Raw genomic sequence first — 227,935 nt, 5'->3', positions numbered from 1 at the left:
CACCGGCGATGGACCGTGATCTGCTCAAAACGCAGAGCGAAAGTCACCCCGGAAACCCTCAATCAAAGCGCCAAAAAACTAAAATCATCAGACAAGCGCATCAACAAACAGTTCTTCGATCCCTCCATCCGCCAGCCACTGGCTACGCTCTCTGTCTGACAACACGCCTTATGCCCTAGTTTGATGCTGAGGGTGTTTAACAGATCTTTATTGTTACTCTGTGAAACTATTGTGATTTCATGAACCATTCCGAAGCACGGTCAGAGAAACGAAATCGGGTCGATATCAACATCGATCCTGGCACTTCCCTTGGGTTTGATGTCTTTCAGCCAGTCCCGCAAAATCGGCTGAACAGCAATTCCGCGCATGGTCCGCAGCAATAATCGCCTCCGATGCCTTCCACGCAGTACAGCCAGAGGCGCAGGCGCAGGGCCCAGAACCTGAACACCCTCCCGCTCTGGTGCGGCAAACGCGATTTCCTTTGCCAGCGCATCCGCCGCATCGGCTGTCGCCGCACTGACAATCAGCGCCGCCAGACGCCCATAAGGCGGCCAGAAAGACGGACGTCTCTGCTCCGCTTCCTGCTCCATGAAGGTCTGGAAATCATTCGAGACGAGCGCCGTCATGACCGGATGCTCGCCCACATAGCTCTGAAGCAGCACACGGCCGGGACGTTCCGCACGACCCGCACGCCCCGCGACCTGATGCAGAAGCTGAACGGTGCGTTCCGCTGCTCTAAGATCACCGCCGCCCAGCCCCAGATCGGCATCCACCACACCTACGAGCGTCAGCTTGGGGAAATGCCAGCCTTTAGCGACGATCTGCGTTCCGATGATGAGATTGACCTCGCCATCCGTGATCTTCCGCACAGCCTCCGCTGTTGCGGCCGGAGACCCAAGCGTGTCTGAAGACATGACAAGAATCTTCGCCTCCGGAAAACGCAGTTTTGCTTCTTCCGTAATGCGCTCGATCCCCGGCCCGATCGGCACCAGAGAATGTTCAGCATGGCATTGCGGACAGTCTGACGGAATGCTCTCGGTATGACCGCAGTGATGGCAGGTCAGGATACCGCGCGCCCGATGTTCCACCAGCCAGGTGGAACAGTTAGGACACTGCATCCGATGCCCGCAGGCGCGACAGAGCGTCAGGGGCGCGTAGCCACGGCGATTGAGGAACAGCATCGCCTGCTCCCCATTCTTCAGCGTTTCATCAATGGCGGTGCAGAGCACCGGAGACAGAAACAATCCCCGTTCCGGCGGGTCAGACCGCATATCGACCAGAGACACGTCCGGCATTGTCGCGCCACCATGCCGGGCAGTCAGAAGCTCATGGTGATAACGACCACCTTCGACGTTCGCCAACGTCTCCAATGACGGCGTGGCAGAAACAAGAATGGCGGGAGCATTGGCGAGGCGGGCACGGACCACAGCCATGTCCCGCCCATGATACATGACGCCCTCTTCCTGCTTGAAAGCACTTTCATGCTCCTCGTCCACCACGACAAGGCCCAGATTTTCAAACGGCAGGAACAGGGCTGACCGTGCGCCAACCACAACGCGTGCCGTGCCATCAGCAACAGCACGCCATGTTTCACGCCGACGCTTGGCCCCGAGATCGGAGTGCCAGACAGCCGGTTCCGCACCAAAGCGACGGATAAACCGATCAGTCCACTGCGCTGACAGGGCGATTTCCGGCAACAGGACCAGAACCTGCTTTCCTTGAGCCAGACAGGCCGCCACAGCCTCAAAATACACTTCCGTCTTGCCAGACCCTGTCACGCCCTCAAGCAGGGTCACGTCAAAGCGCTGCTCTTCCACCGGACGGCAAAGCTGCTGTGCAACCTCTGCCTGCTCGTCAGAAAGACGCGGCGCGCCATGGCTTGGGTCAGGTGTCGCGAAAGGTGCCGCCACCGAAATCACGGCCTCCCGCAACAGACCAGCCGTCGCAAGCCCTCTGATAACGGCGGAACTGGCTCCGCTGGCCGCCGCAAGATCGGATGTCGTCATCGCCGTGCTGGATGCCACATCGAGAACAGCGCGACGTGCTGGCGTCACACGCAGACCATCTTCGGGCTGCTCAGTCCGAACCCAACCAAGAGCAGGTTTGGGTGCATCTTTCAGGTGAATCCGGGTCGCCATAGCCAGAACCTGCCCCGGCGGCGTCAGCGTATAGGCTGCCACCCAGTCGATGAACCGCCGCAGGCTGCCCGGCAAAGGACGTACATCAAGCTTTTCGACCACGGGACGCAGGCGGGACAGTGGAACTTCACGTGCCGGTGCTGTCGCGAAATCAGCCGGAACCGTGGTGGTTGTGTCCCAGACGCATCCAACAGTCTCCCGTTTTCCCAACGGAACCGTAACCAGATCACCCGGCTGAAGCGGTATGGGGGCCAGATAGTCCAGCGGCCCCGGAAAAGGCAGCGGAACGAGCACCGAAACGCGCGTTCCGGTGGGGGGTGGCTTTCGCCAGAGGTCAGGCTTGGGTAGGCTGCTGGATGCCATGCCTGTGTCTAACCTCCCTGAGCCCGAAATGCCATGATGGCCCATGACGCATTGCGCGACTGGACCGAATGGCTGACCCATGAACGGCGCTCCAGCCTGCGAACAGTCGAGGCTTACCGGCACGATATTGTTCTGGCACTGGCCTTTTTCGAGCAGCACCTTAGCGGGGACGTTGATCTGACATCCCTCGCCAAACTGTCTCTGGCCGATTTGCGCGCCTGGCTGGCCCATGAAACCGCTCGCAGCGAAAAACCTACACGCCGCGCCACGAACGCAGACTCCCGCGCCCGATCCAGAGCCCGTCGCGTATCGGCCTTGCGGTCGTTTTACCGATATCTGGCCGTCCGGTTCGATATATCAAATCCCGCTCCCGGACTTCTGGCCACACCGCGCCTGAAAAAACGTCTTCCCCGCCCCCTTGGGCAGGAACAGGCTCTCGCCGCTCCCGAAGGCATTTCCGACGACGCCTACACCAGCGCCGCTGCCCTCAGGGACAAAGCCCTTTTCACGCTGCTTTACGGCACCGGATTACGCATTGGCGAAGCCCTCGCACTGGACGTGCGGGATCTTTCAAACGCGGGCGAAAATATGCTTCGGGTTGTCGGTAAGGGTGGGAAAGAACGCCTCGTTCCTCTTCTCCCCGCCGTGCGCGAGACATTGGAGACCTGGAAAGCCGCCCATCCATCCCCCTCCCCCGATGCTCCCTTATTCTGCGGCACGCGCGGGGGGCGCCTGAACCCCGGCGTCGCCCAACGCGCCATGCGGGAATGGCGAAAAGGCGAAGGTCTGCCGGATTCCGCTACCCCCCATGCGCTGCGCCACTCCTTTGCAACCCATCTGATGGAAGGCGGCGCAGATTTGCGTGCCATTCAGGAACTCATGGGTCACGCCAGCCTTTCCACCACCCAGGCCTATACGCTGGCGGACGAAAAGCACCTGCTGGACGTCTGGCGCAAGGCACATCCACGGGCGGAGCAGAAATGAAACGACTGATCGGGAGCTTTCTGACATCCCTTCTGGCGGTAACCGGATATGCGAATGCCGGAACCTGTCGCATGACCCAGGCCACGGTCCTCCCCCTTCGTAATGATGGCGGTTATCTGAGTGTTCCTGTTCAGATCAACGGCCAGGCAGCCTCCATGATCGTGGATACAGGCTCACAGGGAAGCCTGATGACGCCTGAAGGAATCAGGACACTTCGCCTACCGCAGGACCAGAACCGCCATACCGTCATGCAGGGGCCAAATGGGGCTCCCCGACTGGTCCCGAACAGCCGCATCGCCGATCTGCGTCTTGGCAAACTCGCACTGGGAGCTGGCTCCATGCCCGTAGGGTCTCTCCCCGGCTCCCCCATGATCCGCCCACCCATTCTGGGACTTTTGGGAGCAGACGTTCTGGACGGATACGATCTGGAATTCGATGTGCCACATCAGCAGCTCATCTTCTGGAAAATCCTGCCCAGTTCCTCAGACTGCCAGCTTGCGCCATCATGGAAAGGCAAATGGAACACCGTGCCTGCCCGCGTCATGGACGGCCGCATGATGGTCACGTTCACCCTGGATGGCGCCCACGGCACCGCCCTGCTGGATAGCGGTGCACGCTCACATATTATCAGTACGGATTTCGCTTATCGGCTGGGTCTAACGGACGAACTTCTGGCTCTCGATCCCGGCGGAACGACAGCCGGAGTGGATCTACATGAACGCCGCTATCACTGGCACCGCTTCAAACGCTTTTCCATGGGAGGTACGGTCTGGGAAAACCCGGTTCTGACCGTAGCCCCCGTCCACGATCAAGCAGATATGCTTCTGGGATCAGACTGGTTCGCCAAGCATGATATCTGGCTGTCTTATTCCACGGGTCAGGTTTTCATTCGTTAGATTCTGCAAAAATTCCCTGCTTTCATCCGTTCTTTACGGGATGGTGTGAAGACCCACCAATCCAGAACTTCTCCTGTTCGAGCCTGATGGATGGTCGCGGCAAAAACGTCATATACGCAGGGATCATGCCTCTGCCCGGTGAGCGCACACAGTTTCACATAAAGATCATCTGCTTCACACGCAGCCAGTTGCGCTGTCGATGTTACTCCGAGAACAGCAAAATCAGCCAATGCTGCCTTACCGACATTCTTCAGTTTCGCAAGATCGCTCATCCTTAGGCTCCTCTTCAGGCAACCATGCTCTCACTGACACCTTAATGTCCTAGCAACAAAAGGACATCATTCATGGCACTTCACGGGTTATCACGTTTCACGGGTCGGAAAGTCCTTGTAACAGGGGCAGCATCCGGGATTGGGCACGCAACCGCTCTCCGCTTTCTGGAAGAAGGGGCACATGTTCTTCTGGTTGATCGGGACGAAGACAAACTGAATGATGTCATGACGTCTCTTGACCCGGCAAAAGCGACGGCTTCCCTAACTGATATTTCCCAACCCAAACAGGTTGAAGCACTTCTCACCTTCACACAACAAAACTTCGGAACGCTGGACGTTCTGGTGAATAATGCTGGCGTCACAACAATGGGGACTGTGCTGGATGGCGATCTGTCCGCCTGGGAGACGGTCTGCGCCACAACATTGACCGGCACCCTGAATGTCAGCCGGACCTTCCTGCCACTCCTCATCAAAAGCAAAGGCAATATCGTCAATACGGCTTCTGTTTCCGGTATGCGCGGCGACTGGAATACAGCCTATTATGACGTGGCCAAAGGCGGCGTCGTGAACCTGACCCGCGTTCTCGCCATGGATCATGGTAAAGATGGCGTCCGTATCAATGCCATTTGCCCATCCGTAACCCGGACCGCCATGACAGCAGAGGCTGTGAAAGACGCCGCTTTTGTTAAAAGTGTTGAGGACCGGATTCCTCTGCAACGTCTGGGCGAGCCGGAAGACATGGCCGCAGCCATCACCTTTCTTGCCAGCGATGATGCTGCCTACATTACGGGCCTCATCATGCCGGTTGATGGGGGCGTGACCGCATCAAACGGGCAACCTCCCTTTCCTATGAACTAACTTACTCCACGTCTCCGCGCTTGTTCTGCACGGAGACGTTGCCTGAATGCGTTGAGAAAAAATGGAGATTCCTGCCTTTGGGCAGCGGCGGCTGGTCATTTGAGAGCGTAAAATACATTCTGTTTTCACGCAGGTTCCAGAGAACAATCTTGTTCTCGAAAAACGGCAGTCCCAGGCTGCCAATCCGAACATCGTCCTGAAAAAGAACCTTCTCGTCTTCAATGGAAAGACCGCCCATTGTCATATTCCTGACCGTCGCCACCTGCCCCACACTCATGAAGCCGTCATAATGCGTGAATTTTTTCTGCTCACCCAATCCTGAGAGACTGTCTTTCAGAGAGGAAATCCAGGCGGATGGAAACGTCGTGTACGTCAGGTCAGGATTAAAGCTGACACGCCTTTTCCTACCGCCAATCCGTACATGAACTGTAAAATCATCTTCCAGATACAGAGAGCGGCTCTCTTCCCCAAGGAAAGTGTCTATTGCGCCCTTACAGGCAGCGTCGCGGCTGAACTCAAGATAAGCAAACTTCCGCTTGGGAATGTCTATCAAAACAGAAAGACGGGAAAGCGCGGCCCGCCCCAATACACCAACAATCGGCCTGCCATCCACGCTTTGTGCTGTTGGCCGCTCCAGCAAAACAGCATCCACATCTTTGAGCGCTACACCGTCCAGAACAAGCTCAGAAATTTTGGAGTGATAAGCCCGTTCCTGATAGGTCCCGTTGATAATGACCCTCGCATCTTCATCGGCCTGCGGAAACCGGACGTCCCCAGAGTTGCGAATGTAAATATAATCAAATGCGGGACTGACATACATTGCAGCCGGTTTGCCATTGATGGTCACGGGAATCAGCGGCGCATCGCCTTGCCCTCCCAGAAGAGGCAAAAGAATCGGCGCAGTCACACACTCGACAGAATTTTCAGCCTGCGCGGTTTCAATGAACAGCCCTGAGGACACAAGAAGAGCAAGAATCAGTTTCTTCATATTCTGTGGCCTTCCGGGCAACACACTCAGTATTTCCAATACGTCATCAGCTCAGGGACCATCTGTCCCCTTAGTCTTTTTTGCTGATGTCTTTCTCCGTTATAATCACCCTGCGACAGCAGACTGAATATTGAACGAAACAGAGCGACCCTCATAAAAAAAGCCTCCAATCCAGATCAGGATCGAAGGCTTTCAAACATATCAAAGCTCAGAAGACTTATTCGCCCTTGAGACGGCTATTGCACTGGGACCAGTATCCGCCGCCCTTCTGGATCCACTTAAGGTTCCCGTTCTTCCCCGTTGCCTTGTTGGCATTGTACTGCGCCACACAGGTCTTCATGCGGGCCTTGCCAGGTGTCAGGCTGGAGAACTGAGAAGATACCGCCGCTGGGAACACCACATTCCCAGACGTAACCGGCACAGTCTTGGATTCAATCGGAGCCTTGGTCCCCGCAACAGAAGAGTCAGGCGGGTTCGCCTTGCCTGTCGTAACAGGCACCGTCGTCGTGGGAGCCGTGGCCGCAGAAGCCGGAGCGGCAGCCTCAGGCGTTGCATCCGGTGTTTCCGTACCACAGCTTGCAGCCTTGAAAGCCTTGTAGCTTTGGCCATTCAGCGTACCGCCCTTCTTGGCGGCCTGGAAAGCAGCGTGACATTCCTTGGCCGTCATCGCGTGAGCAGGAACAGTAGCGAGCCCGGCCGCCAGAACGGTGGCGAGGGTTAGGCGGGACAGCAAACGGTTGGAAACCATGAAAAAACATCCTTGTCTGTCAACCGGAAGGTCGTAGCCTCCCGGCCCGGAAACGCCAGTGACTACGCTCAGTTGATACGCTCACCATGCATGGTCATGTCGAGGCCTTCAAGTTCCTCTTCTGCAGAAACGCGCAGCCCCATGACGCGATCCAGAATCTTCAGAATCACGAACGTCATGATAACACACCAGACAATCGTCACGCAGACCGCTTCGGCCTGCGCCAGAAGTTGCGACAGACCTCCAACCGTTCCCGTCGGGTTGGCATCCGTCGCAGAGAGCGGACCGTAAGCGAGCAAACCCGTCAACAAAGCACCAATAATGCCACCGGTTCCATGCACGCCAAAGGCATCAAGGCTGTCATCATAGCCCAGCGCGTGTTTGAGCCATGTCGCACTCCAGAAGCAGACCGCACCCGCGATCAGACCGATCACAACGGCACCACCCGGAAGAACGAACCCAGCAGCCGGCGTAATCGCGACCAGACCAGCCACAACACCGGAAATGATACCCAGAGCTGTTGGCTTTCCGGTACGTGCCCATTCCACGACCATCCACGCCACGCCACCTGCAGCCGCGGCAAGCTGCGTCGTCAGCATGGCCATGCCCGCACGGCCATTAGCCCCCAAAGCAGACCCGGCATTGAAGCCAAACCAGCCAACCCAAAGCAGAGAGGCACCAATAATGGCGTAGGTCAGATTGAACGGAGACATGTCATCCGTACCAACGCCACGCCGCTTGCCCAGAACATACGCACAGACTAGGCCCGCCACACCGGAGTTGATGTGAACGACTGTACCGCCAGCAAAATCCACGGCCCCCAGACCAGCAACCCAGCCGGTTGGGCTCCAGACCCAGTGAGCCACAGGGGCGTAAACCACAAGCAGCCAGAGAATGGTGAAAACACACATGGACGAGAACTTCATGCGTTCCGCGTAAGCGCCTGTAATCAGCGCTGGCGTGATGACGGCAAACGTCATCTGGAACATCATGTAGACGCTCTCAGGAATCGTCATCGGCACAGCGGCCGCAGTCCCAGCGCCCAATGTAAACGCAGAATCTACACCATTATGGAAGTTCGCAGCCACACCGTTCAGGAGGGCCCGGGACAGATCACCAATCCATGGCGTACCATTCGAGAAAGCAAGACTGTAACCCGCCACCATCCAGACGAGGCTGGCAATGCAGCAGATGGCGAAAGACTGGATCAGCGTGGCAAGAACGTTCTTCTTGCGCACCATACCGCCATAGAACAACGCCAGCCCCGGAACGGTCATCATCAGCACAAGCGCCGTACTAACCAGCATCCAGGACGTGTCACCCGTATCAATGGCAGCCGGAGCATCCGCAGCCATGGCAGAAGCAGGCAGCAGAGCCGCCGCTGCCATGAGTGAAAGACAGGAGCTCTTCATCACAGAGCGCCCTCCCCGGTCTCTCCCGTGCGGATACGGATAAGCTGATCCAGGTTGGAGACCATGATCTTGCCATCACCGATCTTCCCTGTGCGAGCAGCCGTCATGATCGCCTCAATGACGTCTTCCACGACAGAATCCGATACTGCGATTTCGATCTTGAGCTTCGGCAGGAAACTGACGTGGTATTCGGCCCCACGATAAATTTCCGTCTGACCTTTCTGACGGCCAAAGCCTTTGACTTCTGTGACGGTCAAACCTTGCACGCCCAGCGGCGTCAACGCCTCCCGGACATCGTCAAGCTTGAAGGGTTTGATAATGGCGGTGACGAGCTTCACGAACGGCATATCCTCGTTGGGTATCAGCAGACTGACGGGCAGTATGGCCCAGATTGTACCAGTTCAACAACAATATACGAAACAGCCCAGAGACACCGGGAAACCGGCACCTCCGGGCATTTCTGCTCCGTCTGGGTCTGAAGAAAAATCAGAACGTTGCGTTGATACGGCCGTAGTAATAGCCACCAGCGATGCCGATGCCGGAAGAATCCGTGTCGTAAATGTTCGCACCCAGATAGTTGAGATACTTACTCAGACGGCGAGGACGCTGGTTGAAAATATTGTTGGCACCAACCGCAAAATGCCATGTGTGATTAAGTCGGTATCCAACCTCAAGATCTGTCAGCCAGACCGGCGTATTCTTGAACTGCCCCCAGCAAACATTGGAATACTGAAGGCTCTGCCCCTTGCAGGTGAGACTTGCAGGCGTCTGATCCTGATACGTCAGCATGGAGGTCGTCTCGCCGTAACGGGTCTGGCGGACGTTCACATCCCACTGACCAATGGTCCAGTACGCGTTCAGAATGATCTTGCTACGCGGAGAGGTGGACGTCAGATACGCAACACTCTGTTCGTTCAGGTATGGATTGCCCTGTGAGTTTGTATTGATGTGGCTGACGCGTGTGCGGTTCAGGTTGAGCGCCATCGTCAGATCAAGATTTCCATACCGATGCATATGCAGCAGATAGTCGGACTGGATATCGAGACCCTGCGTTCGCGTACTGCCTACATTGGCGAAGTAGTTGGCAGACACGTCAGCGGACGTAATATCTGTTGGCAGCGTCGCACCCGTCATGGCGATCGCCGAGATCGCCGTATCACCGTAAATGGAGCCTGCACCGGAAATGCGGTCACGGATGTTGATCTGGTAGACATCCGCAGAAATATGCCAGCCATCTACCGGCTCAAGAATGATACCGCCTTCTGCACTTGTAGACCGCTCGGGCTTCAGTTTCTGTGCACCCAGTGCGCGTCCTGCCGCACCTGAAGTCGACAGAAGGCCAGAAGCACCCGTTGGAGACACATTCAAAGCACTGAAGTTTTCTTCCGGCAGGGTCGGCGCGCGGAAACCGTTGCTGATCGTAGCACGGACAGCAATACGCTTCGTGATGTCATAGCGCGTGGAAATCTTGCCGTTCTCAGTGTTGCCAACGTCGGTGTAATGCTCAAACCGGCCAGCAAAATCGAGATCCCAGTGCTTCAAAGGATGGAAATCACCATCCAGATAGGCCGCCCAGACATCACGGCTCCATTTACCTGAGTTTTCAGGCATCAGGCCCGCATATCCCTGCGTTCCGCCCTGTGTGTAAGACGCGATTTCGCCGGGCCAGATCTGATAAGTTTCAAGACGATGCTCGCCACCGAAAGCCACAGTCACAGGAACGAGGTTCGCAATCTTCAACTGACGGCGGAAATCAAGATTGTTCGTCCACTGCGACAGACGATAGGTTTCAGCACGAACCGTCGTCGGAGACGTACCCGTCTCCTTAATCAGATTCGGGTTGGCCGTATTCTTGTTCCCGATATCGTCCTCATCCGCGCCATACGTGGAGCTCAGATCCCAGGAGAACCCGAGAAAATTGTCACCCTTCAGACCCAGCGTGGCGGCGTAATCGTTCTCTTCAATGGTTTCGAGCGGCGAGAACCCATAGGGATACAGTGTCGGCGCCACAGACGGCATACGGTAGTTTTCGTAAGCTTCGGAATGACGATGGGCGTAGGTAATGAGGCCATAGCCCTTCACGCCTTCCGTCAGCGTCTTGCCGAATTCAATGCTGAGATTCTCGCGGGTTTCTTCCGGCGTGCTCAGGATCTTGTTGGAGTTATGCGGAACCGTATAGCCCTTGTATTCCGAGTTCCCAGGCACCGTCCGCACGTCTGTCGTGTTCGGAACCATATGATCGGTATGATAGACCTGCCCGCTCAGGTGAACGTAGCCGTCCCCGAGAAAACCGAAGCCGCCATCCGCGCCAAGCTGATACTGCCAGCCATCACCATTATAGGCATTCGCGCCCGTCTGAGCCGTCATGTTCAGCCCGTGCGGCGTTTTCTTAAGGATGATGTTCACAACACCCGCGATTGCGTCCGAGCCATACATGGCAGCAGCGCCATCACGCAAAATCTCGATATGATCGATTGCCGAAGCCGGGATCATGTTCAGATCAACCGGCGTTGACCCCTGCTGCGGACCTGCATCAGCATAAATATTGGCCGTCGTATGACGACGCTTGCCATCCACGAGAACCAGAACTTCATTCGGGTTCAGACCACGCATCCGGATCGAGGACGTGAGTGCGCCTGCATCACTTCCCATGGCGTTGACTGTAATGGATGGGTCGGTACGAACGATGGCGTCCGCCAGGTTCATCTGGCCGGAACGGCGCAGCGTTGCCGCTGTAAGAACACTGATCGGGCTCGTGGAATCCCGTGCCCGGCGATTAAAAGCATGCGTTCCCGTCACGATCATCTGTTCGTTGCTGTTGCTATCAACCGCATGAGAGCGACGCGGTGTTACAGCAGCCTGACGAACGGCTGTTTTCTTCCCGGTGGTTTTGACCGTTCCCTTCGCAGGCGTCGTGGCCTTGGTCGACTTGTGCACGGCAGCAGAGGCCTGGTGTACTGGATGCGAAATCGTAACGATGGTGGTAGCGAGAAGAAGTGACTTGAGGCGCATTCAGGCTGTCCTAATCAGATCCGGTGTTCAGTTCAGATTAGGAACGTTTTTAAATGTGTCTACGGTTATTTCTTTCCCGAAACTATATCACAGCGTTTCTAGTGCACAAATGTCACACCGACAGGCTTACAAACGTAATTATTAAATCCTCCTGTGTGACATTATGAAATTTTAGGGAACAACAGGCATTTTCATATCCGGGCCGCGATATTTGGTGTCACCGGGTCGATTGACTGGAGGTGCCATGAGACTTTCCGGCCACGGCATGTCAGACGGAGAGTCAGAAACGACAGCCGTACGGCCACGCGGAAGACATTCTGGCAGTTCGACCTGAATCCGCCGCAACATGCGCTCGCGGATATCGCAGGACAGATTCCACATGCGCCCAGCGTCTGCTGCCCCTGCAATCATACGAATGGAAATGACCTGCGCATTACTGTCTGCGATCTGACATGCAATGGAAGAGCGATCCTTATCCCAGTCTGGGCACTGCTCGATTTCTTCCATGAACATCTGCCGGAGCTTATCCATCGGCGTCCGATAATCCAGCCACAGAAAGATGGAGCCAATCAGAGACTGTGAACTGTGTGTCCAGTTCTGGAACGGGTTCTCCAGAAAATAGGAAATCGGCACAATGTAGCGGCGTCGATCCCATGTTCTCAGCACCACATAAGTCGCATTGATTTCCTCAACCCAGGCCCAGTCTCCATTCAGAATCAGCATATCCTCCATACGGATCGGCTGCGTCATGGCAATCTGAATGCCAGCAATCAGGTTCGACAGGGCAGGCCGCGCAGACAGACCAACGATCAGCGAGGCCGCCCCAGCAGAAGCAAAAAGCGACACCCCAAACTTCTGAACGGAATGAAACACCATCAAAGAGGTAGCGACGGTCAACACCCCAAAAGTAATTTCAATCAGACGCCGAAGAACACGGATCTGCGTCTGATGAGACCGTACCGTAATGTCATCCACATTCTCTTTTGCGCTGATACGGTTGAGATACTGATCCGTCACCAGCCTGAAAGCCCGGATAATCCCGAACCCCAGATTCATGATAAACAGGCAGGCCAACGTATGCGCCAGAAAAGTTTCTGTCTTGGGAGAAAAACCTTCCGTGGCTGGTAAAGCCGCACTCGCTGCAATGATCATCAGAAAATAACTGATATTCAGCCGCAACCTGTTGATGATGGCATGAATGAACTGGATTTTCCGCAGCCCCGGCAGTCGTGGCAATGCGCCGGTAATGAGGCGACTTAGCAGAAGCGCAATCAGTGCGGCCGCGCAGAGCAGCAGAATGGAACCAAGCGGGTCAGGCAGCCAGTCAAACTGGTGACGGAGAGTGGACATCGAATCCACGTAATTCTGTCTGAACATGATTCTCCCTAGGCAGTCATGAGCCGTTCCCCCTCAGGGCACGCAGGGACGGTATCCTGAACGAATGAAACGCTATTTCCGGGTGTTCCGCAGCAAATCCGCCGAAGAACATTCGGCTATAACCTCGTGGGCCCGGAAGCGTTCCCGAAATAGGACGCCACTCATTTTCACTATATTATTTTGTGACTATTTTCCCTTCCACGATCCTTGTTGCCAAAAAGAGACACCGTACACACCCTTTTCAAAGCGGCTTGAAATCCAAACATAAAGAAAGGCAGATTTGGCAAAAATCCTGAATTTATAAGAAGTTTTTAGTTTTATGTCGCAACAATATTTAAACACCGATCCATGTTGATGTTTTATTTTATTGACGTAAGATTTGCGTAATTTCTAAAATTTACGATCCAGAGAAGTTTTATGGCGATCAACTCTCCTGTTTTGTCCTCCGTGCTGTCATTCGCCCTTCTTATGTCCGGCACCTCCGCCACAGCGTGGGCCGCGACACAGGATGAACCCTCCAAGACGAACAACAAGTCCCTTAACACCTCCCGCCACCACACGCAGAAATCGCGCCATACATCTTCCGGATCCGTGAAAGACGGAGGGGATGAAAACCTCACGGTGCGCGGCCATACCCACACCGTGAATGGGGGTGCACTGGGGACCAAGCGCGTTCTGGATACACCGTTTTCAATCAGAACCGTTACCGCAGCAGAGCTTCAGGAACGGCAAGTCAAATCCCTCGCCCGCGTCTTTTCGCAGGACGCATCCGTCATTTCAAACGGCGACACGTATTCGTTCAATGCCTATTCCGTCACGGTCCGCGGCGTACCGCTTGACGACTATAACGGCTACAAGATCAACGGCACGCCCTTCTTCATGACGACCGTGGAGCTACCGCTTGAATCCTTCGAGGCAGTACAGCTTCTCAAGGGGGCTTCCGGTTTCATGTATGGTTTCAATGCACCAGGCGGCATCATCGACTTCCAAACCAAGAAGCCAACTGACACCCGCACGTTTTCCTTTGACGCAGGCTATAGTTCAGGCGCTGTAGGCAGCCAGCACATTGACACAGGAGGTCGCCTCTTCCGGAACGACATCGTCGGATACCGCCTCAACCTCACGCATGAAAACGGCGAAACCTACAGCGGCTCTCACGTCACCCGGTTCTCAGGATCCCTGTCCACGGATGTACGCCTGGCTCCTAACCTTCTGTGGACTGCCGATGCCATTTATCAGGACCGCCAAGTCCGAGGCGGCGTACAGGACTTCTTTATTGATGACCCGTCTGCCTATGGCAGCAACCGCCTGCCCAATGCCATCAGCGGCCACAAAAATCTGACCGCCTCTCCTGCCAGTATGTTCACATCCCACACACTGTTCGTTTCCACGGGACTACACTGGGACATCACGAAAAACTGGACCGCACGCATCGATTACAGCCACAGCATGGATTACCGCCGCTATCGCGGGGAGTGGATGTCTCTGCAAAACCAGGCCGGCGACTACAACACCTACATGAGCACCAATCCCGGAAGCTGGGCGCAGTACGATCAGGTACAGGCCATTCTGGAAGGGAAGTTTAGAACGGGCTTTATCCGACATGACTTTACCATGGGCGCCGCATGGCAGGGCTTGAGCAAATATCTGCCCTATGATTCCGACTACGTTGATATCGGAGGACAAAACCTCTACGCGCCCGTCATCAGCCGTTCCTACAGCGGAAGCTGGAACACAGCGACTTACAACAATTACCGCTCCGATCAGGTTGGTCTTTTCGGAAGCGACACTCTGACCTTTGACAAACACTGGTCGTTGCTGGCGGGCATTCGCTTCACGGATTTCCACCAACTGACCTGGAAGGCTTCAGGCGCAAAAACCGCCCTGCGCACCACCCCTCTCACCCCGACAGCCGCGCTGATGTTCCATCCGTGGAAAGACACCACCATTTACGCCAGCTACGTTCAGGCACTGGAAAACGGTGGAACCGTCGGCGATACCTATAAAAACGCACGTGAAACTCTTCCGCCAATCCGTTCAGATCAGGTGGAAGTCGGTGCAAAAGTGGCCCGTGCCACTTGGGACCTGACAGGCGCGCTCTATCGCATCACACGGGGCGCGCAATACGCAAACGCTGACAACGTATACGTCTCGAATGGTACCGTCACATATCAGGGCGCAGAACTCAGCGGCCATGTGGATCTGCCGTTTGGCATTACTCTCACGGACAGTCTTGGCGCTGAAGGCGGGAAATACAGCAAGGCGGATGCGACCATCAAAGGGAACAAGATCGAGGGCATTCCGCTGTTCCAGAACGTGTTCCAGCTGACAGACCGTATCCCCGGCGTACCGGGTCTCTCAGCCACGGCGGAAGTTCACTATACCGCCTCCATGTGGGGCGATAGCTCCAATACCTACCACGTCCCAAGCTATACTCTGCTCAACCTGCGAGCCAGCTATCGCACCAACATCGGGCGCCACAAAGTGACCCTGCGTGCTGAACTCGATAACGCCACGAACCTTCATTACTGGGGCTTTCTGGCATCCGATTACTTCTTTGTCGGCACGCCAAGAGCTGTTTTCCTGAACGCACGCTTCGATCTCTGATCTCCGCAAGCACTCCCTTCCCTCTTCCGCTCCCAACCTCACAGGAGTAGGACAGGGGGCAGGGAGATGAGCACAATGAAAAAGACACATTACGACCTGTGCATTAACGGAGCCGGACCGGTTGGAGCGACGCTCGCATGCCGTCTGGCCGCAGAGGGCGTAAGTGTTCTGCTGATTGACCGTGCCCCTCTCCCTGGCATGGAAGACCCTTCGCTGGACGGTCGCGCCTACGCCATCGCGGAAGGCTCACGTCAGATGCTTGAAGCGGCTGGCATCTGGGACAATCTGCCCGGCGTCTCCCAGCCTATCCGTGAAATCCGCGTGTCTGATGGCCGCCCTCATGAAGCCGCCTCTCCGCTCTTCCTGCATTTCGGCGTGGAAGATGCGCCAGAAGGCATGAATTTCGGCTGGATGGTCGAAGCCCGTGATCTGCGTGTCGCCATCAATCAGACGCTGGGACAGTATGAAACGCTGGATGTGCGTGCGCCCGATACCGGCACATTCACCTTCCATCCGGATCACGTCTCCATCCGTCTAGCCTCTGGCTCCACCGTTACGGCGAAACTTGCCATCGCCGCAGAAGGTCGCCGTTCACCCCTGCGCGAACAGGCCCGCATTGGCCTGACGAAAATTCCCTATCATCAGTACGGAATCGTCGCGACGATCGCGCACGAAAAGCCGCATGACGGCGTGGCTCTGGAACACTTTCTGCCAGAAGGCCCGTTCGCCCGCCTGCCCATGCCCGGCACACCGGAACACCCACACCGCTCCGCTATCGTCTGGGCAGAAGGCGAAGGCCGTGCACAGCGTTTCCATAGCCTCCCGCATGACGTCTTTGCACGGGAAATCAAGGCTCGCATGGGCGACGAGGACCTTGGCGCGATTACCCCTATCGGACGCCGCTGGATCTACCCCCTCTCCGCACAATACGCCCAGACCTATATCGCGCCGCGTCTGGCCCTCGTTGGAGATGCTGCACACGGTATTCACCCGATTGCCGGTCAGGGCCTGAACATCGGATTCCGGGACGTTATTGCCCTTGCCGATCTGTTAATCGAAGCTCACAGCCATCGTGCTGATCCGGGCAGTCACGACCTTCTGACGCGCTATCAGCGCCGGACACGCCCTGGCAATATGGCCATGCTGGCTGCGACCGACATTCTTGAGCGCCTGTTCGGAAACGACAATCCAATCCTGCGGCGCGTGCGCGATCTGGGCATTGCAGGTGTCCATCGTTTTCCTCGTCTGAGACAGGCCTTTGTCCGTCGGGCGATGGGCGTATGAGCAGCACCCTTGACCTTCTACAGCTCTGGCGCGACATGCAGTCTCAGGCTTGCAGTTGCCATGACCCGCTGATCCAGGATGTTTTTGCGACCAATATCGGGGATCATGCTGATTTCAGTTCAGCATTGGCCTCCCTTCTTGGGACAAAACTGGCAGACCGCTCAATTTCAGCCACGGCCCTCACACGCCTTGTTGCCTCCATCCTCCAGGAAGTTCCCGAAATCGCGGAAGCGGCTGCCGAAGACATTCTGGCCATCCGGGACCGGGACCCTGCCTGCCCGGACCTCGTCACACCATTCCTATTCTTCAAGGGGTGGCAGGCTCTCCAGGCTCATCGGATCGCACATTATCTCTGGCAGCAGAACCGCCGACATCTGGCCTATCATGTCCAGAGCCGAATCAATGAACTGTTCTCAATCGACATTCATCCCGCCGCTCAACTGGGGCGCCGTCTGAGCATCGATCATGGAACAGGCATTGTCATCGGTGAAACCTGCATCATCGAAGATGACGTCTCCCTGTTTCAGGGTGTCACCCTTGGCGGGACCGGAAAACTGAGTGGAAACCGGCACCCGATTGTCCGCCGAGGAGCCATGATTGGTTCGGGCGCCAAAGTTCTGGGCCGGCTCATCATTGGCGAGAACGCGCGCGTCGGAGCCGCTTCAGTGGTTCTGGAAGATATTCCCGCCAATGCCACAGCTGTCGGAAACCCCGCGCGCATTCTCGTAACACTGAAAACTGCCGTCTCCGCAAACCCTGTCCATCCAGCCTCCTGACACAGGCAGCAGGCTGGACTCCTGCCTGCACGTCGATATTGTTTCTGTATGAAACAAGATTGTTTCTATGATTAACGTTTTTAATTACCAAGAAACAGAAAGTATAGTTTTGTTTTAGTTTGATGATATTTATGCAACAGCGTGATTAAAGGGCATCTGTTCCAGATATTTCCGGATAGACAAAGTTCTGGGACAAAAACATTACTTGGGGGATCTCAGAAATATAGTCTGACTGTGAGCCCACATGATTCTTCATCGACGCAGGGAGCTGCTTCTGTGCGCTTCCGTTCTCAGCATGGGACTGGACGCGACCGCATCCGCGAACGCACAGACCGCCACGAGCACGCATCACCGTGCGTCCTCTCATCGCACATCCTCACACGCCAAAACGGCTGCTAAAACAACAGCAGCAACACAGGCTCCCGTTGGTACGACGGCATCCGTTGCTTCCACCCCCGCAACACCAACTTTGAGCGCTCAGGTTAATCGTCGTCGTGCGGTTGCTTCTATTGATGCGGGCCGCTCTGAAAGCGTCGTTGTAACAGGGTCGGCCCTGAGCACGTCCAACAACCAGAACGCTAATCCGGTCCAGATCGTTACGAGCAAGCAGATCGAACAGACAGGCGCCACGACACTTGGCGATTATCTGCAACGTCTGCCCTCCATCGGATCGTCCGGAACAACGAACAGCCAGACCAACGGAACGGGCGGCGCCTCCTGCACCGACATCCGTAACCTTGGTCAGAACCGCGTTCTGGTTCTCGTTGATGGCAAGCGCGCCGCCATCAACGGTAACAACAGCTGCTTCGACATGAACACGATCAATGTTCATCAGATCGCCAGCGTTGAAATCCTCAAGGATGGTGGCTCCGAGCTTTATGGTGCCGATGCCGTTTCGGGCGTTATCAACATCAAGCTCAAGCACAACCTGAGCGATGGCAACATCACGGTTCGTGGTGGCATCACAGATGTTGGTGACGGCCAGACAGGTATGATCTCCGGCTACAAGGGCTGGAACTTCGATCATGGCAGAGGCAACGTAACCGTTACCGGTTCGTACATGACGCAAAGCGGGATCAAGCAGAGCAGCCGCTCCTGGGCCAATCCGGTACAGGCCAATGACCCAGCCAGTGCTTCCAGCGTCACCTATGGTTCAAGCATTCCAACCGCAGGACGTTTCATCACGGATAGCGGAGATTATATCGCAACAGGAACAGGCGGCGTCCGCAACTTCACCAAATCTGATCGTTACAACTACGGCAATGACCAGAATCTGACGAACTCCCTGACAAATGCGACGCTCGGTTTCGATGCCCATTACGACATCAACGAGCATTTTACCCCTTATCTGAATTTCAATTACAGCCATCGCAACTCGTCAACAACGATGGCCCCGATGCCGGTTTCCGGCAGCATCTATCCGTCCACGCTCCCAACGACGCTTTATATCCCCGCTGATTATCCCGGAAACCCAACGGGCGAAGACGCAGTCATGTATAAGCGCATGTCTGAGTGGGGAAACCGTCGCAGCGAAACGGCATCTGATACCTATACCGGCATCGCAGGCGTCAAGGGTGCAATCACCCATGGCTGGAACTACGACCTGTCCTACACTTACGGCTGGAACCAGGTTATGTCCCAGACGTCCGGTGTTGGTAATTATGCTAAACTGCTTCAGACCTATGGTCTGGAACAGGTCGAACCCGGCAATGCGGACAGCGCACTGGTCTATAACCCGTCCGTCTGCAATGCTTCCGCAGGCTGTGTCCTTTCTAGCCCGTTCACGAAGCTCTCCTCCGCTGCGGCTGCCTATTCCAATTACACCGCACATGACCATTACTATTACCAGTTGCGTGACCTGAACCTGCGCATCAACAACAACCATGTCGCTCACATGCCGTGGAACCATGGGGGTGATCTTGGTATCGCCCTGGGTATGGAACATCGCGGTGAACAGCTTGCCTACCACCCGGATGCCCTCGTTGAATCCGGCCAGACGCTGACGAACTCCGCGTCCTACACCGGCGGCGGCTTCAACGTTACGGAAGGCTACCTCGAAGGCAAGGCAACGCTGCTGCACAATGCATTCCTCGCCAAGGATCTGACCGTTGACGCACAGGGTCGCTACTCGGCCTACAACACGTTCGGCAGCGCAAAGAACTGGAAAGTCTCCATCAACTGGGCACCGATCCAGGACATCCGCTTCCGTGCAACACTCGGAACATCTTATCGTCAGCCGAACGTTTATGAACTGTATGGCGGTCAGTCTCTCGGCTACGCATCCGCAACAGACCCCTGTGATTCCGTACAGGCAGCCTCCTATGGCGCCAAATCTGCAACGGTTGCTGCAACCTGCGCCAAGCAGGGCATCAATTCATCATCCTTCACGTCAGCCTATTCCGGCCAGACGCCGACGCTTTACGGCGGCAACTCCAAGCTGAAACCGGAAACGGGTCGCACCTACACAATCGGCACCGTCATCACGCCACGCTGGATTCCGGGCCTGTCCGCTTCCGTGGAATACTGGCACTACACGCTCAAGAACATGATCTCGTACCTGAGCAGCCAGTACATCATGGATCAGTGCTACACCGGTGCGAACACCAACTATTGCAGTGCGATCACACGCGTTGCCAGCACAGGTCAGATCAACTCCGTCACGTCGACCTATGCCAATATCGGCGGTCTGAAAACGAGCGGTATCGACTTTGATCTGGACTACCGCATCCGCGTCACAACTCGTGACGTTCTGACCCTGTCCAACAACTTCCAGCAGTTGGTCAGCTACCTGCAACAGAACGAAGTGGGTGGCCAGTGGTACAACTATGCCGGTCGGATGTTCTACCAGAGCGGCACCGGAAACCCGCGCGTACGTGATTATGCCACAATCGGCTGGCAGCACGGCCCTGTCGGTATCACCTATATGATGAACTATACCGGCGGCATGGTCTGGAACGATGGCACGACCGATCTGACACGCGCCAACGGTTACGGCCGCACGAAAACACCGGGCATTTTCTCCCATGACGTGACGGTCACGTATCGCTGGAAAACCTGGAACTTCCAGGGCGGGGTAAACAACCTCTTCGACAAGAAGCCCCCTTTTGTTGCCAGCAGCACCGACAACAGTGCAGCCGCGCTTTACGGCAGCCTCTATATGGGCCGTTACGTCTTCCTTCAGGCAGGCGTGAACTTCTGATCCTCCGGATCAACAGAAAGGGGGCGGTCCTTGCGGATCGCCCCCTTTTTTGTTCGTGTTGCCGAAAATCTTACTTGTTCGAGAACTTGAAGATCGTCGTGTAATCGAAGGTCTGGCCCGGCTTCAGCTCTGTCGTCGGGAAAGACGGATGGTTCGGGCTGTCGGGATAGTGCTCAGCCTCGAACGCAACCGCATCGGTCTGACGATAAGCCCGGCCGGAAATGCCAGCATATCCACCATCCAGCGAGTTGGACGTGTAGACCTGAAGACCTGGCTGGTTCGTCAGGATTTCCATGCTGCGGCCAGAGCGGGGATCGTAAACCTTGCCCGCAAGACGCGGAGCCTGACCGTAAGCGCCGTTAACAACCCAGTTCATGTCATAGCCGCGGGCATACATCATCTGCTGATCGTTGCTGCGCAGACGGTCCCCAATGGCGGTAGGCTTGCTGAAGTCCAGCGGTGTTCCTGCCACGGGAACGATCTGCCCGGTCGGGAGGGATGTGCTGTCCGTCGGCGTGAAGCTGTCCGCATTCAGCTGAAGAATTTCCGGCTCGATGCTGCCCGAACCTTCGCCATTCAGATTCCAGTAGCTGTGGTTCGTCAGGTTCAGAACTGTCGGCGCATCAGTTGTGGCGACATAATGCAGAGCCAGCGCATCGTCATCGCCCAGAGTGTAGGTAATGTGCGTCGTCAGAGCGCCAGGAAAGCCCTGATCGCCGTTGGGGCTGACCAGCTTGAGGGTCACATACGCGCCAGAGCCGTTGGTCCCGGTCTTTTCAAGCGTCCAGACATTCTTGTCGAAACCCTTCTTGCCACCGTGCAGGGCATTCGGGCCGGCGGTGATATCCGTATGATAGATCTTGCCCTCAACCGGGAAGCTGCCACCTGCCAGACGGTTGGCGTAACGGCCGATCATGGCCCCAAAGAACAGGCCACCCTTGGCACTATCGACCGTGTAGCCCTTCAGGTCACCAAACCCGAGAACAACATCCTGAACATGCCCGTTGCGATCCGGCGTCTCAACGGACTGGATGATGCCACCATAGGTAATGACACGAACGGTGACGTTATGATCGTTCTTCAGCGTCACAATACGAACGGCCTTGCCGTCCGCAGTTGTGCCCCAGGGCTGTGAACTGACAGCCGGGTGAGCCTGCGCCACACCGAAGGACAGTCCAACAAGAGCAGCAGTGGCGAAAAGAGGGGCTTTGAGAGAAGTGGAAATAGACACCGAAAAACTCCGTGGTGTTGAGTTGGCGCCACACTGCTCTCAAAATATTTCAATCGTCAAAGTGCCCGGAGTGTCCTTCAGACTTCTGGATCGTTAAAGGATCACGTTCGTTCCCTGTGTCATAATTTGGAGACATAGAGGGGTGCGGGCTAGCCCAGTATAGGCTATGACTACCGCCTTCCGCAGTTTTCCGCGACGGACGGCTCATGGCTCTGCTAGCGGCATGATAATTGAATGGGAACGGATTTGGAAAATTTCCGTTTTCAGATGAAGTCTTTGTGAGCACGCCCGCGGAGTGGGGTTTTTGAGGAATGGTTATGGACTCTCGGCAGGACAGAATCGGTAAGAAGGCGACGCGCTCGCGTCGTAGCAGAGCCATCGCAGGCGTGTTGGCACTGCTGACGCTGGGGGCCTGTGGCTCCCTGCGCAATCCGCCGCCGAAAGATCCGGACGACCTTGCCGACTACAAGGCTGCCAACGATCCCTACGAACCGTTGAACCGGAAGATGTATAACGTCCAGATGTGGGCCTACCACGTCGCACTGCGCCCTGTGGCCAAGGCCTGGGTCTGGGCCGTGCCGAAGCCGGTGCGTCACAGCATTTCCAATATCAATGAAACCTGGCGCGAGCCTGCCGTGTTCTTCTCCGATGTCGGGGCTGGAAAGCCACGGCGCGCAGGCGACTCGTTCATGCGCTTTACGATCAACATGAGTGCAGGTGTGGCCGGGTTCTTCGATGTTGCCAGTCTGGTGGGATACAAACAGCATGAAACGGATCCAGGCATGACCATGGGAACATGGGGCGTGCCGAGCGGGCCATATCTTTTCATTCCGTTCGTAGGCCCCAGCAACTTCCGCGATGGCGCAGGTTACGCGATCGGTCAGGCTCTAACCCCGATCAACTATGTGCCAAGAGGGTACGGGCTGCTGACATTCAACTGGGCTTATAATATTCTGGGCACGGTTGATGGCTTTGCCAACAGTGTGGATCAGATCGATCATCTGGAGCAGGACAGCCTTGATCCGTACTCTTACGTCCGCAGTGCATGGCAGCAGAACCGCCAGAGCCAGATTGACGCCATGCAGAACGATCACCGCGCCACCACCCCAGACTGGTACAACTGAGGACAAACGCATGCTTAAAGCCCTTTCGCGCCGCGCCCTGTTTGGTGCACTTGCTGCAACCCTCACGTTCGGGGCCGGTGTCGCACACGCCAACCCGGCAACAGATTTCGTGAATTCCTTCGGTGGCCAGCTGGTCAGCATCGTCAATTCCAGCAAGCCACTGGCTGAGAAAAAGCGTGAAGTTCTCCCGCTGCTTCAGTCCAACGTCGATATTCAGGGCATCGCCCGATACTGCCTCGGCCGCTACTGGCGCACGGCAACACCGGCCCAGCAGCAGAAATACCTGCAGCTCTTCGATCAGGTTCTGGTCAACACCATCACGGACCAGATCGGCAACTATCAGGGCGTCAGCTTCCGTGTGACAGGCTCCACCCCGACACCGGATGGTGAGCGCGTCAATGCTCTTATCGACCGTCCAGGCCAGCCTGAAGTCAACATGCAGCTCATCATTGGCGGAAACCCGTCAAAGGTTGTGGACATGTATGGTGAAGGCGCCAGCCTGCGCATGAACCAGCGTGGCGACTACAGCTCCTACCTTTCCCGCCATGGCGGTGATGTCGGCGCTCTGAACACCGCACTGGAGCATCAGCTCAACAATCACCACTGATGAAACCGTCTGCGGACAGGACATCACAAAAAAAGGCCTCCCGTTTCGGAGGCCTTTTTTTATGCTCGTACCCTAAATCCCAGTTAACGAACGGGACGCTTCACGACAGTCACATGAAAACGGTAAATCGTGTCTTTTCCCGTAAAAAGAACATCGGTCTGCCCTTCATGATGCGCCAGAATTTCCGCAACTTTCTGGGACACGAGATTGACGTGTAAAACATCTGGCAAACTCAGGGTCGCGGTTTGCAGATCAGGCGGGAGTGCAACAATTTCTGTCCCACCAACGGGCAGCACAAGCGTACGATCAATAATGTGCATCCCCCCAACAACGCTCTCCGCAGGCTTGACCGCACCCGCTTGAGCCATCGCTGTCCCCGCACTCGCCGCAACGGCCAACACAAACGCTATTTTCCGCATATTTTTCAAAAATTCGGCCACACTACATTCCTCAATGAATACTGTCGTATTGTTTGAGACGGTAGTGCCTGCGGAGCCGGGAAACAAATGCTGTCTCCCTGCTCCGTGTTAGCCAGACGTTATTTCGTAAAGAAACATCGTATTGCCATCGCGTTCGAACGTATCAACATGCCGCATGCCGATACTGCCAAGCACAACACGGGAGGCCAGATTGTCTTCCTTGGCCACAGCCACAATACGTGGCTCTCCTTCATCCAGAACATACCGGATTGCAGCAGCAGCAGCTTCGCGCGCAAGTCCACGTCCGGCAGCCCATGGAAAAATGGAAAATCTCAGCCCAAGGCCACGACCATCCGGGCGTTCATGAACACCCGTCATCCCAACGAAGCGCCCATTCTCACGGATGGCAAAAATACCAATACGGCGCCTGGCCCAGAACGCAACGTCCTCAGCCATTTCCTGTTCCGTATCAAAGCGGCTTCGCACGCCACCAAGCATCTGTCCGAAAGCACCGGCATCAGCCTTGAGAACAATCATATCCTCAAGATCCGGCCAGTTGACCGGAGTGAGAACCAGACGTGCAGTACGGAGTTCGCGCCCTAGCAAACGGGCCTCCTCAAACCGTCAGAAACCGGGACAGACTACCCTGCCCCGGTGACGAGCAAAAGGAACGGTCCGTCTTAGCGGGCCAGAGGGCGATACTTGATGCGGCTTGGCTCGGTCGCATCCGGTCCAAGACGGCGGCGCTTGTCTTCTTCGTAGTCCTGGAAGTTACCCTCGAACCACTCAACGTGGCTGTCACCTTCAAAGGCAAGGATATGCGTGGCCAGACGGTCAAGGAACCAGCGATCATGGGAGATGACCACGGCGCAGCCAGCGAAGTCTGCCAGAGCATCTTCGAGAGCACGCAGCGTATCAACGTCAAGATCGTTGGTCGGCTCATCGAGCAGCAGAACATTGCTGTCTTCCTTGAGCATCTTGGCAAGATGAACGCGGTTGCGCTCACCACCCGACAGGATGCCGACGCGCTTCTGCTGGTCAGACCCCTTAAAGTTGAACGCTCCCACATAGGCACGGGACGGAACCGTCCGCTTGCCAAGCTGAATAACGTCCGTACCCCCGGAAATTTCTTCCCAGACGGTCTTGTTGGCATCCAGCGTATCGCGGGACTGGTCAACATAACCAAGCTTCACGGTCTCACCGATCTTCAGTGAGCCACCATCCGGCTTGTCCTGACCCGTGATCATCTTGAACAGCGTGGACTTACCCGCACCGTTCGGACCGATCACACCCACGATGCCACCCGGCGGCAGCTTGAAGTTCAGACCATCAATCAGCAGACGATCGCCAAAGCCCTTGGAGAGGTTCTCGGCCTCGATCACCGTACCGCCAAGGCGTGGACCCGGCGTGATAACGATATCCGCTGTACCACCAACCTTTTCAGAGTTGGCAGCCAGCATCTCTTCGTACTTGGTGATACGAGCCTGGCTCTTGGCCTGACGGGCCTTCGGAGAGCTGTTGATCCACTCCTGCTCGGCAGCAAGTGCACGCTGGCGGGAGCTCTCTTCCTTCTCTTCCTGGGCCAGACGCTTGCGCTTCTGTTCCAGCCAGGACGAGTAGTTGCCTTCGAACGGATAGCCACGGCCACGCTCGAGTTCGAGAATCCAGTTCGTGACGTTATCCAGGAAGTAACGGTCATGGGTGATGACCATGACGGTGCCCTGATAATCACGCAGCGTCTTTTCGAGCCAGCTGACGCTCTCAGCATCAAGATGGTTGGTCGGCTCATCGAGCAGCAGGATGTCAGGCTTTTCCAGCAGCAGGCGGCACAGAGCCACACGGCGCTTCTCACCACCGGACAGCTTGTCAACCGGGCTGTCTGCAGGCGGGCAACGCAGCGCATCCAGAGCGATTTCCAGCTTGCGGTCCAGCTCCCAGCCGTCGCCTGCGTCGATGATTTCCTGAAGCTCGGCCTGTTCGGCCAGCAGGTTTGTCATTTCTTCGTCGGACATCGGCTCTGCGAAGAGCATCGAAATCTCGTTGAAGCGATCAATGGCATGCTTGAGCTTGCCAAAACCCAGAGCGACGTTTTCACCGACCGTCAGCTTCTCGTCGAGCTTCGGTTCCTGCTCAAGATAACCGATCTTGACGCCCTCAGCGGCCCAGGCCTCACCACCGAATTCCTTGTCGATCCCGGCCATCACCTTGAGCAGCGTGGACTTACCGGCACCGTTGACGCCGAGAACACCGATCTTCACACCCGGCAGGAAGGAGAGCGTGATGCCCTTGAAGACCTCACGTCCACCCGGATAGGCCTTTGTAAGATCCTTCATGACATAGACATACTGGTAGGCGGCCATGCGAGGTCTCCTGATCGGGGTGGAACGTGGAATGGGCGGCAACAGAGGGCACGCCAGACAGAATAAAACACCGTGCGCCCGGAGGGACTCGAACCCCCAACCAAGCCGTTATGAGCGGCCGGCTCTAACCAATTGAGCTACAGGCGCGCGGTTGCTGCACGAAATCGCTTACCTGACGCATTTTTGCAAGGCCTGACATGGTGAAATGTCTTTTTTTGCATTATGTGTCTAACGCCTTCACGTCTCCGACAGGACTTTCCAGAGCCGCTGCCGCCGTTTCGAGATGGCACCTGCCGGTCTGTATTGCTCTGGGGGAAGACATCATGGAAAACACCCGACATCCTTTTGCCCGCTGGCAAAACCGGTGATATCCGCCAGCCCGGCGCTTCTTCTGCGCAAGCTGCGCTGGCTCTACGCTCCCGATCCGGTCATGGCCGGATACGCCCTCAGAACAACCCTGACATCCCTGCTGGCACTGGGAATCGCCCTGAAGATGGAACTCGGCAGCCCCCAATGGGCCGCTCTGACCGTCTGGATGGTGGCACAAGGCACGCGCGGACGCAGTCTGGCCAAGGCAAAGTGGCATCTGTTCGGCATGGTTCTGGGCGTGATCTCGGGGGTGGCCCTCGTTGCGGCCTGCCCACAGGCGCCACTGATGTTCATTCTGCTTCTGGCAGCGGGAATCGGCCTGTTCTGCCTGATCGGGACCTTCATGCCTGGCCCCGCCTCCATGACCAATTACCGCATCCACGGCATGCGCGCGACCGGCTTCACCTACGCCATCGTTTCGCTGGATGGAATCGCCGACCCTCACCACATTTTCGAAATCGCCATGTCCCGCGCGACCTATATCGTGCTGGGCATTGTTCTTGAGGCTTCTGTCTCCGGGCTTTTCCAGCTCGGCCTGACAAAGCGGACCCGCCAGCAACTCTCCAGCACCTTCAGGGACACACTCAAACCAGCCCTGCTCACAATCGCCGATATTCTTATCGGCAAGGTGGATGCGCTGGAAACCATGCAGCCGGTCTTCACCCGTATCACAACCCTCGGAGATCAGGTCGAGTTTGCGGAAGTCGAGCTGGGCCGTCAGGATCACGCAGGCGATCACACCCGGGCTGCACTGGCGGACATTGCCGTCCTGCTGGCCAGAGCGCTCGATCTGGCCACACTCATGCGCCTGCCCCTTAGTCAGGATGATGCTTTTCTTAAACAGGCAGAGCGCATCCGGGAGATGTTTCTGACCCTTCCAGACAGGCTTGAAAGAGCCGATCCCATGGAAGCGATCCTGGATGACCTGCGAACCCTCCGCCGGGAGTGCCGCCGCCGCGTTGTCCAGTATTTTGGAACGAATCTTCCGGGAGCAGATGATCGCGCGACCATGTTACGCCACGGCATGTTGCAACAGGCCCTCGTGGAACTGATCGACGCTCTGCGTATGGCCCTTCGTCAGTTCGAAGCCAGCAGAAATCCAAAGCCGCACGATCATTTCCATGAACCCATTCGATCCTACCGGGACTGGCGACAGGCCATCGTCAACAGCCTGCGCTCCTCCGTGACGGTCTTCGGAGCCGGCGTGATCTGGATTGCGACGGCATGGCCCAGCGGCCTGACATTCATCATGTTCGTCGCAATCGCATGCAGTCTGTTTTCCACACTCGAAAGACCAGCCCTGGCCACACAGGCTTTTCTGCACGGCGCCTGCTGTGCGGTTCTTGCCGGTGGCGTTCTCGACCTGCTCCTGCTCGGCAAACCTACCACCTTTGAGATGTTAGGCATGTGGTCCGGCGTCGCCATGATGCTGGGCGGCCTTGCTTTTGCCTACCCCCCGCTGACGCTTCCGGCGGTGTCGTACAACCTGTTTCTGCCCATCATGCTTGGCCCTTCCAATCAGGGCCGAACGGACGAGATCGTCTATTTCAATACCGCCCTGCCGCTGGTTCTGGGCCTGCTCTACACAACATGGATGTATCGCGTGTTCCTGCCCTATGATCCCGCACATCAGCGCTGGACCATGCGGGAAAACATTCTGCGGGATCTACATCACATTGCGGATGGGAAAAACGACACCACACTGGATGTGATCGTCTCCCGCAACGTGGACCGTTTCGTCCGCCTCATGACCAACTCGGCAGATACCCCTTCCCCCGTCGTTCATGCCTACCTGCAAGGCATCCTGTCCGCCATGCGTGTCATGCTGAACCTGCTGCGTCTGCGGGCCATCAGTCATGACGCTGCCCTGAGTCCACGCGCCCATCAGGCTCTGGAACTCGTTCTGGCCCGCATGAGCCATTTCAGCGGCCGGTATCACGGCCATTATGGCCGAACCCTGCGTGCCACCCTGCTGGCCATCCAGCGCCTCAGAGACTGTGAAACAACCGAATCGCGTCCCAGACAGCGATTTATTCTGATCGCAGCCCTGACAGCCCTGGATGTGATTTCCACCGAGCTGACCACAAACCGTGTCTTCTTCGATGCCCGCTCTCCTTATCTTGACCCCACCTTTTGAATGCTCACGAAGAAATGTTCTGCAACGGACTTTTCTTTTCACGCAAACGGGAGAAGTGTTCCGTTTCAACCGCGGGGTGCCGCGGAAGACAGGGTCTCAGAAAGGATACCGTCCATGTTTCGTCGTATCGTGCCCGCTCTTGGCCTCGTAGTTGGCCTCGGTATGGTTTCGTCGGCCGCTCTGGCACAGGAACAGTCACCGCCGCCACCATCAGCCGTTCAGGGCACGCCAGGCAAGGATTTCACAGGCGTTTCTCCCGCTAATCTCGCAGGAATCATGAACTACTGCATCGAGCTGCAGTATCTGTCCTACGACGAAGGCAATCCGGCTCTGTATGGCCTGAGCGAGAAGTACAAGGCTACCGAACAGACGGTCGGCAATGACGACTACGCTCTTGGCACGGCTGGTTATTTCAACAGCAACGGCAAGCGCTATTATCTCGTGGCTTATACCAATGAAGATGACCGCCGCGCAGCCTGCCACAATGCGCTGAAGGCCGCCCAGCCACTTCTCTGAGCCCACTGATCTTCTGATCATTGGCTTTCCGTATGAACGCCCCGGCCTTACGCCGGGGCGTTCTGCGTTTCTGGGTGTTTTTCTTCCGCACTGGGCAGAAAGCTGAAGGACCGTTAATGTTCGCTCGTCTTAAAACCAGTTCAGGACATGAACATCATGGACGTTTCCAAGATCTCGCCCGGCAAGGACGTGCCGAACGACATTAACGTAGTTATCGAGATCCCGCAGGGGTCCCAGGTCAAGTACGAAGTGGACAAAGAAAGCGGTGCGATCTTCGTAGACCGTTTCCTGTTCACTCCTATGGCCTATCCGGCCGCCTACGGCTTTATTCCGGGCACACTCGCCGCTGACGGCGATCCTGCTGACGCCCTCGTGCTGGCTCCAGCCGCCGTTGTTCCGGGTGCCGTCATCCGTGCACGCCCGATCGGCATGCTGAAGATGGAAGATGAAAGCGGCCAGGATGAGAAAATCATCTGTGTTCCGCACGACAAAATCCACCCGCAGTTCACAGACGTGAAGTCCATCGATGATCTGCCGGAAATCACCCGCAAAGCCATCGAACACTTCTTCGAGCGTTACAAGGATCTTGAGCCGAACAAGTGGGTCAAGGTGACAGGTTGGGCCGGCAAGGAAGAAGCTGGTAAAGTGATCGAAGCAGCACTGGCCGCTGCAAAGTAATACGGATTTGTGATCCGTATTATACGGATCACAACTTCTTTCCTCTGGTACAAGCTGCATCTGTTCCTTAAAAACCACAGTTCGTATCATATGAACGTGATTTTTGAGATTTTTATCTCACAATGACTGTTCTTTATCCCCGATAAAGTGTTACGAAGATCTCGCAACCTGATACCCGAGGATAAGAGACTTGTCTCGCCTGCATCTCTATGCCGCAGCCTGTGCGGTTTCGCTTACGCCCGCCATCGCCGCTGCTGAAAGCACGGCCAAGGCTCCTCCCCCCGTAACGACCGTTGTCCAGTCAGCCCCTGGCAAGAAGGTCACGACAGTTCATGTCCTCGCGCCTATCACGGTGATGGACTGGCCTGATCAGAACTCGGAAAACCCCAGCGTCCGCGTTAATACACCACTCACCATTCTGTCCTTCGACAAGGAACAGGTTCCGCCGCTTCCAAAGCCTGAAGCACTGTTGACCAACCCTTTCGGCTGGAACAAGTGGCTGCGTGATCGTGGTATTGCGCTGATGATGGACAATACAAACGAATATACTGGCGCCATTACCAAGCCAACACCTGGCTATGGACTGCGCCAGGGCAGCAGCAATGCTGGCCAGTACAGCCTTGAAAACGACATCGACTGGGAAAAGCTCGCCGGTATCCGTGGCTTTTCAACCCATGCTGTCGTTGTCGGCCGTTACGGTATTCCGGCCAGCCGCATGTTCGGTGACAACCTCAACCCCAGTTCCGAAATCTACGGTGCTGGCGGCAACGTGGTGGTCCACCTTGTTTACGCATACGGCGAAGAAACACTCGGAAACGGCCATTTCGACGTTGCAGCAGGCCGTATTCCGTTCCTGAACGACTTCTCCGCCAACCCGCTGTACTGTAATTTCCAGAACAATGCCTTCTGCGGTAATCCCAAGGCATCGTCTGACAATACGACCCACTCATCTTACCCAGACGCCGTCTGGGCGGCGCGTATCCGTGTCCGCCCGACCAAAAGTACCTACATCCAGACGGGTGTGTATTTCGCGCAGGCCGGCATCTACAACAACGTCCAGTACCGGACAGGCTTCAAGTTCAACGGCGCCGACATCAACGGTCAGGCCGTACCAGTTGAAGCAGGCTGGGAACCACTGTTTGGCAAAGATCACCTGCCCGGCCACTACAAGGTCGGTTACGCGATCGACAACGCGCCTCACAAGGACAACTACTATGACGTCAACGGCAATCCGTTCGTCATAACAGGCCTGCCACAGAGAACGGTAAACTACTCCTGGGCTGCATGGGCACTGGTGGACCAGATGGTGCTGCGTCACCATACCCCGGGCAATCCGGATGCAGGCCTGATCGTTCTTGCCGGTTTCTATGCCAACAGCCCCCGCACGCAGACCCGTGCCCAGCAGTATGAAATCGGGTTTGTGGACAGTGGCTTCTGGAAGGCTCGTCCCCTGGACGGCATTGGCGTGAACTTTACCTATGTTCGCGTTGCTGGCAGCGTCTCAGACACGCAGCGCCTGCAACTTGCCCGCGGCATGTCTCTCATGAACGGTTCCTACGGCATCCAGAACTACGGCGAAGTGCTTGAAGCGAACTACCGTATCCATGTGATGCGCGGCGTGACGTTCGCGCCTGACTTCCAGTACTACTTCCGCCCGGGTGGCCAGGCCGCCCTGCATGACGCAGCCATGCTAGGCTTCAAGAGCCACATCCAGTTCTTCTAAGCCCAAACGCTTTCCGAAGATCAGAAACAGCGGCCAGCAGGTTTTCCTGACTGGCCGTTTTTTTTGAACCTGATTGGAATGGTTTTCAGAAAACGGAATCATAGCTGAAAACGAAAAAAGACGCCCGAAGGCGTCTTTTTCAATCTGGAGCGGGTGATGGGATTCGAACCCACGACCCCAACCTTGGCAAGGTTGTGCTCTACCCCTGAGCTACACCCGCGTTCCGTGATGCGGCTTATGACGGAAACCGGCAGAGTCTGCAAGAGGGAAGACACTCTGAAAAGCATTTTCTTGATAGGAAAAACATCCACCACTAGAAACGAAAAAAGACGCCCGAAGGCGTCTTTTTCAATACTGGAGCGGGTGATGGGATTCGAACCCACGACCCCAACCTTGGCAAGGTTGTGCTCTACCCCTGAGCTACACCCGCGTTCCGTGGGCGGTGTTATTACCGAACTTCGAAACCTGCGCAAGAGGGAAAACACATCAGGCAGACTAATTTTCCATTTCTTCCGATTCCATGGGGATCCCTCGCCTTTTCCTGAGCTATCCCAGCTTCCCTCAGCTCAAAGTCCTCTTGCACTGATCCCCATCAACCCCGATCTTTCGGAAAACCGGATTTCTCCAGCAGGATGGCCTCCTTTTCATGAGCAGCACTTTTGACGAACATCTGATCGGCCAGTCTCCATCACAGGGAGCTCCCTCCCCTATCATTGACGCTGACCAGACGACTTTCATGGCTGATGTGGTTGAAGCCAGCCAGCAAACACCCATTCTGGTGGATTTCTGGGCTCCCTGGTGTGGCCCCTGCAAGCAGCTCACCCCTGTTCTTGAAAAAGTCATCCGCGCTGCGGCAGGGCGTGTCCGCCTTGTCAAAGTAGATGTCGAGGCCAACAAATCCCTCGCAGCCCAGCTTGCCCAGATGGGCCTCCCCTTGCAGTCGATTCCCCTCGTCGTCGCATTCTGGAAAGGGCAGGTCCTCGATCTTTTCCAAGGTGTGCAGTCTGAAGGAGAGATCCGTCGTTTTGTTGAAACCCTGCTGAAGACAACGGGGGGCACAATGCCGTCCGCCGATCTTCTTGCAGAAGCCAAGAAAGCACTGACTGAAAACCTGCCAGCTGAAGCTGTGGAACTTTACGCACAGCTTCTGGACGTTGAGCCGGAAAACCCGGAAGCCTGGGGCGGTCTTCTGCGTTCGCTTCTGGCTCTGGATGAAATTGAAGGAGCGGAAGAAGCCTCCGGTCAGGTTCCGGCAAAGCTGGACGCTCACCCAGAAATCACAGGAGCCCGCGCGGCTCTGGCGCTCACGAAAGAAAGTGCCAAAGCTGCATCCGAACTGGACACGCTGCGCCAACAGGCCGAAGCTGATCCGTCAAACTTCGATATTGCTTTGAAACTGGCCGCCGCCATGAACGCTTCCGGTCAACGGGCTGAAGCCGCTGATCTTCTCCTTGAGATCATTCGCAAGGACCGCGACTGGAACGAGGGCGCCGCGAAGACCGAACTCCTGCGTTTCTTTGAAGCCTGGGGTCATACCGATCCCGTAACCCTGTCCGCACGCCGCAAACTCTCCTCCCTCCTGTTTTCGTGAGCCTATGACCCGAACGCCTGATACATTCGTAGATCTCAGCGACATTCCCCGCAGGGTTCCGGCCCTGATGGACCTGACGCTGGCCGATCTTCCTCCCCGTGTCGGGCTTTTTCCCGTATCCGGAGCCATGTTGCTCCCGGGAGGGCAACTCCCGCTGACCGTTTTTGAACCGCGCTACGTTGCCCTGCTGGAGGATGCGCTCGCCGAACGTCGGCTCATCGGAATGATCCAGCCGCAGGAAGAGGACGAGGAAGACCCTCTTCCCGTCCTGCACGATATTGGCACCCTCGGACGCATCACCAGTTTCACGGAACACCCGGACGGGACATTCTCGGTCACCCTGCTGGGCGTGACCCGTTTCCGGCTTCTGATGGAAGGTCTGACGCGCCGGGGCTGGCGCGAAGGAGCAATTGACGCCTCTCCGTTTTTCTCTGATCTGGTGGAAAGTGACCCCTCTCCCATCAATCGTTCCAGACTTCTGAGCCGACTGAAAGACTACCTGACGGCCCACGAACTCCAGACGGACTGGTCCCTGATTGACGAGATGGATGACGAGATGCTTCTTGTTGTCCTGCCCATGCTTGTCCCTTTCAGCCCCACACAGAAACAGGCGCTTCTTGAAGCAGGCACACTGGATGATCGTGCAGGGGTCTTGCTGGATCTTCTGGCAAAGGGCATGGAATAATCATGAACGCTGAACTTGACCCCCGCCTCCTGTCCCTTCTGGTCTGTCCGGTAACCAAAGGCCCCCTGACCTATGACCGGGACACACAGGAGCTTATCAGCCCCCGCGCGAAGCTGGCTTTTCCAATCCGGGATGGCATCCCCATCATGCTTCCAGAAGAAGCACGTCATCTTTCAGACTAAAACGTCAAACCGGTACGGGACTGTGACAAGGCAGATTGATCGTCACGAACCTTGAAGTTCATGACGATCTTCATCAGTTCTGCCGCGTCCCCCACCAACTCCTGACTGGAACCGCTCATTTCCTGCACGATGGCTGCATTGGTCTTCGTGACAGCTTCAAGCTGGGTTGTGCTGGCGTTGATCTCCATGATCCTTAAGGCCTGCTCCTCCGCACCAGACGCAATCTCCCCGACAGCTTCTCCCAGACGACTGACAGATGTGGTGATATTCCCGAGCGCCGCACCAGTTTCATCGACCATTTTCACACCACGTTCGACGTCTTCCATGCTGCTGCTGATGAGCTCCTTGATCTCGCGTGCAGCCGTTGTCGATCTCTGAGCCAAAGCTCGAATTTCCTGAGCCACGACGGCAAAACCACGACCAGCATCCCCCGCTCTTGCAGCTTCGACGCCAGCATTCAAAGCAAGCAGATTTGTCTGAAATGCGATTTCATCAATAACACTGATGATCTGCACAATCTGGGTCGAGGACTCGGAAATTTTCGCCATCGCTTCAACCGTGCGATTAACAATTTCCGCGCCCTGCCCGGTTTCATTGCAACAGGCCTCTACTGTTTCGTCCGCCTGTCGGGCTTCTTCAGCCACCTCCTTCACGGAGGCCGTCAATTCTGTAATGTTGCGGGAAACTGTCCCCAGGGCCTGAACCTGTTCGGCAATCCGGCAGGCAACATCTTCCGATGAACTACTCAGTGTTCTTGCACGATGTTCAACCACCCCGGATGTAGACCGCACGGCATGAACGATATGGCTCAGACCAGCACAGGCATTCTGGAACGCACCACTCATCCGGGTTGTTTCGGTTTCCAGATCCGGATCAATTTCCTGCACCAGATCCCCTTTCGCCATCCGCTCAAGCGCATCGGCGAGAGCTTCAGACAGAGCGGTCAGACTCTCAGTCCGCTCTTTCTCAGCCCTTGACCGCTCCTGATCATCCATATTCAGGGTATAGGTCTGAAGCCCCAACTCCATATCCAGCAACGCGGCTTTAATCAGCAGACCTACTCTGCGCGTAGCCTCCTCAACAGGCAGAACGGGCTTGGCCTTTCGGAAAAGACGATCGAAAAATCCCTGTGGTGGCTGCGGCCATGCTTCACGCAGGAATCCCGAGACAATCCCCTCAAGCAGCAGCCCGTAACTTCCAATATACCATTGAGGCTCAAGCCCAATCCGCGCATGAGTGTTACCGATGGCCTTCGTGCTCTGAACATAATCAGTCCCGAAATCGCCATCCAGAATACGGCTCCAGTGCTTCTCCTGCTGAGTGCGGGCCGATTTCTGGTGAAGCGGATTGGAAAAGAACCGAGACAGAGCCGGGGTCTCATCAACCCGACGATAGAACCGATCCAGTGCAGGCCCAAGCGTCTGCCTCACCTGCTGGCCAATACGGCTGATCAGGGCTTTTTCCGCGGCGCCGATACCCAGAAAAGCAAGACGTTCTCTAATATCTGTCTCGACCTGATCGGGCATATTTGATCTCCAAGGCGTCGCTCGGTCCGGGGAAAAGGACTGGCTTCGCCCTAGCACACCAAAGGTTACGCAATCATGAAGACACCCCGTCAGGTCACAGCAGAAAACTAGTTCCCACTGTTCTGCCCATAAGAGACTTCCGTGTCTGGAACCGCCGGCCGTGGCGTAATGTCCGCCGTGTTTCCTCCAGGGCCACCAGCCCCAAAGCTGACGCCTTCTGATGAGGGACTACTGGTCTCATGCGGACGGCTATCCTCACTCATGGCTCCCGGGGGCATAGGCATAACCGGCGCATCATCCGCATAAGACATACCGCTCGGATGAGGGCGGCGCCGGTGGTGATCTCCCCGATCCGGACCGGCCCCCGGTGGCGGCAACGCCGTCATGTCTGCGGCTGGACCGTCAAACATGGAACCAACACCACATCCCCCCAGTGAAAGGCAGGACAACGTCAGGGAAAGAGAAAGCCAGCGCATACCACGATGTTAGCATTTTTCCGGAGTTGACGCATCCCTGTTTGGAATGGGACACACCGCAGCCACACGCCTTTCACCCGGCACCCACAGTCAAGGAGAGATCCGCATGTTTGAAGGCCGCATTACCTCTGCCGCCGATCTGAGACGCGCCTGGTGGGACAGCCTGTTCGTAGACCACTCCATTTTCCGCCTCGGCTGGACGAACATTTCAGAGGTCATTCCAGGAAAAGTGTGGCGCTGCAATCACCCAACCCCTTCTCGCCTGCGGAGGCTGACCTATCGCCTGCACCTGAAGACGCTGGTCAATCTGCGCGGACACCGCAAATGCGGTTCTGATGCACTGTCCCGCCGGGCCAGTCAGCAGGTTGGCCTGACGCATCTGGACATGGCTTTTGAAAGCCGCGGGGCTCCACATAAGGACCGTATCCTGCGCTTTTACGACATGTATCAGACGCTTCAGTTCCCCATGCTGATGCACTGCAAGTCCGGCGCAGACCGTGCGGGACTGGCCTCAGGGCTGGTGACCATGTTTGAAGGTGGAACCGCGACAGACGCCCTGAAGCAGCTTCACTGGCGCTTTGGTCATTTCAACCGTTCCAGAACCGGTATTCTGGACGCATTCTTTCTGCGTTACAGAGCCGAAGCTGAAGGCCGCCTGCCCTTCATGGACTGGGTCCGCACAGAATATGACGAAGATCGCCTCCGCGCGGATTTCAAAGCCGGAAAGATTTCGTCTTTCCTGAACGACAGTATTCTCCGCCGGGAGTAATCCGGCGGGGGCCTTTCAGGCCGCTTTATCGTCAGGTGCGCCAAGCGTCCGGATCAGATCCAGCATCCGCTTGCGGACAGACTGATCTGGAATGCGATAGTAAGACCTTACAAGATCAACCGTCTCCCGACGGCTGAAAAGCGCGGCTTCATCAACTGGAAGATCAAAAAGGCGCGGCGGGGCGGGAGCCGCAGCCTTCGGAGGCGGACCACCAAACGTCGCCTGTGTTTCCGCAAATCCGGCCCCAAAGGCAGGAGCAGGGGAAGCCGCAGGTTTGGGGGTACCATCCTGCATATCATCAAAGAAAAAGCCGATTGGCACGTCCAGAATACGCGCCAGATCGTATAAACGGCTGGCACCAACACGGTTGGCACCACGCTCGTACTTCTGAATCTGCTGGAAGGTCAGGCCAAGCGCCTCACCAAGCTTCTCCTGCGACAGTCCAAGAAGGGTCCGCCGCAGACGGATACGGTTCCCCACATGCACATCGACTGGCCCAGCAGCGGCGGCACTTTTCGGCTCGACCTTACCGTGACCGATTGTCATGTAGTTCCCTTCCCAATCAAGAAAGAGAAGGTAAATAAAACAACCCTAGATTGTCAATATTAACCTTTTTAACGCTTTGCAACCAAGGCCCTCTCACCCCGCCGACGCGGCCAGAAAGCCAGAAGAACACAGACAATCGACAGACCGAGCGGAATGGCGCGTCCATACCGGGAAAAAAGCGTGGGTGGCAGCGGAGACGGAATATTGCTGACCAGCACATCCGTCTTTCCCCACCCCAGTCTGGCTGTCTCACGCCCGGCTGCATCGTAAACTGCGGAAATGCCGGTATTGTTCGCGAAAACAACCGGAAGCCCCTCTTCAACAGCCCGCATCCGCCCGGTCGCCAAATGCTGACGTGGACCCGCACTGTCTCCATACCAGGCATCATTGGAAATGGTGACAAGCCAGTCCGGCCGATCATGAGGCGCGACAACAGAGCCTGAAAAGATGATCTCATAGCAGACCATCGGCCCCACCTTGCCAATATCCGGCATGGTCCAGGTTTTCAGTCCCGGCCCAGGCGTCAACACACCCGGCAGGATATTAAAGGGCAAAATCCAGGGCTGATATTCGCCAAACGGCACAAGACGGCTCTTGTCATAGATCGCAGCGATTTTCCCGTCCTGATCCACAACTTCGAGACTGTTATACCAGTGACCGTTTTCTTCACGGTCAGAGCCAATCATGGCCGGAGCACCACCCGCAGCATGCGCAATGATCTGCCGGGCAAGATCATCTTCATCCAGCAGGCCCGGAAAGCCTGATTCCGGCCAGATCACAACACTCGGCCTGTCGTCTCCCATCAGTCGAGCCTGCTGAACGCCCTGCGCCGTCATCCGGACATACCGACGGAAATTCTCGACACTCTGTTTGTGGTCAATAATTTCTGCCTCGGGAACATTCCCCTGCACCAGAACAGCACGCGGATTGATGACCGGCAGCGGCTGCAAAACCGACAACCGCCAGAAACCTCCACCAACCCAGAGAACAGCACCAACCAGAACCAGCAATGCCGCTCTCCGGCCACGGAAGATCGCAAGAGAGGCCAGAACCAGCACAAGGGTCAGACCATCCACACCCAGAACCGACGCTGGCTGGATCAGCGCATCACCAAACCGCCCCGGAAGTTCCAGATCGCTTCCCAGCGGGTTCCAGGGGAAGCCGGAGAAGATCAGCACACGCCCCATATCCACAGCGGTCCAGCTCCCGCCGAACATCAGCACACGCCTCCAGCCCGCCGGAACCAGACGGCACAGAACAGCCGGAACCGCGATCAGTGGAGCAATAATCAGGGACACACCAGGGGAGGCAAACGGAACCACCCACCAGAATTCATGCACGCGTGTCAGGATCGCGTTTGTCAGCCAGTACAGACCTGCGGTGTGGAACCCCATCCCGAACAGGAAGCCAGACAAAGCCGCGCCCTTCCAGGACGCAGCATCCTCAGCGGCCCGGTATAGAACCAGAAGCCCGAGGGGCAACGTGAAAAGCGCACAGACGGGCGGCAGAGACAGGGCCGCAAACGCCCCTGCCAGCACCATCAGGCCAGCAAGCCGCCAGCCATGAACAGGGAGCGTCGAAGTCATGAAGACGACCATCCATCAAAATGAAAAAACGGCCGAGCCATGTCAGCCCGACCGTTACAGGGATGTCAGGAGTCGAGAGCGTCCCGAAGGCGACGCTCATAATGACGGTAGTATTTGTCCGCCAGAAGCTCGCTTTTTACCAGAACGGCAACATCCGTCGTGTTGAACTGCTCGTCCACCACTGCACCGTCACCCACATATCCGCCCAGACGGAGATACCCCTTGATGAGCGGCGGCAGCTTGTTCAGGCATGCGCGGTGATCAAGCGTATGGGGATCGACGCGCAGCATTTCCACATAGCGATCCGGCAAGGCGCGGATACGGAGCGCCGGCGGAGCCAGATGGTTGTGATGCATGTAGGTTAACTGATCGGCCACGGCATCCGGGTCCGTACCCGGCAGACTTCCGCAGCCAAACAGAACGTCAATACGATGCAGGAAGATATAGGAGGCAATGCCGCGCCACAGAAGCTGCATGGCCGAACGACCACGATGCTCCCGCGCGACGCAGGAGCGTCCGACTTCCAGCAAACGTCCCGGAAATTCCGTCAGGTTCGAGATGTCGTATTCGGAAGACGTGTAAAAACGACCAATCTTCTCCGCAGCATCAGAGCGGAGCAGACGATAGGTGCCCACAACCCCTTCTGCACCCGACCCGATGCTGTGATCGATGACGAGAAGATGATCCGCAACGTCGTCAAACTCGTCCACGTCGCGCTTGGTACGGAACGTGCGCTCGTCGGGATGAGCACCAAGCTCTTCAAAAAAGACCTTGTAACGGAGCGCCTGAGCCGCATCACGCTCGGCCTCGGTCTCCGCAATCCGCACCCCCAGAGACCCACCCCGAAGCTCCTGGAAGCCGCCATCGCGGTTCAGGGCCAACGTGGAGAGAGTCTCCATCTGCTTCAGCGTTTCTTCACTGCTGACGAGCGAATGGCCTGGCGCTGAGTTTTTATCCTCGGCCGAATTGGTGCTCATGTGTCGCTCTTGTTCCTGCTCTTGGGAAGCGGCCGCTTCGGGGTCTCTTTTTCGAGACGATGCCCGAACAGCTCAATACGGTGAGAAACGAGATCGAATCCAAGACGCTGTGCAATCTGCGTCAGGAGACGGACGGGCTCGTCATCTTCGAATTCGATGACCCGGCCGCTATCTACGTCAATGAGATGATAATGGTGGCCACTGTCGCTGGCTTCATAACGGGCACGCCCACCGCCGAAATCACGACGCTCAAGGATGCCCTTTTCTTCCAGCAGACGAACGGTGCGATACACCGTGGCCACGGAAATACGGCTGTCTATAGCCGATGCGCGGCGATACAGCTCTTCGACGTCCGGATGATCGTCAGCTTCAGACAACACATGGGCAATCACCCTGCGCTGTCCTGTCATTTTCAGACCATTCTCCACACAGAGGCGGGCAATGGGCGAATCATCCACAACGGCGGAACCAGCTGGCTTCCGACCTTGCGTGCGGGTGCGTCTGTCCGCGACTTTCGTATCTACGACCATAACAGCGGCCTAGCCGAAAAACGGACCATTTGTCCAATCAGAGATGCAAATAAAAATACCGGCTTCCTGCGGATGAGGGTCAGGAAGCCGGGAAACATGATCAATCGTCGTCGCGACGACGGCCGAGGCCGATCTTGCGAGCCAGGGAAGAACGGTGGCTTGCGTAGTTTGGAGCAACCATCGGATATTCCGGCGGCAGGCCCCAGCGCTCACGGTATTCCTGCGGCGTCATGTTGTAAGCTGTCTTGAGGTGGCGGCGGAGCAGCTTCAGCTTCTTACCGTCTTCAAGGCAGATGATATAGTCGGGGAATACCGACTTGCGAGGCGGCACAGCTGGAACTGGCTTCTCAGCCGGCACTTCTTCCTGCACATCAACATTCGCAAGGGAATCATGTACCGAGCGAATAAGACCCGGAAGCGCGTCAGCTCCGATATCATGGCTGGATACATAAGCGGTAACGATCTGCGCAGTCAGGTGGCGCAGATCAAGGTCTACTGTCTCTTGCGACATAATATAAAGTCCTTCATCCGGAAACGGGCAGTTCTCTATCAGTGAATTTTGACTACTATCAAGCAAAAACAAGGTGCAGACGAGAAATGACAGAATATGAAATATTTCCACTCGACATCAGAGACAAGCGTTGCCCAATGACGACTGTGTATGTCCGCACCCGTCTGGACGCCATGACTTCCGGCCAAAAACTCAAGGTTTTACTCAAAGGAGAAGAACCAAAGCGGAATGTTTCCACCGCCGTTCGAGCACTTGGATACCAGATAATAGACGAAACTCACGTTCAGGAAGATAGCGGTTTTTATTGTCTTCTGATTGTCAAATCTTAGAGGTCATGACGATGGCATCACTTCCATCCTGATAATAACCACGTCTTACGCCAGCCCGGGCGAATCCGCAGGCTTCATAAAGCCTCCTTGCCGCACTGTTACTTACGGATACTTCAAGAAATATTTGACCTTTTGGAAAGATTTTCTCGATCAACTGACGTCCCAATCCCCGCCGCTGAAAGCGGGGAGAGACAGCGAGTGTCAGGATTTCTGTTTCATCCAGAAGCGTTCTGGTCAGAATAAAGCCCGCAGGTTGCCCCTCAAGAGTCACAACCAGCGCTTCAGTTCCAGGGATGGATAGCAACGAGGCAAACGCCGCCTCATTCCAGACTTCCCCACCCTGAAAGGCTTCTTCATGCAAGGCCGCCAGCAAAGGCGCCCCCTCCACACCCAGATCCTGAAAGACCTGGTCCGGTTTTGCGGCTATCATTGGGGAAGCGGGCGCAGTCCAGCCGCAGGCGGCTTTGCTTCCGGAGGATCAACATAAAGAGGGCTGAGAGGCCCGGCAGCCTGCCCCTGCGCTGCACGGACGATTCCAAGCGCATCCGGAGCAACACAGTTAATCGTGGGACACCCCCAGGACAATCGTTCCTGAACACCGTCCCCCGCTATCGCAGAAAACACTGTCTCATCCAGATCGTCCGCAGAGATTGCGAAAACATCTCCATTCGGTGGGTCAACAAAGAACCGCCCTCGCCGCGCCAGACTGACACAGGCAACCTCCGGACGTCCAAGCGTAGCCCGGATCGCAGCCCCCAAAGTGACACCGACCGTCGGACAGTTCCATCCGGCGGCCAATCCTGCGGCCAAAGACAGAGACGCCCGCAAGCCCGTGAAAGATCCTGGCCCTATCACAGCAACGACCGCATCCGGAGCCTCTGTCCACTGTTGCTCTTCGAGCAGAGATCTCAGAGCTGGTGCAAAATGCTCGGACGCCCCTCGTCCGGTCAGAAGCTTTTCCGCAACGACACGTCCGTCTTCAACAAGAGCAATAAGATTGGTCGTTCCCGTCCCTGCACCTGCGCCGTTGAAAACCACAGTCCTCACAGGCACAGACACGCCTCGCCGAAGTCCAGACGCGGGGCACGAGGCGCGGCATGGTCCGGATGAGGCTCGTTTTCTGCCGGGTAACCAAGACCAATCAGGAAATTTGCCCGCCATCCCGAAGTGGTTAGCAGCGCATCTTCGACCATGAACGAATCAAATCCCGACATTGGCATTGCAGAGAGGCCCAGCATCCGGGCAGCCAGAATGAGGTACCCCCCCTCCAGCGTACCATTCCGGAAAGCAGTTTCTTCCGACAGGCCGACATCTGCCGCAAACCAGTCCCGCAGCCCTTCATCACACCCAAGTCGGGGAAGCGTCTCAAAGAACAGCGGATCGTGGCAGACAACAACCAGAACAGGAGCCGACATGGCCCGTTCGACGTTTCCGGGAGACAGGGCGGGCCGAAGCCGCTCCCTGGCATCCTGCGTCGTCAAGAACACAAAGCGTCCCGGCGAGCAGTTCCCGGACGTCGGACCCAGCTTCACCAGATCGTACAAATGCCGCAACACGTCTTCCCCAACAGCCCGCGGGGAAAAAGCCCGTGGTGTGCGGGCCTGTGTAAACAGAACCTCGGCGCCCGGCATAGGGCCGGAACACGGGGTCTCCGTCACGGGGAGAGACGTCTCGTCGTCCATAAATCAGTCCTCGACCTGCTCGACAGACTGCACTTCCGGCACATAATGACGGAGCATGTTCTCAACACCATGCTTCAGCGTCGCGCGGGAAGACGGACAGCCTGAACAGGCGCCCTGCATCGTCAGGTAAACAATTCCGTCCTTGTAGCCCCGGAAAGCAATGTCGCCACCATCTCCAGCCACAGCCGGACGAACACGCGTATCCAGCAGATCACGGATCCGAACCACAACGTCGGCATCTTCCGGCGCAACATCATACTTCAGGGCTTCATCACCGCCAGCGAGTACAGCTTTGCCGCTCTCAAAGAACGTCGTGAGCGTGCTAAGCACAACCGGCTTCATGTCTCCCCAACTGACGTCCGGCGCCTTGGTGATGGAAACGAAATCGCTGCCCAGAAAGACGCGCTTGACGTCCGGCAGAGCAAAAAGCGTTTCAGCCAGCTCGGAACGCCCTTCAGCAGCTGAGGCCTCTCCAAAATCAACAGTGCGCGAGTCTCCGGTTACGGGGCGTCCCGGAAGAAACTTCAGCGTCGCAGGATTCGGGGTATCTTCGGTTTCAATGAACATCGTCGTCATGTCCTCAGTGTCCAGTCCGTCCCTGACATGTGCCACTTCAGCCCTCGGCGCAAGGGTCTGGACCAATCCAGTCCCACTTCCCGGTCTTCAAACCTGCGGCCGTTCGCCAATCGTTGGCTTGCGAGCAGGCGGCAGAACAATTGTCGCACAGAGCCCGCCATACCCCTTCTCGGCATCGCCCCGGCCCAGACGCAAATAGCCCCCTTCCCGGGCAATCTCGCGGGTCACAATGGCCAGTCCCAGCCCGATCCCGCCCGTCTGACGAGAGCGGGACCCTTCCAGACGGTAGAACGGTGTCAGAACACGCTCATATTCACTTTCGGGAATACCCGGACCATTGTCCTGAATGGCAATTTCTATGGAGTCATCGTCCCGCACCGTCAGGGTGGCCAGAACATTTCCCCCGTAATTCAGGGCGTTCTCAATCAGGTTGGACAGAACACGCTTGATCGCCAGGGGGCGGACGCGGACCAGCGCCCGATCCGGGCCTTCGTAGCGGGCATCCTTGCCATGATCGGCATGGTCATCCACGAGCGTCGTCAATGTAGCGACGATATTGATGGTCTTTGGTTTTTCTGGGTCATCCGCACCCGCGAGATACGCGAGAATGCCATTCACCATCCCCTCCATCTCATCAAGATCCGACTCGATGGCAGCCTGCGCCTCACCATCGTTCAGAAAACCGCATCGAAGCCGAAGGCGTGTCAGAGGTGTTCGCAAATCGTGAGAGACGGCCGCCAAAGCCTGCGTCCGGTCATTGATGAGGCTCTGAATACGGCGCTGCATGGCGTTGATGGCGCGCGCAACGCCTCGGACTTCCCGAGGACCGCGTTCCGCAAGCGGCACCCAGGTTTCATTGGAACCAATCTTGTCCGCAACAGATGCCAGAGCCCGCAAGGGCATACTCAGGCCACGAATGAGCATGGTCGCCGCAATTGCCACGGCACAGGCTGCAATCGCGGCGGAGGCCAGACCACGTGTGAAATGATGTCGTCCCAGCAGCCCCGGAACCCGGAAATGGATGTAACTTCCATCCGGAAGACGCTCGGTTCCCAGCACGTCAGGGGATCCGCTTCCCAGCGTATAGAGATCAAGCTGGGCCTGAGCGAGGATAGGATCATCCTTGATCAGCCGCTTCGTCAGGTCCAGCAGGACCTGCGGCCGGTGTCCCGGCAACCGCGGCATGGATGTCGCGGGCTGCCAAGCAACGCTCAGTTCACTGCCCGAAAGCATAACTGCCAGAAAGGAGCGCTGCGTAACAGGTGCAGCCGCCAGCACACGCAAATTGGTGCTCAGCCCTTCTCCAAGCTGTGCAATCCGCACGTCATCAACAATGTAGGTTTCAGCCTCGCCATAAAAAACGGCATTGGCGAGGAACACCAGTGTGACCGCTACGGTCAGGACGACGCAGACACGCCCGACCAGTCCCAGCGGCCACAGCAGGATCCGATTCTGAATATTCAGACCCGTTCGACCTCAGCTACGAAGATATAGCCTAGTCCCCTTACCGTACGGATAAGCTGGTCTGCATCAGAACCCAGCTTACGGCGCAGACGGCTGACGAGAACGTCGATACTGCGATCCGAGACATCACCCAGACGGGTACGGGACAGTTCCAGCAGACGATCACGGGCAATGACGCGCTGGGGATTATCGAGGAAGCTGGTCAAAAGATCGTGTTCAGCTCCGGAGATATCGACCGTCGCACCACTTGGATCAGTCAGTTCACGGCGACGGAGATCAAGCGTCCAACCCGCAAACTGTAATTTTTCGCGCCGAACCTTCTCCGGTGCTGTCGTGCCGGGAGTGCCTCGTCGCAGGACCGCACGGACACGAGCCAGCAGTTCACGCTGGCCAAAAGGCTTGGGCACATAATCGTCTGCACCAGTCTCAAGCCCCATGACACGGTCACGCTCTTCACCACGGGCCGACACCATGATGATGGGAACCTGTGACGGCGGCGTCTCATCAGGATGACTTGCCCCTTGGCCACTGCGCAACGCACGGCACAACTCTATGCCGTTCGTACCAGGGAGCATGATGTCCAGAATAATGAGATCGACCGGAGCCACCTCAAGGGCGGCCCACATCTCATCACCACTGGCGACACCACGGGCGCGGAAGCCGCCGCCCTGCAATGCGCGCAGAATGAGGGTACGCATACCTGCATCGTCTTCAACGACGAGAATGCGAGCGGGAAGATCGGGGTCTGAAAGATTTGGCACCATACTTTTCCATAATCTCAGCGGGGCAAACACTACAAGCAACAAATCTGGGCTGGAACTGTTCCCTTATCTTGAGCGCTCATGACGGAAAGATTTTTCTGCCTTACAATACATGAAACGCAGGACCAGCCTAATCAGGGTTCCTGCCATTCGACCGGAGTCTCTCATGACAAGCGTTTCTCCCGGCGTCGTAACAGGCGCCGATTATAAAACTCTTCTTCAGGCATGCAGGGACGGCGGATATGCCCTCCCCGCCATTAACGTCGTTGGAACCAACAGCGTCAATGCCGTTCTGGAAGCCGCCGCAGCCAACAGGTCCGATGTCGTCATTCAGGTCTCGAATGGCGGGGCCCGCTTCTTCGCCGGCGAAGGCTTGCCGGATGCCCATCGCGCCCGTGTTCTTGGTGCAGCCTCAATGGCGCATCACGTTCATCTTCTGGCGAAAGAATATGGTGTCGCCGTCATTCTTCATACCGATCATGCTGATCGCAAGCTTATTCCCTGGCTTGAGGACCTGATTACCCTCAGCGAAGCCGAGTTCAAGGCTCAGGGTCGCCCACTGTTTTCATCCCATATGCTCGACCTGTCCGCCGAGACGCTTGATGACAATCTGGCTCTCTCCCAAAAACTTCTGACGCGCCTTGCACCCCTTGGCATGGGCCTGGAAATCGAACTGGGCGTCACGGGCGGCGAGGAAGATGGCGTCGGCCATGATCTGGAAGAAGGTGCGGACAATGCGCATCTCTATACCCAGCCGGAAGACGTGCTGAGAGCCTGGGAACTGCTCTCGCCTATTGGCATGGTCTCCATCGCCGCGTCTTTCGGCAACGTTCATGGCGTTTACAAGCCAGGTAACGTCAAACTCCGTCCGGAAATCCTGAAGAATTCACAGGATGCCGTGCAGAAAGCCACAGGAAGCGGGCCGAAGCCTCTGCCGCTGGTCTTCCATGGCGGCTCCGGTTCCAGTCTGGAAGAAATTCGGGATGCCGTGGCTTACGGCACCTTCAAGATGAATCTGGATACAGATATCCAGTTCGCTTTCGCTCACGGCGTCGGCTCTTATGTCAGCGCGCATCCGGTTGCCTTCCAGCACCAGATCGACCCCGCGACAGACAAGCCTATGAAGTCCCTTTACGATCCTCGCAAATGGCTCCGCGCAGGTGAAAAATCCGTTACGGAGCGTATGGGCGAGGCTTTCGAAATCCTTGGCTCAAGGGGCAAATCCATCGCCCGAAGCTGAAACAGCTCCGGGAGATAGCCCTCCAAACTCTGACGCCGGGTCTCAGGGACCCGGTGTTGCGGAAGCAAGCTTCGTTCTGGTGACATCCTGGGATGCCGGAACGACATCTTCCCAGCCGCCGCCAAGAGCGTTGTAAAGACGGGCCAGATTGGTCGCGACAGTTGCATCGCTCTCGGCAAGGCTCATCTGGGCGGACTGAAGCTGACCCTGCGCATTCAGCACATTCAGGTAATTGGTCAGGCCGCTGCGATACTGGCTCTGGGCCAACTGAAGCGCCTTGCGGTTATCATTCACCGCACGCTCCAGACCCTGATGACGAAGCTGCTCGTCCCGATAGGCAATCAGGGCATTATCAACGTCATGCCAGGCCTGAATGACCGTCTGCTGATAGGAAATCGCCGCAGCCTTCTGCGCATATTTCTTCAGTTCCAACTGGCCGCGCAGACGTCCACCCTGGAAAATCGGCAGGGAAATGGACGGCCCGACATTCCATGCCCGGGCATTCCAGAACCCAAGATCCCGGAAGGACAGGGTTTGGAAACCGAAATCCGCATTGATGGTGATTTTCGGATAGAAGTCCGCTGTCGCCTCACCCACTTCTGCTACGGACGCGCGCAGTTTGGCTTCGGCTTCCCGGATGTCGGGACGGCGATGAGCCAGTTCAGACGGAAGCCCCACAGGCACAACCGGCGGCACAACAGGAATACCGGCATTTTTCTCGAGTTCTGCATTCAGGCTACCCGGAGGCGCGCCGAGCAGGAGGGCCAGGGCATTCTCTTCCTGCGCGATACTCTGCTGAAGCTGGGCTGCCTGCGCTTCGGTATCGTGCTGACGGGCCTGCGCAGAATCCACATCCACTTCCGTCACCAGACCGCTGTGATAGCGGCTCTGGGAAATATCCACGATCTGCTTCAGCGTTGCGAGGTTATCCTGAAGCACTTGAAGGCGCTTCTGGTCTCCCCGCAGGCCCATGTAACCGCGCGCCATATCGGCCTGCTGGGCAATCAGGACTGACCGGCGTTCCTCGTCCGTTGCCTGAAGATCTGCTTTCGCAGCATCATACTGATGCGCGACACGGCCCCAGAGATCGATTTCGTAGCTGGCATCAATGGAGGTTTTCCACTGATTGAGCAGCGGAATTGTGGCGCCACTGGCTGCACCACTTAAAATGCTACTGCCCTGATCACCAAGAAGCCCATTATCGGACTTGGCAATACTGCCCCCTACCCGGCTGATGATTTCCTGCATCTGCTTTGTGCTGAACTGGCTGCGGGTATAGGAACCAGAAGCACTCAGCCCGGGAAAGCGCTCGGCACCCGCCATCAGAAGCTGTGCACGGCTCTGCGCCAGATTGGCCGTCGCAAGGCGGAAGGACAGGTTCTGCTGAACCAGACGGTCTTCCAGAGATGCCAGTTCCGGATCGTTGAAGACCGTCCACCACTTGCTGGCGGCCTTGGCTTCACTGGTCACACTCTCGGGCGCGCCAGCCGTATGATCGGCATAATGCGCGGGGGACCAGGGGTGTGGTTCATGATATTCCGGCCCAACCCGCAGGCAACCGGACAAAGCAACAAGGGCGCAGCCTGACAGCAGCGCGCGGGACAGAAAGGCTGCGCTCACAAAGAAACTCCTGATACGGAAATGATCTTGCGGTGACCGACCAGTTCGGTCAGCATAATGGAGACGGTAGAAGAACCACAAAAGGACCCTGTCCCCTCATGACCAGCACCCCTGTCCCCCGCACCCAGAACACGCCTGACGAAACCAGCGCGTCTGTGTGCCAGTTGCGCGCCAAGCGCGAGCAGATCCTGCAGGGGGCGGAAAAGGTTTTTCTGGCAAGTGGATACGAAGGCGCGTCCATGTCCCAGATTGCCAGAGAGGCTGGCGTTTCGAAAGGCACGCTTTACAATCATTTTGACGGTAAGGCGTCCCTGTTTTCTGCGTTTTTCGAAGAACGTAGCAAGACTAAACTTGCCGCCATCGAGGCCATCTCGCGTGAAGACGGGCAGGATGTTCACACTGTTCTGCGGCGTCTCACGGAAAGCGCCATCAAGATGATGCTCAATCCCACTTCCATGGACCTGTACCGCATCATTGTTGGCGAGGCAGGAAAGTTCCCCAATCTGGCCGATGCGTTCTGGCGCTATGGTTTCGGGCGCACCCTGCACAATCTGGCGGACTGGCTCCGCCGTCGCAGCGATGCGGGAGAGCTTCACATCGAAGATCCCGAATTCGCGGCCGAACAGCTCATGATCCTGTGTCAGGCCCGCATCGTGCACCGTCGTCGCCTCATGCTGCAGGTCGATGACAGCCCGGAAGCGATCAGCCTTCTGGCGAGCAGGACGGCAGATTCGTTCATGAAAATGTACGGTCCCCGTCATCAGTGACCCCCAGCCGGTTCCGTTTTCTTCGTACTGTTGGGTGACAGCAGGAAGCAAAGCGGAACCACGAACATCGCAATGATACCGATCCAGCGGAATACTTCGTTGTAAGCCAGCATCGAGATCTGCGATGTGAACTCTGCAAACAGGCGGTGAATTGCAAACGTATGCGCGGCGGCAGGTGCGAGGCCATGTGCTTCCCCCACGGCCTGCGCCTGATTGATGTAGTTCGTAAACTCCTGCCGTCCCGGCGTCATGTTGTCGGTCACATAGGTCTGGTGCCGCTGCCGGGTCTCGATAATCGCCGCCGTAGCCAGAGAAATGGCCATGGATCCCACATAGTTTCGCGCCATACTGAAGAGCGCCGATGCGTCCGAGTTCAGTTCTCGCGGCAGAGTAGAATAGGCGATCGTGGAGATCGGCACGAACAGGAACGCGAGTGAGGCCGTCTGGGTGATGCGGTAGAAGACCAGATGTCTGAAATCAATCCCGGCATACAGGTTGGCCGCCTGGAACATGGCCATGCCCATGAAGAAAAATCCAAATGCGATCAAATAACGCAACTGGATGAACTTCATCAGTCGCCCCACAAAAGGGATGAGAATGATGATAGCCACGCCGCCCGGTGCAAGCAGAAGCCCTGACGTTGTCGCCGTGTAGCCCAGAACCTGCTGCGCAAACTGCGGAACAATGATCGCAGAGGAATAAAGCGTCGCACCGACCATCGAGATCAGGAACATGCCTGTCGCGAAGTTACGATCCTTCAGAACCGTCAGCTTCACCAGCGGGTCCTTGGCATAGCACAGCCAGACAATCGCACCGAGAACGCCGATCACGCCCAGAACAGCCATGGTGATGATGAAGTTCGATCCGAACCAGTCATCATCCTCGCCACGGTCGACCATGACTTCGAGACAGCCCAGCCCCAGCGTAATGAGGCTGATACCAATCACGTCGATTTTCTCGCGCTTCTGTTTCTCCCATGGCGGATCTTCCACGAAAGCCGTAACCGCCATGACCGTCAGGATACCGAACGGAACGTTGACGAAGAAAATCCAGCGCCAGGAAAAATTGTCCGTCAGATAGCCACCCAGCATCGGACCGAGAACCGGGCCAACGATGGTTGCAATAGCCGTCATGCCAAACGCTGCGCCGCGTTTTTCAGGCGGGAAGGTATCCAGAATGATGGACTGCTGGCTCGGCTGCAGACCGCCACCAAAAAATCCCTGCATCAGTCGGAAAACGACGAGCATGGGCAGAGATGTCGCCAATCCACACAGGAAAGACGACACCGTGAACATGGTGATGCAGATGAGGAAGTATCGTTTCCGCCCGAACAGCCGCGAGAGCCAGCCGGAAATCGTCAGAACGATACCGTTTGCCACCAGATAGGACGTCAGCGCCCAAGTGGCATCGTCATAGGAACTGCCGAGCGATCCCGCGATGTGTGGCAGCGCCACGTTGACGATGGTGGTGTCCAGCACCTCCATGAAGGCCGCCAGCGTGACCGTAATGGCCACAAGCCACGGATTATGACTGGGTTTCCAGTCCTGATGCCCGGCAGTATCGCTCATTTTACGTAAACCGTGGGAACAACAGACATACCAAGAGCCAGCGGCAGATGAGGATCAAGACCACTGTCGATCAAGATTTTCACCGGAATACGCTGAACCGTCTTCACAAAGTTACCCGTCGCATTTTCCGGCGGGAACGTGCTGAAGGATTCACCCGAGCCAAGCTGAATGGAATCCACATGGCCCTGAAGCTTGAGCTGCGGATAGGCATCGACTTCGATATCCACCTTCTGGCCCGGACGCATATGCGTCAGCTGCGTTTCCTTGTAGTTGGCGACAACCCAGACTTCCGGCTCAACAATAGAGAACATCTGCTGCCCGGTCTGAACGAAGTTGCCACGCTCGACGCTACGCTGGGAGACCCAGCCATCGTTCGGCGCGCGAACCTGCGTCCATTCCATATTCAGTTCCGCCTGCTCCAGAGAGGCCTTGGCAGAATCAAGATTGGCCTGCTCCTGAGTGACACGCGCGTCAGCATTGGCAACATTCGCCTTGACCGGCTCAGCCTGCGTTAACTGGCCCTGCGCCTGAACAACACGGGCGCGGGCTTCTTCAAGCGCTGCACGAGCGTAGTCAATGTCCTGCTGCGATGTCGCGGCGCGAGCCACACTCCGCTGCCGCTTGTAGTCCGCCTCGGCCTTTGTCAACTGAGCCTGTGCTGCCGCAAGATTACCCTGCGCTGTAACGAGCTGACCCGGATAGTTCTTATGAGCGACCTCAACCATCAGCTGATAAGCCTGCATGTTGGCTTCAGCCTGGTGAATGGCCGCCTGAGCCTTATGCAGGGATGCCGCGTAGTCGCGGTCATCGATGGTCAGAAGCAGATCGCCACGATGAACATACTGGTTGTCGTTCACCAGAAGCTGGGTGACATACCCGTTCACATGCGGGGCAATGGCAACCTTGCGGCCTGCCGTATAGGCGTCGTCCGTCTCAATATTATTGCGGGTCAGGAAAAGGTAGAGACCAATTCCGACCAGAACCAGAACAACCACCAGAATCAGAATAATCCTGACAAGTGGATTGCGCTTTTTCTGCGGTTTTCCGGACGCTCCGGACTGCTGGTCGGCCTGCGCCTGGTCGCCTTGCGCCATTATCGTCTCTCTCGCTTTAACGGGTCTGTCCGAAGTGACCGGCTGGAAGAGTACCCTGTAACGGGCCCATTGACCGATCGGTTCGGTCATCCATGACATATCGTCTCTCAGCCTTCAAGCCGGAAAAAACTGATGCGTTTCCTTTCTGGAGGGAACGCTTTTTCTTTTTCGTCGCAGCCTCACAAAAAGAAATTTTTCGCTCTTCAAGAAAGGGTCAGCGCAATCCTCTGACCATGTGTCTTTTTCAGAGAACACCCTTGATCTTACTCAGCCCGGCAATCAGGGCCTGACGTTCCCGCTCCGCCTGGTCCGTCGGTCCGAGACGGAGAATCCACGAAGGGTGGGCAAGAGCGAGATGCGTCCACCCCTCGCCTGCATGCTCTCGCAGGGTGCCACGGACGTCTTTCAACCGATCTGAGGGACCACTCACCGCTCGCAGAGCCGTTGCCCCAAGTGAGACAATCAGTCTCGGCTTCACCAGGGCAATTTCCCGCTTGAGCCATGGCTGACAGGCAGAAATATGCTCGACACCCGGTGTCTGGTGGATGCGCCGTCGACTGTTGACCGTAAATCGGAAATGCTTGACGGCATTCGTCAGGTAAAGCGCCTCGCGGGCGACGCCGGCTTCTTCCAGACATCTCATCAAAAGCTGCCCGGCAGGCCCCACGAACGGACGGCCTGCCAGATCTTCCTGATCTCCAGGCTGCTCCCCTACAATCATCACCTTCGCCGTTTCCGGCCCATCTCCCACCACTGCCTGTGTAGCGTGACACTGCAAAGAACAGGCCCGGCAGCCCCGAATATCCTGTGCAAGCTCCGTCATACTCCCGGGAACATGGGCCTGAATGGTGATAGCGCTTTGTCTGGCCTGAATGGCCTGATGAAATTTTGGCGCAGGCAACGCTTCTCTCGCAGCCATTTCCGCAACACGCTTTTCAGCTTCCGCCACGAGCTGAGGAATCAGGGCGGCTTCTGGCAGATTCTTCCAGTACCGGCGTGGCATCTCATTTCGCATGGCTTTTGTGCGAACACGGGCCGGATTGAAAGTCGAGGCATAATAGGTCTGCCACAACTGTTCGACATCATCCTCAAGAGCCTGCTTTGCACACGGCGTGAACGAGCAGTTCAGCGTAGTGCCATCCCAGCTTATGGAACCTCTCGGCGTCAGGATAAGCCAATCCATGTCTGCGAAACGCTTGGCAAAAAAGGACGAGACTTTCTCCAGAACATGATGATCCGGCTCGAACCATGACAGGAATCGTCGTCGACCGTTTTCGGTTGGGTCCTGCTCCCGGAAACGGACAAATGCTGTCATTTTATGCGCGGCCCGGCGAACCTGTTGCACCATGCGCCGGGCCTGACCCACGTCCGGGTCAGTGGGAACGGACAGAAGATCCGGATCCTCCTGCAAACGCCAGAGCAAGCGATACGCCAGCGCGAACCGCTCCGGGCTGGAATGGCACAGAACATCTTTCAGAACAGGCAGATTGGAGGCTTTCAACCTGACGTCCCGCTCGATCTCCCCTGCGAAAGACGTCGTCTCCGCACAAGAGAAAAGATCTGCGTCCTTTCCCTGCAAACGCCAGACAATCTGCTCAGGAGGAACACCACGCTGGAGGGCAGCCCGCGCCGTCTGGCGCCAAGACTCGAACGCGCTGGTGTCTGCCAGAGTAACAACAACAGACATCAGAGAAGGCTCATCTGCTGCGGCGCGGGCAGGAACAGAGTTCGCAAATCCTGTCGATCTGTCAGGCGGGCCGGACTCCATCCGATTGCTTTCACAAACGGGCGCACCTTTTTAATGGACACGTTCAGGCGCCCCAGATCTTCCAGACGGATCGCCCTATGCTTCCGCGCCATCAGAAGAGCCTGAACGGTTTTCACACCCAGACCGGGCACCCGGAGCAGTATTTCCTTGGGCGCCCGGTTTAAATCCACCGGAAATTGCGCACGATTATCCAAAGCCCAGGCAAGCTTTGGGTCGATTTCCAGATCCAGCATTCCACCGGGCCGGGATGCCGTCAGTTCCCCAAACTCAAACCCATAGAACCGAAACAACCAGTCGGCCTGATAAAGCCGATGCTCCCGCTGAAGCGGAGGACTGCGAACCGGCAGAATGGCGGACGCATCCGGGATAGGACTGAATGCCGAGTAATACACCCGGCGCAATCCGTAAGACCCATAAAGTCCTGAACTGCTGGCCAACACATCCCGATCCGTCGCAGCATCGGCTCCGATAATCATCTGGGTGCTCTGACCGCCCGGTGAAAACCGTGCTGCACGGCGGCCTGTATGCGTTTTTTCCTTTGCCGCATCGATCTTGAGACGCATATCTCCCATGGCACGCCGGATGCCACCTGCGTCCTTTTCAGGCGCATAATCCTTGAGGCCCGTTTCTGTCGGCATCTCGACATTGATGGAAAGGCGATCTGCGTAAAGACCTGCTTCTTCCAAAAGCTTGGGAGACGCATCCGGAATGGTCTTGAGATGAATATATCCCCGAAATCCATGCTTCAATCGCAGATCACGCGCGACCTGAACAAGCTGTTCCATGGTGTGATCGGAGGACTGAATGATTCCCGAGGACAGGAACAGACCCTCGATACAATTGCGCCGATAGAACTCCAGCGTCAGCCAGATTACTTCGTCTGGAGTGAAGCGGGCACGTTCTACGTTTGAAGAAGACCGGTTGATGCAATAGGCGCAATCATACACGCAGAAGTTGGTCAGCAGGATTTTGAGAAGCGAAATACAGCGGCCGTCTGGCGTATAAGCATGACAGATGCCGTTACCGGTCGTGGACCCAAGACCACCCGTTTTGGCAGAGTCCCGACGCGTGGAACCACTGGATGCACAGGACGCATCATACTTCGCGGCATCGGACAGAATCGCGAGACGTTCGGACAGAGATTTCTTCATGCCATGTTCTTATTTCGTTCTTATTCATGAAATGCAAGAACTGCATGAAATTTACCGGTTGTTTGCCATTTTTCCGTCAGACCCCGTCATCGTTTTTTAACGATGCAGATTCAGGTTCCCTTAACCATTCAAAGACTATCGTGAAGAGGCAAAACTGCACCGACGGAGAATATCTCGATGTCCATGTCCATCAATACAAATACAGCCGCCATGTCGGCTCTTCAGGTCCTGAACCAGACGACGGACCAGCTGAGCAAGACGCAGAATGCTGTCTCCACAGGCAAGAGCGTCAGCTCCGCTTCTGACAGCCCGGCCATCTACGCCATTTCCCAGACAATGAACTCCCAGATTTCGGCCCTGTCCGGCGTCTCTACGGGTCTTCAGTTCGCTGGTCAGGTGCTCAGCACCGCCACGAAACAGGCATCCTCTATCTCTGACGTCCTGAGCAGCATGTCCGAAACGGTCACGAATGCTGCCAACAACGGCGAGAACCAGGACACGCTGAACTCCCAGCTCACGAGCTACCTGTCCCAGATCGACGTCGCCACGTCGAACTCCACCTTCCAGGGTGTGAATCTGCTGTCCGGTTCTACCAGCAACAGCGTCAAGTACACGCAGATTTCCGCAGCGCAGGACATCAACGGCAACCTGTTCACGCTGAACGGTGCTGACGCCACGTCGACGGGTCTAGGCCTTCAGGGCCTGAGCACGGACATGAAGGGCGTCACGATTTCCACGAGCGGCATCACGGCGCTGGCTGGCACAGGTGCGACCGCTACGACGCTGACTCTGAAGAACCAGTCTTCCGCCGACAGCGCAAATGCAACCGCTTCCAACCCTGCCATCACGACATCTTTCGTGCTTGATTCCAAGCCGGGTGATGCCACGAATGGCGCCGCAACATCCATTGGAACTGCCATCGCAGCAGGCCTCACAGATAACACGACCTCGGTAACCGTCGGCTCCAACGGAGCACTGACCATTACTGGCGCCATGTCCAAGACGGCTTCTGACGGCACGACAACTTATTCTCTGACCAATGGCGACAGCATTACAGCCAAGGCTGATGCCAGCGGCAACATGACCTACAACATCGCCAAGGTTGGTGATCTGGATGCCAACGGCAATGCCAAGACGCTGACGCAGGTTGTCGATGTTGACGTCTCCGGCGCGTCTTCCACCACCACGAAGAACGATCAGCTCTCCACGCTGGTAACAGCTCTTGGTAACGCTGGTTATGGTGCCCAGATGGCCAATGATGGCACCCTGACGATTGCTGGTGGCAACCTCGACGCAGCAGATGCAACGGCAACCACGCCGTCTGTCAGCCTGACAAACGCCACGGGAACCTCCACTGTTGCCACGACCTCCGGCACGGATGTCGTTCAGCTGGCGGTAACAGGCGCCATCAACAAGATGAGCCGTATTTCTTCCAGCATCGGTGTGGCCTCCAACACCGTTACACAGCTTCAGACGTCCAACAGCACCCTGTCCGACGCCCTGACGACCGGCGTTGGTGCTCTGACGGATGCTGATCTTGCAGCGGAAAGCGCCAAGCTGACTTCTCTGCAGACGAAGCAGCAGCTAGCCATCCAGTCCCTGTCGATTGCGAACTCGCAGTCTTCCAACATCATGTCGCTCTTCCGCGGCTGATGATGGTGGGGCATCGGTTCTTCCGATGCCCCTCTTCGGACTGCTTCAGACGTTTTCCGGATGCATTCAGTTCTCTCACCGGGAAACATCTGAAACCGTCCTTTTGAAAAGGAGCCTCTTTTCGTGACCTATGGCATGTCACAGTACCAGAACCAGTCCGGCACTTATCTGCCTCCCCGTGAAGTGGAAGCCATGGCGTTCAGACACGTCAACGATCTGCTTTCCAAAGCCAAGACTCACTCTGACCGGCAGTCTGCCCTCTCTGCAAACCTCAAGCTTTGGGGAATTCTGTTGCAAGGCGTGCAGCGCGTTGATTGCCCTCTGGACGAGATCCTGCGCAAGGACCTGACAACCGTTGGCACCTGGTCCATGCGCTACGCCAACGTAGCTCTGAATTCGGACACGTCTCTCAAGGCATTAATCGACATTAACGAGGACATGATTGAAGGTCTCTCGGCACCAACGCCAGTAGCGGCCACTCCTTACGAAGCCTCCGCCCCTACCGAAGGGCATATGGCCATTCAAATGGTTGGCTGAGCGGTCCAACTCCTTTTGTAAAGAAAACCCCCTTCGCCATTTGACGAAGGGGGTTTTCTGTATTGTGACCCTGATACGCTTTCCACATCAGCGCCTGTCAAACTTTACTTCCGGTTATCAGCCCGGTCGATGTCCGGAATAACGTGATCCGGGTCCAGTGTTACGGCCTTCACCGCACCGTGCGGTTCAAACGTCACCTTGAGATCGCTGGTCTGGCGCCATGCTTCCGTCGGGATACGACGGTCCACCACTGTACCATCCTGATATTCAACACGCAGAACAACCGGAAGAGGCAAGGTTCCGTAGTTGAAGACCTGAACGGATACAGGGTCATTTCCATGCTGTTCAACCGCCCCTACAGCATAATCTGGGGCCGCATTGGTGAAATACCATCCACGCCAGAACCAGGAGAGATCCTCGCCTGCTTCGCTGCTCATCAGGCGGAAGAAATCTGACGGTGACGGATGATGGTAAGCCCAGACAGCAATATATCGACGAAAGGCAGCATCGAAGCGCACTGGCCCCAAAATCTGCTCGCGCAGCAGTTTCAAACCATATGCGCCTTTGAAATACGTCACACTGTGGCGGTATTTCTCGGAAATTTCGTCAGCACCCGTCATCAGGTTAGGCGCAGCCGGGTCTATCAAGACAGGAACGATATCCTGTGCGGGATTGCCGGTTTTCGGTGCAAACTCGGGGTCACGTTTGGGCGCGAATTCGCCATTATGAAAATGGTCTGAGGCGTAGGCGTCAATGAAAGTATTGAAGCCCTCGTCCATGAACGGATTCCGGCGCTCGTCAGACCCAACGATCATCGGGAACCAGTCATGACCCAACTCGTGCGTCGTGATCCAGAAGAGCTGCGGGTCACGGTCGCTCATGCCATCGAACACGATGCCTGGATATTCCATACCTGCACCGTGACCACCAAGATTAATGGCGTTCGGCCAGGGATATTCATACCATTGGGACGAAAAGTACTCGATGGCGTGTTTCACATACTCCGTCGAACGATCCCAGCCATGCGGACCAATACCTTCACGCGGATAGACGGACATCGCCAGACGCGGAACCGCATGATAATTCGCCCAAGGCACAACAGACGGAAGGTTGATGCGGGCGGCATCCCACAGAAACGCGGGAGAGGCCGTGAAAGCCACATCGCGGCTGTTGCGCATGACGTAATGCCAGGTCACGTCACCAGACTGCTTCAGATGACTCTTCGGGTCCGTAACGTCATCAATCGTGCGGATCATGACGCGACTATCGCTTTGGGAAGCCTGAGCCAGACGAGAGCGTTCTGTAGCAGTCAGCGTCTGCTCAGGATTCAGCAGAGCGCCTGATCCGACCAGCGTGAAGTTCCATGGCACCGTGACCGAGTAATCGAAGTTCCCATATTCCAGATAAAACTCCTGCCCCAGATACGGCAGCGTGTTCCATCCCGCACGGTCATCATAAACGCTCAGGCGCGGATACCACTGGGCGATTTCATAGATTTCGCCTTCGCGGGACGGCGTGACAGCCGTGCGGCCACCCCATTCGCCCGGAATGGTGTAATGCCAGTCGATCTTGACGAACGCGACGCCGTGGGAGTCCAGCATCCGAGGCAGACGAAGCTGCATGCGGGTATCGGATACCAGCGGTGTCACGTCGACTTCGCGTCCACCTTGCACAATCGACACATGCTCGATTTCCATCCCGGACGAATGACCGCCAGACGGAAACTTACCCCAGAACGACGCACGAGAGTCTTGCCGGTAAATGTTCTGGTCAAGCTGAACCCACAGGACTTCCAGAGCTTCGGGACTATTGTTTGTGTAGGTGATGGTTTCTGAACCATGCAGGACATGCGCCTGCGTATCGATCCGGGAACGAATCGTATAATCCGTACGGTTCTGCCAGTATTGCGGACCCGGCAGACCGGAGCCCGACCGATAGACATTCGGAGCGTCTGGCAGGGTGAGCGGGGCAAAGACTGGAGCTGGATCAGAGAGGGTTTTAGCGGAAAGAGCGGCTGGAACCAGCACGCCTCCCAAAAGCGGCAAGAGGAAAAGGCGTGCGTGCATCCGGGCTATGATCTCCGCTCTCGTTAGTTCTTACCCCGTTATAATATCACTCAGTCCACCCAGATAGGACGCAAGATCAACTTTCAGAGGCATCAGGTAAGTATTGTCATTCTTTTCGCGCACCAGCGTCAGCATCTGGCGGGCGAGATGAATGTTGCCTTCCAGCGTGTCATCATAGTCTTTCGGGAACACGACATGGTTAACGCGTTCCCAATATCGGCGGGACCGTTCACCCAGAACGGGTGAAACTCCCCAGAACACCGTGTCATCACGCAACCAGTCCATGGACAACTGAAGCATATGCAGATCAAACAGGGGCTGCGTGAAGAACCCACAAGCCCCTGCATCTTTCTTGCGCGCAACGTCTTCCAGCTCCTGCCACGGCGCACGTCGATAAGGATCGAAAACCGCATAGACATCCAGATGCGGCGCTTCGCGGCGATACCGCTCGATAATCTGTGCAGACGTGTTCGGATAAACCACCCGATCACTGCCAGCAGGGAGCGGGTCACCCGCGACGACAAGAACAGCGTTCAGTTCCGGCCTTTCAGCACCTGGCAGGGGCGCATTTGGTGCAATGTCGATCGCGCGGATATGCGGGATGACACTCAGGCCAGACGCCCGATTGACGCGCGCGGCAGCATCATCGCTGCGCAGATCAAACCGGATGAGGTCTGGAATATTCAGCAGATCAACTGATGGTAGCACCTTGCGGACCACCGACACATCTTCAAGCAACGCCTCTTCCGAGCGTGGAACAAGTTCAACAGAAACACGCATCAGAGAAGATCGTCCTTCCCCAGCCCCTGCGTGGCGCGGGCCGCCTGAAGTGTGTTGTGGAGCAGGCAGGCAATAGTCATCGGGCCGACACCCCCGGGAACAGGCGTAATATGCCCAGCGATGGGAAGCGCTTCTTCAAACGCAACGTCTCCCACAAGGCGTGTCTTGCCTTCAGGTGTCGGAATACGCGTGATACCCACGTCGATCACGGTCGCACCCGGCTTGATCCAATCCCCACGGACAAGACCATGCTTGCCTGTCGCAACGACGAGAATGTCCGCTTCACGGGCCAGTTCGCGCGTATTACGCGTATGAATATGGGCGATCGAGACCGTGCAGTTCTCTTTCAGAAGAAGCTGCGCCATGGGCTTGCCCACCAGGCTGGACGCTCCAATGACGACTGCGTTCTTGCCCGTCATGTCCTTGTGCACAGACTGAAGCAGCATCAGGCAGCCAAGCGGTGTGCAGGGAACAATGCCCTCGATGCCCAGCGACAGACGCCCCGCATTCACTTCCCCAAGACCGTCCACATCCTTGTGCGGGGCAATGGCATTCGTCACCACGACCGGATCGATCTGCTGCGGCAATGGAAGCTGCACGAGAATGCCATGGATCTGCGGGTTGGCATTCAGTTGCGCAATTAAATCCAGCAACTCCCCCTGCGACGTGCTCTGCGGAAGCATGTGCATGAAAGACCGCATTCCGGCGCGATGCGTCTGGATAGCCTTGTTCTTCACATAGACTTCCGAAGCCGGATCGTTTCCGACCAGCACGACGGCGAGGCCCGGCAGGGTGTTGCCCTGTTCGATGAAGCTGGACACTTCACGACCAACGCGATCTGTCAGGGACCGGGCAATACCTTTGCCATCAATGAGTTTGCCGGCCAGTTCAGGGGGAAACGTGCTCATGGGCTCTCCGGATGACAACAGGCTGCGGTTTCAGTTACGCTTTACGCGAGCCCGCGTTGTGCGCAGGAAAAAGGATGGTTTCGTGTCCGAGGAAATACGCAAGAACTTCGCCAGTGACAATGTCACACCGATCTGCCCTGAAGTCATGGCCGCCCTGATCGCGGCCAATGAAGGGAGTGTCGGGTCCTATGGAGAAGACGATCTGACCCGTTCCCTGAACGAACGGTTCGAGGAAGTTTTTGAAACCGAGGTCGCTGTTTTCCCGATCGCCACGGGGACAGCTGCCAACAGTGTGGCCCTGTCAGCGCTTGTTTCGCCGTATGGCTCTGTCCTGTGCGATGAGAGCGCACATATCAATACTGATGAAGGTGGCGCGCCCGAATTCTATACACATGGGGCCAAGCTCGTCTGCATTTCCTCTGCCGAAGGACGAATGGACCCGGCGACATTAACGCCTGCCCTCAAAAGCAATGCAGAAAGCGGGATTCTCAGCCCGGTAATTCAGGCCTTGTCCCTGACGCAGGCCAATGAATGGGGTACCGTTTACAGCACGGATACTCTGGCCGAGCTGTCCCGCATCGCACATGACCATGATCTCGCCGTGCATCTGGATGGCGCCCGTCTGGGCAATGCCCTCGCCCATCTGGGCTGCACCCCGGCGGAAGGGACTTGGAAAGCGGGTGTAGACGTTCTCAGCTTCGGGGGCACAAAAGCAGGTGCCATGGCCGCCGAAGCCGTAGTGTTCTTCCTCAATGATCGTACACGACCGCTGGTGAAGAATTTCCTGAGGCGCATCAAGCGTAGCGGAAACCTGTGGTCCAAGCATCGCTTCCTGAGCGCCCAGCTTCTGGCGCTTTTGCAGAACGATGTCTGGCTGAAAAATGCCGCCCATGCCAACGCTATGGCGCAACGGCTTGTGGACGGGCTTCGCCGTCATGCCGCCGCTCAGATGCCTTATGAACGGCAGAGCAACGAAGTTTTCGTCATTCTTCCAGACCTTCTTTTGAAGGATCTGGAAGAAGCAGGATACGGTTTTTACCGCTGGCCTACGCCGGAAGGTGTTTCCGGCACGCTGATCCGTCTGGTGACGAGCTATTACACACGCCCGGAAGATGTGGACGCACTTCTGGCCGAAATCGCCGCCTGAACAAGAGGGTTGATCCGGTCAAACCCCGAATCAACCCTTTCAATCAGTTCCCAGCCTTGAGAGAGGCATCAATTTCCAGCGCCAGACGCGCCATCTTCAACGCCCCTTCCCGGCTCCCTGCCCCGCAGATGAAACGGGCGGGGTGAGCGAAAACTGCGTCAGGCACGCCGGAAATCTCGGCCAGTGCCTTCTTTTCCAGACCGCCCCAGGCTTCCGGCAGGGAAACGCGCTGACCGAAATCCCCGCGCACGGGCGGAATGGCCTTCACATTCCACTGTTCCGGACCAGCAGGTGACACGACGTACACGACCGGAAGATCACGCTCGAAAATGACCTTTTCGGTCGGCATTCCCGTTTCCATAAGCAGGATACGCTTGTCTTCCGCAGCTTCATAAGCCTGCACAACACGATTGGCAGCTTTCAGGCTGGCGCGAACGCGATCCACCATGTTGACCAGATGCGCCGCAACAGCCGTGGCCGCGTTCGCAAAGCCCAAAGATTCCTGCTTTTTGGCTTCTTCCACACCATAAAGCTCGGCCGTATCCCAGGGCGGGCTACAGGCTGACACGATATCGGCCAGAGACAGCTTGCCCATCTTGGCAACGCCATTGTCGTCCTGATCCACCGGGATGATCAGGGACTTGTCGAGAGACTGCCAGATGGCGGTCAGGGTTGCCTCATCCACCGGAGTTTTGACGATATTGCGGACAGCAGCGAGCCCGTACTCCTTCCACAGCAGACCAGCAGCGCTATACGGCGTTCCGTCTTCACGCAGCGGCTTGTCCTTCATGTGATGATCGTAGCGACCTTTGGTCGGGTCAAAAACACCGCCCACATCGAAGACGATATCCGCTTCTGCGATACGGTCTGGCGAGCGAGTCCGCACGAAGGTCAAACGGTCTGTGCCTGGCTCTCCGAGAACACGTCCACGCAGATCGCCTTCTGGTGCCAGCGCATAATGCAGGATGGCGTAGCCCAGCGTTTCATCGGCATGGAAATTGCCGGAATGGGTGAGCGCTTTGACGGCTCGGGTCTCGTTTTCGATCCCGATAGGAGTGTGTTCTGACATCTGGAAAACCTGCTGACAGCGAAGAGGAGTTTCTGAGTGTGCCCCCTCATGCCGCAGGGACTACGGCCAGACAACACGCTTCCTCAGGAAAATGCAGCCACTTTCTGTTTCTGCTGCCTCTTGATGACGCCCATAAAGCAGCTTTCGCTGCATTACGCGCAGCCCTGCAGGATTAGCGCGTAACTACCGGAATTCATGCTATGAGCTGCCGGATGGAAACCGCATCCCCTACCCCGCTCGCCGTCCTTGTCGGCATCCAGACCCCAGACGTCGATGACATTGTCCATGAGGCAAGCCTTGAGGAACTGGGGCGGCTGGTCAAAACGCTTGGCTACGAGGTTGTCGGCTCTGTCTCGCAGAAGCGAGAAGGTACAGGTGCGGCGTCCCTTCTGGGCGCTGGCAAGCTGGAAGAACTGGCGGACATCACGGGTGGTCGGGGGATCATCACACCCATCGTCAAAACACCGATGACGAAAGCGCGGAAACGGTTTGAAGGCGCGGCAAGTTCTCATGAGGACGCTGAGGAAGAGGCGGACGATCTCCGCCGTCCTGAGTTCGTCATCGTCGATCATGAGCTGACCCCCAGCCAGATCCGGAATCTGGAGCGGGCGACCGGCGCACAAGTGCTGGATCGAACGGGCGTTATCGTTGAGATTTTCCATCGTCATGCCAACACACGGGAAGCAAAGCTTCAGGTCGAAATGGCGCGCCTGCGTTATGTCGCGCCACGCCTCCGGGAGTCGTCGAATGGCGGCGGCAGGCAGCAGGGACCAGGCGCCGGTGAAAGCAACCTTTCCCTAGACCGCCGCAAGATTCGGGACCGGCTGGCCGAACTCAAAACCCAGCTTGAAGCCGTGCAACGGGACAGCGATCATCGGCGTTCTGCCAGAAAAGACCAGCTTCGCGTTGCGCTCGTCGGCTATACCAATGCAGGCAAATCTTCGCTGATGCGGGCCCTGACAGGCAGTCAGGTTCTCGTTCAGGACAAGCTGTTTGCGACCCTCGACACAACTGTCCGCACGCTCCAGCCGGAAACACGACCCCGTATTCTGATTTCAGACACGGTGGGCTTCATCAAGCAGCTTCCGCATGATCTGGTTGCATCTTTCCGCTCTACGCTGTCCGAAGCGCTGGAAGCGTCCCTGCTGCTGTTTGTCGTAGATGCGTCGGACCCGACATATGAAGCGCAGCTTGAAGTCAGCCGCAGCGTTCTGCACGAAATTGGCGCGGATGTGGTCCCCTCCCGTCTTGTTCTGAACAAAATGGATCGCGTGGATGAGGCCAGACGGGCCGAACTTCTGGAAAAACACCCAGATGCCATTCCGCTGTCCGCGCATCGCCCGGAAGATGTGAGTGCCCTGCGGGAAACGCTGATTGCGTTTTTTGAAGCCGACATGGTGGAAGACGTTCTGGTGCTGCCCTATGCAAAACAGGGCCTGATTGGCGAAATCTATGAGAGCGTCCGTGTCCTGTCAGAAGATCATGACGAGACCGGCAGGGTTCTGACGGTTCGCGGTCTTCCCGGCGCACTTGCTCGCCTAAAGCGCAGTCTGGCCAGTTAAAACGCCATAAAAAAAGCCCGTCATTCCCATTCGGTGAATGACGGGCCCGCCTGATTTTCAGCAGAAATGCTTCAGCGTTACGACGCAAAGACCTTCGAAATCGCGGCCTGCGCCTCGTCCTGAATGGCCTTCAGGTGTTCGGGGCTTTTGAAGCTCTCGGCATAGATTTTGTAAACGTCTTCCGTGCCGGACGGACGGGCCGCAAACCAGCCGTTTTTCGTCACCACCTTCAAGCCGCCAATCGCCGCGCCATTGCCCGGTGCCTTCGTCAGCTTGGCAATGATCTTGTCCCCAGCGAGCTCTTCAAGCGGGAACTGATCAGGTGCCAGCTTGCTGAGCTTGGCCTTCTGCTCCGGGTTCGCCGCCGCGTCGATACGCGCATAGTACGGCGTTCCGAGGCGGGCGATGATCTCATGGTAATGCTGACTTGGATTTTTGCCAGTCTTGGCCGTAATTTCCGCAGCAAGAAGGCCGAGAATGATCCCGTCCTTATCGGTCGTCCAGACAGAACCATCACGACGCAGGAACGTCGCACCTGCGCTTTCCTCACCACCGAAGCCCAGCGAGCCATCTATCAGACCCGGCACAAACCATTTCAGGCCAACCGGCACTTCGACCAGCTTGCGCCCCATATCCGCAACAACGCGATCAATCAGACCACTGCTCACCAGCGTCTTGCCGACACCAAGATCCGGCTTCCACTCGGGGCGGTTCTGGAACAGGTAGGAAACCGCCACCGCCAGATAATGATTCGGGTTCATGAGGCCATCCGGCATGGCAACGATGCCATGACGGTCTGCGTCCGTGTCATTGGCAAACGCGACGTCAAAGTCCTCGCCCATCTTGATGAGACGCGCCATGGCGTAGGGCGAGGAGCAGTCCATACGGATCTGTCCGTCCCAGTCTGCCGTCATGAACGCAAACTGCGGGTCTACAACGTCGCTGACGATCGTAGCGTTCAGGCCGTACTTCTCAACGATGGGCTTCCAGTAACCAACAGCAGCGCCGCCCAGCGGATCAATGCCAATCTTCACGCCCGCATCACGGATGGCCGCCATGTCGATGACGTTTTCCAGATCGGCCACATACGGCGTGACGTAATCATAACGCTTGATGGACGGTGCGTTTCTGGCTTCGTCGTAAGGCAGGCGCTTTACGTCCTTCAGGCCATCCACTAGCAGCTCATTCGCCATGTCCTGAATGGCTTTCGTCACGGCTGTATCCGCCGGACCACCATTTGTCGGATTGTACTTGAAGCCACCATCCGTCGGCGGGTTATGGGACGGCGTGACAACCACACCATCGGCCAGACCGGTCGTGCGGCCTTTGTTGTAGGTCAGAATGGCGTGGGAAATGACAGGGGTGGGCGTGTAGCCGTCGTTCTGGTCGATGCGGACGTCAAGGCCATGCGCGGCGAAGACTTCAATGGCGGAGCGCTGTGCCGGAGCGGACAGAGCGTGCGAGTCAATGCCGATGAAGAGCGGGCCATCAATGCCTTCTGCCTTGCGATAACGGCAGATGGCTTCGCAGATGGCGAGGATATGCCCTTCATTGAAGCTCGTATGGAACGAGGAGCCACGATGACCTGAAGTCCCGAACGAAACACGCTGAGTCGGGATGGAGACGTCCGGCTTGCGATCGTAATAGGCGGCTACCAGAGCCGGTATGTCCGTCAGTTGTGACTGATCGAGCGTTTTCCCGGCGAGTGGGCTGATATTGGCCATTGATCCAAAAATCCTTAGACAGATCCGCGTTTTAAGCGACCGTAACGCACGAACGCTTCAGCGGATCACAAAAACTCATCCGGACAGGACTGTCCAGTGACAGAACTCTGACTTCACTCCGCAAAACGGGCATGAAAAAGGCGGAGAGACTTTCATCTCCCCGCCTTCGCAGTTTCAGGCTGGACCAGTAACCTTACGGTGCATCATCCGAACCACTATCGTCGGAGCCGTCGGGCGAGACCGCTACGAAAAGCTGCTGACCATCACGCAGGATACGCAAGAGTGGCGGCTGCTTGCGACCCAGGGCTTCCTTCACCTGTGCGACAACAGCCTTGGGCGATGGTGTAATGTGATTACCAACGCCTACGATGATGTCACCCGGACGGATGCCAGACTGGTCTGCAGGCGAGCCCTGCACAACATCCGCAACAACCGCCCCCTGAACACTGTCATCAAGACCCAGTTCCTGACGGGCACGCGGCGTCAGGGATGCAAGAGACACACCCAGCTTGCCGGCACCGGCAGACTGGCTGCTATCCGCGCCATCGCCGCCATGATCCTGATTGGCGAGATTGCCCACCGTGAACTTCACATCCATCGGCTTGCCATCACGCAGCAGGTTCACCGTGGCATCTGTGCCCGGCGCGATCGCAACAACCTTGACCGCCAGATCATGACCGTTCTTCACCGGATGACCATTCAGCGTGAGAATGACGTCCCCGCTCTTAATGCCAGCCTTCTCGGCCGGGCTACCCTTGGACACGGACGCCACCAGCGTTCCATGCGGAGGAGCACCCGGTTCCGGAGACTTCAGATTGAGGGCCTGCGCCATCGTCGGGGAAATGTCCTGCCCTTCGATGCCGAAATAGCCACGGGTCACATGACCGGTCTTCTCAAGCTGCTCGACGACAGACTTCACGGTGTTGGACGGAATGGCGAACCCGATACCGATCGAACCGCCACCATTTGGCGAGATGATCATGGAGTTGATGCCAACAACCTTGCCATCCTGTGTGAACAGCGGACCGCCGGAGTTGCCGTGATTGATCGGTGCATCAACCTGAATGAAGTCGTTATACGCACCAGAATGCAGGTCACGTCCCAGAGCGGAAACGATACCGGCTGTGACGGTTCCGCCCAGACCATAGGGGTTACCCACTGCGATGACCCATTCACCCGGCTGAACGTCATCAGAATCGCCCAGATCAATGAACGGCAGCTTGCCGGTCGGCTTCACGCGAAGCAGTGCAACGTCCGTCTTCGGGTCACGGCCAATGATCTTGGCCTGAAGCGTTGTGCCATCGTCCAGCGTGACCGTAACCTTGGTGGCGCCATTCACAACATGGTTGTTGGTGACGACATAGCCATCAGCCGAGATGATAAAGCCGGACCCGCGAGCTTCGACCGTACGGTTCGGTTGCTGTTGCTGCGGCATCATCTGGAACGGGAAGGGGAACGGAAAGGGCGAACCCTGCATGCCGCCGCCGTCGCCGCCTGGGCCATTTTCTTCCTGCTCGGCAACGTCGGCCTTGATATGGGCCGTGATGGAAACAACGGCAGGCTTCACCTGCTTCACGAGCGTGACGAAATTCGGCAGCGCCTGAACGTTGGTCTGCGGCTTGATGGCCCCATTGTCCGCCATGGCGGCGGGAGCGGCAACCAGAAAGGTCGTCGCAGCGAGAGCAGCAAGGGAGGCGCGGAAACGTGTGGTCATGTCAGTCCCGATTGTTACAGAGGAACGGTTCGGTCGTTATACGTCAGACTATGAACTGTGTTCCCGTTCACCAAGCTGACCGGGACGTGAAACATCCGTAAGTCTTTGTTTGTCACGCTCTCCTGAGACGTCGGAAAAAAGCCCGGAGTTGCTCCGACGCCTCACGCTCCCGTACGCCACCAATGACTTCCGGCCGATGCAGACAATTCGGGCGTTCAAACAGGCGAGGGCCATGATCCACGCCACCACCTTTCGGATCGTAAGCCCCGAACACCACACGCTCACAGCGGAAATGTACGATCGCCCCCGCACACATCGGGCATGGCTCCAGTGTGACGACCAATGTGCATCCGGTCAGCCGAGGGGACCCAAGTTTCCGCGCGGCTTCCCGCATGGCCAGGAGTTCAGCATGCGCTGACCCGTCATGGAGTTCTTCCACACGATTACGGGCCACGGCGAGAATCTTTCCCTCCGCATCAAGCACGACGGCTCCCACGGGTACCTCCCCATGACGAGCAGCCTCATCCGCTGCATCAAGCGCCGTCTGCATGGCGCGGCTTGTATCGGCCTGAATCATGATGCGATGATGCGGTGCATGACCCTGTCCCGTCCATCCCGCTTTCAGAATTCTGCCCCCCTCATCGGCCTGACACTGGATCATGAGCCCGGCGGCGACGGAAAATTCTCGCGTTATCCTTTTCACGCGCTGCGGGAAAATTACCTGACGGCTCTCAGTGAGGCTGGCGGATTACCGGTCTGTCTGGGCTACACGGCTGATGCCGAAGCCATGGTGGCGCGGCTGGATGCACTGGTCATTACAGGTGGAGCTTTTGACGTCGACCCCGCGCTTTATGATGAAGATCCTCATCCCTTGACGAGCCCGCGTCCCGCACGAACCTCCGCGGAGCTGGCACTCCTGCGGGCCGCATTGAAACGGGATATTCCCATCCTCGGGATCTGCGGCGGCATGCAGCTTATGGCCGTGAACGCAGGTGGCACACTGATCCAGCATCTTCCGCCGGAACTGGAACACGAACAACCCAATCCACGACACGAACCGGGACATGCCGTGTCGATCGTGCCAGATACCCTATTGGCGGAAATTGTCGGCGCGCCCACAATGATGGTAAACTCTTCCCACCATCAGGCCGTCCATAGCACCGGTGAAGCACGGATTTCGGCTCTCGCACCGGATGGTGTGATCGAAGCGATTGAACTGGACGGCCCGAAATTCGCCATTGGTGTACAATGGCATCCCGAATTCACCCTCGACCCCGGCGACCGTCGCCTGTATGCGGCGCTGGTGGAGGCAGCAGCACGATGACCGAAGATTTTACCCCGACCCCTGAAGAAACATCCGACGCCCCAAGAGGCGAACGCATTGCCAAGTTCCTGGCCCGCGCTGGCGTAGCAAGTCGCCGGGATGTGGAACGCATGATTGAAGACAATCGCATCAAGCTTGGTGGGCAGCCCGTCACGCATCCGGCGACCTTCGTTCAGCCGGGTGACATCGTGCTGGTGGACGGCAAACCTGTGGACAACCCCGAGCGCACCCGTCTGTGGCGCTACCACAAGCCGGACGGCCTCCTGACCACGCATCGTGATCCGCAGGAACGCAAGACGGTTTTTGATTCTCTTCCCGAAGGCATGCCCCGCGTCATCAGTGTTGGCCGGCTGGATATCAACTCCGAAGGGCTTCTGCTTCTGACCAATGACGGCGAACTGGCCCGTCGTCTGGAGCTGCCAGGCAATGCCTGGGTGCGCCGTTACCGTGTCCGCGTGTTTGGCGTGGTAGATGAGAAGCGCTTGGCGTCGCTGGTAAACGGCTTTGAATATGAGGGCGTGAAATACGGCTCCATCGAAGCGGAACTGGATTCCAAAAAGGGCGATAACTCCTGGCTAACGGTCTCTCTGCGTGAAGGCAAGAACCGTGAGATCCGTCGCGTGATGCAGGGCCTGAACCTGCATGTGAGCCGTCTGATCCGTCTGTCTTACGGGCCGTTCCAGCTTGGTTCCCTGAAGGCACGTGAGCTTGAGGAAGTGAACGGTAAGACACTGCGTGAGCAGATCCCCGACCTGCCTGCCCCTACCCGTAAGCGGACCCGCTGATCCATGCGGATTGTTGGCGGAGAGAACAAAGGCCGCGCGCTTGTAGCCCCAACCGGCGAGCGTACGCGCCCGACGTCAGACCGGACGCGTCAGGCCATTTTCGACATGCTGGCCCATGCGCCCTGGTACGGTCAGGAAGAACTGGAACAGGCCATCGTGCTGGATGGATATGCCGGAACAGGCGCACTCGGCCTGGAAGCGCTGTCCCGTGGGGCACAGCGTGCGGCCTTCATCGAGCGAGACCGGAACGCATTGAATGCCCTGCGTACCAATCTGGACATCTGCCGGGCCCGTGACCGTTCACGCGTGCTGAGTTGCAGTGTCACGCATCCGCCAAAGGCCGCAGAGCCTCACACGCTGATCTTTCTTGATCCGCCTTACGGGAAAACGCTGGTCGAATCGGGTCTGCGCGCATTGGCCCGAAACGGCTGGATTGCCGAAGGAGCGCTGATCGTTGCCGAGACAGGTGCGACCGAGGATTTTGCCCCGTTTGTGCCACCTTCCGAACACTTTTCCCCCACACTTCCGGCCGAACCGCTTTCAATCCGGAAATTCGGCGCGGCGAAGGTGACGATCTGGCGACATTCCTCCACTGTTCCTTAATTTTCCTACTGTATTCAGTGGCCTGTCAGGTATAATTCAGACGTAATCTGAAAGCCGTAATTCAAAAAACCGACGGGGTGACGAGACTTGGCCGTGTTCAGCCGATCGACCAGCACAGTGCGCAACATTGTCCGTGAGGCACACGACCGTCACATGACACCCAAACTCCGGAGCGCGCTGAATGCGCGTTTGCTGGAGTTGCTGGGTCTCGGGTTCCTGATTGCAGCCGTAGCCATCGGCATCGCGCTGTGGAGCTTCAATCCGCACGATCCATCCTTCAACACCTCGACAGGCACGGAACCCACAAACCTTCTTGGCCGTACGGGCGCAACCATTTCCGATGGTCTGGTGCAGTGGCTTGGCTTGGGTAGTGGTCTGCCGATTGTTGTTCTGCTGGCCTGGGCATGGCGCATGGTTCGCCATCACGGCATGAGCGCGCCAATCCTCCGCATTGCTGCGGCTCTCCTGCTGCTTCCGGCGGGAGCGACCTTTATTGGTACGCTTCAGTTGCTCATTCCGGGACTTGAAGTTGCATGGCCGACGGCGGCGGGTCTTGGGGGCGAGATGGGCGTTTCCTTTGCTCATCGCCTTCTGGATGCAGCCCATGCCGAAGCTGGATCAGCAGGCAGCGCGCTGGCTGTATTTCTGGTTCTGCTGTTGATGGGCATTCTGATGCCGTTGGCCATGGGGCTTCAGTGGCGCGAATGGCGCGCCATGGGCCAGGGCGCAGCGCTTCTGGCCCGTCAGCCCGTGCGTCTGGCACGCCGCATGAATGGCCCGCAGACTTCTGATCGCCCGGCACCTGATCCGCGCCAGTACGAATTTCAACCCGGTAGTGCGGGAGGCGTGCCAGCTCCTGATGCAGCCCCGCTTTCCTTCCTGCGTCGAAGCTTTGGAAAGAGCGATCCGCGAACGCGCCCATCTCCGTTCGTGCCGCAAAATACGGGGTGGATGCAGCCCCCTATGGAGACGACGGAAGACCCATACGAGCACCCTACGGCACTGCGTAAGGAACCACCCGCCCCTGCTCCACAGTTGGCGGAAGAAGAAGAGGCACCGTCCAACCCCTATGCAGAACGGCTGGCGCAGATTGCACGGCAGCGAAACGTTCAGACGATCCAGCGTTCGCATGTTGAAGACGATGCGGAGGATGACGTTCCACAGAGCAGCATCGAACCCCCTGAGCCTGAACCCGAACAGCGCCGCAGTCTGTTCGGCATGCGTCGCCCTGAACGTCCGGCACAGCCCCAGCCTGTCGCTCGCCCCGCGCCTGCGCGCACGCCTGCTGCGACGGGCTGGGAACTCCCTTCCCTGTCTCTGCTGAACCCGCCACCGGCCCACGCAACGACAGGTCCTTCACAGGAAACGCTGCAATCCAATGCTCGCCTGCTGGAGAGTGTGCTGGCTGACTATGGTGTTCAGGGCACAATCGGGGACATCCATGCGGGCCCGGTTGTCACGCTTTATGAACTGGAGCCCGCTCCGGGTATTCGCTCGTCCCGTGTGATCGGTCTTGCCGATGACGTAGCACGCTCCCTGTCCGTGCTGAGCGTTCGTATTGCGACTGTGCCGGGACGGAATGTCATTGGTATCGAAGTCCCGAATGCCAAGCGCGAAACCGTTTACTTCTCCGAACTCCTGCTGACGCCGGAATGGACCAACGGAACGGGCCGCCTTCAGATTGCGCTTGGCAAGGATATTGCAGGCGTGCCGGTCTATACGGATCTGGCCAAAATGCCGCATCTTCTGGTGGCGGGTACGACGGGCTCCGGTAAGTCGGTCGGCGTGAACGCAATGATCCTGTCGCTGCTCTACCGCCTGAGCCCCGAAGAGTGCCGCCTGATCATGATTGATCCGAAGATTCTGGAACTGTCGATCTATGACGGCATTCCACATCTTCTGACCCCAGTTGTGACGGAGCCAACCAAGGCCGTCAGCGCCCTCAAATGGACAGTGCAGGAAATGGACCGCCGCTATCGTCTGATGGCGCAGCTTCAGGTCCGTAACATCAACGGCTACAATGAACGCGTCAGCCAGCTTCGCGCCTCCGGCGAGATGGTCACGCGTCGCGTTCAGACCGGCTTTGACCCTGAGACGGGCAAACCCGTCTTCGATGAACAGCAGGTCCCGCTGGAAAACCTGCCGTATATCGTCGTGGTCATCGACGAAATGGCCGACCTGATGATGGTTGCGGGCAAGGAAATCGAGACGGCCGTGCAGCGACTGGCCCAGAAAGCCCGTGCCGCTGGTATTCACGTCATCATGGCGACGCAACGCCCGTCCGTTGACGTCATCACCGGTACCATCAAGGCGAACTTCCCGACCCGTATTTCCTTCCAGGTCATCAGCAAGTTCGATAGTCGCACCATTCTTCAGGAACAGGGCGCCGAACAGCTTCTGGGCCAGGGTGACATGCTGTTCATGCAGGGTGGCGGTCGCATCACGCGTGTCCACGGCCCGTTCGTGGCGGATGAGGAAGTTGAAGAAGTCGTGGCGGATCTGCGCTCCAAGGGCGACCCGATCTACAACGACGATGTGGTGTCCGGTGAGGATGAGGAAGGCGGCTCGTCCGGCGGAAGCATGGGCGGCGGCGGAAGCAGTGGCGACGGAGAAGGCAGCCTGTTCGAACAGGCCGTGGATATCGTCATGACCGAAGGTCGCGCCTCAACCAGCTTCATCCAGCGCCATCTGTCGATTGGGTATAACCGCGCCGCGAAGCTGATCGACCAGATGGAAAAGGAAGGCATCATCGGCCCAGCCAACCATGTGGGCAAACGCGAAATTCTGGCTCGTCGCCCGGCTTCTCATGAGGAATGATCGACGGCGCCAGCGCCCTGCCAAACCGGAACAGTCCCCCTCCCCTGCCCCAAGAGGTCTGTTTTATCTGGGGCAGGATCTTCCGGTCCTACTGGAAACGCCACGCTTTCTGGTTCTGAACAAGCCCGCAGGGCTGGCGGTTCATCCCGGTCCATCGACACAGGATTCCGTTGAAACACGACTGGTCACGCATCCGCGCGGCGGTCCATGGCTGGCCCATCGACTGGATGCGGATACGTCTGGCTGCCTTCTGATCGCGCGACGCAAAACCGCGCTGCTCGAAGCACAGGCGGCCTTTCAGAACAGGCAGGTTCGAAAACTTTACTGGACTGTTGTTGAGGGCACACCAACGGACGATGAGGGCGAAATTACCGTCCCCCTTTTGCGCCAGTCCGATCCATCAGGATGGCGGATGATCGTGAGTCCGAAAGGGGATGCCGCAGTAACCCGCTGGCGCGTTCTTGGTCGCGCAGAGGGGCGGAGCTGGCTGGAACTGGAGCTTCTCACTGGCCGAACGCATCAGGCCCGAATTCATTGTGCATCTCTTGGCACATCGATCGTCGGTGATCGGATATATGGCAAAAGCGATGCAAACGGCCTGCACCTTCTTGCGCGCAGTCTGCATGTCGCTTTGCCGGAAGGTGACCTGGAAGCCGTTGCTCCACCGCCCCCGGCTATGGCGGAGGCGCTGAAACGTCTGGGGTGGCAGGATCAGTCCTGAAGAATTCGCACTTTCCCGGAAACACCGTGGATCGTGACATGATCCCGACCATTTCCGACAGTCCCGGTGGCTGTGATTGTCCTGCTTTCGCTGGACAGAAATCCTTGCTTCTCCCAAGGACCAAACTGTACCGTCAGACCGAGAGACTGCTCTAGCGGAACAGCACTTTGCTGACGGCTCTGACGAAGCGTAATATCGAATGTACCGCCAAAATCATGCGGAAGATGAAGCGTTACGTCGCCTGAGACGGTTTCAAGAATGATCTTCCGTGCGCTGCCGGTAGAAACCAGCGTGACGTCCTGATCCCCGCTGGTGCTTTTAACCGTCACATCACCTGCGGCCCCGCCCAGCTGCGTGTCACCACTGACTGTCATAAGGGCGGCTCCGCCTGCGGCATGGGCGACGGCAATGTCTCCGCTGACAGTCTTGATCTGCACAGCCCCCAGACCCTGATCAATCTGGGCATCTCCACTCACTGTTGTCAGAGAGGTTGGTCCCTCGTTTTTTGATATCTTGATGTCACCACTCACGCCGCGAACGGAGAGAGGACCATTGGAGGTCTGAATCTGCACATCACCGCTCATGCTGGAGATAACGCCCCCTTCTGGCAGCGTGGTGTAAGACAGATCATCAGACGTGACGCTCTGGTTGAGCGGCGCGGCGAACGCTCCCGAAGAAGACAGGCAGGTTGCGACCAGAAGGGCGGGAAGGATCATACGAAAAGAGGACATCGGTGGAGCTTTCTCTGGCATCAGAACGATGAGGAGGACACAACGGAACGATTCATGAGCGCGGCATGGATGCCTCGGACAATCGCCCAGGCTGTCAGGATCCCCCACGTCAGAGTCAGCCCCCAGGGAATGACCATGAAGACCAGACCCAGACCACCCGTGATCGCGCCCAACCCGGCCACCATGAGATGGATCATCCCAATCGCAGCCAGCGCCAGAAAGCCATACCAGAACAGCCTGATCTGCCAGTCCAACTGGGCCCGCTTGAGACCCGTAGCGGAACGGCGACTCATGTGAGCAAGTGTCACACCGACGAAAGCGGTAATGCCGGTGAAAAAACCGGCCAGATACAACGCATAGATCAGCAGAACGTAATCCCGTCCTGTATCCTGATAAACCCGGCCATAACCCGGCATTGCTGTAGTGTACATGACTGAACTCCTCTGGAGGAAGACCCTCGACAAAGGAGTTCATGCAGAAACCGTGCCATTTTACGTTTTCAGGACAAATCCGGAAAAACAGGATCGTCAGAAAACGATCAAATGGCGGATTTCACCAGTTTATTCGCCCAACGTACGAAAACGGTCGGGAAGTGGTCCTTTGCCCTGCGTCAGGGAGCGCACGCCGTACAGTAACGAGACGAGAAGAGCGATGTTCCAGAGCGCAAAAATGCCAATCGGAATAAGGAACAGAAGCTGCCCCGGCCCTGAACTGCCGGGGGGCTCCGTGATGAAACACGCTCCGAACAGAACCGCACACCCAATGATAAATGCGACGTCATACCAGAACAGGCGAATGAGCCAGCTCAGATGAGACCGCATAAGTCCGGCGCTCGACCCTTTAAGGATATAGGCCAAAATCACCCCGGCCAGCAGGGAAATCCCTGTGAAAAACCGCGCAATATACAGGCCGTAGACCAGAAAAACCCCGCCGCGGCTCGGACCTTCGGACGAAAGAGAAAAATTGCTCATGACAGCCTCCTTAAGCTGACCCTGTATAACAGAAACGCCCAACCCAAGGGGCTGGACGCTATGTCAGACAAAATGATTTAGGGGTTCAGCGACCGAGTTTACGTAGCTTCACGCCCTGCATCAGACGCTTTTCAATCACATGCAGAGACATGCCCTTTGTCTCGGGAACAAACAGAATGGTGAGCAGCAGAAAGAGTGCATTCAATCCCGCGAAGAGCCAGAATGTACCCCCTGTCCCGATGGTATTCATCAAAGACAGGAAGCTCACACCCACCAGAAGATTGGTTATCCAGTTGGTGAAAGTGGACATGGCAATCCCAAAATCCCGACCACCAAGAGGCTGGATTTCAGCACACAGAACCCACATGAGCGGCCCGGCGGACATCGCAAACCCTGCACAGAAGATCATGAGCAGGAAGACCGCCGCAATCTGCGAAGACTGCGTTGTCATGCCCCCCTGGAGCAGAATGGCAAGAACGCCCATTCCAAGTGCCATAACCGTAAACCCTGCGTAGAGGATGGGTTTGCGGCCCCAACGATCCACAAGCCCGACAGCCACGAATGTCGCAAGCATGTTCACGAGACCAATGATGGCCGTACACCACATCTGGGCATGGGCATCAAAATGAGCAGCGGCCAGAATGTTTGGCGCATAGTACATGACGATATTGATACCCGCGAGCTGCTGCATGGCCTGAAGCATGATGCCCAGTGCAACAGAACGGCGGAAATTGCTGTTTGTCCGGAAGAGTTTGAAGCCTTCCTGCTTGGTTTCAAGCTGCTCGCGGATCGCGCGAATTTCTTTGGCGGCTTCCAGCGGATCGTTGCGAAGATCCACAAGAATTTCACGGGCTTCCTTATGACGCCCCTGCATGATCAGCCAGCGTGGGCTGTAGGGCAGGAACAGGACGCCGATCAGGAACAGAACTGCAGGAATACCGGCGACACCAAACATCCAGCGCCAGTTTTCGCTGTAGGAAAAATAGGTGTCCGACAGGAAAGCCACGAAAATGCCGACTGTCACCATGAGCTGGTAAGTCGAAACCATCGCGCCACGAGACTCTTCGCTGGCGATTTCAGACAGATAAAGTGGCGCGGTAAATGCCGAAATACCAACCGCGATTCCCATTATGACGCGGAAAACAATGATGGATGGAATAGACCACCCCATTGCACAGCCCAACGTCCCGACAACGAAGACCGCCGCGCCAAGGATCAGAGAGCGCTTGCGCCCCAAGTGATGGGATAGCCACCCCGCGCCCAGAGCGCCAGCCGCCGCACCAGCCATCATGGAACTGACAACCCATTCAAGGGCCAGCGTGGACGCATGATACTCTTTGCCGATCAGGTCCAGCGCTCCAGCCACAACACCAATATCCAGACCGGACATCAATCCCGCGAGGGCCGCGATCACACCGATGGCAATAATCTTGAAGCGTGTTGCGTCAAAAACGGTCGTCGCACTGTCATCTGTCTGAGGGGGTTCTACGGTCCTGCCCTGATCTGTCATGCTGGTGCACACTCCTTTCCAAAAAAAATGACATCTACCTGTCTGGTGGATGTCAGAACTGTAATCTTTATAACACGATCACACTCAGATCGTGAGGGCAGCCCGGATTTCACCCACCGTCACACCCTGCCAGTTTCGCAGCGTCTGGCTCGCCGTATCCGTCAGGACAGCATGATCCTGAGGCGTCCGGCAGAGTGTCTCGCCACCAAAATGGTGAAGCAGAGCAGACATCGCGACTTCAGCGGCCCTGTTAGCGCCGTCATCCATCTTGATAGCAAAACCCAGACCCTGGTCCGGCAACGCCGCGATCATAACGCCTTCCGCACCCATTTTAATGAACGCACGAGTTTCGAAATTGTTCATGACCGCTGTGTCATATCGTCCCGTCCCCGCGATCATGAACGGATTGGCAGCTACAGCTTCACGCAAACGCTTTATAGCGCCAGCGCGGCCCGTGGAGAGGCCAACCCCACTCCCGAACCGCGCAAACCCATGCGCCAGAACCTTGAGAGAAGCCCTCCCGATCAGCAGTACCGCTTGCCACAAGTTCAATGGCCAGAAGGGACTTGCCGTAGAGCGTGGAAAAAAAGGGCGTTTCCACGTCACCACCGGGCCAGACGACGATACCATCCGCATCCACAACAACAGCACGACCCACTCGTTCAGCCGCTACGAAACAAACAACATCCCGTCTGTGATGTCATTCACTTCACTCTTTTCTGTCAGCCCGATGAAAGCTGTTTCGCGGCCAGCACATAATATGCTTTCCCGCCGTCGCGATGTATCTCCAGCCAGGCCTGGATCAACCTGCGGCGTACGCGGAGGATGCCGATTTCCTGTTCTGGTGGCAATTCCGCAAGCTCATTGACGGCGTCTTTACCTTCGAGAAAAACCAACTGATCTTCAAGAGATAAACCCTGTTCCATCAGGGTCTGCGCGTAAGAGAGGTCCAGAAGGGCATAGAGAAACGCTTCCCCCGAAGCCGGACGAAACCCTATAGCCTCCAGAATGTGAGCATCAGTTTCCTGGACAGACAGATGCGTCTGCGGGGGCTGCCAATCCAACAAATCCGGCTGAACGTTTTCAGGAGAAAGCGTACGATTTCGGCGAGAGGAAAGCGATTTGGCAGCACGCTGCTGCGGAAGGTCAGTGAACGGAAGGGCGGGCGGAGGAGAACGTCGCACGCCCATTACCGTTAGTGCCCGCCGCTAAGAGCAGCTTTCTGGCACCCGGCGCAAACACCTTCAATTTCAACCGTGGCAGCTTCAGCACGGAAGCCAACAGCTTTCGCCGCAAGCATCAAAGCAGGAACAATGCTCTCCTGCTCCAGTTCCCAGGCCCGCCCGCATGATTTGCAAATCAGGAACTGCGCGCGGTGAACACCCCATTCCCCATGATCACAGCCATGATGGCAATCTGTCGCGTGCGAACAGGCAACGAAAGCGCTCAGTCGCTCCAGACGGTGAATCAAACCCTGTTCAAGAAGAAAATCTATCGCACGATAAACCGTAGGCGGAGCAGCGTTCGGATGCGCCGGGCGCAGACGGGCCAGCAGATCGTAGGCCCCGGAAGGCTTTTCTGAAGAGAGGATCAGACCCAGAACCTGACGTCGCGTTTCCGTCAGGCGTTGCCCACGGTGGCGACACCAGTCTCCAGCCCGTTCAAGACGGGCTGTAATGGATGGGGAAAAAGACAGGCTCTCCGCGGGGGAGGTCTCATAAGGCGAATCCGGCATGATCTCTCTTATATGGCATTGAGCGGCAGTTTTTTCGAGAGAGACCGTCCAGAACGACTGGTCAGAGCGCGAAATCCCGGATCAGGGACTGAATGGTTGCAGGATCTGTTTCCACCATGATCTGTCGTCGCAAATGATCGCAGTCTTCCATCTTAAGAGTGCGGATCAGGCGTTTTACGCGCGGCAGAGACGCCGAGTTCATGGAAAAAGACCGAAGGCCAAACCCGATCAGAAGCGCAACAACTCTGGGGTCAGATGCCATTTCTCCACAGACGGAGATAGGTCGATGAGTGCGCAAAGCCGCTTCAGCCGTCGCTTCGATGAGTTGAAGAACGGCAGGGTGAAGAGGGCTGTATCGATCAGCCACCATCGAATCCGCCCGATCAACAGCCAACGTGTACATCGTCAGATCATTGGTGCCGAGCGCCATGAAATCAGCGTGTTGCGCCATTGTGCTTGCCGTCAAAGCGGCTGCCGGTGTTTCCACCATGATCCCGAGTGGGGGCAGCACATCAGGTAGCGGAACCTGTTTGCGCTTGAGGCGGCGCGCCACCTTCTCGTAAATCTCCCGCGCCTCCAGCACTTCATCCGGAGACGTGACCATCGGAAGCAGAATACGGACCGGGCCGATGGCCGTGTTGCCCTCTTCGGGCGCAGCAGCCCTTAAAATCGCAGCGAACTGGGTCTCCAGAACATCGGGAACGCGAAGGAGAAGGCGAATACCCCGTAGACCAAGGGCTGGGTTATCGCCATCCGCCACCTGTTCCGCCAGACCGAGACGGCGCATACACGCACGGCCCTTCTCGCCCCCCCAGTCCAGAACACGGATCGTGACCTGCCGCCCGTCCATGCCTTCGATAATGGAACGGTACGTGGCGGTCTGACCGTCCTCATCAGGCAGATCATCCCGTTCACCAAACAGGAACTCGCTTCGCAACAGGCCAATTCCTCTGGCACCATTACGCAGAAGCATCGGAAGTTCGGCAGGAAGTTCCAGATTGGCGAGAAGTTCGATGGGCTCGCCGCCAAGTAACTGGGCCGGCAACTTCTTCAGACGGCCAAAAGCGCGCTTTTCCTTGGCTTCCTTCTGGGCAGCTTCACGGGCCAGACGCAGTTCGGTCTCGTTCGGGGAGAGTGTAATCGTGCCAAGATGCCCGTCCACGACGAGCATATCGCCCTCATTCACCTGTGCCATCAGATTGGGCACGGCCAGAATCGCAGGAATATCAAGCGCGCGTAACAAAATAGCGGTGTGATCCGCGCCGCCACCGCCCTCGGTTACGACAGCCGCAATCCGCGCCGGATCAATCATGGCAACATCGGCAGGTCGTAACTGTTCAGCAACAAGAACCGAGCCAGGAGGCAGGCTGGAGAATGCCCTGTAAGACACGCCTGTAAGGTTACGGATCAACCGGCGACCGATTTCCTCAAACTCTCCTGCAAGCCTGAAATTGGCATCCTGTTCCTGTGCGCCATGGTCACCCGCCATGGCTTCGGCAGTCCTAAGGACCTGAAGGGCCAGCGCCTCACTGACGTCTGACACGGCCGCTTCGGCACAGAGTCCGTCTTCGTTGATCCGCGCGCGAACCTGACGCGTCAGACGAGACGGACCGAGCATGCGCTCATAAACCGTCAGAAGCGTTGCAATTTCTTCACGCCCCTCTTCCGGCAAACCAACCAGACGATCCCGCATTTTCTCGATCTGGCGAAGAGCACGGGTGATAGCGACATCCAGACGGACAAGCTCAGATTCTGGGCCGATCTTGCTATATCGCTCCGTAATGTCTGGAAGAGGCAGTTCCTCTACACGCCCAGCCGGTCCCAACCCGATAGACTGAGTGATGGCTTTACCATGCAGGGTCGTGGAACTGGGGGAAGTCTTGCGTGAACGGGACGCTCTGGGCCGACCGGGACGGACAGACTGCTCAGTCACGCTCACCAAATCCGTCCGCAATCAGAGCTTCCACAGCGTCGAGCGCCTCAGCAGCCTGTGGGCCGTGTGCATGCAGGGTCACCGTCTCCCCTTCCCCGGCACCCAGCATCATAAGCCCCATGATCGAAAGGGCAGAAACGACATTGCCCCCTCGTTCTACCGTCGTTTCTGCATCAAAGCGCTCTGCTGTCGTGACCAGTTTGGCTGCGGCACGAGCATGGAGGCCCAGCCGATTAACGATGGTCAGGGTACGGGGGGCAAGGGCTGTTTCGCTCATCAGGGGACCGGCATGACACAGGGGCGCGGCCCCCCGTGAAGACAGGGATCAGGAAGCTGGGACGCAACCGCGATATATTTGCGCCCGGCCATCGTTGCTTTTTCAATGCAGCTTTCAAGATCCAGCCCCGCGCGCGTTTTCGCGAGCTTGACCAGCATAGGTACATTCACGCCAGAAACGATTTCGACGTGTCCCGGTTTCCGAAGGGACAGCGCCAGATTGGACGGTGAACTTCCGAAAATATCCGTCAGAACAAGAACACCATCGCCCGTGTCCAGCTGATGCAACAGCCTGTCTGCTTCAGGGTGCAGAAGAGCCGGATCATCATCGTCGCCAACACCCACGATTCCAATCTGGGCTTGTGGCCCCACGACATGCACCATGGTTTCAAGCAGGACTTCGCCCAGCCTGCCATGCGTGACCAGCATCAGTCCGATCATGCAGATTTATCCTGCCCGGACAGATTATGCGGCGGAACGGCCCAACGCCATGAGGAGAGACCTTTCCGGGCCAACTCACGATGCAGCACCATCATCGGGCCAACAGGTGCCGTTTTTGGAAGCAGGCGCGCCAGTTCCTCAATGATGGTGACGGAACGATGACGCCCACCGCTGCATCCCACAGCGATGGTGGCATATTTCTTACCTTCTTCGACAAAGCGCGGAAGCACGAGATCGAGAAGACCATGCACGTGATCAAAGAAGGCCGGATAAGCCGGGTCCTGCTTGACGTGCTGCACGACAGCCTGATCAAGGCCCGTCATGGGCTGAAGGGTTGGATCGTAATGAGGATTCCGCAGGAAGCGTGCGTCAAACACCATGTCCGCTTCTCTAGGCAGGCCAGATGGATAAGCGAAAGACATCAAGGCCACCGTCAACCCATCTTCTGCGCTACTGCCAAAGCGCGTCTCAATTAGTTGCCGCAGTTCAGGCGCTGGCAGGTCAGACGTATCGATGACGAAATCCGCATGAGCCCGCAGAGGCGCCAGAAGCCGGGTTTCCTGCTCAATTCCGGGCAGAATCGTACCACTGGTCACAAGGGGATGGCGGCGGCGTGTCGCTGTAAAGCGCCGCAGAAGGATTTCCGGCTCTGCCGTGGCATAGAGAAGCTGGACCTGACTGCCAGGCAAAGCTTTCAGCCGGTCCATTTCCTCCAGCACCCGGGACGCTTCGAACCCGCGACTGCGAACATCAATTCCAATCGCAAGACGTGACCCACCCCGTGCGGCCAGAGCTTCGAGAAGATGCAAAGGCGGATTGTCCACGACTTCGTGGCCGAGATCTTCAAGCACTCGTAGAATGGATGATTTTCCGGCACCGGAAAGCCCTGTAACAATCAGGATCTGCCTGGAACCAGGACCATATCCTGCCGAAAGTTCGGACTCGGGAATATTCGCCGGTGTCATGTGCCCTACTCTAGCCCTTTTTCAGATCATAAGGAACTATTTCGCCACTTCAGAGTCCCGACATTTCCTCACCTGCTCCAACATGCCATTCATACTCACCGCAGCAGGCTTTGAAGGCGGCAATAATTCGGCAGGAATCCCCCGGAAAACTCCCATTCAGACGCAGGACAACCACACCTGTCCGGGTCTCTCGTTCCGGTACCGGCAAACGGACTCCCTCCTCCCCCAGAAAGACCTTCAGGATCACTCGCGCATTCGTGACAAAAGATGTCCTGAGAATTCCCACTCCCCGTACCTCCAACAATCCCGCCAACTGAGGCGGAGGACTGGCATAGATGCCTCTCATTATGACGCGATCATCTGCCACAAGAGAGAAACCTGCCTCAATCAACTGCAGAGCCAGAATCGATTTACCTGTCCCGGACACCCCACAAAGCAGAATGGCTTTTCCGTTTCGGGCAACACAGGACGCGTAAATATTTTCGCCATCAGGAAACCGTTGCCGAGATGACACGGATTGCGACCCTCCCAAGTCCGGTTTAGAAGACTGGGGAACGGACTGCGCTGCATCGCCGCCAGCGCCTTTGTCCGGAGAGGAATTTGGAACCTCTGACGACAGATCGGGAATACGGATCATATGGGCGAACTTTCCAGACACGAGACCGTCACTGTCTATGGTGACGAAGTGACATGCACGGATTTTAATGGCCTCGGGCCAGCAGGCGAGCGTCCTCAACGTCTTTCGGAAGAATGCCAGGCCGCGCTAGACGCTATTTCCGAAGAACTGGCCAAGCATAATCTGACACTGGATCAGACACGGCACATCGCCGCCATGCTTCGGGAAGGTGATGGTTTCAGCCAATGCCAAAGCACTCTTGGAGAAGCGCTTGCTGCAGCTCGTCCCACACTCACACTACGGATTGTGCAAGGTTTTCCAGACGCCAACCAGCGCATCGCGTTAAGCCTGATTGCCAGTCTCTCCCCATAACGATAATTTTCACCACAAACTGTTAAAATTGACCACTTTTACAGCTTTGATCTCGAATTAAGGTTTTTTGCCGGAAAAAATTTCCAGAAAACTAAGTTTGGCACGCCTTCTGCATACAGATGTGCAGGCGACATGATCGCCGCATCTTTCTGCATCGAAAGGCCTCCACCATGCTTCGCACGTCTTTTCCCGTTCGCATCCTTTTCCTGGCCGCACTCACGCTTGCACCAGTATCCCAAAGCGTTGCAGCTCCCCTGCTACTTACAGGTATTCCCCTGACCTCAAGTCAGCAGGTTGATGTGAAGAACATTGATCTGACGAATGAAGAGGACTGGAGGCAAGCGCAGAGTCGCATTGAAGATGCAGCTCAGACGGTCTGTTCCGTCACCAACCCCATGGACATGACAACGCTGGATGATATTTCGAACTGCGTTCAGTCCGCCAAAGACAACGCTCTAGCAGATCTGCGCGACATTCGGGCCAGTCAGCGTCGGGATCATCGGGTCGGTCATGTCCTGCTTGCAGCACGACCTGTTGCGTCTCCTCATGGTTAAGGATTGCCTCTCGCCCCTCTGCATTCTGACACTGGCCATACCCTTTGCCTCTACGCTTCTGTTTCAGGACGTCGGAGGCAAACAGGAAGCCAGCATAACAGTCAGTGGATTTGAAACGCGACACAGGATGCCGCAGCTTCGTTCACTGACCTCGTCAGGCTGCCCGGGGAAGCCGAACGACAAAGCAGGCGCCAGAGACTGCACCCGAAGCATCGAGAATGTTTTCAGCGAACAGACTCCCGCGCAGCGCGTGAATAATCTGACGGCTAATAGCCAGGCCCAACCCGGAATGCTGCCCGAAATGCTCAGTCTGCGGCCGCTCTGAATAGAAACGGTCGAAGATGCTTTCGAGCTTTCCGGGTGGAATTCCGGGCCCTTGGTCACTGATGGTGATTTCCACCACACTCCCTGTCCCAGGGCCATTCCCCGCAATATCCCGGGCACTGGCATGCAGGGCAATCACGCCATGTGGCGGCGAAAACGACACCGCATTCCCAATCAGATTCCGCAGAACCTGAACCAGTCGGTCTTCCACGGCAAAAGCGCGCAGCGGCGGTTCCTGATCACGCACATCCAGACGCAGGATCGGCGCATCTTCCTTGCGTGTTGTCTGATGCATTTCTGCAAGAATGGACAGAAGTGCGACCACAGAGACAGGCTCGGGCCGAACGCGCGACAATTCAGCATCAATACGACTGGCATCCGAAATATCGGTAATCAGTCGGTCAAGCCGCTTCACGTCACTGTTGATGATTCCCAGCAGCCGGTCACGTCGTTCCGGGATGGCGATTCTTGGAAGCGTTTCAATGGCAGACCGGATCGACGACAGCGGATTCTTGATCTCATGACTCACATCTGCAGCGAACCGCTCGATATCATCCATACGCGCCCAGAGCGCGAGCGCACTTCCTCGCAGGGAGCGTGCCAGAACACCAATTTCGTCCCGCCGCGCCAGAAGACGCTCTGGGACCAGATCCTTACGCCCGTCCGATTCCCGCATTTCATGCGAAGCCCGGGCAAGTGTCAGCAATGGTCGCGCGATCGTCAGGGACAGATACCAGGACAGCAGAATGGTAACGACAAGCGCAGCCAGCACCAGCGACAGAATGGAAGAGCGCACAGCAAAGAGCGAACGGTCCACTTCCGGAGCATGACGGGTAAGTTGGATTTCCCCGACCGTCAGACCTTCATGCACCACAGGCTCCACAACCGTGACCACAAGCTGATGATCTTTGGTGCGGCGGATAAAGGGCGGAAGTTCCGACTGAGCCCGCAAAGGCTGCGCATCATGTGGGCCATCGGTTGCTGAATCCGGCGTATCCAGCGTAACGATCCCCTCGCTGGACGTCAGCGGCAGCAGGGACAGGAGCCAGTCGTAAAATGTTTCCAGTGCATTGTTGCGCGGAGGTTCCCAGGGAACCCCATCCGTTGCCGCATCCGGAGCAATCGCTTTCGGCGGGTGCCGGGGCTCCGTCCTGCTATCCGCCACCAGCTTTCCATCTGGATCGAACAGCAGCGCATGGGCATTCGGACTGGGCTCGGTCAGACGCGCCAGCAACGGACGGGCCTGCGAGGGGTCCAGCACGAACTCTCCGCCCGGAGCGGGCTTTCCAGCAACTTTGGGTGCAGGAATGACGGCGGACTGTCCCACAGCGGCGGCGTAGATATGCGCCTGCTCACGCAGGGCGTTAACGTCCGTCTCCAGCAGGCTATTCTGAAACTGGTCAAGAAACAGAAGCGTCACTGCCAGAAGCGCCAGCGGCAGAATGTTCAGAAGAAGGATACGCCCCAGCAACGGAGAGGCAAGTTTCCGCCGTGGATCCGGCGGATCCTTCCGGCTGAACAATCTGCGCAGGGAGAACAGAATCCCACGCCGTGCCGCAGCGGCATGACGGCGGTCACGCCCCTGTTCAAGGCGATCCGAATCAAAATCATATTCCAGTACGGAAGACGGATCGGCCTTAGGCACGCAGCTTTTCTTTCTGGAAAAAAGTCATGCTGCGTCACTCATCCCGATAACGGTATCCGATACCATACAGCGTTTCGATCTGATTGAAGCTGTCATCGACCTGACGAAACTTCTTGCGAACACGCTTGATGTGGCTGTCGATCGTCCGGTCATCAACGTAGATGTTGTCTCCATAAGCCGCATCAATGAGTTGATCGCGGGACTTCACCATTCCGGGCCGCATGGCCAGAGCCTTGACCAGAAGAAACTCCGTGACCGTCAGGGCAATATCCTGTCCGCCCCAAAGGCACTGGTGCCGGGTTTCATCAAGTGAAAGCTGCCCCCGCACAATGGCCGACCCTGTTGCCGTCACGCCGGAAGCTTCAGCCCGGCTTGCATCCTGACGGCGCAGCAGGGCGCGAATACGCTCGATGAGCAGCCGCTGGGAGAACGGTTTGGTGATATAATCATCCGCGCCAAGGCGCAGGCCCATGAGCTGGTCCAGCTCTTCGTCTTTCGACGTCAGGAAAATGACAGGCAGGTTGGAGCGGGCACGGAGACGCTGAAGAAGCTCCATACCGTCCATACGCGGCATCTTCACATCCAGCACAGCCAGGCTGACCGGGCGACTGATAATTCCCTGAAGGGCACTTTCACCATCGGTATAGGTGTGAACAGTGAAGCCTTCGGATTCGAGGGTCATCTGAACGGAAGCAAGAATGTTCCGGTCATCATCCACCAGCGCAATAATCGGTGTCGTAGCAACGCCAGATGGCGGTTGGCTACTGGCCGGCTGGGGCGCGTAAGGCGTGTGTGGCGTCTCCATAGGGGGTCCGTCTGCTGAAATCTGATGACAGGATTATCTATAACGCATGGCGCACCATGGCAGAAAATAGGCATTTCAATGACATCGTACCACGTTGCAACCCTTGTCTTTGAGACAATCCGCGTTATCTCCTGAAAGAGAACGGGGCCAAAGGATGGCCCGTCCCACAAGATAAGGTCGTGACATGCCAGACCAGAAGACTACGCCGGAAACCGTGAACGACGCGCCTGAGCAGGGCGTCGAGACACCCGGCATGAATGAAACCGGCGGCGAAACGCTGGAAGACACCACCCCGGAAGCCCGTATCGAGGCTCTTGAAGCGGAAGTTGCGGAATACAAGGATCGCTGGGTCCGTTCCGAAGCGGAAAACCAGAATATCCGCGCCCGCGCCAAGCGGGACGTGGAAGACGCACGTCAGTACGCGATTCAGAAATTTGCGAAGGATGTGGTGGAAGCCGCTGAAAATCTTCAGCGCGGCCTCGCCTCTCTCCCTGCAAAGACCGAAGGCGAAGAGACGCTCATCACCAAACTGCGTGAAGGAATTGAAGGCACCGAGCGATCCTTCATCAACATTCTGGAACGCCACGGCATCACCTGCGAAGATCCGACAGGCAAGCCGTTCGACGCGAATCTGCATCAGGCGATGGCTGAGCAGCCGTCCGACCAGCACAGCCCGGGTCATGTCATGCAGTCCTGGACGCCGGCATGGCTTCTCAAGGGCCGCCTTCTGAAGCCGGCCATGGTCGTCGTCGCCAAGGGAACGCCGGAAGCCGATGCGGCCAAGGCCTCTCCGGGGCTCGACACCACGGCCTGATAGGCAGACCCAATCCTGATACAAACAGGATTTCTTTTGCGGAACGTCAGCTCTGGGAGTTGGCGTTCCGTCAGACCCTGCTAGAAATCAGGGTATGAGTCGTATTCTCGTCATCAAGCTCGGCGCTCTGGGCGATTTCGTTCAGGCTTTTGGAGCCTTCTCTTCCATTCGGGCTGCGTTCCCGGATGATCACATCACGTTGCTGACCACACCGCCTTTTGTGGATTTTGCCAAAGCGGCACCGTGGTTTGACGAAGTCACGACAGACCAGCGCCCTTCCCTAAAACACCCTATCGCGTTGTTCCGGCTCTCCCGGACACTGCGGGGATTTGATCGTATTTTCGATCTTCAGACATCTGGCCGCTCAAAAACCTATTTCCGGCTGGCAGGTCGCCCAAGAAACTGGTCCGGGATTTCCAGTGGCTGTTGCCACCCCCACGCCAATCCTTCCCGCAACGACATGCACACGCTCGCCCGTCTGGATGATCAGCTTCGTGCCGCTGGTGTGCCGCCACTCCCACGCATCGTCCCGGAATGGCTGCAAGGTCATGGACCGAAGATTCAAGGACGGTACGGTGTTTTGGTGCCTGGGACGGCCCCGCATCGTCCTCAGAAACGCTGGCCTGTCACACGGTTCGCCGAAGTAGCCCAAGCCCTGTTTCAGCGCGGGATCACACCCATTATTGCGGGAAGCGCGGCGGAGACACCTCTGGCCGAGCAAATCCGAACCGTTTGCCCACAGGCCATAGATCTGACGGGAAAAACCAGTCTGATCGAGTTAGCTGGCGTACTGGACCGTGCCGAACAGGTCATTGGCAACGACACCGGCCCGATGCATCTGGCCGCCGCCATGGACCGACCGGTCATCGCCCTGTTCTCGCAGGATAGCGACCCCCGTCTGACAGCTCCGCTGACCCTGACCCCAGGGCGCACAACCATTCTGGACGTTCCGGATCTGGCGTTGTTGCCCGCTTCTAGGATAGAGGCCTTCCTCCCGGCATGACCGTCATCCGTTGCATCACGATGCAGAAGAATGAGGCTACGCTTCTTGAGCCGTGGATTCTCTGGCATGGGGCCATTTTCGGCCTTTCCAATCTGACCGTGATCGACAACGGCTCGACGGACCCGCACGTCAAGGCCGTGCAGAAGCGCTACGAAGCGCAGGGCGTTCAGATTATCCGCAAGTACCGGTCTCACAGGGATTTCCTGCGGAAAGGAGATATCTTCGCGGACGTTACTCGTGGATGGGATGCAGACAATGCCTGCGATTTCGCCCTTCCTATGGATTGCGACGAGTTTCTCGCATTCTTTCTGGACCGGCTATCCGTCGATCCAGCAGAAATCAGGGCACAGTTCGAACTTCTGAAAGACGAGCAGGCCACGCTGATTACAGACCGGCTGCTCCTGAATGTGCCGGACGCACCTGGCTATTACCGCCCGCAATCCGTACCGCGCGCCCTGTTCAGAGCCCATACGATTGTCGGGCTGGACCGCGGACTTCATGCGCCGCAAACCATTTATCCTGAACGCTGCGTCCGCACGCCCTTTGTGCATATTCATCTGCACAACCGACCGGATTATGAAGAGATCCGCCGCTTCGCACGACAAAAACTCTCCCATATCGCTGGCGCCATTCCTGGCGAGAAACCAAAAGCAGGCCAGATCACGCCACAAAACCCGCAGGAAGGGTATCATCTCCGGTATTATTTTCAGGCAAGTCGGAAAGATTTTCTCCGGAGCTATCTGCACACACCCGATATCTACGCACCTGCCATCGCACAGCATTTCCGCGCTCTGGGTATAGATCCCGCTCCCCTTCTGGGCGATGCTCCGGCTCCACAGTTTCCAGTCCATATTCCACAGAATTTTTTAGCGCACCGCCGGATTGAAGATGGATCACAGCACGAATACGTTCTGTTTGATCCGCTGTTTTACGCTCATGAAAACGCGGATGTGGTGAAGGATGCGTTCTACGGCATCTGGCCCCTGATCCATTATATGGACGCTGGATGGCGCGAGGGCCGCCTTCCAAATGGGGCCGGACTGGCGCCTTTTACCCTCCAGACAGCCACAACCGACCGATAAATCCGACTTCCCACCGGTGCAGGGCTTGCAGCCCATACCGGATTGAGGCCATTTACGCGTGTCTTTTTCCCGGCAGAGGGCTGCCGGGAGCCATCGCAGAGGAGCGATCCCATGCCCGCCATCACACTCCCCGACGGAAGCGTCCGCACGTTCGACGGGACCGTGACGGGCACGACTATCGCCGCCTCCATCGGTCCGGGGCTGGCAAAAGCCGCCCTGGCCATGGAGGTGAACGGCAGGCTCGTCGATCTCGCGACCGAGATTGCGGACGATGCGGCCGTCAAGTTCGTCACCAAGAAGGACGACGCCTCCCTTGAAATGATCCGCCATGACGCGGCCCATGTTCTGGCAGAAGCCGTACAATCGCTCTGGCCGGAAACACAGGTCACGATCGGTCCGAGCATCAAGGACGGCTTCTATTACGATTTCTCTCGTGAGAAGCCGTTCACGCCGGATGACTTCGAGGCCATCGAAGCCAAGATGCGCGAGATCGTTGCTGCCAACGCACCTTTTACCCGGGAAGTCTGGGATCGTGGCGAAGCCATTCGCTTCTTCGAAGAGAAGGGTGAGGACTTCAAGGCCGAACTGATCCGCGATCTGCCGGAAGACGAGCAGATTTCGATCTACCGTCAGGGCGAATGGCTCGATCTCTGTCGCGGTCCGCATCTGCGCGGCACGGCGGACGTCGGAACAGCGTTCAAGCTCATGCGTGTGGCCGGTGCCTACTGGCGCGGTGACCATCGCAACCCCATGCTGACCCGCATTTACGGCACAGCCTGGCGCGACAAGAAGGAGCTGGAGGCTCATCTGACGCGTCTGGAAGAAGCCGAAAAGCGCGATCATCGCCGCATTGGCCGCGAGATGGACCTCTTCCACATTCAGGAAGAAGCCGTCGGGCAAATCTTCTGGCACCACAAGGGCTGGCGTCTGTACACGGTCCTTCAGGACTACATGCGCCGGGCGCAGGAGCGGAACAACTACGAAGAAGTCCGCACCCCGCAGCTCGTGGACCGCGCCCTCTGGGAAGCTTCCGGTCACTGGGACAAGTACCGCGAGAACATGTTCATCGCGCAGGTTGAGGATGAGGACAAAACCCTCGCCCTGAAGCCGATGAACTGCCCGTGCCATGTGCAGATTTTCCGTCATGGCCTGCGGTCTTACCGTGAACTGCCGCTGCGTATGGCAGAGTTCGGCGCGTGCCATCGTTATGAGCCGTCCGGCTCACTGCATGGCATCATGCGCGTTCGTGGCTTCACGCAGGATGATGCCCATATCTTCTGCACGGACGACCAGATTGCGGATGAAACCGCAAAATTCGTGAAAATGCTGGCCGAGGTTTACACCGATCTGGGCTTCGAGAGCTTCCGCGTGAAGTTCTCGGATCGCCCGGAGACGCGTGCTGGCTCCGACGAAGTCTGGGATCGCGCCGAAGGGTCGCTCAAGAAAGCCTGCGAAATCGCTGGCGTCGAATACGAGTACAACCCTGGCGAAGGCGCTTTCTACGGCCCGAAACTGGAGTTCGTCCTGACCGATGCAATCGGTCGTGACTGGCAGTGCGGTACGCTTCAGGTGGACTATGTTCTGCCGGAACGTCTGGATGCGTCCTATATTGGCGAGGACAGCCAGCGTCATCGCCCGGTCATGCTGCACCGTGCGATCCTGGGCAGCTTCGAGCGCTTCATCGGCATTCTGATTGAACAGTATGCAGGCAAGTTCCCGCTTTGGCTGGCACCGACGCAGGTTGTCGTGGCCTCCATCGTGTCCGACGCGGCGGATTATGCCACGGAAGTTGCCACGAAGCTGAAGGCCGCCGGTCTTCAGGTTGAGACTGACGTTCGCAACGACAAGATCAACGCCAAGATCCGCGAACACAGCCTTGCCCGTGTCCCGGTCATTCTGGTCGTCGGACGCCGCGAGGCGGAAGAGCGCAAGGTTGCCATGCGTCGCCTCGGCGGAGCGCAGCAGGAAATCCTTGGACTCGACGAAGCCGTCAAAGCCCTCTCAACTGAAGCAACTCCGCCGGATATTGCGCGCTTTTCTGAGGATTGTGCTTAATCCTCTTGCACCCGGAAGGGCGCGGGACTATGTGCAGAAGGAACGGGATCGGTAAAGACCGCATCCCGCCCTTTTTCGTGAAGGGCGGGGCGTAAGGTCAGTGCTGATTCTTGTATGAGAATTACGACAGGAGCTGACCATAGCTAGACCGCCGATGCAGGCCGCGCCCACACGTGAAGGACCGCGCGTCAACGAGGAAATCCGTGTTCCGCAGGTTCGTCTGATTGACGAAGAAGGCGAAATGCAGGGTGTTATGTCGACCCGCGATGCCCTGATGCGTGCTTTCTCGGTTGGCCTTGACCTGCTGGAAATCAGCCCGACGGCTGTTCCGCCTGTTGTGAAGATTCTGGACTACGGCAAGTTCAAATACGAACAGCAGAAGAAGAAGAACGAAGCTCGCAAGAAGCAGAAGGTCATTGAGATCAAGGAAGTGAAGGTTCGTCCGGGTACGGGCGAGCATGACTTCCAGACAAAACTCAAGGCCATCAATTCGTTCCTTGATGACGGCGACAAGGTGAAGGTTTCCCTGCGCTTCAAGGGTCGTGAAATGGCTCACCAGGAGCTTGGTGCCAAGATGATGGAGCGTATCCGCGCCGAAGTCGAAGAAAAGGCCAAGGTTGAGCAGATGCCACGCATGGAAAACCGCCAGATGCTGATGGTCATCGCACCGCGCTAAGGCTGTTCTCCACTTTGGATTACGGAAAAGCAGTTACCTTCGGGTGGCTGCTTTTTTTGTATCCGACCTTCAGATGATCGGCGGCTTTTCCTGACAGGAACGATAAACGCTCATCAGGCGGTCAAGAGTTCCGCGCACGTCCTCTACAACACTTTCCCAGTCGCCTGATTCGGGCTGACGGAAAATCCGCATTGTCGGATACCATCCAGTCTGGCTACCGCTGTCTCCCCATCGCCAGCACGCATCCGCACGGGAGAGCATCCACACGGGCAACCCAAGGCCGCCCGCAAGATGGGCGATGGATGTATCAACCGTAATCAACAGATCCACACCGTACAGCCGCGCTCCAGTATCCTGAAAATCCAGAATACCCTCCGTTCCCTCCACCAGAGGCAGCCCTGAAGCTTCAATCTGATGCCTTGGCAGCCCCATCTGGAAGCTGACAAAGCGTATGCCCTGAACCGAGAAAAGAGGCGCCAGATTTTCCAGCAGGATGCTTCGACGACGGTCCGTCTGTGTCGCTCGCAGATCGTGAGAACGGGGATCTCCTCCCCAGACCAGCCCGACAATGAAATCTGGCTGTTCTGGATTTCCCTGCGCCAAACTCCGCAGAAGATTTCCCTGTCGTACACTCTCGTCGGCCGGCACGGAAAGATAGGGCACCGGTCCGACACAATCAGACTCCAGCCTGAGCCGGGCCGGGAGACTCATCAGCGGGCAGTGATAGTCAAAACGCTCTTCAGGTGGGATCAAAGAAAAAACCCGGTCCACACCCTCAACGCGTTCCATGAGACGGACAAGTGGAACTGGTACCTGCATCACAACACAGGCGCCTGCGGCTGCCAGCAGGGAAACAAGACGCACAAAATGCAGAGTGTCCCCATAGCCCTGCTCATGATGCACAAGGATCGTCTTGCCCTGGAGGTCTTCCCCTTCCCAGACAGGGGCCTTGAGGTCTGCCCTCACCGTGCGGGAAGACTGCCAGCGCCATTCGTATTCCTGCCATCCTTCCCGAAAGACGCCTGCTTTCAACAGCGCTGCCGCACGTCCAAAACGGATAACAGGATGAGACGGAGCCTGCAGAAGCGCGGTATCATAAAAGACGATCGCTTCCGCAGACCGGTTGAGACATTGCAGGACATGGCCTGCATTATTAAGCGCATGGATATCGTCTGGCCGGAGGGACAAGGCCAAACGCACCAGACACAGCGCCTCCTCAAATCGTCCCATTCTGGAGAGCACCATACTCAGATCCGTAGCATAGTCAGGAACATCCGGGGCCTGAGACACCGCATGCTCCAAAGCATCCAGCGCTTCTGGCAAATCTCCTGCCTGAAGACGCACGATGCCAAGCCTATGCCATACGCGCGATGCTTCTGGTCCGGACTGAAGGGCTTTTTCGTAAAACGCTGCGGCTTTTCCCCAATACTGGAACCGCTCATACAGTCCCCCCAGAAGGAAAGCGCTTTCCGAACGATCGGGTAACAGGCTCTCAGCCTCTTGCAAGGCCTCCAGCGCATCCCCTCTGCGTCCGGCCTCATCCAGACTGACGGCAGCACGCAGAGAGGCTGTAAAATTATGAATATCAGGAGAAAACGGGTCGGGGGCAAAGAGGGTCATGCGGGCTCCTACCGCCCCATCTCTAGGTACTCTCCCTTAAAAACTTCCTAAAAAACCTCAGATTAGCCTTCTGTTATGCGCGGCCTTGTTCTGAACCATGATGAGCCAGACCGAAGCTAAATCCTCCCCCAAAGCATGGAAACATTGCCCCGGATCTGCGGCCATGGCTCCACTTCCATCAGGGATGCAAACTGGCTGTAACATCAGAGGCAATTTTCTGGGTCTCTTCCCGACCGTCTTCTGCTCGGTCATTCGTATAGAACTCGCGAACCACGGCATCATCCAGATCCGTCATGGTAAAATCGCCTGACTGTGGTTTCCTGTGCTTCACGAAGCCGCCGAGTATCGTCTCGGACGTGTCGTAATCCTTGAGCTGCGGATTGGTTAGCGCCACCATGGAGACATATTCGAACAAGGATGGCCAAGAAACACCTTCCATTTTGGAAAGGTCCACGGTGATGGCCATGTACTTGATATCTTCATGCCGGATCGCCCCAAGAAACGACGTCATCGGAATTTCGCCAATATATAGCGCCGTTGCTCTTCCTCCCCCAAAACGTGGAGGCAGGTTTCCATTCAGGAGATGCGTTCCTGTTTGTCCGTTGTATTCGATCCCCACATCAGAAAACCAGCGGACAGGATAATCCTGTCGAATAGCATGACGGACGTCTGCGGGCGGCAGACGGAAATTGTCTGCAAAAGCTGTCGAAACACGGAAATTATCTATGACGCCCGGTGCAACGTCGATCCCCTGCATCAGATAGGGATCGCGCTCCAGAATATGATCGATAAGATCATCTTCATGAACCGTGGCCAGAATGAAAAGCTGCGGGATTGGACAGTGCGCTTTGACCGGAATCCCATATCTCGCAAACCGATCTTCCAGATGGGCCTCGAACTGCTTTTCCACATCCGCAGGAAAGCCGACAAATTGCGGGCAAACCATCTGGTTCCAGCGGGCAATCTGGCGATCGGTCCTTGGTTGGACGATCTCCTCAACCGCATGACTGGTCTGGTCTGAGGAATATCCTTTAACGACCAGATGCTCCTGCGCATAAGCGCCAGAGCTTGCGAGGCATAAAAGAACGACAACAGCAGAAAGCCAGACCCGCATGACACATCCCCTCTCGGTGAATCATGTCAAAATATGTCTATAGGTTTCTACCAGCAAACCATTTCTGAGAGAAAATGGAGTTTAATGCCCGATTTTTCGCATAATCTTTTGAAGGACGGGCCGCACCCTCAGGAAATGGCCATACAGATACTCAAGTCCCCGAAGCATAAGCGGAAACCGCGCGATTTCGCCCAGTGGCCTCAGGGCGGGAATGGCACGCCACATGGCTGCGAAAGCCGCGGCACCGTCATACATCTGCTCCCCTTCTCTCGCATGGAAGCGCTCCAGAAGCTCATGTCGGCTTAAAGGACAGTCTGCTGTCTGGCTGGTCGCATCAATGAACTGGATATTTCTACGCCAATCCAGCCGACGCATCAAAGCAATTTCTTTCTGGCACAGGGGACAGTTGCCATCGTGCCAGACTGTCACCTGTGGCACGTCAGGGAGCCAGTTCAGCCTGAACACTCACGGTTACGCGCAAGGTCTGCTCCTGGGGGGTGCCCTGCGGAGGCGTAAAAGAATCCCCTGACGCACGCGCAGCCATCAGCATGACCGGACGGGGCCCAGGTTCCATGGAAGAAACGCGCACCTGCTTCAGGCGAACAACATGCAGCCCGAGCGTTCTGGCGCTCTCCTCCGCTTCCTTACGGACTTTTTGAAGGGCCTGTGTGCGGGCCTGCGCAAGGAGTGTCTCACGGGTTTCGGAATCCAGAGACCACTCCAGACCATCCATCATCAAGCCATGGCTCTGCAGCTTGCCGGACAAGTCCAGAAGCGCCACGGCTTCCTTGCCGCTCAGACTCAGATCCTGACGCGCCGTCCACCGCGTCGGACCATGCTCGGGTGTCTGGTCAGACAGGGAATAGCTGCCCGCCTGGGCCTCAATCCCCGCTTGACCGGACGCCATCTTCATCGCATCGGCCATATGCGCATTCAGGGTCTTCTGAGCTTCAATCGCAGACGTGCTGTCAGCCCGCCCGAAGAGGCGCACCGTCAGAAGCGTAGGAGCCGCATGGGCTTCTCCCGTCACCGTGAAATCAAGCTGGGTTCCGTTAGGGCTGTCCTCGGCGCGGGCCTGACAGAAGGCGGCCAGCGATAAAACGGCCAAGGGCGTGACCAGACGGAATAAGCGTTTCATGAATGCTCCTGACTATGTTCCAGCAGAACCAACGCACGACGCAGCCTTGCGATCCCAGCGCGAAGATGGCGATGCTTGCAGAGCGTATCTCCTTCCGCCCGCAGCCGCTTTGCATCATCCATGGCACCAACCGGAATCCCATGCGGCATGGCCAAGAGCTGATCCACATTCCGGGTAAGCTGCGTACAGTATTCGGCACTGTCCGATGTCACGGAAATTGCGCCATCCTCTTTCCCGACCGCAGGGCGGGAAACCAGCGACTGAGACGGCCCATGCCCGGCGGGAGCAGCCGCAAGGCTTCCCATCAGGCCAAGACCCAGAAGACAGACAGTGGTGGGGGACAGAAGGCGCATCTCGCCTTCTTTAAGCCTTTTCACCTAAGCCACGTGTGAGGGAGGAATGAAACTTCCGTCATGCTGGCAATGTACTTTTTTTCTGAGCAACAGGCAGACTCAGCATCACCCGTAACCCCGGATGGCCATTCGCCAGTTCCATAGTGCCGCCGTGCAGGTGCACAACAGCCTGAACCAAAGACAGGCCCAAGCCTGCCCCCGGTGTATTACGAGCAGCTTCAGCCCGAAAAAAGCGCTCCGAGGCCCGCATCATATCCTGCTCCCCCATTCCTGGTCCCTGATCGGCCACCGAAATCGCAACGCTGCCATTCTGCATGGCAGCGGACAGGGTGATGGTTGAGTTGGCCGGAGCAAACTTGATCGCATTATCCAGCAAGTTGGCGACCGCCTGCTGTAAAAGATGCGGATCGCCGTTTACGGGAGCAATCTGGCCCAGCTTCAGGTCCAGCGTCAGACCAGCCTCCTCCATGGAGGCCTCATAAAGCTCGGTCAGGCCTTCGAGGAGAGGGCCGATGTCCAACACCGTGAAGGCAGCGCGCCGCGCGCCCGCCTCAAGCTGGGCAATGCGGAGCAATGCCTCGAAAATGGAAGTTACGCGATCCAGATCCAGCACAGCGCGGTCAATCGCTGCACGGAGTTCGTCTTTAGACGTCGCGGTCAGGCTCGCATCTTCCAGCCGGGCACGGGCACGGGCAATGGGGGTGCGCAGATCATGCGCAATGGCATTCGACACCTGTCGCACACCGTCCATAAGACGATTGATACGCTCCAGCATGGTGTTGACCGTCTGCGCCACAAGATCGGTTTCATTCCCCGTCAAGGGAATGCGACGGCTCAGATCACCCTGCGCCACGGCGGAGGTTGTGCGGGCAATCGAATGGACCACCTGTCGGAAAATCCGACGGATGGCCAATGTTCCACCAGCCGCCAGCAGAGACACCATGACCCACGCCCAGATGAGCGTATCCGTCAGAACATGCCGGACAACCTGACGCCCCCGGACGTCCCGGCCAACAATCAGGCGGAACCCTTCTGAAAGCGGGTAAGCATGCATTTTGGCCTGTGTTCGAAATCCGTCCCGCCGGATGGAGAGTTCATAAAACTCGTCCATCTGTGTGATGACGACCGGCCATCCGGGGAGATTGCCGGCATATTTCCGGCCGTCCGGGCCGACCAGAAGATAGAGTTCGTCATCCTCGACGTTCTGATCCAGCCGGTCCTGAATGGCGAGGGCCAGAGCAGCAGGGCCACCATGAACCCAGCGCTGCGCCAGATCATGCGCGTCCACCTGAACGGCGGCTTCAACCTGACGATCAAGCTGCCCGGTCGTGTTCCACCAGATGAAGGACAGAAACACACCGGCCGAGATGATAAACACCAGCCCGTAAGCGAGCGCAAAGTTCAGACCGGCAGACCGGATCGGCCAGCGAAGACGCTTTCCCAGCCGCTTGAGCCCACGCCAGATGTTCACGGATCAGTCCGCGCGCAGGATATAGCCGGCGTTCCGGATCGTGTGGATGAGGGGTGTCGCAAACGGCTTGTCCACCTTCTGACGAAGGCGGGAGACATGCACGTCGATCACGTTGGTCTGCGGATCAAAGTGATAATCCCACACGCGCTCCAGCAGCATGGTGCGGGTCACGACCTGCCCGGCATGGCGGATCAGGAATTCCAGCAGACGAAATTCGCGAGGCTGAAGATCAATCTTTTCATTGCCACGCTTCACCGTCCGGGACAGCAGATCCATTTCCAGATCCCCGACCGTCAGACGCGTCTGGGGAGCAGATTCCGGGCGCCCACGCCGACCAAGAGCTTCCACACGGGCCAGCAGTTCGGAGAACGCAAACGGCTTCGTCATATAATCGTCGCCGCCAGCCTTCAGACCAGCAACACGTTCATCGACATCCGCGAGAGCCGAGAGAAGCAGAACAGGCGTGGCGTTCTGCTGGCCACGCAGCGTTTCCAGAATACGCAGACCGTCAATACCACCCGGCAACATACGGTCCAGGATCACGACGTCATAATTCTCACTAACCGCCAGAAACAGACCATCCTTGCCGTTATCCGCTTCATCAACGACATGCCCGGCCTCGCGCAACCCTTTGAGAACAAAGGCGCGGACTGTGGAATCGTCCTCGACAAGCAGGATACGCATGGATGTTACTCTCTTCTTTCCGGACGACTGAACGCAGCGTCAAGCCTACAGAATACCGGCTTGTTTGCGTGGGTCAAAGTGAAGCGTTGTTCAGTTATCCGCATTCTTCGGGCGCGGACCGATATGAACAGGAAGTGTCAGATCCTTATCTCCACGACGGACCCCAAAATTCAGCACCATGCCCGGCTTGGCCGCAGCAATGCTGCGCAGCAGCATTCGGGCGCTGATCACGGGCGTTCCATCCACCTGACGGACGATATCGCCACGGCGCAGGCCACTTTTCTGGGCCGGACCACCGTTATCGACACCCGCGATGCCGACATCAGTGTCACTGTCATCCAGCGTGATCCCAAGCCAGCCATGTTCGGCATGACCCGTGGCTTCGATTTCCGCAACAATGGGCGCCACGATTTCGGACGGAATGCCGAAACCAATCCCGACCGAGCCACCCGCAGGCGTCACGATCGCCGCATTCACGGCCACAACCTGTCCACGCATATTGAAAGCTGGACCACCGGAATTACCCGGATTGATCGGCGCATCGAGCTGGATGAAATCATCCAGGGAACCAATCCCGAGATCACGCCCGACGGCTGAAACGATACCCGCCGTAACGGAAGATCCGAAACCGAACGGATTACCCGCTACGAGAATCCAGTCTCCGATATCCGTCTGTCGGCTGTCACCCCACGTGACGTGCGGAAGAGGCTCAGGGCTATCGACCTTGATGACAGCAATATCCGTCAGCGGGTCAGCCCCCAGAAGCCGGGCTGGCATTTCGTGGCCATTGGAGAGGGACACGACCACCTTGTCAGCGCCGCCAACAACGTGGCGGTTCGTGACGATGATGCCTGTCGCATCCACAATAAAGCCAGAACCCGCACCAACCATCTCATCCTGCTGGCGCTTCATGCGATCATGATAACGCTTTTCCAGCGGTGTTCCCTTGATTTGCGGGGGAACGTGGTCATGGCCGTCAGGACTGTTCTGGGTAATGGCAATATTGACGACAGCCGGGATGACCTGTCGGACGAGCGGCGCAAAACTCAGGGGGCCGTATTTGACCAGAAGTGGCGGAAGAGCTGGCGCTGCTGCGGGGACCGGAGGCTGCGTCGGGATACCGTGTGCATCCGTGCTTTCACCGGCCAAAGGACTGCCAGAAACAACGGGTGGCAGCGATTTGGCCACGGGCGGCTGAACCGTTGCAGAAGAGACCTGTGGTGAGGGTGAAGAAGTCCATGAGCTGCTGTCATGCGCGCGCCATGCGAGCATGAGCCCTACTGTCACGACAGTCGCTGTCCCTGCCCCGATTACTGCGGCCTGAAGAGAGCGATTCATAGGAAACAGGTCACGAACATCGTCATATTTCAGCTGCTAACACAAAATAGCCGAAGCTCCTAAAAGAAGCGCTACACGGGCGTTTTTGAGCGTCCAGGCTTTGCGCTCATATGCTACATAATGACATTTTTGGAAATCAAACAATTCTATGATTTCTATTTTTCTACTTTTTAAACTCACCTATCTTTCAGGCAGTTCTTCTCCTCCCTGAAAGATAATCCAATGTTCGCTTCCCTTCTTCCCCGTGATGCCCTCCTCCTTGCTGGGCGCCTTTTGATGGCCATCCTGTTCCTTGTCATGGGATGGGGAAAGCTGACCGACTTTCAGGCCGCAGTAGGCTATATGGTGCAGACAGGTGCACCCGTGCCGACCCTTTCTGCCGCTCTGGCCATCATCGTTGAACTGGGTGCCGGACTGGCGTTGGTGACCGGTTTTCTGATTGAGCCCGTGGCCATCATTCTCGCCCTGTATACGATTATTACAGGGCTGATCGGCCATCATTTCTGGACCATGTCCGGAATGCTCCGCTACGACATGATGATCCATTTCTACAAGAACATCAGCATTGCCGGTGGCCTTCTGATCCTTGCCTCTGCCGGAGCTGGGCGCTTCGTCCTTCGACTGCGCTGAGCGCTTGCGGCAAACAGGTCATTCCCGGATAGTAACGGACACGCCAATCCGTAAGGATCCAATATGCAGCTGTCCCGCCGCTCTCTGCTCGCCCACTCCGCGGGATTGGCATCCCTTGCGGCCTTACCGATACAGGTTCATGCACAGGCGCCCGGCCGCAAGATCATTTTGGATACCGATCCGGGTGTCGACGATGCCGTGGCGCTTCTACTACTCCATGGCACGCCTGGTATTTCAATCGTCGGGATCACCACAGCGGCCGGCAATGGCCTGATTGAAACCACGACACGCAATGCGCTGTATCTGGCAGACAGGTTTGGCATAACCGTTCCTGTCGCAAAAGGTCAGGGAGCATCTCTGAATGGCGTAACGTCCTCACCGCCTGTCACCATTCATGGACGGAACGCGCTGGGTGACATCCCTCTTCCCGCAGTCCGGAAAAAGCTCGATTCCCGTCCCGCCCATGACCTGATTATCGACCTTGTGCGAGCCAACCCTCACGAGATCACGCTGGTTGCAACGGGACATATGACCAATCTGGCCCTCGCCTTACGAAAAGCACCGGAGATTGCCGGGCTGGTTCGGGAGGTCGTGCTGATGGGTGGAGCGTTCGGGTATCATGGAGCGCGCGGAAACGTCACACCGGCCGCGGAAGCCAATTTCCATGGTGATCCACGCGCTGCAGACGAGATCTGTGCGGCAGGTTGGCCCCTGACGATCGTGGGGCTGATGTCACGACGCAAACCATCATGACGGATGCGTATTTCGCCGATCTGCGCCAACATGGCAGCAAAGCCGGGCAGTTCCTGTGGGACATTACCCGCGTTTACATGACTTTCCATCATGGGCTCGGCCTGAACGGTATTTACGTCAATGACGCCTCCGCCGCTGCCTACGTCATCGCCCCCGAACTATTCAAAACACAGAAAGGAGCTGTCCGGGTCGCAACGGAAAGCGTCGCTTTGGGAGAATCCATTCTGAAAGCTGATGGACGCGTCTATCCGCCGGGCGACTGGGATCATCGCCCTTCTGTGCAGGTCTGTACGGACGTGAATGCGGAAGGCGTCCGGGCCCTTTTCCGCAACGCCATCCTGCGACTGGGCTAACGCTTTGGCCTGGGCTTCGGTGGCTCAGCCGTGGTCGGGTCTTCCGGCCAGTCATGCCGAGGGTAACGGCCGCGCATGTCCTTACGCATATCCAGCCAGCTTCCTTTCCAGAAGCCTGCCAGATCGGCTGTAATCGCCTGAGGACGACCAGCGGGCGACAGAAGCGCACATTGAAGCGCGACCTGACCGTCGGCCAGCACGGGCGTTGTGGCTGTTCCATAAAAGGCCTGCGCACGAGCGGAGACTGTTGGAATCGCACCCGTGTAATCAATCTCGTGCGTGCTGGCTTTCAGCGTCAAACGTGGCGGTACTTTGCGATCCAACGCCGACAGATCAGCGTAATCCAGTTGCGCCCGCAGAATGGACAGAAGATCCAGCGCCTTGACCTGCGTTAAACGGTCACACCCCGCCAGATAAGGTTCGAGCCATTCCAAGCTCTGAGCCAGAGCTTCCACGGACAGATCCGGCAGATGAGGCGCATAGGTGATCCGGGCATGAGCGACACGCGCCTGAAACTGTCGGGTCGCGTCGGACCAGTCGAGAACTCGTGGCAGATCAGACTGGATCTGCTGGAGCAGGAGCGCCTGTGCTTCCTCTGGCGTGACTTCCGTATTGCGGTCCCGCAGGATCAGCGCGCCAAGACGAAGACGGCGCCGGGCAATGATGCGTCCGGAAGCACCATCCAGACTGGTCTCCACCTGTTCGGTCGTCCGGTCCAGTAGCGTCTGGGGCAGATTTTCCGCATCCAGAGGCGCGGCCAGGGTGATTTCTGTAGACGTCCGGGTATGAAAGGCCGCGGCAGCCAGCAGCTTTTCCCGTGCCAGACCATCATTGGCCGAGACCCGCGCGCTTCCTCCGCCTGCAAGACGAAAACGTCCCAGTTCGCCAGCCGCCTGCGCCACACGGTCTGGAAAACCGGCCGCCAGAAGTGGTCCGGCATGTGAGGGCATTGGGCTGAGGGGCAAATCCTTTCCGCCCATCCGCCGCAGGAAACGCTTGGCGGACTGACGCATGTGAAACAGGCTGGCGCGATCGGCACGGGGGTCATCGCGTTCAAAAAGAGCCAGACGCGTGCGGATGTCTGCTCCAGCCGAAGCACCTGCAGGTGTGTTCGGTCTTGGACGAAGAGGATCGCGCTCTTCCAGAAGGGCCGCAAGACAAGCCGCTGTGACGCGTTCGGGAATGGTCTTCGCCGCACAGAGCATCGCGGCCAAACGCGGATGAGTTCCTAATCCCGCCATCCGTTTCCCGAGCGGTGTGATGTGCCCCGCTGCGTCGATGGCGCCAAGGTCACGGAGCAATTCGCGGCCTCCTTTCAGAACCCCGGCAGGCGGCGCATCCAGTAGAGGCAGATCATCGGGAGACGTGCCCATGACGTCCTGCCAGGCGGCAGTCACAAGAGCAAAATCCGTCAGGTCTGCGACAAGAATTTCAGGCGCATCCTGTGGACGAAGCGCACGCTGCGTGGCTTCAGACCAGAGACGAATTGCGACACCGGGAGACTGTCGCCCAGCGCGCCCGGCCCGCTGGGTTGCTGTCGCACGGGAGATCTTCAGCGTTTCCAGCCGGGACAGACCCGTATTCGGGTCCAGACGGGGCGCCCGTCGAAGGCCACCATCCACGACAATCCTGACGCCTGAAACCGTCACGGATGTTTCTGCAATGGACGTTGCCAGCACGACACGACGGACGACGGACGGTGCAATCGCGCGATCCTGATCTTCCGTTGTCTGTTCACCATGAAGCGGGAAAACAGGCACGGACTCCCCAAGCAGCGCCTGCGTGCGGCGAATTTCACCAACACCCGGCAGGAAGGCGAGAATATCGCCCTCTTCTTCTGACCAGGCCTGTCGGATGGCTCGGGCGCAGGCCTCCGGCAGATCTCGGGGATGCGAGAGGTCCCGGGTGTGTCGGACATCAATCGGGTACTGCCGCCCTTCACTCTCGATGAGAGGCGCATTCATCAGTGTTGTAAAAGCGCGACCGTCCGGCGTTGCGGACATCGCCAGAATACGCAGATCAGGCCGCAGTTCGCGTTGAAGATCCAGACAGAAAGCCAGCGCGGCATCCAGATCCAGCGACCGTTCATGAACTTCATCGAACAGGACAGCACCAACGCCATCAAGAGTCGGGTCTGCCAGAAGGCGGCGAACGAGCAGCCCTTCCGTCACGACTTCGATGCGCGTTCTGCTGGAAACGGCAGAATCCGTGCGGGTTCGGAAGCCAACACGCTCGCCGGGACGTTCGCCGAGCGTGCTGGCCATGCGAGACGCAGCACCGCGCACGGCAACACGGCGCGGTTCCACAAGTATGATTTTCTGCCCGGCAAGCCATGGCGCATAAAGCAGCGCCAATGGAGTCAAAGTCGTCTTACCGGCGCCCGGGGGAGCCACCAGAACAGCATTGGGCTGCTGTTCAAGTACACTCAGAAGCTCTGGAAGAATAGCCGTGACCGGGAGATCCGGAGAAAGAAACGCGCTCAGGACGGAACTCCCGTGAAAAACAGAGGAAAAGGCAGAAACCGGTTATTTCAACGCAAAGCCCATCCGGTTCAGAACGTCCTTCATGACGTGCCGTCCACTCAGCCCGCGATAGCTGTCCACGCGAGTTGCAACAGTCTCGGACCATGCACGGGATGGAAGACCCTGCTCCTGCTGGTAAGCGTCAGCAACGCGATCATAGGCGGCGATGCCTTCTGGTTCCTGCGTCGCATCATACCGTTCCCGATGAACGACCACATCCTGACCGAGACGGGGCTTGTATCCGTTCTGATAGGCGGGATTGGGGCGACCAACACACAGGCCGACAACCGCAACGGTTTTGGGAGGAAGGTTGAGCAGTTTGGCGACGTCTTCCGGATGATTCCGCAAACCGCCGATATAGACAGTGCCAAGGCCCATGGACTCAAAGGCCGTCACGGCATTCTGGGCAGCGATGCCGACATCCAGCGTGCTCATGAGGAAGATTTCCTCATAATCCAGCGCTTCACTGCCCTTTCCAATACGCTCTGCAATCCGTTCCAGGCGAGCCAGATCGACGATCCAGGCCAGAAACAGAGGCGCGACTTCGATGTGCTTCTGGTTGCCGCAGAGTTCGGCCAGCTTCGCGCGTGTCTCAGGGTTTTCAACCGCGACGACGGACCAGACCTGAAGGTTGCTGGAGGTAGCCGCCGAAGACGCTGCCGCGATTCCGGCTTCCAGCGTTCCGGGAGGCAGCGCATCCGGGAGATAGGCCCGAACCGAATGGTGTTTCAGAAGGGTTTCAAGAACCGGATTGTCCGGCAGGTCTTTCGGGGCGTCAGTGCGATAGCGGGTCTGCCACAGGGAAGAAATGCCGGACATGGGTGTTCCTCAGTCTTCGTAAGTGATGAGTGCGTTCAGCGGAACGTCCAGTTTGTCACGTCCCTTGAGACCTGCAAGCTCGATCAGCACGCTAGCACCAACAACTTCTGCACCGACTTTGCCCAGCAGGTCGATGGAAGCCGCCAGTGTGCCACCCGTTGCCAGAAGGTCATCGAGAACAACAACGCGCTGACCCGGCTTGATGGCGTCTGCCTGAATATGCAGTTCGTCTTCGCCGTATTCGAGGCCGTATTTCAGGGAAATCGTCTTGCCCGGCAGCTTGCCTGGCTTGCGCAGCATGGTGAAACCACAGCCAAGGCGCTGTGCCAACGGAGCCGCCGTCAGGAAGCCACGGCTTTCGATTCCAGCCAGAAGATCCGGCTGCCATGCGGAAATGATGCGGGCCAGACGGCCTGTAGCAACCTGCCAGGCTTCGGCGGAACGGATCAGCGTGGAGATGTCGTAGAACAGAATCCCCGGCTTCGGGAAATCCGGAACCTCACGGATATAGTCCTTGAGGTTGAGCGGCTGGGGTTCCTTGAACGACATGGCGGCACTGCTTTCTTCTGGGCATGACAAACAGCGCGCCATGTAGGGGACTCTTCCCCTACAACTCAAGCCCGGATTGCATTCCTGGCCTGATCGATGGCTTCCAGAAGGGCGTTTCTGCGAAACGGCTTTGGCAGAACAGCCACGCTTTCGCCCATTAACTGACCTTCCTCGAAGTCTCCCGACATGAGAACGACTGCGAGTAAGGCGTTCTGCTCCCGCAGCTTTCGGGCCAGCAATAGCCCGTTGAGAATGCCGGGCAGATTATAGTCCGTGACCAACAGATCGGCTGATCCGCCCCACGCCAAGGCAGCTTCTGCGTCCTCAACCTGATGAACGTCCCAGCCTTCACGCTGCAGAACCGTTTTCACCACCAGAGCAACGGCAACATCATCTTCAACCAGTAGGACCTGCATCGCTTTCAACTCCGCTCAAGACGCCGAAGGGGGAAGCTTTGGCCTCAGCAGGGCAAAGAACGTTGCCGCACAGAAGGCAAAGACCAGAAAGCCTGCAAACGGAACAGCCGTCCCCGCAGGCATCAGCCCAAACAGCGCACTGGCAACTGCCCCGAACAGGTACTGCATTGTTCCTGCCAGCGCAGAAGCCGAACCTGCACGTTCGGACTGTTCAGACAGAATGCCAACCATGGAATTGGGTCCAATGATGCCTGTTGGCGCCATTGTGATGATCAGGGCAATGATGAGCGGCCATAGAAAGAACGATCGAAGCTGACCACCAGATGTCAGATCCACCGCGGAAATCACGGCCAACGCCAGAAACAGGACACTTCCTGTCAAGCTGATCCCCAAGGCACTGAACAGCATGTGAGAGGTACTGACCTTCCCCACGACCAGACCGTTGATAGCAGAGGCGCCGATCATGCAGACGGCAAACAGACCGAACAGCATGCCGTAATGAAACGGTGACATACCAAAGCGCTCTTCAAATAGGGCGGGCGCCCCGGTCAGATACGTGAAGGTCACGAAACCCAGAAAGCTCCAGACAAGCCCGTTCGTAATGAAACTGCGAGTCCGCAGAATGTAGATATACCGCTCGATAATAGAGAGCGGCATCATGTCGCGCCGGTCCTGCTTGGCGAGCGTCTCCGGGAAGACGGTCAGAAGCATGACGGTACAGACGGCACCATAAAGCGCAGTCGCCCAGAAAATGGATCGCCAGTCCACGAACTTCAGCGCGAATCCCCCCAGCATCGGGGCCAGAATCGGTACAACACCCTGCACCACGATCAGGCGGGACATCAGCTTTGATGCCGTATCGCCTTCCGTCAGATCCCGAAGGCACGCATTGGGTACCACCAGCCCGGCAGACGCCATCAGCGCAGAGAAGACGCGCCAGATGCACATCACCGTCATGTTCGGAGCCAGTGCACAGCCGACCTCGCCGATCGTATATCCGATCATGCCAATCAGAAGCGGCATCCGACGACCAAAGCGGTCCGAAATCGGGCCAATACTGATCTGACCGATAGCCAGACCGATGACCCAGGCCGCCATCGTGATACTGCCCGACCCTGGAGCGGCGTGAAGCTGGCGTTCCATCTCGGGAAGGGCTGGCAGGTAAATATCCGTCGAGACCGGGCCGACCGCCGTAAAGATGCCCAGCATAAGCGGCAGCCATCCTGGGATGGTGTCTCCACGCCGGAACGCCATGCTCTGTTCTGTCATTCGTTTCTGCCTGTGAAAAAGCAATGGTCAGAAGAAAGGAGAGAGTGTCCGTTCCTCGCGAACGGAATGAACTGTTGATCGTTCAGAATTCTTTGGGTTCTGAACGTTTATTCATCTGCCTGACGCAGGAGCATGGCTCCCAGAACGCCAGAAACCACAAACAGTCCGCCCGCAAGGCCAAGCTGGACCACATGACCAATCCGGGTTCCCGCCCCGATTAGAACGAACACGAGGTTCTGGGGCAGCCCCCCGAGAAGGGTCGCAAATGCGAAGGCCGTGACTGGAAGTTCAAAAAGTCCCGCCGCCATAGACACCAGCAATGCAGAGCCAACAGGCATGAGCCGCAACGTCAGGACTGCGCGGAACGGTTTGTGATGAAGAATTCTGGCCAGCGCTGCATAATTCTTTTGCAGTCGGTCATGCAACCTCTGCCGGAATTTTATGGGAGCCAAAGCCCGCGCCCAGCCATAAGCCGCGATAGCCCCCAGCATATAGGCCAGAGAGCAAAGCCCCAGACCGCCCCAAACCCCAAACGCCAGACCTGCCGCAATGCAAAGAGCCTGCCTCGGCAGACCACAAGCGGAATAGGGTACGGCCAGCAGCAGGAACCAGAACGACGCATACGGCGTCTCGTGCCAGTGGGGCGCGCTCTCCAGCAGATGATGAATGACCGGCAGACGCTGCAACAGGGCCACGAATACCAGCATGGCTCCGATGGTCAGGGCAGCGCGCCAGGGCACAAGCTCGCGGAACGTCCGGCGCAGTTCTGGATCGGGAGGGGAAGAGATCGGGCTACCCATCTCAGCCGGATACCAGCGGAAACAGCTCACGGCTATGGCGATGCAGGAATTTGAAAACGAATCTCTTGTAGATATATCTTAAGATACTATATCGTACGACATATCGAATGAAGGAAAACAGAATGTTTACACATGATACCCATCGCGCAGAGCGCGGTTTCTCCAGGTTCTCCCGGGGTTTTGGCTTCGGTGGACACAAGCATCGCAGGGACGGAAAAGTCCGTGGCGAAACAACAGGACATGACGAAGAAAAAATGCGCGATCACCCGGAGTCCGGTGAAGAACGCTTCCGCTGGGGACACGAAGGCCGACGCTTCGGCGGCCGGGGTGGTGAAAGTCGGGGCGGACGTGGCTTTTTCGGCGGCCGCGGCCCCCGTGGCGGTGCTGGCCGTTTTGGCGGCGGCTTTGGTGACGACGCTTTTGGTCGCGGTCGCAAGCTGACAGCGGAAGAGCTTCAGATTGTCATTGAAGCCCTCCTGCACGACCAGCCTGCCCATGGTTACGAGCTGATCCGGCGCCTCGAAGAGCACTCAGGCGGCTTTTACAAGCCAAGCCCCGGCGTCATTTACCCCTCCCTCACCTATCTTGAGGAAGCTGGACTGACAGCCGTTACGCAGGAGGGCAATCGCAAGCTCTACAGTCTCACGGATGAAGGCCGCGCGCATTACGAAGCCAATCGGGAACAGGCGACTCGCATTCTCGAAATTCTGGCGCGGATCGGTGCGCGAATGTCGGAAGTGCGGGATGCATTCAGTGGTGTGAATGACCTTGATCCGAGTCTGGGTCAGGATTTCCATGAAGCGCGTCTGGCGCTGAAAATGGCTCTGAAGTCCCGCCGTGGAGCGAATGCGGACGAACTTCGTCGCATCGTAGGGGTCCTGCGTCGGGCTGCAGACGAAATCAGCGGCAAAGCCAACGAAGAAAAGCCTTCAGAAGACTGAAGCCCTTCGTCTGCCAGGCGACATGTCTTAAAGGGTTGGTCATGATTGTTCAGGACCACCCTTACTTCTGCAACATGCCGGACGACATGCAATACTACCGGCCGGATGTCTTTCCATCCGGCTTCATTGAAAAATCCATGGTGTTTGGGTTACCGGACCGGCTGAAGAAATTCCGGCGCAATCTCTGGCACGTCCGCCGCAACCCCGGCGAGGATGCGGTTTACATGCCGCTTTTCCGGGTGGACTGCATTCTCAAAACAGACCCACCGCCTTCAGGCTTGCAGGGTCCGTTGGATGTATATCCGTTCTACACACGCACCACGAAAACCCGCAGCCGTGAACTGGATTATTATGTCCTGTTCATTTTCCGCGAAAAACTCTCATTTATGCGGTGTCAGGAACTGGTCGAAAAAGGTTGAACTTTTCCGCTCTTGAAGGATGTGCACAGTCGGCTCATTGATGACGCGCGCCCACTGGCGCTTCATTCTTTTGGAAACGGATCCAGACTCATGCCCAAATCCCTGTACGCCACGATGAAAGCCCTTCCCGGCTGCCGTGAGAAAGTCCGTGACCTTCTCGTCGGTCTGGCCGCGGACGTCCGGGCAGAACCGGGATGCGAGCGATTTGTCGTTCACACACTGACAGACGATCCGGACTTCTTTCACGTCGAGGAAACCTACCGCGACGAAGACGCTTTCAAGGCCCATATGGGGACCGAGCACGGCCGCGTCTTCAATCAGGCCATCAAGACGCTGGTTGAAGGCGGCGGCTCGACGGTCGTGTTCCTTGAGACCGTGATCTGAAAGCAGTTTTCAGATCAGGCCATTCGCGCGGATCAGCGCGAAGGCCGCCAGAGACACCATGCATTTCAGTTCGCCACGGGCGATCAGGGCTTCGAACTCCGCCAGTGTCATATCCTGCGTCGTGATGTCCTGCTCGGTCTCTTCAAGCTCGGTCTCCCCACGGGTAAGATTGCGCGCCAAAAAAACGTGCCCCTTCTGGTTAGAATAGCCTGCGCCCTGATACATCGTTCCTGCGTGGATCATCTCGCCAGCGCGCAGGCCGGTTTCTTCCCGGAGTTCGCCCAGAGCCAGTTCCACGGGGTCGACGTTCTCTTTCGTCTCCCACATGCCCATCGGCAGTTCGAGCAAACGCTCCCCAACCGGATAGCGGAACTGCTGGATCAGCGTCACGCGGCCATCGGCATGCATGGGCAAAATCACGACGAACTCTCCCCGCTCAACAATGCCGTACAAGCCTTTTTTGCCGTTGGGGTGAATGATGATGTCTTCACGCACAGCCGTCCATGGATTGCTGTAGGCAAGACGGGTCGAAACGGTCTGGAATCCGGCGGCGGTACGGGCGTCTTCAATGCTCATGAGGCTGATCCGATCTTGTTTCGTTCCTGTTGATCGGCGACACTACAAGGATGGAGTCCCGCCGGATCGTGCATATCGACATGGACGCTTTTTACGCGTCTGTCGAACAGCGAGATAACCCGTCCTTACGAGGTCGCCCCCTTGCGGTCGGCCGCGGAGAGGCACGCGGTGTTGTCGCGGCTGCCAGCTACGAGGCGCGCCCTTTTGGCGTGCGCTCAGCCATGCCGTCGCTGAAAGCCAAGCGACTCTGCCCCGACCTTGTCTTCGTGCCCGGACGTTTTGATGTATACCGCGCCGTCTCCGCACAGATTCATGACATCTTCGCGCGCTATACACCCCTGATCCAGCCGCTGTCCCTGGATGAAGCCTATCTGGATTTGACAGATTATCTTGGTGCCTATGGTTCAGCGACGCTGGTGGCCGAAAGAATCCGGGCAGACATCCGCAAGGAAACCGGTCTGACGGCTTCGGCGGGCGTGTCCTATAATCGTTTTCTGGCCAAACTGGCCTCCGACTACCGAAAACCTGATGGGCTCTTTGTCATTACTCCTGGCATGGGGCCAGATTTTGTAGCGGGGCTGACGGTCGATCAATTTCATGGAATCGGGCCGGCCACAGCGCAAAAAATGCGAGCATTGGGGATTGAAACCGGCGCCGACCTTCGGAAATTAGATCTTCCGACCCTGATGCGACACTTCGGCAAATCTGCACCATTCTATCATGGTATTTCCCGGGGCATTGATGAGCGACCCGTCGTCGTAAACCGCGAGCGCAAATCGCTTGGAACAGAACAGACCTATCTGAGTGATCTGCAAAAGAAAGACGAAGCCGAGGCCGCTCTGAGTCTGATCGCTACAAAACTCTGGCTTCAGGTTCAGCGAAAACAACTCACGGGTCGGACCGTAACCCTGAAGGTCAAATACGCCAATTTTCGGCAGATTACCCGTGCACGAACCCTTCCTGCTCCCATAACGTCCGAAAGATGTCTGAGCGAAACCGGGCAATCCCTGTTCGCACCGCTTTTCCCTCTTCAAACAGGCGTCCGGCTATTGGGGCTCACTCTTTCCAGCCTTTCTGGCTCGGCGGCCACGGAGAGCACACCTGCTCCACAAATGCAGCTTCTATTTGACCATCCCTCAGAGGAACCTCCTAAAAATCCTGAGACTTTTCGCTCACTTTCCTTGTTTTGAACGTTGTTACGCCGAGGTCAGGGGCAAAATGCGCCTGCTGGCTGTTCTGACAGGAGTTGAAAATTCATGGTTCCGTTCCGTTTGCCTGCTCTCCTCTCCGCTGGCGCTCTGGCCACCGTTGCGGCTTTGTCTTTAGGGGGATGTGCCTCTGGCACTTCGGCAGCTCAAAACCCGGAAACGCAGGCCGCCGCAACTGCCGCTGCTACGGCGGCGGCCCAGACCACCGCGTCGCGACTGACAGACGGCCTCACAGGTGCGCTGGGTCTGCCTAACCTGTCTTCAACCTCGTCCAGCAATCTTGCCGGTGTTCTGAATTACTGCGTCACGAACAACCTGACATCTGGCGGTGCTGCCTCGGGCCTTTTATCCACGGTCAGCCAGCAGCCGGGCGTAACGAACAGTTCTGCCTATAGCGCAGGCCAACAGGGTATCCTTCAGGCAATCAGCAACCAGACCAATACCTCGCAGCAGTACTCTCTGTCGTCTCTTGCCGAACCCCTTCGTCAGAAAGTCTGTTCTGCGGTTTCCAGCCGTCTGCAAAGCATGCTTTAAGGCGCGCATCCTGCGGGCACAGAGGCTCGCAGGATCACATAATGTTGTTTTTTGGACCTGAGGGGTCCATTCACCGTGACGAATGGTCCAGACTGTCTTATGTCTGAAGTGAAGTAACCATTTGGTTACTTAATAGAATAGGAGATTGAAGACATGACTGCGGAAGAAACGCCGGTGAGTTCACCGACGAAGCGAGTTCTTACCGTCGTCCTCTTCAACCTTCTGGTCTACATCGTCATCGGGCTTCCCAATGCCGTTCTGACGATCTTCGTCCATCATACCCTTGGCTACAGTACAGCAATCGCGGGTATGGCGTTTTCCCTGCAATATCTGGCGACATTCGCTGCCCGACCCTCGGCCGGACGGCTGGTGGATAATATAGGCCCCAAACCGGTTGTTCTTGGCGGTCTGATCACCTGTTTCGTTTCCGGTTTGCTCATGTTTGGAGCGGGATGGGCAAGGGAGATTCCAGCCCTGTCTCTCGGTATCCTCCTTCTCAGCCGCCTGTTTCTCGGCTGGGCCGAAAGCTGGGCCGCGACTGGCGTGATTGTCTGGAATATCCGCCGGGTCGGGGCTGAAAATACAGCCATTGCCATCTCCTGGAACGGGATTTGTTCCTACGGTGGCATTGCCCTTGGCGCACCGATTGGCGCCAAGCTGTCGCTGTTACCGACCCCTTATGGCGGGATTGTCTCGGTTGGCATTTTGTCTGCCATTCTGCCGCTCATCGGTCTGGCATTGATTGGCTTTTATAAAGGCGTGAAGCCAGTTGCCACGAATGACAAGCCTCTTCCCTTCAGTCACGCACTTCGACTGGTTCTGCCACATGGTATGGCTCTCGCAGCGGGATCTATCGGATTCGGGGCCATTTCCTCCTTCCTCGCGCTTTATTATGCAGTCCTTCACTGGGAGGGGGCAGCAACGGCCCTGTCCGTCTTCGGCATCGTCTTTGTCGTCATCCGATTCTTCTTTGCCTTGCAGATTGCCCGGCGCGGTGGTGTGTTTGTCGCGATTGTCTCACTATTGATTGAGGCGGCGGGGCTGGCCTGTCTGGCCATTTTCCCGTCTCAGGGTGCCGCTCTCATCGGCGCAGCACTGACAGGTGCCGGCTTCTCGCTGCTCTTTCCGGCGCTAGGTGTTCTGGCCGTCAACAGTGCTGGGCCGCAGAATCGGGGTGCCGCTCTGGGGGCCTATTCGATCTTCATTGATCTGGCGATTGCGTGTTCAGGTCTTGTGCTCGGGCAGGTCATCGAGTTTGCTGGCTACAAGACCATGTTCGGCACGACTGCGGTGTGCTGTCTGGTCGGTGTACTTATCAGCCGTTCGCTCGGGCGGAAGCCTGCCGTCTGAGCGTTCTGCCTGCTTGTCTACAGGATCTGCCTTTCATGACCATCCGTTCCTGCGCTGTTTTCTGCGGCTCCCGCTTTGGCAACTCCCCTGTTTATGCCGAAGGTGCATCCGAACTCGGGAAAGCGTTGGCTCAGAATGGGATCAAGCTGATTTACGGCGGCGGTCATGTCGGTCTGATGGGCACGGTTGCGGATGCTGCGCTGACTGCGGGCGGCGAAGTCATCGGTGTTATTCCCGGCTTCCTGCATGACCGGGAAGTTATGCATAAGGGCGTCACAGCGCTTGAAGTGACCCCAAACATGCACAGCCGCAAAGCCCGCATGTTCGAGTTGTCTGACGCGTATGCCATCATTCCAGGCGGATTCGGCACGTTCGATGAACTGATGGAAATCCTGACCTGGAAGCAGCTCGGCCTGCATCAGGACCCGATCTACATCGTCAATATCGGTGGCTGGGCCAAGTCTCTCGTCCGCACCCTGACTGATGCTGTCGAACAGGGTTTTGCCTCCGCGAACACGCTTTCCCTTTTCACCGTTGTGGAAGACGTTTCCGAACTGATGAGCCATCTGCGCGAAAACGTCCCCGCTTGAAAGATCAGACTGTCAGCGTCTTTTCGAGGGCGCTGACAATCTTTTCCAGCAACATACGGTCTGCGTCCTGAAAGCGGTTCTTGATCGGACTATCGATATCCAGAACCCCAATAAGTGCACCATCCTTCAAAACCGGAATGACGATTTCGGACTCTGAAGCCGCATCGCAGGCGATATGGCCGGGAAACGCATGAACGTCTGGAACGACAAGCGTGGTCTTCTGTGCGGCAACCGTCCCGCAGACGCCTTTTCCCAACGGGATACGCGTGCAAGCCAGCCGTCCCTGAAAAGGACCGAGCACAAGCTGGTCTTCCTTCCACAGATAGAAGCCGGACCAGTTGATGTCCGGCAGCGCTTCGAACAACAAAGCCGCGATATTGGCCATGTTGGCAATCATGTCCGGTTCCGAAGATACGACAGATTCCACTGTTGGCAGAAGATCTTCCGTGGTCAGACGATGGATGGGCGCACTCACACTAATCTCTCCTGAAAAAGGGGATTGGACCATAGAGCCGTTGCGCTGATCAGTCATGATGGTCACACTCGGAAAAGCGCATCAGAATTCAGGAGAAGACCATGACCAGACGCCTCTATGGAATTTCGCTCTCCGGTCATGTGCATCGTGTCAGACTCTTTCTGTCGATCCTGAAACTGGACTACACGTTCGTTGAAGCCAGCATGCAGTCTCCGGAAGTTATCCGCCTCAATCCGCTTGGACAAATTCCTGTTTTTGAAGATGGAGAGATCATCCTTACGGATAGCAACGCTATTCTTGTCTATCTGGCGAAGACCTATGCGCCTGGCAGTCACTGGCTTCCGGAAGACCCGCTGGGCGCAGCTCATGTCCAGAAATGGTTCTCGATCGCCGCTGGCGAACTGCGCTACGGCCCGGCAATGGCAAGAGCAGCAACGATCTGGAAACGCCCTGAAGAGATTGGTCCGGCTCAGACCAAGGCTGAGAAGCTCCTTCCTTTCATGGAAGGAGAACTCACCAGGCATTCTTATCTGGCAGGGAATCAACCAACACTCGCCGATCTGGCCTGTTATGCTTACACGGCCCGCGCACCCGAGGGAGGGATTTCTCTCCAGCCTTATCCAAATATCCGCAAATGGCTTGACGGTGTGGAAGCGCTTCCGGGATTCGTTTCGATGCCGCATGTATCAGAGGCACCATTTGAGTAGTATTGGTTTTCAGATTGCTCTCTCGACATGGAGAGAATTATTAGAAAAAATTCATATTCAATAAAAAGAGTTTCCTCATCACTTCATCTTCTTAAAAGGGATGGGCCTTTCGTTCGGAAGAACCATCATGAAACTGACTTCGGAAACTCTGGCTCATCTTCCAGAGACCATTCTTACCTCTCCTTATGATCGCCAGAAGGTGACTGCGGGGATTGCGCACCTCAGTGTCGGTAATTTCCATCGCGCGCATCAGGCCGTCTATACAGATCGCGCATTGGCTCTTCCCGGTCAGGAAAACTGGGGCATCGTCGGCATTGGCCTGATGGATGTGCCCTCCGAGGTCCAGAAAGCCGAAGCTCTACAAGCTCAAAGCGGACTTTATACGCTCCGTGAATGTCCGGCAGGCCGACCGGATGTGGTGCGGGTCGTGAAGTCGCTTGTGGAATATATTCACGCCCCCGCAGATCGTGCCGCAGCACTGAAGCGCCTGACCGATCCCGCCATCCGCATCGTCACCATGACGATCACGGAAGGCGGTTACTACATGGATGAGGCCGGTCACTTCATGACCGATCATCCCGCCATTGCCGCTGATCTCAAGCGCGATGTGCCGGAAAGTGTCTTCGGTCTTCTGACAGAGGCTCTACGCCTCCGCCGCGAAGCGGGTGTGAATGCGTTCACGATCCTGTCCTGTGACAATGTTCCGTCCAACGGTGAAATCGCCCGCCGCGCCGTTCTGTCCTTTGCCCGGCTGAAAGACGACGAACTGGCAGACTGGATTTCCCGGAATGTCGCGTTCCCGTCCTGCATGGTGGACCGCATCACACCGGCTGTCGGCCCGGCAGACATTGAGCGCCTTAATCGGGAAAGCGGTATTGAAGACCGTGCCCCTCTCTTCTGCGAAGACTTCATCCAGTGGGTTGTGGAAGACAAGTTCCCCGAGGGCCGGCCGGCATGGGAAAATGTTGGCGTCCTTTTCACGGACAACGTCGAGCCTTACGAGCAGGTTAAGCTCCGAATGCTCAACGCCTCCCATTCCATGCTGGCCCTCCCGGCTGTGTTGATGGGGTATCGCTTCGTCAGCGAAGCCATGGAAGACGAAAATCTCTTCCGCCTGTTACAGCAGTTCCTCGGTTTTGATTCTGAACCACAACTCAACGCACCTCCGGGAATGAGCCTACCGGAATATGGCGCTCTGCTGCTCCAACGTTTCCGCAACAAGGCTGTTAGCGACCAGCTTCTGCGAATTGCCTCGGACAGCACATCAAAACTGCCGGTCTTTGTGCGCCCGACAGCAGAAACAGTTGTGCAGGACAATGGCGATATGCGCCGCATTGCCTTCCTGCTGGCCTGCTACTGCACTTACCTTGGTGGCTTTGATGACAAGGGAACAGAATTCTCGGTTACGGAGCCGCGTCTCAGCAAGGAAGACCGTGCGCTGGCGGGCTCTTCGGACCCTGCCAAGGCACTTGATATGAGCGTCTTCGCTAGCTGGGGTCTGACTGACAATCCAGAGTTCGTGCGCCTTTTTGTTGAAATGCGCATCAGCCTTCAGGATCGTCGAACCGCAGAGACGCTGGTAGACGTTATTTCTCCACGCTGAACAGACCATGACCTGCTGTCTGACCACGGGGCCGCAGGTCATGATTTTCCAAGTTATTTTCCGAGCCAGGATTGCCGCATGATTATCAAAACTGACGAAACAGTCGATCTTCAGACGCCAACTGGTTCCATGCGGGTTCATGTGTTCCGCCCCGTTCAGGACGGGCGCTTCCCGGCTGTCATCCTGTATTCGGAAATTTATCAGGTCACCGCACCCATTGAACGGCTGGGCGCAATGATAGCGGGTCAGGGCTATATCGTTGCCATTCCTGAAGTTTATCATGAGTATGAACCCGCTGGGACGGCCCTTGCCTATGACAAGGAAGGGACAGACCGAGGCAATGACCTGAAATATACCAAGCCGGTTTCTGCTTTCGATAGCGACACAGCAGCAATCATTGCATGGTTACAGAACAATCCCCTGTGCACCGGGTCCATCGGGGCTTTCGGAGTCTGTCTTGGGGGCCATCTGGCGTATCGTGCAGCGCTGCATCCTGACGTACGCGCTACGGCCTGCTTCTACGCAACAGACCTGCACTCTGCGACGCTTGGCGCCGGAAAGTCCGATGATTCTCTGGCTCGCGCCGCGGACATCAAGGGTGAACTGATGATGGTCTGGGGGCAGTCTGACCCTCATGTTCCTTATGCAGGCCGACGCATGATCCGAGACCGGCTGGAAGAGGCTGAGGCACACCTTGAATGGCATGAAGTCAACGGACAGCATGCCTTCCTGCGGGACGGCGCTCCCCGCTTTGACGCTGCCCTGTTTTTGCAGGCCATGAACTGGACAAATGCCCTGTTCCAGCGGGCTCTGACACGCGGATAAAACGGAAAAAGGGGGCGTCCACTTTCGGACGCCCCCTTTTCCTTAGAACTCTTCGTAAACTGCCGGGTCCTGATTCTTCAGACGTCCGTTCGGGCGGGCGAGTGTGGCAATCGTTGCCATATCCTCGTCCGTTAAAGTGAAGTCAAAAATCGACATGTTCTCGATCTGCCGCTCAGGCGTTGCAGATTTTGGAATCGGCACCGATCCAAGCTGGTGATGCCAGCGCAGGATGACCTGACCAACACCCTTTCCGACCCTCTTCGCAATCTTTTCCAAAAGTGGATTGGTCAGCAGATCACTGGCTCGTCCCAAAGGGCTCCAGGCCTGCGTCAGGATCCCATGATCCTGGTTCCATTTCCGCATTTCATCCTGCGGGAAATACGGATGAAGTTCGATCTGGTTGATGGAAGGCAGCACGCCCGTTTCGACTTCAAGCCGTTCCAGATGCTCTGGCAGGAAGTTGCACACGGCAATGGAGCGGATCTGACCACGCTTTCTGGCCTCAATCAGGGCTTTCCACGCTTCCACATATTTGCCCTGATTCGGGTTCGGCCAGTGAATATAATACAGGTCGTAATAGTCGAGTTGCGCGCGATACAGGGACTCTTCGATGGTCGCCAGGACCTCGTCATACGCATGGTGTCGGCCGGGTAGCTTTGAGGCGATCCGCAGATCCTTGCGATCCCGCCCACTATCCCGTGCAGCACGACCGACAGCCCCTTCGTTTTCATAGTTGAACGCACTGTCAAGCGCATCATAGCCAACGCTCAGGGCACTTTTCATCGCCTCAACACCGGCTGCACCATTCAGCTTGTATGTTCCAAACGTGATGGCCGGAAACGTCGTGCCGTCCTTCAGGGTAAGCGTCGGGATTGTCACGTTTCATTCCTTTTGAGACGCCACATTCCGAGCCGGGACACTTTCCACCAGGGGTGCCTTTACCTTTGGCCGTCGTCGAATGTGGGATGAATAACGATCTGGTTACGAGATACTACGCACGACCAGCGGAAAGCGTTTCATCATGAAAGGTGTTTGCTGCGCTACGAAACCACATCGAACACAAAAAAGGCCGCTCCCAATCAGGAACGGCCTTCTTTCAAAACCATGCAGACAAAGTGTTAGTCCGAAACACGCTCGATATCGGCGCCACAGGCAGCAAGTTTTCGATCCACACCTTCATAGCCGCGATCCAGATGATAGATACGGCTGAGTTGGGTTTCCCCTTCTGCCGCCAGACCTGCGAGGATCAGAGAGAAAGACGCCCGCAGATCGGTTGCCATGACCGGCGCACCTGACAGCTTTTCCACACCACGGATAATAGCTGAACGGCCATGCGGATTGATCCGCGCACCCATACGGTTCAGTTCAGGAACGTGCATGAAGCGGTTTTCAAAAATCGTTTCCGTAATCATGGACGCGCCTTCAGCCACAGACAGCATGGCCATGAACTGGGCCTGCATATCCGTCGGGAAGCCAGGATACGGCTCGGTCATGATATCTACGCCCTGAAGACGGCCCGTGCGACGTACCCGCAGGCCGCGCTCCTCTTCCGTCACGTCCACGCCGGTTTCTTCCAGCGTGCGGATAACAGCACCAAGATCATCGGCACGGCCACCAACGAGCAGCAGATCGCCTCCCGTGATGCCTGCCGCACAGGCATAGGTGCCGCACTCGATACGGTCTGGCATGACGGCATAGTTCGCACCGTGAAGCGCTTCAACACCTTCAATGATCAGCGTACCCGAACCGGAGCCCGTGATCTTTGCACCCATCGCGTTCAGGCAGTTCACCAGATCGGTAATTTCCGGTTCCCGCGCAGCATTCACGATCTCGGTGCGGCCCTTGGCCAGCGTGGAGGCCATGAGCAGGTTTTCTGTCGCACCCACACTGGCAAACGGCAGAACAATCCGGTCGCCTTTGAGACCGTTCGGAGCACTGGCATTGATATAGCCGTTCTCCAGACGAATCTCGGCACCCAGCGTCTCAAGCCCCTTGAGATGCATGTCCACAGGGCGCGTTCCGATGGCGCAACCGCCCGGCAGGGACACCTTGGCTTCACGCGCACGGGCCAGTAGCGGGCCAAGCACGAGAATGGAGGCCCGCATCTTGGAGACAACGTCATAAGGCGCTTCGACAGACACGATTTCGCCGCCGATGGAGAGCATACGTGGCCCAGCGTCGTCAACAGCAATACCCAAACGCGTCAGCAGGTCGCGCATCGTCTTGATGTCGGCAATCTGGGGCACGTTGGACAGCACGAGACGCTCGGCCGTCAGCAGCCCAGCAACCATGAGTTTCAGGCCGGAGTTCTTTGCACCGCCGATCTCGATTTCGCCGACAAGGCGACGACCGCCGCGAATGATGAAACGATCCATGACTATGCGCTCCTTACAGGCGAGGCGTCGTTACGCCGGACTGGCGCATGTATTTACCGGCACGATCCGCGTAGCTGACTTCACAGGGACTTGCGCCCTGGAAGAACAGAAACTGACAGATGCCTTCATTGGCGTAGATGCGGGCTGGCAGCGGCGTGGTGTTGCTGATCTCGATGGTGACCTGCCCCTCCCACTCCGGCTCCAGCGGCGTGACGTTCACGATGATGCCGCAGCGGGCATAGGTGGACTTGCCGAGGCAGACGACCAGCGTGTCCCGCGGGATACGGAAGTATTCCACCGTATGCGCCAGCGCGAAACTGTTCGGGGGAATCGTGATGTCTCCCGTCCGCGTTACGAAACTGTTCGCTGCGAAGTTTTTCGGATCCACGATGGCGCTGTCCACGTCCGTGAAGATTTTAAAGTCTTCAGCAACACGAGCATCATAGCCATAGGAAGACAGACCGTAGGAAATGACGCCTTCACGTTTCTGGTTTTCCACAAACGGTTCGATCATGCCGTGCTCTTTGGCCATCTGGCGGATCCAGGTATCGGGCATGATCGGCATGGACGCATTAACTCCTACGCGTGGGGACCGATCTGCTCTAGCGATAGCAGCCCGATCACGCAATGTGTCGGTTCAGCCATTTTCCGTGAGATGCTGTTGCTTTCTGACAAGCCAGCGCGGCCTCATTTCACTGGCGAGAACACCACACACGATAAGAGCCGCCCCCAGAAGTGTAGTACCGGGCAGATGATCCCCTGCAATCCAGCCAACAAGACCGCCCCAGACAGGCTCACCAGCATAGATGATTGCTGCTTTTGAAGCCGGAACAGATTTCTGCGCCCAGTTCATGACAAGCTGCACCAGAGCACTCAGACTCCCCAGAACTGCGGCGCACGCAACCCAGATCCACGAGAAAGCGGGAATATGCTCTCCCATGACCGGCATGAGCAGCAGAGCAAACAGCCCTCCCCCCACAAGCTGGCAAACCGTGATTCGCCGACTGTCCACGCCTTGGGCAAACAGACTGATCAGGACAATCTCCAGGGCGATGGCACAGGCAGCCAGCACGGTCAGGAGATCACCATGTGTAAAATTCAGACTCAGAGCCGTAGGGCCAGCCAAGGCGACAAGCCCTCCGAAAGCCAGAATGATGCCCAGCCAGCTCATGATGTGGGGCGGTTTACGCAGAAGCGCCCACTGAAAGAGTGGCACCAAAGGTACATACAACGCCGTAATAAAGGCTGAGCGGCTACTGCTGAGATGTTGAAGACCAGCACTTTGGAGCACATAACCGATTGAAAGTGCGATCCCGATGACAAGCCCCGAACGGACCTCCTTTCGGGTCAGGCCAGCCATCTTCCTTCCTGCCAGACACGCCACCATCGCAGCAGCCATCAGGAAGCGCACCCCCACAAAAAACAGCGGTCCGCTATGCTGCATCGCCAGATGAAGCACAAGGAACGTTCCACCCCAAAGGGCTGTGACACCCGTCAGAGCCAGTTCCTGCGGGGTTGGGGTCGGCAAACGGCGTGTCACTCTGGTTTCAGCTTTCTGAAGGCGTCGGTGGCGTTTCCGGGCGGAGACGCTGTTGCTGTTTGCGACGCAGCAGGTTGGCGCGCAGGGCTTTTGCCTCTCGTTCCGCACGGGCGTCCCGGGCGGCCTTGGCTTTGTCTGTCAGGTGAACAGGTTGTTTGTCGGTTTCAGGGCTGTCAGGTGTCATGTGTTTGTCCATCGAAAGACGCTCGAAGGTGCGTTCCAAGCAACTCGTCATATACACCGAGCGTCGCAGACTGCATCTGCTGGATCGTATAATTCTGCAAAGCATGCTGTCGGGCATTCTCTGCCAGGTAAGCCCGTGTCTCATCGCCCATCGACAACGTGGCAGCGAGTGCTTCTGCAAGAGCTTGAGGGGTGTTCGGCGGTACCACAAGACCGGTCTGACCGGGAAGAACCGTTTCCATCATAGCCCCCTGCGCCGTTCCGATCACAGGCTTTCCCATCATCTGTGCTTCGACCAAAGTGCGCCCAAAGGGTTCTGGCCGCAAGGAAGGCGCGACCACAACCGTTGCCAATGCACAGGCTGCAGGCATGTCCTGACAGGTTCCTACAAACCGGACGTGATCTTCCAGCCCCAGTGCCTTCACGCGGTCTCCAAGCGAGTGTGCAAATTTTCGATCCGTCTCCGGTCCGGCCAGAACACAGATCCAGGGTTCAGGCACCTTCTGTTTCAGAAGAGCCAGTGCCTCGACCAGAACACGCTGCCCCTTCCATGCCGTTAGACGGGCAGGCATCAGAATGACATGTGCGCCATAGGGGATGGCCCAGGCTTCAGCGAGTTTCTGAATTCGCTCCCCTGAAATGACAGCCGGATCAAAAAGAAGAGGATCAGCGCCGCGCGGAATGGTCCGAAGACGATCTGCTTCAACGCCGTACTGCCCAGACAGGCGTCCCGCAATATACTGCGAGATTGCAATCACTCTTGTGCCGCGTGCCAATACTGAATTGTAGAGTTTTTTGCCCCACCATCCAGCCTCGTGAACGCCATGCCATGTTGTCACGAAAGGGATCTTCTCCCGACGACAGGCAAGCCATGCCGACCATGCCGGAATACGGGACCGGGCATGCACCAGATCGACCTTCTGCTCCCGGATCAGTTTCTGAAGATCACGGGCTCGCCGGCGAACCGAGAATGGCGACTTCGATTTGAGATCCAGCGGTACATGCACGGCGCCCGCATGGCGAAGCTGCACAAGAAGAGGGCCTGGTTTTGAAGCAACGATGGCTTTTCCGCCTGCCTGCTTGATCGCAGCGGCAATTTCAATCGCCCCCCGTTCCAGACCACCCGTGGTGAGCGCTGGCAAAACTTGCAGAATAACGGGAGAGCGGATCGTCATGATGAGGCGGAAAACCATTCTGAACGTGAGACGCAGACAAAGCCCTCATGTCAGACCGCCACCCAGGTAAAACAGCCAGAAACGACAAAAGGAGACTTCCCTGCATGGCTAGCACGAAAGTCTCCTTCTGACGATGGAGTGTGGCGGATGTGCACAACACATCTGCCACAGGGTCATGTTACTGTTTTACGGCATCCGGCAGCGCGTAAACCACGAGCTGGTCAGAAACCGGTGTCATCATGAAGTGGTGTCCACCAGCCATGATGGCAACATACTGATGCCCGTTGGCTTCATACGTCATCGGGTTGGCCTGACCACCACCTGGCAGAACGGCACTCCACACGACCTTGCCAGTGTGTTCGTCGATCGCACGGATCTGATTATCCGTTGCCGCAGCGATGAACACCAGGCCGCCAGCCGTCACGACCGAACCACCATTGTTCGGTGTACCGATTTCCCATGGCAGACCCGTCGGCAGACCCCAAGGACCGTTAGCACGAGCCGTACCAAGCGGATGCTGCCAGAGCACCTTCTGACCGTGCTTCATGTCGATAGCTGTGATCATGCCGTAGGGCGGACGGTTGCACATCATGCCCGTATACTGATCCCAGAACGGCGTCACGACGATACCGTAAGGCGTTCCGTCCATGGCACCGTTACCTTCGGCACCGCCGCCACCCGGCTTGAAGTTGGGGTCGTCGATCGGCATCAGGCCGAGTTTGTCAGCCTTCTTGCGGTCCACGAGCTGGTCATACATCGGGGTGATGTTCCAGTTCGCGATCAGAATGCCCGACTGCGGATCATAGGACATGGAGCCCCAGTCACTGCCACCGTTATAACCCGGATATTCGATCCATGGCTTGTCGATGCTTGGCGGCGTGAACTCACCCACATAATTCGCACGACGGAACTTGATGCGGCAGTAGAGCTGGTCGATGGGGGACATACCCCACATGTCCGTCTCTTTCAGGTCCGGTACGCGAAGTGCTGGCATCCCAACGGACCAGGGCTGCGTTGGTGTGCGCGGATCACCCGGAATAACGCCGGGAGACGGAGCTGGACGTTCTTCAACGGGCAGGATCGGCTTGCCGGTCCGGCGATCAAGAACGAAGGTCTGGCCACGCTTGGTTGGCATGATGAGAGCAGGAACCTGCTGACCATCCGGGCCGGGCATATCCATCAGAGTTGCCTGAGAACCAATATCGTAGTCCCAGACGTCCTTATGGGCTGTCTGGAAGACCCACTTCTCTTCACCCGTCTTGACGTCGATCGCCACGACTGCGGAAGAAACGCGGTTCTCGTTGTCACTCCGCAGGGCGCTATAATAGTCAGCCGCAGAGTTACCCGTTGGAACGTAAACGAGACCCAAGGCATTGTCGCCTGTGAGAGCAGCCCAGGAGTTTGGCGTTCCACGGCTATAGTGGCGGTTACCAGTCGGCTGGCTATGATCGGTCGGATTATTGACGTCCCAAGCCCAGACGAATTTTCCGCTTTCAGCATCGTAACCACGGATCACGCCAGACGGCGCCCAGCGACGCTGACCATCCAGCACTTCGTGGTTCACAACAGCAACGCCGTTGATGATCGGAGGAGGAGCCGTCATGGAAACGAAACCCGGTACGGATTCGCCCAGACCCTGCATCAGGTTGACCTGACCGTTATGCCCGAAGTTGGGGCAGAAATCGCCGGTTTCCGCATCCACCGCAATCAGACGCATATCCAGCGTGCCTTCGATGAGGCGATTGTGGCAGGGCTGCCCTTCTGGCACGACGGAAGACGTAAAGTACGTCACCCCCTTACAGGCGGCCGTATAGGGAATGGAGTGGTATTTGACATCCACGTTCCGACGCCAGATCTGCTTTCCCGTGACCGGATCAAGCTTCATGATGTCATTCATGGCTGAACACATGTAAAGGCCGTCACCAACCTTGATCGGTGTGGTTTCAGCTGCCCATTTGTTCACCTGTCCAGGACGCGGATAGCTTCCGGTGTGGTAGGTGAAGGCAACCTTCAGCTTGCCTGCATTTTCAGGTGTGATTTCTGAAAGCGGGGAATAACGCGTCTGGTTATCATCACGCCCATAGGCCACCCAGTCTTCACGTGCCGGATTGGCACTTTGCTGCGGAGCCATGGCCGGAATCTGAGACGGATCAATCGACTCAATGTCCGGCAGGTTAGCGGCGTTTACGCCCGGAGCCTGCGGTGCATAGGGCGACGGCCCAGAGAAGTAGCCCTGTTCCTTGGGAGAGGCTTCAGTCGGCTCGTTTGCATTACCAGGCCCTGGAACGGACGAAGATGGCTCCCCTCCTGACCCTGCGGGAGCGAACTGAGCGTGAGCAGCGAGGGGCGAACAGGCGAGAGCGAGGCCTGCGGCTGTTGCGAGAAGGTGAGACCGGCGCATCAGACGGCTCCTCTGAGAGTACGACGGCTTTCCATGCGACGCAGGACCGGAATAGTCAGTGCGACGAGAATACCGAGGATGGTCGGGCCGAAAGCGCGGGGCAGAAGATCAACGGGGCTGAAACCGACTTCCCACAGGGACCAGACCCATGTGTAAGCCAGAGCTCCCAGATACAGGAAAGCGCCAAGCGTGCGGCCCATGAGCATGAAGACGCCGCTGGCAATCAGAATGATGCCACAGAGGGCGTAGTAGGTTGAGCCACCCAGCATCGCGAGGTCAGCGCCCGCAATGAGGAAGAACAGACCTACGAGAAGAATGACGACCCCCAGAAGCAGCGTCAGCCACTCCGCGAGAGTCCTGTTACCTTGAATATTTGGCATAACCGAATGCCTCCCAGACTGAATACTGGGGACGGTAAATCCATAATCAGTTCAGGTCCACCAAACTTCTTTTTGAATGATCCTAACAAAGCCGTGTTTTTGGTAACAAAAAAGTGTTGGAACCATTATAGAGATAGAATGACTTATACATCTATCCAGCTGGAATAGTCACTACTGCACCACCGGTATGATTTGTTGCAGCCAATGCGCTTAGAACCTGCACCATTGTAAAAGCCAGCTTGCTCTGGAAGTCCTTTTCATCAATCCAGAACCACATGTTATTATACTCAACGGCTGCATACCGCCGTTCAGGCGCTTTATGACTTGAGTGAATGACCACTTCCGGGCGATTTTCAATACCAACCTGACCAATTGTTGGTGGAGTACGACCAACCTTGATATCTTCTTCAGGAACTTCAACTTCGTAAGCCAGCTGAGTGAGCATCGCGAGCATGGAACGCGTCAGAATAGCGATCTGCCCTGGATGCTTCGGGTATGGTCCATAAACGATCTCCGCTTCCTCCGCGTGAGGATCGAGATGCAGAAGCCTTCGAACTTCAGCCTGAATAGCCAGAAGATTGCTGTCAGACGTTGAAGACAGCACCAGATAGGAGTGCTCCTGCCCATTGGGAGTGTCCGGCTTGGACCCGTTTTTCTTTGTCGAATCATCCGAGGAAGAAGGTGGTGGCGCGTCCGTCGTGATGCGGATGGTCATAGCCCCGGCAATCTGGAGCTGCCGAAGATCATGCAACAACAGATAGAAACGGACAGAGCCTCCTCCGGCTCCAATTCCGCGGACATTGGATAATCCATCAATCGACTGCGCTGTCAGCCGTAGCAACGTATCAATCGGGAGACCACCCAAACTGAGCGGCATGATTACAAGCGGCGAAATCGGACGGACAATATTTTCCGCGTATTGCTGGCCCGTCACAGGCTGATAGGTGAAAGTCGGGCTTTCGCCCGCCGTCATTGTGCCTGTGCCAAAAAGGTAATTGCCAACCGCTGTGGCAGGATAGGCGTAGAACCCACCGCTCACACTTTTAGAGACGCTGTAACCGGCAATAACCTGCGTCGTATCAAGGAATGTTGGTGGATCAGCATAGCGAAGCCGAACAATGTTCAGAAGCATCTCGTGCTTCTGTGATTCCCCGAGCGCACGCGAGTATTCAAGCTCGTCCCGCTGAAGCCGCGATGGTCCGATCGGTCCGCAGGCAGAAAGACAGGTCAGTGCGGCCAGGATCATGGCGCGAGATGTCAGATGAATGTGCATGTCTCCGAGCAAACTGAACCATTCCGGCCGCAAGCGAAAGCCACATCCGACAAGGGAAAGCGCTCAACGCATATTTTTCACAAAAGATGTTGCTCTTAAGGCCTTGAAACACTTTGCTGCCCTGCCTAGATTTGACCGTGGAAACACGGACCTGTGAGGGTTCGGATTTGACGTCACAAGGGTTCGCTCCGGTGCCTGACTAGGGCCGAGGCAAACCGCTGAAAGGACAAAAAGTACATGAGCAAAGTCATCGGTATTGACCTCGGCACGACCAACTCCTGCGTTGCAGTGCGTGAAGGCGACGAAACCCGCGTTATTGAAAACAGCGAAGGCGCACGCACGACGCCGTCCATGGTCGCCTTCACCGAAAATGGTGAGCGTCTCGTCGGACAGGCCGCGAAGCGTCAGGCTGTTACAAACCCAACCAACACCCTCTATGCCGTCAAGCGTCTGATCGGTCGCCGTTACGACGACCCAACCGTGACGAAGGACAAGGGCATGGTCCCTTATGAGATCGTCAAGGGTGACAACGGCGACGCATGGGTTCGTGCCCGCGGCGAAGATTACGCACCTTCCCAGATCGCTGCTTTCGTTCTCGGCAAGATGAAGGAAACGGCTGAGGCTTACCTTGGCGAGACCGTCACACAGGCTGTCATTACGGTTCCGGCCTACTTCAACGATGCACAGCGTCAGGCAACACGTGATGCCGGCAAGATTGCTGGCCTTGAAGTGCTCCGTATCATCAACGAGCCGACCGCTGCCGCTCTGGCCTATGGCCTTGGCAAGCGCGATTCCGGCACGGTGGCTGTGTATGACCTTGGTGGTGGTACGTTCGACGTTTCCATCCTCGAGATTTCTGACGGCGTGATTGAAGTGAAGTCCACGAACGGTGATACGTTCCTGGGCGGTGAAGACTTCGATAACCGCGTCATCGACTTCCTGGCTGATGAGTTCAAGAAGGATCAGGGCATTGACCTGCGTGGCGACAAGCTCGCCCTGCAGCGCCTGAAGGAAGCCGCTGAAAAGGCCAAGATCGAGCTTTCCTCCTCCAAGGAAACCGAAATCAACCTGCCGTTCATCACGGCTGATGCGTCCGGTCCGAAGCACCTCGTCGTCAAGCTGTCCCGCGCCAAGCTGGAAAGCCTGGTTGACGATCTGGTTCAGCGTACGCTTGGCCCGTGCCGTTCCGCCATCAAAGACGCTGGCGTCTCCACGAGCGAGATTGACGAAGTCATTCTCGTTGGCGGCATGACCCGTATGCCGAAGGTCATTGAGACGGTTAAGGAATTCTTCGGCAAGGATCCGGCTCGCAACGTCAACCCTGACGAAGTGGTCGCTATCGGTGCAGCCGTTCAGGGCGCTGTCCTGAAGGGTGACGTGAAGGACGTTCTGCTTCTCGACGTGACGCCGCTGTCGCTGGGTATCGAAACGCTGGGTGGCGTGTTCACCCGCCTGATCGACCGCAACACGACGATCCCGACCAAGAAGAGCCAGACCTTCTCCACGGCTGAAGACAACCAGAACGCCGTGACCATCAAGGTCTATCAGGGCGAGCGTGAGATGGCGGCTGATAACAAGCTGCTTGGCAACTTCGACCTGCAGGGCATTGCTCCAGCACCGCGTGGCGTTCCGCAGATTGAAGTCACGTTCGACATCGATGCCAACGGTATCGTCAACGTGTCCGCCAAGGACAAGGCGACGAACAAGGAACAGCAGATCAAGATCCAGGCTTCTGGTGGTCTGTCCGACGGTGACATTGATCGTATGGTCAAGGAAGCTGAAGCCAACGCTTCTGCCGACAAAGCCAAGCGTGAACTGGTCGAGTTGCGCAACAGCACCGAGAGCATGATCCACCAGACCGAGAAGTCCCTCACGGAAGGTGGCGACAAGGTTCCGGCGGCTGACAAGGCTGAAGCTGAAGCAGCCATCGCAGCAGCCCGTGAAGCTCTGGGTGGCGACAATGCCGAGACGCTGAAGAGCGCCAGCGAGCGTCTGACGCAGGTGGCCATGAAGGTTGGTCAGGCCATGTATCAGGCAGAGCAGGCCCAGCAGGGCGGCGAAGCCGCGGGCGCAGAAGCCAAGGACGACAATGTTGTTGACGCCGACTTCGAAGACGTCGACGACAGCAAGAAGCACTGATCGGGTGACTTCCCCAGGTGGGGCTTCCCGCCCCGCCTGACCTGTTTTCCGAAGGGCGCCCGTTCCCGCAAGGGGGTGGGCGCCATTCTTGTTTCCGGCCCTCAGACAAGGACCGATCATGGCCACGAAGATCGACTACTACGAAAGTCTTGAAGTTTCGCGCACGGCGTCTGGGGAAGAGCTGAAGAAAGCCTTCCGCAAGCAGGCCATGCGCTACCACCCGGACCGTAACCCGGGCGATGAGACCGCTGAACTGAAGTTCAAGGAAATCAACGAAGCTTACGAAGTCCTGAAGGACGATCAGAAGCGCGCAGCCTATGACCAGTACGGTCATGCCGCTTTTGATGGCGGAATGGGTGGTGGCGGTTTCGGCGGCTTTGGTGCCGGCGGCCTGGGCGACATCTTCGACCAGATGTTCGGCGACATGATGGGCGGTCGTCGTGGCGGTGGACGTCGCACAGGCGCTGACGTTCAGGTTGAAGTCGACATCACCCTGACCGAAGCCTTTTCAGGTGTAACCAAAGAGGTTGAAGTCCGCACGCGCGTCGCCTGTGAGTCCTGCCATGGGTCAGGCTCGGCAGATGCGAGCGGTGGCAGCACGACCTGCGCAACCTGTCATGGCGCAGGCAAGGTCCGGGCTCAGCAGGGCTTCTTCCTTGTGGAACGTCCCTGCCCAACCTGTAACGGCTCTGGCCGCACGGTTCGCAACCCCTGCAAGTCCTGTCAGGGTTCTGGCACACAGGCTAAGACCGAAACACTCAAGATTGAGATTCCGGCAGGTGTTGAAGACGGAACCCGCATCCGCATGGCGGGTCGCGGCGAAGCTGGCGGCGACGGCGTACAGCCGGGTGACCTGTATGTGCACGTCGCAGTTCTGTCACATGAAATCTTCCAACGCGATGGTGCCAATATCTATTGCCGCGTTCCGCTACGCATGACGCAGGCAGCACTGGGCACAGAAGTGGAAGTCCCAGTCATTGATGGCAGCCGCAGCCGTGTCCGCATTCCGGCCGGAACACAAACAGGCGAGACTTTCCGCCTTCGCGGCAAAGGCTTCTCTGTACTGCGCTCCTCAGCGCGTGGCGACATGTACATTCAGGTCTCGGTGGAAACGCCACATCACCTGACCAAGCGCCAGCGTGAACTTCTCGAAGAATTCGAGAAGGAAGCTGGTGATGACCACACCAAGGCAAGCCCTGAAAACAGCGGGTTCTTCGCCAAGGTTCGGGACTTCTTCGAAGGTCGCTGAATACGGAATACCCCTCCCGAAACGGAGGGGTTTTTTTATGGTCATTCGTGATCGTTGTCTTCCATTAAAAAACTAACGGTCACTCTGAAGAGCTGAAATAATACTGGACCAGTTTCAGACTAAACGCAGCGTCAAATTTAATCCGAAAGTGACGTCAACTGGTCCAGAATATCCTGATCACGAATACGATTATCTTTTAGAAGCATCGTGATTCTATTAAGAATTAAAGCCAAATGATTGTCATCATGCAGGGGTATATACTCAGAACTTTCATCATATGAAAATTTTCCAATATCGGACCGTAGGACAAGATGACGATTATAGGGAATAACCATTACATCACCGGTTCCGATATTAATTTTATAATTATGCCGAACACCGTTTATAAATACATAATTTCTGTCAACACTAATCGCGTCCCCAGCTTTAAACGACGGCAATAAAGAGACAATTGCCTCACGGCGACTTTGAGCGAGACCGCCGAAGTGTGACTCATTTGATATGGAGATGTTCGCCAGACCCGACTGGCGGCGCCATACCCCAAGATCCGGAATGGACGAGATCGTTTCTGGGTCAAAGGAAATATTGCTCGCAGCCGTGCTGACCATCAGATCAACATCACGCATAATCTCGGAAAACACGACTTGAGAGATATCGCCAAGACGAAGCGGCGTTTTCATCTCAGTCAGTTTACGGCCTCCGTCATAGAGCCAGTTTCCTTGATCTTTCAGGACGCAAAACCTGACCCTATCAGTGATGACGTGAGTAAAAGTCCCGGCACCATGTTCAAGATCGTTTATCCCTACACCTCCGGTTCTTATTTCAGCATAAATACCATGCGCAGGGAGCCCGAACGTCCAGGGAGCACTTTCGGACGATGGTATATGAGGAGAGAGGTTGCGGATACGCCATCCTCTTTTGCGCCCAATTTCAACCACCTGAGCCTGATTTAAAATTCGTCCAGCATAGCGATAGGATGCCGGAGAGCTTTCACGCTCTGCCTGAGTAAGTGTGTATGTTTCCCGCCAGGCTTGCCGAATTGGCTGGCTGATTTTCAATCGTTCCAGAGTTGCTCTCCAACGTGCAACAATGGATTTTCCGTCAGCATCTTTTCCTTCACTGTGAAGAGGATGCCAAAGACTCAGGAGTACTCCGGCTTTAAGGGGAAGATGCTTATTTCCGTCGGGGTCATACACTTCCCCATTTCTTCCAAACAGGCAGGTGAAAACCGTCCCATCTGGTTCAGCAACAAGCCATATCTGGCGCCGTGCAAGCCACCCGAGAACAGGATGAGAAAGCCAGCGCTCCTGAAACACGGAGTAAAGCCAGGTTTGCCCCGTCAGCCACGACCGCTCCAACCTCAGGCGATGAATGGACATATCAGCTGTCAGCATTTTTGCGTCTGCTCTTGCCGCGCGAAGAATCGCTTCAACTCCCGGAGCTTTACGCACCATAACGGGAAGCCTGCTTAAATGTTTATTCTCAGCATCTTCGTAGTGGACCATCCCTTGACCTGAACCCGTTAGGTTCAAAACCACTTTGACACCAGCAGATAACTCATCCACGCGGCTATGGGATTCATTTAACCCATATTGCAGTGCAACAAGTTCCTCTGCTTCAACTGTCGTCAATCCGGATGCCGACGCTGCATATGCAAGGGCCGCGTTCAACTGACCTAACATTGTCGAATGCCGAACTTTGGATCGAAGTCGTGCAAGTCCACGAATAGCATCAATCGTGGCAAGTTCTCCAACGGTCGCTACAAGGCGATTAAACTTCGCAACATCCTCTTTTTTCAAAGCTTGCGTACACAGAGACAATAACCATGAGACATCAGATGACTCTTTCGCTGCAGCAACCATACAAAGACAGCCAGGGAAGATGGATATTGTAATATCCGGCTTATCAGAAAAACTCCCACAGCATGACGACTTTGCCGGGAGGCGCTTTCTGGCAGGAAATTTTGTTCGCAGACGATGGAATTGTCCAAACGACATGACACCCGTATTTTCCGGATGTCCAGGACGAAAAATATAAAGATCGGGATTTTGGATGAGTACTTCAGCCGCCTTAATGACTGAACCGGTTTTCGAAAAAACCAGATTAATCAGTTGTACAAAGCGTGGGAAAATAGCGGCACGATACAGGGGCGGTACACTAAGTACATTATAATGCCTTTGATAAATTTCAGAAATCTTTCCATATTCCTGCAAAAAAAATCTTGCAAAATCGAGATCTAGATCTCCGCCTGGTTCACTTAATCGAGTAGAAAACCGTGTCAGTGTTTTCTCGGAAGGCTTTGGTGAATCGGGAACCTGAAAAAGCTCAAGCCGACTATTCATATCATTGACTGAAGAAGCCGGATCTTCTCGAATTACCCCCTCACGCGCAACCCACAGAAGATGTGGAAAGTCCCGACTCATATCTTCAATATCAAGAAGAGCCTGATCGAACCATTGTTCATTAGGAAGGCTATGCCCCGAACTCCTGAACAAACGCATATAACTGGCCATTCCACGCTTCGCCGCATGAAGCGGAGCAGTTTCCGATAATCTATACTTTGAGGGAAATAACCGTGACGTTTCTATTCCAAGCGTATGGCTGCTTTCCTGTTTCGCGTATCGCCGGAACCAGTTTGGAGGACGAGGAAGACCTCCAATTCCCAGGAGTTCTCCCGTCATACACGTTGTTAGGGGAACATGATGAATGGTTATATTATCGAGAAGTGGCTGCTTAATAATTCCGTAATACGATGCGATTTTTGATTTATGGCGTTCGACCCATGCATTATTGAGTTTCCAGAAAATTTGCCCATCAATTTTTTCCATCTCCGCCATCCAGCGGATCAATTGTTTTTCGAGAATCCCGACCTCGGTCAGAACCATCCTTGCGAGTGCAACATCTGTGTCGAGAAGGTCAGTTTGGGGCATTGTCTTTCCCGGGCATAGGTTCCAAATAGTATAAATTTTTGAAAAATAGATATCTATTTCGATCTAGCTCTTTAATTAGACAGCAATACATATTACTGCATCGTACTAAGAACGCCGCAAGTTATGCGGCGCCTACCAGAAAAAATTCAGCCAAATTCTGGAGCCAAACGCGTCAGACTTTCGGACGTCAAATCCGAAATAGTGCTCGCACCCGTAAGGGTCATGGCGACACGGAGTTCTTTCTCCATAATATCGAGCAAATTCTCCACCCCCTTCTGTCCATCGGCAGCAAGGGCATAAACAAAGGCACGGCCCAGCAGCACGGCATCTGCTCCCATTGCCACCATTCGAGCGATATCAAGGCCGGACCGGACGCCGGAATCTGCCAGAATTTTCAACTCTCCCCTGACGGCCTCTGCAATAGGCGGAAGGGCACGGGCACTAGACAGAACACCGTCAAGCTGACGGCCACCATGGTTGGAAACAACGATCCCATCAGCCCCGAACCGCACAGCATCCTTTGCATCTTCCGGGTCGAGAATCCCCTTAATGACCATAGGGCCATCCCAGTAGTCGCGGATCCATTCCAGATCTTTCCAACTGATGGACGGATCGAAATTATTGGCGAGCCAGCCAATATAATCTTCCAGCTTGGTCGGATTGCCTCGGTAGCGGGAAATATTACCCAGATCATGCGGTCTGCCTCGCAGGCCAACATCCCAAGCCCAGATTGGATGCGTCATGGCCTGCAGGTAACGCCGGATCGCGGCGTTCGGGCCGGACATTCCTGAGTGCGCGTCGCGGTAACGGGCGCCCGGCGTCGGCATATCGACCGTAAAGACCAGCGTGGTAATACCAGCGGCCTTGGCGCGTTCCAGCGCGTTCTTCATGAAGCCCCGGTCTTTCAGCACGTAGAGCTGGAACCAGATGGGAACAGGACTGCGTCCCTGTACTTCTTCAATCGGACAGACCGAGACGGTCGATAATGTAAATGGAATACCTCTTCGGGCGGCTGCGCGAGCTGCCTGAACCTCACCCCGGCGTGCATACATGCCTGTCAGACCAACGGGAGCCAGAGCCGCAGGAATATTGAGTTTGCGCCCGAACAGTTCTGTCCCTGTGTTAAGCGCAGAGACGTTTTTCAGAATGCGCTGGCGCAGGGCGATGTCAGCCAGATCAGAGACATTCCGACGCATCGTCTGTTCAGCGTAAGAACCGCCATCAATGTACTGGAACAGAAAAGGAGGCAGGCGACGGCGGGCTGCTTCTCTATAATCTGTTGCGGAAGAAATAATCATTACCGGCTCCACCATCATTGACTGCTCTTGATGACGGGGAGACTGCCAGTCTGTCCGATGCCACCCAAGAGGCGATCCTGTGTTCAGACACTAAGCCGCAAAATGCCATTCGCACAGAGGTGCCATAAAATTTCCACGGCACTTTCAGGTGTTCAGTTTGCGCAACACCCTTGCGTTACGCTGGAACCCCAGAACAGAGACAGATGCTGTATCAAGAAGAATATTCTCGCCCAAACGAACGTCATTGCTCACCCACATACTGATGAGGCTGCGCAGAATGTGACCATGCGCAAACAACGCAATCGTACCCTGCTGTGCAAGAAGGCGATCAAGCAGGCGACCAACTCGTGTTTGGACCTGTTCCGCAGTCTCTCCGTTCTGGACATCGGATGTCCATAAAGACCAGCCTGGTTCGTCCTTGAGAATGTCAGCAGAGGTTCGCCCCTCATAAACGCCGTAGTCCCATTCCATGAGGTCAGGCTCCATTTGAGCCTGCACGCCCAACCCAGCCAGTTCGCAGGTTTCGCGAGCGCGTTGAAGGGGGCTGCAAAGCACCTGATCGAATGTTTGATCTGCAAGACGTGATTTCAGGGCGCGTGCCTGTTCCCGACCATTTTCCGTAAGAGAAATATCTGTGCGGCCTGTGTGCTGGCCGCTGATGGTCCAGTCCGTTTCCCCATGCCGGATGAGCCAGAGCGTGGGCGTGTTCATATCCCTTTATCCTTCAGTCTTTTCGGAAAACGAAAAGAGGCCTGTGCTAAGACAGGCCTCCCGACTGCTTCAGGTTTTGTTGACCGAAGCATCGTAAATCCGGTCCACCACTTTGCTCAGGATCGCATTGAACTCCTGATCGGACTGGGACACGCGCAGATCATCCACGAGCGCACGGGAGAAGCTAGCGATCATGCCATGGTTTGCCTTGAGTTTTTGGCAGGCCTGATCCAGCGGATAGCCCCCTGACAGAGCGACAACACGCTGCATCCGGGGATGCTTCATAAGATCTGCATACAGATCCGGATTTTCAGGGATCGTGACCTTCAGCATGATCGGATAATCACCGGGCAGCGCGTCCAGACCAAGGGCCAGTTCCTTGGCAAGAATGGCTTCAGCGTCTGCTTTCTCGGGACTTTTGACCAGAACTTCAGGCTCCATGATGGGAACCAGCCCGTGAGAGGCAACCTGGGCCGCAATGTCGAACTGCTGCTGGACAATCGCCTTGATAGCCTCGGGGTTGGCCAATCGGATTACTGACCGCTCCTTGGTTCCGTACACGCCCAGTTTGGCAGCACGCTCCAGAAGAGCATCCAGACCGGGAATGGGCTTCATCAACTGAGCGCCATCCTTTTCTTCTTCCAGCCCTTTGTCGATCTTGAGGAACGGGACAATGCCGCAGTTTTTCCAGAGATAGGTGGGAACAGGGACGTCCCCGACCGTGCCATCCATGGTTTTCTCAAACAGGATTGCGGCCAGAACTTCATGACTCTGAAACGCAGGAGACGTGATGATCCGGACCCGCATTTCGTGCATCAGCCGGAACATGTCTGCGTCATTGGAATAGGCATCGGGTTCGATGCCATATTGGGCAAGGGCTTTGGGGGTTGATCCGCCACTTTGATCAAGGGCGGCAATAAAACCAGGCTTTTTCGAAACCTGCTCAGCCATTGTTGCATCAGGCATGAACGTCACATCCTTTTCTTCAGTCTGATGACCAGAAGTAACGGCTAACTTTCGCCCGGGATGTCGAACTCTTCCAATCACATTGCACGGATTAGGAGTACGCCATGCGCCCATTCAGATGCACGAAAAGTGAAGTCAGTCTTTTTCAGAATTACCCGACAAAGGCTGCGTCAGTTCTGGAAACAACCGCGCCAGATCAGCCGGTCGCAAGAGATCTGCGAGCGTATAACGGTCCAGAACTGCCAGGAATGCACCGAGCGCCTCACCCAGTACGCCGCGCAAATGACAAGACGGAGACAGGATGCAGGCCCGGTTTCCCGCAGCACGCCCCTCGCAATCCACCAGCATCATGTCGTCTTCCGTGAAGCGAACAACCTCTCCGATTCCGATTTCCTGCGCCGGACGCCCCAGTGTCAGACCGCCGCCTCGCCCTCTTGTTGTTGTGATGAACTGCCCCTGCCCCAGACGATGCACGACCTTCACGAGATGATTCTCTGAAATTCCGTAAGCCTCAGCAATGTCACGGATGGAGACACGCACGGAAGGTCGTCCACCCAGATAAAGCAGGGTCCGCAGAGCATAGTCAGTGTGAAGGGTGAGGCGCATACGACTCCTCTGGCAGATTGACGAGGCGAAGTCACGCGCCTAAAGATGTATTTTTTATACACCTTTAAGAAGACCTATCATGTCCTCTTCAGACCGCAGCCTTACTCCAGACGTTATCGCCGTCATCAAGGCGACCATTCCTGCGCTGGAAGCGCACGGCCTCGACATCACAACCGAGATGTATCGTCGTCTGCTGGCCGACCCTGCCATTGCTGAAATGTTTGACCCGACCCATCAGTCCAAGGGAACGCAGCCTCGCGCTCTGGCCATGGCTGTTCTGGCGTATGCGAAGAACATCGATAATCTTGGCGTTCTGGGTGGCGCGGTAGAACGCATTGCTCAGAAGCATGTCAGTCTGGAAATCCTGCCCGAACATTATCCGCATGTCGCAACGGCGCTTCTTGGAGCGATCCAGCATGTTCTGGGTGAGGCCGCGACACCAGCAATCCTGGATGCCTGGGGTCGGGCATACTGGGCTCTGGCCGATATTTTGATCGGTCGCGAACACCAGCTTTACGATACAAGCGCTCAAGCTGAAGGGGGTTGGACAGGCTGGCGTTCTTTCACGATCGCTCAGGCCCATAGGGAATGTGAGAACGTGACAACGCTCGAACTCAAGCCAGTGGATGGCAAGAGCGTCATTCAGGCTGTTCCTGGCCAGTATCTTGGCGTGGATCTGAATATTCCAAGCCATGGTCAGACACGTCGCAATTACAGCATCACGTCAAAGCCAGGTCACGATGGATACACCATCAGTGTCCGGCATGTGCCAAACGGTATCGTCTCAACATGGCTCAACAGCGCAGACAGTGTGGGGCATGAGGTTCGCCTGTCACCACCGGCGGGCGAGTTCGTTCTCCCGGAGAAGATTGAAACGCCCGTTGCATTCATCTGCGCTGGAATCGGGATCACGCCCATGATCGGCATGATCGAATCTTTGGCAGAAAAATCAGACGCCGTTCCGGTCAGCGTTATTCAGATCGCACATTCTGCGGAAGCCGCTCCTTTTTCCAGTAAACTGCGCGAGCTTGCAGACGCCTCAGGAAACATCAGCCTTTATACTCGTCTGACGTCTATAGACGGTCGGCCAGATGCGGACTGGATTGCGTCACATCTTCCAGAAAACGCAGCCTGCTACCTGTGTGGTCCAACCGGCTTCATGCGTGAGATGGTGCAGTTTCTCCCGAAAGCCGGCATTCCAGTCGAACGTCTGCGTTACGAGACGTTCGGACCGGATACCGGCGTTACGGATTAAACCTCAAAGAGCCGCGATGGCGCTCTCTGCTTCCGCAAGGATGCGAGGGCGATCGTTGCCGCCATTTACAGCCAGACCTTCGGCCTCGATGACTTTAATATCCGTAACACCAAGGAAACCAAGAACGGCCTTGATGTAAGTCACCTGATGCTCAAAAATAGCCTGTGGCGTTCCTTCCGAGTAGATGCCGCCACGGGCACCAGCGATCACGACCGTCTTGCCACCGGCAAGGCCTTCGACGCCATTTTCCCCATAGCGGAACGTCTGACCGGCGATTGCAATGCGATCGATCCAGGACTTCAGTTGGCTCGGAATCCCGAAGTTGTACATTGGTACACCAAGCACGAGAATGTCGGCTGCTTTGAAATCGGCCAGAGCCTTTGCACCCGCCACGAGCACAGGGTTGGACGCGGCATCGGCTGTCAGCTCTTTCCCCAGAAATGACAGTGATTCGCCATCCAGGTGCGGCAGCGGTTCTGCGACCAGATCAAGGGATGTGACCTCCAGATCCGGATGTTTCTGGCGATAACGCTCAACAATGGCAACGCTAAGCTGACGGGTGGCGGAAAAACCGCCGAGAATGCTGGAGTCGATGTGAAGGAGTTTCATCTTTTCTCTTCCGGTTCCTGATCGTAACCAGCACAAGATAAGAAACCTTTCTCACGCCTTCGCAAGACGGCACATTCAGGGATCATAGGCACATGGATGTTAGTACCCTTCCTCCTCCCATAACGCATGAGAGCGACACATGCGCCGTTGTCCGCGCCATTCTGGCTCGCGTTGGAGACAAGTGGAGCATCCTGATCGTTCGGATTCTGGGAGACGGCTCCATGCGTTTTAGTGAACTTCGCCGCTCCATAGAGGGAATTTCACAGCGTATGTTGACCCTGACGCTGCGAAATCTGGAACGGGACGGGCTGGTCAAACGCACAGTGACACCAACAACCCCGCCCCGCGTCGACTACGCCCTGACGGATCTGGGCCGCTCCCTCCAGAGTATTACAGAAGCCTTTGGCCGATGGGCCGTGACTCATCGGGATGAAATCGAGAATGCCCGTCAACGTTTTGACGCGCGCCAATAATCCCCTAGGTTGCAGCCAACAGTTTCTGACGGTCAGGCACGGATTATGACGATTTCTCCCCGCATCGGTATTGCTGGCATTACAGGCCGGCTAGGTTCGCTCTGTGCGGAGGAGGCCGGAACGTCACTCGCTGGAGGTTTGTCCCGACATGCCGATGCGAGCCGCAACATCACGTCTGACCCTACCGCTTTTGCGAAAAACTGTGATGTTGTGATCGATGTCAGTCATGCTTCTACCGTCCAGACTCACGCTACAGCCTTTGCAGAGGCGAAATGCCCGTGGGTTCTGGGTACGACAGGCCTTGGTGCTGATGATCAAACTGCGGTCGACAAGGCTGCAAAGCTTATTCCGGTCCTTCAGGCCGCCAATTTCTCCCCCGCACTGACCCTTTTTCTGGAGCTTGCCAAACAACTTGGCGCCGGTTTGCCGGGATACGATGCAGAAATTGTGGAAGTTCATCATCGCCAGAAGGTAGATGCTCCGTCTGGCACAGCCCTTGCGATTGGACGAGCCGTTGCGGAAGGGCGAAACGTGGCCCTTGAGGACGTCATACGTCTCGATCAGAATGGCGCCCGCCCAGACGGAGCCATCGGTTTTGCATCCCTGCGCGGGGGCCAGATCGTGGGGGAACACGACCTGATGTTCATGGCGGCAGACGAACAGATCACACTGTCTCACCGCGCCCTCGATCGCAGGGTCTTTGCCCGCGGAGCCATCATGGCAGCCCGATGGCTCGCACAGCAGCCACCGGGCCTTTACGGCATGGCGGACGTGCTTCGTCGGGCAGTTTAACCGCCCGGCGAAAAGCAGCGCTGTCAGCCTCCGGAAATTTCCAGATTCACACCCGTCATAAAACTGGAATCGTCTCCGAGAAGGAACGCGACCACGCCGGGGATTTCATTGATATCGCCATACCGACGCATCGGAACGCTCCCGATCATCTGCTTGGCGACTTCCTCGGGATTGGTTGAGAAATACTGCGTGTTGGCCTTCGCCTGCAATTCAACCTGTCGGTCCCACATAAAGCCCGGCCCCATGTATCCCGGGCTGATTGCATTCACCCGGATATTGTATGGTGCGAGGTCATAAGCAGCGGTTTCGGTCAGGGCAATAATCGCCCCCTTGGAAGCACCATAAGCTGCCATGTTCGGCGGTCCCTTGACGCCCGCCATGCTGGCCGTGTTCACAATGCGTCCGTAGCCATTCTCGATCATGTGCCGCGAGACCGCTTTCAGAACATGGAAAGCGCCCGTGACGTTGATGTTCAGAACCTTCGGAAAATCTTCAGCCGGATAGTCCTGAACCGGAGCAAAAGCCCCCTGATATCCCGCATTGTTAAACAGAAAGTCGATTTTCCCGAAATCGGAGATCACACGGCTGACCACGTCATTGACGGAAGACTCAGACGTCACGTCGCAGACATAAGACTGTACGTTCACACCCTTTTCGCGAACCGCGGCTTCCGCTTTCGCAAGAGCATCCGCATTCATGTCAAGCAGGGCAATATCCGTTCCCATCTCTGCAAGACGCAAAGCGGTTGCAAGACCGATATTACCTCCGGCTCCTGTCACCAGACATGATTTACCGCTAAAGAAACTTACAACGTATGCCATGTGTCCCTCGTTGAGATACGGCGTTTTTGACCCGGCTATACATATCTTGAGACGAAGTATTCGTCTGCCCCTGTTTCTTCACCATGCAGGATCGTAGATAACGATCTATATTCTTCCTTGTTCTACAATACCTTACACAAGACGTTGAGAGAAAATTCCCTTCACCTTCCCCAAGGCACTTGACCCCTGCGTGCAATTCCGCCAAGCCGTGCCTTCCTGAATGCTGCAGTCCGTCCGTCATGGCGTCTGCGGCCCTTTTCACCACTCATTCCCTGCGAGGTCCCTGAGTGCGCAATCACGGCGATTTCCTGTTCACCTCTGAATCCGTTTCCGAGGGCCATCCCGACAAGGTGGCAGACCGTATCTCCGACACCGTCCTGGACGCTTATCTTGAAGCCGATCCGGAAGCCCGCGTTGCCTGTGAAACGCTGGTCACGACGAACCGTGTCATCCTGGCCGGTGAAGTCCGTGGCCCGAAGGCTGTCGAAGACACGCTGATCGACCGCGCACGCGAGGCCATCAAGGACATTGGCTACGACCAGGAAGGTTTCTCCTGGAAGACGGCAGACATCACGTCCTACCTGCACGCACAGTCCGCTGACATCGCCCAGGGCGTGGACAGCGGCGCTAACAAGGACGAAGGCGCTGGCGATCAGGGCATCATGTTCGGCTTTGCCACGCGCGAAACCGAAAACCTGATGCCGGCTCCGCTGTTCTACGCCCAGACAATCCTTGAGCGTATCCGTGACTACCGCAAGAACGGTGACGCCCGCGGCGCCGGCCTTCTTCCGGACGCGAAGAGCCAGGTCACGCTGCGTTATGTCGATGGTAAGCCGGTTGGCGTGACGTCTGTAGTGATTTCCACGCAGCACGCTGAAGGCATGAGCCAGAACACGATCCGCGAAACGCTTCGCGGCGTCGTCAATGACGTTCTGCCAAATGGCTGGAGCTGCCCGGAAGACGAGTTCTATGTGAACCCGACCGGCAACTTCGTCATTGGTGGCCCGGATGGTGACGCTGGTCTGACAGGTCGCAAGATCATCGTGGACACATACGGCGGTGCAGCTCCTCATGGTGGTGGCGCATTCTCCGGCAAGGACCCCACGAAAGTTGACCGTTCGGCTGCTTATGCTGCGCGTTATCTTGCCAAGAACGTCGTTGCCGCTGGTCTCGCAGATCGCTGCACGATCCAGCTCAGCTATGCCATCGGCGTCTCCAAGCCGCTGTCAGTCTATGTTGATCTCGACGGCACGGGCAAGGACATCGACGAAGCACGCCTCGGCCTGCTCCTCAACGACGTTGTGGATCTGTCCCCGCGCGGCATCCGCAAGCATCTGCGCCTGAACCGCCCGATCTATGTTCCGACGTCCGCTTACGGTCACTTCGGTCGCGTGCCGAACGCCGCTCTGGACAACTTCACCTGGGAACAGACGGATCTTGTTGATACCCTCCGTAACGCACTGAACAGGTAAGACCCTGACACAGTCTCTCAAACCCCAGCCGGAGCGGCTTTATGGCCGCCAGCGCGGCCATCCGCTCCGGGCAAGGCAGCAGCATCTTCTTGAAAAGACACTGCCGCGCTTCACTTTTGCGTCCGCAGGAAACCCGACCGTCGGGTTTTCCTCGCCGGTCTCGCGCGTCTTTCTTGAAATCGGATTTGGCGGTGGCGAACACGCTGCTGCCCAGTCTGAAATGAACCCGGATGTCGGGTACATTGCCTCAGAGGTTTTCGAGAACGGCCTGTGCTCCCTGATGTCGCGTCTCGTGCCAGACGGTGAGGAAGATACAGCAGCACCACCCGAGCATTTCCGGATCTGGCCAGAAGACGCACGTCTTCTGCTCAAGGATATGCCTGATGGCTGCCTGGACCGCGCCTATCTGATGTTTCCGGACCCATGGCCCAAGTCACGCCATGCAAAGCGTCGCTTTGTGCATCCGGAAAACCTTCGGGAGCTTCATCGCGTTCTCAAGCCAGGTGCCATCTGGCGCGTGGCAAGCGATCACCCTGTCTATCAGGACTGGGTGATCGAAGTGATGGGCAAGCAGGATCTGTTTGATGCTCCCCCTCCGGAGACGGAACGTCCCGAAGGATGGTCCCCAACCCGATATGAGGCAAAAGCCTTCCGGGAAGGCAGACAGCCCTTCTACTGGACCTTTACCCGGCGCCCTTGAGGCGCCGTCCCTTTATCTGACTACAGTGAGTTCCTGACATCATGACCCAGATCGAACGCGAAGAAATGGAATTCGATGTCGTGGTGGTCGGTGGTGGCCCCGCCGGTCTGTCCGCGGCGATCCGCCTCCGACAGATTGCGCCGGACGCGTCGGTCTGCCTGATCGAAAAAGGGAGCGAGATCGGTGCACACATCGTCTCTGGTGCCGTTATCGAGCCGCGTTCGCTTGAGGAACTCCTGCCAGACTGGCGCTCTCTTGGAGCGCCGCTGAACACGGAAGTCACGGAAGAACGTATGCTGTTCCTGACGGAAAAGCGCGCCATTCAGATTCCGTATCTGGACCGCGTCATGCCCCATATGGCGAACCACGGCAATTATGTGGTGTCCCTCGGGGAAGTCTGTCGCTGGCTGGGTGAACAGGCCGAAGCCCTCGGTGTTGAGATCTATCCCGGCTTTGCAGGCGCTGAACTGTTCATTGAAAACAATCGTGTTGCTGGCGTCATTACGGGCGACATGGGCATCGAGCGTGACGGCACGCATGGCCCCAACTTCACACCCGGCATGATCCTCCGTGCCAAACAGACAATCCTGACCGAAGGCGCACGCGGCTCCCTGAGCGCCCACGCCATGAAGCGTTTTGGCCTACGCAAGGGTGTCGATACCCAGACTTACGGCCTTGGCATCAAGGAAGTCTGGGAGGTCCCGAAGGAAAAGCATCGCCCCGGCCTCGTCCAGCACAGCTTTGGCTGGCCGCTGGATGACCACACCTATGGTGGCGCATGGCTCTACCATTTCGGGGACAATCTGGTCAGCTATGGCTTCGTAACCGGCCTAGACTACAGCAACACCTACCTTTCGCCCTTCGAGGAAATGCAGCGCACGAAGCTGCACCCTGCTTTCCGGGAACACTTCGAGGGTGGCAAACGCCTGATCTACGGCGCCCGCGCGCTCTCTGAAGGCGGCCTTCAGTCCATTCCTCGCCTGACATTCCCCGGCGGCGTTCTGGCGGGTGACTCAGCAGGCTTCCTGAACGTTCCCAAGATCAAGGGAACACATACCGCCATGAAATCCGGCATGTTGGCCGCCGAAGCTGTGGCCGAAGCGCTCCAGACCGAACGGGCCGAAGCATCAAGCCTGACAGAACGCGTCCGCAATTCATGGCTCTGGTCCGAATTGCGTGATGTCCGCAATATCCGTCCCGCTTTCGCCAAATGGGGCATGAAGGCTGGCGCACTTTACGCTGGCATCGACAGCATGATCCTGCGTGGCCGCGCCCCTTGGACGCTCCATCACCCGCATGCCGACAATGAGACATTACGGCCAGCCGCGATGTGCGAACAGATCGGCTATCCGAAACCAGACAATGTCCTAACCTTCGATCGCGTCAGCTCGGTTTTCCTCAGCGCCACCAACCACGAAGAAAACCAGCCTGCCCATCTGAAGCTACGGAATAAGGCCATCTGGCGCACCGTCAATCATGACGTCTTTGATTCGCCGGAAAGCCGCTACTGCCCGGCAGGCGTCTACGAGCAGGAAAAAAGCGCGGAAAATGAGTGGTCTCTGCGCATCAATGCGCAGAACTGCGTCCATTGCAAAACATGCGATATTAAGGACCCGACGCAGAATATCGAATGGTGCACGCCAGAAGGCAGTGGCGGCCCGAACTACCCTGTCGGGATGTAATTCTTCCAAGCAAACAGGCGGCTTTCTGACCGGAATGTGACTTTCTGATCCATTTCCGCTACGATGTCGCCCGTTTTTCCAGCGGCGTCAGCAGCGAAAGATCACGATGAAAATTCTGGTCCCAGTCAAAAGGGTGGTCGATTACAACGTCAAGGTGCGTGTAGCGGCCGATGGTAGTGGTGTCGAAACGCAGGGCCTGAAAATGTCCCTGAATCCGTTCGATGAAATTGCGGTGGAAGAAGCCATCCGCCTGCGCGAAAAAGGCGTGGCAACTGAAGTGGTCGTCGTGACCATTGGTGTTCAGGCCGCGCAGGATATCCTGCGCACCTCGATGGCCATGGGCGCAGACCGGGCCATTCTGGTCAAAACAGACGATACGCTTGAGCCGCGCGCCGTCGCCAATGCGCTGAAAGCCATTGTGGAACGTGAGCAGCCGGGTCTTGTCTGCATGGGCAAGCAGGCCATCGATGATGACATGAACGCAACCGGCCAGATCCTAGCAGCCAAGCTTGGCTGGCCACAGGGCACGTTCGCTAGTGCTGTCACTGTCGCGGACGGTCGCATTGAAGTCTCTCGTGAAATCGACGGCGGCACGGAGGTGGTCTCCCTGGCTCTTCCAGCCGTGGTGACGGCCGATCTGCGCCTGAACGAACCGCGCTATGCGTCCCTCCCAAACATCATGAAGGCTCGTAAGAAGCCGCTTGAAACGCTTGAAGCTGCCGATCTCGGCGTTGATCTTGCCTCCCGCCTGACTGTCGTTTCTGTCGCAGAGCCGGCAGAACGCAAGGAAGGTATCAAGCTGGGCAGTGCGGCCGAACTGGTCGAAAAGCTCAAGACAGAAGCGAAGGTGATCTGATGACCGCTCTTGTTCTGCTCGAAGTCGAGAATGGTGAAGTTCGTCAGGCATCACGTTCAGCCCTGACAGCCGCCGCACGTCTTGGCGATGTAGACGCCATCGTCTTTGGTGAAGGCGCCAGCGCCGCTGCGGCCCTTCCGGGCGTCAAGCGGGTTCTGTCCGTGCCCGGTCTGGCCACGGATCTGGCCGAACCTGCCGCCGATCTACTGGCATCCATCGCAAAGGACTACAGCCACATTGTGGCCTCTGCCTCCGCTAGCGGAAAGAACATTCTGCCGCGTCTGGCAGGCCTACTTGACGTTCAACCCATCCCGGATGTGGTCGAAATCAAGGATGCCGAAACGTTTGTTCGTCCGATCTACGCAGGCAATGCACTGGCAACCGTCCGGTCTTCAGATGCCATCAAGATTCTGACGGTCCGGGGTTCCAGCTTTGATCCCGCTACGAAAGACGGCGGCTCCGCTCCGGTCGAGACACTGGACGCACCAGCCAGCGAAAAGTCCGCTTTCGTGAAGGTGGAACTTTCTGCCTCCGATCGCCCGGAACTTGAGGCAGCCCGCGTGGTCATCTCGGGCGGCAAGGGAATGAAAGACGCAGCAAACTTCAAGCTGCTCGAACCCATTGCCGATAAACTGAACGCGGCCATTGGTGCATCCCGTTCCGCTGTGGACTCCGGCTTTGCCCCGAACGAAATGCAGGTCGGCCAGACCGGCAAGATCGTGGCTCCGGAACTCTACATTGCTGTTGGCCTGTCTGGCGCAATCCAGCATCTGGCCGGCATGAAGGACAGCCGCGTCATTGTTGCCATCAACACGGACCCGGAAGCCCCCATCTTCCGTGTCGCCGATTACGGTATCGTGGGTGACCTGTTCGAGGTCCTTCCCGCACTTGAAAAGGCTCTCTGAGCATTCTCAGCAGGCGATCCATGACGGATCGCCTGCTTTTTGACTGACACAACGTGTCCAGAACTTAAGTTGCAGCTGCTCCTCCGCGTGACATCCTATTGCACGACGGAGACACCTAATGACCCTGCGACATACATTCCAAAAAATTCTTCCCGCGCTTCCACCGCTGCTCGGCGCATTTTTTATTCACAGCGCATTCGGCGCTGGTTATGTCGTGCCTTCGGCCTCAATGGAGCCAACACTCGAAATCGGAGACGAAATCGTCGCTGTCGTACCATCTTATGGATGGGGAACAGCCAATCTTCCTTTCGCAGCGCGACTTTCGGTTCTTCCGCATTTCCGTCTTTTTACCCGCTTGCCGCATCGCGGAGATGTGGTCGTTTTCCGAGCCCCTGCCAACCTGAATGAAACCTGGGTCAAACGTGTCATTGGCCTGCCGGGAGACACGATTGCCCTATCCAACGGTCATGTCGTTCTAAATGGCAAAACCCTTCCCTGGCACGACAAAGGACAAGACCAAGCAGAACTCCACCCGGGAATATCTACCCCTGCAAGACGATATGAGGAAACATTCCCCGACGGGTCTCACCACGACATTCTCAAATTAACAACCATAGGAACACTCGACACCGTTCCTATGTTTACGGTTCCAGCAGGCAAGCTCTTCGTGATGGGCGATAACCGTGATGACTCTGCAGACTCACGAGTGCTCGTCGAAGACGGCGGCGTCGGTCTTTTACCAGTCTGGAACCTTCAAGGAGAAGTAACCACGGTGCTATTTTCATGGCGACACCTCAAAAGATTGCTGCTCCCCGTCTGATTTTCAGGCGCGCCCTCTTGCGCATTCTGTAAATCCTCGTTAGGAGAAGCGCCATCGGCACGGAGTGTAGCTCAGCCTGGTAGAGCACTGTGTTCGGGACGCAGGGGCCGGAGGTTCGAATCCTCTCACTCCGACCAGCCGATTTAACGGAAATCAGAAAATCTGATGAGAGCAAAGAAAACAATGCTCTTCCGTACGCATTCCATATACAACTTTGACCTTACGCTCTCTGCTTCTCAGTGCTCATGTAGTCCTACGAATGGACGGACAGGCTGATCAGCTTTGCATAGTTTCAAAACATCCAGCTTTTGAAGCTCCAGAATATGCGCCGCCAAGGTCTGCCGAGATAGCAGAATTTTCTCCCCTTCCCTTTGACGAATAGCGTCGGACTGGCTCATCAAAGCCCCTGCATATTCAACCTCACGCTGCATTTCTGCATCCGGCAACGCAGAGAGAGGCACAAACTGCACAGGCAAACTTAATTGCTGTGTTTTTGAACGGCTGGCCTCTGCCGTAATGCCCAGAACAGGAACACTCGTCAGGGCCGAAACAGAAAAAGAACCAGACTGGGTCAGACTGCCATTCAACTGCATGGCTACAGGTCCGGAAACAAGCGCAACAACAGGGTCCACGTTTCGCTGCGCGCATTGTAATACATGAACATTGGCATCAAAACGGGCCGCCTGCTCTTCAGACCATCCCTGCACATCCGAAGCACTGACAACACCCGCTTTCGTCAGATCCTCCTGAACACCAGCCAGTACCGCACTGATTGAAGTCTGCGCACTATTGGTAAAGGAACATCCTGAGAGCAACAGCCATACAGGCAAGACATAGATCAGCCTCATGCAGCACTCATTTCCGCAACAAGAGCCTGAATATCTTCTGCTTTGGGGGAAATACCACACACTGTCAGCCAATTCTGCCGACTGACGAGCCCGTAAGCCTCATCGCAGATCCGCAGCAATGTATCCCAGGGCATAAATGTCCGATTGCCCCATGTATTGAAAAATACGCCCTGACCCGTGTAACCCGTTAGCGCAATCGCATGCCCCCCAACAAAGGCATGATCCTGAATGGCGTCCCAATCCCAGCTCGCACCCAATGGAAGATCCAGAAACCCACGAGGCACCTGCACCCCCGCCAGAACGCCCCCAAGATAAGAAATGCCCCGCTTGATCCCATTGACGGAATGGGCATCAATAACCCCGTAGGCCGTCAGATAATCCTTGGTCTGACCAGGCCGAACAAAGCCGTCTGTTTTCCAGTATCCCAACTGTTCAAGAAGAATAGTGCCATTATCGTTCTGACCGGTTACCGGATCAAATCCCGTAACTGCTCCATAATTTTGCAGGACCTGCTCACTGGACAGAAGAACCAGCCCCTGAGCCGCCTTGGTCCAGGTGGCCGTGAGAGCTGCATGCGCAGCAAACGCGCAACAACCAAACCGGTCATTGCCCCACATCTGATACGGTACCCCTTCAGACCAGTCCTGACTTTCCGGAACCTCTGGAACACGCGCCGCCAGAACAGGCGAAAACCGATAGGTCCGCGCATCATAACGGGGTGGCAGCTTTCCGAGCCTGCGTTCCATCATCAATCAACGCTCCAGAAAAATGAAAAGCCACCCCCATGCAGGGGATGGCTTTCACAATGTCTCAATCCCGATTTTCAGGCAGAACGAACCCTGCCTTTATAAAAATCAGGCGCGAACGTCATAGGCCAAAGACGCCGGCCAGGCGGCCTGCGCAAAAACCTGCGCATAATCATGAACTTCCGTCAGGAACGTCCGGTCACCATCCAGAACCAGGCGCACCGTCGGAGCAAGCGTGCCGCCAATACGATAGGTATCAGGGCTTTCAGCGTTCTGACCAGCCGCCGGAATCGTATCGATAAACGACTGAACGTAGCCCTGCGCATCCACGAAATGCGAATACGTCGAATACGGCTGCGAAGACGGGTTCCCAAGTACCAGGCCCGAGCTGTTCAGAGGCTTGTAGGGACCAAAAATCCCCTTCTCGGACACGAAACCATACACGCCATCAGGGCCCGTACTTTTGCCCGTATAGGTGGAATGATGGCTGATGGTGAACAGATAGGTCAGACCGTCCTTGAAGACGAAATGCGGACGCTCCGTCTGATCATTCACGCCCAGAGCCGTCACCAGAGCAGGCATCAGTTCCCAACGTGAATAATCGCCCTTGCGCCAGTTGGACACACACCGGGACAGACCGATTGCCGCAGCACCATACTGCGCACCCGGATCCACCGCATAACCTGGTGGAACATGGCCCATCTCGTCAGAACCGACGACAAACTGCCCCCGCATGCCAGGAACATTGCCTTCAAACAGCGTGTAAAGCTCGCCATCACCCGGATTGATGAACGGCTGCGGATCGCGGAAATCGAAATACGCATCTTCAGAAGCGTTGGCATAATGAACGCCATCAGCCTTGAACATTTCCGTGCTGGCCGAGAAGCCCTCAAACCAGACACCCTTGTCATCAGCATGAATGGTGCCGGAGCAAACAGCCGGAACAGAATTACCATCCGGCGCACCAACGGACGTGTAGAACATATCGACCTTGTTCTCAGTGCCTTCACGCATCACCAGAGAACCGGACCACTCCCAGGGACGCAGATCAGCAGACGTCTGAAAGAGGCGACCACCCCATGTCCACTCAACACCGTCGGCGCTGTACCAGTAGCCGATATAGGCGCGATCATTACGGGAGTGCCATTCATCATAAATCTTGGCATTGGTCTTGTCGATCTTGTCCACAGCCAGGGACCAGAGAACAAACCAGCCCTTATACGTCACAGTGCGCATATGCATGTCACGAAGGGCGCCACTGTCCCAGATCATCACATCGTTGGACATGACCGGGAAATTGTAGTCGATTACCGGCATTGTCGTCGTCGGATCGTCAGTACGAACCTTCAGCGCATCAGCAATCGTCCACCGGGACGAGCGATAGTTCGGAAGCACGCGACGAACAGCCGTGTGCTGATCCAGAATTCGGCTGGAAATAGCATTCATATTTTCATGATCCGTATTGAATAGTGTTTGAAAAATAACCCTGTCAGGCGCCTTGTTGCGGAGCCTTGCCAGAAGAAGGACCAGTTGCTCCCGGAGCAGCGTCTGTTTTCACGCTCTCTCCGTCTTTCGGGACAACGACCTTCTTGCTGACCTGCCGTTCCAGACGGTTGGCAGCCCAGCCAATATTCAGCCCCAGAAGGGCCACCAGACGGTAAATTCCGTTGAATCGTGATGTATTCTGTGGGGGAGGCAAAAAGACCGTAACCAGTTTGCATCCAATAATCAGTAAAGCCACCCACAGCTCATATCGAGCCGGGATGTCGGCTAGCAGACCAGAAAGGTCGAAACCGGAAATATCCACACTCTGAAATCCTGCTTGGCGCACAAAAAAGAGGCTGCATCCATCGGGATGAGCCTCTCGTAAAATCTTATTTTCAATATGAATTATCGAACCATCAGCTAAGCGACTTATGGCTCAATGCCACAGTTATATGAAAAATCCGGATGCAGTTCAAGCGTAAAATGTCAGATACGCCCAAGATGAGTTGAAACCTCTCCTGCACAACCCTAATTTCGACATTTGGAAAGTCTCTTTTTCCCAAAGAGACATCGACGAGAGACCACATCAATCATGACGATCCGTTTAACGCGATCCGCACTGGCTCTTGCAGCCCTGCTAACCGCTACTCCAGCCCTTGCCGAGCCAGGCGGCTGTATCAAATACGGCGCAGCCGGTGCTGTCGGCGGCCACCTTGCCAATCACCATGCCGTTGTCGGTGCCATGGGAGGATGTGCTGCCGGCATGTACCGCCGTCATCTGTATCGCAAGGATCTGCGCGAGAAAGCAGCTCTTTGGGACAAGGAACACCCAGCAGACCCGAATGCCAGCTGGTGGCAGCGTCATCATGATGCAGCATCCACCAAGCAGAAAGCAGAATGGTATGACGCCGAACATCCTGAACCAGGCCCCAACACACCGGCGCCTGCACCTCAGGCTCAGCCCAACCAACACTTCTGAAAACAGAAACGCCCGGCCTAAAGCCGGGCGTTTTCTTGTCCGAATGCTCTCAACACCGTCTCAGGAAAACTGAAAGCCTTTGAGAGCAGAACGAGATAGACCTTCCAGAAGGTCGATAGCTTCATCCGTATCGTTCAGACAGGGAATCATGGCGAACTCTTCACCGCCAGCATGAATGAATTCCTCACGAAGCTCATTGCCAATTTCGTCGAGTGTCTCAATACAATCCGACATAAAGCCAGGCATAATCACCGCAATCCTGGTAATACCCTGCTTAGGCAACGCAGTTACATAAGGCGCAGTATAAGGCTGAATCCACTCCAAAGGTCCAAAACGGGACTGGAATGTAAGCGGCATCTGCTCATCGCTGAATCCCAATGCTTTCCGTAGGGCCACAATCGTGCGCTGACACTCTTCCTGATAGGAATCGCCTTTCTCAACGCAGGTTTTCGGCAGTCCATGAAAGGACGCAACAATAGCCTGAGGCTTGAAAGACAAACCCTCCAACGTCTTACGAACGGACTGTTCCAACGCCCGGACAAACAACGGGTGATCCGGAAAAGATGGCATCGTCAGCACAGAAGGCTGACGGCGTAACTTCATGAGTGCTCGAAAAAGATGATCGTTCGCTGTCGCAGTCGTCGTCGCTGAATACTGCGGATAAAGCGGAATGCTAATGATCCGGTCACACCCTTGATCCATTAGGCTTTCCACACCCTGCGCAACAGACGGCTGTCCGTAACGCATTCCCCATTCAACAGGCACGCCATCACCCTTGAGACGCAAAGCCAGCTTCTCAGCCTGTCGCTGGGTATAAACTCGCAATGGCGAAGCATTCTCTTCGCGATCCCAGATGCGTGCATAATTCGCACCACTGGCGAATGGACGTTTTGTAAGGATGATGCCCTGCAAAATGGGCTGCCAGATCAACGGCGGACTTTCAATCACGCGTCGATCAGAAAGAAACTCACTCAGGTAACGACGTACAGCAAAGTAGCCAGTATCGTCAGGTGTCCCGAGATTAAGGAGAAGAACGCCAGTCCGCCCATGAGGAGGAGAAGCATTGCGTGGTTTTTTGAAAAAAAAGGCCATAGTGCCCTTCAGTGTGAAACAGGGCTAACAACGGCGAAAGAGGAAAAACGTATCAAGTGTAGGGATACGCGTCCCTTTCGGGACGCTATCGTCGGCGCTTTACACGCGCATAGGAGAAACTTGGTCGCTCAGCCCTTAGGGATGCATTGTAAACAATAACCGCCATGACGGCGCCGATTGATCCGATATACGGCATGAAAGTATTCATCAGAGCCATATTCGCCTCCTTGAACCCTCTGGGAAAGTTTTCCGTGGGCTCAATATTGAGAGTGGTCATATCGCCGCCGGGTTTCAAGAAAAAAATTCATATTCCCCGCGGAAATTTTATCTCCACACGAAATAACTTTTATTTTTCTGGATCTTAGTGCTTCGAGAATCGGTCAGAAACCCCTTGAGAAGGCAACTTCCCGAACCTCCACCCGTTAAAACAGGGACACATTTGATTGTTCGGAAGGACCACTCCAATGGCGACTCAAGATCCAGTCATCTACGTCATCGCTGACGGCGAAAAAGGTCGCTTTCTTCGTCTGGAAGGAAGCCACCTTCGCACCATAGAGAATTTTGACCTGCATAAAGGCTCCGACGCTGCCAAAGACGTAGGGTCCATCAAAGCAGCTCACACAAATCCAAAAGAGCAGCTCAAAACCCATTTCACAAAAGATCTGGCGACGCACATCAATAAAGCTGCGCAGGATTCCAATATCGAGGGCATTTTCCTCGTGGCTCCAGCGCAGGCACTGCACGATATCCGCGAGCATCTTGACAAGCCAACAACCAAAAAGCTGTTCAAGACCCTGACAAAGGATCTGACAAACACCAGCGATCATGACCTGCTCAAGCATCTTGACCGTCCAGAAACCGGCTGGCCTGAATTCGCCTCGGTCTAAGTCAAGACGCAGGCTGCGTCACACTACGGCGCGGCCTGCCACGCAGGCCTGACGTGTTCCTGTGGTCTGAGGCCATGAAGAAGGCAACTGTCGAAGATAACGAACAGCCAGAAGCGCAAAACACTGCGCCTCCAACGCATCCCCATCCCACCCCAGAACGTCAACAGACGATACATCTCCAAGACGCGAACGCAATCGGTCCATCAGCACCGGATTATGTCGTCCGCCGCCTGCAACAAACCACCTGTCCGGCGTAACATCCATCGGTGTCCGAGCAATCGCCTCCACCGTAAATGCCACTAATGTTGCAGCCCCATCTTCAGGCGAAAGCGCCTGCACAGCTTCCATAGCAGACCCATGAAAGCTCAACCGGTCCAAAGATTTCGGCATCGGACGCTTGAAATACGGGCTATCCAGCAATCGCTCCAATACCCCCCGATTCACTGTCCCCTTACGAGCCAGAGCACCATCGGTATCGCACGCCACATCCGTATGACGCTCCGCCCAATCATCCAGCAAAGCATTGCCTGGCCCCGTATCACAGGCCCAGACCTGACGGGCACCATCCTGAACCGGCCCCAGCAGCGTGACGTTCGCTACGCCCCCGATATTCAACACAGCTACAGACTTCTCTTCTCGCTCCAGAAGCGCTGCATGAAGGACAGGAACCAGCGGCGCTCCTTCGCCCCCATAATCCAGATCCTGTGCCCGAAAATCATAGATAACGGGAATGCCGCACTGCTCCTGAAGCAAAGCGCCATCACCAATCTGCCAGCTTCGCCCAATGTCCGGCTGATGCAGAATGGTTTGCCCATGAAAGCCAATGACGTCCGGTACAATCGTGGGCACCATGTTCCGAAGCGCAGTTACAGCCTCAACATGCCTGAGTGTTACCGCCCGTTCGACATCCTTCAGATCAGCCTCCCGGCCAGAAAGTTCGGCAGCATGATCCAGAAGCAATCGCAGCCGATCTCGTAACATCTGATCATACGGAAGCGTCAACGCCGGCCCATACTCTGCAATGCGTTCCCCATCAGTAAGAACAAGAGCCGCATCCACACCATCGAGCGACGTGCCACTCATCAATCCAATGGCCCAGCGCAGATCGCCCAATCCAGTTTCAGGCATTACAGAGCAGCCAAAACAGCATGCAAATCACCCTTATGCCGCTGAAGAAGGTCTTCAACCTGATCGGCCGCCACCCCATGGCGGATCAGAACAGCCCGTTTCACATTCCCACCAACCAAGGAAAGCGCTTCACGCACCTCTTCATCAGTCCCTCCGGCAAGCTCAGACACCATGCGCTCGGCACGTTTCTGAAGCTTGTCATTGCTGATCCGCATATCCACCATACGGCCGCGATAGACATGCCCAAGCCGCGTCATCAGAGCCGTAGAAAACAGGTTCAGCACTACCTTCTGCGCGGTCCCCGCCGCCATACGGGTTGATCCAGCCAGAACCTCCGCTCCAGTCGGAATAGAAATCCCAATTTCAGCGTCCCGAAGCAGACGCCCATCCGCATTCCCACTAACCCCGATCGTCAGCGCCCCTGCATCACGGCCAGCCCGTACCATCGCGCAGGTGTAGGGCGTGTTTCCGCTAGCAGCGACCCCAATCACCACATCATCCGCAGTCGCAACATGCTCGCTCAGGTCAAGACGTGCCTGATCTTCACGATCCTCCGCCCCCTCAACAGCCTGCGTCCCGGCTCCCGCTCCGCCCGCAAGCAGCAGAACCAGACGCTCCGGCGCAAGCCCGAAAGTCGGCGTCAGTTCAACTCCGTCCTGAACCCCAATTCGGCCGGATGTCCCTGCTCCCGCATAAATCAGACGACCACCCCGTTGAAGACGTGGCACAGCAGCTTCAACAGCTCGCTCAATCGAGGGAAGCGCCTCCCCAACCCGATCCAGCGCAGATTTCTGCGACTCCAACAAACGCCCCAGCAGAGCATCCAGAGGAAGAAGCTCAATGGTCTGGTTTGCTTCCAGAACGGTCTCGGTGCGTGGAACAGTCACAGCTAACCCTCTTTATCCTGACATAAAAAATGCGCCGGAAGGTCTCCCTTCAGGCGCATTCCAATCTGCAAACGATACTCAGTCCTTCGCAGGAAGCAGCGCCCCATCCTTCAGAAGATCCTGCTCAACCAGACTCTCCGCAATCTGCACTGCATTCAGGGCAGCCCCCTTGCGCAGATTGTCAGAAACACACCAGAGCGCCAGACCATTCTCCACGGTCGGATCAATCCGCAGGCGCGACACATAGGTCGCATCTTCCCCAACGCACTCAATCGGCGTCACATAGCCACCGTCCTCGCGTTCATCACGCAGGATCACCCCCGGAGCCTTACGAAGCGCTTCACGGGCCTTCTTGAGATCAATCGGCTTCTCACACTCAATGCTGATCGCCTCGGAATGCCCGATGAAGACCGGCACCCGCACGCAAGTCGCCAGAACCTGAATATCCGGATCGAGAATCTTGCGGGTCTCAACCGCCATCTTCCACTCTTCCTTGGTCGCCCCATCATCCATGAAGCGATCAATATGTGGAATGACGTTAAAGGCGATCTGCTTGGTAAACTGTGCAACCGTCGGCGGATCGTTCACGAACGTGCCCTTGGTCTGACCAAACAGCTCGTCCATGCCATCTTTCCCCGCACCAGACACCGCCTGATACGTCGAAACCACAATACGCTTGATCTTGAACAGATCATGCAGCGGCTTCAGGGCCACTACCATCTGTGCAGTGGAACAGTTCGGGTTTGCGATGATGCCACGACGCGCCTTCTTCAGCGCTTTAGCGTTCACTTCCGGCACAACCAGCGGAATACCCGGCTCCATACGGAAATGGGACGTATTATCGATCACGATACAACCCGCTGCCGCAGCCTTCGGCGCATAGACTGCCGAAATCTCACCGCCCGGCGAGAAAAGGGCAATATCCCAGCCTTTGAAGTCAAACGTCTCAAGATTCTGAACCTTGAGAACCTTCTTGTCTCCAAAGGAAATTTCTTTCCCGACCGAGCGCGGCGACGCGAGCGCCACAACCTCGTCCACAGGGAAATTCCGTTCCGCCAGAATGCGTAGCAGTTCGCGCCCCACCGCTCCCGTGGCACCCGCAACCGCAACCCGATAACCCATGATCTTTTCCGTTCCCTTTAAAATCAGCCTACAAAAGGCAGGCGCTTGACCAGCGCCGAAAAACGATGCCGTCGCAGTTCGTACCGGGCCTTCTGACCCGTCGCCATATAATTGAGCTGGATGGCATACCGCGTCCCAACAAACTGCCGATGCCCGTGCCAGGTCGTCGGACCATTCGGAAACACCAGAAGCGTCCCCTCCGCCGGTGTCACCTCAACATCGTAGTCCTCAACATCATCCGGACCATTCAGCAGACGCAGACAGCCATCCCGGGAAACCCAGTCTTCACCCCGTGGATTCAGATACAACAGGATCGTCACCAGTTTGGCGTCGGAATCCCGATGGATGCGTCCATCTTTTTCCCGTGTCCGCCCACGCACCGTCAGCATCGTCGGCGCATCCGCCAAATCCAGACCGAATTTTTCCGCAATCAGAGCCTTGAGCCGAGGCCCCTGCAATTCCTCAATCATGGCCGCCACACGCGGCGTCAGCTTTAAAGCCTCGGGCGGAAAAGACCCACCGGATTTCATTTCCGGCAAGCCCGCCACAACAGCCTTGAGATCATCATTGCTAATGAAATGCGGCACCACGACATGCGGGAAAGGCTTCTCCGCAACCGGTGTCTGCTTCAGGGCATCATAATCGAGAGAAATGTTGGACATAGCCCCTGAGGCTAGCCCCGCCCCACAAACCCGGCAAGGCCTATTCCACACATGCCAGCCTTCTCCCAGACGAAAGAAACTTACCCTCTAAGCGGCTTGTATGTCTTGGAAACCCTGCTCGTTGCCAGATACCGGACATATCCTGCCCCCAACCGGTTTGCCCCTCCCGTACAGACCTGCGGATGCGGAATATCCTTCACTTCTCCCACCCAGGCCGTATGCAACAGCTTTGGGTTAATCCGACAGACAATCAAACGCCGGTCCACCCCCGACATTCCCGCATCCTCAACAAGGTGACTCTGAACGCTCTGCGCGTCATGCGACACCGACTGCGCCTGCACACCCGACAAAGGCAACCCGAGAGCAAATCCAAGACAGAAGACAGACAGAGCACGCATGAGCAGAACTCCCCACACGCCCACGGCGATTTTTGGAAAAGGCCAGCAGGCACTGCTCCTAAGACGACTCTCGAACCAGAAAAGTTGCGGCATTTTTGTGGCAAACTTTACCTGGGCCTGAATCCTGTCTTTCAAACCCCTGTTTTCAACAGACGTTTAAGCCTGACGACGCGTCATCATGTATTCCGAGGAACGTCCATGAACACTCTCCCCCTCGTCCTTCCTGAACTCCGCCCCGCCCTCGATACTTTCCCCTCTGTCAATCTCAGCTCAGAAACCCTTCCTGCATTAAGAAGCGCACTGGAAGACAGGGCCGCACAAGCTTTCCAGACCGCCGAAGATTTTCGGGTAACGCTCGAACAACGCCACATTCCAGCAGGCGGTGATGATGAAAGAACGATCCGCCTTCTCACGATCCGCCCCACGCACACCGCCTCATCTCCACGCCCGGTTCTGCTTCATCTTCACGGTGGCGGACACTGCGCCGGCCGTCCCGAGCAGAATACTGGTGATCTCTGCCGTTTCGCACAGGAGTTAAACTGCCTAGTCATTTCCCCGGACTATCGCCTGACACCCGAAACGCCATTCCCCGGTGGCATCGAAGATGCTTACACCACCCTCTGCTGGATCCATGACAACGCCGAGACCCTCAACATTCGTCGTGACCAAATCGGCGTCACCGGCGAAAGCGCAGGCGGAAATCTTGCCGCTGCACTCTGCCTGCTTGCCAGAGACCGACACGGCCCGGCCATTCTGTTCCAGAACCTGATCTACCCCATGCTGGATGATCGTACCGTCAATGACGCTCCCAACCCCTCCCCCACCGCCGGAGAATTTGTCTGGACGCGCGCAAGCAATACCTACGCATGGGACATTCTTCTGACCCCTTCGCGTCCCGGTGATGAAAACATTTCCCCTTATGCCGCTCCAGCCCGCGCCACAGATCTATCCGGCCTGCCACCAACCATCATGACCGTCGGCGCTCTCGATCTCTTTCTCGAAGAAGACCTGCTCTATGCCCAGCGCCTCATCAGAAGCGGCGTCTCTGTAGAGCTGGATGTCGTCCCCGGCGCCTATCACGCCTTTGACGTCACCGGTGCCCCCATTGCAAAACAGACGCTTGAACGACGCATCACTTCCATGAGGCGCTTCTTCTCCCCATCTGAAGATTGACACGGAATGCTGCATCCAAATGCGTTCCCCACTTTCCCGTGATGGGCTAAAGTTCGCGCCCCCTGGGACTGGAGACCGATTTTCATGGGCGATCACCGCGACGACCGCGATGCCATCAATGGCGCCAACACCGTCTATCTGGCCGAGCTTCACGCTCGCTGGCAGAACGACCCCGCGTCTATTGATCCAGCGTTTGCCGCCCTGTTCGAAACCCTCGGCGCCGACCGCCCCCCAACAGAAACACCAAATGGCAGCGCCGAGGCTCTGAAAAACGCCTACCGTCTGCGCGGCCATTCCCTGGCAAAACTCGATCCTTTAGGACTGGCCGCTACACCAGCAATCCCGGAACTCAGTCCTCCCGATGCAGACCGGGACCTTCTAGCCCGTCTGCGTCGCGCCTACTCAGGCACCCTGACAGCAGAATTCATGCATATTCAGGACCCCACCCAGCGTCAGTGGTGGATTGATCGCCTGGAAAACGCCGCTCCCGTCGTCGCTATGGAGCCAGAACGCATCCTCCTCGCCCTGACACGGGCCGAAGGATTCGAAGGCTTTTGCCAGAAGCGCTTCATGGGTATGCGCCGCTTCGGTCTGGAGGGCGGAGAAAGCGTTATCGTCGCCCTCCGCACCTTGATCGACGCCGCCGCCCGCGATGGCGCCAAGTCCGTTTCTCTGGGCATGCCACATCGTGGCCGCCTGAACGTCATGGCCAACATCCTACGGAAACCCTTCGCGGCCATTTTCAGCGAATTTGCAGGCGCGTCTTTCAAACCTGACGACATCCAGGGCTCCGGAGACGTAAAATACCATCTCGGCACAGCCACCACGATGGAACACGCAGGCCACAAACTGCGCATCTCCCTGCTGCCCAACCCATCCCATCTGGAGGCCGTCGATCCCGTCGTCCTCGGACGCGTCCGTGCTGATCAGGACCGCGAGAAAGACAAAGACCGTGATCGCCACCTAGGCATCCTTGTTCACGGTGACGCCGCCTTCGCTGGGCAAGGCGTCGTGTACGAAACACTGGCCCTTTCCAAGCTTGAAGGCTACCGCACCGGCGGCACGGTTCACGTCATCATCAACAACCAGATCGGATTCACCACCGTCCAGTCAGATGCCCATTCCGGCATCCACAACACCGACGTCGCCAAATCCATTCAGGCTCCGATCCTGCATGTCAATGGTGATGATCCGGATGCTGTCGCCCGAGCTGCTCTTCTGGCTCATGAATGGCGGCGCGATTTCCATTCAGACGTCGTCCTCGACGTTGTCTGCTATCGCCGCCATGGACACAACGAAACGGATGAACCGGCTTTCACCCAGCCAGCGATGGTGCACGCCATCCAGTCCCGTCCAACCACCCGTCGCCTCTACGCCGAGCATCTGATCCGCCAGGGCATCCTGACGGCCGAACAGGTCGAGGATATGTGGCAACACTTCCAGCGCCGACTGGAAGAACAATACGCCGCGTCCGAGCACTACCGACCTGATTCCACAGACTGGCTGGACGGCCCTCAGGACTCCACACGCCTTCAGGACGAGCCTGAACGCATCCAGCCCATGACCGGCGTCCCACTGGAACGTCTGCGCATGGTTGGTGAAGCCATCGGCACCATCCCACCGGGACTGAACGTCCACCCACGCCTCGCCCGCCAGATCGTTGCTCGTGGCAAGGCCGTAGCCGATGGTGGACCACTCGACTGGGCGACCGCCGAAGCCCTCGCTTTTGGAACCCTGTCCATGGATGGGCATCCCGTCCGCCTGTCAGGTCAGGACAGCCGTCGCGGCACCTTCAGTCAGCGTCACGCTGTCCTGTTCGATCAGGATACCGGCCGGGAAGAAACCCTTCTGGCCCATATCGCGCCCCATCAGGCCCCTCTGCATCTTTGGAATTCGCCGCTCTCCGAGTTTGCCGTCCTCGGCTTCGAATACGGCTATTCACTCGGTGATCCGGATGCACTGGTTCTGTGGGAGGCTCAATTCGGAGACTTCGCAAATGGTGCACAGGTCATTCTCGACCAGTTCATCGCTTCCGGCGAAACAAAATGGCTTCGAACATCCGGCCTGACACTTCTGCTGCCACACGGTTACGAAGGCGGTGGGCCAGAACATTCATCAGCCAGACCAGAGCGTATTCTCCAGCTCTGCGCAGAAAACAATCTGCGCGTCTGTAACATCACCAGCCCCGCAAACTATTTCCATGCCCTGCGCCGCCAGATTGCACGGCGCTGCCGCAAGCCACTGGTCATCTTCACACCCAAGTCTCTCCTGAGACACAAGGAAGCAACCTCACCGCTCGTAGAAATGGGCCCACACACACGCTTCCAGCCCGTTCTGGCAGACCCACAGCAGATTAAAGACGCCAGAAAGATCATTCTGTGCTCAGGCAAGGTCTTTTACGATCTCACCGCCGAACGGACCCGACAAAACCGCACGGACGTCGCCATCATCCGTCTGGAACAGCTCTATCCCTTCCCGCACCACGCCCTGATCCAGCAGCTGGAATTATACCCGGACGCCGAACAGATCATCTGGTGCCAGGAAGAACCCCAGAACAACGGCGCATGGATTTTCGTAGACCGACGCATCGAACGCGCCCTGCAGGAATGCGGACACAAAGTCCAGCGTCCACAGTACGTGGGCCGCGAAAGCGCCGCGTCACCGGCTACAGGCCTGCCCGGCGCTCACGCCGCCCAGCAGGAAAAACTGGTTCAAGACGCACTGGCCTGATTACCAGCCAGTGCCGTGTCTTCAGGTTGGGCCGCCCTGATACCCGAAACTGCTGCGGCCCGATCCGGTATTTCCATACCCGTCCCCGCGGAACTGCCGTGAGCCCTGACCACCATAATCAGGGCCGCAGGCCGCAAGCGCCATAAGGGCAGCTAGTGCCAAACCTACTTTAAAACGCATCGTTTCATTCCTCTTTCCCGAATGACCATCCAGAAACGTATCTGTCTGTATGCCTTAAGACATTCCGACATTGACCAGAAAAACCATATCCGTCGCCCGTGTCAGCGCCACATAACAAAGCTGCTGTGTTTCAAGAGGATTTCCTCCTGCCCGACGTCGAATATCCCCCAGATCAACAAAGACATTCCTGAACGTGCTACCCTGAGACGTATGCACGGTCATGGCATAAATAGCCTGAAGGTTCAGCAACGCACTCTGGAAGGCAAACCGATGCTGCCACCGCTTGCGCTCCTGCCTGGCTTCCTGAACAAGCCGACGCTCTACAGCCTGAAGCTGGCGCTCATCCTGAACCAGATGAGCCGTAATTTCTTCCCCGGACATCGTCAGCACAGTCAGTTCCCAAGACGGAATATCCGTAGACCAGGCTGCTACAGACCCGCAGGCTTCAAACCGGTATGACAGGCGCGACGCGTGAATATCCATCACCAGAACTTCTTCATTTGTCGCAATCTGCTGACGATTTTTATCTTCATTCTGGCGACTGAATGGCGCTCTCGCGACCGCACGCTCCCCCGGCATGAACGGCATTTCGATCTGCTCTCCATACCGCCATTGCCGAACCATCTGATTAACCTGATGGACGCGACTATTCGTCCAGCAAAGATACCGGAAACTATCGTTATCTGCATCGAAGGCATCGGACGTAAACGCTTTGCGAACCCAGCTTTCCACATCCTTCGGGATGAACAGCCCGGATGAATCATGACGTGCGTCCCGCACCCAACTCCAGTCCACAGAGCCACCCTGGCTCTGGCGAATGACAGTCGCGGCTTCCAGAATGGGATTGCCTGCCGCCTGCCGAACAACCGTTTCAAGATGCGATCTGGATGGAACAGAAAAGGAAGGAGAGGCCTCTTCTCCAACTGGTGGAAGCTGCGCTGGATCTCCCACAAACAGCACAAAACAGAACTTCAAAAGGTCTCGGATCCAGCCCATGAGTTCCCGCGAAATCATGGAGCACTCATCAATAATAACTACACCATCCGGTATCGTCTGTGGGCGTTTCGCGCGTACCAGCGTTGTACCCCCACCCTGCAACGATGGCTGTAAACCCAGATGACTCTGGATGGTCCGACATTCAACATCCTGATGCACCTTTGAGCGCAGAACAGCCGTCGCCTTGTGCGTTGGAGCTGTAATGACCGTCACAACTTTCATTCGCAGAAAATGCTGCGCCACCTCCTGCATCAGCGTTGTTTTCCCACTCCCCGCATACCCCGTCAGCAGGTGTGTAGGACGCCCTTCGGCATGAGCCTGAATGATTTCATCAAGAGCCACTTTTTGGGAAAGAGTAAGCGTCACCATAAATCCCCCCTTCCCACACTCTTAACCGTTGCATCGCCTGAATATGACATGAAGCAACCAGAGTTCCTCCCCCTGCCCTCCATCCACATTTCCTAAAGGCGTAAAACATTCGACACGCAGACATGTCTATAACGCCCCACCAGCTAACAGTTCGCAGCCTTGAAAGCCATTGAGATATCCTTCGAAAAAGAAGATCGCATATCAAGAGCGGCTCTCATAAAACGTGCATACGCTCAGATTTTTCAGAAAACACACAGCGAATGTGCTCATAATGATGCGGAAAAAATAATACACCAATCATGCGATCTAATTTGATAAAAATGGACCGCTCAAACTGCATCAACGCTTCCAATGCATGGATTTTATTTTTTCTCGAGCGTTGATACCGAGAAATACACAGTCCATAATGTTGCCAATTTTCCTGATAATTCTACCCTCTCCCTCCAATAGGGCAGGAACATAACCTTGGTTTGGAAAAATCTGCATCCCAAGAATATTGCTCGGTTTTCAAGCGGAGCTGCATTGGCGTTGCTGATGCAAACAGGCGTTATGGTTCCTATTCAGGCACAAGCAGCTCCCTGCGACAGTCACGCAGTAACAACTTTCATCAGTTCGGTTATCGGCGGCTATCAACTCTCAGAACCAGAACGTTTTCCTCATTTACTCGAAACCGGAAATATTGGCCTCTACCAGGTTGATGGAACTACACGCACAATTTTAAATTGGCCTAATAATAATCCAGCATGGATAAAGCCTTCCGGCTATAATGGCGAAAAAGTCATGAAAGCGATGATTGCATTATGGAAAAATCGCGCGGGAGGAGGAATATTCGAAGGCGGTGCATCTCCAACTCTAACCCCCCATCTTCCAGCATCGCATTATAAAACTTTTGCCGATAGCCAGTCTGGAGCAGAATTTAATTGGTTTTCTGCGGGGTGGCACCCTCAACTGGTTATGCTTAATCTCAGCTATACTGACAAAGCATTACCCTTTCCAGGGAGCTATCATAATCCGTCATCAGAATTTACCAATCAAGATGTTCAGGATACGACCGTAGCATTAAAGGATATGTACCAGACGACAGGTGCAAAGTTAGTGCTACCCTATATCTCTAACGGATCAAGAGCGCACGTCTCAGACAGTTCAGAAACTGATCGTAATGGCAATCCAGGTCTTGGTGACCACACGCAAAGCGATTATGCGACAGATCCGTATTATGAAAATTCCCGTCATATTGCTATCGAAGCTGGAGGCTTTGGCATTGATACGCCAGCCAATATCTTTTCAACCAATGCGTATTACGGCCCACATCACAGCGAAATGTTTCGAGCTCTGATTGCCAGCGAACTTCGTTGGGCAAACAAACACCATCTTACAACCGTAGTATTCATGACAATTTTTGATACAAAAAACGGTAGACACGGCAACGGCCCAGATTTTCATTTTATGGACGGCGTGCAAACTGAGGTAAATTACCTAAAGAAAGTTCATGCTTTGCCAACTTATTGGGTTGTCGGGCAATACTCCAATGGTCCCGCAAACACCAATATGCCTCAAACAGAAACCCAGGCGGAAAGTATTACTCAAGTCGCAGCATGGGTAGCAAACCATGCGCCAAACTCTCCGCCACCACATCCCGAATTAACATGTTCGAAAAATTAATTTTTTTATATTCTACCATGCCCTGATGTCGATGATGACCTACGCCTTCCCGCAGCCTCGCTCAGGCAGGACGAAAAAAGACTTCGCAGATCACCACCTCAACCTAGCCCGCCAGCAGTGCGCCAAACCATCGTTGATGCGCATATCTCGTTCACCGCAACAACATTGTCCTCATTGCAGATGTATACTCAACAGACGTCCTAGCCCTATTCTGCCAAAATAGTGCTAAAACCTCTATATTCCACAAAGATAATCAACAATTCGAATTGAAAGCGCTAACGGGATTACCTATGATATCCTGTTTCAGATCGACAAAATATCCGCAGGGATTTTCTCTTAGAGAGCGCTCTTATTTTCAGGAACAAGAACCTGATGGTGAACCGGCTGGGACTCGAACCCAGGACCATTCGATTAAAAGTCGAATGCTCTACCAACTGAGCTACCGGTTCATCCGAGCGGATGGCTACCCTACAACCACTATAAGGTCAACCTCCAGCGAGAGGAAAAGAGCATTAACACAATTATTGGTTATGTTATAACATATAATTATCTTGTCGTTTTATCAGCCCAAAACAGCATATGCCCACAACAACTCAAACATCCGTCAACCCACAGACCTTCAATGATCGCACTCTCAGACATGAAATCTGGCAACGATTTGATGGCAACGACTGGGAGGCTTTCGATCAGCTTCCATCTTCCATTCGCAAGCGTCTGAACGAACACGTTTACGATGCATGGTCCGTCAACGCTCTGATGCTCTGGAAGCATTACAAGCGCATTTACGGTCGAACTCCGCGCGCTGAACGCGCATTGATCAAATATCTGGATTACTGCGAGCGCCTGGAACGTCAGGCTTTCTCTGAGCGCTACGCCGCTCAGTGTGGGACGCCGTATCCCCACGATGCCGCAAAAGCAACCATCCTCCGCACACCGGAAGACAGACAAAAGCCTGCCTGAGCGTCACAGTGTCGCGCAGGCAGGCCAGATAGCCTCAGGCCTCGACGTAGGCCCTAACAATGGTGTCCGGATCCTTGACTATGCCCGACGAACCAGCGCCACGCTTGATCTGATCCACGTATTCCATGCCCTCAATAACCTTGCCAGCAATCGTGTACTGACCGTTCAGGGACGGAACATCCTGGAACATGATGAAGAACTGGCTGTTTGCAGAGTGCGGCGCCATCGTGCGGGCCATCCCCAGCGTACCACGCTCAAACTTCGCCTTATCCGTGAACTCAGCCTTCAGGTCCGGATAGTTGCTGCCGCTCGTGCCTGTCCCGGTCGGATCGCCACCCTGAGCCATGAAGCCCTCGATCACACGATGGAACTTTACACCATCATAAAAACCTTCGCTTGCCAGAAGCTTCAGACGCTCTACAGCCAGCGGCGCCAGATCAGGGCGCAGCTCAATGACGACCTTGCCATTCTTGAGTTCAAAAACCAGCTTGTTACCGTCGGGTACTGCGGTCTCAGACATCTTGGAACCTTCCAGAAATCAATGAAGGTTCCTATGTCGCCCTTCGACCCAGTTTCGACAAGACGAGACTTGCAACATCTTCACTGACAAAAGACGAAATATCGCCATCAAGCCGGGCAATTTCCTTCACGATCCGGCTGGCCGTCGTGCGATGCCCCTCAGAAGACAGCAGAAAAACCGTCTCGATCTCCGGCGCAAGACGCCGCAGCGCACCAGAAAGCTGGCTCTCAAAGTCGAAATCCCCCCCTGAGCGAAGACCACGCACAACCGTGCCCGCACCAGCCTTGCGCACTGCATCGACCAGCAGGGTATCAAATCCCAGAACTTCAATCCGGCTAGCATGAGGCAGTTTGGATACCTCATGCCGCATCATCTCCAGACGCTCTTCCAACGTCAGAAGCGGATGCTTGCCCTCATTGACCGCCACACCAACCAGCAGGCGATCAAAAAGAGCAGACGCACGATCAATAATATCCAGATGACCGAACGTCACCGGATCAAACGTGCCGGGATAAAACCCGACACGTGGATCAGTCCGCCCCTCAGGCATCAGGAGTAGTGTCACCCGCTGGAGCTTCGCCATCCGTTGCAGCCCCCTCAACAGGGGCTGCACCTTCCTGCGTAGCGACGACATCCCCTTCGATCAGGTCACCCTCCTCCCCGTCATCTTCCACAACAGGGAAGACACAGATAACCGTCTCGGTGTCGTTCAGTCGGAACAACGTCACACCACTGGCCTGACGCGCCATGACACGCACCTGAGACACCGGCAGACGGATCAGACGACCCGTATCCGTCACCAGCATGACGTCCGTGCCATCCAGCGTCGGAAGGGTCCCAACCACTTCCTTGCCACGACGATTGGCCGAGAAGGTCATGTTCGTGATGCCCTGACCGCCACGGCCCGACACACGGTAATCATAGGCAGAAGAACGACGACCAAACCCGCCATCGGTTACAGTCAGAAGTATTTCTTCCTGCTGCTCCAGCTCCTCAAAGCGCTCCTGCGTCAGATCACCAGCGACCTCTACCGTTTCTTCATCACCGGACACCACATCCTCTTCGGTACCCTCAGCCAGCGCTGCATTCTCAGCACGACGTTTCGCATTGGCCATCCGCAGATACGCAGCACGCTCTTCAACGCTCGCATCCACATGGTTGAGGATACACAGCGAGATCACGGCATCCCCGTCACCCAGACGAATACCGCGCACACCCGAACTGCCACGACCGGCAAACACACGCAGCGTGTCATCCGTGATCTGGAAACGGATACAGCGGGCGTTCTTCGTCGCCAGGAACACGTCCTGACCTTCACGACACGTCGCCACACCGATAAGGGAATCACCCTCATCCAGCTTCATCGCAATCAGACCGGACGCCCGGATATTCCGGAAATCATTCAGGCGATTACGACGAACATTACCGCTGGCCGTCGCAAAGGTGAGATGCAGGTCTTCCCACAGCTCCTCATCCTGCGGCAACGGCAGCACTGCCGTAATGGCGTCCGAACCCAGTTCCGGCAGCAGATTGACCAGCGCGCGGCCCTTGGACGTCGGAGACGCTTCCGGCAGATGCCAGACCTTGGTGCGATACGCCTTACCGCCCGAGGAGAAGAACAGGACCCACTGATGAGTATGGGCATTGAAGCTGCGGATAATGACGTCATCACCACGACGGCCGGAAGCCGTCCGGCCACGTCCACCACGGTTCTGTGAGCGGAACATCTCAAGCGGCGTCCGCTTGATGAAGCCGTCACGCGTGATGGTCACAACCATCTGACCCGGCTCGATCAGGCTCTCGTCAGACTGATCGCCCAGCGCATCGGAAATTTCCGACATCCGCGGGGTCGCAATTTCTGCACGAGCTGCCAGAAGCTCATCCCGCATGACTTCCATGCGGCGGATATGGCTCCCGATGATCTCAAGCAGCTCACCAATCTTGGCAGCAACTTCGCTCAGTTCACCCTGGATCTTCTCACGTTCCAGACCGGTCAGGCGCTGCAGACGCAGTTCCAGAATACCGCGAGCCTGAGCTTCCGTAAGGCGAACCTTGCCATCAAAGATGATATTGCCTTCGTCCTGGATCAGCTCCAGCAGAGGCACAACTTCGCTGGCGTCCCACTCACGCGCCATGAGCAGTTCGCGCGCCGTTGCCGCATCCGGTGCGGAACGGATCAGAGCGATGACTTCATCAATATTGGCAACAGCCAGAACAAGACCGACCAGCAGGTGGCCACGATCACGAACCTTGTTCAGATCGAAACGGGCACGACGCAGAATGACGTCTTCACGGAAGCGGATAAACGCTTCCAGAACGTCCTTCAGACCCATCGTGCGCGGCTTGCCTTCATCCAGCGCCAGCATGTTGACGCTGAAAGACGTCTGAAGCTGCGTGAAACGATAGAGCTGGTTCAGCACGACTTCCGGTGTCGCATCGCGCTTCAGCTCAATGACAACGCGCATTCCGGAACGGTCACTCTCGTCGCGGATATCGGAAATGCCTTCGATTTCCTTGGCACGGACGAGATCGGCAATCTTCTCCTGAAGCGTTGCCTTGTTCACCTGATATGGGATTTCCGTAATGATGATCGCCTGACGATCCTTACGGATCTCCTCGATCTCAGCACGCGCACGAACCGGTACAGACCCACGCCCCGTCTCGAACGCCTTGCGAATGCCACTCCGGCCCATAATGATGCCGCCGGTCGGAAAATCCGGACCGGGGATGATCTGCATCAGCTCATCCAGTTCAATCGCCGGATTGGCAATCATCGCCAGCGTGGCATCAATGACTTCGCCAGGGTTATGCGTCGGAATGTTCGTAGCCATGCCGACCGCGATACCCGAAGCGCCATTCACCAGAAGATTCGGGAATGTCGCCGGCAGAACCTTCGGCTCGTGTTCGCTTTCGTCGTAGTTTGGCTGAAAATCAACCGTATCCCGCTCGATATCATCCAGCAGGAACGACGCAGACTTGGCCAAACGGGCTTCGGTATAACGCATGGCGGCCGGGCTATCGCCATCGACCGAACCAAAGTTACCCTGCCCATCAATCAGCTTGACGCGCATTGACCAATGCTGCGCCATACGAACCATGGCATCGTAAATCGAGCTGTCACCGTGCGGATGGTATTTACCCATCACGTCACCGACCGCACGAGCAGACTTGCGGTATGGCTTGTCAGACGTAAAGCCACTCTCGCGCATCGCATACAGGATGCGACGATGGACAGGTTTCAGGCCATCACGCACATCAGGCAGGGCGCGCGAGACGATCACCGACATCGCATAGGCCAGATAGGAAGAGCGCATCTCCTCCTCGATCGTCACCGGAAGACGATCGGAAGGTACAATATCAGTCGGCTCGTTCAGCTCGGTCAAGACAGGTCCACCACGCTAAAATACAGTCCGCACAGCATAGCCCATGCGCCGCCTACATGCCACACCTACCCCATTACGGCCTGCTTCCCGTGAAAACGGTCACGTCCAGCAGGAAACTGCCGTCTTCTTCCAGCCCCAGCCGTTCCTTAACCACGGCCGGTGCCCCACGCTGAAGCGAACGGATCCCGTCCACGCGTTCTACAGGCGTCTGCGTCCGCGCGACCCAGCTTTCAAAAGCCATCCTTAAACGACTGCGCGTCAGTCCCTTCACCAAAAAGCCGGACCGCCCCAGCGCGCTCACCCACTCCCCAATGGAGTAATCCCGCACATGCGAAATATCCCGCATGAGTTCCAATGTCTGAAGCCAGCTATCAGAAACAGCATCTTCAGGGGCTGTCACATCAACGAAAACTGCCAGACCACCGGGCTTCAGAACCCGCCGAGCCTCACGCAACCCTGCTTCAAAGCCATCCCAGTGATGAGCCGTAAAACGGCAAAGCACCGCATCAAAGGCGCAATCTTCGAACGGCAGATTTTCCGCCGAAGCCTGACGAACTTCAATATTGCTTAGCTCACGCCTGGATGCCTCATCCTGAACACCCCGCAACATACCCGGTGTAATGTCACAAGCCATAACCCGCTCGACATGAGGCGCCACAGCATAGCTTACATGACCACCCCCGCATCCGAGATCCAGAACATGCTCAAGCCTGCGTCCCTGAACGGCCTGAACAATGGCGTCCAGATCAGCGCCCTGACTGTGAACCGTACTTTCAACATAAGCCGAGGCTCTCGCCTCATAGTGTGAGGCAGCAAACTGCCCAGCCTGCTTCGTCATCGACTGTTCTCCTTCTGAAAACACCCTCCCAACATTCCAGGCGTGGTATAAGATCCTAATTTATCATGGTATAATTTGTACTATGCCAACAGATCGTCGCCAGACCCTTGGTCAGTTTCTTCGCACACAACGGGAAAAGCTCTCATCTTCGCAGGCAGGACTGCTCGTCGTTCCTCACCGCAGACGAACACCCGGGCTACGACGCGAAGAAGCCGCCCAACTCTGCGGCATCAGCACGACCTGGTACACATGGCTGGAACAGGGTCGGGATGTCACTTGCTCTCCAGCGAGCCTGTCGCGCATTGCCACGGCCCTGCAAATGTCTTCCACAGAAAGGCGTTATCTTTTCACGCTTGCTGAACTCCGCGATCCGCACCAGATCACCCCTTCAGTCGCAACGCCGAACGCATTGCTGAACCTGCCCAAACAAATCAAAAGCCCGGCATACCTGCTTGACCCGCTCTGGAATGTTCTGAGTGCCAACGATCCTGCCAAAGACCTCTTCACAGGCTGGATGGACAGCCCTGAGCCCAACCAGCTCCGATATGTTTTCCTGAACCCTGAGGCGAAAACATTCCTGACGAACTGGCCCGACCGCTCAAGACGCCTGCTCGCAGAATTCCGCGCTGACACAGCCCACCTTGCCAGAACCACGGCGTTTCAGGCCCTGACCTCTGCCCTTCAGGCTGAAAGCCAGGAGTTTCTCCATTTCTGGCAGGACCAGCGTGTTCTCCCCAGAGAAGGCGGCCAACGCAGCTTCAAGCATCCAGTCCGTGGAGTGTTGAACTACGAACAGATAACTCTCACCCCCGCAGAACACACAGGGTATAAACTTGTCATCCTGACGCCGACCTCAATTGAACAGACAAGCGCATCATGAGCCCGACATTCACCCTCCATCCCGCCGATTTTTCCAATCCGCAAACGCGTGACCTTCTGGCCCTTCACCTCGCAGGAATGCACAAAAACACCCCAGCCGGACACGTCTTCGCCCTTGACCTGTCAGGCCTCATGGTACCTGAAATCGAAGTCTGGACTGTCCATCGACAGGATCGCGTAGCCGGAATCGGTGCACTCAAGCGCCTGAACAATCAGGCCGGCGAGCTCAAATCCATGTGCACCCATCCTGACTTTCTGAGACAGGGCGTCGCCAGTACTCTGCTGGATCACCTTATCCACAGAGCGCGCTCCGGAGAGCTGAAAACACTCAGTCTTGAGACAGGACGTGGGCCGTCCTTCGACCCCGCTCTAACCCTGTATCAAACCCGAGGCTTCCAACCCGGCGAAGCTTTCGGCGACTATGAGACTTCCGAATTCAACCAGTTCTTCCATCTGGTCCTCTGAACGTAAGCACCAGATACAAAAAAACCGGACTGACATTGCCAGCCCGGTTCCAAAAAGACCCCTCAGAACGGGATTTCGTCATCAAGATCGTTATCCGGCGGCGCATCCCAGCCACCACCCCGGTTGCCACCGCCAGACGCCCCACCTGAACGACCGCCATCATTATTGCCGCCGCCGAAGCCACCGCCCCGGTTGCCGCCACCAAAGCCGCCACCGTTGCTGTTTCCACCGCCGTAAGACGAGCCGCCTCCGTCGAAGCCACCCTCGTCGCCGCCACTGCGGTTGCTATCCAGCAGCACCAGCTCGCCGCGGAAACGATCAATCGTCACTTCTGTCGTGTAACGCTCCTGGCCTGACTGATCGGTCCACTTCCGGGTCCGCAGTTCGCCTTCCAGATAGACCTTGCGGCCTTTGCGCAGAAAACGCTCCGCCACATCGCCCAGACGATCATTGAAGATCACGACACGATGCCATTCGGTGCGCTCCTTGCGCTCACCGCTCTGACGGTCGTTCCATGTTTCGGACGTCGCAATCGTCAGATTGACGATCTTCGAGCCTGACTGCGTGTTCCGGACTTCCGGGTCCTTGCCCAGATTCCCGACCAGAATCACCTTGTTGACGCTACCTGCCATTCCGTACCAACCAATTTTCTCGAATTGTTCTTTTCATATAGGGCGTGAAAACCCATCTATAAAGTGATCTAGCACCGTTCAGGCGCGTTGCGAACACAATTGCCTTTTCTGCACATCCCGGGGTCTTCGTGAGCTTTCCAGACAATCATTCGATCCGTGTCCGTGGCGCACGCGCCCACAACCTCAAGAATATCGACGTCACAATCCCTCGTGACTCGCTCACAATCATCACGGGCCTGTCCGGCTCGGGGAAATCTTCGCTCGCGTTCGATACAATCTACGCAGAAGGCCAGCGCCGCTACGTTGAAAGCCTCTCGGCCTATGCCCGCCAGTTCCTCGAACTGATGGGCAAACCAGACGTGGACTCCATCGAAGGGCTCTCTCCCGCCATCTCGATCGAGCAGAAAACCACTTCAAAAAACCCCCGCTCGACCGTCGGCACGATCACGGAGATCCACGACTATATGCGTCTGCTCTGGGCGCGCGTGGGTATTCCCTATTCTCCTGCCACTGGCCTGCCCATCGAAGCCCAGACCGTCAGCCAGATGGTGGACCGGGTCATGGCGCTCCCGGAGGGCATGCGCCTGATGCTTCTCGCCCCGGTCGTCCGTGATCGGAAAGGCGACTGCAAACGCGAACTCGCAGAGCTGTCCCGCAAGGGCTTCACCCGCGTCAAAATCGACGGTGAGCTTTACGAAATCGCCGAAGCCCCGGAACTGAACCGCAAGACCCGCCACAACGTGGAAGTGGTTGTGGACCGGATCGTCGTTAAACCCGATCTGGAATCCCGCCTGGCCGACAGCTTCGAAACTGCCCTCGAACTCTCTGATGGCCTGGCCTACGCCGAGGAAGTCAAACGCGCTGACGACAAGACCGCTCCAGCCCACATCGTTTTCTCCTCCCGCTTTGCCTGCCCGGTCTCGGGCTTCACGATTGAAGAGATCGAGCCCCGCCTGTTCTCCTTCAACGCACCAATGGGTGCATGCCCAACCTGCGATGGTATCGGAACAGAAACGCATTTTGATGCCAATCTGATCGTCCCGGATGACAGCCTGACACTTGCCGAAGGCGCCATTGCCCCATGGAAAGGCGCCAGCACCGACTGGTACGACCAGACACTTGCCGCCCTCGCCCGTCACTGCGGCGACACTATGAATACACCATGGGGCGACCTGAAAGCTGAAACACGCGACCTGATCCTCAACGGCTCCAGCGAAGCGATTGCCATTCCCTACCGCGATGGCAGCAAGGTCCACACCGTGACCAAACCTTTCGAAGGCGTGCTGAAAAACCTCCGCCGCCGCATGGCCCAGACCGACAGCATGTGGGTTCGGGAAGAACTGTCGCGCTACCAGTCCGAAAAACCCTGCCACGTCTGCCATGGCGCGCGCCTGAAACCAGAAGCACTCTGCGTGAAGGTCAATGACCTGAACATCGCCGAAGCCTCGGACATGCAGATCCGCAAGGCCCTCGACTGGTTCTCGGGCGTCGAAGCAACCCTGACACCTCAGCGGGCCGAAATCGCCCGCCGCATCCTCCGCGAAATCACGGACCGCCTGCACTTCCTCGACGATGTGGGGCTGGACTACCTCACGCTTTCCCGAGGATCGGCCACGCTGTCCGGCGGTGAAAGCCAGCGCATCCGTCTGGCTTCCCAGATCGGCTCCGGCCTGACGGGCGTCCTGTATGTGCTGGATGAACCCTCCATCGGCCTGCACCAACGCGACAACGAGCGCCTGCTCGGCACGCTGGAGCGCCTCAAACGCCTCGGGAACACCGTCATCGTCGTCGAACATGACGAAGACGCCATCAGGGCTGCCGACTATCTGATCGACATGGGGCCGGGTGCCGGCACGCGGGGCGGAAACGTCATCGCCACAGGCACCCCCAAAGAAGTGGCCAAGAACAAGGACAGCCTGACGGGCGCCTACCTGTCAGGCCGGAAATTCATCCCCGTCCCGGAAAACCGTCGCACCTCTGACAAAACGCTCACTCTCGTCGGCGCCAAGGGCAACAACCTCAAAAACCTGACCGTCGATTTCCCACTCGGCACATTCATCGCCGTAACGGGCGTATCAGGCGGCGGCAAGTCTACGCTGGTTGTTGATACGCTCTACAAGGCTCTGTCCCGACAGCTCATGAAGTCGAGCCAGTCCCCGCTGCCCTATGACCGGCTGGAAGGCGTGGACAATCTCGACAAGATCATCGAAATCGACCAGTCCCCCATCGGGCGTACACCGCGCTCCAATCCTGCCACCTATACAGACCTGTTCGCTCCCATCCGGGACTGGTTTGCCGAACTGCCGGAATCCAAAGCGCGCGGCTACAAACCCGGCCGCTTCTCCTTCAATGTGAAGGGCGGCCGTTGCGAAGCCTGTCAGGGCGATGGCGTCCTGAAAATCGAAATGCACTTCCTGCCGGACGTGTTCGTCACCTGCGACACCTGCAAGGGTGCGCGCTATAACCGTGAAACACTGGAAGTAAAGTTCCGCGGCAACTCCATCGCAGACGTGCTGGCCATGACGGTGGACGAAGCACTGCCTTTCTTTCAGGCCGTCCCGAAAATACGTGATCGTCTGGCTATTCTCCAGCAGGTCGGCCTAGGCTATGTCGCTCTCGGCCAGCAGGCAACAACGCTTTCAGGCGGTGAAGCCCAGCGCGTCAAACTCTCCAAGGAACTCGCCAAACGCGCAACCGGCCGTACGCTCTACATCCTCGATGAGCCAACGACCGGCCTGCATACGGAAGACGTTCGCAAGCTGCTTGAAGTACTTCACGCACTCGTCGATCAGGGCAACACTGTTCTGGTCATCGAACACAATCTGGAAGTCATCAAAACGGCAGACTGGCTGATCGACATCGGACCGGAAGGTGGAGACGGTGGCGGCAATATCGTTGCAGCCGGAACACCGGAAGATATCGCGGCTTGCAAAGCCAGTCACACTGGGCGCTTCCTCGCCCCCCTCCTGAACGCGCCTGACGTCCGCCAGCCACGCGTCACAACCGCAGTCATTACGGCTCAGAACATGATCGACGCTCTACCGCCCCGAAAGGCCAAAACCAAACTGACAGCAGAGAAGCCAACCCGAGGCCGACCAAAAAAGACGAAAACGCCTGCATGATGGGAATGGTCCGGCTCTCTCCCACGGGAAAGAGCCGATTACCCAACCCCGAGCACCATCAATAGCCCAGCCGCCAGAAACACAAGCCCATTGAAGAGGCCATGACAAAGGGCCGTAGTCCAGAACGGACTAACCCCTTCTGTCACCTCGGCACGCCGGTAGCAGAGATAAAGGCAAGTTCCACCAACTACGCCCGTACAAAGCGCGGTCAAAAAACTGCGATGAAAATGAGCCCCACCGTAATGGGCCCACACAAAAGGCCCCACACACGCAATCCACGCCAAACCGGGCGCAAAAGCTTTCCTACCAAACAGTCTGTCCACAATCCAAATGGGAATCCAGAAGTTCAGAAAGGTCTCGACAACAGGCGCCAGCAAAACGGCTGATAGAACCAGCGCGACTGGATTAAGATCGGTGTCAGAATGTTCAGGCTGCCACCCAGCCCAGTCTATCAAGACATGCAGCGGAACAGAGAGCAGAAGCCCGATCAAGGCATAGCGGAATGCAATCCTCCCACTGATCGGAAATGCCACATTCTGCTCCCCCTGCACGCCTGTATCCTGCATCAGGGAACATGACCCGGAACATGGTCTTCATAGACCGACCAGTGTCCCGCCAGTTCATGCACAACAACACTTCCCACACGCCATGCCGCTTCATAAGCGGGCAGACCATCGCCCGAATACTCTTCCGATACAGTCTCATACGCCTTCCGCCCCTTTGGCGGCAGCGTGTAGTTGGACGCCGTGCGGAGAACCATCAACCGCTGGAAATCTGCTTTCTTCATCCGGTCCAGACGCACCATCGCTGATGCAATCGCGGAATCCTCCATGTTACTCATGGCGAACACGCCCTGAGCGTTCGTGAACATCTTCACCCAGTCCCGCGCGTACTGGTTCAGATAATGCCCATGCCAGTAAAGATCCGACGCAAAACTGTCTCCCTGAATAACGGAAGGCGCTTTCAACGCAGCGGGATACTCGGCCCATCCCTTGGAATAAGCCCGCATTTCCGGCGTATTCATAAGCTTCACCGTCTGCGTGCGCTCCCACGCCCAGTGCGAAAGCCCAGCATTCAGTGAAAAGATAATCGGGTACCCTGCATTCGGCCCATGCTCCTGATCCGACCCCTCAAGCGTTCCAGGCCGCACCGCGCCAGCCGCATAAACGCCGTAAGGCCAGTCTTTCGGCACTTCACGCATATCAATGGACTGCGCCACATCATTCACAACATACCGCGCCCACGCTGCTGACCCAACGGACATGACCTGTGGATCAGCCCCGGCAATACCGGCCACCAGCCAGTACGCTTTCGTCAGATCAAACCGCGGGTCCATGCCCAGCGCCATAATGGATGGCCCGGCATTCACCAGCGTCATCCCCGTCACAATCGCAATTTCGGTATGTTCCGGATTGGTGAGAATATCATGTACGCCCCCCGGAAACGCCACATGTTCCGTCAAATGTTCCCGCTCGGCCCAGAGCTGAAGCTCCCCTGGCTGATCGCCGGTATCCGCACCCTTCTCGAAGGTCGTCACAACCACAACCCGGACAGGCCAGGGCTTCTGTGCAAATGCTACGGCGGGAAGCGCCATCATCCCGGCACAAACCAGTCCAGCCCAACGAAACATCTTCACCATCACACCGCCTCAGCCGTTTTCATTACGAATTCAGAAAAATCAGCAGAAGCGTGAACAGGTCAAGTCGTTCAGCCGTCGTCTTTGCAACTCTAACGGTTTGTCATCTCCGTAATGGCCTCAGGAACCCAGATGCTCCGTTCCACGCTTCCGCGCCAGCATCTCCTGACGTTCGCGCGAGGCATAGCGCTGACGCTGTTCTTCCGTACGCTCATTATGACAATGCGGACAGGACACGCCCTGTACAAACCACGGAGACGCCTTGTCCTTTTCGCTGACAGGACGACGGCAGGCATGACAGACATCGTAACTGCCAATTTCCAGACCATGTTTCACTGAAACACGCTGATCGAACACGAAGCATTCGCCTTCCCAGAGGCTTTCCTCTTCAGGAACAGTCTCCAGATATTTCAGAATCCCGCCCTTAAGATGATAAACCTCATCCAGCCCTTCGGCTTTCACAAAAGACGTGGACTTCTCGCAACGGATACCCCCAGTGCAGAACATGGCAATCTTCGGCACTTTGCCCTTTGCCTCAAGCTCTTTGCGACGGTTGCGGAACCACTCCGGAAACTCCCTGAATGACCGCGTCTTGGGATCTTCGGCTCCCTTGAACGTCCCAATCGCCACTTCGTAATCATTGCGCGTATCAATGATGATTGTCTCCGGATCGGAGATCAACGCGTTCCATTCAGCAGGATCAAGATACTGCCCAACATCCTTGCGAGGATCGATATTAGGCTGCCCCATGGTGACGATCTCTTTCTTGAGCCGTACCTTCATGCGCCGGAATGGCAGTTCGGGAGCGCGGGATTCCTTGATCTCCAATTCCTCACAACCCGGCAGAGCGCGGATATGCTCCAGCACACGCTCCATGCCCTCATCAGAACCCGCAATGGTGCCATTAATACCTTCCGGGGCCAGCAACAGAATACCCTTGATCCCCTCCTGATCGCACACCTGCTGTAAAGGCTCCCGCAAAGCGGAAACATCCTGGAACGGCGTAAAATTATAAAGCGCGACGATACGGATCGGCGGAAGGACATCAGACACGGGAGGCGACCATCCAGCTCTGCGACCGCAGGCAGACCCACGATCAGGTGACAATACGCCCCGCCAATATCAGGCTCTCGTCTCCAATTCCAGAAAACTCCTGATTGTCTCGGTCAGGCAGTCGCCTCCATCATCGGCAACGCCTTATCCTTGATCAGACGTTTGAGAGTATGGATAACCTGCGCGCCTGTGATCAGACGGGTACATTCAAACTGCCGGTCAGTTCCTTTATGCCGTGGACACCAGAAGAAATCCTGATGATCAAACTGATGCTTCGGGTCATTCCAGCAGGAATTGCAGGTGTGCCAGTTGATGATGCGGTACGGCGTGGCAAACTCGTTGTCCGGATGCGTGAAACCGGAAATCATCACAACCGGCGTCCCTGCCGCATGCGCCAGCCATGCCAGACCGCTGGAGAGGCCAATGAAGAAACTCGCATGCTTCAACCAGCGCGCCCGCTCTGCCAACGGCCGGTTCCCCGTCTCATCCTCGGCTCCATGAGGAATATGATTGTACACATACCCCGTCCCATGAAACGTCTTCTGATCAATGCAGATCACGCGATACCCTGAAGCCTTCAGAAACGCGATGACCTCCTGCCAGCCTGCCGGGTTGTTCCAGTATTTGCACTGCGTACTGGCCTGTGTGGCAATGACAACATACGGCCCCTCGATAGGAGGCGTATCGCCATCCTGAATCGTGATGGGTGGCGGACTATCATCCCAAGGATTAACCCCCAGAATATAGGCCGCCGTCCTATGCAGGCCGACATGACGGAAATCCGTCGGCTGATGCGTGAACTCGGTGTCTGTAAAGAACAGACCGATATTGTAGCTTGCGTAGAATCCCGCCGTGAAATCCTTGTTCGCCTTGGCCGCATCATGACCGACAAGCCTGATGTCCGGGTTAGCTTCCTTGACGAGCGGTAGGATCACGTCCGCAACAGAACACGTCACCTTGGCGCCACTTTCCTGCGCCAGTCGCAGAACCGCAGGCAACCAGGCAATGGTGTCGCCAAGCGTGCCAACGGGAAGCTGCACCAGCACAGGCTTCCCTTCCAGAGACAACTCGTGATGCAGCACGTCTTCGCGCACTCCATCCGGCTTTTCCAGCCAGACTTCAATCAGGAACGGGACGAAAAACTTCTTGGTCGAAGCCACCATTCCGCCCTTGAGACGGGCATCGAACAGAATATTACCCGTGGCATAATCCGAAAGCCGAACATGCCACTGACCAATCTCAGGCGCGATGTCAGGCACCATGACCCGCGCACCGTCATTGAAGTCAAAGCGCACGCCCTGACCACCTTCGACGACAGGAAAAGGAGACACTGCAAAATACGGACTTTTCTCTGCCGCTCCGCCTACAGAGAGAACGGTTACAGCTGAAGACGTAAGTGCCGACATCTCCGCAGGCACAGGAAGCACATCAGGCATCAGTCAAGGCCCCCTTAAAATGACTGAAAATTTCACAACAGAAAATTCATTTTTTGTACTGCAACGTCAAAAGAACCTGCTCTAAAAAATAAATATCCGGTACCAATTCATTTGTTTCAGAAAACCATATCCAAGGAAACTGGAATACCCCTGCACAATATCCAGGCCATCACATGAAATCACCCGACTCCCTCGCAATCGTTTCCTGATCTGAAATGCTGTGCGATAGGAGAACCATTATGACCGATCATACTGCCATCCGCGGCCCTTTCCTGACATTCCACGCAGACCCGTTCACGGTCGACCCCATGAATGCTGTTACCTATCAGTCTGACGGTCTGATCCTGTGCACCGGCGGAATCATTACTGCAGCAGGCGCCTGGAATGATCTGAAAGATCAACTTCCAGATGATGTCATGGTCGATCATTATCCAGACTGTCTGATTTCCGCCGGGATGGTGGACACTCACGTCCATTACCCGCAGCTTCCTGTCATCGCCTCCTATGGCGAGCAGCTTCTCGAATGGTTGGAAACCTACGTTTTCCCTGCCGAAGCCCGTTACGCCGACATCACCTATGCTCGTAAAGTCGCCCGAATCTTCCTGAAGGAACTCCTTCGCGTCGGCACCACGACTGCAGCTGTGTACTGCACGGTTCACCCAGAGTCCGTAGACGCCTTCTTCGAAGAATCCGAACGCCTCAACACCTGCATGATCGCAGGGAAAGTCCTGATGGACCGGAACGCTCCAGACAATCTGCGAGATACAGCCCAATCAGGCTACGACCAGTCCGCCGCCCTTATAGAACGCTGGCATGGTCGTGGACGTCAGCTCTACGCCGTAACGCCCCGTTTTGCTCCGACCAGCACGCCTGAACAACTTGAGCTGGCAGGCTCGCTTCTGGCCACACAGTCCGATCTGTTCATGCAGACCCACCTGCTGGAAAACCAGTCTGAAATCAAATGGGTTAAAGAACTGTTCCCAAACCGGACATCCTATCTGGATGTATACGATAAAGCTGGCCTGCTACGCCCACGCGCTATTCTGGCACATTGCGTACACGCTCATGAAAAGGACTTTCAGCGCTGTTATGATACAGGCTGTTCAATCGCTCATTGCCCAGGCTCGAACCAATTCCTTGGAAGTGGATCTTTTCCACTGTTCAAAGCCCTAAAACCGGAACGCCGCATCAAAATCGGGCTTGGAAGCGACGTAGGAGCGGGCCCTTCCCTGTCGCTACTTCAGGTGCTGTCAGACGGCTATAAAGTCGCGCAAGGCCTGGAAACAAAGCTGCATCCCGCACAGGGTCTCTGGCTAGCCACAGCAGGCGGTGCCCAGTCCCTTGGGTTGGACAACCAGATCGGCGCCATCAGGCCCGGCCTGCATGCTGACCTTTGCGTGTTTGACCCTACGGCCACACCTTTAGGAAAAATCCGAACCCAGACAGCCGAAAACCTGTCAGACATTCTGTTCGCCCTGACCATGCTGGGCGACGATCGAAGCGTGCAGGCGACCTATGTCGCTGGACAGAAACTCCATATCCGGAACTGATTCCCGGCCGACAATCATGCCAAGCCACCTGAGAAAGCGGAGTTCTCCCCTTTCTCAATCCTCAACAGACAATCCCATAAGAATACGCTCATCCGGCAAGTCTGCTGGAACAATCTCAGCATCCGGATCAATGGCCAATGTCCGTCGAACATTGAACAGCAGATTCAGGAAAATCGCTGACAGTGCTCCAAGCGTAATCCCGCTTCCGAACACGATCTGTGCCCAGACTGGGAACGTATCCGAAATATGGGGCTGCGCTGTCGCCAACATTCCAAGACCGATACTGGTTCCAACAATAATGACATTGCTTTGACGGTTGAAATCCACCCGCGTCAGCGTCTGCACGCCAACAACCGCCACCGTCGCAAACATCGCCAGCGCCGCGCCACCCAGCACAGGTGATGGAACAGCCGCCACAATTGCCCCGAGCTTTGGCAGGCACCCCAGCAGCATCATGATGACAGCCGCAGACGCCACAACCCAGCGACTTTTTACGCCCGTCATCCGAACCAGACCGACATTTTCCGCAAAGCAGGTATAGGGAAAAGAATTGAAGACCCCGCCTAGCAGCGTTGCAATCCCATCAGCCCGCAGCGTCCGCGCAATATCCTCGCGGGTAATGGTTTTCCCAACGATTTCACCCGTCGCATAAACATTGCCGATCGTCTCCACCATGGTGATGACCATAACGATCACCATGGAGAGGATAGGTACGATATGGAAAACCGGCGTCCCGAAAAAAAACGGCTGCGTAATGGACACGAGCGGCGCAGACGCTACACCCCCAAAATGCGCATCCCCCATCAGCCAGGCTGCCAACGTCCCTATACAAAGCCCGATCAACACGGCAATTGTTGAAATAAATCCGCGGAACACACGTTGCACGACCAGAATGCTCGCCAACGTCCCCAACCCGTAGCATAAACTCCGTAGCGGAACCCGATCCTGCACCAGACCGGGACCATGGCCGGATACGATGTCATTCGCGGCTACCGGAAGAAGCGCCAGACCAATCACGAGAATGATCGACCCCGTCACCACAGGCGGAAAAAATCGAACAAGTTTTGCAAAATGCGGCGCTAGCAGCAGCGTCACAATACCCGCAACTATGACAGCCCCATAGATCGACAGCAGCCCTGGTGTTCCACCACCAACAGCAGAGCCAATGGCGATCATCGGCCCAACCGCCGTAAACGTTACTCCCTGCAACAGAGGCAAACGAACACCCACCGGACCAAACCCGACAGACTGCAACAGAGACGCAATCCCACAGGTAAAAAGGTCCGCATCAATCAGATGAATCAGCGTTTCCTGTGGCAAATGCAAAGCCCCCGCCACAAGGATCGGCACAATCACCGCGGCTGAATAAAACGCAAGAATATGCTGGAAACCATAAGCCCCCAGACGCCAGAGCGGAAGCTTCTCATCAACCGGATGCACCGCAGAAGAATCAGAGGCCATCAGATCTCAACTTCCACGGTAGGTGGAATATCCGTATGGCGCAGCAAGCAGAGGAACATGCGCATGCACGCCCTCCCCCAGACCGAACACAATCGGGACAACATCCAGAAAAGGCGGATCAGACAGCACATGCCCCGCCGCCCGGAAATACGCACCAATCTCGAACTCCAGACGATAGGTGCCGCGCTCCAGCGGGATCTCCCGCAAAGCAGGACAGCGCCCATCGTGGTCCGTCACGCCTTCGAAAAGAACAGCGTCTTCCTGAAAAAGACGGAAAGCCACCCCAGCCGCCGGACGACCCGAAACTGTATCCAGAATATGCGTGGATAATGAGCTCATGATGTCACCAGATCTTTCAGTCTCAACCCTGCAATCGCATCAATCTGCGAGAGGGCTTCCTTCAGCTCCGCCTCGGGCGTCCCGCCCAGACGACGTTCCATTTCATCCATGATGACCGTCTTCGCCACCTGACCCGGCGCTGCAACTTTGCGCACGCAGATCACAAACGGCATGGAAAAAGCCTTCCCATAGGCCGCATTCAGCGTCTTGAAGCGCTCGTATTCCACAGGCGTCAGACGATCCAGCCCGGCAGAGGCCTGCTCGGATGCGGACTCCGCGGTCAGATCCGGGTCAATTCCCGCGCGATGCCCAAGCTCAGGATGCGCCCGAACCAGTGCCAACTGAGCCTCCTCGCCCGCATTCCGCACAACGTCAGAAAACGTCGCAAGCATGGCGTCCACATCCGCAAATGGCCGCGCTGCCAGAGCCCCTTCAGCCACCCAGGGCGAATGCTCGTAAAGTCCACCAAACGTCTGGACGAAAACATCCGGCGTCAGACCATTCACATCAGAAATCTTCATGCCGGATGCACACTCATCCAGTGCCGGGCAATATCAAGCCGGGACGCAACCCAGACATCCTCATGGGACGCCACATGTTCCAAAAAACGCTGAAGCGCCAGTGCACGCGCAGGCTTACCGGCCAGGCGGCAATGCAGCCCAATGGACATCATACGCCCCCCTTCCGCATACAGCATGTCAAACGCATCCCGCAGATACCGGAAGAACTGCTCGCCCTCGGTAAAACCATTGAGCGCCGCAAACTTCATGTCATTTGCATCAAGCGTGTAAGGCACGATCAACTGCGGCTTGCCATGGGTACGATCATAGTACGGCAGATCATCCGCATAAGAATCGGCATCGTAAACAAAGCCGCCGTCTTCCACGACTAGGCGGGCAGTGTTCGGGCTGGTACGGCCCTGATACCACCCCAACGGACGCTCCCCGACCACTTCGGTATGAAGCGCAATCGCCTCACGGATATGCTCGCGCTCCACGTCTTCCGGGAAATCCTGATAATCAATCCAGCGCAGACCGTGCGTGGCAATTTCCCAGCCGCTTTCCTTCATGGCCGCCACCGCATCCGGATTGCGCGCCAAAGCCTTGGCAACACCGAACACGGTTGTGGTCATGCCAGCCTTTTCAAACAAGCGATGCAAACGCCAGAATCCAGCGCGACTCCCGTACTCGTAAAGGCTTTCCATCTGCGCACAACGCGCGCCAACGATGGATTTCGTCCCGACCATTTCAGACAAGAAAGCCTCAGACCCTGCATCTCCATGCAGAACCGAGTTTTCAGCACCCTCTTCATAGTTGATGACGAACTGAACCGCGATCCTTGCACCATTTGGCCACTTCGGATCAGGCGGCGTTCTGCCATAACCAATCATGTCACGGGGATAGGTATTCGTGCTCATCTGTGCTGCCTCATCAAACCGTTGGCGGATCAAGGCTAATCAGTTCTTCCGTGTCATAGGACAGCAGACTCTCCAGATGCTTCTCGCCATCCTCAACAAACAGATCACGCGCAATACCGCGTGTCAGCTTCTCAACGCCAAAGCGCATACCACTGATGGACGCCCCTGAAAGACCCATGCTGGGCATGGATGCAAACGTAAAGTTGTAGATTGCCGCCAGCATCGGTGCCTTCGGATCGGCCGGATCTTTTGGCAAAAACTGGAAACGCTGGCCCAGATACGGATGGCTGGACAGAAGCGTGCTTTCCTCTCCTTCCGGCGGCGTAAAATGATCGCTCCACAGCATCACGGAATCCGCAAAATCCTGTGTCTCCGGACGATGCTTCAGATCAATCGAGAAGCCTGTTCCGATAATAAGGAAGTCGAAGCGCATCTCGCCATTGGGTGTTTCCATCACGACCTCGTCACCGTCCATCCGCGCAGACGTCCAGGGCGCACCCGGATGGAAAGCGAAATTCTCATGCTTGCGGCAGCGCCAGAACGTATCCTGCGGCGGCGGCTGGTTTAGATTGTAGATGCAGCGCATGAAGCGCCAGCGGGTCAGGTCCGGCAGTTCTGAAAAATGTGCAAGAAAGCCTGCATTTTCCATCCAGCGATACGGGTTGATCGCTGGAATTTTCGTACGGCGCAGACACAAATCCACACGCCCCACACCGGATTCCAACGCCGTCGCAGCATTGTCAAAAGCAGACGCACCAGCACCCAGAACGCCGATCCGCTTACCCTTCAGGGCTGCGAAATCAATATCTTCATGCGTATGAGCATAAACCGACTTCGGAAGGTTCTTCGAAATAAACGGCGGGACAAACCATGTGCCACCACCATCAATCCCCGTAGCCAGAACCATCCGACGCGCCCAGCGCTTTGTCTCGACACCGGCAGCATTCCGGAATGTCAGACGCAGCAAACCGTCTTTCCATTCCACATGTACCAGTTCCTGATCGTTGACGACCGGCAGCTCAAGCGTATCACGCACCCAATCCAGATAAGACTGCCAGTCGTGCCGCGAAATCTTGTCGAGCGACTGCCAGGCCTCCTTGCCATACCGCGCTTCATACCAGGACTGCGGCGTCAGATTGGGAATACCCAGATCCGGCCCCGTGACGTGTTTTGGCGTCCGTAGCGTAATCATCCGGGCAAACGTCACCCACGGGCCTTCCCCACCCTTCGATGCCCGCTCGAAAATCTGCACATTCGTCACACCCTGACGACGCAACCCGAAACAGGCCGTCTGACCGCCCTGCCCGCCGCCGATAATGGCAACGTCCAGAACGTCTTCGCCATCTTTCTGAACCGGAATATTCCAGTTTCCCGTCGCATACCTGATCTTCGCCAGATCCTCATGAACCTGCGCCGAAAGGGTGGCCAAGCCGTCAGTCGGGGAAGGAGAACGTGTCATGAGCATCTTATCCTAAAGAACAGGCACAGGATCGTGGTCTTTCATAAAAAATGACCAGAGTTTCTTCCTGTGTCAAAATGACAGGCTTCACCTGCCTCTCTGAAGAGTTTCATAGAGGGGTATTCTCGTATATCTCAGAAAAACGTCCCTGCCGTTCTCGAAAAAAGAGCGTATCTCCATGCCGGTTTTTTCACGCTTCCTCCGTTACTTCCTGTCCGTTGCCCAATACGGCTCGATCCGGAAGGCCTCCGAACATCTCCGGATCGCGGCATCTGCCATCGACCGGCAGATCCTTCACGGTGAGGAAGCTCTCGGCACCCCGCTTTTCGAGCGCCTGCCCAGCGGCCTGCGCCTGACAGCCGCCGGCGAGCTTCTCTATACAAACGGCAAACAATGGATGCGGGAAATGCAGGAAGTCCGCACACAGCTTGAAGACATGCGCGGATTAAGACGTGGCCAAGTCGATATTGCCCTGCCAGATGCTCTGACGACCGGCTTCCTCCCGCGCATCCTGAAAGACCTGCGCAAAAGCCACCCCGGCATTACAATCTGCACGCATGTTCTGGACAACGCTGTCATTCAACAGGCACTCATCAGTGGAGAAGTGGACTTCGCACTCCTCCTCAACCCCACACAGGCCCGTGGCCTGCTGGTTCGAACCCATATCGACTACCCGCTAGGCTTCATATGCCTGCCAGATCATCCGGTCGCTCAACAAAAAAGCGCACGATTTAGCATCTGTGCAGAATATCCGATGGTCATGCCTCAGCAGCCACTCGCCCTGCAAAGACAAATCGAAATTCTGGAAATCGACAGCAATGTCAGCGTTCAACCGGTCGCCGCGTCCGACAATATCCAGATGATCAAGTCTCTGGTTCTGGAAGGTGTGGGATTGGGAATTCTCAGCATGCTGGACGTCATGAAAGAAGTAACAAGCGGCGAACTGGCGTTCGTTCCCATTTCTAACCGGGATGTCTCCCCCCTGACGCTCGCTCTTTGCGTCGATCAGGCCCGCCAGCTTTCCGGCGCCGCACGGTTGGTCATTGCCGAGGTCGAAAAAACATTCCTGGCGCCATTGGAAACATAACACCTCATCACGCTGAACGGCAGGTCAGCCTCCGCGTTAGGAGCGACAGGCACACGCCAGCATACATGAGGAACAGACAATGTTTTCCTTCAGGACACTCTCTGCCGCAGCCTTGATCTGTACTCTGGCAGGAGGCTCCGCCCTCGCGCAGACGGGCAACGACGTTCGCATCATTCCGGGCGCCGACGCCGTAGCTTGGCAACCAGCACCGCCCATGTTCCCAAGCGGAACGCGCATGTCTTTCCTCTATGGCTCCGCTGATAAGGCTGGACCATTCACCCTGCGCGTCATGATTCCGGCAGGATCTGTCATCCCGCCCCATACTCACAATATGGACGAAATGCTGACTGTTATCGGCGGCAGTATCCACCACTATATCGGTCCAGCGATCACAACAGATCAGGACAAGGTTCTAACGGCAGGCGGCTTCGTTCATCTCCCTCCCAATGTCCCTCATGCGCTTAAAGCCGGAACCCAGGGGGCCATCGTGCAGGTCTCTGGCACAGGTCCATTCACCATGACCTACGTCAACCCGCAGGACGACCCGCGTCACACCAACCGCTAAACCACAAAAAAGCCCTGCTCCCGAAGAAAGCAGGGCTTTTCCCGTTACTGATCCCAACCGAGCAATCAGTGACCAATAATATCCAGAACCATACGCGGCGTCAGGATCTGGGGCAGAACAACTTCCGCACCATGCTTCGGCGGATAATACACATACAGTGGCACGCCATCCCGTCCATGAGCCTTCAGATAGGCCGAAATACCGGCGTCCCGGTTCGTCCAGTCTCCTTTGAGATAAGCAACATGCCGTTCGGAAAACGCCTGACGAACGGATGCAGTATCCAAAGCCACACGCTCGTTCACCATACAGGTGATGCACCAGGACGCTGTCATATCCACAAAGACAGGCTTTCCGTCAGTCCTCAGATCAGCAAGGGCCTTGTCCGAAAACGGCTGAATAAGATTATCCGCAGAAGTCATTGTCGTCGAAGCAGCGGAAACCGGCTCGGCCAGACTCCGCGCCAGGACACCCCCGCAGACAACCATGCACAGCACAGCCACAACCCGGCAGAACAGGACCGTTCCGCGCCCACCTTCACGCATCGCCCGATGCTGCCCCATTCCATAAATCCAGGCGGCAAAACCCAGCAGCACCAACCCACCGCCAGCAACCACAACGAAATTCGTGCCACGCTCGATCGTCGCAACCCACAGAAGCCACACACAGGTCGCAAGCAGCGGGAAGGCCAAAGCCTGTTTCAACACACCCATCCAGGCCCCCGGCTTCGGCATCCGGGAGGCCAACCCCGGAACGCTCGCCACAAGAACATAAGGCGCGGCCAAACCAAGCCCCATCGACAGGAACACGAGAAGCCCCATCAAAGGCGGTCCGCCCAGGGCTCCTGCAATGGCAACGCCCATAAATGGTGCGGTACAAGGTGTTGCAACAATCACAGCCAGAAGGCCCGTCAGCATATCACCCGCATGACCTGCGCCATGAGGATGCAACTGCGCCAGACGCCCTGCACTGATTTCAAAAACGCCCAGCAGATTGAGCGCCATGCCGAACAGCAACCAGCAAACACCCACCACAAACCCGGCAGACTGGAACTGGAAACCCCACCCCGCCGCAGACCCTGCAATGCGCAGCCCGATCATGACGATCCCAAGAGCCGCGAAAGCCCCTGTTACGCCCAGCGTGTAAAAGAACGCGCTCTGAAGATGCACACTTCGCCCTACTCCGCCCATTCTGGCCAGAGACAGGGCTTTCATGGCCAGAACCGGGAAGACACAGGGCATGAGGTTCAGGATCAGGCCACCGATGAAAGCAAAAGCCAGAACCCGTAACCAACCTGCACCTGTCGGAACGGCATCCGCAGACACAGGCGCGGACGAAGTGTTCGGAACGGCCGCAACCGCACCAACTGTTTGACTTGCTGAAATTTCGATCGGACTTTCCTGTCCCGCCTCATCTTTCAGAACGACCAACCCTTTAAGGGGCTGATCACGATGAGCCGTCTTCAGGAATTTCAACTGCAAGGACAGCAGTCCGTCTTTCACCTTGAAAGGCTGAGATGCGACCTGATCGATTACCCCTCCCTCAGCAGGCAGGAACCACGCATCGGAAACCGCCGCAGAAGACAGACCTTTGCCCTCCAGCGTCAAAAGTCCATCCGCAGACACTTTCGCCTCGAACGGGGACGGAATTGGCATCTTCGCATCAACAGCCTGAAACAGACCCGCCTGTGCCCCAGAAGGGGCCGCCCCTTCCGCAGCGGGAAGATTTAACGTGAAGTCACCACTTTCGGGAATGCAGACTTCCGCGCAGACAAGCCATTCAGCATGGGCGTGCAGCGTCGTTGGTCCTGTCCCCTGCAGGGCCAGATCGGCAGGCAGCAACACATCTCCGACATAAGCGTAGGACATAAGACCGCCCTCGCTCAGACGCACAGGCATCGGCCAGTGAATCGTGGATGTCTTGCCGGTCGCGCTGCCCTGCGCCGTCACATCGAGTGTCGGTGTGTCGCCTGCATCGCCGGGATTGAGCCAGTATGTGTGCCAGCCGGGCTTGAGCTGAAGTCTCAACCCAACCCGCAGCTTCTGATCCGGACCAACGGCATCCCTGTCCGTGACCAGCGTTGCCGTATCATTGGCAGAAGCCACCGCAGGGCTTTCTGCCGCAAAAGACGGCTCACTGGTTCCCAGACCACATATCCCTACCGCTAGCAGGGCCAACAGACTTAATACGCGACGCAAGGCAGTCTCATTCCCTCAGGATAAAACAGGACAGCCTGCATAACACTCTGTGTCAGAGAAAACAGCGCCTTTTCGTAAAACAGGACCAATTAAATCCTGTTTTACGTCGTCTCCCTCAGGGAATCAGTTTTTCAACCCGCAAACGTTCGAACAGATCGAAGAACGAGTCCGGCGTGTATTGCCACCCCTCAAACCCCGCCAGACGGCTCTTGGAAAGATCCGTCACACACTCGACAGGCCGCCCCAGATCCGCATCCGTGTGCCAGGCGGAAACAAGGCGATCCATCCGCCCCTCAGCCAGTCCATACGTCTCACTGATCTGCGCCCAGAGTTCTCCATCCTGAGACAGGATGTCTTCAAGAGATGTCGCATGACCCGGATAAGGCGCTGCTTCCAGCCCGAACCAGGCCGCCAAACGTGGCCAGAGCCACTTCCAACGGAACACATCTCCATTAACGACATTGAACGCCTCATTACGGCCGCCTTCAGACGTCGAAGCCCAGAGCAGCTGTCGCGCCAACTGACGCGCATCTGTCAGATCGGTCAGGCTGTTCCACTGAACATCGGAACCCGGGAAGACAAACGGGCGCCTTGTTTCACGGCAGATCGTCGCATAAACGGCCAGCGTGCTGCCCATGTTCATCGCATTCCCGACCGCATAGCCGATAATAGTGTGCGGACGATGCACGCTCCAGGAGAAGCCATATTTCTCTGCCGCCGCATACAGCACGTCTTCCTGATCGTAATAGAAATTCGCCAGCGGAAGGCGTGGCATCTCTTCACGAAAAGGCGTCTGAGGAGGTTCACCGGAAGCATAAGCCTCAAAGGGGCCAAGATAGTGCTTCATACCAGTTGTCAGCGCTGCATGTTCCAGCTTTTCCGGAGCATGAAGGGCCTCAAACACATTCCGGACCATCGCTGAATTGACCCGGCAATTCTCTTCTTCCGTCTCCTGTCTAAGCCAGGAGCAGAAGAAAACATGCGTAGGCGTCAAAGTCTTCAGGGCCAATTTCAGATTTTGCAGATCCAGCAGATCCGCCGCAATCGGCAGAACACCCGCCATGTCATGCCGGGGACGACGGGCCAGCCCATAGACCGTCCAGCCTTCTGCCACGAGACGGGCAGCCAGATTTTGACCGACAATACCTGTCGATCCAACAACAAGAGCAATCCGGGACATCAGGGTCTCCTCTCCGGAAAAGTGGTTCGCCCCTCCATTTGACCCCTTGGCGAATAGACTTCCAGACGGCACCGTATTGTGCCCTGGATACCAAAAGGTTCCCATAAAATGACCCGTTCGCTGCCCGCACACTACCGACAGGCCCCCTTCGACGAAGACTGCGCCCCAAGAAGAGTTTTGAGACTTTTCAGCGGAAAATGGACCACCATGATCCTTCACACGCTGCATCTTCTGGGTGGCCATTCCCGCCCCGGACAGCTTCAGCGCAGCATCCCGGGCCTCTCAAAAAAAATGATGACCCAGACCCTGCGAGAACTGGAAGACAAAGGACTCGTCAGCCGCCAGATCCACCAGATCATGCCCCCAAACGTGGACTACAGCCTGACACCGCTCGGGAAAATTTTCGTAGAGCCTATCGAGCAACTTTATCTCTGGGGAATCGACCATGCCGATGCCCTCGAAGCTCTTGAAGCAAACGAGCGTCTGGCTGGCACCACAACAGATCCACTGGAAGCAGCAGAATAGAGCATCACGTTTTGGACAGAAGGCCCTGTCCTGTGGCACTCCTGCTGACAATGGTGCGCGCAGACGCGACACACCCGTTTCCCTTTCCCCGGACTGCTCCGGCTCCACGGTATACAAGGACATTCCAGAGCGATGTGTTCCCCTTCACGGCCCGCTCCGTCATGGACACCCCTTCGAAGGAACCACCATTCCTTCATGGCCTTCCTGATCTTTCTGACGGCTTTGTTCGCGATCCCTTCGGCTCACGCAGAAGCACCAGCCACCAAGACTGCACCTCAGGCCACCACAACGGCTCCGCTCTCCGCGCAGGAAGCACAACAGCTCCTGAATGTTCTGAACGACCCCAAGCAGCGTGACGCCTTCACACACACGCTGTCCCTCATGGCTCGCGGCATCAAAGAAGCACCTGCGGCCAGCGCGCCATCTACAGACACGAAAACACTTCCGGAAGTCTCCCCGGAAATCGGCAACGGATTCAACAGTGTCCGAACCCAGTCCATGGGGTATGTCCACAACTTTCTGAATCTCTTCAAAGATCTAGGTCTCGTTGGACACTGGTTTCGCACGCAGCTTTCTACCCCCGAAACACGCGCGCCAATCCTCCATGCCTTCGGAATTGCCTTCATTGTTATCGCCTGCGGGCTTGCCGTAGAACGTGTCGTCGCGCTGATGCTCCGAAATCCGCTGCTGGCAACCACCCAGCAGGCACAGGCACAGGAAACGCGCAACGCTCGCCAGCCCCTCGAAACAGACGCGGAAATTACAGCGGAAGCCCCCACCAGCAATTCAAGCCAGACCCGCGCGGAAGACCAGCGCAGACAGGTGGAAACCCTGCGCTTTCTGGCCCGTATCCCCTATTCTTTCCTCCATCTCGTTCTAAAAACTGTGCCAGTTCTGGCTTTTTTAGCCGTGACCGTTCCTTCCATTTGGGTTCTGCCCATCAGTGACCGCACAGCAAACGTTATCCTGACACTGGCCTATTCCTACGCTGGTGCCCGCGGTCTTTACCTTCTGGTTGAAACAGCATTCACACCCCGCTCACCAACCATTCGCCTTCTTCCCGCCAGCAACCCTACAGCCTTCATGGTCACCCGCTGGTGGAATGTTCTGGTTGCGGCCCCCGCTATCGTCATCTGCCTGTCGGAACTGGGAGCGCAATTCAATCTGACCCCACGCGGTACGGACGCCATGATCCGTGGGGTGGTTCTGGTTGAGCATATCCTGATTGCCGCCTTTATCTGGCGTATCCGGCACATTGTCAGTCGTGCCCTTCAACCCAGCACACTTGGCAAGAAAACCGGCATGTGGACCGTCATTGCCGCCATTACCCGGCTGTGGTGGGTGCCAGCGATGTTCCTGGATATTTCCCTCTGGATCGTCTGGGCTGCCCATCTTCAGGGCGGCTACGCCTGGATTCTGAAAACAACCGGAACAACCATTGCCGTTCTGGTGCTTTCCCGCCTTGGCGCCGTTCTCGCCTATGGCCTTCAGGACCGTTTCTTTCGGGTCAACCCGCAGCTTGAAGAACGCTTCCCCGAACTCCAGAAGCGGGCAGACCGCTACTATCCCGCAGCACGCGCCATTCTGACGGGCGCCATTCTGTTCCTGACTCTCGTAGCCATGACGGAAGCCTGGGGGCTGCCAACTTTTGGCTTCTTTATCCGTAATGCGTTGGGACGACGCCTGACCGACACGGTTCTGACTCTGCTGATTGCCGTCACCGTTGCTGCAGCTATCTGGGAAGTGGTCAATCTCGTTCTCAACCACCAACTGACGTCCTTCGAAACATCCGGTCAACGCTCCCGCGCAACACGCCTCCGGACGGTTCTGCCAATCATCCGTACAGTGCTTCTGGCCATCATCATCATCATCGTCGCCGTCACGACCCTGTCCCAGATCGGGATCAATGTCACTCCGCTTCTGACAGGTGCCGGTATTCTTGGTGCAGCGATCGCCTTCGGCTCCCAGAGCCTTGTGAAGGACTTCATCACCGGCTTCTTCATGCTGGTGGAGGACGCCATTCAGGTTGGCGACTGGGTCACCACAGGCGGCGTTTCAGGCACTGTGGAAAATCTTTCCATTCGAACCGTGAAAGTGCGTGACATCACGGGTGATCTGCACATCATCCCGTTCTCATCCGTATCTTCAATCGCCAATACGGCCCGTGGTTACAACCAGATCGTCATCAAGCAACAGCTTGACCTGTCCGAAGATCTGCCACGCGTCTCAGCCATCATGTCCAAAGCTGTTAAGGAAATGCGCGCCGATCCGGTCTTCGGCCCAATGATCCTGTCTGACTATACAGATCTCGGCGTGGACCAGAGCGATAGTGGCGGCGCAACCTTGATCGGCAGCATCCGCACGACACCCATGATGAAATGGAAAGTCAAACGCGAGTTCAACCGTATCGTGACGAACCGTTTTGCAGAGGAAGGCGTCAAATTCTACACACCCACCGCCTACACCACGACGCCCCCCGGCAACGCCATGCAGTTTCATGTTGCCAATGACACTGGCCCTCAGCCAACTCCCGAGACTCCGTGACACGACAAAACGGAAATGCCTCCTTCAGAGACATTTCCGTTTCTGGTCTTTTTCAGAAATTCGGGAACAGTGTGACGGAAACAAGAGACAGGTAAAAGAGCACTGCCAGAAGAATGTGGCAGACATAGAGTGGTGCAACCAGATAGCCCTGCTTCCGCGCCCAACTCATCAGAACACCGAACGCTATCACGGCAATCGCAATCGCGACATTCAGCATAAGTCCCCGCTGCCCCTGGACCAGCGCGATCATCATAAAAATTGAACCAATCAGTGCAGCCCCAACATGGATTGGCTTCATAACCCGAAGCGGCCGCCGCCCCTGCAGGACATTGATCCCCAGCCAGGTTCCTGCAATCACCGCGACAGTAAAGCACAATGTTGAAATACCCAGCATCACCAATTCTCCTTCGTGACATATACCGGCCATAGTAGCGGATTGGTGATCAGAAAGATCGCAAGTGTTCGTGTATGCCGTATTCTATAATACTTTCAGCTTTGAGAACCGGGAACATTGGTGCCTGTTCCAGTCGGAAGATAGGGCGCAATCAATGCAATTTCAGCAGCCGTAAGCTGTATCTCCGCTCCCCGAAGCAGATCATCAACCTGGTCCGGGCGCCGTGCCCCAAGAATTGCTCCCGTAACCTCGGTTCGACGCAAAACCCATGCAATGGCAATGGCTGCAGGTGTGACCCGATGTCTCTCAGCAATCTGGCGGAAGACATCTACCAACTTAAGACACTGACTAAGACGCGACTCCTGAAAATCTGCACTTCTCGTCTTTCGCCAATCATCATCAGGAAGAGCCTGAATCCGCTCATTGGTCATCTTTCCGCTCAGAAGACCCGATTGCAGAACCGAATAAGGGAGAACACCAATATCCATGGCTGCGCAGAACGGCAGAATCTCCGTCTCCACATCCCGCATCAGCGCTGAATAAGGTGGTTGCAGGGAGGCAAGGGATGTTACGGCCAAGGCACGCTTTAACTGCGGCACATCAAAATTAGAAACCCCAATCGCCCGGATTTTTCCTGCGGCCTTCAGGTGATGCAAAGCCAGCAGAGCATCTTCCAGACCTTCATCCGGTCCACCCGGTGGAAAAGAGGGCCAATGAATCTGGTACAGGTCGATAGCTTCCGTTCCCAGCCGCCGCAAACTGTCTTCAACCTCCCGCCTCAGCGATGCTGGCGCAAGAGAATGCGTAATTTCCCGAGTCTTCTCGTCCCAAACCAGACTACCTTTGGTAAAAACCAGCGGACGGCGGGATGGCGGGAAGCGTTTCAGCAGTTGCCCGACAACTGTCTCCGCATGGCCAAGACCATATACAGCCGCCGTGTCGATCCAGTTCACACCCTGATCTACGGCATATTCCAGCGTTGCCAAACTATCCGCATCATCCTGTGCGCCCCAGCCGAACTCCCAACCAGGACCAGCAATCGCCCAGGTACCAAGGCCAATGGCCGAGATTTCCAATTCGGACGTTCCGAGTAAGCGGCGTTTCATAACAGGCTTCCGTTTCATGTTCGAACGTCACTGTCTGCAAAACCCACTGTCCTGATAAGCCATTGTCTCCTTCATGAGTTCATGAATACCATTCATGAATGAAACCAGATTTTCATGAACTAGATATTTTTATTGACGTCGCCCGACAGCGGAGTTTTCGCAAAGCCGCAGAGTTGCGCAACGTCTCTCCCTCAGCCTTAAGCCACGCCATCAGATCGCTGGAAGAAAAGCTGGGCCTGCGTCTCCTCAATCGCACCACCCGCAGCGTGATGCCTACCGAGGCAGGAGAACACCTTCTCCAAACGCTCCGGCCCGCCTTCCAGGATATTGATCAGGCCATACAGGATCTGCGCATCCTGCAGGATACACCCACAGGCACTTTACGAATCAATGTCCCGCGCCCTGCCGCACGTCTGCTCGCAATGCACTTTGCAGAGTTCAGCCTTCGATATCCCAGAATCAGTCTGGAGATTGTCACGGAAGAACGCCTGATAGACATCGTGGCAGAAGGCTTCGACGCCGGTATCCGATTTGGTGACAGCGTAGCCGCCGACATGATTGCCCGTCCCGTCGGGCCACCCCAACCTTTCGTCGTCGTTGCCTCACCCGCCTATCTGGCTCGCAAGGGTACGCCCGTCTCCCCCCGTGACCTGAAAGACCATCTTTGTATCGGACGACGTTTTCCAAGTGGCCGATGCTATGCCTGGGAGTTCGAAGAAAAGGGCACTCCGTTCAGTATCAGGGTCCCATCATCCCTCATGGTTGATGATGACGACCTTATGCTCGCTGCCGCCATTCAGGGAGCAGGATGCGCCTATGTCTATGACGCTCTGGCACAACCAGCGATGATGCAGGACAAACTCCGCCCAATCCTGCGAGACTGGCTTCCTTCCGCAGAACCATTCTTTCTGTACTACCCAAGCCGCAGACAGATTCCGAAAGCCCTGAGAGCATTCATCGACGTCCTGAAAAACCCGTCTTTGCCCACCACACCATAAAGAAGCCAGCTCAGACAGATCGCACCCTGAAAACAAAAAGGGAGGCCGAAGCCCCCCTCTCAGATCACCGTAGAATACCGGTGTGACCAACACTATAACGACCCGGCTGCGGCCAGACCGTCAGGCCATGCGGTTCAGCACCAACCGGAATTTTTCGGACAGCCCCCGTATCGGTATCAATGGCATACACCACATCGTCGAAACGGCCGGACAGCCAGAGCAGCTTTCCGTCAGCACTGACATTCCCCATATCCGGGCTGCCCCCCCCCGGAATCATCCAGGTCTTGATGACCTTATCCGTCGCAAAATCGATGATGGACACGCCACCCGGCCCGCCGCGCTTGCCATGAATACGGTGTGACCCACGGTTCGCCACATACATCACCTTGCCATCACGGCTCGGATACAGACCATGCGTGCCAATCCCCGTCGGGATAAAGCCAGTCTCCGTGAAGGAATCACCGTCCACGACAAACACACCATCGGCCATCATGTCCGCAACGTAGAACTTGTGTCCGTCCGGAGCCGTCAGAATGTCCTGCGGCATTCCACCCTTGGACAGCTTCAGCATCCCGATCATCTTCAGGTTCACCGTATCGACCTTGGCAACATAACCGCCAAACTCACAGGTGAAGATCGCGTACTTGCCATCAATGGAGAAGTCCGCGTGATTGACGCCCTTGCATTCTGGCGTCTCGACAGAACCCTTCAGTTCCATCGTGTGCGGATCGCGGAAATCAAGCCGCTTATGCGCTTCAGCAACCGTGATGGCATACTTGCCATCCGGCGTGAAATACATGTTGTACGGGTCATCAACAGCGACATTCGGACCTGGCTTGGTCGTCGCCGGATCAATCGGCGTCAGAGAGCCATCCGGGCGGCCTTCACTGTTGTTCGTCACCCACAACGTCCGCAGATCCCAGGACGGAACGACATGCTGCGGCGAGCGGCCAACCGGATAAGTGTCGACAACCTGAAAGGACACCGGATCAATAACGGAGACGCTGTTTCCACGCAGGTTCGGCACATACACGCGCGCCGGATCATGAGCGATAGCCGGGGAGATGTGGGACGGCGTGGTCTCACTATAGATATTGTGCGGATCAATTACGGCTGGCATGCCCGGAATGGTCTGCACCGCATCTGAAGCAACTGCTGAAGCCGCTGCAGGGGTCGAAACCGGCACCATCGCAGGCGGAGCAGCAGGAGCAGCCGGTGCCGGAGGCACAGAAATCGGTGCACTTGCATCCGCAGGAGCCGTGGTCTGGGCGTGAGCCGCAGAGGCTCCCAGCAGCGTCAGCGCCGCCAGCAGGGGATTTTTGAAGTTCATGGATGGCTCCTGTTGAAGGACTGAAGTGCCGTTACAGCGGTGCGTATCTGCATCTCAGTACCGATACGCCCCAGCGCGGCTGTAGCCTGCCGGGGGTCACCGCCATAGACACCATCGGCGGCACCGGGTTTCGGGGCGGTTCTCAGAGCGTCCTGACGTACCAGGGACGGGTCGACCGCCAGCATCAGAGATGTATCGCTCAGTTCCGCATGTAGTCCCACCTCCGCCGCATGGCCCTGTGCTTTCAGGGCGTCAGCATATTGATGGGGAATAACCTCGTAGTAATCACGCAGATCCAGAACAGCCGCCTGACCTTTCCAGCGTTTGTTCAGATCCTGCGCGACGTGAGCCATGGAAGCCTGATAGCCACCATGGTCTCCAAGCAAAATGATCTTCCGAAAGCCCTGAACCCGGAAACTCTCCGCAGCGCCCCTCAGCAGCCCTTCAAATACAGCAGCAGGAACTGAAATCGTTCCCGCAAAACGCATATGAGAGGTACGAGGGTCCGTCGATCCTTCCGGCACATAGGCCACGACAGGCGCCACAAGGGTATGTCCTGCCTGTCGGGCAATCTCGTCAGCCAGAACCTGTGCACGAACATTATGCTTGCCCACAGCCATGTAAGGGCCGCTCTGCTCGGTCCCACCGACGGGAATAATAACGGTATCCGTCCCGGACTGTACGGCACGGTCAATCTCAGTCCAGGTCTGGCACGCGAATTCAACCTGCCGCGCAGTCCCGGAACAGTGACCAGCATCCTGTGCAAAAGCAGAAGAGGCAGCGGTCACTCCAAGCCCAAGCATCATACAAACCGGGCGAAACAGACGGGCAATGACAGGCATGAAGTCGGCATCTCTGAAAATGGCTGTCTTTCCCTACTCCATGTCGGGGGATGTTTTCCAGAGCACTGCGTCTTTTCGCTGCCGGAAGATACAGTATAAAAGGCGCCATGCCCTTTCCTGTTTCCTACGACCCGGACGCGGTCGATAGCGCCGCCCATCTGATTCAAATCGCCCTGACGCCTGTTTTCATGCTTTCAGGCATCGGTACACTGATCAACGTGTTCAATACACGCTTGGCACGCGTGGCTGATCACCTGGAAGACGTACGCAAACGACTGTCGACGCCCCCTTCTGACACAGACACGCCAGATCCGTTTTATACGCCCGAGCGTCTAGCGGCCCATGAGATCAGACTCCACCGGCGAATCTTCGTTCTGGATGCCGCAATCATGCTGAATGCAATCGGCGGAGCCTCGACCTGCGGGGCCGCAATGGCTCTTTTTGTCGGTTCTTTACGTGATGCAAGTACATCCACATGGCTGCTAGCCTTTTTCGGCATAGCTCTCGCCTGCACTGTCGGGGCACTTTCCTTCTTTCTGGCAGACACTTTTTTGAGCTGGCACGGTCTCCGCAGAGACCGGCTTTCTCTCCCGCACCCAAACGCAAAATAAGACCAGACGCAATTTTATTGCGCAAATAAGAGCCCTTTCTGGATTTTGGTGTCAGAGAAATCCAGAATAAGTGGAATAGAATACATCTCCACTGATAACGAAATAGTCATATTTGAACAGAAGTTAGTCCATTCTCGCCAAATGTGGAAAAGTTCTGGCAAAGGTTCATGCGTCAAACGCAGAGCTGATCCTGCATCTTCATTTATTGCCTTGCAGGGCACTTCTGGAGTTTCTCCCGTCCCACGCCACCAACGGCAAGTAAAACGGAGATAACTTCCATGACGTCCATGACACTGATCCACCTGATCGGCCTTCCAACCAGCCTTCTCGCCGAATTCTCAATGATTGCTTTCGTGCCTGTGATCGGCGCTCTGATGATCGCTACAGTTGCTGCTGACCGCGTTTCTTCCAAAGGCTGATGTCTCACGCTCAGCTCTTTCGCTGCCACAATCAGTGATGCACTGACAGATAGGAGTCTGGATCCAGTCTGCGTCGCCAGATATCACTGACCCAGCAGCCCAGAATTCCAATCATCATTCCCACTGACGTGGACCCGACCCAATGTGACGGCAGAAGAGCCATCAAAACGCCTGCACAGCCGGCAACGGTCCAGTTCAATGTCCCGATCAGGGCAGACGCTGCTCCAGCCTGATGTCCGTGATGTGTCAGAGCCAGAACACCAGCATTCGGCCCAACAAATCCCAGACACGTCGTCGTGCAAAAAATCAGCGCACACAGCGGCCAAGGATTCTGCGGGCCAACCACCCCAAGAGAACACACAAGCACACCAAGAAGCGTGAAGGTCAGTACGGCCATCATTCCGTATTCCATCACCCTGGTGAACAGGAATCTGTGCGCCATCCGCGCATTGATTTGCGACCCAAGCACAAATCCAACCGCATTCAGACCAAAAAACATGGCAAAGAGACGCGGCGAAAAATGCAGTATCCCTTCAAAAAGGGCTGGTGCATTGGAAAGATAGGCAAACATGGTGAACGTACCGAAGCTCGCCACCATGGCCGCTGAACAGAATAGAGGTTCGGTAATCAGATCCCTGTAACGGGCAATCACCCCCGTAAAAGGAAGTGCGAAGCGCTTTTCAGGTGGGAAGGTATCCGGCAGCAGGAACCATGTCCCCAGAAAAAGAAAAATGCCAAACCCGGCGCCCACCCAGAAAATCAAACGCCACTCACCAAGATCAAGAAGAAAGCTTCCAATTGAAGGTGCCAACAAAGGCCCCAGTCCGAAAATCAGCATCAATTGAGACATCAGCTTGACGCCAGCAGTCCCCGTCGCGACATCACGCACCATAGCCCGTGGCGCGACAGACGTCGTTGCGCCTCCCATGGCAGCAATAAAACGCAGAACGCAGAAAAGATGAAAGTTTGTAACGACAGCCAGCAGGGCTGAAGCAATGACATAAACCACCAGTCCGAGCAGCAGAGGCAACTTCCGACCATATCGGTCACAAAGTGGCCCAAGCGTGAACTGTCCGATAGCCAGCCCAACCAACCACGCCGTCAATGTAAGCTGTGCCGAGCCCGCCCCTGCCCCCAGATCATGCTCCAGCATGGGAAATGCAGGCAGATACATATCTGTTGAAACAGGCCCCAGAATGAAAATCAATCCGATCAGAATTCGGACAATCGGGGAAAGAGTCCCCACAGGGGTATCAGGCTTGGAGAAAGCGGACAAAATCGCACCATGTCTGGGCAAGGCAAAAACAGGAAAGCGGGCATCTCACATCCGGAGAAGCCCGCTTCTGCACTCAACGCCTTTTTATCTGACCTGACTATCCCCCAACTGGGAGAAACAGCCGATCAGACCAGCAAACGAGGAAGATTACTTACCCCAACCTGCCAATACGGCATCCTTCACGCTTTGCGGAAGGCCAACATAGTCAAGACGGGTGTTATCCGCATCGCCATGCTGGAAACCCCACGCAAAGAAATCACGAACAGCCTTGGCTGTCGTAGCATCCTTCGGGTTGGTTGGAACCAGAACGAACGTAGCCGTCACGATAGGCCATGCACCCGGACCCGCCGTGTCCAGCAGGTTGACGGCATAATGGTCGGCATGTGTCCAATCTGCAGCATTTGCAGCTTCCACAAAGCTCTTCAGCGTCGGGGAAACAAATGCACCCGTATGATTCTTCATCTGGGCAATATTCAGGTGATTTTGCGCAGCATAGGAATACTCAACGTAACCAATGCCGCCTTCGGTCTGCTTGACCATAGCTGCAATGCCGTCGTTTCCACGTGCACCCGAACCGCCTGGCCACGCTACAGATGTGCCAGCGCCCAGCTTCTGCTTCCACTCAGGTGACACCTGAGACAGATAAGACGTGAAAACGAAGCTCGTACCAGAACCGTCAGCACGATGAACCGGAGCGACGTCCGTTTCTGGCAGCTTCAGACCCGGATTGAGAGCCTTGATACGGTCATCGTCCCATTCCGTGATTTCACCGTCATACAGCGCAGCCAGGGTCGGGCCATCGAGGCGGAGCGTACCCGGCTCGATACCTGGAACGTTCACGACAACAACGATGCCACTCATGACCGTCGGGAACTGGTACAGATGCTCGGACGCCAGACGAGCCGCAGCCATCGGCTTGTCAGAAGCACCGAAGTCAACCGTCCGAGCCACAACCTGATCCTGACCGGCGCTCGAGCCAACGCTCTGATAGTTCACGTTGACGCCAATCTGACGCTTGGCCCCTTCGCCCCATGCTCCGTAGATCGGAGCGGCAAAGCTGGAGCCCGCTCCCGTGATGTCCGCAGCGCGGGCGGATGACAGGGAAACTGACCCCAAGGCTGTCATTGCGACGAAGCCGAAAAGCGCAAGCTTGCTCTTAATCATGATGATCCCTCATCGGGCATTGAAAAACCGGACTATCTACTAAACCCAGCCCGTAAGGAGAAACAGAGGCATGCACATGATAGTTTCATGACAGACATGAAGGCGTATTGATGCAAAAATGACACACATTTTCCAGACCTGCATTCTCAGAAAACAGGTCGTCACAAACAGGATTCCAGAAAGACACATATTTTCAAAGGCTTGACACCTTTTGTCATAAAAGAGTCTTTCAGTCGTCATCAAACCTTCCCATTCTTCAAAAAGGGGAATCAGATACCTCCGCCGTGGACAACCTGCCATTCACGCAAGGGATGCACCGCGGCAATGACTTTCTCTTTCCGAAGAACAACCGCTCTTCTAGCGACTTCAACCCTGATGTCTCTCGGCGCTCTTACTGGCCATGCGCATGCCGCAGACCAGATGGAAATCATGGAGCGCCAGATCCGCGCCATGCAGGCGCAGTTGACCGCCATGAAGAAGGAACACAACGAGGATATCAAACGCGCCCGCGCCGTTCTCGCCCACCAGCGTGAAGAGGCAGAAAACAACCCATATGGGCAGCGTAACAGCTATATCGGCTCCCATCCTCAGTCCAATGCTCCTCTGATTACTGTTCGAAAAGGAACCGGCGGCCCCGATACCGGTCGTCCGGCTTCAGATCGTGCAGACATCACGTCCTGGTCCGACTTCCAGCGTGCAACGGCACAGGATGAAGAAGTCACCGTTGGTGGCGTGAAAATCGGCTTCCCGAAAGGACGCCCCACCATTCAGTCGTCTGACGGCGCCTACGCCCTTTCGATCGGACTGGCCTTCCATGAAGACTTCGGAGGCTTCTTCAACTCCGGTCCCCGCAGCGGCGAAACACGCGGTGCTTTCAACAGCTTTACGTCCAACATGCGTCGCCTGCGTATTCCCTTCATGTTCCGCTACAAGAACTGGGTCGCAGCCGTTACGCCTGATTTCGGCGCAAACCATAACGATGGTTACGTCGGACTATACGAAGGCAACCTGAACTACACAGGCTTCCGCAACACGATTCTGACAGTCGGTTACTTCCAGCCGCGCGTCACCGAAGAAGATTCCGAAAGCTCCAACGACTTCTTCACACTCGAACGCCCCAGCATCACCGATATGGTCCGTAATATCGCTGCTGGCGATGCCCGTTTCAGCGTCGGCGGTCTCCATTATGAGAAGCGCTGGTGGGTAGCCGGTTACTTCACCGGTCAGGAATGGGGCCATCGTAACGCTTCTGACAGCAGCAGCACCTATTACGGTGGTGGCAGCGGCAGTACCGTTGACAGCCAGACCGGCGGCACCCTTCGCGTTGCCGGTCGTCCGGTTGCTACGAAGGATTGGGACGTTCATTTGGGCGCGTCTGCAATTTCAGCTTTCCGCCTTGCCTGCAACACAGGAACGGACGCCAATCACTGCTCACGATCAACGTCTTTCGGACAGCGTCCTGAATTCGATATCGGTGAAGCCAATCTGGCAGCCACAGGTGGCATTTCCAACGCCGCACAGGTCTGGGCTGCTGGTCCTGAGCTTGGCGTTCGCTGGAACCGCCTGGTTGTGAAGGGTGAATATTATCACGTCGGGGTACAGCGCTCTGGCCCAGGCCTGAAATCTGCCGGCTTCCAGGGCTGGTATGGGTCGGCTGCCTATACGATCTTCGGCGACCCGCGGATGTACAACTACAAAGCTGGCGCTTTCGGAGCACCGGGCGTGTCAAGCAAGGAAGAATTCAATCCCGCTCTCAACCAATGGGGAGCGCTTGAAGTCGTTGGTCATTACAGCGTGATCGACCTGAACAGCGGTCTGAACGAAGCCAACGCCAAGAACGTTATTCGTGGCGGTCAGCAAACCGTCTGGACCGGCGGCCTGAACTGGTATCCGAACCGCCATTTCCGTCTCATGCTCGATTACAGCCACTTCATCGTGTCCCGCAGCATGCAGGCAACCAACCTCTACGGTCGGACAGGCAACTCCATCGCAGCCCGTATCCAGGCTGGCTTCTAAGACTTTTCCAGTCTCTCTCAGGCGGAAATGGCGCGAGCTGTTTCCGCTTTTTTTATGCCCCTCACCGTGCAGCGAACCGCGCACTCCAAACCTCAAGCAACGGTGTCGCACAATGATACGCACACCTTCCTTGTTTGTGATTAGAGAGTAGGCTCTGCGCTCTCAGAGGAAACCCTCACTTTCTTGAGCGTTCCACACTCTGACAGCCTGCTGTCAGAGTCACTTGAGTATTATCAGGACGCTTTTCACACGATGCCTGTCTTCCTTTCCCGACTGACACTGCTTGCTACAACGACACTCCTTCTTTCTTGCCTGCCAGAAGAAGAAGCATCGGCCGCAGATCGTCTGGAACTCATGGAACGACAGATCCGTGCCATGCAGGCTGAAGTTCAGGAATTAAAGAAAGAGCGTGCCGCCGAACACAAACGTACCAGCGCACTTCTCGCGAGACAGCGGGAAGAAACCGAAGCCAATCCTTATCGCCAACGAGCCGGGTACCTACCTCCGCCGCCTCTTCTCCAGACAGCCGCCCCGATCTCACTTCTGAGAAGAACACCTCTCGCGCAGGATACACCACCGTCAGACCGCGGCATCGTATCATCATGGAAAGATTTTCAGCAGGCCTCGAGCCAGGACGAGGAAGTCTCAATCGGCGGAATGAAAATCGGATTCCCCAATGGTAGACCGACCTTCAAAACTGCGGACGGTGCCTATGCCCTGTCCATCGGTCTCGCCTTCCAGGAAGACTTTGGAGGCTTCCTCGGAGTATCCCAACGCAATGGAGAAAGCCGGGGCAATTTCAATTCCTTCACATCCAACAGTCGCCGACTGCGAATCCCTTTCTCCTTCCGCTACAAGGACTGGATCGCGAACGTCACTCCCGACTTCGGACATGGAAATTTTGATGGCCAGGTCGGGTTGTATGAAGCCAACATCAACTACGCCGGCCTGCATAATACGATCCTGACAGTCGGCTATTTTCAGCCACGCGTCACGGAAGAAGATGCCGAAAGCTCCAACGATTTCCTTCTGTTGGAGCGTCCTGCCATCGTAGATATGGTACGCACTATTGCCGCCAATGACGCCCGCTTCAGCATCGGTGGTTTACATTATGCAGACCGTTGGTGGATTGGCGGCTACTTTACTGGACAAAGCTGGGGTAACCGCGCCGAAAACCAGTATTACCTTCCCATTGGCAAACATGTGGCGGACAGCCAGACCGGCGGGACATTCCGCGTGGCTGGACGTCCGGTTGTCACCAAAGACGTGGATCTGCATGTAGGCGTTTCTTCCATTGCGTCTTTCAAGGTCGCCCAGACGGAAGACGGACGCAGCTACACCTTTATCCAACGCCCCGAAGTCAACATTGGGGAATCTGTTCTGCAAACAACAGGTGCCATCCAGAATGTCGCTCAGGTCTGGTCCGCGGGTCCTGAATTTGCCTTGCGCTGGAAGCGACTGCTGCTCAAAGCAGAATATTACCGCATTGGGATCGAACGATCAGGCGGGTTGCCCTCCCTCGCCTTTCAGGGATGGTATAGCGCCATTGGCTATACGCTCTTCGGAAATCCGCGCCGCTATAGCATTCAGGAAGGCGGCTTTTTGGCTCCTGGTGTTTCCCCGGATGGCGAATTCGATCCCGCCCGCAATCAATGGGGAGCCCTTGAAATCGCCGCACGTTACAGTGTGGCTGACCTGAACAGCCGCCTCGAGAGGCCAGATGGTGTTCGCGGAGGCCAACAGACAGTGTGGGCAACAGGGCTGAACTGGTATCCCAACCGTCACTTCAAATTTATGGTGGATTATAACCATTTCATTGTCAGCCGCAGCACCACAACCGTCAATCAGAATGGCCGGACGGGAGATGCAGTCGTCGGGCGTGTTCAGGCCGCATTCTAAATACTCACCTTTTTGAAACACTCCCAGAATCACAGCGAATATTTTTCCTTCCTGAAACACTCCCGTTTATGAACATGGCACGTTATTAAGACTTCTCTTCCCTGATCTTCGGAAAGAACAAATCTTGCTTCGCTGGTTTCTTGGATCTCTACTTGCGCTTTTTGTTCTGCTCTGTACCGCCATCACTGGCGGATGGTTCTGGATCCAGCACAAGGACTTCGCTGCGCTGGCCTCTGCAAAGCTCTCCAAATCACTTCATCGCAACGTCCACATCGGCCATCTCCATATTCACCCCGGAAAATGGATAACAGTGGACGGAGAAGACTTGCACATTGCCAATATTCCCGGAGGCAGCCGGCCCGATATCATTACTGCCGGAACCATACACGCCAAACTGCGCCTGATGTCACTTCTGCACGGACCAATCGAAACCCGTGACGTTATCGTTGATCATTTCTCCGGTCTCTTCGAACGCACATCTGATCGCATCCCGAACTGGAGATTCGTGCCTTTTGAAGATCTGAAGCGCCCACGCCCGGTCAAAGCATCCGAGGAAAAACCTGATCTTCATGACTTTCCGGGCCTTCGAAACCTGACCCTCAAAAATAGTGATGTCACTTACCGATCCGCCAAAGGCGCATCCTATCAAGTGACGATGACGCAGGTGACATTCCAGTCAAAAGATGATGCCTCCCCAGTCAAAATGTCTTTCCAGGGAGGATATAATGATACGGGCATCACGCTTGACGCCTCCATGCAGTCTTTTGATGCTCTACGCCGTGTGCCAGATCCTTATAAAGCCACAGCTCACATCACGTCTGGCGACCTTACGCTCGATTTCAACGGGACTCTGACAGATCCTCTGAATTTCGATGGCGTCAAAGGCGACGTCGCCCTCTCAACTCCCACATCCGCGCCTGTTTTCGCCCTTGCCGGACTGTCCGGAACACATCCGGCTCTCCCGCTCTCACTCAAAGGCACATTCAGTCATGCCGGAGACAACTGGCACTTCACCCATGCCAGAGGTGCCCTCAAAGACAGCCAGATCAATGATGGGACCTTTGATCTTGAAGAAGGAGGCAAAGGAACACCGGACATCATCAACACAGACCTGACATTTGGTCACATTGACCTCAACAGCCTGACCAAAGCCTTCTCATCCAGAAAATCTTCTGGCCAGACTGACATTCCTCTCGTCGCACCTGCCAAGCCCGACCCTGTCCTGCATGTCAAACTGGCCGCTGAAGACGTTCTCTATAATGCCCTGACGTTCTCAAAGCTGAAGTTCAATGCCTCCCAGACGCCCGGAAAGATCAATGTCTCAACTTTGACCCTTGGCTATCTGGGAGCCAATCTTCAAGCAAATGGCCAGATTGAGGGCGATGGAAACCGCTCCCGAATCAACGCCTCCATCGCCCTTTCCCACGGTGATATCGATCGCCTGCGGCGCACAGCAGGCTTGGCTCCCATTCCTGTCAAAGGTTCGCTGTCCATCCGCATCATTGCGAAAGCTGCAAACGTCAGCACCCTGAACGAAGCCACGCGCAAGGCGGATCTGGTGGCAGCTGTCAGCATGGAGAAAGGCGAAATCGCCAGAGAAATTGTTGAAACGGCCTCCATGGACCTGCGCCTGCTGGTTCGGCATGCCAAAGGCACTACGCCCATCACCTGTATGCTTGGCGTCCTGGACATGCATCAGGGCATCGGTACAGTCTCACCACTCCGCATTCGAACAAACGCAGGAATCATCGCCGCAAAAGCGGATGTCGACCTCAACCGACGCTGGCTGGACCTTGTTTTTGCAAGCCGACCCTTCTCAACCAGTTTCTTTGCACTTGATATTCCTGTGCGCGTCAGCGGACGGTTCGATAACCCAGACCTCAGCCTTGCCAGATGGTCCAAACGCGGGCGTGGACTGCTGGCCGATTCCAACGAACTGACCATCCTGCCTCCGGCTCTGCGTTCTTTCGCCGCTTCCAACCCCTGTGCCCGCCCCACGAAATGACCACACGGTCTGTGGTCGGATATTTGCTCCCACCCGGTGCGCCGGTTATGCAGACATTATAGCGCTAGGAGAGTTCTGTTATGCGTATAGCAATGATCGGTGGTGGTTACGTCGGACTGGTCTCCGGCGCCTGTTTTGCCGAATTCGGATCAGACGTCGCCATTGTCGAGCGGGATCCCAAAAAACTGGCAGCTCTCCGGGATGGTCGCATTCCCATCTATGAACCAGGCTTGGACGCCATTGTCAGCAAGAACGTTGAGACCGGCCGCCTCACCTTTGGAGACGATCTTGCTGCAGCCATAGACGGTGCTGACGCCGTCTTCATTGCCGTCGGCACCCCCACCCGCCGTGGCGATGGCCATGCTGATCTGACCTATGTCTATGCGGCGACAAAAGAAATTGCCCTCTCAGCCAAGGAAGGGCTTCTGGTTGTCACCAAATCGACCGTACCCGTAGGGACAGGCCGCGAAGTCGCCCGTATCCTGAAGGAGACACGCTCGGAACTGACGTTTGACGTAGCTTCCAACCCTGAATTCCTGCGAGAAGGCAACGCAATCGGGGACTTCATGCAGCCCGATCGCGTGATTATCGGCATTGATACGTCCGGACCAGACGCAGGCGAACGCGCCGCCGCAGTCATGCGCGAGATTTATCGCCCGATTCATCTGATCGAAGCCCCCATCGTCATGACGGATCTGGAAACTGCTGAACTCACAAAATATGCCGCAAACGCCTTTCTAGCCATGAAGGTCACCTTCATCAACGAAATGGCAGATCTTTGCGAGAAGGTCGGTGGTAACATCCATGACGTTGCTCTGGGTATGGGGCTGGATCAACGCATCGGGAAGCGCTTCCTCCATGCAGGCCCCGGCTATGGCGGTTCCTGCTTCCCCAAAGACACCCGCGCTTTAACCGCCATCGCACGAGACGCCGGAGCTCCCTCCCGTCTGGTAGAAGCAACTGTTGACGTCAATGAAGATCGTAAGAGCCGCATGGCAGAACGCATCATTACGCAGATCGGTGGGAGTGTTCAGGGCAAGACCGTCGGCGTCCTGGGCCTGACGTTCAAACCCGATACGGACGATATGCGCGAAGCCGCTTCCCTTCCGATCCTGACCCATCTTCAAGAAGCTGGTGCCATCATTCAGGCTTTTGACCCGGAAGGCATGGAGCCCGCCCGTGCGCTTCTCCCCCCAGAGATTACATACTGCACGGACGCCCTGGAGGCTGCGACAAACGCAGATATTCTCGTCGTACTGACGGAATGGAATGTCTTCCGTGCCATTGACCCCGAGCGGCTGCGCACCGCCATGCGCGGTAAAGCCATCGCAGATCTTAGAAATATCTGGAATCCGGACATCATGCGCGCCGCTGGCTTTGATTACAGTTCAATCGGGCGCTGCTGAGAATACATAAAAAAAGCCAGCTCCTGAGAACTGGCTTTTCTTGCAGAGGGGAGCCAAAGCTCCCCTTTTTCATGACTTGTGAACGGGAGCGAATGTTCCGTCACGCAGGCTTCTTTCAAGCTGCTCCAGAGACTGCCCTTTCGTTTCCGGTACGTAGCGAAGCACGAAAAAGAACGCAAACGCATTGACGATCGCAAACAGCCAGAAGGTCATGTGCGCGCCCAATCCCTGCACCAAAGACAGCGTCGTGAGAGAAATAATCAGGTCTGCACCCCAGTGACTTCCTGCAACCAGGCTCATTCCCTTACCACGGCAGGACAGTGGATAAACCTCAGCACCAACCAGCCAGACCGCAACGGACAGACTTCCTGTGTTGCAGACAGTATAACCTATGATGGCCAGAACAGTGATCCAGGCCCCAATACCGCTTGTCATATGCAGAGCAAACATTGCTCCCAAAACGATCAGAGAAATGACCGCACCCGGAAGAAGTCGCAAAATCAGTGTCCGACGTCCCCAGGTATCAACGGCCCAGCCGCCAAAGATCGTTGCACAAACCATGGAGAGACCAACAGCCACGGAAGTCAGCAGAGCCGAGTCCTGACCAAAACCTGCATCCGAAAAAATCGCCGGAGCATAGTACATGATCGCATTGATACCCGTGAACTGGCACAATAGCGCAATACCGACAGACGCAATCAGTGCAGGCCGTACCCAAGGCTTGGCCAATTCGGACCACGATGCCTGTTCGTCATGATTATCGATAATATCCTGAAGCTCGCTTCGTGCTGCATCTTCCGAAGAACGAACGCGACACAGAACAGCCAATGCTTCGTCTGTCCTCCCCTTAAGGGCAAGCCACCGAGGGCTGTTTGGCAGGAAAGCCATTCCGATAAAAAGAATAAGGGCAGGCAACATGCCAATGCCAAACATGATCCGCCAGCTGCTATCGCGCAGAAAGTACCCCGTCAGGAAGGAAATAGTCACTCCAGACACAACAGCAAGCTGGAACCCAACCACCAGCCGTCCACGACGATGAGGCGGGGATATTTCAGCAATATAAATTGGTACGATCTGCGAGGCTGCACCAATAGCCAATCCCAGGACCAAGCGTGAACCGATCAGAACCGGAACACTCTGAGCTGCAGCAGCCAGAATGGTACCAACAACAAAAAGTGCTGCCGCAATCATTACAGTACGACGACGACCAAACCGGTCAGAAACACCGCCAGCCCCAAGACACCCCAGAAGAGCGCCGAGAATAATCGCAGACGTGACAATCTCGGAGCCAATCGTGTCGAGATGAAACTGCTCACGGATCTGCAACAGGGCTGACGAAATAATTCCCGTGTCATACCCGAAAAGGAGGCCACCCGTAGCGGAGATGGTCGCGATGAAATTCGTCAGCGCATCTCCGCTGAGCTTTCGTGAAACATCAAGAGACTGCGTCATAGGGGCCTTCTTCCGCATGTGAGCAGATACGTTTTCTGAAATCTTCTTTAACGTTACAGCATTAAAACGCACATCACAAAAGTGAGTATTTTCGTATTTTGATAATATTAATGTTATTTTCTCGTCGGATGTGACATTTAATCCTGCACGCAGATCACAGCCTCATGGCCATGAAAATCATAACACACTGACCCTACCCCCAGTTTGGCTCTGCCCGTAAACGCAATTCCGTGAAGCCTCCTTTCATTCTTCATCATTAGCAATGCAGAGAAACGAAGGTTCAGGCCCATCCTTTCCGGACTGGATCCACTGGCATTTAGCCCGAAGATACTGAATCAACGTTTCGATTTCAGACGCTTTTCCAGCAAGTCGATCAATCTGTTCCTGCATGAGCATCACAGCACGTTCATCGGAAAGACCGTCCTGCACCATCTCATCATTAATCGCTGTCAGTTCTTTCAGACTCATCCCAAGTGACTGCCCAAAACGAACGATCCGGGCCGTCTGCAGGTCCCGCTCCGTAAATTCCTGATAAGGATTCCGCCCCCCGCGCGAGCCTATCTGAGGCCGCAGCAATCCTTTGCGCACATAAAACCGTACCGTGTCCTGACTTAAGCCCGCTCTTTGAGCGAATTCGCCAATTAACATGACCGTCTCTCTTCCTTGACCATGGACCAAGGTCCAGTCTTATAGACAATGCTCCATGTCTGACGGAGCCATTCTCATGACCGCCCTTTCACAGAGCAAAAATGCTCCTGCCCCTGTCGCATTCGTAACAGGCGCTACAGGTCTTCTCGGCAATAACCTTGTTCGCGCACTTTTGGCAGACGGCTTTCAGGTCCGCGCACTCGCACGATCGGAAGCCAAGGCAAAACAGCAGTTTGATGGCCTGCCTGTCGAGATCATCACTGGAGACCTTCAGTCCATTCCGAGCTTCAGTGCAGCATTGTCCGGCGTGGATGTGCTGTTCCATACGGCAGCCTACTTCCGGGATTCCTATACGGGCGGCAACCACGACCAGGATCTGGAAGCAATCAACGTCAAAGCCATGAAAGAGCTTCTGGATACCTCATGGAAAGCAGGGATCCGTCGCATGGTTCATGTGAGTTCCATTGCGGTTTTGAAGGGCACGAAGGGACAGACCGTCGATGAAACAATGCTTCGGCGGGAAGACGAAGCCGACCCATATTTCCGAAGCAAGATCCGGTCCGAGAAAGTTCTGAATGATTTTCTGGCTGAGTATCCGGAATTCTGGGCCTGCATGGTCCTTCCGGGCTGGATGCACGGACCCGGCGATCGCGGTCCGACATCAGCCGGCCAAACAGTCATTGATGTCGCTCGCGGGAAACTTCCGGGCATTCCACCCGGTTCGGTCAGTCTTGTCGATGCGCGGGACGTCGCGCAGGCAATGATTGCCTGTCTTAGCAAAGGGAAGCGCGGAGAACGTTATCTGGCGGCAGGCAGACACCAGACAATAGCTGACCTCATTCCGCTGATTGCAAGGCTGACTGGTCGCAAAGCGCCATCACGCCAGATTCCCATGCCGCTGCTTTATATCATCGCAGCCCTCAGCGAAGTGCAGGCTCGTCTCACACGCAAGCCCGTCCTCATGAGCTGGGCCACGGCAAAGGCCCTCGCCTCGGAAAATGACCGCTCCCATTTCAGCGCCCACAGATTTCATCATGATCTTGGACTAACCTTCAGACCTCTGGAAGAAACCCTGACAGACGAAATCAACTGGTTCCGCCGGGCCGGCTTTCTGCCCTGAAACGAAAAACGGCGGCCCAAAGGCCGCCGTCTCTTTGAGGTCAGATCATCCCAAGCTCAGGGCTGAACAACCCGTAGAACAAACCCGGTCAGTTCACTAACGGTCTCTGCCTCCGTGCGATCCGCCCCAAGACGAAGCTCAGGAGACAAAGGCGCTTCATACGGTGCTGAAACACCCGTGAATTCAGGGATTTTTCCGGCGCGTGCCGCCGCATACAGTCCCTTCGGGTCACGCTGCTCACAGGTTGCCAGCGGCGTATCCACAAACACTTCATGGAAACCCTCGCCCACAATCTGTCGAGCCAGATCACGATCTGCCTGTAGTGGCGATACCAACGCAACAATAACCGCCTGGCCACTCTCGGAGAGGATCTTCGCGACATGCGCCGCACGGCGAATGTTTTCCCGACGATCTTCCGGCGAGAAGCCCAGGTCACTGCACAGTCCAGCGCGAAGCGTGTCCCCGTCCAGCACAGTCGCTTTCACGTTCTGCGCCGCCAGCGACACTTCCGCCGCCCGCGCCACGGTGCTCTTGCCGGAACCCGGTAGGCCCGTCAGCCAGAACACCCCGCTTTTGTGTCCACGAGCCTGCGCCTGCTGCCCAGCGGAAATGCGGCTGGCGGTTGGATGGATGGCATGAACGCCGTCTTCCAGATCAGCCGGGCCAATCAGTGGTGCACCGCCGACAATGCGCTGATGGCGATCCACCAGCACGCCTCGACCATCCCCAAAGCCGGGAGAGAACGGGTCGAACAGCACAGCATGCGAAGCGGCCAGCGTGATTTCGGCGAACCCGTCCGGCGGAACCTCATCACCCTGACGCAACGTCAGATCATCCAGATCCACAACCGCATCAATGGAGGCCACCGTCACATCATGCTCAGCGGTCGCCAGACGAAGCGTGAAACTCTCGCCAACCCGCAGCGGCTCACCGCGAAGCCAGAACAGACGGGTGCGAATCCGCGCCGAACGCTCTGGGGCTGCAGCCTTGTCATCCGCCGGGAAAAGCAGATCCCCACGATCCGGAACCAGATCCGGCTCCAGACGCAGCGCAATCGATTCACCTGCGCCAGCAACCGGCAATTCCGGCGCATGCCAGCGGCAAACTTCCGCAACCGTTGCAATCTGCCCCTGAACACCAATCGTCAGGCGATCACCCGCACGCACCGTGCCACGCTCGATCCGCCCTGCAACATAGCGAACGCCATCGAAGCGATAAATGTCCTGAACGGGCATACGGAACGGCAGCGCCAGACGAGAGGCCGGAGGCGGCACATTGGCCAGAGCCTCAATCAGCGTCGGCCCCTTGTACCAGGCAGACCGCTCGGAACGGCTGGCGATATTATCACCATCGCGCGCAGACGCCGGAACAACGGCTTCAACCTCGATTTCCAGACGTCCAAGCAACTGACGCACATCAGACTCGGCCTGAACAATCTTCGACTCATCAAAGCCCAGGACGTCCGACTTGTTCAGCAGCACGATGACATGTCGGATACCGATCAGGCGCAGCAACATGGCATGACGCCGCGTCTGCTCCTGCGCGCCTTCCTGAGCATCCACGACCAGAACGGCAGCTTCCGCATCAGCAGCACCCGTAATCATGTTGCGCAGAAACTGGCGATGGCCCGGCGCATCCACGATCACGAACTCACGCGAGCCCAGACGGAACGGAATTCGGGTGGAATCGACCGTCACGCCCTGATCGCGCTCGATCTGAAGGGAGTCGAGCAGGAAGCTCCACTCCACCGCCAGACCACGCTTGCGGCTGCTCTCGACGATCTGCGCGAGCTTGCCGTCCTGAAGACTGTCCGTGTCGTACAGCAGACGACCGATCAACGTAGATTTACCATGATCGACATGGCCAACAATCACGATAGGCGTTGCGGCAGCGCGGTGCGCCTCAGAGAGACTCTGGGTTGCGATATGATCACCCATTTTACAGATACCCCGCCACACGGAGACGCTCGAACGCATCTTCCGACTCATGATCCATGGCACGCCCGGCACGCTCGGACGTCTTGCTGCTTTCCAGCTCGGCAATCACCTCGGCCACTGTGGCCGCATTGCTCTCAATCGGGCTGGTGATGTCCTGGTCGCCCAGCGAGCGATACCGCTTGCCGTCCTTGGCGAAATACAGATCCACAAGGGGAATACCCTCGCGCTCAATGTACCGCCAGATGTCAATCTCACGCCAGGCCAGCAGCGGATGCACACGGATATGCATGCCATCTTCATACGGCGTTGCGTACTGATCCCAGAATTCGGGCGGCTGATTGCGCACGTCCCAGCGATGCCCGGCGCCACGTGGGCTGAACACACGTTCCTTCGCACGCGTGGCCTGCTCGTCACGGCGGATACCGGCAATCACGCCACGCAGCTTGTGCTTGTCAATCATGGCTGCCAGACCCGCCGTCTTGCGGGCGGCAGATCGTGCGGCAGGCGGCAGGGACGGATCAATCTCTTCAACCGGCGGGCAGTATCCAAGAAGCAGATCCAGATCCCACTTCTTGGTGTACTCGTCCCGGAAGGCATACATTTCCGGGAATTTCTTCTCGGTATCGACATGCATGACCGGGAACGGCACGCGCCCCATGAACGCCTTGCGCGCCAGCCAGACCATGACGTTGCTGTCTTTTCCCAGAGACCACAGCAACGAAAGGGGTTTCAGTTTCCGGTAGGCTTCACGCAGGATGAAAATGCTCTGAGCTTCGAGCTGGTCAAGATCATCCATGACGCGCGGTTCCGCCAGTGTGTGTGTCCGCGTCATTGTCCGCTCCATATTCATGCCGGCCGATGAATGCCGCATTCAGTCTTGGCCAGACCGGCCCAACGACCTGCCCGCCCGTCTTCTCCTTCTCCCACCGGCCGCGTACAAGGTGCACAGCCAATCGAAGTGTATCCTTGTGAAACCAATGGATGCCTTGGCAAATTCCGCCTGCACATTTCGGCTTCAATTTTTTCCGGTCCCCAACCTGCCAGCGGATTGAGCTTCACGCTTCCGTCAGGTTGTGGGTCCACAACCGGGAGTGCTGCGCGCGTTGACGACTGGCTACGCTTGCGACCTGTCAGCCACACGTCAAATTCCGGCAACACAAGCTCCAGAGGCTCGACCTTGCGAAGCGCACAACAGGCATCAGGATCAAAAGCAGAAAGCTGGTCTTGTGGATCGCGACTTTCCAGTTCCGTCTTAGCCGGAGAAATAGTCCTTACGTCGAGCAGACCAAGAGCCTCGGTCAGTTCATCACGATAAGCCAGCGTCTCTGGGAAGTGACGTCGCGTGTCCAGAAAGAAAATCGGAACAGACGGATCAATCCGGGCAACTTCATCCAGAAGGATCGCAGATTCCGCACCAAACGAAGAAATAACCGCAACCCGCCCTTTCAGACTGACCAGTGCCTCTTCAAGCGCATGGCCCTCCGGTGTTTCCAGAAGATGTCGAAGTTCAGATTGCGAAAGAGGCATACACTGCACCCATATCTATCATCAGATTTGTCAGAATCACGACGCTCAGAAGACATAGGCGTGCCGCGAAGATAATTCAACTATTTTATTTTGTATAACTATATTAAATGGTTTAATTGAGGATTTCTTATTAATCCAAAAACAACTTGGTTATTTTCGCCACTTCATGGCTATTTTTTTCAAAACTAGCCTTTTGCCTTCTCTCCAAAACTAGAAAAATAAAGACAATCCCAATTTGGCACACTTCATGCATTCAAATCAGACATGAACTCGTGTCTATTCCTTTCTGGTCAAAGCCTTCCGCGCTTCCTTGTCTGCAAGACCGTGCAGCCGCAGGTAATGGCGAAACTGGTAGTAGGTCAGCCCCAGAAGCTCCGCAGCCTGCCTCTGGCTGAACTGCGCCTCACGCAGAGCGCCTTCCAGAAGGGTCCGCTCATGATTTTTCACCGTCGCCGAGAAATCCAGCGGGAACGTCTGCGCGCTTTCCGACGGAGCACCCGGGGTTACCCGAGGCACCACAGCCGCACACGCTTCCCAATCGGGCATGAGGAACGGATCAAGGATAATATCGTCCAGCCGTCGCTCGGGGTTTTCCATTCGGTACACACTACGTTCCACCACATTCCGCAGCTCTCGCACATTGCCCGGCCAGTTGTGCTCCATCAGACATTGCAACGCCTTCGCGGAAAAACCAGCGAAAAGCTTGCGGCCCAACTCGGCACTCATCTTCGTGGCAAAATGCTCAGCCAGAAGAGGAATGTCCTCTTCCCGTGCTCTCAGCGGCGGAACATTGACCACATCGAAAGCCAGTCGATCCAGAAGATCCGGCCGGAACGTCCCTTCCTGCGCCATGGCAGGCAAATCAGCATTCGTGGCACCGATCAGGCGCACATCCACCCGGATCGTTTCATTGCCACCAACACGCTCGAAACTGCCGTACTCAATAACGCGGAGCAGTTTTTCCTGAACGGCAAGCGAGGCTGTACCAATTTCGTCCAGAAACAGCGTCCCGCCGTCCGCACGTTCAAACCGCGAGAGACGCCGCTTCTGCGCACCGGTAAACGCACCAGCCTCATGCCCGAACAGTTCGCTGTCCAGCAGGGCTTCCGGCAACGCCGCACAGTTCAGCTTCACCAATGGCGCGTCCCAGCGATCCGACAGGAGCGCAAGTCGGGCGGCCACCAGCTCCTTGCCTGTCCCACGTTCCCCGATCACCAGAACGGGGCGCTTCAACGGGGCAAGACGGGAGATCTGGTCCAGCATCGCCAGAAATGCCGGAGCCCGCCCGATGGGTGTCGGAACTTCGTCCGCTTGGGTGGATCTCGCCATTTCTGAGCCTCGTTCGCCACTTCAGATTGTCACAACCATAACATCCCCAAAACGAGCCCGCTGACAAGACAGGTCATTGTGCTCTAATCCAGTTCTCAGGAAGGAAAGCGTCATGGGTATTTTTTCTCGGCTCGCCGATATCGTGAACTCCAATCTCAATGCGATTCTCGCCACAGCCGAGGACCCGCAGAAGATGATCCGTCTCGTGATCCAGGAGATGGAAGACACGCTGGTTGAAGTCCGCAGCCAGGCCGTCCGCACCATTGCGGAACGCAAGCAGCTTGAACGCCGCGTGCGCACCATGATGCATGAAGAAGACGAATGGCATCGCAAGGCCGCTCTCGCCATCGAACGGAACCGTGACGATCTCGCCAAGGCCGCTCTTGCCGCCCGTCATACGGTCGAACAGTCCCGTGAAGGACTGGAACGCCAGATCGCACAGGTGACGGAAGGGCTGGAACACCAGAACGACGATATTGTCAAACTTCAGGCCAAGCTGGCGGATGCGAAATCCCGCGAAAAAACCCTGACCATGCGTGCGCGCACGGCAGAAGGGCGCCTCAAGACACGTGAAAAGCTCTATGATACCCGCATTGACGATACGCTGGGCCGTTTCGAGCAGGTGGAACGGGCGCTGGATGAGCTGGAAGGCAAGGCAGAGGCCTACGATCTGGGTCGCAGGTCCGGTCGCCCTTCTCTTCACGAAGAACTCGCGGCACTTGAGACAGATGCGGCGGTAGAAGATGAGTTTGAAGCGTTGAAGCGCCGAATTTCAGAAAAGAAGCGTGATGCCTGATGAGAGCAGGAAGAAAGTCTGACTTATGAATGAGGACTTTGTTGGCCTTGTCGCCGTCGTCCTGACCCTGGGGTTCATCCCGGCGCTTATCCTCGGGCCACGCCTGCTGCGCGCCCGCGCAAGTGGACCTGTGAATCAAGGGAGACCAGACCCACATCTTCAGGCTGCCCTGACACAGGCCGAAGCTCATGCTACGCGTCTGGAAGAAAGGATCGACCAGCTCGAACGCATCCTCGATGAGGATATCCCGGGCTGGCGCGCTAGGAGTTCACGATGACGTCCCGCACCGCCCTGCGCATGCTGCTGCTGGCCACGCTGGCAGGGACAGTTTCTGTCCCTTCGGCCGAGGCCGCGCGCGTTTCCATGTCCGGCGAAGACCTGGATCTGGCGATTCCATGCACAGGTCAGGTGCGGATCGTCGTGGACTCCACAATGAAAGATGGCGCGACTCTCGACAGCAGCAGCGCCACACAGGTCACCATGCGAACAGGCAAGGAAGAAGCGGACAGCCGCATTTCCATCGCCACCAAAGCCTGCGCGCCCAATGGCAAGCTGACCATCAGCGTCTCGCCCTATACCGGCGTCTCAATCCATGACAGCCATGACACAAGCTTCGTCATCAAGGGCAAGCTCGCATCACTGGACGCCAGTCTCGATTCCAACACCATGGACGTTGAGAATACCCAATCTCTGGACCTGAGCATGCATGGTTCTTCCAACGTCCATATCGGCTCTCTTGAAAGAGCAGCCCAGATCGTTGCGTCAGGCACATCAACCTTCACAGCCGATTCTGCCCAGTTAACGGCTCTCTCGGCACAATTGACCAATCAGGCCTCGTTCACAATTTCCCAAGGCGACATCGAGGCCCTGACAATCGTCACTGCGGATAATGCCTCTGCCACCGTTCTGGGCAATGCCTCCGTCGCCACGGTCACAGCCAATGGCACAGGCGCTGTGAATATAGAGCGTGTGTCTGGCCCGATCGTACGATCGGGCAGCGGATCTGTTCGTGTCGGCGCGCAGAACGGCGAGATCTATCGCCCAACCGAGACGGCACCAGCACCAACCTCTCCTGCACATGAAGTGCCGACACCTCCACCAGCAACCATACCCGAGCCCGCACCGACAGCACCTGTCGCGCCGCCCCCGCCGGCCGATGTCCCTCAAACCAGTGCATCACAGCCCAGCATCCCTCCCGTGACACAGGAAAATTCTACGTCATCAAACGGTCCGGTCACACCTCCGCCTCAACCTGCACAGGAACCAGTTCTGCCTTCACAGGCTGTTGCCTCTCAAAATCAGACTCCCGCACCTGAAGTAGCCCCCCCAACCGCCCAACCTCCCGTTGTCAGTCAGCAGGAACTTTCTGCTCCACAACTGGCCACTCCTTCCACATCCACAGCTTCTGGTGCGCCCGAAGCGCCTCATGTCGATCCGACTTTGTCTGTCCCGACGCCTCCCTCCTCGAAGCCAGCCTCAGATGAGGCAGGCAAACAAGGAGGCTAACACGATGGCCAGAACACCTTTCCTGCTCCGCCTCAGTCAGGGAGGCGCGGCTTTTGCTCTGACCGTGTCCTTCGCAACTTCTGCTCTGGCACAAACACGTCCTGAACCGCCGACACCTCCCAACCCACCGACGCCCCCCTTCACCATAAGCGCCCCGCTGTCCGGCCCCTCTCTCGATCTGGCACCCAGTTGCCTCACAGACCTTCATATCCGCGCGGGCCTTACGCCGTCCGTCCTGAGCGGAAACGCTGTTCTGACCAACACAGGTCAGGACACTCTGGAACTCAGTCTCAAAGATCAGTCCTGCAATACGGAGGGCAGTGCAGACATCCAGGTTCCAGAGGGAACAAGTCTAAGCTTTCGGGGCAATGAAACGCAGATCACAGCCACAGGCATTCTGGGGAACATTAGCGGCTTCACAGCAAATGGTGACGTTGAGATTGAACAGGCCCGTGACGTCTCACTCCGGATGACCGGATCGGGAAATGTCTCGATCAATACCCTCGTCGGCACTGTCAAAATCCAGAATTTCTCTAATGGCGATCTTTCGATCGGATCGCTAAGCTCTCCCAAGACCGACCTCTCAGCCACATCCAGCGGCGATTTGCTCATAAAAAGCGGCTGGGTTGACGCTCTCTCGATCCGCGATATGGGTTCGTCAGATATCTCAGCCCATGTCCGTGCAAAGACTGCACATGTAGCCGTTTACGGAAGCGGAAACGTCACGGTCGATCATGTCTCGGAAACCGTGTCCCAAACACATTACGGTAGTGGCAACCTGAATGTTCAGACAGATCCCGGCGCACGCGTCGAGACGCCGAACAGGATAGATGGAAACGCTATTGCCAGGGATGTTCTGGCCAGCGTCGGAAGCAGACTGGAAAATACGGACCGCAGCCACTCCCCGATCATTCTGAACACCCACTTGTCTCATCATCACAGCCTCCTGCGACTGATCCTTACACTGGCCATCATAGGGCTGATCCTGCGCCATGCGCGGCGCTATCGCGAACGCACCGGCCAGTCGTTTTTCGCAACTCTCTGGACCAATGCTGTCGAAGGTTACGCCTCGTTCGTTCGCAACTGGGAAGCACGGATGCGGGAACGGCGCGGCGAAGAAGCCCATACACCCGTCGAGCCGCCCCACGTTCATTATACCCGCCGAGCCGTAGATCTCTATCAAGAGATCATTCACACCGCTCGTGAACAGAAGCAGCGTCATGCCAGCCAGACAGGTCCTGCTACTCCAGATACTGTAACCCTCAGCCCGGCGCTGATCCGACTGAACGACCGGCTCTCGCGCCTCGAACCAAGGCTCGCGCGAATGGAACAGTTCGTCACGTCTCCGGATTTCGCTCTGGAACGGCAGTTCCGGGACCTGGAGCGGTCGGCTTGAACAAGACAGACTTTGACGTAGGCGGTTGGTCAGGGTAGGGGCAGAAGGGTGAATGCCGTTCTTGATCCCATAGCGGCCCTTGGCCGTGCCGTCCTCGGCCTCGTCCGCCAGTCGGGCGCTCTTGCCATGTTTGCGCTGGAGGCGCTGTCGCATCTGGTGCGACCGCCGTTCTACTGGCGCATCTTCCTGTCCACGCTGATCGAAACGGGATTTTTCTCCCTGCCGGTCGTCGCGCTGACGGCCCTGTTCTCAGGAGCGGTCATTGCCCTTCAGTCCTATGTTGGCTTCGGGCAGTACCATGTGCAGAGCGCAATTGCCGGAATTGTGGTGCTGGCCGTCACCCGCGAACTTGGTCCCGTTCTGGCAGGCCTGATGGTCGCCGGACGCGTCGGTGCGGCCATGTCCGCCCAGATCGGCACCATGCGCGTCACGGATCAGATCGACGCGCTCACGACGCTTTCGACCAACCCGATGAAATATCTGGTGACGCCGCGCTTGCTTGCCGGAACAATCGCCCTGCCCTGCCTCGTCATCGTGGCAGACGTTCTGGGCGTTCTGGGTGGCTTTACGGTCTCGGTGGCAAAACTCGGCTTCTCACCGTCCACATACATCACGGCTACACTGGAGTCCCTGAAGACCATCGACGTTGTCGTCGGACTGGTTAAAGCGGCCGTCTTCGGTTTCCTGATCGCCCTGCTGGGCTGCTATCATGGCTATAACAGCCGTGGAGGCGCAGAAGGCGTCGGCTCTGCAACGACCGCTGCGGTGGTAGGAGCCTCCATCCTGCTTCTGCTCTTCGATTATCTCCTGACAGATCTGTTTTTCTCCCAATGAGCACACCCAAAATCCGCATCCGCGGCCTCTCGAAGGCTTTCGGCTCCAAGGTCGTGCTTGATGGAATCGACCTCGACGTCGAAACCGGCACCTCGATGGTCATCATTGGTGGCTCAGGTTCCGGAAAATCCGTTCTTCTGCGCTGCATTCTTGGCCTGATCCAACCGGATACCGGCACGATCGAGATTGATGGCGAGAATATTCTCACTGCGTCTCGCAGCCGTCAGGAAGCCATTCGCCGACAGATCGGCATGCTGTTCCAGAATGCCGCCCTGTTCGACAGCATGAGCGTGGCCGACAACATCGCCTTTGGTTTGCGCGCCAAGCATTCCGATCGTGATGGCCCAGTCCCGTCCCGCGCCAAGGCACGTGAACTGGCAGGAGGCATCCTTCAGCAGGTAGGTCTCGATCCGTCTGTCGGCCAACTCAGCCCGTCCGAACTTTCCGGGGGCATGCAAAAGCGTGTTGGGCTGGCGCGCGCCATCGCCGGCCAGCCGAATATTCTGTTCTTTGACGAACCAACGACCGGTCTTGATCCCATTATGGGGGCCGTCATTGATGGCCTGATCGTGGATTGCGTACAGAAGCTCGGCTCGACAGCCATCGCCATCACACATGACATGGCCTCCGCCCAGCGCATCGGAAACAAGGCGGCCATGCTCTATCACGGCAAGCTGGTCTGGCAGGGGCTAGCAGCGGACCTGATGCACTCTGGCAATGCCATGGTGGATCAGTTCACCCACGGCCGCCGCGAAGGGCCAATCACCATGGAACTGCGCAAGTGAACACGTTCCGCCGTCCCCCGATTTCCAAAAAAGTCTGGCAGCGCTTGGGTCTGACCTATCTTATCGCACTGCCGATGCTCTGCATCCTGTTCATGCATCCTCCCAAGACCCAGAACCTGCTGATCCAAGCCCTGATGCTGCTCCTGATCGTCACGGCAGCCCGGATCATGGCACGGCTCATCATCCGTTCAGACGATTAACACCTCTCTGACTGGATCATAACGGGAACACTCCCTATATCGGGAAAGCATCCCGCCCCCATCCAGCGAGACATTCCCTTTGGCCAAGAAACCTACCGCACGTTTTGTCTGCCAGTCTTGCGGAGCAGTTTACTCCAAATGGGCGGGAAAATGCGAAGCCTGTGGGGAATGGAATACGCTGGTTGAGGAAGCGGCTGAACCAACAGCACGCAAAACCGGAAAACTGAGTTCAGGCCGGCTACAAACAGTCAGGCTCGACGGGCAAGCCAAACCGCCGCCGCGCATTACGACAAGCATTGCAGAGCTGGACCGTGTTCTTGGTGGCGGCCTTGTGCCAGCGTCCGTCGTGCTGGTGGGCGGCGATCCGGGGATCGGCAAATCCACCCTGATGCTCCAGACAACCTGCGCCCTGGCCCGAAGCGGCCACAAGGTTCTGTATGTCTCAGGCGAAGAATCCGTGGATCAGATCCGCATTCGCGCGCAACGGTTAGAATTGGCCAAAGACAGCAAAACGCTGGACTCACTGGACCTCGCAGCCTCCATCAACGTCGGAGACATTGTGGGATCTCTGGAAAACGATCGCTCCCATACAGTGGTTGTCATCGATTCCATCCAGACGATGTGGCTGGAAAGCGTGGAAAGCTCACCAGGTTCTGTCGCGCAGGTTCGGGCCAGCGCCTTCGAATTGATCCGGCTTGCAAAGACACTCGGTTTTGCCCTGATCCTGATCGGACATGTTACGAAGGAAGGCTCTCTGGCCGGCCCGCGCGTTCTGGAACACATGGTTGATGCGGTCATGTACTTTGAGGGTGATCGCGGCCATCAGTTCCGTATCCTGCGCGCCGCCAAGAACCGTTTTGGCGCCACGGATGAAATCGGTGTCTTCGCCATGACTGACACGGGCCTGACGCAGGTTCCCAATCCTTCCGCCCTGTTCCTTGCAGAACGGCGAGGCAATATTGCTGGATCTGCCGTTTTTGCTGGTCTGGAGGGAACGCGCCCAGTCCTGCTGGAAATCCAGGCGCTCCTTTCTCCGAAAGCCGGTGACGGCGCGCCCCGCCGCGCCGTTGTAGGATGGGACACATCCCGCCTGAACATGCTTCTGGCCGTTCTTGATGCGAGATGTGGTCTGAAACTGGGCAATATGGATGTTCATCTGAATATCGCAGGTGGCCTACGCGTGAACGAACCTGCTGCGGATATGGCGGTTGCTGCGGCGCTGATTTCCGCCGCGACAGGACAGCCCACATCTTCAACAGCCGCTTACTTTGGAGAGGTCGGCCTTTCAGGCGAAATCAGACAGGTCAGTCAGGCCGACCTGCGCCTGAAAGAAGTCGCCAAGCTGGGCTTCGGGGAAGCCATCCTGCCAAGACGTGTATCAACCGCCTCTGCGCGCGCGAAGCCTCCTACTGGCCTTCGACTACATGAGATCGGTCACCTGACTGATCTTGTAGAAATGCTGACGGAAGACAAGAAAAGTTCCCAATAAGCAAACGTAATAATTTCTAAATTTAACGAATTATTACCGAACCAAGCAAAGATAATTATGATTTAACAATCCGGAAGACACTTATCTTCTGGCATGCAGCAATTCCGAAGCTGACCTGTCGACTGTTCCTTCTCACACAACAAGGAATTCTCATGTCGATATCTTCCAGTATTTCTACCAACCCGAATAATATAACAGTCTTTTCAGGCGGGATAATTCAAAGTTCTTCAGAGGCCAAGAACCCAACAGAAATTTCTTCTGGGACAACAGTTTCGGGAATCACAGCCTCAGGTATTACTCAGTATGTGGCAGGATCTGCCGTCAATACGATTGTCACAGGAAAATATCAGACGGACCCCAGTGACTGGAACGCTTATTTCCAATCAGGAACACAAATCATTCAGTCCGGGGGTGTGGTTTCCAACACGGAAGTCAAATCTGAATTCTACAACTACTACCATCTCCTTAACTCCAACAGAACATCTGCCTCTCAGGTCGTACAAAGCGGGGGCAAAGCCTTCGATACGACCCTGACGGGAGATGCGACAACCATGACACCAGGAGTGGGTGGAAGATATTCACTGGAAACTGTCCCAGCACTTCAGACTGTGGAAAGTGGAGGCATGGCCAGTGGCATTCATGTTCAGAGCGGTGGAGTTTCCATTGTAAATTCTGGCGGTGTGGCGAGCGCCACAACATTGAGTGGAAGCACAGAGCATTTCTTTCTGGCAACTTCCACAACTGACCAGAATGCAGGCACCAAAACAGTTCATATCAAAGGCGCACAGATTGTTTTTGGTAGTACGACGGGAGTGACCATCTTTTCTGACGGGCTACTGGAAGTCGCAGGAGAAGCTACCCAGGTCGTTATTTCAAGTGGTGGCCTGCTTGCCGCAGAAAAAGGCAGTACTCTCTCGGGAATCTCTGTCAGTAGTGGCGGAACTCTCGAAGTCGATGCGGGTAGCACAATCGTGGATCCGGTTTCCGTACAAAGCGGCGCCATTTTTATTTTTGATGGTACAGACAATACCAGTAACACTATCAGTGCCAGTATTGTTTCCAAAAGCGATGATGCTGCAGGGACTGCAACGCTGGAGGTTATTTCCTCAGGCGCCACAATCAGGGAAATTGATGTCCAAGGAGACTTTTCATCTCCCCTATACTTTACCCGCGCAGCCTCAGGAAATGCATTCGAAATGGGGTTTGGCACCCCCTGCTACTGTCCGGGAACGCTGATCGCGACCGAAGAGGGAGAAATTCCTGTTGAAAACTTCCAGATCGGGATACGGGTCCAGACAGCATCTGGAGAACTTCGCCCGGTTCGATGGATCGGACAACGTGCATATGATCCAATCTTCGCTTACGGAAACAGAGATGTCCTACCAATTCTGTTCCGAAAAGGCTCTCTGGGAAACAATCTCCCGCGTCGGGATCTGACTATTTCCCCCCTGCATGCGATGTTCGTGGACGGCTACCTCATCCCCGCGCTGCATCTGGTCAATGGGCTATCCATCATCCAGATCGAAAAACCCGATCAGATCAGTTATATTCATATTGAATTGGAAACCCACGATATTCTTCTGGCGGAAGGTGCGCCTTCGGAAAGTTTTCTGGATGACGGTTCACGCGGGATGTTTCACAACGCTCAGGAATACAGCAAACTCTACCCGGATGCCCCCGTTCTTCGGGCGCAATATTGTGCCCCACGGCTGGAAGATGGACCAGAACTGGCCCACATTCATCAACGCCTGAAAAACTTTGCGTACCACCATTTTTCCCAAAGTGCCGCGTGAAGAGCAAAGGATAAGCTGGAACTGTGCCGAAACCTCTGGTCGGTTACATTGATGTCTGCGACCGGGAACGCGTCGCAGGATGGGTTGTCGATCTGGCAGCAGAAGACCATCCCGTTCGCCTACGCATTCTGATGGACGGTCACCTTGTTGATGAGATTGGCGCCAAAACGTTTCGGGCTGACCTGCTTCACATGCCAAGGCAAGGTCAATGCGCTTTTGAATGTGTATGGCCTGAGGCCCTTCCTCATGAAGGGTGCCTGATAGAAGTCCTGGACAGCCTTCTTGATCGACCCATCACAGGATCTCCGTTCTATATTGAGCCTCTCCCCAGCAGTCTTGCAGGATCCATCGACAAGACCGATCGGCTCCATATTGCCGGCTGGGTACGTGATGACCTCAACCCGGAACGGACCGTCTGGCTGACAGCCGTCATCGACGGAGAACCCACGACCCGTTTCCCAGCGAACCATTTTCGGCGAGACCTGCGCGAAGCAGGTGGAGGGATCGAAGAACTGTTTGTTGATGCGCTTGTCTGATGATTTTAGTTTTTTGGCGCTTTGATTGAGGGTTTCCGGGGTGACTTTCGCTCTGCGTTTTGAGCAGATCACGGTCCATCGCCG

General features: G+C 56.4%; 214 protein-coding genes, 5 tRNA genes and 1 pseudogene. 92 read left to right on the top strand and 128 right to left on the bottom strand.

The features are described 5' to 3' along the window. Positions 1-260 precede the first annotated feature (260 nt). Positions 261-2,501 (bottom strand): primosomal protein N', encoded by a 2,241-nt coding sequence (locus J4P41_RS08625; protein WP_426066782.1) that lies wholly within the window; start codon positions 2,499-2,501, stop codon positions 261-263. 33 nt (positions 2,502-2,534) lie between these two features. On the opposite strand from J4P41_RS08625, the gene J4P41_RS08620 reads away from it, so the two are divergent. After that, a complete protein-coding gene (locus J4P41_RS08620) occupies positions 2,535-3,485 on the top strand; it encodes a tyrosine recombinase XerC (protein ID WP_426066781.1) in 951 nt (316 codons plus the stop codon). Then, positions 3,482-4,381: a retroviral-like aspartic protease family protein gene (locus tag J4P41_RS08615; RefSeq protein WP_426066780.1), complete on the top strand. Its 900-nt coding sequence runs from the start codon at positions 3,482-3,484 to the stop codon at positions 4,379-4,381. The genes J4P41_RS08620 and J4P41_RS08615 overlap by 4 nt, the downstream gene beginning before the upstream one ends. On the opposite strand, the gene J4P41_RS08610 is transcribed toward J4P41_RS08615, so the two are convergent. Then, positions 4,378-4,653, bottom strand: coding sequence for a helix-hairpin-helix domain-containing protein (locus J4P41_RS08610; protein WP_426066779.1), 276 nt, complete (start codon positions 4,651-4,653; stop codon positions 4,378-4,380). The two genes, J4P41_RS08615 and J4P41_RS08610, sit on opposite strands and share 4 nt — an antisense overlap. Before the next feature lie 72 nt (positions 4,654-4,725). On the opposite strand from J4P41_RS08610, the gene J4P41_RS08605 reads away from it, so the two are divergent. Beyond that, positions 4,726-5,511 carry an SDR family NAD(P)-dependent oxidoreductase gene (locus J4P41_RS08605; protein ID WP_426066778.1) on the top strand — a complete coding sequence of 262 codons (786 nt, stop codon included), beginning with the start codon at positions 4,726-4,728 and terminating at the stop codon, positions 5,509-5,511. A gap of 1 nt (position 5,512) precedes the next feature. Here the strand turns inward: J4P41_RS08605 and J4P41_RS08600 are convergent, their stop codons facing one another. The 6 genes from J4P41_RS08600 to J4P41_RS08575 all read right to left on the bottom strand — a co-directional run bounded on the left by J4P41_RS08600 (position 5,513) and on the right by J4P41_RS08575 (position 13,021). Continuing rightward, the gene (locus J4P41_RS08600; protein ID WP_426066777.1) at positions 5,513-6,499 is read right to left on the bottom strand and encodes a hypothetical protein; all 987 of its coding nucleotides are present in this window, start codon (positions 6,497-6,499) and stop codon (positions 5,513-5,515) included. 217 nt (positions 6,500-6,716) lie between these two features. Beyond that, positions 6,717-7,247, bottom strand: coding sequence for a hypothetical protein (locus J4P41_RS08595; protein ID WP_426066776.1), 531 nt, complete (start codon positions 7,245-7,247; stop codon positions 6,717-6,719). Between the two features lie 68 nt (positions 7,248-7,315). Then, on the bottom strand, positions 7,316-8,659 hold the full coding sequence (locus J4P41_RS08590) for an ammonium transporter (protein ID WP_426066775.1): 1,344 nt from the start codon (positions 8,657-8,659) through the stop codon (positions 7,316-7,318). Further along, positions 8,659-8,997: a P-II family nitrogen regulator gene (locus J4P41_RS08585; protein ID WP_010504156.1), complete on the bottom strand. Its 339-nt coding sequence runs from the start codon at positions 8,995-8,997 to the stop codon at positions 8,659-8,661. The genes J4P41_RS08590 and J4P41_RS08585 overlap by 1 nt, the downstream gene beginning before the upstream one ends. A gap of 148 nt (positions 8,998-9,145) precedes the next feature. After that, positions 9,146-11,671, bottom strand: a complete 2,526-nt coding sequence (locus tag J4P41_RS08580; protein WP_426066774.1) for a TonB-dependent receptor plug domain-containing protein — start codon at positions 11,669-11,671, stop codon at positions 9,146-9,148. A 171-nt stretch (positions 11,672-11,842) separates the two neighbouring features. Next, on the bottom strand, positions 11,843-13,021 hold the full coding sequence (locus J4P41_RS08575) for a mechanosensitive ion channel family protein (protein ID WP_426066773.1): 1,179 nt from the start codon (positions 13,019-13,021) through the stop codon (positions 11,843-11,845). A gap of 444 nt (positions 13,022-13,465) precedes the next feature. On the opposite strand from J4P41_RS08575, the gene J4P41_RS08570 reads away from it, so the two are divergent. The 4 genes from J4P41_RS08570 to J4P41_RS08555 all read left to right on the top strand — a co-directional run bounded on the left by J4P41_RS08570 (position 13,466) and on the right by J4P41_RS08555 (position 20,914). Continuing rightward, positions 13,466-15,655, top strand: coding sequence for a TonB-dependent siderophore receptor (locus J4P41_RS08570; protein WP_211568112.1), 2,190 nt, complete (start codon positions 13,466-13,468; stop codon positions 15,653-15,655). Between the two features lie 66 nt (positions 15,656-15,721). Next, positions 15,722-16,939, top strand: a complete 1,218-nt coding sequence (locus J4P41_RS08565; RefSeq protein ID WP_426066772.1) for a UbiH/UbiF/VisC/COQ6 family ubiquinone biosynthesis hydroxylase — start codon at positions 15,722-15,724, stop codon at positions 16,937-16,939. Further along, positions 16,936-17,715 carry a serine O-acetyltransferase gene (gene cysE / locus J4P41_RS08560; protein ID WP_426066771.1) on the top strand — a complete coding sequence of 260 codons (780 nt, stop codon included), beginning with the start codon at positions 16,936-16,938 and terminating at the stop codon, positions 17,713-17,715. Before J4P41_RS08565 ends, cysE begins: the two co-directional genes overlap by 4 nt. A gap of 244 nt (positions 17,716-17,959) precedes the next feature. Beyond that, the gene (locus J4P41_RS08555; protein ID WP_426066770.1) at positions 17,960-20,914 is read left to right on the top strand and encodes a TonB-dependent receptor domain-containing protein; all 2,955 of its coding nucleotides are present in this window, start codon (positions 17,960-17,962) and stop codon (positions 20,912-20,914) included. Between the two features lie 70 nt (positions 20,915-20,984). Here the strand turns inward: J4P41_RS08555 and J4P41_RS08550 are convergent, their stop codons facing one another. Continuing rightward, on the bottom strand, positions 20,985-22,145 hold the full coding sequence (locus tag J4P41_RS08550) for an aldose epimerase family protein (RefSeq protein WP_426066769.1): 1,161 nt from the start codon (positions 22,143-22,145) through the stop codon (positions 20,985-20,987). Between the two features lie 317 nt (positions 22,146-22,462). Between J4P41_RS08550 and J4P41_RS08545 the strand changes: the two genes are divergently transcribed. Next, on the top strand, positions 22,463-23,269 hold the full coding sequence (locus J4P41_RS08545) for an MlaA family lipoprotein (RefSeq protein ID WP_062502813.1): 807 nt from the start codon (positions 22,463-22,465) through the stop codon (positions 23,267-23,269). A gap of 10 nt (positions 23,270-23,279) precedes the next feature. Beyond that, positions 23,280-23,876 (top strand): MlaC/ttg2D family ABC transporter substrate-binding protein, encoded by a 597-nt coding sequence (locus tag J4P41_RS08540; protein ID WP_010504167.1) that lies wholly within the window; start codon positions 23,280-23,282, stop codon positions 23,874-23,876. Positions 23,877-23,959: 83 nt separating this feature from the next. Here the strand turns inward: J4P41_RS08540 and J4P41_RS08535 are convergent, their stop codons facing one another. The 4 genes from J4P41_RS08535 to J4P41_RS08520 all read right to left on the bottom strand — a co-directional run bounded on the left by J4P41_RS08535 (position 23,960) and on the right by J4P41_RS08520 (position 26,802). Next, on the bottom strand, positions 23,960-24,316 hold the full coding sequence (locus J4P41_RS08535; RefSeq protein ID WP_062502815.1) for a pilus assembly protein N-terminal domain-containing protein: 357 nt from the start codon (positions 24,314-24,316) through the stop codon (positions 23,960-23,962). An 87-nt stretch (positions 24,317-24,403) separates the two neighbouring features. After that, entirely contained in the window at positions 24,404-24,901 is a 498-nt protein-coding gene (locus J4P41_RS08530; protein WP_426066768.1) for a GNAT family N-acetyltransferase, read from the bottom strand. Between the two features lie 74 nt (positions 24,902-24,975). Continuing rightward, on the bottom strand, positions 24,976-26,655 hold the full coding sequence (gene ettA / locus J4P41_RS08525) for an energy-dependent translational throttle protein EttA (protein WP_023943904.1): 1,680 nt from the start codon (positions 26,653-26,655) through the stop codon (positions 24,976-24,978). 73 nt (positions 26,656-26,728) lie between these two features. Further along, positions 26,729-26,802 (bottom strand) — tRNA-Ile (locus J4P41_RS08520). Between the two features lie 220 nt (positions 26,803-27,022). Here J4P41_RS08520 and J4P41_RS08515 point away from each other — a divergent pair. From J4P41_RS08515 to J4P41_RS08500, 4 genes are all read left to right on the top strand, one after another. Beyond that, entirely contained in the window at positions 27,023-29,161 is a 2,139-nt protein-coding gene (locus tag J4P41_RS08515; protein ID WP_426066794.1) for an FUSC family protein, read from the top strand. A 114-nt stretch (positions 29,162-29,275) separates the two neighbouring features. Further along, positions 29,276-29,677: an alcohol dehydrogenase gene (locus J4P41_RS08510; RefSeq protein ID WP_426066767.1), complete on the top strand. Its 402-nt coding sequence runs from the start codon at positions 29,276-29,278 to the stop codon at positions 29,675-29,677. 156 nt (positions 29,678-29,833) lie between these two features. After that, a complete protein-coding gene (gene ppa, locus J4P41_RS08505) occupies positions 29,834-30,355 on the top strand; it encodes an inorganic diphosphatase (protein WP_010504179.1) in 522 nt (173 codons plus the stop codon). 190 nt (positions 30,356-30,545) lie between these two features. Then, positions 30,546-32,078: a carbohydrate porin gene (locus tag J4P41_RS08500; RefSeq protein ID WP_211568106.1), complete on the top strand. Its 1,533-nt coding sequence runs from the start codon at positions 30,546-30,548 to the stop codon at positions 32,076-32,078. 145 nt (positions 32,079-32,223) lie between these two features. Here J4P41_RS08500 and J4P41_RS08495 read toward each other — a convergent pair. Next, positions 32,224-32,298: transfer RNA gene (locus J4P41_RS08495), tRNA-Gly, on the bottom strand. A 135-nt stretch (positions 32,299-32,433) separates the two neighbouring features. Further along, positions 32,434-32,508 (bottom strand) — tRNA-Gly (locus J4P41_RS08490). Between the two features lie 216 nt (positions 32,509-32,724). Here J4P41_RS08490 and J4P41_RS08485 point away from each other — a divergent pair. Genes J4P41_RS08485 through J4P41_RS08475 form a run of 3 tightly spaced genes read left to right on the top strand, consistent with a single transcriptional unit; the run spans position 32,725 to position 34,536 of the window. Continuing rightward, positions 32,725-33,669, top strand: coding sequence for a tetratricopeptide repeat protein (locus J4P41_RS08485; protein ID WP_426066766.1), 945 nt, complete (start codon positions 32,725-32,727; stop codon positions 33,667-33,669). A 4-nt stretch (positions 33,670-33,673) separates the two neighbouring features. After that, positions 33,674-34,354: an LON peptidase substrate-binding domain-containing protein gene (locus J4P41_RS08480; RefSeq protein ID WP_426066765.1), complete on the top strand. Its 681-nt coding sequence runs from the start codon at positions 33,674-33,676 to the stop codon at positions 34,352-34,354. Positions 34,355-34,356: 2 nt separating this feature from the next. Beyond that, positions 34,357-34,536, top strand: coding sequence for a Trm112 family protein (locus J4P41_RS08475; protein WP_010503567.1), 180 nt, complete (start codon positions 34,357-34,359; stop codon positions 34,534-34,536). Here the strand turns inward: J4P41_RS08475 and J4P41_RS08470 are convergent. Next, the gene (locus J4P41_RS08470) at positions 34,533-36,062 is read right to left on the bottom strand and encodes a methyl-accepting chemotaxis protein (RefSeq protein WP_426066764.1); all 1,530 of its coding nucleotides are present in this window, start codon (positions 36,060-36,062) and stop codon (positions 34,533-34,535) included. The genes J4P41_RS08475 and J4P41_RS08470 overlap by 4 nt on opposite strands. Before the next feature lie 107 nt (positions 36,063-36,169). Beyond that, positions 36,170-36,538 (bottom strand): hypothetical protein, encoded by a 369-nt coding sequence (locus tag J4P41_RS08465; protein WP_426066763.1) that lies wholly within the window; start codon positions 36,536-36,538, stop codon positions 36,170-36,172. 106 nt (positions 36,539-36,644) lie between these two features. Here J4P41_RS08465 and J4P41_RS08460 point away from each other — a divergent pair, with 106 nt between their 5' ends. After that, positions 36,645-37,307 (top strand): protein tyrosine phosphatase, encoded by a 663-nt coding sequence (locus J4P41_RS08460; RefSeq protein WP_426066762.1) that lies wholly within the window; start codon positions 36,645-36,647, stop codon positions 37,305-37,307. Between the two features lie 15 nt (positions 37,308-37,322). Here the strand turns inward: J4P41_RS08460 and J4P41_RS08455 are convergent, their stop codons facing one another. The 5 genes from J4P41_RS08455 to J4P41_RS08435 form a co-directional block, all read right to left on the bottom strand. Further along, a complete protein-coding gene (locus tag J4P41_RS08455) occupies positions 37,323-37,853 on the bottom strand; it encodes a helix-turn-helix domain-containing protein (RefSeq protein ID WP_426066761.1) in 531 nt (176 codons plus the stop codon). A gap of 68 nt (positions 37,854-37,921) precedes the next feature. Beyond that, on the bottom strand, positions 37,922-39,451 hold the full coding sequence (lnt, locus tag J4P41_RS08450; protein ID WP_426066760.1) for an apolipoprotein N-acyltransferase: 1,530 nt from the start codon (positions 39,449-39,451) through the stop codon (positions 37,922-37,924). A gap of 53 nt (positions 39,452-39,504) precedes the next feature. Beyond that, complete coding sequence (locus tag J4P41_RS08445) at positions 39,505-40,338, bottom strand: GNAT family N-acetyltransferase (protein ID WP_209436215.1); 834 nt, start codon at positions 40,336-40,338, stop codon at positions 39,505-39,507. A 74-nt stretch (positions 40,339-40,412) separates the two neighbouring features. After that, the gene (locus tag J4P41_RS08440) at positions 40,413-40,946 is read right to left on the bottom strand and encodes a Fur family transcriptional regulator (protein ID WP_010503553.1); all 534 of its coding nucleotides are present in this window, start codon (positions 40,944-40,946) and stop codon (positions 40,413-40,415) included. 100 nt (positions 40,947-41,046) lie between these two features. Continuing rightward, complete coding sequence (locus J4P41_RS08435) at positions 41,047-41,457, bottom strand: MucR family transcriptional regulator (protein WP_211568100.1); 411 nt, start codon at positions 41,455-41,457, stop codon at positions 41,047-41,049. A gap of 86 nt (positions 41,458-41,543) precedes the next feature. Here J4P41_RS08435 and J4P41_RS08430 point away from each other — a divergent pair, with 86 nt between their 5' ends. Next, a complete protein-coding gene (locus J4P41_RS08430; RefSeq protein WP_426066759.1) occupies positions 41,544-41,786 on the top strand; it encodes a sulfurtransferase TusA family protein in 243 nt (80 codons plus the stop codon). Here J4P41_RS08430 and rimI read toward each other — a convergent pair. The 6 genes from rimI to J4P41_RS08400 form a co-directional block, all read right to left on the bottom strand. Further along, positions 41,776-42,216, bottom strand: coding sequence for a ribosomal protein S18-alanine N-acetyltransferase (gene rimI, locus J4P41_RS08425; protein ID WP_426066758.1), 441 nt, complete (start codon positions 42,214-42,216; stop codon positions 41,776-41,778). The genes J4P41_RS08430 and rimI overlap by 11 nt on opposite strands. After that, complete coding sequence (tsaB, locus tag J4P41_RS08420) at positions 42,213-42,824, bottom strand: tRNA (adenosine(37)-N6)-threonylcarbamoyltransferase complex dimerization subunit type 1 TsaB (RefSeq protein ID WP_426066793.1); 612 nt, start codon at positions 42,822-42,824, stop codon at positions 42,213-42,215. The genes rimI and tsaB overlap by 4 nt, the downstream gene beginning before the upstream one ends. A 5-nt stretch (positions 42,825-42,829) precedes the next feature. Then, positions 42,830-43,468 (bottom strand): malonic semialdehyde reductase, encoded by a 639-nt coding sequence (locus tag J4P41_RS08415; RefSeq protein WP_426066757.1) that lies wholly within the window; start codon positions 43,466-43,468, stop codon positions 42,830-42,832. A 3-nt stretch (positions 43,469-43,471) separates the two neighbouring features. Beyond that, the gene (locus J4P41_RS08410) at positions 43,472-44,035 is read right to left on the bottom strand and encodes a NifU family protein (RefSeq protein ID WP_026017565.1); all 564 of its coding nucleotides are present in this window, start codon (positions 44,033-44,035) and stop codon (positions 43,472-43,474) included. Between the two features lie 96 nt (positions 44,036-44,131). Beyond that, positions 44,132-45,484, bottom strand: coding sequence for an ATP-binding protein (locus J4P41_RS08405; RefSeq protein WP_426066792.1), 1,353 nt, complete (start codon positions 45,482-45,484; stop codon positions 44,132-44,134). 20 nt (positions 45,485-45,504) lie between these two features. After that, the gene (locus tag J4P41_RS08400; protein WP_023943939.1) at positions 45,505-46,272 is read right to left on the bottom strand and encodes a response regulator; all 768 of its coding nucleotides are present in this window, start codon (positions 46,270-46,272) and stop codon (positions 45,505-45,507) included. A gap of 163 nt (positions 46,273-46,435) precedes the next feature. On the opposite strand from J4P41_RS08400, the gene fbaA reads away from it, so the two are divergent. Continuing rightward, the gene (gene fbaA, locus J4P41_RS08395; protein WP_426066756.1) at positions 46,436-47,509 is read left to right on the top strand and encodes a class II fructose-bisphosphate aldolase; all 1,074 of its coding nucleotides are present in this window, start codon (positions 46,436-46,438) and stop codon (positions 47,507-47,509) included. Positions 47,510-47,551: 42 nt separating this feature from the next. Here the strand turns inward: fbaA and J4P41_RS08390 are convergent, their stop codons facing one another. After that, complete coding sequence (locus J4P41_RS08390; protein ID WP_426066755.1) at positions 47,552-49,129, bottom strand: efflux transporter outer membrane subunit; 1,578 nt, start codon at positions 49,127-49,129, stop codon at positions 47,552-47,554. Positions 49,130-49,227: 98 nt separating this feature from the next. Here J4P41_RS08390 and J4P41_RS08385 point away from each other — a divergent pair, with 98 nt between their 5' ends. Next, positions 49,228-49,896: a TetR/AcrR family transcriptional regulator gene (locus tag J4P41_RS08385; RefSeq protein ID WP_023943942.1), complete on the top strand. Its 669-nt coding sequence runs from the start codon at positions 49,228-49,230 to the stop codon at positions 49,894-49,896. On the opposite strand, the gene J4P41_RS08380 is transcribed toward J4P41_RS08385, so the two are convergent. The 4 genes from J4P41_RS08380 to J4P41_RS08365 all read right to left on the bottom strand — a co-directional run bounded on the left by J4P41_RS08380 (position 49,890) and on the right by J4P41_RS08365 (position 55,477). Next, the gene (locus J4P41_RS08380) at positions 49,890-51,464 is read right to left on the bottom strand and encodes a DHA2 family efflux MFS transporter permease subunit (RefSeq protein WP_426066754.1); all 1,575 of its coding nucleotides are present in this window, start codon (positions 51,462-51,464) and stop codon (positions 49,890-49,892) included. The two genes, J4P41_RS08385 and J4P41_RS08380, sit on opposite strands and share 7 nt — an antisense overlap. Further along, the gene (locus J4P41_RS08375; RefSeq protein ID WP_062017814.1) at positions 51,461-52,558 is read right to left on the bottom strand and encodes an HlyD family secretion protein; all 1,098 of its coding nucleotides are present in this window, start codon (positions 52,556-52,558) and stop codon (positions 51,461-51,463) included. Before J4P41_RS08375 ends, J4P41_RS08380 begins: the two co-directional genes overlap by 4 nt. 244 nt (positions 52,559-52,802) lie before the next feature. Beyond that, positions 52,803-54,245, bottom strand: coding sequence for a UdgX family uracil-DNA binding protein (locus J4P41_RS08370; protein WP_426066753.1), 1,443 nt, complete (start codon positions 54,243-54,245; stop codon positions 52,803-52,805). Further along, a complete protein-coding gene (locus J4P41_RS08365) occupies positions 54,245-55,477 on the bottom strand; it encodes a putative DNA modification/repair radical SAM protein (protein WP_061931850.1) in 1,233 nt (410 codons plus the stop codon). Before J4P41_RS08365 ends, J4P41_RS08370 begins: the two co-directional genes overlap by 1 nt. Before the next feature lie 183 nt (positions 55,478-55,660). Between J4P41_RS08365 and J4P41_RS08360 the strand changes: the two genes are divergently transcribed. Together J4P41_RS08360 and J4P41_RS08355 are read left to right on the top strand one after the other, a co-directional pair. Next, positions 55,661-57,130: a flagellin gene (locus J4P41_RS08360; protein WP_426066752.1), complete on the top strand. Its 1,470-nt coding sequence runs from the start codon at positions 55,661-55,663 to the stop codon at positions 57,128-57,130. 123 nt (positions 57,131-57,253) lie between these two features. Next, positions 57,254-57,667, top strand: a complete 414-nt coding sequence (locus J4P41_RS08355; RefSeq protein WP_426066751.1) for a flagellar biosynthesis regulator FlaF — start codon at positions 57,254-57,256, stop codon at positions 57,665-57,667. A gap of 104 nt (positions 57,668-57,771) precedes the next feature. Here the strand turns inward: J4P41_RS08355 and J4P41_RS08350 are convergent, their stop codons facing one another. From J4P41_RS08350 to folD, 3 genes are read right to left on the bottom strand one after another with little or no spacing between them, the layout of a single operon-like run. After that, on the bottom strand, positions 57,772-59,733 hold the full coding sequence (locus J4P41_RS08350; protein ID WP_426066750.1) for a M1 family metallopeptidase: 1,962 nt from the start codon (positions 59,731-59,733) through the stop codon (positions 57,772-57,774). Positions 59,734-59,763: 30 nt separating this feature from the next. After that, entirely contained in the window at positions 59,764-60,513 is a 750-nt protein-coding gene (locus J4P41_RS08345; protein WP_426066749.1) for a methylenetetrahydrofolate reductase, read from the bottom strand. Then, complete coding sequence (gene folD / locus J4P41_RS08340) at positions 60,513-61,421, bottom strand: bifunctional methylenetetrahydrofolate dehydrogenase/methenyltetrahydrofolate cyclohydrolase FolD (RefSeq protein WP_211568088.1); 909 nt, start codon at positions 61,419-61,421, stop codon at positions 60,513-60,515. Before folD ends, J4P41_RS08345 begins: the two co-directional genes overlap by 1 nt. On the opposite strand from folD, the gene J4P41_RS08335 reads away from it, so the two are divergent. Next, positions 61,420-62,568, top strand: coding sequence for a threonine aldolase family protein (locus J4P41_RS08335; RefSeq protein ID WP_426066748.1), 1,149 nt, complete (start codon positions 61,420-61,422; stop codon positions 62,566-62,568). The two genes, folD and J4P41_RS08335, sit on opposite strands and share 2 nt — an antisense overlap. Before the next feature lie 43 nt (positions 62,569-62,611). On the opposite strand, the gene J4P41_RS08330 is transcribed toward J4P41_RS08335, so the two are convergent. After that, entirely contained in the window at positions 62,612-63,637 is a 1,026-nt protein-coding gene (locus tag J4P41_RS08330; RefSeq protein WP_426066747.1) for an MYG1 family protein, read from the bottom strand. Positions 63,638-63,849: 212 nt separating this feature from the next. On the opposite strand from J4P41_RS08330, the gene hflX reads away from it, so the two are divergent. After that, positions 63,850-65,199 (top strand): GTPase HflX, encoded by a 1,350-nt coding sequence (gene hflX, locus J4P41_RS08325; RefSeq protein WP_426066746.1) that lies wholly within the window; start codon positions 63,850-63,852, stop codon positions 65,197-65,199. Positions 65,200-65,276: 77 nt separating this feature from the next. On the opposite strand, the gene pgm is transcribed toward hflX, so the two are convergent. The 3 genes from pgm to J4P41_RS08310 all read right to left on the bottom strand — a co-directional run bounded on the left by pgm (position 65,277) and on the right by J4P41_RS08310 (position 69,214). Beyond that, positions 65,277-66,923, bottom strand: a complete 1,647-nt coding sequence (pgm, locus tag J4P41_RS08320; protein WP_426066745.1) for a phosphoglucomutase (alpha-D-glucose-1,6-bisphosphate-dependent) — start codon at positions 66,921-66,923, stop codon at positions 65,277-65,279. Positions 66,924-67,116: 193 nt separating this feature from the next. Beyond that, on the bottom strand, positions 67,117-68,637 hold the full coding sequence (locus J4P41_RS08315; RefSeq protein ID WP_211568083.1) for a Do family serine endopeptidase: 1,521 nt from the start codon (positions 68,635-68,637) through the stop codon (positions 67,117-67,119). Between the two features lie 112 nt (positions 68,638-68,749). After that, the gene (locus J4P41_RS08310; protein WP_426066744.1) at positions 68,750-69,214 is read right to left on the bottom strand and encodes a nucleoside deaminase; all 465 of its coding nucleotides are present in this window, start codon (positions 69,212-69,214) and stop codon (positions 68,750-68,752) included. A 6-nt stretch (positions 69,215-69,220) separates the two neighbouring features. Here J4P41_RS08310 and J4P41_RS08305 point away from each other — a divergent pair, with 6 nt between their 5' ends. From J4P41_RS08305 to J4P41_RS08285, 5 genes are all read left to right on the top strand, one after another. Continuing rightward, entirely contained in the window at positions 69,221-69,961 is a 741-nt protein-coding gene (locus tag J4P41_RS08305) for a gamma-glutamyl-gamma-aminobutyrate hydrolase family protein (protein WP_426066743.1), read from the top strand. Further along, positions 69,958-70,746, top strand: coding sequence for a pseudouridine synthase (locus tag J4P41_RS08300; protein ID WP_010503516.1), 789 nt, complete (start codon positions 69,958-69,960; stop codon positions 70,744-70,746). The genes J4P41_RS08305 and J4P41_RS08300 overlap by 4 nt, the downstream gene beginning before the upstream one ends. A gap of 3 nt (positions 70,747-70,749) precedes the next feature. After that, entirely contained in the window at positions 70,750-71,349 is a 600-nt protein-coding gene (gene rsmD, locus J4P41_RS08295) for a 16S rRNA (guanine(966)-N(2))-methyltransferase RsmD (RefSeq protein ID WP_010503515.1), read from the top strand. Between the two features lie 117 nt (positions 71,350-71,466). Then, positions 71,467-74,166: a DNA translocase FtsK 4TM domain-containing protein gene (locus J4P41_RS08290; RefSeq protein WP_426066791.1), complete on the top strand. Its 2,700-nt coding sequence runs from the start codon at positions 71,467-71,469 to the stop codon at positions 74,164-74,166. Then, a complete protein-coding gene (locus tag J4P41_RS08285) occupies positions 74,156-74,887 on the top strand; it encodes an RluA family pseudouridine synthase (RefSeq protein ID WP_426066790.1) in 732 nt (243 codons plus the stop codon). Before J4P41_RS08290 ends, J4P41_RS08285 begins: the two co-directional genes overlap by 11 nt. Here the strand turns inward: J4P41_RS08285 and J4P41_RS08280 are convergent. The 13 genes from J4P41_RS08280 to J4P41_RS08220 all read right to left on the bottom strand — a co-directional run bounded on the left by J4P41_RS08280 (position 74,878) and on the right by J4P41_RS08220 (position 84,086). After that, on the bottom strand, positions 74,878-75,618 hold the full coding sequence (locus J4P41_RS08280; RefSeq protein WP_426066742.1) for a DUF4097 family beta strand repeat-containing protein: 741 nt from the start codon (positions 75,616-75,618) through the stop codon (positions 74,878-74,880). The genes J4P41_RS08285 and J4P41_RS08280 overlap by 10 nt on opposite strands. A gap of 20 nt (positions 75,619-75,638) precedes the next feature. Then, entirely contained in the window at positions 75,639-76,049 is a 411-nt protein-coding gene (locus J4P41_RS08275) for a hypothetical protein (RefSeq protein ID WP_023943980.1), read from the bottom strand. A gap of 129 nt (positions 76,050-76,178) precedes the next feature. Then, the gene (locus J4P41_RS08270) at positions 76,179-76,589 is read right to left on the bottom strand and encodes a hypothetical protein (protein WP_426066741.1); all 411 of its coding nucleotides are present in this window, start codon (positions 76,587-76,589) and stop codon (positions 76,179-76,181) included. A gap of 85 nt (positions 76,590-76,674) precedes the next feature. Continuing rightward, positions 76,675-78,099 carry a sugar porter family MFS transporter gene (locus J4P41_RS08265; RefSeq protein ID WP_426066740.1) on the bottom strand — a complete coding sequence of 475 codons (1,425 nt, stop codon included), beginning with the start codon at positions 78,097-78,099 and terminating at the stop codon, positions 76,675-76,677. An 84-nt stretch (positions 78,100-78,183) separates the two neighbouring features. After that, positions 78,184-78,600 carry an asparaginase gene (locus J4P41_RS08260; protein WP_426066789.1) on the bottom strand — a complete coding sequence of 139 codons (417 nt, stop codon included), beginning with the start codon at positions 78,598-78,600 and terminating at the stop codon, positions 78,184-78,186. After that, a complete protein-coding gene (locus J4P41_RS08255) occupies positions 78,521-78,757 on the bottom strand; it encodes a hypothetical protein (RefSeq protein ID WP_426066795.1) in 237 nt (78 codons plus the stop codon). The genes J4P41_RS08260 and J4P41_RS08255 overlap by 80 nt, the downstream gene beginning before the upstream one ends. Before the next feature lie 64 nt (positions 78,758-78,821). Further along, entirely contained in the window at positions 78,822-79,289 is a 468-nt protein-coding gene (locus tag J4P41_RS08250) for a hypothetical protein (protein WP_426066739.1), read from the bottom strand. 5 nt (positions 79,290-79,294) lie between these two features. Further along, positions 79,295-79,834, bottom strand: a complete 540-nt coding sequence (locus tag J4P41_RS08245) for a Fur family transcriptional regulator (RefSeq protein ID WP_426066738.1) — start codon at positions 79,832-79,834, stop codon at positions 79,295-79,297. Positions 79,835-79,895: 61 nt separating this feature from the next. After that, the gene (ptsP, locus tag J4P41_RS08240) at positions 79,896-81,767 is read right to left on the bottom strand and encodes a phosphoenolpyruvate--protein phosphotransferase (protein ID WP_426066737.1); all 1,872 of its coding nucleotides are present in this window, start codon (positions 81,765-81,767) and stop codon (positions 79,896-79,898) included. After that, a complete protein-coding gene (locus J4P41_RS08235; RefSeq protein WP_010503495.1) occupies positions 81,760-82,044 on the bottom strand; it encodes an HPr family phosphocarrier protein in 285 nt (94 codons plus the stop codon). The genes ptsP and J4P41_RS08235 overlap by 8 nt, the downstream gene beginning before the upstream one ends. After that, positions 82,044-82,484 (bottom strand): PTS sugar transporter subunit IIA, encoded by a 441-nt coding sequence (locus J4P41_RS08230; RefSeq protein ID WP_426066736.1) that lies wholly within the window; start codon positions 82,482-82,484, stop codon positions 82,044-82,046. The genes J4P41_RS08235 and J4P41_RS08230 overlap by 1 nt, the downstream gene beginning before the upstream one ends. Beyond that, a complete protein-coding gene (gene rapZ / locus J4P41_RS08225) occupies positions 82,481-83,449 on the bottom strand; it encodes an RNase adapter RapZ (protein ID WP_426066735.1) in 969 nt (322 codons plus the stop codon). Before rapZ ends, J4P41_RS08230 begins: the two co-directional genes overlap by 4 nt. A 49-nt stretch (positions 83,450-83,498) precedes the next feature. Further along, positions 83,499-84,086 (bottom strand): HPr kinase/phosphorylase, encoded by a 588-nt coding sequence (locus J4P41_RS08220; protein WP_426066734.1) that lies wholly within the window; start codon positions 84,084-84,086, stop codon positions 83,499-83,501. Here J4P41_RS08220 and J4P41_RS08215 point away from each other — a divergent pair, their 5' ends adjacent. Both J4P41_RS08215 and J4P41_RS08210 read left to right on the top strand, forming a co-directional pair. Further along, positions 84,087-84,437, top strand: coding sequence for an endoribonuclease L-PSP (locus tag J4P41_RS08215; RefSeq protein WP_426066733.1), 351 nt, complete (start codon positions 84,087-84,089; stop codon positions 84,435-84,437). 170 nt (positions 84,438-84,607) lie between these two features. Beyond that, positions 84,608-84,991 carry a UrcA family protein gene (locus tag J4P41_RS08210; RefSeq protein WP_426066732.1) on the top strand — a complete coding sequence of 128 codons (384 nt, stop codon included), beginning with the start codon at positions 84,608-84,610 and terminating at the stop codon, positions 84,989-84,991. A gap of 154 nt (positions 84,992-85,145) precedes the next feature. Here the strand turns inward: J4P41_RS08210 and J4P41_RS08205 are convergent, their stop codons facing one another. Next, positions 85,146-86,960 carry a stimulus-sensing domain-containing protein gene (locus tag J4P41_RS08205; protein ID WP_426066731.1) on the bottom strand — a complete coding sequence of 605 codons (1,815 nt, stop codon included), beginning with the start codon at positions 86,958-86,960 and terminating at the stop codon, positions 85,146-85,148. Between the two features lie 34 nt (positions 86,961-86,994). Further along, on the bottom strand, positions 86,995-87,765 hold the full coding sequence (locus tag J4P41_RS08200) for a response regulator transcription factor (RefSeq protein WP_023944006.1): 771 nt from the start codon (positions 87,763-87,765) through the stop codon (positions 86,995-86,997). A 184-nt stretch (positions 87,766-87,949) separates the two neighbouring features. Here J4P41_RS08200 and J4P41_RS08195 point away from each other — a divergent pair, with 184 nt between their 5' ends. The 5 genes from J4P41_RS08195 to infC all read left to right on the top strand — a co-directional run bounded on the left by J4P41_RS08195 (position 87,950) and on the right by infC (position 93,395). Further along, on the top strand, positions 87,950-88,579 hold the full coding sequence (locus J4P41_RS08195) for a nucleotide exchange factor GrpE (RefSeq protein WP_010503482.1): 630 nt from the start codon (positions 87,950-87,952) through the stop codon (positions 88,577-88,579). Positions 88,580-88,673: 94 nt separating this feature from the next. Further along, entirely contained in the window at positions 88,674-89,582 is a 909-nt protein-coding gene (locus tag J4P41_RS08190) for a glycosyltransferase family 9 protein (protein ID WP_426066730.1), read from the top strand. Then, on the top strand, positions 89,579-90,664 hold the full coding sequence (locus J4P41_RS08185) for a glycosyltransferase family 2 protein (RefSeq protein WP_426066729.1): 1,086 nt from the start codon (positions 89,579-89,581) through the stop codon (positions 90,662-90,664). The genes J4P41_RS08190 and J4P41_RS08185 overlap by 4 nt, the downstream gene beginning before the upstream one ends. 111 nt (positions 90,665-90,775) lie before the next feature. After that, entirely contained in the window at positions 90,776-92,719 is a 1,944-nt protein-coding gene (gene thrS, locus J4P41_RS08180; protein ID WP_426066728.1) for a threonine--tRNA ligase, read from the top strand. Between the two features lie 154 nt (positions 92,720-92,873). Continuing rightward, entirely contained in the window at positions 92,874-93,395 is a 522-nt protein-coding gene (gene infC, locus J4P41_RS08175; protein ID WP_010503474.1) for a translation initiation factor IF-3, read from the top strand. 69 nt (positions 93,396-93,464) lie between these two features. On the opposite strand, the gene J4P41_RS08170 is transcribed toward infC, so the two are convergent. From J4P41_RS08170 to J4P41_RS08135, 8 genes are all read right to left on the bottom strand, one after another. Continuing rightward, positions 93,465-95,015, bottom strand: a complete 1,551-nt coding sequence (locus J4P41_RS08170) for a tetratricopeptide repeat protein (protein WP_426066727.1) — start codon at positions 95,013-95,015, stop codon at positions 93,465-93,467. 178 nt (positions 95,016-95,193) lie between these two features. Then, entirely contained in the window at positions 95,194-96,129 is a 936-nt protein-coding gene (locus J4P41_RS08165) for a hypothetical protein (RefSeq protein WP_426066726.1), read from the bottom strand. An 81-nt stretch (positions 96,130-96,210) separates the two neighbouring features. Next, a complete protein-coding gene (locus J4P41_RS08160; protein ID WP_426066725.1) occupies positions 96,211-96,567 on the bottom strand; it encodes a thiol-disulfide oxidoreductase DCC family protein in 357 nt (118 codons plus the stop codon). A 1-nt stretch (position 96,568) separates the two neighbouring features. After that, on the bottom strand, positions 96,569-97,267 hold the full coding sequence (locus tag J4P41_RS08155; protein ID WP_426066724.1) for an SIMPL domain-containing protein: 699 nt from the start codon (positions 97,265-97,267) through the stop codon (positions 96,569-96,571). After that, positions 97,264-97,620 (bottom strand): hypothetical protein, encoded by a 357-nt coding sequence (locus tag J4P41_RS08150; RefSeq protein ID WP_061929716.1) that lies wholly within the window; start codon positions 97,618-97,620, stop codon positions 97,264-97,266. The genes J4P41_RS08155 and J4P41_RS08150 overlap by 4 nt, the downstream gene beginning before the upstream one ends. Before the next feature lie 58 nt (positions 97,621-97,678). Continuing rightward, on the bottom strand, positions 97,679-99,091 hold the full coding sequence (locus tag J4P41_RS08145) for an ATP-binding protein (protein WP_426066723.1): 1,413 nt from the start codon (positions 99,089-99,091) through the stop codon (positions 97,679-97,681). 3 nt (positions 99,092-99,094) lie between these two features. Beyond that, positions 99,095-99,775, bottom strand: coding sequence for a response regulator transcription factor (locus tag J4P41_RS08140; RefSeq protein ID WP_010503464.1), 681 nt, complete (start codon positions 99,773-99,775; stop codon positions 99,095-99,097). 90 nt (positions 99,776-99,865) lie between these two features. After that, the gene (locus J4P41_RS08135; protein WP_426066722.1) at positions 99,866-101,113 is read right to left on the bottom strand and encodes a S1C family serine protease; all 1,248 of its coding nucleotides are present in this window, start codon (positions 101,111-101,113) and stop codon (positions 99,866-99,868) included. A 222-nt stretch (positions 101,114-101,335) separates the two neighbouring features. On the opposite strand from J4P41_RS08135, the gene J4P41_RS08130 reads away from it, so the two are divergent. Continuing rightward, positions 101,336-101,743: a DoxX family protein gene (locus J4P41_RS08130; RefSeq protein WP_426066721.1), complete on the top strand. Its 408-nt coding sequence runs from the start codon at positions 101,336-101,338 to the stop codon at positions 101,741-101,743. 63 nt (positions 101,744-101,806) lie between these two features. Continuing rightward, positions 101,807-102,849: pseudogene (locus J4P41_RS08125) on the top strand (nucleoside hydrolase). Here J4P41_RS08125 and hrpB read toward each other — a convergent pair. The 6 genes from hrpB to J4P41_RS08095 all read right to left on the bottom strand — a co-directional run bounded on the left by hrpB (position 102,846) and on the right by J4P41_RS08095 (position 109,254). Further along, on the bottom strand, positions 102,846-105,332 hold the full coding sequence (hrpB, locus tag J4P41_RS08120; RefSeq protein ID WP_426066788.1) for an ATP-dependent helicase HrpB: 2,487 nt from the start codon (positions 105,330-105,332) through the stop codon (positions 102,846-102,848). The pseudogene J4P41_RS08125 and the gene hrpB overlap by 4 nt on opposite strands. Before the next feature lie 42 nt (positions 105,333-105,374). Beyond that, positions 105,375-106,190 (bottom strand): NADPH-dependent oxidoreductase, encoded by an 816-nt coding sequence (locus J4P41_RS08115; protein WP_426066720.1) that lies wholly within the window; start codon positions 106,188-106,190, stop codon positions 105,375-105,377. Between the two features lie 9 nt (positions 106,191-106,199). Beyond that, a complete protein-coding gene (locus tag J4P41_RS08110; protein WP_426066719.1) occupies positions 106,200-106,739 on the bottom strand; it encodes an adenine phosphoribosyltransferase in 540 nt (179 codons plus the stop codon). 65 nt (positions 106,740-106,804) lie between these two features. Further along, complete coding sequence (locus J4P41_RS08105) at positions 106,805-107,155, bottom strand: response regulator (RefSeq protein WP_010503456.1); 351 nt, start codon at positions 107,153-107,155, stop codon at positions 106,805-106,807. Positions 107,156-107,170: 15 nt separating this feature from the next. Further along, positions 107,171-108,424, bottom strand: a complete 1,254-nt coding sequence (locus tag J4P41_RS08100) for a multidrug effflux MFS transporter (RefSeq protein WP_010503454.1) — start codon at positions 108,422-108,424, stop codon at positions 107,171-107,173. 107 nt (positions 108,425-108,531) lie between these two features. Then, positions 108,532-109,254 carry a TVP38/TMEM64 family protein gene (locus J4P41_RS08095; RefSeq protein ID WP_426066718.1) on the bottom strand — a complete coding sequence of 241 codons (723 nt, stop codon included), beginning with the start codon at positions 109,252-109,254 and terminating at the stop codon, positions 108,532-108,534. Positions 109,255-109,346: 92 nt separating this feature from the next. On the opposite strand from J4P41_RS08095, the gene J4P41_RS08090 reads away from it, so the two are divergent. The 3 genes from J4P41_RS08090 to J4P41_RS08080 all read left to right on the top strand — a co-directional run bounded on the left by J4P41_RS08090 (position 109,347) and on the right by J4P41_RS08080 (position 110,968). Then, positions 109,347-110,165 (top strand): PadR family transcriptional regulator, encoded by an 819-nt coding sequence (locus tag J4P41_RS08090; protein WP_426066717.1) that lies wholly within the window; start codon positions 109,347-109,349, stop codon positions 110,163-110,165. A 41-nt stretch (positions 110,166-110,206) separates the two neighbouring features. Beyond that, positions 110,207-110,584: a hypothetical protein gene (locus tag J4P41_RS08085; protein ID WP_023944045.1), complete on the top strand. Its 378-nt coding sequence runs from the start codon at positions 110,207-110,209 to the stop codon at positions 110,582-110,584. Positions 110,585-110,674: 90 nt separating this feature from the next. Continuing rightward, a complete protein-coding gene (locus J4P41_RS08080) occupies positions 110,675-110,968 on the top strand; it encodes a putative quinol monooxygenase (RefSeq protein WP_426066716.1) in 294 nt (97 codons plus the stop codon). Between the two features lie 9 nt (positions 110,969-110,977). Here the strand turns inward: J4P41_RS08080 and J4P41_RS08075 are convergent, their stop codons facing one another. Beyond that, the gene (locus J4P41_RS08075) at positions 110,978-111,544 is read right to left on the bottom strand and encodes an NUDIX domain-containing protein (RefSeq protein WP_426066715.1); all 567 of its coding nucleotides are present in this window, start codon (positions 111,542-111,544) and stop codon (positions 110,978-110,980) included. A gap of 50 nt (positions 111,545-111,594) precedes the next feature. Between J4P41_RS08075 and dinB the strand changes: the two genes are divergently transcribed. The 4 genes from dinB to J4P41_RS08055 all read left to right on the top strand — a co-directional run bounded on the left by dinB (position 111,595) and on the right by J4P41_RS08055 (position 115,226). Then, positions 111,595-112,734, top strand: coding sequence for a DNA polymerase IV (dinB, locus tag J4P41_RS08070; RefSeq protein ID WP_426066714.1), 1,140 nt, complete (start codon positions 111,595-111,597; stop codon positions 112,732-112,734). Between the two features lie 66 nt (positions 112,735-112,800). Further along, positions 112,801-113,286 (top strand): DUF2501 domain-containing protein, encoded by a 486-nt coding sequence (locus tag J4P41_RS08065; protein ID WP_023944053.1) that lies wholly within the window; start codon positions 112,801-112,803, stop codon positions 113,284-113,286. Between the two features lie 153 nt (positions 113,287-113,439). After that, a complete protein-coding gene (locus tag J4P41_RS08060; RefSeq protein ID WP_426066713.1) occupies positions 113,440-114,636 on the top strand; it encodes an MFS transporter in 1,197 nt (398 codons plus the stop codon). Positions 114,637-114,671: 35 nt separating this feature from the next. After that, positions 114,672-115,226, top strand: a complete 555-nt coding sequence (locus tag J4P41_RS08055; RefSeq protein ID WP_010503436.1) for a TIGR00730 family Rossman fold protein — start codon at positions 114,672-114,674, stop codon at positions 115,224-115,226. A 4-nt stretch (positions 115,227-115,230) separates the two neighbouring features. Here the strand turns inward: J4P41_RS08055 and J4P41_RS08050 are convergent, their stop codons facing one another. Next, complete coding sequence (locus J4P41_RS08050; RefSeq protein WP_426066712.1) at positions 115,231-115,758, bottom strand: GAF domain-containing protein; 528 nt, start codon at positions 115,756-115,758, stop codon at positions 115,231-115,233. A 44-nt stretch (positions 115,759-115,802) separates the two neighbouring features. On the opposite strand from J4P41_RS08050, the gene J4P41_RS08045 reads away from it, so the two are divergent. From J4P41_RS08045 to J4P41_RS08035, 3 genes are all read left to right on the top strand, one after another. Next, positions 115,803-116,408: a glutathione S-transferase family protein gene (locus J4P41_RS08045; protein WP_426066711.1), complete on the top strand. Its 606-nt coding sequence runs from the start codon at positions 115,803-115,805 to the stop codon at positions 116,406-116,408. A gap of 127 nt (positions 116,409-116,535) precedes the next feature. Then, the gene (locus J4P41_RS08040; RefSeq protein ID WP_426066710.1) at positions 116,536-118,011 is read left to right on the top strand and encodes a mannitol dehydrogenase family protein; all 1,476 of its coding nucleotides are present in this window, start codon (positions 116,536-116,538) and stop codon (positions 118,009-118,011) included. Between the two features lie 78 nt (positions 118,012-118,089). Beyond that, on the top strand, positions 118,090-118,836 hold the full coding sequence (locus J4P41_RS08035) for a dienelactone hydrolase family protein (protein WP_426066709.1): 747 nt from the start codon (positions 118,090-118,092) through the stop codon (positions 118,834-118,836). 42 nt (positions 118,837-118,878) lie between these two features. Here J4P41_RS08035 and J4P41_RS08030 read toward each other — a convergent pair whose 3' ends face one another. The 9 genes from J4P41_RS08030 to J4P41_RS07990 all read right to left on the bottom strand — a co-directional run bounded on the left by J4P41_RS08030 (position 118,879) and on the right by J4P41_RS07990 (position 128,163). Next, positions 118,879-119,715 carry an aldo/keto reductase gene (locus J4P41_RS08030; protein WP_426066708.1) on the bottom strand — a complete coding sequence of 279 codons (837 nt, stop codon included), beginning with the start codon at positions 119,713-119,715 and terminating at the stop codon, positions 118,879-118,881. Positions 119,716-119,954: 239 nt separating this feature from the next. After that, complete coding sequence (gene murA / locus J4P41_RS08025) at positions 119,955-121,211, bottom strand: UDP-N-acetylglucosamine 1-carboxyvinyltransferase (protein ID WP_426066707.1); 1,257 nt, start codon at positions 121,209-121,211, stop codon at positions 119,955-119,957. A 13-nt stretch (positions 121,212-121,224) separates the two neighbouring features. Then, complete coding sequence (gene dcd, locus J4P41_RS08020) at positions 121,225-121,776, bottom strand: dCTP deaminase (protein ID WP_007281748.1); 552 nt, start codon at positions 121,774-121,776, stop codon at positions 121,225-121,227. A 72-nt stretch (positions 121,777-121,848) separates the two neighbouring features. Beyond that, complete coding sequence (locus J4P41_RS08015) at positions 121,849-122,751, bottom strand: DMT family transporter (protein WP_426066706.1); 903 nt, start codon at positions 122,749-122,751, stop codon at positions 121,849-121,851. A 7-nt stretch (positions 122,752-122,758) separates the two neighbouring features. Next, the gene (locus J4P41_RS08010) at positions 122,759-122,935 is read right to left on the bottom strand and encodes a hypothetical protein (protein WP_167347208.1); all 177 of its coding nucleotides are present in this window, start codon (positions 122,933-122,935) and stop codon (positions 122,759-122,761) included. Further along, a complete protein-coding gene (locus J4P41_RS08005; RefSeq protein ID WP_426066705.1) occupies positions 122,925-124,127 on the bottom strand; it encodes a glycosyltransferase family 4 protein in 1,203 nt (400 codons plus the stop codon). The genes J4P41_RS08010 and J4P41_RS08005 overlap by 11 nt, the downstream gene beginning before the upstream one ends. Before the next feature lie 160 nt (positions 124,128-124,287). Beyond that, positions 124,288-126,510 carry a pyrroloquinoline quinone-dependent dehydrogenase gene (locus tag J4P41_RS08000; RefSeq protein ID WP_023944075.1) on the bottom strand — a complete coding sequence of 741 codons (2,223 nt, stop codon included), beginning with the start codon at positions 126,508-126,510 and terminating at the stop codon, positions 124,288-124,290. Further along, complete coding sequence (locus tag J4P41_RS07995; RefSeq protein WP_426066704.1) at positions 126,510-126,890, bottom strand: glycerol dehydrogenase; 381 nt, start codon at positions 126,888-126,890, stop codon at positions 126,510-126,512. The genes J4P41_RS08000 and J4P41_RS07995 overlap by 1 nt, the downstream gene beginning before the upstream one ends. Before the next feature lie 151 nt (positions 126,891-127,041). Beyond that, on the bottom strand, positions 127,042-128,163 hold the full coding sequence (locus J4P41_RS07990) for a hypothetical protein (RefSeq protein WP_175266178.1): 1,122 nt from the start codon (positions 128,161-128,163) through the stop codon (positions 127,042-127,044). 237 nt (positions 128,164-128,400) lie between these two features. Here J4P41_RS07990 and dnaK point away from each other — a divergent pair, with 237 nt between their 5' ends. Together dnaK and dnaJ are read left to right on the top strand one after the other, a co-directional pair. Then, on the top strand, positions 128,401-130,302 hold the full coding sequence (gene dnaK / locus J4P41_RS07985; RefSeq protein ID WP_010503421.1) for a molecular chaperone DnaK: 1,902 nt from the start codon (positions 128,401-128,403) through the stop codon (positions 130,300-130,302). Positions 130,303-130,420: 118 nt separating this feature from the next. Then, positions 130,421-131,551, top strand: coding sequence for a molecular chaperone DnaJ (gene dnaJ, locus J4P41_RS07980; RefSeq protein ID WP_426066703.1), 1,131 nt, complete (start codon positions 130,421-130,423; stop codon positions 131,549-131,551). Between the two features lie 137 nt (positions 131,552-131,688). Here the strand turns inward: dnaJ and J4P41_RS07975 are convergent, their stop codons facing one another. The 5 genes from J4P41_RS07975 to J4P41_RS07955 form a co-directional block, all read right to left on the bottom strand. Next, complete coding sequence (locus tag J4P41_RS07975; RefSeq protein ID WP_426066702.1) at positions 131,689-134,481, bottom strand: DUF4132 domain-containing protein; 2,793 nt, start codon at positions 134,479-134,481, stop codon at positions 131,689-131,691. 146 nt (positions 134,482-134,627) lie between these two features. Beyond that, complete coding sequence (gene lldD, locus J4P41_RS07970) at positions 134,628-135,779, bottom strand: FMN-dependent L-lactate dehydrogenase LldD (RefSeq protein WP_426066701.1); 1,152 nt, start codon at positions 135,777-135,779, stop codon at positions 134,628-134,630. Between the two features lie 144 nt (positions 135,780-135,923). Further along, entirely contained in the window at positions 135,924-136,490 is a 567-nt protein-coding gene (locus tag J4P41_RS07965) for a histidine phosphatase family protein (protein ID WP_426066700.1), read from the bottom strand. Positions 136,491-136,559: 69 nt separating this feature from the next. Beyond that, positions 136,560-137,456: a fructose bisphosphate aldolase gene (locus J4P41_RS07960; RefSeq protein WP_415573831.1), complete on the bottom strand. Its 897-nt coding sequence runs from the start codon at positions 137,454-137,456 to the stop codon at positions 136,560-136,562. A 135-nt stretch (positions 137,457-137,591) separates the two neighbouring features. After that, the gene (locus J4P41_RS07955) at positions 137,592-138,062 is read right to left on the bottom strand and encodes an Rrf2 family transcriptional regulator (protein ID WP_211568037.1); all 471 of its coding nucleotides are present in this window, start codon (positions 138,060-138,062) and stop codon (positions 137,592-137,594) included. Between the two features lie 79 nt (positions 138,063-138,141). On the opposite strand from J4P41_RS07955, the gene J4P41_RS07950 reads away from it, so the two are divergent. After that, on the top strand, positions 138,142-139,317 hold the full coding sequence (locus J4P41_RS07950; protein WP_426066699.1) for a globin domain-containing protein: 1,176 nt from the start codon (positions 138,142-138,144) through the stop codon (positions 139,315-139,317). A 3-nt stretch (positions 139,318-139,320) separates the two neighbouring features. Here the strand turns inward: J4P41_RS07950 and J4P41_RS07945 are convergent, their stop codons facing one another. Beyond that, the gene (locus tag J4P41_RS07945) at positions 139,321-139,926 is read right to left on the bottom strand and encodes an FMN-dependent NADH-azoreductase (RefSeq protein ID WP_426066698.1); all 606 of its coding nucleotides are present in this window, start codon (positions 139,924-139,926) and stop codon (positions 139,321-139,323) included. A gap of 92 nt (positions 139,927-140,018) precedes the next feature. On the opposite strand from J4P41_RS07945, the gene J4P41_RS07940 reads away from it, so the two are divergent. Further along, a complete protein-coding gene (locus tag J4P41_RS07940; protein ID WP_023944099.1) occupies positions 140,019-140,399 on the top strand; it encodes a winged helix-turn-helix transcriptional regulator in 381 nt (126 codons plus the stop codon). Positions 140,400-140,444: 45 nt separating this feature from the next. After that, positions 140,445-141,191 carry a 4-hydroxy-tetrahydrodipicolinate reductase gene (gene dapB / locus J4P41_RS07935; protein ID WP_426066697.1) on the top strand — a complete coding sequence of 249 codons (747 nt, stop codon included), beginning with the start codon at positions 140,445-140,447 and terminating at the stop codon, positions 141,189-141,191. Between the two features lie 23 nt (positions 141,192-141,214). On the opposite strand, the gene J4P41_RS07930 is transcribed toward dapB, so the two are convergent. After that, the gene (locus tag J4P41_RS07930) at positions 141,215-142,012 is read right to left on the bottom strand and encodes an SDR family NAD(P)-dependent oxidoreductase (RefSeq protein WP_426066696.1); all 798 of its coding nucleotides are present in this window, start codon (positions 142,010-142,012) and stop codon (positions 141,215-141,217) included. A gap of 287 nt (positions 142,013-142,299) precedes the next feature. Between J4P41_RS07930 and metK the strand changes: the two genes are divergently transcribed. From metK to J4P41_RS07895, 7 genes are all read left to right on the top strand, one after another. Continuing rightward, positions 142,300-143,484 (top strand): methionine adenosyltransferase, encoded by a 1,185-nt coding sequence (gene metK / locus J4P41_RS07925; RefSeq protein WP_426066695.1) that lies wholly within the window; start codon positions 142,300-142,302, stop codon positions 143,482-143,484. A gap of 4 nt (positions 143,485-143,488) precedes the next feature. After that, on the top strand, positions 143,489-144,184 hold the full coding sequence (trmB, locus tag J4P41_RS07920; RefSeq protein ID WP_282858595.1) for a tRNA (guanine(46)-N(7))-methyltransferase TrmB: 696 nt from the start codon (positions 143,489-143,491) through the stop codon (positions 144,182-144,184). A 41-nt stretch (positions 144,185-144,225) separates the two neighbouring features. Further along, complete coding sequence (locus J4P41_RS07915) at positions 144,226-145,866, top strand: electron transfer flavoprotein-ubiquinone oxidoreductase (RefSeq protein WP_426066694.1); 1,641 nt, start codon at positions 144,226-144,228, stop codon at positions 145,864-145,866. A gap of 106 nt (positions 145,867-145,972) precedes the next feature. Beyond that, positions 145,973-146,722: an electron transfer flavoprotein subunit beta/FixA family protein gene (locus J4P41_RS07910; RefSeq protein WP_023944109.1), complete on the top strand. Its 750-nt coding sequence runs from the start codon at positions 145,973-145,975 to the stop codon at positions 146,720-146,722. Beyond that, positions 146,722-147,627, top strand: coding sequence for an electron transfer flavoprotein subunit alpha/FixB family protein (locus J4P41_RS07905; protein WP_426066693.1), 906 nt, complete (start codon positions 146,722-146,724; stop codon positions 147,625-147,627). Before J4P41_RS07910 ends, J4P41_RS07905 begins: the two co-directional genes overlap by 1 nt. A gap of 118 nt (positions 147,628-147,745) precedes the next feature. Further along, complete coding sequence (lepB, locus tag J4P41_RS07900; RefSeq protein WP_426066692.1) at positions 147,746-148,447, top strand: signal peptidase I; 702 nt, start codon at positions 147,746-147,748, stop codon at positions 148,445-148,447. A 60-nt stretch (positions 148,448-148,507) separates the two neighbouring features. Continuing rightward, positions 148,508-148,584, top strand: a tRNA-Pro gene (locus tag J4P41_RS07895). A gap of 99 nt (positions 148,585-148,683) precedes the next feature. Here J4P41_RS07895 and J4P41_RS07890 read toward each other — a convergent pair. The 4 genes from J4P41_RS07890 to J4P41_RS07875 all read right to left on the bottom strand — a co-directional run bounded on the left by J4P41_RS07890 (position 148,684) and on the right by J4P41_RS07875 (position 151,848). After that, complete coding sequence (locus J4P41_RS07890; protein ID WP_426066691.1) at positions 148,684-149,295, bottom strand: hypothetical protein; 612 nt, start codon at positions 149,293-149,295, stop codon at positions 148,684-148,686. Then, positions 149,292-150,044: a hypothetical protein gene (locus J4P41_RS07885; RefSeq protein WP_426066690.1), complete on the bottom strand. Its 753-nt coding sequence runs from the start codon at positions 150,042-150,044 to the stop codon at positions 149,292-149,294. Before J4P41_RS07885 ends, J4P41_RS07890 begins: the two co-directional genes overlap by 4 nt. A 105-nt stretch (positions 150,045-150,149) precedes the next feature. Further along, positions 150,150-151,487, bottom strand: coding sequence for a glycoside hydrolase family 68 protein (locus J4P41_RS07880; RefSeq protein WP_034880734.1), 1,338 nt, complete (start codon positions 151,485-151,487; stop codon positions 150,150-150,152). Between the two features lie 43 nt (positions 151,488-151,530). Continuing rightward, positions 151,531-151,848: a hypothetical protein gene (locus J4P41_RS07875; RefSeq protein WP_034881540.1), complete on the bottom strand. Its 318-nt coding sequence runs from the start codon at positions 151,846-151,848 to the stop codon at positions 151,531-151,533. Between the two features lie 270 nt (positions 151,849-152,118). Here J4P41_RS07875 and J4P41_RS07870 point away from each other — a divergent pair, with 270 nt between their 5' ends. Next, entirely contained in the window at positions 152,119-152,505 is a 387-nt protein-coding gene (locus J4P41_RS07870; RefSeq protein WP_061929819.1) for a hypothetical protein, read from the top strand. 60 nt (positions 152,506-152,565) lie between these two features. Here J4P41_RS07870 and hemH read toward each other — a convergent pair whose 3' ends face one another. Further along, positions 152,566-153,597, bottom strand: a complete 1,032-nt coding sequence (hemH, locus tag J4P41_RS07865) for a ferrochelatase (protein WP_426066689.1) — start codon at positions 153,595-153,597, stop codon at positions 152,566-152,568. 464 nt (positions 153,598-154,061) lie between these two features. Between hemH and J4P41_RS07860 the strand changes: the two genes are divergently transcribed. Next, positions 154,062-154,484: a VLRF1 family aeRF1-type release factor gene (locus tag J4P41_RS07860; protein ID WP_426066688.1), complete on the top strand. Its 423-nt coding sequence runs from the start codon at positions 154,062-154,064 to the stop codon at positions 154,482-154,484. 18 nt (positions 154,485-154,502) lie between these two features. Here J4P41_RS07860 and J4P41_RS07855 read toward each other — a convergent pair whose 3' ends face one another. The 5 genes from J4P41_RS07855 to J4P41_RS07835 form a co-directional block, all read right to left on the bottom strand. Next, positions 154,503-155,612 (bottom strand): anhydro-N-acetylmuramic acid kinase, encoded by a 1,110-nt coding sequence (locus J4P41_RS07855; RefSeq protein ID WP_426066687.1) that lies wholly within the window; start codon positions 155,610-155,612, stop codon positions 154,503-154,505. Continuing rightward, on the bottom strand, positions 155,612-156,499 hold the full coding sequence (locus tag J4P41_RS07850) for an N-acetylmuramic acid 6-phosphate etherase (protein ID WP_426066686.1): 888 nt from the start codon (positions 156,497-156,499) through the stop codon (positions 155,612-155,614). Before J4P41_RS07850 ends, J4P41_RS07855 begins: the two co-directional genes overlap by 1 nt. 78 nt (positions 156,500-156,577) lie before the next feature. Further along, on the bottom strand, positions 156,578-157,621 hold the full coding sequence (locus J4P41_RS07845; protein WP_426066685.1) for an aspartate-semialdehyde dehydrogenase: 1,044 nt from the start codon (positions 157,619-157,621) through the stop codon (positions 156,578-156,580). A 23-nt stretch (positions 157,622-157,644) separates the two neighbouring features. Next, positions 157,645-158,283 carry a 2OG-Fe(II) oxygenase gene (locus J4P41_RS07840; RefSeq protein WP_426066684.1) on the bottom strand — a complete coding sequence of 213 codons (639 nt, stop codon included), beginning with the start codon at positions 158,281-158,283 and terminating at the stop codon, positions 157,645-157,647. Positions 158,284-158,363: 80 nt separating this feature from the next. Continuing rightward, positions 158,364-158,681, bottom strand: coding sequence for a hypothetical protein (locus tag J4P41_RS07835; protein ID WP_010503379.1), 318 nt, complete (start codon positions 158,679-158,681; stop codon positions 158,364-158,366). A 198-nt stretch (positions 158,682-158,879) separates the two neighbouring features. Here J4P41_RS07835 and J4P41_RS07830 point away from each other — a divergent pair, with 198 nt between their 5' ends. Beyond that, positions 158,880-159,854 carry an alpha/beta hydrolase gene (locus J4P41_RS07830; protein ID WP_426066683.1) on the top strand — a complete coding sequence of 325 codons (975 nt, stop codon included), beginning with the start codon at positions 158,880-158,882 and terminating at the stop codon, positions 159,852-159,854. Positions 159,855-159,938: 84 nt separating this feature from the next. After that, complete coding sequence (locus J4P41_RS07825; RefSeq protein WP_426066682.1) at positions 159,939-162,584, top strand: 2-oxoglutarate dehydrogenase E1 component; 2,646 nt, start codon at positions 159,939-159,941, stop codon at positions 162,582-162,584. Positions 162,585-162,605: 21 nt separating this feature from the next. Here the strand turns inward: J4P41_RS07825 and J4P41_RS07820 are convergent, their stop codons facing one another. Together J4P41_RS07820 and J4P41_RS07815 are read right to left on the bottom strand one after the other, a co-directional pair. After that, entirely contained in the window at positions 162,606-162,764 is a 159-nt protein-coding gene (locus J4P41_RS07820; protein WP_164473959.1) for a hypothetical protein, read from the bottom strand. 54 nt (positions 162,765-162,818) lie between these two features. After that, on the bottom strand, positions 162,819-164,129 hold the full coding sequence (locus J4P41_RS07815) for an ATP-dependent DNA helicase (protein WP_426066681.1): 1,311 nt from the start codon (positions 164,127-164,129) through the stop codon (positions 162,819-162,821). A gap of 465 nt (positions 164,130-164,594) precedes the next feature. Between J4P41_RS07815 and J4P41_RS07810 the strand changes: the two genes are divergently transcribed. Further along, positions 164,595-165,791 carry a hypothetical protein gene (locus tag J4P41_RS07810; protein WP_426066680.1) on the top strand — a complete coding sequence of 399 codons (1,197 nt, stop codon included), beginning with the start codon at positions 164,595-164,597 and terminating at the stop codon, positions 165,789-165,791. 373 nt (positions 165,792-166,164) lie between these two features. On the opposite strand, the gene J4P41_RS07805 is transcribed toward J4P41_RS07810, so the two are convergent. Continuing rightward, a tRNA-Lys gene (locus tag J4P41_RS07805) sits at positions 166,165-166,240 on the bottom strand. A 130-nt stretch (positions 166,241-166,370) separates the two neighbouring features. Here J4P41_RS07805 and J4P41_RS07800 point away from each other — a divergent pair. Continuing rightward, positions 166,371-166,751: a DUF6525 family protein gene (locus J4P41_RS07800; protein WP_426066679.1), complete on the top strand. Its 381-nt coding sequence runs from the start codon at positions 166,371-166,373 to the stop codon at positions 166,749-166,751. Between the two features lie 34 nt (positions 166,752-166,785). Here J4P41_RS07800 and J4P41_RS07795 read toward each other — a convergent pair whose 3' ends face one another. The 4 genes from J4P41_RS07795 to J4P41_RS07780 all read right to left on the bottom strand — a co-directional run bounded on the left by J4P41_RS07795 (position 166,786) and on the right by J4P41_RS07780 (position 171,492). After that, positions 166,786-167,271, bottom strand: a complete 486-nt coding sequence (locus tag J4P41_RS07795; RefSeq protein WP_023944141.1) for a peptidylprolyl isomerase — start codon at positions 167,269-167,271, stop codon at positions 166,786-166,788. A 31-nt stretch (positions 167,272-167,302) separates the two neighbouring features. Next, positions 167,303-167,821 carry a pantetheine-phosphate adenylyltransferase gene (gene coaD / locus J4P41_RS07790; RefSeq protein ID WP_426066787.1) on the bottom strand — a complete coding sequence of 173 codons (519 nt, stop codon included), beginning with the start codon at positions 167,819-167,821 and terminating at the stop codon, positions 167,303-167,305. After that, positions 167,814-170,585, bottom strand: a complete 2,772-nt coding sequence (gene gyrA / locus J4P41_RS07785; RefSeq protein WP_426066786.1) for a DNA gyrase subunit A — start codon at positions 170,583-170,585, stop codon at positions 167,814-167,816. Before gyrA ends, coaD begins: the two co-directional genes overlap by 8 nt. A gap of 142 nt (positions 170,586-170,727) precedes the next feature. Then, a complete protein-coding gene (locus tag J4P41_RS07780; RefSeq protein ID WP_426066678.1) occupies positions 170,728-171,492 on the bottom strand; it encodes a class I SAM-dependent methyltransferase in 765 nt (254 codons plus the stop codon). An 82-nt stretch (positions 171,493-171,574) separates the two neighbouring features. Between J4P41_RS07780 and J4P41_RS07775 the strand changes: the two genes are divergently transcribed. Together J4P41_RS07775 and J4P41_RS07770 are read left to right on the top strand one after the other, a co-directional pair. Then, positions 171,575-172,372 carry a helix-turn-helix transcriptional regulator gene (locus J4P41_RS07775; protein ID WP_426066677.1) on the top strand — a complete coding sequence of 266 codons (798 nt, stop codon included), beginning with the start codon at positions 171,575-171,577 and terminating at the stop codon, positions 172,370-172,372. Next, complete coding sequence (locus J4P41_RS07770; protein ID WP_426066676.1) at positions 172,369-172,836, top strand: GNAT family N-acetyltransferase; 468 nt, start codon at positions 172,369-172,371, stop codon at positions 172,834-172,836. Before J4P41_RS07775 ends, J4P41_RS07770 begins: the two co-directional genes overlap by 4 nt. A 62-nt stretch (positions 172,837-172,898) precedes the next feature. Here J4P41_RS07770 and ssb read toward each other — a convergent pair whose 3' ends face one another. Continuing rightward, complete coding sequence (gene ssb, locus J4P41_RS07765) at positions 172,899-173,468, bottom strand: single-stranded DNA-binding protein (protein ID WP_426066675.1); 570 nt, start codon at positions 173,466-173,468, stop codon at positions 172,899-172,901. 128 nt (positions 173,469-173,596) lie between these two features. On the opposite strand from ssb, the gene uvrA reads away from it, so the two are divergent. Next, entirely contained in the window at positions 173,597-176,590 is a 2,994-nt protein-coding gene (gene uvrA / locus J4P41_RS07760; RefSeq protein WP_426066674.1) for an excinuclease ABC subunit UvrA, read from the top strand. A gap of 38 nt (positions 176,591-176,628) precedes the next feature. On the opposite strand, the gene J4P41_RS07755 is transcribed toward uvrA, so the two are convergent. The 4 genes from J4P41_RS07755 to J4P41_RS07740 form a co-directional block, all read right to left on the bottom strand. Next, complete coding sequence (locus tag J4P41_RS07755; RefSeq protein ID WP_426066673.1) at positions 176,629-177,123, bottom strand: hypothetical protein; 495 nt, start codon at positions 177,121-177,123, stop codon at positions 176,629-176,631. A gap of 32 nt (positions 177,124-177,155) precedes the next feature. After that, positions 177,156-178,229 (bottom strand): purine nucleoside permease, encoded by a 1,074-nt coding sequence (locus J4P41_RS07750; RefSeq protein ID WP_426066672.1) that lies wholly within the window; start codon positions 178,227-178,229, stop codon positions 177,156-177,158. Positions 178,230-178,346: 117 nt separating this feature from the next. Further along, positions 178,347-179,279, bottom strand: coding sequence for a rhodanese-related sulfurtransferase (locus J4P41_RS07745; protein ID WP_426066671.1), 933 nt, complete (start codon positions 179,277-179,279; stop codon positions 178,347-178,349). A 113-nt stretch (positions 179,280-179,392) separates the two neighbouring features. Beyond that, complete coding sequence (locus tag J4P41_RS07740; protein WP_426066785.1) at positions 179,393-180,685, bottom strand: autotransporter strand-loop-strand O-heptosyltransferase; 1,293 nt, start codon at positions 180,683-180,685, stop codon at positions 179,393-179,395. 269 nt (positions 180,686-180,954) lie between these two features. Between J4P41_RS07740 and guaD the strand changes: the two genes are divergently transcribed. Next, on the top strand, positions 180,955-182,265 hold the full coding sequence (gene guaD / locus J4P41_RS07735) for a guanine deaminase (RefSeq protein WP_426066670.1): 1,311 nt from the start codon (positions 180,955-180,957) through the stop codon (positions 182,263-182,265). Between the two features lie 54 nt (positions 182,266-182,319). On the opposite strand, the gene J4P41_RS07730 is transcribed toward guaD, so the two are convergent. Genes J4P41_RS07730 through J4P41_RS07710 form a run of 5 tightly spaced genes read right to left on the bottom strand, consistent with a single transcriptional unit; the run spans position 182,320 to position 186,947 of the window. Next, positions 182,320-183,726, bottom strand: coding sequence for a nucleobase:cation symporter-2 family protein (locus J4P41_RS07730; protein WP_426066669.1), 1,407 nt, complete (start codon positions 183,724-183,726; stop codon positions 182,320-182,322). Positions 183,727-183,732: 6 nt separating this feature from the next. Then, complete coding sequence (uraH, locus tag J4P41_RS07725; protein ID WP_426066668.1) at positions 183,733-184,065, bottom strand: hydroxyisourate hydrolase; 333 nt, start codon at positions 184,063-184,065, stop codon at positions 183,733-183,735. Then, complete coding sequence (gene uraD, locus J4P41_RS07720) at positions 184,062-184,586, bottom strand: 2-oxo-4-hydroxy-4-carboxy-5-ureidoimidazoline decarboxylase (protein ID WP_426066667.1); 525 nt, start codon at positions 184,584-184,586, stop codon at positions 184,062-184,064. Before uraD ends, uraH begins: the two co-directional genes overlap by 4 nt. Next, complete coding sequence (gene puuE / locus J4P41_RS07715) at positions 184,583-185,482, bottom strand: allantoinase PuuE (RefSeq protein ID WP_426066666.1); 900 nt, start codon at positions 185,480-185,482, stop codon at positions 184,583-184,585. The genes uraD and puuE overlap by 4 nt, the downstream gene beginning before the upstream one ends. A 13-nt stretch (positions 185,483-185,495) precedes the next feature. Then, positions 185,496-186,947, bottom strand: a complete 1,452-nt coding sequence (locus tag J4P41_RS07710) for a SidA/IucD/PvdA family monooxygenase (protein ID WP_426066665.1) — start codon at positions 186,945-186,947, stop codon at positions 185,496-185,498. 172 nt (positions 186,948-187,119) lie between these two features. Between J4P41_RS07710 and J4P41_RS07705 the strand changes: the two genes are divergently transcribed. Next, the gene (locus tag J4P41_RS07705; RefSeq protein WP_211568001.1) at positions 187,120-188,028 is read left to right on the top strand and encodes a LysR family transcriptional regulator; all 909 of its coding nucleotides are present in this window, start codon (positions 187,120-187,122) and stop codon (positions 188,026-188,028) included. A 79-nt stretch (positions 188,029-188,107) separates the two neighbouring features. Next, positions 188,108-188,593, top strand: a complete 486-nt coding sequence (locus tag J4P41_RS07700) for a cupin domain-containing protein (protein ID WP_415573796.1) — start codon at positions 188,108-188,110, stop codon at positions 188,591-188,593. Positions 188,594-188,658: 65 nt separating this feature from the next. Here the strand turns inward: J4P41_RS07700 and J4P41_RS07695 are convergent, their stop codons facing one another. Together J4P41_RS07695 and J4P41_RS07690 are read right to left on the bottom strand one after the other, a co-directional pair. Next, on the bottom strand, positions 188,659-190,767 hold the full coding sequence (locus J4P41_RS07695) for a protein-disulfide reductase DsbD family protein (protein ID WP_426066784.1): 2,109 nt from the start codon (positions 190,765-190,767) through the stop codon (positions 188,659-188,661). Between the two features lie 136 nt (positions 190,768-190,903). Next, entirely contained in the window at positions 190,904-191,968 is a 1,065-nt protein-coding gene (locus tag J4P41_RS07690) for an SDR family oxidoreductase (protein ID WP_426066664.1), read from the bottom strand. Between the two features lie 108 nt (positions 191,969-192,076). Between J4P41_RS07690 and J4P41_RS07685 the strand changes: the two genes are divergently transcribed. Both J4P41_RS07685 and J4P41_RS07680 read left to right on the top strand, forming a co-directional pair. Beyond that, positions 192,077-192,493: a winged helix-turn-helix transcriptional regulator gene (locus tag J4P41_RS07685; RefSeq protein WP_026017526.1), complete on the top strand. Its 417-nt coding sequence runs from the start codon at positions 192,077-192,079 to the stop codon at positions 192,491-192,493. 195 nt (positions 192,494-192,688) lie between these two features. Then, positions 192,689-195,037, top strand: a complete 2,349-nt coding sequence (locus tag J4P41_RS07680; protein ID WP_426066663.1) for a mechanosensitive ion channel family protein — start codon at positions 192,689-192,691, stop codon at positions 195,035-195,037. A gap of 52 nt (positions 195,038-195,089) precedes the next feature. On the opposite strand, the gene J4P41_RS07675 is transcribed toward J4P41_RS07680, so the two are convergent. Further along, complete coding sequence (locus J4P41_RS07675; protein ID WP_034880755.1) at positions 195,090-195,431, bottom strand: hypothetical protein; 342 nt, start codon at positions 195,429-195,431, stop codon at positions 195,090-195,092. 95 nt (positions 195,432-195,526) lie between these two features. After that, a complete protein-coding gene (locus tag J4P41_RS07670) occupies positions 195,527-196,537 on the bottom strand; it encodes an aldo/keto reductase (RefSeq protein WP_426066662.1) in 1,011 nt (336 codons plus the stop codon). Positions 196,538-196,635: 98 nt separating this feature from the next. Between J4P41_RS07670 and J4P41_RS07665 the strand changes: the two genes are divergently transcribed. Next, positions 196,636-197,535, top strand: a complete 900-nt coding sequence (locus J4P41_RS07665; RefSeq protein ID WP_426066661.1) for a LysR family transcriptional regulator — start codon at positions 196,636-196,638, stop codon at positions 197,533-197,535. Positions 197,536-197,599: 64 nt separating this feature from the next. On the opposite strand, the gene J4P41_RS07660 is transcribed toward J4P41_RS07665, so the two are convergent. Together J4P41_RS07660 and J4P41_RS07655 are read right to left on the bottom strand one after the other, a co-directional pair. Next, positions 197,600-198,865 carry a YncE family protein gene (locus tag J4P41_RS07660; RefSeq protein ID WP_062503767.1) on the bottom strand — a complete coding sequence of 422 codons (1,266 nt, stop codon included), beginning with the start codon at positions 198,863-198,865 and terminating at the stop codon, positions 197,600-197,602. Continuing rightward, positions 198,862-199,707, bottom strand: a complete 846-nt coding sequence (locus J4P41_RS07655) for a creatininase family protein (RefSeq protein ID WP_426066660.1) — start codon at positions 199,705-199,707, stop codon at positions 198,862-198,864. Before J4P41_RS07655 ends, J4P41_RS07660 begins: the two co-directional genes overlap by 4 nt. Before the next feature lie 107 nt (positions 199,708-199,814). On the opposite strand from J4P41_RS07655, the gene J4P41_RS07650 reads away from it, so the two are divergent. Both J4P41_RS07650 and J4P41_RS07645 read left to right on the top strand, forming a co-directional pair. Further along, positions 199,815-200,318, top strand: a complete 504-nt coding sequence (locus tag J4P41_RS07650) for a DUF2721 domain-containing protein (protein ID WP_010503108.1) — start codon at positions 199,815-199,817, stop codon at positions 200,316-200,318. A 278-nt stretch (positions 200,319-200,596) separates the two neighbouring features. Continuing rightward, complete coding sequence (locus tag J4P41_RS07645; protein WP_016737900.1) at positions 200,597-200,737, top strand: hypothetical protein; 141 nt, start codon at positions 200,597-200,599, stop codon at positions 200,735-200,737. Between the two features lie 31 nt (positions 200,738-200,768). Here J4P41_RS07645 and J4P41_RS07640 read toward each other — a convergent pair whose 3' ends face one another. After that, positions 200,769-201,983: a multidrug effflux MFS transporter gene (locus J4P41_RS07640; RefSeq protein WP_023944193.1), complete on the bottom strand. Its 1,215-nt coding sequence runs from the start codon at positions 201,981-201,983 to the stop codon at positions 200,769-200,771. A gap of 177 nt (positions 201,984-202,160) precedes the next feature. Continuing rightward, on the bottom strand, positions 202,161-203,177 hold the full coding sequence (gene pstS, locus J4P41_RS07635) for a phosphate ABC transporter substrate-binding protein PstS (RefSeq protein WP_426066659.1): 1,017 nt from the start codon (positions 203,175-203,177) through the stop codon (positions 202,161-202,163). A gap of 324 nt (positions 203,178-203,501) precedes the next feature. Here pstS and J4P41_RS07630 point away from each other — a divergent pair, with 324 nt between their 5' ends. The 4 genes from J4P41_RS07630 to J4P41_RS07615 all read left to right on the top strand — a co-directional run bounded on the left by J4P41_RS07630 (position 203,502) and on the right by J4P41_RS07615 (position 210,503). Next, on the top strand, positions 203,502-205,193 hold the full coding sequence (locus J4P41_RS07630) for an OprO/OprP family phosphate-selective porin (RefSeq protein WP_211567992.1): 1,692 nt from the start codon (positions 203,502-203,504) through the stop codon (positions 205,191-205,193). A 252-nt stretch (positions 205,194-205,445) separates the two neighbouring features. After that, positions 205,446-207,092, top strand: a complete 1,647-nt coding sequence (locus J4P41_RS07625; RefSeq protein ID WP_426066783.1) for an OprO/OprP family phosphate-selective porin — start codon at positions 205,446-205,448, stop codon at positions 207,090-207,092. A 124-nt stretch (positions 207,093-207,216) separates the two neighbouring features. Continuing rightward, entirely contained in the window at positions 207,217-209,097 is a 1,881-nt protein-coding gene (locus tag J4P41_RS07620) for an AsmA family protein (RefSeq protein WP_426066658.1), read from the top strand. Between the two features lie 92 nt (positions 209,098-209,189). Beyond that, positions 209,190-210,503 (top strand): UDP-glucose dehydrogenase family protein, encoded by a 1,314-nt coding sequence (locus J4P41_RS07615; protein ID WP_034881548.1) that lies wholly within the window; start codon positions 209,190-209,192, stop codon positions 210,501-210,503. A 69-nt stretch (positions 210,504-210,572) separates the two neighbouring features. On the opposite strand, the gene J4P41_RS07610 is transcribed toward J4P41_RS07615, so the two are convergent. Both J4P41_RS07610 and J4P41_RS07605 read right to left on the bottom strand, forming a co-directional pair. After that, positions 210,573-211,955, bottom strand: a complete 1,383-nt coding sequence (locus J4P41_RS07610; RefSeq protein ID WP_211567990.1) for a sugar porter family MFS transporter — start codon at positions 211,953-211,955, stop codon at positions 210,573-210,575. A 243-nt stretch (positions 211,956-212,198) separates the two neighbouring features. Further along, positions 212,199-212,603 (bottom strand): MerR family transcriptional regulator, encoded by a 405-nt coding sequence (locus J4P41_RS07605; protein ID WP_426066657.1) that lies wholly within the window; start codon positions 212,601-212,603, stop codon positions 212,199-212,201. 76 nt (positions 212,604-212,679) lie between these two features. On the opposite strand from J4P41_RS07605, the gene J4P41_RS07600 reads away from it, so the two are divergent. Then, entirely contained in the window at positions 212,680-213,723 is a 1,044-nt protein-coding gene (locus tag J4P41_RS07600; RefSeq protein WP_426066656.1) for an SDR family oxidoreductase, read from the top strand. Positions 213,724-213,779: 56 nt separating this feature from the next. On the opposite strand, the gene cysC is transcribed toward J4P41_RS07600, so the two are convergent. The 4 genes from cysC to pspF all read right to left on the bottom strand — a co-directional run bounded on the left by cysC (position 213,780) and on the right by pspF (position 218,516). Beyond that, a complete protein-coding gene (gene cysC / locus J4P41_RS07595; protein WP_426066655.1) occupies positions 213,780-215,660 on the bottom strand; it encodes an adenylyl-sulfate kinase in 1,881 nt (626 codons plus the stop codon). A 1-nt stretch (position 215,661) separates the two neighbouring features. Continuing rightward, the gene (cysD, locus tag J4P41_RS07590) at positions 215,662-216,456 is read right to left on the bottom strand and encodes a sulfate adenylyltransferase subunit CysD (RefSeq protein ID WP_023944213.1); all 795 of its coding nucleotides are present in this window, start codon (positions 216,454-216,456) and stop codon (positions 215,662-215,664) included. A gap of 50 nt (positions 216,457-216,506) precedes the next feature. Beyond that, a complete protein-coding gene (locus J4P41_RS07585) occupies positions 216,507-217,187 on the bottom strand; it encodes a phosphoadenylyl-sulfate reductase (protein WP_426066654.1) in 681 nt (226 codons plus the stop codon). A gap of 276 nt (positions 217,188-217,463) precedes the next feature. Beyond that, complete coding sequence (gene pspF / locus J4P41_RS07580) at positions 217,464-218,516, bottom strand: phage shock protein operon transcriptional activator (protein ID WP_426066653.1); 1,053 nt, start codon at positions 218,514-218,516, stop codon at positions 217,464-217,466. Between the two features lie 112 nt (positions 218,517-218,628). Between pspF and pspA the strand changes: the two genes are divergently transcribed. From pspA to J4P41_RS07530, 10 genes are all read left to right on the top strand, one after another. Further along, entirely contained in the window at positions 218,629-219,312 is a 684-nt protein-coding gene (pspA, locus tag J4P41_RS07575; protein WP_426066652.1) for a phage shock protein PspA, read from the top strand. Between the two features lie 25 nt (positions 219,313-219,337). Then, positions 219,338-219,589 carry an envelope stress response membrane protein PspB gene (locus J4P41_RS07570; RefSeq protein WP_023944220.1) on the top strand — a complete coding sequence of 84 codons (252 nt, stop codon included), beginning with the start codon at positions 219,338-219,340 and terminating at the stop codon, positions 219,587-219,589. After that, positions 219,586-220,818 carry a hypothetical protein gene (locus J4P41_RS07565; RefSeq protein ID WP_426066651.1) on the top strand — a complete coding sequence of 411 codons (1,233 nt, stop codon included), beginning with the start codon at positions 219,586-219,588 and terminating at the stop codon, positions 220,816-220,818. Before J4P41_RS07570 ends, J4P41_RS07565 begins: the two co-directional genes overlap by 4 nt. Positions 220,819-220,822: 4 nt before the next feature. Further along, positions 220,823-222,214, top strand: a complete 1,392-nt coding sequence (locus J4P41_RS07560; RefSeq protein ID WP_426066650.1) for a GIN domain-containing protein — start codon at positions 220,823-220,825, stop codon at positions 222,212-222,214. Between the two features lie 48 nt (positions 222,215-222,262). Next, entirely contained in the window at positions 222,263-223,048 is a 786-nt protein-coding gene (locus J4P41_RS07555) for an MlaE family ABC transporter permease (RefSeq protein ID WP_415514940.1), read from the top strand. Then, the gene (locus J4P41_RS07550; protein WP_426066649.1) at positions 223,045-223,833 is read left to right on the top strand and encodes an ABC transporter ATP-binding protein; all 789 of its coding nucleotides are present in this window, start codon (positions 223,045-223,047) and stop codon (positions 223,831-223,833) included. Before J4P41_RS07555 ends, J4P41_RS07550 begins: the two co-directional genes overlap by 4 nt. Beyond that, a complete protein-coding gene (locus J4P41_RS07545) occupies positions 223,830-224,033 on the top strand; it encodes a hypothetical protein (protein ID WP_426066648.1) in 204 nt (67 codons plus the stop codon). The genes J4P41_RS07550 and J4P41_RS07545 overlap by 4 nt, the downstream gene beginning before the upstream one ends. Before the next feature lie 79 nt (positions 224,034-224,112). Next, a complete protein-coding gene (gene radA, locus J4P41_RS07540) occupies positions 224,113-225,522 on the top strand; it encodes a DNA repair protein RadA (protein ID WP_426066647.1) in 1,410 nt (469 codons plus the stop codon). Between the two features lie 152 nt (positions 225,523-225,674). Continuing rightward, positions 225,675-227,315 carry a Hint domain-containing protein gene (locus J4P41_RS07535; protein ID WP_426066646.1) on the top strand — a complete coding sequence of 547 codons (1,641 nt, stop codon included), beginning with the start codon at positions 225,675-225,677 and terminating at the stop codon, positions 227,313-227,315. Between the two features lie 23 nt (positions 227,316-227,338). Beyond that, positions 227,339-227,851, top strand: a complete 513-nt coding sequence (locus J4P41_RS07530) for a hypothetical protein (protein ID WP_426066645.1) — start codon at positions 227,339-227,341, stop codon at positions 227,849-227,851. Positions 227,852-227,935 lie beyond the last annotated feature (84 nt).

The sequence above is a fragment of the Gluconobacter sp. NFX36 genome (assembly GCF_049887835.1).
GTDB lineage: Bacteria > Pseudomonadota > Alphaproteobacteria > Acetobacterales > Acetobacteraceae > Gluconobacter > Gluconobacter japonicus_A.
This window is presented reverse-complemented; position numbering and strand designations above follow the sequence as displayed.

Bases quoted from the DNA above. Each gene is read 5' to 3' on its own strand.
- J4P41_RS08360 (WP_426066752.1), top strand. From the start codon at position 55,661: ATGTCCATCAATACAAATACAGCCGCCATGTCGGCTCTTCAGGTCCTG.
- J4P41_RS08350 (WP_426066750.1), bottom strand. From the start codon at position 59,733: ATGCACGCACGCCTTTTCCTCTTGCCGCTTTTGGGAGGCGTGCTGGTT.
- J4P41_RS07605 (WP_426066657.1), bottom strand. From the start codon at position 212,603: ATGTTAATTGGCGAATTCGCTCAAAGAGCGGGCTTAAGTCAGGACACG.
- J4P41_RS07535 (WP_426066646.1), top strand. From the start codon at position 225,675: ATGTCGATATCTTCCAGTATTTCTACCAACCCGAATAATATAACAGTC.
- pspF (WP_426066653.1), bottom strand. From the start codon at position 218,516: ATGGCGAGATCCACCCAAGCGGACGAAGTTCCGACACCCATCGGGCGG.
- J4P41_RS08600 (WP_426066777.1), bottom strand. From the start codon at position 6,499: ATGAAGAAACTGATTCTTGCTCTTCTTGTGTCCTCAGGGCTGTTCATT.
- J4P41_RS08415 (WP_426066757.1), bottom strand. From the start codon at position 43,468: ATGGACGACGAGACGTCTCTCCCCGTGACGGAGACCCCGTGTTCCGGC.
- J4P41_RS08440 (WP_010503553.1), bottom strand. From the start codon at position 40,946: ATGGTCGTAGATACGAAAGTCGCGGACAGACGCACCCGCACGCAAGGT.
- J4P41_RS07940 (WP_023944099.1), top strand. From the start codon at position 140,019: ATGGATGTTAGTACCCTTCCTCCTCCCATAACGCATGAGAGCGACACA.
- J4P41_RS08110 (WP_426066719.1), bottom strand. From the start codon at position 106,739: ATGTCGTTCAAGGAACCCCAGCCGCTCAACCTCAAGGACTATATCCGT.
- J4P41_RS08185 (WP_426066729.1), top strand. From the start codon at position 89,579: ATGACCGTCATCCGTTGCATCACGATGCAGAAGAATGAGGCTACGCTT.
- J4P41_RS08480 (WP_426066765.1), top strand. From the start codon at position 33,674: ATGACCCGAACGCCTGATACATTCGTAGATCTCAGCGACATTCCCCGC.
- guaD (WP_426066670.1), top strand. From the start codon at position 180,955: ATGACCGATCATACTGCCATCCGCGGCCCTTTCCTGACATTCCACGCA.
- J4P41_RS08075 (WP_426066715.1), bottom strand. From the start codon at position 111,544: ATGAGCATTGAAGACGCCCGTACCGCCGCCGGATTCCAGACCGTTTCG.
- lldD (WP_426066701.1), bottom strand. From the start codon at position 135,779: ATGATTATTTCTTCCGCAACAGATTATAGAGAAGCAGCCCGCCGTCGC.
- pspA (WP_426066652.1), top strand. From the start codon at position 218,629: ATGGGTATTTTTTCTCGGCTCGCCGATATCGTGAACTCCAATCTCAAT.
- J4P41_RS07990 (WP_175266178.1), bottom strand. From the start codon at position 128,163: ATGCACATTCATCTGACATCTCGCGCCATGATCCTGGCCGCACTGACC.
- J4P41_RS08065 (WP_023944053.1), top strand. From the start codon at position 112,801: ATGGTTCCGTTCCGTTTGCCTGCTCTCCTCTCCGCTGGCGCTCTGGCC.
- J4P41_RS07650 (WP_010503108.1), top strand. From the start codon at position 199,815: ATGCCCTTTCCTGTTTCCTACGACCCGGACGCGGTCGATAGCGCCGCC.
- J4P41_RS07930 (WP_426066696.1), bottom strand. From the start codon at position 142,012: ATGGCATACGTTGTAAGTTTCTTTAGCGGTAAATCATGTCTGGTGACA.
- J4P41_RS08220 (WP_426066734.1), bottom strand. From the start codon at position 84,086: ATGATCCGTATTCCCGATCTGTCGTCAGAGGTTCCAAATTCCTCTCCG.
- J4P41_RS07710 (WP_426066665.1), bottom strand. From the start codon at position 186,947: ATGCTCATGACACGTTCTCCTTCCCCGACTGACGGCTTGGCCACCCTT.
- J4P41_RS07685 (WP_026017526.1), top strand. From the start codon at position 192,077: ATGACCCGTTCGCTGCCCGCACACTACCGACAGGCCCCCTTCGACGAA.
- J4P41_RS08080 (WP_426066716.1), top strand. From the start codon at position 110,675: ATGCCCAAATCCCTGTACGCCACGATGAAAGCCCTTCCCGGCTGCCGT.
- J4P41_RS07800 (WP_426066679.1), top strand. From the start codon at position 166,371: ATGCCCACAACAACTCAAACATCCGTCAACCCACAGACCTTCAATGAT.
- dcd (WP_007281748.1), bottom strand. From the start codon at position 121,776: ATGCCGATCATGCCCGATACCTGGATCCGCCAGATGGCCAAAGAGCAC.
- J4P41_RS07775 (WP_426066677.1), top strand. From the start codon at position 171,575: ATGCCAACAGATCGTCGCCAGACCCTTGGTCAGTTTCTTCGCACACAA.
- hemH (WP_426066689.1), bottom strand. From the start codon at position 153,597: ATGGCCTTTTTTTTCAAAAAACCACGCAATGCTTCTCCTCCTCATGGG.
- J4P41_RS07705 (WP_211568001.1), top strand. From the start codon at position 187,120: ATGCCGGTTTTTTCACGCTTCCTCCGTTACTTCCTGTCCGTTGCCCAA.
- J4P41_RS07615 (WP_034881548.1), top strand. From the start codon at position 209,190: ATGATCGGTGGTGGTTACGTCGGACTGGTCTCCGGCGCCTGTTTTGCC.
- murA (WP_426066707.1), bottom strand. From the start codon at position 121,211: ATGGATCGTTTCATCATTCGCGGCGGTCGTCGCCTTGTCGGCGAAATC.
- J4P41_RS07825 (WP_426066682.1), top strand. From the start codon at position 159,939: ATGGGCGATCACCGCGACGACCGCGATGCCATCAATGGCGCCAACACC.
- J4P41_RS08565 (WP_426066772.1), top strand. From the start codon at position 15,722: ATGAGCACAATGAAAAAGACACATTACGACCTGTGCATTAACGGAGCC.
- J4P41_RS07625 (WP_426066783.1), top strand. From the start codon at position 205,446: ATGCCTGTCTTCCTTTCCCGACTGACACTGCTTGCTACAACGACACTC.
- J4P41_RS08460 (WP_426066762.1), top strand. From the start codon at position 36,645: ATGTTTGAAGGCCGCATTACCTCTGCCGCCGATCTGAGACGCGCCTGG.
- rimI (WP_426066758.1), bottom strand. From the start codon at position 42,216: ATGATAGCCGCAAAACCGGACCAGGTCTTTCAGGATCTGGGTGTGGAG.
- J4P41_RS08410 (WP_026017565.1), bottom strand. From the start codon at position 44,035: ATGTTCATTGAAACCGAAGATACCCCGAATCCTGCGACGCTGAAGTTT.
- J4P41_RS08280 (WP_426066742.1), bottom strand. From the start codon at position 75,618: ATGTCCTCTTTTCGTATGATCCTTCCCGCCCTTCTGGTCGCAACCTGC.
- J4P41_RS07750 (WP_426066672.1), bottom strand. From the start codon at position 178,229: ATGGTGAAGATGTTTCGTTGGGCTGGACTGGTTTGTGCCGGGATGATG.
- J4P41_RS07795 (WP_023944141.1), bottom strand. From the start codon at position 167,271: ATGTCTGAGACCGCAGTACCCGACGGTAACAAGCTGGTTTTTGAACTC.
- uraH (WP_426066668.1), bottom strand. From the start codon at position 184,065: ATGAGCTCATTATCCACGCATATTCTGGATACAGTTTCGGGTCGTCCG.
- J4P41_RS08270 (WP_426066741.1), bottom strand. From the start codon at position 76,589: ATGAGCAATTTTTCTCTTTCGTCCGAAGGTCCGAGCCGCGGCGGGGTT.
- J4P41_RS08375 (WP_062017814.1), bottom strand. From the start codon at position 52,558: ATGGCGCAAGGCGACCAGGCGCAGGCCGACCAGCAGTCCGGAGCGTCC.
- J4P41_RS07975 (WP_426066702.1), bottom strand. From the start codon at position 134,481: ATGCCCCAAACTGACCTTCTCGACACAGATGTTGCACTCGCAAGGATG.
- J4P41_RS08010 (WP_167347208.1), bottom strand. From the start codon at position 122,935: ATGACACCTGACAGCCCTGAAACCGACAAACAACCTGTTCACCTGACA.
- J4P41_RS07955 (WP_211568037.1), bottom strand. From the start codon at position 138,062: ATGCGCCTCACCCTTCACACTGACTATGCTCTGCGGACCCTGCTTTAT.
- J4P41_RS07675 (WP_034880755.1), bottom strand. From the start codon at position 195,431: ATGCTGGGTATTTCAACATTGTGCTTTACTGTCGCGGTGATTGCAGGA.
- J4P41_RS08265 (WP_426066740.1), bottom strand. From the start codon at position 78,099: ATGACAGATCAGGGCAGGACCGTAGAACCCCCTCAGACAGATGACAGT.
- J4P41_RS08235 (WP_010503495.1), bottom strand. From the start codon at position 82,044: ATGAGCGAAACAGCCCTTGCCCCCCGTACCCTGACCATCGTTAATCGG.
- J4P41_RS07855 (WP_426066687.1), bottom strand. From the start codon at position 155,612: ATGCCTGAAACTGGATTGGGCGATCTGCGCTGGGCCATTGGATTGATG.
- J4P41_RS08315 (WP_211568083.1), bottom strand. From the start codon at position 68,637: ATGACCACACGTTTCCGCGCCTCCCTTGCTGCTCTCGCTGCGACGACC.
- J4P41_RS08400 (WP_023943939.1), bottom strand. From the start codon at position 46,272: ATGGTGCCAAATCTTTCAGACCCCGATCTTCCCGCTCGCATTCTCGTC.
- J4P41_RS07820 (WP_164473959.1), bottom strand. From the start codon at position 162,764: ATGCGTTTTAAAGTAGGTTTGGCACTAGCTGCCCTTATGGCGCTTGCG.
- J4P41_RS08570 (WP_211568112.1), top strand. From the start codon at position 13,466: ATGGCGATCAACTCTCCTGTTTTGTCCTCCGTGCTGTCATTCGCCCTT.
- ettA (WP_023943904.1), bottom strand. From the start codon at position 26,655: ATGGCCGCCTACCAGTATGTCTATGTCATGAAGGATCTTACAAAGGCC.
- J4P41_RS08045 (WP_426066711.1), top strand. From the start codon at position 115,803: ATGACCAGACGCCTCTATGGAATTTCGCTCTCCGGTCATGTGCATCGT.
- J4P41_RS08385 (WP_023943942.1), top strand. From the start codon at position 49,228: ATGACCAGCACCCCTGTCCCCCGCACCCAGAACACGCCTGACGAAACC.
- J4P41_RS08445 (WP_209436215.1), bottom strand. From the start codon at position 40,338: ATGGAGACTCTCTCCACGTTGGCCCTGAACCGCGATGGCGGCTTCCAG.
- J4P41_RS07730 (WP_426066669.1), bottom strand. From the start codon at position 183,726: ATGGCCTCTGATTCTTCTGCGGTGCATCCGGTTGATGAGAAGCTTCCG.
- J4P41_RS08195 (WP_010503482.1), top strand. From the start codon at position 87,950: ATGCCAGACCAGAAGACTACGCCGGAAACCGTGAACGACGCGCCTGAG.
- J4P41_RS07690 (WP_426066664.1), bottom strand. From the start codon at position 191,968: ATGTCCCGGATTGCTCTTGTTGTTGGATCGACAGGTATTGTCGGTCAA.
- J4P41_RS07950 (WP_426066699.1), top strand. From the start codon at position 138,142: ATGTCCTCTTCAGACCGCAGCCTTACTCCAGACGTTATCGCCGTCATC.
- J4P41_RS07570 (WP_023944220.1), top strand. From the start codon at position 219,338: ATGAATGAGGACTTTGTTGGCCTTGTCGCCGTCGTCCTGACCCTGGGG.
- J4P41_RS07560 (WP_426066650.1), top strand. From the start codon at position 220,823: ATGGCCAGAACACCTTTCCTGCTCCGCCTCAGTCAGGGAGGCGCGGCT.
- dnaK (WP_010503421.1), top strand. From the start codon at position 128,401: ATGAGCAAAGTCATCGGTATTGACCTCGGCACGACCAACTCCTGCGTT.
- J4P41_RS07860 (WP_426066688.1), top strand. From the start codon at position 154,062: ATGGCGACTCAAGATCCAGTCATCTACGTCATCGCTGACGGCGAAAAA.
- J4P41_RS08485 (WP_426066766.1), top strand. From the start codon at position 32,725: ATGAGCAGCACTTTTGACGAACATCTGATCGGCCAGTCTCCATCACAG.
- J4P41_RS07655 (WP_426066660.1), bottom strand. From the start codon at position 199,707: ATGCCTGTCATTGCCCGTCTGTTTCGCCCGGTTTGTATGATGCTTGGG.
- J4P41_RS08005 (WP_426066705.1), bottom strand. From the start codon at position 124,127: ATGGTTTTCCGCCTCATCATGACGATCCGCTCTCCCGTTATTCTGCAA.
- coaD (WP_426066787.1), bottom strand. From the start codon at position 167,821: ATGCCTGAGGGGCGGACTGATCCACGTGTCGGGTTTTATCCCGGCACG.
- J4P41_RS08060 (WP_426066713.1), top strand. From the start codon at position 113,440: ATGACTGCGGAAGAAACGCCGGTGAGTTCACCGACGAAGCGAGTTCTT.
- J4P41_RS07995 (WP_426066704.1), bottom strand. From the start codon at position 126,890: ATGCCAAATATTCAAGGTAACAGGACTCTCGCGGAGTGGCTGACGCTG.
- J4P41_RS08475 (WP_010503567.1), top strand. From the start codon at position 34,357: ATGAACGCTGAACTTGACCCCCGCCTCCTGTCCCTTCTGGTCTGTCCG.
- J4P41_RS08085 (WP_023944045.1), top strand. From the start codon at position 110,207: ATGATTGTTCAGGACCACCCTTACTTCTGCAACATGCCGGACGACATG.
- J4P41_RS07965 (WP_426066700.1), bottom strand. From the start codon at position 136,490: ATGAACACGCCCACGCTCTGGCTCATCCGGCATGGGGAAACGGACTGG.
- J4P41_RS07700 (WP_415573796.1), top strand. From the start codon at position 188,108: ATGTTTTCCTTCAGGACACTCTCTGCCGCAGCCTTGATCTGTACTCTG.
- J4P41_RS08605 (WP_426066778.1), top strand. From the start codon at position 4,726: ATGGCACTTCACGGGTTATCACGTTTCACGGGTCGGAAAGTCCTTGTA.
- J4P41_RS07680 (WP_426066663.1), top strand. From the start codon at position 192,689: ATGGCCTTCCTGATCTTTCTGACGGCTTTGTTCGCGATCCCTTCGGCT.
- J4P41_RS07845 (WP_426066685.1), bottom strand. From the start codon at position 157,621: ATGGGTTATCGGGTTGCGGTTGCGGGTGCCACGGGAGCGGTGGGGCGC.
- J4P41_RS08625 (WP_426066782.1), bottom strand. From the start codon at position 2,501: ATGGCATCCAGCAGCCTACCCAAGCCTGACCTCTGGCGAAAGCCACCC.
- puuE (WP_426066666.1), bottom strand. From the start codon at position 185,482: ATGAGCACGAATACCTATCCCCGTGACATGATTGGTTATGGCAGAACG.
- J4P41_RS08170 (WP_426066727.1), bottom strand. From the start codon at position 95,015: ATGACCCTCTTTGCCCCCGACCCGTTTTCTCCTGATATTCATAATTTT.
- J4P41_RS07630 (WP_211567992.1), top strand. From the start codon at position 203,502: ATGACTTTCTCTTTCCGAAGAACAACCGCTCTTCTAGCGACTTCAACC.
- J4P41_RS08115 (WP_426066720.1), bottom strand. From the start codon at position 106,190: ATGTCCGGCATTTCTTCCCTGTGGCAGACCCGCTATCGCACTGACGCC.
- J4P41_RS07885 (WP_426066690.1), bottom strand. From the start codon at position 150,044: ATGATGGAACGCAGGCTCGGAAAGCTGCCACCCCGTTATGATGCGCGG.
- J4P41_RS07660 (WP_062503767.1), bottom strand. From the start codon at position 198,865: ATGAACTTCAAAAATCCCCTGCTGGCGGCGCTGACGCTGCTGGGAGCC.
- cysC (WP_426066655.1), bottom strand. From the start codon at position 215,660: ATGGGTGATCATATCGCAACCCAGAGTCTCTCTGAGGCGCACCGCGCT.
- J4P41_RS08575 (WP_426066773.1), bottom strand. From the start codon at position 13,021: ATGTCCACTCTCCGTCACCAGTTTGACTGGCTGCCTGACCCGCTTGGT.
- J4P41_RS07840 (WP_426066684.1), bottom strand. From the start codon at position 158,283: ATGTCCAACATTTCTCTCGATTATGATGCCCTGAAGCAGACACCGGTT.
- J4P41_RS08620 (WP_426066781.1), top strand. From the start codon at position 2,535: ATGATGGCCCATGACGCATTGCGCGACTGGACCGAATGGCTGACCCAT.
- J4P41_RS08100 (WP_010503454.1), bottom strand. From the start codon at position 108,424: ATGACAGAACAGAGCATGGCGTTCCGGCGTGGAGACACCATCCCAGGA.
- J4P41_RS07740 (WP_426066785.1), bottom strand. From the start codon at position 180,685: ATGTCGGCACTTACGTCTTCAGCTGTAACCGTTCTCTCTGTAGGCGGA.
- J4P41_RS08455 (WP_426066761.1), bottom strand. From the start codon at position 37,853: ATGACAATCGGTCACGGTAAGGTCGAGCCGAAAAGTGCCGCCGCTGCT.
- lepB (WP_426066692.1), top strand. From the start codon at position 147,746: ATGACCCTGCGACATACATTCCAAAAAATTCTTCCCGCGCTTCCACCG.
- J4P41_RS07905 (WP_426066693.1), top strand. From the start codon at position 146,722: ATGACCGCTCTTGTTCTGCTCGAAGTCGAGAATGGTGAAGTTCGTCAG.
- J4P41_RS08035 (WP_426066709.1), top strand. From the start codon at position 118,090: ATGATTATCAAAACTGACGAAACAGTCGATCTTCAGACGCCAACTGGT.
- J4P41_RS07915 (WP_426066694.1), top strand. From the start codon at position 144,226: ATGACCCAGATCGAACGCGAAGAAATGGAATTCGATGTCGTGGTGGTC.
- J4P41_RS08285 (WP_426066790.1), top strand. From the start codon at position 74,156: ATGAGGAATGATCGACGGCGCCAGCGCCCTGCCAAACCGGAACAGTCC.
- ppa (WP_010504179.1), top strand. From the start codon at position 29,834: ATGGACGTTTCCAAGATCTCGCCCGGCAAGGACGTGCCGAACGACATT.
- J4P41_RS07770 (WP_426066676.1), top strand. From the start codon at position 172,369: ATGAGCCCGACATTCACCCTCCATCCCGCCGATTTTTCCAATCCGCAA.
- J4P41_RS08545 (WP_062502813.1), top strand. From the start codon at position 22,463: ATGGACTCTCGGCAGGACAGAATCGGTAAGAAGGCGACGCGCTCGCGT.
- J4P41_RS08200 (WP_023944006.1), bottom strand. From the start codon at position 87,765: ATGGAGACGCCACACACGCCTTACGCGCCCCAGCCGGCCAGTAGCCAA.
- J4P41_RS08040 (WP_426066710.1), top strand. From the start codon at position 116,536: ATGAAACTGACTTCGGAAACTCTGGCTCATCTTCCAGAGACCATTCTT.
- lnt (WP_426066760.1), bottom strand. From the start codon at position 39,451: ATGGTCGTCTTCATGACTTCGACGCTCCCTGTTCATGGCTGGCGGCTT.
- J4P41_RS08055 (WP_010503436.1), top strand. From the start codon at position 114,672: ATGACCATCCGTTCCTGCGCTGTTTTCTGCGGCTCCCGCTTTGGCAAC.
- J4P41_RS08380 (WP_426066754.1), bottom strand. From the start codon at position 51,464: ATGAGCGATACTGCCGGGCATCAGGACTGGAAACCCAGTCATAATCCG.
- J4P41_RS07945 (WP_426066698.1), bottom strand. From the start codon at position 139,926: ATGAAACTCCTTCACATCGACTCCAGCATTCTCGGCGGTTTTTCCGCC.
- rsmD (WP_010503515.1), top strand. From the start codon at position 70,750: ATGCGGATTGTTGGCGGAGAGAACAAAGGCCGCGCGCTTGTAGCCCCA.
- J4P41_RS08510 (WP_426066767.1), top strand. From the start codon at position 29,276: ATGTTTCGTCGTATCGTGCCCGCTCTTGGCCTCGTAGTTGGCCTCGGT.
- J4P41_RS08105 (WP_010503456.1), bottom strand. From the start codon at position 107,155: ATGCAGGTCCTACTGGTTGAAGATGATGTTGCCGTTGCTCTGGTGGTG.
- J4P41_RS07830 (WP_426066683.1), top strand. From the start codon at position 158,880: ATGAACACTCTCCCCCTCGTCCTTCCTGAACTCCGCCCCGCCCTCGAT.
- J4P41_RS07670 (WP_426066662.1), bottom strand. From the start codon at position 196,537: ATGAAACGCCGCTTACTCGGAACGTCCGAATTGGAAATCTCGGCCATT.
- rapZ (WP_426066735.1), bottom strand. From the start codon at position 83,449: ATGACACCGGCGAATATTCCCGAGTCCGAACTTTCGGCAGGATATGGT.
- J4P41_RS08595 (WP_426066776.1), bottom strand. From the start codon at position 7,247: ATGGTTTCCAACCGTTTGCTGTCCCGCCTAACCCTCGCCACCGTTCTG.
- J4P41_RS07585 (WP_426066654.1), bottom strand. From the start codon at position 217,187: ATGCCTCTTTCGCAATCTGAACTTCGACATCTTCTGGAAACACCGGAG.
- J4P41_RS08250 (WP_426066739.1), bottom strand. From the start codon at position 79,289: ATGGGCGTGCGACGTTCTCCTCCGCCCGCCCTTCCGTTCACTGACCTT.
- J4P41_RS07600 (WP_426066656.1), top strand. From the start codon at position 212,680: ATGACCGCCCTTTCACAGAGCAAAAATGCTCCTGCCCCTGTCGCATTC.
- J4P41_RS08215 (WP_426066733.1), top strand. From the start codon at position 84,087: ATGGGCGAACTTTCCAGACACGAGACCGTCACTGTCTATGGTGACGAA.
- J4P41_RS07665 (WP_426066661.1), top strand. From the start codon at position 196,636: ATGAAACCAGATTTTCATGAACTAGATATTTTTATTGACGTCGCCCGA.
- thrS (WP_426066728.1), top strand. From the start codon at position 90,776: ATGCCCGCCATCACACTCCCCGACGGAAGCGTCCGCACGTTCGACGGG.
- J4P41_RS08245 (WP_426066738.1), bottom strand. From the start codon at position 79,834: ATGCCGGATTCGCCTTATGAGACCTCCCCCGCGGAGAGCCTGTCTTTT.
- J4P41_RS08150 (WP_061929716.1), bottom strand. From the start codon at position 97,620: ATGCGCCTTCTGTCCCCCACCACTGTCTGTCTTCTGGGTCTTGGCCTG.
- J4P41_RS08275 (WP_023943980.1), bottom strand. From the start codon at position 76,049: ATGTACACTACAGCAATGCCGGGTTATGGCCGGGTTTATCAGGATACA.
- hflX (WP_426066746.1), top strand. From the start codon at position 63,850: ATGGAAACCGCATCCCCTACCCCGCTCGCCGTCCTTGTCGGCATCCAG.
- J4P41_RS08140 (WP_010503464.1), bottom strand. From the start codon at position 99,775: ATGCGTATCCTGCTTGTCGAGGACGATTCCACAGTCCGCGCCTTTGTT.
- J4P41_RS08590 (WP_426066775.1), bottom strand. From the start codon at position 8,659: ATGAAGAGCTCCTGTCTTTCACTCATGGCAGCGGCGGCTCTGCTGCCT.
- J4P41_RS07780 (WP_426066678.1), bottom strand. From the start codon at position 171,492: ATGACGAAGCAGGCTGGGCAGTTTGCTGCCTCACACTATGAGGCGAGA.
- J4P41_RS07815 (WP_426066681.1), bottom strand. From the start codon at position 164,129: ATGGTGACGCTTACTCTTTCCCAAAAAGTGGCTCTTGATGAAATCATT.
- J4P41_RS08210 (WP_426066732.1), top strand. From the start codon at position 84,608: ATGCTTCGCACGTCTTTTCCCGTTCGCATCCTTTTCCTGGCCGCACTC.
- J4P41_RS08310 (WP_426066744.1), bottom strand. From the start codon at position 69,214: ATGATTCAGGCCGATACAAGCCGCGCCATGCAGACGGCGCTTGATGCA.
- J4P41_RS07550 (WP_426066649.1), top strand. From the start codon at position 223,045: ATGAGCACACCCAAAATCCGCATCCGCGGCCTCTCGAAGGCTTTCGGC.
- folD (WP_211568088.1), bottom strand. From the start codon at position 61,421: ATGAGCACGTTTCCCCCTGAACTGGCCGGCAAACTCATTGATGGCAAA.
- J4P41_RS08435 (WP_211568100.1), bottom strand. From the start codon at position 41,457: ATGTCGCAAGAGACAGTAGACCTTGATCTGCGCCACCTGACTGCGCAG.
- uraD (WP_426066667.1), bottom strand. From the start codon at position 184,586: ATGAAGATTTCTGATGTGAATGGTCTGACGCCGGATGTTTTCGTCCAG.
- J4P41_RS07610 (WP_211567990.1), bottom strand. From the start codon at position 211,955: ATGACGCAGTCTCTTGATGTTTCACGAAAGCTCAGCGGAGATGCGCTG.
- cysE (WP_426066771.1), top strand. From the start codon at position 16,936: ATGAGCAGCACCCTTGACCTTCTACAGCTCTGGCGCGACATGCAGTCT.
- J4P41_RS08580 (WP_426066774.1), bottom strand. From the start codon at position 11,671: ATGCGCCTCAAGTCACTTCTTCTCGCTACCACCATCGTTACGATTTCG.
- fbaA (WP_426066756.1), top strand. From the start codon at position 46,436: ATGACAAGCGTTTCTCCCGGCGTCGTAACAGGCGCCGATTATAAAACT.
- pgm (WP_426066745.1), bottom strand. From the start codon at position 66,923: ATGGCCAATATCAGCCCACTCGCCGGGAAAACGCTCGATCAGTCACAA.
- J4P41_RS08430 (WP_426066759.1), top strand. From the start codon at position 41,544: ATGACAGAATATGAAATATTTCCACTCGACATCAGAGACAAGCGTTGC.
- J4P41_RS08345 (WP_426066749.1), bottom strand. From the start codon at position 60,513: ATGCGTGTTTCTGTTGAACTTGTTCCACGCTCGGAAGAGGCGTTGCTT.
- dinB (WP_426066714.1), top strand. From the start codon at position 111,595: ATGGAGTCCCGCCGGATCGTGCATATCGACATGGACGCTTTTTACGCG.
- J4P41_RS08300 (WP_010503516.1), top strand. From the start codon at position 69,958: ATGACCGAAGATTTTACCCCGACCCCTGAAGAAACATCCGACGCCCCA.
- J4P41_RS07565 (WP_426066651.1), top strand. From the start codon at position 219,586: ATGACGTCCCGCACCGCCCTGCGCATGCTGCTGCTGGCCACGCTGGCA.
- J4P41_RS07835 (WP_010503379.1), bottom strand. From the start codon at position 158,681: ATGCGTGCTCTGTCTGTCTTCTGTCTTGGATTTGCTCTCGGGTTGCCT.
- J4P41_RS08335 (WP_426066748.1), top strand. From the start codon at position 61,420: ATGGGCTCTCCGGATGACAACAGGCTGCGGTTTCAGTTACGCTTTACG.
- J4P41_RS07645 (WP_016737900.1), top strand. From the start codon at position 200,597: ATGACGTCCATGACACTGATCCACCTGATCGGCCTTCCAACCAGCCTT.
- J4P41_RS08135 (WP_426066722.1), bottom strand. From the start codon at position 101,113: ATGAATCGCTCTCTTCAGGCCGCAGTAATCGGGGCAGGGACAGCGACT.
- J4P41_RS08000 (WP_023944075.1), bottom strand. From the start codon at position 126,510: ATGCGCCGGTCTCACCTTCTCGCAACAGCCGCAGGCCTCGCTCTCGCC.
- J4P41_RS07890 (WP_426066691.1), bottom strand. From the start codon at position 149,295: ATGAGGCTGATCTATGTCTTGCCTGTATGGCTGTTGCTCTCAGGATGT.
- J4P41_RS08165 (WP_426066726.1), bottom strand. From the start codon at position 96,129: ATGCGGGTCTGGCTTTCTGCTGTTGTCGTTCTTTTATGCCTCGCAAGC.
- J4P41_RS08050 (WP_426066712.1), bottom strand. From the start codon at position 115,758: ATGACTGATCAGCGCAACGGCTCTATGGTCCAATCCCCTTTTTCAGGA.
- J4P41_RS08305 (WP_426066743.1), top strand. From the start codon at position 69,221: ATGATGCGGTGCATGACCCTGTCCCGTCCATCCCGCTTTCAGAATTCT.
- cysD (WP_023944213.1), bottom strand. From the start codon at position 216,456: ATGGATGATCTTGACCAGCTCGAAGCTCAGAGCATTTTCATCCTGCGT.
- J4P41_RS07960 (WP_415573831.1), bottom strand. From the start codon at position 137,456: ATGCCTGATGCAACAATGGCTGAGCAGGTTTCGAAAAAGCCTGGTTTT.
- J4P41_RS08130 (WP_426066721.1), top strand. From the start codon at position 101,336: ATGTTCGCTTCCCTTCTTCCCCGTGATGCCCTCCTCCTTGCTGGGCGC.
- J4P41_RS08370 (WP_426066753.1), bottom strand. From the start codon at position 54,245: ATGTCTGTTGTTGTTACTCTGGCAGACACCAGCGCGTTCGAGTCTTGG.
- J4P41_RS08555 (WP_426066770.1), top strand. From the start codon at position 17,960: ATGATTCTTCATCGACGCAGGGAGCTGCTTCTGTGCGCTTCCGTTCTC.
- J4P41_RS08610 (WP_426066779.1), bottom strand. From the start codon at position 4,653: ATGAGCGATCTTGCGAAACTGAAGAATGTCGGTAAGGCAGCATTGGCT.
- J4P41_RS08540 (WP_010504167.1), top strand. From the start codon at position 23,280: ATGCTTAAAGCCCTTTCGCGCCGCGCCCTGTTTGGTGCACTTGCTGCA.
- pstS (WP_426066659.1), bottom strand. From the start codon at position 203,177: ATGATTAAGAGCAAGCTTGCGCTTTTCGGCTTCGTCGCAATGACAGCC.
- gyrA (WP_426066786.1), bottom strand. From the start codon at position 170,585: ATGCGCTCTTCCTATCTGGCCTATGCGATGTCGGTGATCGTCTCGCGC.
- ssb (WP_426066675.1), bottom strand. From the start codon at position 173,468: ATGGCAGGTAGCGTCAACAAGGTGATTCTGGTCGGGAATCTGGGCAAG.
- infC (WP_010503474.1), top strand. From the start codon at position 92,874: ATGCAGGCCGCGCCCACACGTGAAGGACCGCGCGTCAACGAGGAAATC.
- J4P41_RS08365 (WP_061931850.1), bottom strand. From the start codon at position 55,477: ATGAAGAAATCTCTGTCCGAACGTCTCGCGATTCTGTCCGATGCCGCG.
- J4P41_RS08090 (WP_426066717.1), top strand. From the start codon at position 109,347: ATGTTTACACATGATACCCATCGCGCAGAGCGCGGTTTCTCCAGGTTC.
- dnaJ (WP_426066703.1), top strand. From the start codon at position 130,421: ATGGCCACGAAGATCGACTACTACGAAAGTCTTGAAGTTTCGCGCACG.
- J4P41_RS07910 (WP_023944109.1), top strand. From the start codon at position 145,973: ATGAAAATTCTGGTCCCAGTCAAAAGGGTGGTCGATTACAACGTCAAG.
- J4P41_RS08330 (WP_426066747.1), bottom strand. From the start codon at position 63,637: ATGTCAGAACACACTCCTATCGGGATCGAAAACGAGACCCGAGCCGTC.
- J4P41_RS08615 (WP_426066780.1), top strand. From the start codon at position 3,482: ATGAAACGACTGATCGGGAGCTTTCTGACATCCCTTCTGGCGGTAACC.
- J4P41_RS08230 (WP_426066736.1), bottom strand. From the start codon at position 82,484: ATGATCGGACTGATGCTGGTCACGCATGGCAGGCTGGGCGAAGTCCTG.
- dapB (WP_426066697.1), top strand. From the start codon at position 140,445: ATGACGATTTCTCCCCGCATCGGTATTGCTGGCATTACAGGCCGGCTA.
- J4P41_RS08470 (WP_426066764.1), bottom strand. From the start codon at position 36,062: ATGCCCGATCAGGTCGAGACAGATATTAGAGAACGTCTTGCTTTTCTG.
- J4P41_RS07880 (WP_034880734.1), bottom strand. From the start codon at position 151,487: ATGAATGCTATTTCCAGCCGAATTCTGGATCAGCACACGGCTGTTCGT.
- J4P41_RS08190 (WP_426066730.1), top strand. From the start codon at position 88,674: ATGAGTCGTATTCTCGTCATCAAGCTCGGCGCTCTGGGCGATTTCGTT.
- J4P41_RS07870 (WP_061929819.1), top strand. From the start codon at position 152,119: ATGACGATCCGTTTAACGCGATCCGCACTGGCTCTTGCAGCCCTGCTA.
- J4P41_RS08155 (WP_426066724.1), bottom strand. From the start codon at position 97,267: ATGAAACGCTTATTCCGTCTGGTCACGCCCTTGGCCGTTTTATCGCTG.
- J4P41_RS08465 (WP_426066763.1), bottom strand. From the start codon at position 36,538: ATGCGCTGGCTTTCTCTTTCCCTGACGTTGTCCTGCCTTTCACTGGGG.